Source organism: Sporosarcina sp. FSL K6-3508, assembly GCF_038615825.1.
GTDB lineage: Bacteria > Bacillota > Bacilli > Bacillales_A > Planococcaceae > Sporosarcina > Sporosarcina newyorkensis.
The window spans coordinates 115,343-346,028 of the sequence record NZ_CP152016.1 but is presented as its reverse complement, the minus strand read 5'-3'; the positions used below and the strand labels follow the sequence as shown (position 1 = coordinate 346,028).

Annotated in this window: 220 protein-coding genes, 2 pseudogenes, 2 riboswitches and 2 other annotated features (2 of these 226 cut by a window edge); of the genes and pseudogenes, 82 read left to right on the top strand and 140 right to left on the bottom strand. The window is 42.1% G+C overall.

Features of this window, described 5'->3' with window-relative positions; all coding sequences use genetic code 11:
* Positions 1-1,628: the 3' portion of a catalase gene (locus tag MKX97_RS01670; RefSeq protein ID WP_040759037.1), read on the top strand. Its footprint begins 424 nt before the window's first position; the window shows 1,628 of its 2,052 coding nt (coding positions 425-2,052); its start codon lies beyond the left edge, outside the window; the stop codon is at positions 1,626-1,628.
* A 110-nt stretch (positions 1,629-1,738) separates the two neighbouring features.
* On the opposite strand, the gene MKX97_RS01665 is transcribed toward MKX97_RS01670, so the two are convergent.
* The 3 genes and pseudogenes from MKX97_RS01665 to MKX97_RS01655 form a co-directional block, all read right to left on the bottom strand.
* On the bottom strand, positions 1,739-3,289 hold the full coding sequence (locus MKX97_RS01665; protein WP_342536766.1) for an arylsulfotransferase family protein: 1,551 nt from the start codon (positions 3,287-3,289) through the stop codon (positions 1,739-1,741).
* A gap of 100 nt (positions 3,290-3,389) precedes the next feature.
* The gene (locus MKX97_RS01660) at positions 3,390-4,838 is read right to left on the bottom strand and encodes a bifunctional metallophosphatase/5'-nucleotidase (RefSeq protein ID WP_009766433.1); all 1,449 of its coding nucleotides are present in this window, start codon (positions 4,836-4,838) and stop codon (positions 3,390-3,392) included.
* Between the two features lie 174 nt (positions 4,839-5,012).
* A pseudogene (locus tag MKX97_RS01655) lies at positions 5,013-5,696 on the bottom strand (acetate uptake transporter).
* 290 nt (positions 5,697-5,986) lie between these two features.
* Between MKX97_RS01655 and MKX97_RS01650 the strand changes: the two are divergent.
* Positions 5,987-6,772: an arylamine N-acetyltransferase gene (locus tag MKX97_RS01650; RefSeq protein WP_342536765.1), complete on the top strand. Its 786-nt coding sequence runs from the start codon at positions 5,987-5,989 to the stop codon at positions 6,770-6,772.
* 150 nt (positions 6,773-6,922) lie between these two features.
* On the opposite strand, the gene MKX97_RS01645 is transcribed toward MKX97_RS01650, so the two are convergent.
* Both MKX97_RS01645 and MKX97_RS01640 read right to left on the bottom strand, forming a co-directional pair.
* Positions 6,923-7,600, bottom strand: a complete 678-nt coding sequence (locus MKX97_RS01645) for a diphthine--ammonia ligase (RefSeq protein WP_078817541.1) — start codon at positions 7,598-7,600, stop codon at positions 6,923-6,925.
* Complete coding sequence (locus tag MKX97_RS01640; protein WP_340758058.1) at positions 7,597-8,589, bottom strand: GNAT family N-acetyltransferase; 993 nt, start codon at positions 8,587-8,589, stop codon at positions 7,597-7,599. The genes MKX97_RS01645 and MKX97_RS01640 overlap by 4 nt, the downstream gene beginning before the upstream one ends.
* A gap of 161 nt (positions 8,590-8,750) precedes the next feature.
* Here MKX97_RS01640 and queC point away from each other — a divergent pair, with 161 nt between their 5' ends.
* Positions 8,751-9,404, top strand: a complete 654-nt coding sequence (queC, locus tag MKX97_RS01635) for a 7-cyano-7-deazaguanine synthase QueC (protein ID WP_342536764.1) — start codon at positions 8,751-8,753, stop codon at positions 9,402-9,404.
* A gap of 79 nt (positions 9,405-9,483) precedes the next feature.
* Here the strand turns inward: queC and MKX97_RS01630 are convergent, their stop codons facing one another.
* The 14 genes from MKX97_RS01630 to MKX97_RS01565 form a co-directional block, all read right to left on the bottom strand.
* Positions 9,484-9,903, bottom strand: coding sequence for a hypothetical protein (locus MKX97_RS01630; protein WP_009766439.1), 420 nt, complete (start codon positions 9,901-9,903; stop codon positions 9,484-9,486).
* A 120-nt stretch (positions 9,904-10,023) separates the two neighbouring features.
* Positions 10,024-10,542, bottom strand: coding sequence for a PCYCGC domain-containing protein (locus MKX97_RS01625; protein WP_221837169.1), 519 nt, complete (start codon positions 10,540-10,542; stop codon positions 10,024-10,026).
* Positions 10,543-10,626: 84 nt separating this feature from the next.
* Complete coding sequence (fumC, locus tag MKX97_RS01620; protein ID WP_009766441.1) at positions 10,627-12,012, bottom strand: class II fumarate hydratase; 1,386 nt, start codon at positions 12,010-12,012, stop codon at positions 10,627-10,629.
* 279 nt (positions 12,013-12,291) lie between these two features.
* Positions 12,292-13,509: a multidrug effflux MFS transporter gene (locus MKX97_RS01615; protein ID WP_009766442.1), complete on the bottom strand. Its 1,218-nt coding sequence runs from the start codon at positions 13,507-13,509 to the stop codon at positions 12,292-12,294.
* Between the two features lie 334 nt (positions 13,510-13,843).
* Positions 13,844-14,926: an ATP-binding protein gene (locus MKX97_RS01610; protein WP_078817545.1), complete on the bottom strand. Its 1,083-nt coding sequence runs from the start codon at positions 14,924-14,926 to the stop codon at positions 13,844-13,846.
* A complete protein-coding gene (locus MKX97_RS01605; protein WP_078817546.1) occupies positions 14,919-15,602 on the bottom strand; it encodes a response regulator transcription factor in 684 nt (227 codons plus the stop codon). Before MKX97_RS01605 ends, MKX97_RS01610 begins: the two co-directional genes overlap by 8 nt.
* Before the next feature lie 37 nt (positions 15,603-15,639).
* Positions 15,640-16,209: a TlpA disulfide reductase family protein gene (locus tag MKX97_RS01600; RefSeq protein ID WP_078817547.1), complete on the bottom strand. Its 570-nt coding sequence runs from the start codon at positions 16,207-16,209 to the stop codon at positions 15,640-15,642.
* 17 nt (positions 16,210-16,226) lie between these two features.
* Complete coding sequence (locus MKX97_RS01595) at positions 16,227-16,985, bottom strand: cytochrome c biogenesis protein CcdA (protein WP_040758624.1); 759 nt, start codon at positions 16,983-16,985, stop codon at positions 16,227-16,229.
* On the bottom strand, positions 16,972-17,631 hold the full coding sequence (locus tag MKX97_RS01590; RefSeq protein WP_342536762.1) for a hypothetical protein: 660 nt from the start codon (positions 17,629-17,631) through the stop codon (positions 16,972-16,974). Before MKX97_RS01590 ends, MKX97_RS01595 begins: the two co-directional genes overlap by 14 nt.
* Positions 17,632-18,211: 580 nt before the next feature.
* On the bottom strand, positions 18,212-18,988 hold the full coding sequence (locus MKX97_RS01585; protein WP_078817549.1) for a sulfite exporter TauE/SafE family protein: 777 nt from the start codon (positions 18,986-18,988) through the stop codon (positions 18,212-18,214).
* Positions 18,989-19,337: 349 nt separating this feature from the next.
* On the bottom strand, positions 19,338-20,231 hold the full coding sequence (locus tag MKX97_RS01580) for a LysR family transcriptional regulator (protein WP_009766451.1): 894 nt from the start codon (positions 20,229-20,231) through the stop codon (positions 19,338-19,340).
* 127 nt (positions 20,232-20,358) lie between these two features.
* Positions 20,359-21,753 (bottom strand): L-cystine transporter, encoded by a 1,395-nt coding sequence (locus MKX97_RS01575; protein WP_342536761.1) that lies wholly within the window; start codon positions 21,751-21,753, stop codon positions 20,359-20,361.
* Positions 21,753-22,955 carry a MalY/PatB family protein gene (locus MKX97_RS01570; RefSeq protein WP_342536760.1) on the bottom strand — a complete coding sequence of 401 codons (1,203 nt, stop codon included), beginning with the start codon at positions 22,953-22,955 and terminating at the stop codon, positions 21,753-21,755. The genes MKX97_RS01575 and MKX97_RS01570 overlap by 1 nt, the downstream gene beginning before the upstream one ends.
* 94 nt (positions 22,956-23,049) lie before the next feature.
* Entirely contained in the window at positions 23,050-24,465 is a 1,416-nt protein-coding gene (locus tag MKX97_RS01565) for an MBL fold metallo-hydrolase (protein ID WP_342536759.1), read from the bottom strand.
* Between the two features lie 482 nt (positions 24,466-24,947).
* On the opposite strand from MKX97_RS01565, the gene MKX97_RS01560 reads away from it, so the two are divergent.
* Entirely contained in the window at positions 24,948-26,195 is a 1,248-nt protein-coding gene (locus MKX97_RS01560) for a threonine synthase (RefSeq protein WP_342536757.1), read from the top strand.
* Positions 26,196-26,355: 160 nt separating this feature from the next.
* Positions 26,356-27,579 (top strand): dicarboxylate/amino acid:cation symporter, encoded by a 1,224-nt coding sequence (locus MKX97_RS01555; RefSeq protein WP_342537470.1) that lies wholly within the window; start codon positions 26,356-26,358, stop codon positions 27,577-27,579.
* Between the two features lie 239 nt (positions 27,580-27,818).
* Here the strand turns inward: MKX97_RS01555 and MKX97_RS01550 are convergent, their stop codons facing one another.
* Together MKX97_RS01550 and MKX97_RS01545 are read right to left on the bottom strand one after the other, a co-directional pair.
* Positions 27,819-29,126 carry an FtsX-like permease family protein gene (locus MKX97_RS01550; RefSeq protein WP_009766458.1) on the bottom strand — a complete coding sequence of 436 codons (1,308 nt, stop codon included), beginning with the start codon at positions 29,124-29,126 and terminating at the stop codon, positions 27,819-27,821.
* Complete coding sequence (locus tag MKX97_RS01545; RefSeq protein ID WP_040759045.1) at positions 29,116-29,814, bottom strand: ABC transporter ATP-binding protein; 699 nt, start codon at positions 29,812-29,814, stop codon at positions 29,116-29,118. Before MKX97_RS01545 ends, MKX97_RS01550 begins: the two co-directional genes overlap by 11 nt.
* 485 nt (positions 29,815-30,299) lie before the next feature.
* On the opposite strand from MKX97_RS01545, the gene MKX97_RS01540 reads away from it, so the two are divergent.
* The 5 genes from MKX97_RS01540 to MKX97_RS01520 all read left to right on the top strand — a co-directional run bounded on the left by MKX97_RS01540 (position 30,300) and on the right by MKX97_RS01520 (position 35,731).
* Complete coding sequence (locus tag MKX97_RS01540) at positions 30,300-30,920, top strand: DUF47 domain-containing protein (RefSeq protein WP_009766460.1); 621 nt, start codon at positions 30,300-30,302, stop codon at positions 30,918-30,920.
* Between the two features lie 13 nt (positions 30,921-30,933).
* The gene (locus MKX97_RS01535; RefSeq protein WP_009766461.1) at positions 30,934-31,932 is read left to right on the top strand and encodes an inorganic phosphate transporter; all 999 of its coding nucleotides are present in this window, start codon (positions 30,934-30,936) and stop codon (positions 31,930-31,932) included.
* A gap of 158 nt (positions 31,933-32,090) precedes the next feature.
* Complete coding sequence (locus MKX97_RS01530) at positions 32,091-32,291, top strand: cold-shock protein (protein WP_009766462.1); 201 nt, start codon at positions 32,091-32,093, stop codon at positions 32,289-32,291.
* 166 nt (positions 32,292-32,457) lie between these two features.
* On the top strand, positions 32,458-34,605 hold the full coding sequence (locus tag MKX97_RS01525) for an MMPL family transporter (RefSeq protein ID WP_342536754.1): 2,148 nt from the start codon (positions 32,458-32,460) through the stop codon (positions 34,603-34,605).
* 220 nt (positions 34,606-34,825) lie between these two features.
* Positions 34,826-35,731, top strand: coding sequence for a PhzF family phenazine biosynthesis protein (locus MKX97_RS01520; protein ID WP_342536753.1), 906 nt, complete (start codon positions 34,826-34,828; stop codon positions 35,729-35,731).
* 142 nt (positions 35,732-35,873) lie between these two features.
* Here MKX97_RS01520 and brnQ read toward each other — a convergent pair whose 3' ends face one another.
* From brnQ to MKX97_RS01490, 6 genes are all read right to left on the bottom strand, one after another.
* A complete protein-coding gene (gene brnQ / locus MKX97_RS01515; RefSeq protein ID WP_342536752.1) occupies positions 35,874-37,175 on the bottom strand; it encodes a branched-chain amino acid transport system II carrier protein in 1,302 nt (433 codons plus the stop codon).
* Positions 37,176-37,254: 79 nt separating this feature from the next.
* Positions 37,255-37,505, bottom strand: a binding site (T-box leader).
* 153 nt (positions 37,506-37,658) lie between these two features.
* Positions 37,659-38,048: a hypothetical protein gene (locus MKX97_RS01510; RefSeq protein ID WP_342536751.1), complete on the bottom strand. Its 390-nt coding sequence runs from the start codon at positions 38,046-38,048 to the stop codon at positions 37,659-37,661.
* Complete coding sequence (locus tag MKX97_RS01505; RefSeq protein ID WP_342536750.1) at positions 38,045-38,251, bottom strand: helix-turn-helix transcriptional regulator; 207 nt, start codon at positions 38,249-38,251, stop codon at positions 38,045-38,047. The genes MKX97_RS01510 and MKX97_RS01505 overlap by 4 nt, the downstream gene beginning before the upstream one ends.
* A gap of 186 nt (positions 38,252-38,437) precedes the next feature.
* Positions 38,438-38,611 (bottom strand): hypothetical protein, encoded by a 174-nt coding sequence (locus MKX97_RS01500; RefSeq protein WP_342536749.1) that lies wholly within the window; start codon positions 38,609-38,611, stop codon positions 38,438-38,440.
* 21 nt (positions 38,612-38,632) lie between these two features.
* Entirely contained in the window at positions 38,633-39,094 is a 462-nt protein-coding gene (locus MKX97_RS01495; RefSeq protein ID WP_342536748.1) for a hypothetical protein, read from the bottom strand.
* 31 nt (positions 39,095-39,125) lie between these two features.
* On the bottom strand, positions 39,126-39,251 hold the full coding sequence (locus MKX97_RS01490; RefSeq protein ID WP_009766471.1) for a hypothetical protein: 126 nt from the start codon (positions 39,249-39,251) through the stop codon (positions 39,126-39,128).
* 118 nt (positions 39,252-39,369) lie between these two features.
* Here MKX97_RS01490 and MKX97_RS01485 point away from each other — a divergent pair, with 118 nt between their 5' ends.
* From MKX97_RS01485 to MKX97_RS01475, 3 genes are all read left to right on the top strand, one after another.
* Positions 39,370-40,497 (top strand): CAP-associated domain-containing protein, encoded by a 1,128-nt coding sequence (locus MKX97_RS01485; protein ID WP_342536747.1) that lies wholly within the window; start codon positions 39,370-39,372, stop codon positions 40,495-40,497.
* A gap of 97 nt (positions 40,498-40,594) precedes the next feature.
* Positions 40,595-41,035 carry a hypothetical protein gene (locus tag MKX97_RS01480; protein ID WP_009766473.1) on the top strand — a complete coding sequence of 147 codons (441 nt, stop codon included), beginning with the start codon at positions 40,595-40,597 and terminating at the stop codon, positions 41,033-41,035.
* Entirely contained in the window at positions 41,020-41,310 is a 291-nt protein-coding gene (locus MKX97_RS01475; RefSeq protein ID WP_009766474.1) for a DUF2653 family protein, read from the top strand. Before MKX97_RS01480 ends, MKX97_RS01475 begins: the two co-directional genes overlap by 16 nt.
* Before the next feature lie 89 nt (positions 41,311-41,399).
* Here MKX97_RS01475 and MKX97_RS01470 read toward each other — a convergent pair whose 3' ends face one another.
* From MKX97_RS01470 to MKX97_RS01450, 5 genes are all read right to left on the bottom strand, one after another.
* Positions 41,400-41,987 (bottom strand): superoxide dismutase family protein, encoded by a 588-nt coding sequence (locus tag MKX97_RS01470; RefSeq protein ID WP_342536746.1) that lies wholly within the window; start codon positions 41,985-41,987, stop codon positions 41,400-41,402.
* A 197-nt stretch (positions 41,988-42,184) separates the two neighbouring features.
* Positions 42,185-42,574: an ectoine synthase gene (locus MKX97_RS01465; protein ID WP_009766476.1), complete on the bottom strand. Its 390-nt coding sequence runs from the start codon at positions 42,572-42,574 to the stop codon at positions 42,185-42,187.
* A gap of 12 nt (positions 42,575-42,586) precedes the next feature.
* Positions 42,587-43,867 carry a diaminobutyrate--2-oxoglutarate transaminase gene (gene ectB, locus MKX97_RS01460; RefSeq protein WP_342536745.1) on the bottom strand — a complete coding sequence of 427 codons (1,281 nt, stop codon included), beginning with the start codon at positions 43,865-43,867 and terminating at the stop codon, positions 42,587-42,589.
* A 66-nt stretch (positions 43,868-43,933) separates the two neighbouring features.
* The gene (gene ectA, locus MKX97_RS01455) at positions 43,934-44,458 is read right to left on the bottom strand and encodes a diaminobutyrate acetyltransferase (protein WP_009766478.1); all 525 of its coding nucleotides are present in this window, start codon (positions 44,456-44,458) and stop codon (positions 43,934-43,936) included.
* A 623-nt stretch (positions 44,459-45,081) separates the two neighbouring features.
* Positions 45,082-45,762 carry a phosphoribosylaminoimidazolesuccinocarboxamide synthase gene (locus MKX97_RS01450; protein WP_340758005.1) on the bottom strand — a complete coding sequence of 227 codons (681 nt, stop codon included), beginning with the start codon at positions 45,760-45,762 and terminating at the stop codon, positions 45,082-45,084.
* A gap of 167 nt (positions 45,763-45,929) precedes the next feature.
* On the opposite strand from MKX97_RS01450, the gene MKX97_RS01445 reads away from it, so the two are divergent.
* From MKX97_RS01445 to MKX97_RS01410, 8 genes are all read left to right on the top strand, one after another.
* Positions 45,930-46,151, top strand: coding sequence for a cation transporter (locus MKX97_RS01445; RefSeq protein WP_342536744.1), 222 nt, complete (start codon positions 45,930-45,932; stop codon positions 46,149-46,151).
* Positions 46,152-46,166: 15 nt separating this feature from the next.
* Positions 46,167-48,068 (top strand): cation-translocating P-type ATPase, encoded by a 1,902-nt coding sequence (locus MKX97_RS01440; RefSeq protein ID WP_342536743.1) that lies wholly within the window; start codon positions 46,167-46,169, stop codon positions 48,066-48,068.
* Positions 48,046-48,744, top strand: a complete 699-nt coding sequence (locus tag MKX97_RS01435) for a Crp/Fnr family transcriptional regulator (protein ID WP_342536742.1) — start codon at positions 48,046-48,048, stop codon at positions 48,742-48,744. Before MKX97_RS01440 ends, MKX97_RS01435 begins: the two co-directional genes overlap by 23 nt.
* A gap of 93 nt (positions 48,745-48,837) precedes the next feature.
* Positions 48,838-48,946: riboswitch (TPP riboswitch) on the top strand.
* 79 nt (positions 48,947-49,025) lie between these two features.
* Complete coding sequence (locus MKX97_RS01430) at positions 49,026-49,616, top strand: thiamine phosphate synthase (protein WP_342536741.1); 591 nt, start codon at positions 49,026-49,028, stop codon at positions 49,614-49,616.
* A gap of 29 nt (positions 49,617-49,645) precedes the next feature.
* Positions 49,646-49,840, top strand: a complete 195-nt coding sequence (gene thiS / locus MKX97_RS01425; RefSeq protein WP_176132544.1) for a sulfur carrier protein ThiS — start codon at positions 49,646-49,648, stop codon at positions 49,838-49,840.
* Complete coding sequence (locus tag MKX97_RS01420; RefSeq protein ID WP_139365977.1) at positions 49,837-50,610, top strand: thiazole synthase; 774 nt, start codon at positions 49,837-49,839, stop codon at positions 50,608-50,610. The genes thiS and MKX97_RS01420 overlap by 4 nt, the downstream gene beginning before the upstream one ends.
* Positions 50,607-51,623: a ThiF family adenylyltransferase gene (locus MKX97_RS01415; protein WP_342536740.1), complete on the top strand. Its 1,017-nt coding sequence runs from the start codon at positions 50,607-50,609 to the stop codon at positions 51,621-51,623. Before MKX97_RS01420 ends, MKX97_RS01415 begins: the two co-directional genes overlap by 4 nt.
* 26 nt (positions 51,624-51,649) lie before the next feature.
* Positions 51,650-51,871 (top strand): hypothetical protein, encoded by a 222-nt coding sequence (locus MKX97_RS01410; RefSeq protein ID WP_009766487.1) that lies wholly within the window; start codon positions 51,650-51,652, stop codon positions 51,869-51,871.
* 68 nt (positions 51,872-51,939) lie between these two features.
* On the opposite strand, the gene MKX97_RS01405 is transcribed toward MKX97_RS01410, so the two are convergent.
* The 4 genes from MKX97_RS01405 to MKX97_RS01390 form a co-directional block, all read right to left on the bottom strand.
* A complete protein-coding gene (locus tag MKX97_RS01405; RefSeq protein ID WP_009766488.1) occupies positions 51,940-52,620 on the bottom strand; it encodes an ABC transporter ATP-binding protein in 681 nt (226 codons plus the stop codon).
* Between the two features lie 3 nt (positions 52,621-52,623).
* Entirely contained in the window at positions 52,624-53,694 is a 1,071-nt protein-coding gene (locus tag MKX97_RS01400) for an ABC transporter permease (protein WP_009766489.1), read from the bottom strand.
* Positions 53,695-53,710: 16 nt separating this feature from the next.
* Positions 53,711-55,003: a globin-coupled sensor protein gene (locus MKX97_RS01395; protein ID WP_342536739.1), complete on the bottom strand. Its 1,293-nt coding sequence runs from the start codon at positions 55,001-55,003 to the stop codon at positions 53,711-53,713.
* 121 nt (positions 55,004-55,124) lie between these two features.
* Positions 55,125-55,562 (bottom strand): hypothetical protein, encoded by a 438-nt coding sequence (locus tag MKX97_RS01390; protein ID WP_342536738.1) that lies wholly within the window; start codon positions 55,560-55,562, stop codon positions 55,125-55,127.
* Positions 55,563-55,687: 125 nt separating this feature from the next.
* On the opposite strand from MKX97_RS01390, the gene MKX97_RS01385 reads away from it, so the two are divergent.
* Positions 55,688-56,569 carry a MerR family transcriptional regulator gene (locus tag MKX97_RS01385; RefSeq protein ID WP_342536737.1) on the top strand — a complete coding sequence of 294 codons (882 nt, stop codon included), beginning with the start codon at positions 55,688-55,690 and terminating at the stop codon, positions 56,567-56,569.
* Here MKX97_RS01385 and MKX97_RS01380 read toward each other — a convergent pair.
* The 5 genes from MKX97_RS01380 to MKX97_RS01360 all read right to left on the bottom strand — a co-directional run bounded on the left by MKX97_RS01380 (position 56,566) and on the right by MKX97_RS01360 (position 61,998).
* Positions 56,566-57,978, bottom strand: a complete 1,413-nt coding sequence (locus tag MKX97_RS01380; protein ID WP_342536736.1) for a deoxyribodipyrimidine photo-lyase — start codon at positions 57,976-57,978, stop codon at positions 56,566-56,568. The genes MKX97_RS01385 and MKX97_RS01380 overlap by 4 nt on opposite strands.
* Positions 57,979-58,061: 83 nt before the next feature.
* Positions 58,062-59,747, bottom strand: coding sequence for a DUF2207 domain-containing protein (locus tag MKX97_RS01375; RefSeq protein WP_342536735.1), 1,686 nt, complete (start codon positions 59,745-59,747; stop codon positions 58,062-58,064).
* Positions 59,748-59,806: 59 nt separating this feature from the next.
* Complete coding sequence (locus MKX97_RS01370) at positions 59,807-60,301, bottom strand: DUF1648 domain-containing protein (RefSeq protein ID WP_176132532.1); 495 nt, start codon at positions 60,299-60,301, stop codon at positions 59,807-59,809.
* 17 nt (positions 60,302-60,318) lie between these two features.
* Positions 60,319-60,705, bottom strand: coding sequence for a hypothetical protein (locus MKX97_RS01365; protein ID WP_078817574.1), 387 nt, complete (start codon positions 60,703-60,705; stop codon positions 60,319-60,321).
* 96 nt (positions 60,706-60,801) lie between these two features.
* Positions 60,802-61,998: a class I SAM-dependent rRNA methyltransferase gene (locus tag MKX97_RS01360; RefSeq protein WP_040758643.1), complete on the bottom strand. Its 1,197-nt coding sequence runs from the start codon at positions 61,996-61,998 to the stop codon at positions 60,802-60,804.
* A 506-nt stretch (positions 61,999-62,504) separates the two neighbouring features.
* Between MKX97_RS01360 and MKX97_RS01355 the strand changes: the two genes are divergently transcribed.
* Complete coding sequence (locus MKX97_RS01355) at positions 62,505-63,239, top strand: MBL fold metallo-hydrolase (protein ID WP_342536734.1); 735 nt, start codon at positions 62,505-62,507, stop codon at positions 63,237-63,239.
* Between the two features lie 43 nt (positions 63,240-63,282).
* On the opposite strand, the gene MKX97_RS01350 is transcribed toward MKX97_RS01355, so the two are convergent.
* The 11 genes from MKX97_RS01350 to MKX97_RS01300 all read right to left on the bottom strand — a co-directional run bounded on the left by MKX97_RS01350 (position 63,283) and on the right by MKX97_RS01300 (position 72,092).
* Positions 63,283-64,113, bottom strand: a complete 831-nt coding sequence (locus MKX97_RS01350; RefSeq protein WP_040758646.1) for an undecaprenyl-diphosphate phosphatase — start codon at positions 64,111-64,113, stop codon at positions 63,283-63,285.
* A 277-nt stretch (positions 64,114-64,390) separates the two neighbouring features.
* Positions 64,391-65,023, bottom strand: coding sequence for a response regulator transcription factor (locus tag MKX97_RS01345; RefSeq protein WP_342536733.1), 633 nt, complete (start codon positions 65,021-65,023; stop codon positions 64,391-64,393).
* A complete protein-coding gene (locus tag MKX97_RS01340) occupies positions 64,998-66,044 on the bottom strand; it encodes a sensor histidine kinase (RefSeq protein WP_078817576.1) in 1,047 nt (348 codons plus the stop codon). The genes MKX97_RS01345 and MKX97_RS01340 overlap by 26 nt, the downstream gene beginning before the upstream one ends.
* The gene (gene liaF, locus MKX97_RS01335; protein WP_078817577.1) at positions 66,041-66,742 is read right to left on the bottom strand and encodes a cell wall-active antibiotics response protein LiaF; all 702 of its coding nucleotides are present in this window, start codon (positions 66,740-66,742) and stop codon (positions 66,041-66,043) included. Before liaF ends, MKX97_RS01340 begins: the two co-directional genes overlap by 4 nt.
* A 50-nt stretch (positions 66,743-66,792) precedes the next feature.
* Positions 66,793-67,425, bottom strand: a complete 633-nt coding sequence (locus tag MKX97_RS01330) for a hypothetical protein (RefSeq protein WP_078817578.1) — start codon at positions 67,423-67,425, stop codon at positions 66,793-66,795.
* 14 nt (positions 67,426-67,439) lie between these two features.
* The gene (locus tag MKX97_RS01325; RefSeq protein ID WP_078817579.1) at positions 67,440-67,790 is read right to left on the bottom strand and encodes an ABC transporter permease; all 351 of its coding nucleotides are present in this window, start codon (positions 67,788-67,790) and stop codon (positions 67,440-67,442) included.
* A 211-nt stretch (positions 67,791-68,001) separates the two neighbouring features.
* Positions 68,002-68,463 (bottom strand): DinB family protein, encoded by a 462-nt coding sequence (locus MKX97_RS01320; RefSeq protein WP_342536732.1) that lies wholly within the window; start codon positions 68,461-68,463, stop codon positions 68,002-68,004.
* Positions 68,464-68,532: 69 nt separating this feature from the next.
* Entirely contained in the window at positions 68,533-68,883 is a 351-nt protein-coding gene (locus MKX97_RS01315) for a hypothetical protein (RefSeq protein ID WP_078817581.1), read from the bottom strand.
* 155 nt (positions 68,884-69,038) lie between these two features.
* Positions 69,039-71,246 (bottom strand): MFS domain-containing histidine kinase, encoded by a 2,208-nt coding sequence (locus MKX97_RS01310; RefSeq protein ID WP_176132533.1) that lies wholly within the window; start codon positions 71,244-71,246, stop codon positions 69,039-69,041.
* On the bottom strand, positions 71,243-71,425 hold the full coding sequence (locus MKX97_RS01305) for a hypothetical protein (protein ID WP_176132534.1): 183 nt from the start codon (positions 71,423-71,425) through the stop codon (positions 71,243-71,245). The genes MKX97_RS01310 and MKX97_RS01305 overlap by 4 nt, the downstream gene beginning before the upstream one ends.
* Entirely contained in the window at positions 71,403-72,092 is a 690-nt protein-coding gene (locus MKX97_RS01300; RefSeq protein WP_078817583.1) for a response regulator transcription factor, read from the bottom strand. Before MKX97_RS01300 ends, MKX97_RS01305 begins: the two co-directional genes overlap by 23 nt.
* A 213-nt stretch (positions 72,093-72,305) precedes the next feature.
* On the opposite strand from MKX97_RS01300, the gene MKX97_RS01295 reads away from it, so the two are divergent.
* Together MKX97_RS01295 and MKX97_RS01290 are read left to right on the top strand one after the other, a co-directional pair.
* Positions 72,306-72,491, top strand: a complete 186-nt coding sequence (locus MKX97_RS01295; RefSeq protein WP_342536731.1) for a hypothetical protein — start codon at positions 72,306-72,308, stop codon at positions 72,489-72,491.
* A 91-nt stretch (positions 72,492-72,582) separates the two neighbouring features.
* Positions 72,583-73,047, top strand: a complete 465-nt coding sequence (locus MKX97_RS01290) for a GNAT family N-acetyltransferase (protein ID WP_342536730.1) — start codon at positions 72,583-72,585, stop codon at positions 73,045-73,047.
* Between the two features lie 77 nt (positions 73,048-73,124).
* On the opposite strand, the gene MKX97_RS01285 is transcribed toward MKX97_RS01290, so the two are convergent.
* Positions 73,125-73,307 (bottom strand): hypothetical protein, encoded by a 183-nt coding sequence (locus MKX97_RS01285; protein WP_009766511.1) that lies wholly within the window; start codon positions 73,305-73,307, stop codon positions 73,125-73,127.
* A 157-nt stretch (positions 73,308-73,464) separates the two neighbouring features.
* On the opposite strand from MKX97_RS01285, the gene MKX97_RS01280 reads away from it, so the two are divergent.
* On the top strand, positions 73,465-73,950 hold the full coding sequence (locus tag MKX97_RS01280; RefSeq protein WP_078817585.1) for a QueT transporter family protein: 486 nt from the start codon (positions 73,465-73,467) through the stop codon (positions 73,948-73,950).
* Between the two features lie 144 nt (positions 73,951-74,094).
* Here MKX97_RS01280 and MKX97_RS01275 read toward each other — a convergent pair whose 3' ends face one another.
* The 11 genes from MKX97_RS01275 to MKX97_RS01225 all read right to left on the bottom strand — a co-directional run bounded on the left by MKX97_RS01275 (position 74,095) and on the right by MKX97_RS01225 (position 85,046).
* Positions 74,095-74,580, bottom strand: a complete 486-nt coding sequence (locus MKX97_RS01275; RefSeq protein WP_342536729.1) for a flavin reductase family protein — start codon at positions 74,578-74,580, stop codon at positions 74,095-74,097.
* A 37-nt stretch (positions 74,581-74,617) separates the two neighbouring features.
* Positions 74,618-75,172 (bottom strand): FAD synthetase family protein, encoded by a 555-nt coding sequence (locus MKX97_RS01270; RefSeq protein WP_342536728.1) that lies wholly within the window; start codon positions 75,170-75,172, stop codon positions 74,618-74,620.
* Positions 75,173-75,211: 39 nt separating this feature from the next.
* The gene (locus MKX97_RS01265; protein ID WP_342536727.1) at positions 75,212-75,997 is read right to left on the bottom strand and encodes a dioxygenase; all 786 of its coding nucleotides are present in this window, start codon (positions 75,995-75,997) and stop codon (positions 75,212-75,214) included.
* Between the two features lie 17 nt (positions 75,998-76,014).
* Entirely contained in the window at positions 76,015-77,586 is a 1,572-nt protein-coding gene (locus tag MKX97_RS01260; protein ID WP_340757952.1) for a 4-hydroxyphenylacetate 3-hydroxylase N-terminal domain-containing protein, read from the bottom strand.
* A 166-nt stretch (positions 77,587-77,752) separates the two neighbouring features.
* Positions 77,753-79,558 carry a XylR N-terminal domain-containing protein gene (locus tag MKX97_RS01255; RefSeq protein WP_342536726.1) on the bottom strand — a complete coding sequence of 602 codons (1,806 nt, stop codon included), beginning with the start codon at positions 79,556-79,558 and terminating at the stop codon, positions 77,753-77,755.
* A gap of 502 nt (positions 79,559-80,060) precedes the next feature.
* Complete coding sequence (locus MKX97_RS01250) at positions 80,061-81,266, bottom strand: acetyl-CoA C-acyltransferase (RefSeq protein ID WP_342536725.1); 1,206 nt, start codon at positions 81,264-81,266, stop codon at positions 80,061-80,063.
* The gene (locus MKX97_RS01245) at positions 81,251-81,910 is read right to left on the bottom strand and encodes a 3-oxoacid CoA-transferase subunit B (RefSeq protein ID WP_342537469.1); all 660 of its coding nucleotides are present in this window, start codon (positions 81,908-81,910) and stop codon (positions 81,251-81,253) included. The genes MKX97_RS01250 and MKX97_RS01245 overlap by 16 nt, the downstream gene beginning before the upstream one ends.
* Positions 81,901-82,590 carry a CoA transferase subunit A gene (locus tag MKX97_RS01240; protein ID WP_342536724.1) on the bottom strand — a complete coding sequence of 230 codons (690 nt, stop codon included), beginning with the start codon at positions 82,588-82,590 and terminating at the stop codon, positions 81,901-81,903. Before MKX97_RS01240 ends, MKX97_RS01245 begins: the two co-directional genes overlap by 10 nt.
* Positions 82,587-83,432, bottom strand: coding sequence for an alpha/beta hydrolase (locus tag MKX97_RS01235; protein WP_342536723.1), 846 nt, complete (start codon positions 83,430-83,432; stop codon positions 82,587-82,589). Before MKX97_RS01235 ends, MKX97_RS01240 begins: the two co-directional genes overlap by 4 nt.
* Positions 83,433-83,453: 21 nt before the next feature.
* The gene (locus MKX97_RS01230; RefSeq protein ID WP_078817593.1) at positions 83,454-83,921 is read right to left on the bottom strand and encodes a DUF3237 domain-containing protein; all 468 of its coding nucleotides are present in this window, start codon (positions 83,919-83,921) and stop codon (positions 83,454-83,456) included.
* A 3-nt stretch (positions 83,922-83,924) separates the two neighbouring features.
* Positions 83,925-85,046 (bottom strand): muconate/chloromuconate family cycloisomerase, encoded by a 1,122-nt coding sequence (locus MKX97_RS01225; RefSeq protein WP_342536721.1) that lies wholly within the window; start codon positions 85,044-85,046, stop codon positions 83,925-83,927.
* A 128-nt stretch (positions 85,047-85,174) separates the two neighbouring features.
* Here MKX97_RS01225 and MKX97_RS01220 point away from each other — a divergent pair, with 128 nt between their 5' ends.
* The 3 genes from MKX97_RS01220 (at position 85,175) to MKX97_RS01210 (ending at position 88,549) form a co-directional block, all read left to right on the top strand.
* Entirely contained in the window at positions 85,175-85,981 is an 807-nt protein-coding gene (locus tag MKX97_RS01220; RefSeq protein WP_078817595.1) for an IclR family transcriptional regulator C-terminal domain-containing protein, read from the top strand.
* Positions 85,982-86,088: 107 nt separating this feature from the next.
* On the top strand, positions 86,089-86,601 hold the full coding sequence (locus MKX97_RS01215; RefSeq protein WP_078817596.1) for a DUF1572 family protein: 513 nt from the start codon (positions 86,089-86,091) through the stop codon (positions 86,599-86,601).
* Between the two features lie 457 nt (positions 86,602-87,058).
* Entirely contained in the window at positions 87,059-88,549 is a 1,491-nt protein-coding gene (locus tag MKX97_RS01210) for a BCCT family transporter (protein WP_078817597.1), read from the top strand.
* Positions 88,550-88,598: 49 nt separating this feature from the next.
* Here the strand turns inward: MKX97_RS01210 and MKX97_RS01205 are convergent, their stop codons facing one another.
* The 7 genes from MKX97_RS01205 to MKX97_RS01175 form a co-directional block, all read right to left on the bottom strand.
* Complete coding sequence (locus MKX97_RS01205) at positions 88,599-89,891, bottom strand: O-acetylhomoserine aminocarboxypropyltransferase/cysteine synthase family protein (RefSeq protein ID WP_342536720.1); 1,293 nt, start codon at positions 89,889-89,891, stop codon at positions 88,599-88,601.
* Positions 89,892-90,127: 236 nt separating this feature from the next.
* Positions 90,128-90,234: riboswitch (SAM riboswitch) on the bottom strand.
* A 96-nt stretch (positions 90,235-90,330) separates the two neighbouring features.
* Positions 90,331-91,107 carry a sulfite exporter TauE/SafE family protein gene (locus MKX97_RS01200; RefSeq protein ID WP_009766518.1) on the bottom strand — a complete coding sequence of 259 codons (777 nt, stop codon included), beginning with the start codon at positions 91,105-91,107 and terminating at the stop codon, positions 90,331-90,333.
* 60 nt (positions 91,108-91,167) lie between these two features.
* Positions 91,168-91,395, bottom strand: coding sequence for a sulfurtransferase TusA family protein (locus MKX97_RS01195; protein WP_078817598.1), 228 nt, complete (start codon positions 91,393-91,395; stop codon positions 91,168-91,170).
* Between the two features lie 423 nt (positions 91,396-91,818).
* Positions 91,819-92,940, bottom strand: a complete 1,122-nt coding sequence (locus MKX97_RS01190; protein WP_078817599.1) for an MBL fold metallo-hydrolase — start codon at positions 92,938-92,940, stop codon at positions 91,819-91,821.
* Positions 92,940-93,515, bottom strand: coding sequence for a sulfurtransferase TusA family protein (locus MKX97_RS01185; protein ID WP_078817600.1), 576 nt, complete (start codon positions 93,513-93,515; stop codon positions 92,940-92,942). The genes MKX97_RS01190 and MKX97_RS01185 overlap by 1 nt, the downstream gene beginning before the upstream one ends.
* A gap of 47 nt (positions 93,516-93,562) precedes the next feature.
* Complete coding sequence (locus MKX97_RS01180) at positions 93,563-94,042, bottom strand: DsrE/DsrF/DrsH-like family protein (RefSeq protein WP_009766522.1); 480 nt, start codon at positions 94,040-94,042, stop codon at positions 93,563-93,565.
* A gap of 82 nt (positions 94,043-94,124) precedes the next feature.
* Positions 94,125-94,388, bottom strand: a complete 264-nt coding sequence (locus MKX97_RS01175; RefSeq protein ID WP_009766523.1) for a metal-sensitive transcriptional regulator — start codon at positions 94,386-94,388, stop codon at positions 94,125-94,127.
* Positions 94,389-94,581: 193 nt separating this feature from the next.
* Here MKX97_RS01175 and MKX97_RS01170 point away from each other — a divergent pair, with 193 nt between their 5' ends.
* A complete protein-coding gene (locus MKX97_RS01170; protein WP_009766524.1) occupies positions 94,582-94,821 on the top strand; it encodes a DUF2187 family protein in 240 nt (79 codons plus the stop codon).
* Positions 94,822-94,886: 65 nt separating this feature from the next.
* On the opposite strand, the gene MKX97_RS01165 is transcribed toward MKX97_RS01170, so the two are convergent.
* Positions 94,887-95,765 carry a DMT family transporter gene (locus tag MKX97_RS01165; RefSeq protein ID WP_009766525.1) on the bottom strand — a complete coding sequence of 293 codons (879 nt, stop codon included), beginning with the start codon at positions 95,763-95,765 and terminating at the stop codon, positions 94,887-94,889.
* Between the two features lie 218 nt (positions 95,766-95,983).
* Here MKX97_RS01165 and hutG point away from each other — a divergent pair, with 218 nt between their 5' ends.
* The 4 genes from hutG to MKX97_RS01145 all read left to right on the top strand — a co-directional run bounded on the left by hutG (position 95,984) and on the right by MKX97_RS01145 (position 100,420).
* Positions 95,984-96,943 carry a formimidoylglutamase gene (gene hutG, locus MKX97_RS01160; protein ID WP_342536718.1) on the top strand — a complete coding sequence of 320 codons (960 nt, stop codon included), beginning with the start codon at positions 95,984-95,986 and terminating at the stop codon, positions 96,941-96,943.
* A complete protein-coding gene (gene gltS / locus MKX97_RS01155) occupies positions 96,940-98,130 on the top strand; it encodes a sodium/glutamate symporter (RefSeq protein WP_342536717.1) in 1,191 nt (396 codons plus the stop codon). Before hutG ends, gltS begins: the two co-directional genes overlap by 4 nt.
* Before the next feature lie 111 nt (positions 98,131-98,241).
* Positions 98,242-99,468 (top strand): peptidase T, encoded by a 1,227-nt coding sequence (gene pepT / locus MKX97_RS01150; protein WP_342536716.1) that lies wholly within the window; start codon positions 98,242-98,244, stop codon positions 99,466-99,468.
* Positions 99,469-99,472: 4 nt separating this feature from the next.
* Complete coding sequence (locus MKX97_RS01145; RefSeq protein ID WP_342536715.1) at positions 99,473-100,420, top strand: multidrug resistance efflux transporter family protein; 948 nt, start codon at positions 99,473-99,475, stop codon at positions 100,418-100,420.
* Positions 100,421-100,717: 297 nt separating this feature from the next.
* On the opposite strand, the gene MKX97_RS01140 is transcribed toward MKX97_RS01145, so the two are convergent.
* The 9 genes from MKX97_RS01140 to MKX97_RS01100 all read right to left on the bottom strand — a co-directional run bounded on the left by MKX97_RS01140 (position 100,718) and on the right by MKX97_RS01100 (position 110,731).
* Positions 100,718-101,611 carry a DMT family transporter gene (locus MKX97_RS01140; RefSeq protein ID WP_342536714.1) on the bottom strand — a complete coding sequence of 298 codons (894 nt, stop codon included), beginning with the start codon at positions 101,609-101,611 and terminating at the stop codon, positions 100,718-100,720.
* Positions 101,612-101,986: 375 nt separating this feature from the next.
* The gene (locus tag MKX97_RS01135) at positions 101,987-103,057 is read right to left on the bottom strand and encodes an ABC transporter substrate-binding protein (protein ID WP_009766531.1); all 1,071 of its coding nucleotides are present in this window, start codon (positions 103,055-103,057) and stop codon (positions 101,987-101,989) included.
* A 32-nt stretch (positions 103,058-103,089) separates the two neighbouring features.
* Positions 103,090-103,869: an ABC transporter ATP-binding protein gene (locus tag MKX97_RS01130; protein ID WP_009766532.1), complete on the bottom strand. Its 780-nt coding sequence runs from the start codon at positions 103,867-103,869 to the stop codon at positions 103,090-103,092.
* Between the two features lie 5 nt (positions 103,870-103,874).
* Positions 103,875-104,693, bottom strand: a complete 819-nt coding sequence (locus tag MKX97_RS01125; RefSeq protein WP_009766533.1) for an ABC transporter permease — start codon at positions 104,691-104,693, stop codon at positions 103,875-103,877.
* A gap of 478 nt (positions 104,694-105,171) precedes the next feature.
* Positions 105,172-106,086 (bottom strand): aminopeptidase, encoded by a 915-nt coding sequence (locus tag MKX97_RS01120; RefSeq protein WP_040758659.1) that lies wholly within the window; start codon positions 106,084-106,086, stop codon positions 105,172-105,174.
* 42 nt (positions 106,087-106,128) lie between these two features.
* Positions 106,129-106,794, bottom strand: a complete 666-nt coding sequence (locus tag MKX97_RS01115; protein ID WP_040758662.1) for an AroM family protein — start codon at positions 106,792-106,794, stop codon at positions 106,129-106,131.
* Positions 106,791-107,954 (bottom strand): amidohydrolase family protein, encoded by a 1,164-nt coding sequence (locus MKX97_RS01110; RefSeq protein WP_009766536.1) that lies wholly within the window; start codon positions 107,952-107,954, stop codon positions 106,791-106,793. Before MKX97_RS01110 ends, MKX97_RS01115 begins: the two co-directional genes overlap by 4 nt.
* Entirely contained in the window at positions 107,954-109,045 is a 1,092-nt protein-coding gene (locus tag MKX97_RS01105) for an amidohydrolase family protein (RefSeq protein ID WP_050804648.1), read from the bottom strand. Before MKX97_RS01105 ends, MKX97_RS01110 begins: the two co-directional genes overlap by 1 nt.
* Before the next feature lie 78 nt (positions 109,046-109,123).
* The gene (locus MKX97_RS01100; RefSeq protein ID WP_221837719.1) at positions 109,124-110,731 is read right to left on the bottom strand and encodes an ABC transporter substrate-binding protein; all 1,608 of its coding nucleotides are present in this window, start codon (positions 110,729-110,731) and stop codon (positions 109,124-109,126) included.
* Between the two features lie 248 nt (positions 110,732-110,979).
* Between MKX97_RS01100 and MKX97_RS01095 the strand changes: the two genes are divergently transcribed.
* The 8 genes from MKX97_RS01095 (at position 110,980) to MKX97_RS01060 (ending at position 118,688) form a co-directional block, all read left to right on the top strand.
* Positions 110,980-111,945 carry an ABC transporter permease gene (locus MKX97_RS01095; protein WP_078817608.1) on the top strand — a complete coding sequence of 322 codons (966 nt, stop codon included), beginning with the start codon at positions 110,980-110,982 and terminating at the stop codon, positions 111,943-111,945.
* Positions 111,946-111,947: 2 nt separating this feature from the next.
* Positions 111,948-112,844 (top strand): ABC transporter permease, encoded by an 897-nt coding sequence (locus MKX97_RS01090; RefSeq protein WP_139365987.1) that lies wholly within the window; start codon positions 111,948-111,950, stop codon positions 112,842-112,844.
* Positions 112,845-112,862: 18 nt separating this feature from the next.
* Positions 112,863-113,876: an ABC transporter ATP-binding protein gene (locus tag MKX97_RS01085; protein ID WP_078817609.1), complete on the top strand. Its 1,014-nt coding sequence runs from the start codon at positions 112,863-112,865 to the stop codon at positions 113,874-113,876.
* Positions 113,869-114,837, top strand: coding sequence for a dipeptide ABC transporter ATP-binding protein (locus MKX97_RS01080; protein WP_009766542.1), 969 nt, complete (start codon positions 113,869-113,871; stop codon positions 114,835-114,837). The genes MKX97_RS01085 and MKX97_RS01080 overlap by 8 nt, the downstream gene beginning before the upstream one ends.
* Positions 114,838-114,854: 17 nt before the next feature.
* Positions 114,855-115,802, top strand: a complete 948-nt coding sequence (locus MKX97_RS01075) for a DUF1177 domain-containing protein (protein WP_009766543.1) — start codon at positions 114,855-114,857, stop codon at positions 115,800-115,802.
* On the top strand, positions 115,802-117,070 hold the full coding sequence (locus tag MKX97_RS01070; RefSeq protein ID WP_342536713.1) for an ArgE/DapE family deacylase: 1,269 nt from the start codon (positions 115,802-115,804) through the stop codon (positions 117,068-117,070). The genes MKX97_RS01075 and MKX97_RS01070 overlap by 1 nt, the downstream gene beginning before the upstream one ends.
* A 52-nt stretch (positions 117,071-117,122) precedes the next feature.
* Complete coding sequence (locus MKX97_RS01065; protein WP_078817611.1) at positions 117,123-117,878, top strand: IclR family transcriptional regulator; 756 nt, start codon at positions 117,123-117,125, stop codon at positions 117,876-117,878.
* 135 nt (positions 117,879-118,013) lie between these two features.
* A complete protein-coding gene (locus MKX97_RS01060) occupies positions 118,014-118,688 on the top strand; it encodes a hypothetical protein (RefSeq protein ID WP_342536712.1) in 675 nt (224 codons plus the stop codon).
* Positions 118,689-118,732: 44 nt separating this feature from the next.
* Here the strand turns inward: MKX97_RS01060 and MKX97_RS01055 are convergent, their stop codons facing one another.
* A complete protein-coding gene (locus tag MKX97_RS01055; protein ID WP_245799487.1) occupies positions 118,733-119,011 on the bottom strand; it encodes a hypothetical protein in 279 nt (92 codons plus the stop codon).
* Positions 119,012-119,139: 128 nt separating this feature from the next.
* On the bottom strand, positions 119,140-120,225 hold the full coding sequence (locus MKX97_RS01050; RefSeq protein ID WP_078817614.1) for an AI-2E family transporter: 1,086 nt from the start codon (positions 120,223-120,225) through the stop codon (positions 119,140-119,142).
* 253 nt (positions 120,226-120,478) lie between these two features.
* On the opposite strand from MKX97_RS01050, the gene MKX97_RS01045 reads away from it, so the two are divergent.
* Positions 120,479-122,128 (top strand): DASS family sodium-coupled anion symporter, encoded by a 1,650-nt coding sequence (locus MKX97_RS01045; RefSeq protein WP_009766553.1) that lies wholly within the window; start codon positions 120,479-120,481, stop codon positions 122,126-122,128.
* A gap of 53 nt (positions 122,129-122,181) precedes the next feature.
* On the opposite strand, the gene MKX97_RS01040 is transcribed toward MKX97_RS01045, so the two are convergent.
* Positions 122,182-123,381, bottom strand: coding sequence for an MFS transporter (locus MKX97_RS01040; protein ID WP_340757935.1), 1,200 nt, complete (start codon positions 123,379-123,381; stop codon positions 122,182-122,184).
* Positions 123,382-123,546: 165 nt separating this feature from the next.
* On the opposite strand from MKX97_RS01040, the gene MKX97_RS01035 reads away from it, so the two are divergent.
* From MKX97_RS01035 to MKX97_RS01025, 3 genes are all read left to right on the top strand, one after another.
* Positions 123,547-123,669, top strand: coding sequence for a hypothetical protein (locus MKX97_RS01035; RefSeq protein WP_281250657.1), 123 nt, complete (start codon positions 123,547-123,549; stop codon positions 123,667-123,669).
* 188 nt (positions 123,670-123,857) lie between these two features.
* Positions 123,858-124,673, top strand: a complete 816-nt coding sequence (locus MKX97_RS01030; protein ID WP_009766557.1) for a flagellin — start codon at positions 123,858-123,860, stop codon at positions 124,671-124,673.
* A 64-nt stretch (positions 124,674-124,737) separates the two neighbouring features.
* Positions 124,738-124,950, top strand: coding sequence for a CsbD family protein (locus tag MKX97_RS01025; protein WP_040758672.1), 213 nt, complete (start codon positions 124,738-124,740; stop codon positions 124,948-124,950).
* Between the two features lie 92 nt (positions 124,951-125,042).
* Here the strand turns inward: MKX97_RS01025 and MKX97_RS01020 are convergent, their stop codons facing one another.
* Complete coding sequence (locus tag MKX97_RS01020; protein ID WP_342536711.1) at positions 125,043-125,516, bottom strand: general stress protein; 474 nt, start codon at positions 125,514-125,516, stop codon at positions 125,043-125,045.
* Positions 125,517-125,679: 163 nt separating this feature from the next.
* Here MKX97_RS01020 and MKX97_RS01015 point away from each other — a divergent pair, with 163 nt between their 5' ends.
* From MKX97_RS01015 to MKX97_RS01005, 3 genes are all read left to right on the top strand, one after another.
* Positions 125,680-125,979 (top strand): DUF3243 domain-containing protein, encoded by a 300-nt coding sequence (locus MKX97_RS01015; protein ID WP_245799491.1) that lies wholly within the window; start codon positions 125,680-125,682, stop codon positions 125,977-125,979.
* 17 nt (positions 125,980-125,996) lie between these two features.
* Complete coding sequence (locus tag MKX97_RS01010; RefSeq protein WP_009766561.1) at positions 125,997-126,233, top strand: hypothetical protein; 237 nt, start codon at positions 125,997-125,999, stop codon at positions 126,231-126,233.
* Between the two features lie 166 nt (positions 126,234-126,399).
* A complete protein-coding gene (locus tag MKX97_RS01005) occupies positions 126,400-127,305 on the top strand; it encodes a DMT family transporter (protein ID WP_040758675.1) in 906 nt (301 codons plus the stop codon).
* 38 nt (positions 127,306-127,343) lie between these two features.
* Here MKX97_RS01005 and MKX97_RS01000 read toward each other — a convergent pair whose 3' ends face one another.
* The 8 genes from MKX97_RS01000 to MKX97_RS00965 all read right to left on the bottom strand — a co-directional run bounded on the left by MKX97_RS01000 (position 127,344) and on the right by MKX97_RS00965 (position 134,090).
* The gene (locus tag MKX97_RS01000; protein WP_009766563.1) at positions 127,344-128,378 is read right to left on the bottom strand and encodes a DUF4179 domain-containing protein; all 1,035 of its coding nucleotides are present in this window, start codon (positions 128,376-128,378) and stop codon (positions 127,344-127,346) included.
* Positions 128,375-128,944, bottom strand: coding sequence for a sigma-70 family RNA polymerase sigma factor (locus MKX97_RS00995; RefSeq protein ID WP_078817620.1), 570 nt, complete (start codon positions 128,942-128,944; stop codon positions 128,375-128,377). Before MKX97_RS00995 ends, MKX97_RS01000 begins: the two co-directional genes overlap by 4 nt.
* 90 nt (positions 128,945-129,034) lie before the next feature.
* Complete coding sequence (locus MKX97_RS00990) at positions 129,035-129,595, bottom strand: hypothetical protein (RefSeq protein ID WP_009766565.1); 561 nt, start codon at positions 129,593-129,595, stop codon at positions 129,035-129,037.
* Complete coding sequence (locus MKX97_RS00985; protein WP_078817621.1) at positions 129,588-130,475, bottom strand: hypothetical protein; 888 nt, start codon at positions 130,473-130,475, stop codon at positions 129,588-129,590. Before MKX97_RS00985 ends, MKX97_RS00990 begins: the two co-directional genes overlap by 8 nt.
* A gap of 11 nt (positions 130,476-130,486) precedes the next feature.
* Positions 130,487-131,116 carry a dienelactone hydrolase family protein gene (locus MKX97_RS00980; protein WP_078817622.1) on the bottom strand — a complete coding sequence of 210 codons (630 nt, stop codon included), beginning with the start codon at positions 131,114-131,116 and terminating at the stop codon, positions 130,487-130,489.
* A gap of 89 nt (positions 131,117-131,205) precedes the next feature.
* The gene (locus MKX97_RS00975) at positions 131,206-132,177 is read right to left on the bottom strand and encodes a c-type cytochrome (RefSeq protein WP_009766568.1); all 972 of its coding nucleotides are present in this window, start codon (positions 132,175-132,177) and stop codon (positions 131,206-131,208) included.
* Positions 132,178-132,379: 202 nt separating this feature from the next.
* Positions 132,380-133,057 (bottom strand): ABC transporter ATP-binding protein, encoded by a 678-nt coding sequence (locus MKX97_RS00970; protein WP_342536709.1) that lies wholly within the window; start codon positions 133,055-133,057, stop codon positions 132,380-132,382.
* Position 133,058: 1 nt separating this feature from the next.
* Entirely contained in the window at positions 133,059-134,090 is a 1,032-nt protein-coding gene (locus MKX97_RS00965; protein ID WP_009766570.1) for an ABC transporter permease, read from the bottom strand.
* Between the two features lie 171 nt (positions 134,091-134,261).
* On the opposite strand from MKX97_RS00965, the gene MKX97_RS00960 reads away from it, so the two are divergent.
* The 3 genes from MKX97_RS00960 (at position 134,262) to MKX97_RS00950 (ending at position 137,142) form a co-directional block, all read left to right on the top strand.
* Complete coding sequence (locus MKX97_RS00960) at positions 134,262-135,212, top strand: ABC transporter ATP-binding protein (RefSeq protein WP_009766571.1); 951 nt, start codon at positions 134,262-134,264, stop codon at positions 135,210-135,212.
* Positions 135,205-136,722, top strand: coding sequence for an ABC transporter permease/substrate-binding protein (locus MKX97_RS00955; protein ID WP_342536708.1), 1,518 nt, complete (start codon positions 135,205-135,207; stop codon positions 136,720-136,722). The genes MKX97_RS00960 and MKX97_RS00955 overlap by 8 nt, the downstream gene beginning before the upstream one ends.
* A 165-nt stretch (positions 136,723-136,887) precedes the next feature.
* Complete coding sequence (locus MKX97_RS00950; protein WP_009766573.1) at positions 136,888-137,142, top strand: KGG domain-containing protein; 255 nt, start codon at positions 136,888-136,890, stop codon at positions 137,140-137,142.
* A gap of 168 nt (positions 137,143-137,310) precedes the next feature.
* On the opposite strand, the gene MKX97_RS00945 is transcribed toward MKX97_RS00950, so the two are convergent.
* The 6 genes from MKX97_RS00945 to MKX97_RS00920 form a co-directional block, all read right to left on the bottom strand.
* The gene (locus MKX97_RS00945) at positions 137,311-138,603 is read right to left on the bottom strand and encodes a YjiH family protein (protein ID WP_081464505.1); all 1,293 of its coding nucleotides are present in this window, start codon (positions 138,601-138,603) and stop codon (positions 137,311-137,313) included.
* Positions 138,604-138,829: 226 nt separating this feature from the next.
* The gene (locus MKX97_RS00940) at positions 138,830-139,489 is read right to left on the bottom strand and encodes a flavin reductase family protein (RefSeq protein WP_009766575.1); all 660 of its coding nucleotides are present in this window, start codon (positions 139,487-139,489) and stop codon (positions 138,830-138,832) included.
* Positions 139,490-139,741: 252 nt separating this feature from the next.
* Positions 139,742-141,292, bottom strand: a complete 1,551-nt coding sequence (locus MKX97_RS00935) for a helix-turn-helix domain-containing protein (RefSeq protein WP_342536706.1) — start codon at positions 141,290-141,292, stop codon at positions 139,742-139,744.
* A gap of 218 nt (positions 141,293-141,510) precedes the next feature.
* Positions 141,511-142,740 (bottom strand): acyl-CoA dehydrogenase family protein, encoded by a 1,230-nt coding sequence (locus MKX97_RS00930; RefSeq protein WP_245799492.1) that lies wholly within the window; start codon positions 142,738-142,740, stop codon positions 141,511-141,513.
* 292 nt (positions 142,741-143,032) lie between these two features.
* Positions 143,033-143,764: a LytTR family DNA-binding domain-containing protein gene (locus MKX97_RS00925; protein WP_342536705.1), complete on the bottom strand. Its 732-nt coding sequence runs from the start codon at positions 143,762-143,764 to the stop codon at positions 143,033-143,035.
* A complete protein-coding gene (locus MKX97_RS00920) occupies positions 143,745-145,043 on the bottom strand; it encodes a GHKL domain-containing protein (protein ID WP_342536704.1) in 1,299 nt (432 codons plus the stop codon). Before MKX97_RS00920 ends, MKX97_RS00925 begins: the two co-directional genes overlap by 20 nt.
* Positions 145,044-145,212: 169 nt before the next feature.
* On the opposite strand from MKX97_RS00920, the gene ccsB reads away from it, so the two are divergent.
* On the top strand, positions 145,213-146,385 hold the full coding sequence (ccsB, locus tag MKX97_RS00915; RefSeq protein ID WP_009766581.1) for a c-type cytochrome biogenesis protein CcsB: 1,173 nt from the start codon (positions 145,213-145,215) through the stop codon (positions 146,383-146,385).
* A gap of 659 nt (positions 146,386-147,044) precedes the next feature.
* On the opposite strand, the gene MKX97_RS00910 is transcribed toward ccsB, so the two are convergent.
* Entirely contained in the window at positions 147,045-148,658 is a 1,614-nt protein-coding gene (locus tag MKX97_RS00910; RefSeq protein WP_342536703.1) for a DUF4179 domain-containing protein, read from the bottom strand.
* On the bottom strand, positions 148,636-149,202 hold the full coding sequence (locus MKX97_RS00905) for a sigma-70 family RNA polymerase sigma factor (RefSeq protein WP_040758683.1): 567 nt from the start codon (positions 149,200-149,202) through the stop codon (positions 148,636-148,638). Before MKX97_RS00905 ends, MKX97_RS00910 begins: the two co-directional genes overlap by 23 nt.
* Positions 149,203-149,463: 261 nt before the next feature.
* Between MKX97_RS00905 and MKX97_RS00900 the strand changes: the two genes are divergently transcribed.
* On the top strand, positions 149,464-150,072 hold the full coding sequence (locus tag MKX97_RS00900) for a hypothetical protein (RefSeq protein ID WP_342536701.1): 609 nt from the start codon (positions 149,464-149,466) through the stop codon (positions 150,070-150,072).
* A 59-nt stretch (positions 150,073-150,131) separates the two neighbouring features.
* On the opposite strand, the gene MKX97_RS00895 is transcribed toward MKX97_RS00900, so the two are convergent.
* Entirely contained in the window at positions 150,132-150,569 is a 438-nt protein-coding gene (locus MKX97_RS00895; RefSeq protein ID WP_009766586.1) for a GatB/YqeY domain-containing protein, read from the bottom strand.
* Between the two features lie 254 nt (positions 150,570-150,823).
* Here MKX97_RS00895 and MKX97_RS00890 point away from each other — a divergent pair, with 254 nt between their 5' ends.
* Positions 150,824-153,019, top strand: a complete 2,196-nt coding sequence (locus tag MKX97_RS00890; RefSeq protein WP_342536700.1) for a DNA topoisomerase III — start codon at positions 150,824-150,826, stop codon at positions 153,017-153,019.
* Between the two features lie 278 nt (positions 153,020-153,297).
* Here the strand turns inward: MKX97_RS00890 and proS are convergent, their stop codons facing one another.
* From proS to MKX97_RS00870, 4 genes are all read right to left on the bottom strand, one after another.
* Positions 153,298-154,734, bottom strand: a complete 1,437-nt coding sequence (gene proS / locus MKX97_RS00885; protein ID WP_009766588.1) for a proline--tRNA ligase — start codon at positions 154,732-154,734, stop codon at positions 153,298-153,300.
* Positions 154,735-155,061: 327 nt separating this feature from the next.
* Complete coding sequence (locus MKX97_RS00880; RefSeq protein WP_009766589.1) at positions 155,062-156,345, bottom strand: cation:dicarboxylase symporter family transporter; 1,284 nt, start codon at positions 156,343-156,345, stop codon at positions 155,062-155,064.
* 90 nt (positions 156,346-156,435) lie between these two features.
* Entirely contained in the window at positions 156,436-157,323 is an 888-nt protein-coding gene (locus MKX97_RS00875; protein WP_009766590.1) for a response regulator, read from the bottom strand.
* Complete coding sequence (locus MKX97_RS00870; protein ID WP_245799489.1) at positions 157,320-158,594, bottom strand: sensor histidine kinase; 1,275 nt, start codon at positions 158,592-158,594, stop codon at positions 157,320-157,322. Before MKX97_RS00870 ends, MKX97_RS00875 begins: the two co-directional genes overlap by 4 nt.
* Before the next feature lie 151 nt (positions 158,595-158,745).
* On the opposite strand from MKX97_RS00870, the gene MKX97_RS00865 reads away from it, so the two are divergent.
* From MKX97_RS00865 to MKX97_RS00855, 3 genes are all read left to right on the top strand, one after another.
* On the top strand, positions 158,746-159,171 hold the full coding sequence (locus tag MKX97_RS00865) for a hypothetical protein (RefSeq protein WP_342536699.1): 426 nt from the start codon (positions 158,746-158,748) through the stop codon (positions 159,169-159,171).
* Between the two features lie 258 nt (positions 159,172-159,429).
* Positions 159,430-160,962, top strand: coding sequence for an AbgT family transporter (locus tag MKX97_RS00860; protein WP_009766598.1), 1,533 nt, complete (start codon positions 159,430-159,432; stop codon positions 160,960-160,962).
* Positions 160,963-161,118: 156 nt separating this feature from the next.
* Positions 161,119-161,691 (top strand): nitroreductase, encoded by a 573-nt coding sequence (locus MKX97_RS00855; protein ID WP_009766599.1) that lies wholly within the window; start codon positions 161,119-161,121, stop codon positions 161,689-161,691.
* A gap of 98 nt (positions 161,692-161,789) precedes the next feature.
* Here the strand turns inward: MKX97_RS00855 and MKX97_RS00850 are convergent, their stop codons facing one another.
* Both MKX97_RS00850 and MKX97_RS00845 read right to left on the bottom strand, forming a co-directional pair.
* Complete coding sequence (locus MKX97_RS00850) at positions 161,790-162,662, bottom strand: YitT family protein (protein ID WP_342536698.1); 873 nt, start codon at positions 162,660-162,662, stop codon at positions 161,790-161,792.
* 313 nt (positions 162,663-162,975) lie between these two features.
* On the bottom strand, positions 162,976-163,503 hold the full coding sequence (locus MKX97_RS00845) for a YceI family protein (RefSeq protein ID WP_040758686.1): 528 nt from the start codon (positions 163,501-163,503) through the stop codon (positions 162,976-162,978).
* 213 nt (positions 163,504-163,716) lie between these two features.
* Here MKX97_RS00845 and MKX97_RS00840 point away from each other — a divergent pair, with 213 nt between their 5' ends.
* The 3 genes and pseudogenes from MKX97_RS00840 (at position 163,717) to MKX97_RS00830 (ending at position 165,843) form a co-directional block, all read left to right on the top strand.
* Complete coding sequence (locus MKX97_RS00840; RefSeq protein WP_009766602.1) at positions 163,717-164,163, top strand: MarR family transcriptional regulator; 447 nt, start codon at positions 163,717-163,719, stop codon at positions 164,161-164,163.
* A 64-nt stretch (positions 164,164-164,227) separates the two neighbouring features.
* Positions 164,228-165,167, top strand: a pseudogene (locus MKX97_RS00835) (ring-cleaving dioxygenase).
* Between the two features lie 73 nt (positions 165,168-165,240).
* On the top strand, positions 165,241-165,843 hold the full coding sequence (locus tag MKX97_RS00830) for an alpha/beta hydrolase (RefSeq protein ID WP_342536697.1): 603 nt from the start codon (positions 165,241-165,243) through the stop codon (positions 165,841-165,843).
* A gap of 63 nt (positions 165,844-165,906) precedes the next feature.
* Here MKX97_RS00830 and MKX97_RS00825 read toward each other — a convergent pair whose 3' ends face one another.
* Entirely contained in the window at positions 165,907-166,800 is an 894-nt protein-coding gene (locus MKX97_RS00825) for a DMT family transporter (RefSeq protein WP_342537468.1), read from the bottom strand.
* Positions 166,801-166,980: 180 nt separating this feature from the next.
* Here MKX97_RS00825 and MKX97_RS00820 point away from each other — a divergent pair, with 180 nt between their 5' ends.
* From MKX97_RS00820 to yedF, 5 genes are all read left to right on the top strand, one after another.
* Positions 166,981-167,511, top strand: coding sequence for an RNA polymerase sigma factor (locus MKX97_RS00820; RefSeq protein WP_139365978.1), 531 nt, complete (start codon positions 166,981-166,983; stop codon positions 167,509-167,511).
* Positions 167,508-168,380 (top strand): DUF3298 and DUF4163 domain-containing protein, encoded by an 873-nt coding sequence (locus tag MKX97_RS00815; protein ID WP_221837686.1) that lies wholly within the window; start codon positions 167,508-167,510, stop codon positions 168,378-168,380. The genes MKX97_RS00820 and MKX97_RS00815 overlap by 4 nt, the downstream gene beginning before the upstream one ends.
* A 148-nt stretch (positions 168,381-168,528) precedes the next feature.
* Positions 168,529-169,386 (top strand): polysaccharide deacetylase family protein, encoded by an 858-nt coding sequence (locus MKX97_RS00810; protein WP_342536696.1) that lies wholly within the window; start codon positions 168,529-168,531, stop codon positions 169,384-169,386.
* 111 nt (positions 169,387-169,497) lie between these two features.
* A complete protein-coding gene (gene yedE, locus MKX97_RS00805) occupies positions 169,498-170,706 on the top strand; it encodes a selenium metabolism membrane protein YedE/FdhT (protein WP_342536695.1) in 1,209 nt (402 codons plus the stop codon).
* Positions 170,696-170,935, top strand: a complete 240-nt coding sequence (gene yedF, locus MKX97_RS00800) for a sulfurtransferase-like selenium metabolism protein YedF (protein ID WP_009766610.1) — start codon at positions 170,696-170,698, stop codon at positions 170,933-170,935. Before yedE ends, yedF begins: the two co-directional genes overlap by 11 nt.
* Before the next feature lie 164 nt (positions 170,936-171,099).
* Here yedF and MKX97_RS00795 read toward each other — a convergent pair whose 3' ends face one another.
* The 6 genes from MKX97_RS00795 to MKX97_RS00770 form a co-directional block, all read right to left on the bottom strand.
* Complete coding sequence (locus MKX97_RS00795; RefSeq protein WP_342536694.1) at positions 171,100-172,752, bottom strand: BCCT family transporter; 1,653 nt, start codon at positions 172,750-172,752, stop codon at positions 171,100-171,102.
* A gap of 125 nt (positions 172,753-172,877) precedes the next feature.
* Entirely contained in the window at positions 172,878-173,960 is a 1,083-nt protein-coding gene (locus tag MKX97_RS00790) for a tartrate dehydrogenase (protein WP_078817700.1), read from the bottom strand.
* 19 nt (positions 173,961-173,979) lie between these two features.
* Positions 173,980-175,422 carry an aldehyde dehydrogenase family protein gene (locus MKX97_RS00785; protein ID WP_078817637.1) on the bottom strand — a complete coding sequence of 481 codons (1,443 nt, stop codon included), beginning with the start codon at positions 175,420-175,422 and terminating at the stop codon, positions 173,980-173,982.
* The gene (locus tag MKX97_RS00780) at positions 175,415-176,509 is read right to left on the bottom strand and encodes an aromatic ring-hydroxylating dioxygenase subunit alpha (RefSeq protein ID WP_078817638.1); all 1,095 of its coding nucleotides are present in this window, start codon (positions 176,507-176,509) and stop codon (positions 175,415-175,417) included. Before MKX97_RS00780 ends, MKX97_RS00785 begins: the two co-directional genes overlap by 8 nt.
* 43 nt (positions 176,510-176,552) lie before the next feature.
* Positions 176,553-176,801, bottom strand: coding sequence for a ferredoxin (locus tag MKX97_RS00775; protein WP_342536693.1), 249 nt, complete (start codon positions 176,799-176,801; stop codon positions 176,553-176,555).
* 24 nt (positions 176,802-176,825) lie between these two features.
* Positions 176,826-177,860: an NAD(P)/FAD-dependent oxidoreductase gene (locus MKX97_RS00770; protein WP_342536691.1), complete on the bottom strand. Its 1,035-nt coding sequence runs from the start codon at positions 177,858-177,860 to the stop codon at positions 176,826-176,828.
* Between the two features lie 248 nt (positions 177,861-178,108).
* Between MKX97_RS00770 and MKX97_RS00765 the strand changes: the two genes are divergently transcribed.
* A complete protein-coding gene (locus MKX97_RS00765) occupies positions 178,109-179,473 on the top strand; it encodes a sigma 54-interacting transcriptional regulator (RefSeq protein WP_342536690.1) in 1,365 nt (454 codons plus the stop codon).
* A gap of 181 nt (positions 179,474-179,654) precedes the next feature.
* Here MKX97_RS00765 and MKX97_RS00760 read toward each other — a convergent pair whose 3' ends face one another.
* The 5 genes from MKX97_RS00760 to MKX97_RS00740 form a co-directional block, all read right to left on the bottom strand.
* Positions 179,655-180,554, bottom strand: a complete 900-nt coding sequence (locus MKX97_RS00760; protein ID WP_342536689.1) for a stalk domain-containing protein — start codon at positions 180,552-180,554, stop codon at positions 179,655-179,657.
* 232 nt (positions 180,555-180,786) lie between these two features.
* Positions 180,787-182,373, bottom strand: coding sequence for a 2-isopropylmalate synthase (locus MKX97_RS00755; RefSeq protein WP_342536688.1), 1,587 nt, complete (start codon positions 182,371-182,373; stop codon positions 180,787-180,789).
* A gap of 52 nt (positions 182,374-182,425) precedes the next feature.
* Positions 182,426-182,663 (bottom strand) — a binding site (T-box leader).
* A 199-nt stretch (positions 182,664-182,862) separates the two neighbouring features.
* The gene (locus tag MKX97_RS00750) at positions 182,863-183,507 is read right to left on the bottom strand and encodes an FMN-dependent NADH-azoreductase (RefSeq protein WP_040758692.1); all 645 of its coding nucleotides are present in this window, start codon (positions 183,505-183,507) and stop codon (positions 182,863-182,865) included.
* Between the two features lie 151 nt (positions 183,508-183,658).
* Positions 183,659-183,997, bottom strand: coding sequence for a winged helix-turn-helix transcriptional regulator (locus MKX97_RS00745; protein WP_009766622.1), 339 nt, complete (start codon positions 183,995-183,997; stop codon positions 183,659-183,661).
* Positions 183,998-184,325: 328 nt separating this feature from the next.
* Positions 184,326-185,162: a TetR/AcrR family transcriptional regulator gene (locus MKX97_RS00740; RefSeq protein WP_342536687.1), complete on the bottom strand. Its 837-nt coding sequence runs from the start codon at positions 185,160-185,162 to the stop codon at positions 184,326-184,328.
* A 100-nt stretch (positions 185,163-185,262) separates the two neighbouring features.
* Between MKX97_RS00740 and MKX97_RS00735 the strand changes: the two genes are divergently transcribed.
* Positions 185,263-188,349, top strand: coding sequence for an efflux RND transporter permease subunit (locus MKX97_RS00735; protein ID WP_342536686.1), 3,087 nt, complete (start codon positions 185,263-185,265; stop codon positions 188,347-188,349).
* An 83-nt stretch (positions 188,350-188,432) separates the two neighbouring features.
* On the opposite strand, the gene MKX97_RS00730 is transcribed toward MKX97_RS00735, so the two are convergent.
* Genes MKX97_RS00730 through MKX97_RS00700 form a run of 7 tightly spaced genes read right to left on the bottom strand, consistent with a single transcriptional unit; the run spans position 188,433 to position 195,066 of the window.
* On the bottom strand, positions 188,433-189,023 hold the full coding sequence (locus tag MKX97_RS00730; protein WP_342536685.1) for a malonate decarboxylase holo-ACP synthase: 591 nt from the start codon (positions 189,021-189,023) through the stop codon (positions 188,433-188,435).
* 2 nt (positions 189,024-189,025) lie between these two features.
* A complete protein-coding gene (locus tag MKX97_RS00725) occupies positions 189,026-190,708 on the bottom strand; it encodes a biotin-independent malonate decarboxylase subunit beta (RefSeq protein WP_342536684.1) in 1,683 nt (560 codons plus the stop codon).
* The gene (locus MKX97_RS00720; protein ID WP_078817649.1) at positions 190,701-190,997 is read right to left on the bottom strand and encodes a malonate decarboxylase subunit delta; all 297 of its coding nucleotides are present in this window, start codon (positions 190,995-190,997) and stop codon (positions 190,701-190,703) included. The genes MKX97_RS00725 and MKX97_RS00720 overlap by 8 nt, the downstream gene beginning before the upstream one ends.
* Positions 190,948-191,817 (bottom strand): triphosphoribosyl-dephospho-CoA synthase, encoded by an 870-nt coding sequence (locus MKX97_RS00715; RefSeq protein WP_342536683.1) that lies wholly within the window; start codon positions 191,815-191,817, stop codon positions 190,948-190,950. Before MKX97_RS00715 ends, MKX97_RS00720 begins: the two co-directional genes overlap by 50 nt.
* Before the next feature lie 13 nt (positions 191,818-191,830).
* The gene (gene mdcA, locus MKX97_RS00710) at positions 191,831-193,477 is read right to left on the bottom strand and encodes a malonate decarboxylase subunit alpha (RefSeq protein ID WP_342536682.1); all 1,647 of its coding nucleotides are present in this window, start codon (positions 193,475-193,477) and stop codon (positions 191,831-191,833) included.
* A gap of 2 nt (positions 193,478-193,479) precedes the next feature.
* Positions 193,480-194,406 carry a malonate decarboxylase subunit epsilon gene (locus MKX97_RS00705; protein ID WP_342536681.1) on the bottom strand — a complete coding sequence of 309 codons (927 nt, stop codon included), beginning with the start codon at positions 194,404-194,406 and terminating at the stop codon, positions 193,480-193,482.
* Between the two features lie 9 nt (positions 194,407-194,415).
* On the bottom strand, positions 194,416-195,066 hold the full coding sequence (locus tag MKX97_RS00700) for a GntR family transcriptional regulator (protein WP_078817651.1): 651 nt from the start codon (positions 195,064-195,066) through the stop codon (positions 194,416-194,418).
* Between the two features lie 189 nt (positions 195,067-195,255).
* Between MKX97_RS00700 and madL the strand changes: the two genes are divergently transcribed.
* The 4 genes from madL (at position 195,256) to MKX97_RS00680 (ending at position 198,010) form a co-directional block, all read left to right on the top strand.
* Positions 195,256-195,666 (top strand): malonate transporter subunit MadL, encoded by a 411-nt coding sequence (gene madL / locus MKX97_RS00695; protein WP_078817652.1) that lies wholly within the window; start codon positions 195,256-195,258, stop codon positions 195,664-195,666.
* A 1-nt stretch (position 195,667) separates the two neighbouring features.
* The gene (madM, locus tag MKX97_RS00690) at positions 195,668-196,432 is read left to right on the top strand and encodes a malonate transporter subunit MadM (RefSeq protein WP_342536680.1); all 765 of its coding nucleotides are present in this window, start codon (positions 195,668-195,670) and stop codon (positions 196,430-196,432) included.
* 449 nt (positions 196,433-196,881) lie between these two features.
* Positions 196,882-197,457: a TetR/AcrR family transcriptional regulator gene (locus tag MKX97_RS00685; protein WP_342536679.1), complete on the top strand. Its 576-nt coding sequence runs from the start codon at positions 196,882-196,884 to the stop codon at positions 197,455-197,457.
* A gap of 100 nt (positions 197,458-197,557) precedes the next feature.
* Complete coding sequence (locus tag MKX97_RS00680; protein ID WP_342536678.1) at positions 197,558-198,010, top strand: MaoC/PaaZ C-terminal domain-containing protein; 453 nt, start codon at positions 197,558-197,560, stop codon at positions 198,008-198,010.
* A gap of 451 nt (positions 198,011-198,461) precedes the next feature.
* Here MKX97_RS00680 and MKX97_RS00675 read toward each other — a convergent pair whose 3' ends face one another.
* From MKX97_RS00675 to MKX97_RS00665, 3 genes are all read right to left on the bottom strand, one after another.
* Positions 198,462-199,100 (bottom strand): O-methyltransferase, encoded by a 639-nt coding sequence (locus MKX97_RS00675; protein ID WP_342536677.1) that lies wholly within the window; start codon positions 199,098-199,100, stop codon positions 198,462-198,464.
* A complete protein-coding gene (locus MKX97_RS00670) occupies positions 199,087-199,416 on the bottom strand; it encodes a hypothetical protein (RefSeq protein ID WP_342536676.1) in 330 nt (109 codons plus the stop codon). The genes MKX97_RS00675 and MKX97_RS00670 overlap by 14 nt, the downstream gene beginning before the upstream one ends.
* 585 nt (positions 199,417-200,001) lie before the next feature.
* Positions 200,002-203,109: an ATP-binding protein gene (locus tag MKX97_RS00665; protein ID WP_342536675.1), complete on the bottom strand. Its 3,108-nt coding sequence runs from the start codon at positions 203,107-203,109 to the stop codon at positions 200,002-200,004.
* 273 nt (positions 203,110-203,382) lie between these two features.
* Between MKX97_RS00665 and MKX97_RS00660 the strand changes: the two genes are divergently transcribed.
* On the top strand, positions 203,383-204,819 hold the full coding sequence (locus MKX97_RS00660) for an S-layer homology domain-containing protein (protein ID WP_342536674.1): 1,437 nt from the start codon (positions 203,383-203,385) through the stop codon (positions 204,817-204,819).
* A gap of 363 nt (positions 204,820-205,182) precedes the next feature.
* On the opposite strand, the gene MKX97_RS00655 is transcribed toward MKX97_RS00660, so the two are convergent.
* Positions 205,183-205,491 (bottom strand): monooxygenase, encoded by a 309-nt coding sequence (locus MKX97_RS00655; RefSeq protein WP_342536673.1) that lies wholly within the window; start codon positions 205,489-205,491, stop codon positions 205,183-205,185.
* 16 nt (positions 205,492-205,507) lie between these two features.
* A complete protein-coding gene (locus tag MKX97_RS00650) occupies positions 205,508-206,431 on the bottom strand; it encodes a DsbA family protein (protein ID WP_342536672.1) in 924 nt (307 codons plus the stop codon).
* Between the two features lie 599 nt (positions 206,432-207,030).
* Between MKX97_RS00650 and MKX97_RS00645 the strand changes: the two genes are divergently transcribed.
* The 5 genes from MKX97_RS00645 to MKX97_RS00625 all read left to right on the top strand — a co-directional run bounded on the left by MKX97_RS00645 (position 207,031) and on the right by MKX97_RS00625 (position 211,374).
* A complete protein-coding gene (locus MKX97_RS00645) occupies positions 207,031-207,612 on the top strand; it encodes a TetR/AcrR family transcriptional regulator (RefSeq protein ID WP_342536671.1) in 582 nt (193 codons plus the stop codon).
* Positions 207,613-207,877: 265 nt separating this feature from the next.
* A complete protein-coding gene (yiaA, locus tag MKX97_RS00640) occupies positions 207,878-208,348 on the top strand; it encodes an inner membrane protein YiaA (RefSeq protein ID WP_342536670.1) in 471 nt (156 codons plus the stop codon).
* 208 nt (positions 208,349-208,556) lie between these two features.
* Positions 208,557-208,916 carry a hypothetical protein gene (locus MKX97_RS00635; protein ID WP_342536669.1) on the top strand — a complete coding sequence of 120 codons (360 nt, stop codon included), beginning with the start codon at positions 208,557-208,559 and terminating at the stop codon, positions 208,914-208,916.
* Between the two features lie 148 nt (positions 208,917-209,064).
* Complete coding sequence (locus MKX97_RS00630) at positions 209,065-209,652, top strand: LysE family transporter (RefSeq protein WP_342536668.1); 588 nt, start codon at positions 209,065-209,067, stop codon at positions 209,650-209,652.
* A gap of 276 nt (positions 209,653-209,928) precedes the next feature.
* On the top strand, positions 209,929-211,374 hold the full coding sequence (locus MKX97_RS00625) for a flavin monoamine oxidase family protein (RefSeq protein ID WP_342537466.1): 1,446 nt from the start codon (positions 209,929-209,931) through the stop codon (positions 211,372-211,374).
* Between the two features lie 306 nt (positions 211,375-211,680).
* Here MKX97_RS00625 and MKX97_RS00620 read toward each other — a convergent pair whose 3' ends face one another.
* On the bottom strand, positions 211,681-212,742 hold the full coding sequence (locus tag MKX97_RS00620) for an NAD(P)/FAD-dependent oxidoreductase (RefSeq protein ID WP_342536667.1): 1,062 nt from the start codon (positions 212,740-212,742) through the stop codon (positions 211,681-211,683).
* Between the two features lie 216 nt (positions 212,743-212,958).
* Here MKX97_RS00620 and MKX97_RS00615 point away from each other — a divergent pair, with 216 nt between their 5' ends.
* Positions 212,959-215,109 (top strand): DNA topoisomerase 3, encoded by a 2,151-nt coding sequence (locus MKX97_RS00615; protein WP_342536666.1) that lies wholly within the window; start codon positions 212,959-212,961, stop codon positions 215,107-215,109.
* A gap of 96 nt (positions 215,110-215,205) precedes the next feature.
* Here the strand turns inward: MKX97_RS00615 and MKX97_RS00610 are convergent, their stop codons facing one another.
* Positions 215,206-215,808: a class I SAM-dependent methyltransferase gene (locus MKX97_RS00610; protein WP_078817664.1), complete on the bottom strand. Its 603-nt coding sequence runs from the start codon at positions 215,806-215,808 to the stop codon at positions 215,206-215,208.
* 245 nt (positions 215,809-216,053) lie between these two features.
* On the opposite strand from MKX97_RS00610, the gene MKX97_RS00605 reads away from it, so the two are divergent.
* From MKX97_RS00605 to MKX97_RS00595, 3 genes are all read left to right on the top strand, one after another.
* Positions 216,054-217,520, top strand: coding sequence for an MDR family MFS transporter (locus MKX97_RS00605; RefSeq protein ID WP_078817665.1), 1,467 nt, complete (start codon positions 216,054-216,056; stop codon positions 217,518-217,520).
* 307 nt (positions 217,521-217,827) lie between these two features.
* Entirely contained in the window at positions 217,828-219,090 is a 1,263-nt protein-coding gene (locus tag MKX97_RS00600; protein WP_342536665.1) for a DUF5068 domain-containing protein, read from the top strand.
* Between the two features lie 485 nt (positions 219,091-219,575).
* Complete coding sequence (locus MKX97_RS00595) at positions 219,576-220,709, top strand: response regulator (RefSeq protein ID WP_340757838.1); 1,134 nt, start codon at positions 219,576-219,578, stop codon at positions 220,707-220,709.
* A 29-nt stretch (positions 220,710-220,738) separates the two neighbouring features.
* Here the strand turns inward: MKX97_RS00595 and MKX97_RS00590 are convergent, their stop codons facing one another.
* The 6 genes from MKX97_RS00590 to MKX97_RS00565 all read right to left on the bottom strand — a co-directional run.
* Positions 220,739-223,618 (bottom strand): ATP-binding protein, encoded by a 2,880-nt coding sequence (locus MKX97_RS00590; RefSeq protein WP_342536664.1) that lies wholly within the window; start codon positions 223,616-223,618, stop codon positions 220,739-220,741.
* Between the two features lie 204 nt (positions 223,619-223,822).
* On the bottom strand, positions 223,823-225,934 hold the full coding sequence (locus MKX97_RS00585; RefSeq protein ID WP_342536663.1) for a cellulose biosynthesis cyclic di-GMP-binding regulatory protein BcsB: 2,112 nt from the start codon (positions 225,932-225,934) through the stop codon (positions 223,823-223,825).
* Positions 225,935-227,203 (bottom strand): glycosyltransferase, encoded by a 1,269-nt coding sequence (locus tag MKX97_RS00580; RefSeq protein WP_340757832.1) that lies wholly within the window; start codon positions 227,201-227,203, stop codon positions 225,935-225,937. It abuts the gene before it with no gap.
* A complete protein-coding gene (locus tag MKX97_RS00575; RefSeq protein ID WP_078817671.1) occupies positions 227,196-228,905 on the bottom strand; it encodes a DUF2334 domain-containing protein in 1,710 nt (569 codons plus the stop codon). The genes MKX97_RS00580 and MKX97_RS00575 overlap by 8 nt, the downstream gene beginning before the upstream one ends.
* The gene (locus MKX97_RS00570) at positions 228,895-229,746 is read right to left on the bottom strand and encodes a diguanylate cyclase (RefSeq protein WP_176132539.1); all 852 of its coding nucleotides are present in this window, start codon (positions 229,744-229,746) and stop codon (positions 228,895-228,897) included. The genes MKX97_RS00575 and MKX97_RS00570 overlap by 11 nt, the downstream gene beginning before the upstream one ends.
* Positions 229,730-230,686: the 3' portion of a glycosyl hydrolase family 8 gene (locus tag MKX97_RS00565; RefSeq protein WP_342536662.1), read on the bottom strand. 117 nt of this gene lie beyond the right edge of the window; 957 of the gene's 1,074 nt are visible here — the last part of the coding sequence; its start codon lies off the right edge, out of view — the gene reads right to left on this strand; its stop codon occupies positions 229,730-229,732. The genes MKX97_RS00570 and MKX97_RS00565 overlap by 17 nt, the downstream gene beginning before the upstream one ends.

Sequence of the window (230,686 nt, the reverse complement as noted above, 5' to 3'; positions counted from 1 at the left end):
AAGGAAACTATGATCAGCTTTCATTGCAATTCCCTGTCTTCATCCTAAGCGATCCAATGAAATTCATGGATGTATCACACGCGGCAAAACCTGAACCAAAAACACATATTCCACAAGCAACCGTTGGGCATGATAATTTTTGGGATTATGTAGTGAGTAATCCTGAATCTGCGCATATGGTCATGTGGCTGATGTCAATGCGTGGCCGTCCTAGAAGCTGGAGAATGATGGAGGCTTATCCAATCAACACATTCCGTTTCGTCAATGAAAAAGGGATCTCGACGTTCGTTCGGTTTATTTGGAAACCGAAGTTAGGTGTGCATTCCTTGAAACTCGATGAAGCAAACATGATCGGCGGAGTAGACGCAGACTTCCATCGTCGTGATATTATCGAGGCAATTGAAAGCGGGTCCTATCCAGAATACGAACTTGGCGTGCAGCTGATCGCTGAAGAAGATGAATTCAAGTATGATTTCGATATTTTGGATGACACCAAACTTTGGCCCGAGGAAGAAGTTCCACTGAAAATAATCGGAAAGATGACGCTGAACCGTCTCATGGACAATTTCTTTGCGGAAGAAGAACAATCCGCATTTAACCCGTCTAATCTGGTTCCAGGTATTGAGTTCTCGAATGATCCTGTCTTGCAAGGCCGTTCATTCGCCTATCGGGATACTGAACTGTATCGTCAGAACTCTCCAAATTATGAGGAACTGCCGGTGAACCGCCCGATTGCGGATGTCGCCAACAACTTCCGTGACGGCTATCAGAAGCATCCGATCGATACCGACAACGTCCATATGCACAGCAATTCATTGGCTGGAAATACGCCAGCTGAAACACCGCCTGAACAAGGTGGCTATGAAAACTATCCAAAAACAGTGGAAGGACATGTGACGCGGGAACATCCAAGCGATTCATTCGAGGATTATTATACACAAGCCAGAATCTTTTGGAACAGCTTGTCTGAGCCTGAGAGATTGGACCTGATCGAGTCATTCAGTTTCCACTTAGGAAGCGTAAAGAGCAAGGAAGTACGTGAGATGAATGTAGAGATGTGGGCCAATGTCGATACCGAGATGGCGGGTATGATTGCGGATAATATTGGGGTCGAGCGTCCAAAAAACAAACACGTAGATGTAGACAAAAGCTATGCATCACTTAGTCAGCTGAACTCTCCTCATTCTGCAATGACGCAGAAGGTCGGCGTGCTGATCGGTGAAGGGTTTAACGGAAAAGAGGTTAAAGAGACGCTTGACACCCTTAAAGAAAATGGTGTTATGGTGGAAATCATTGCTGAAAAACTTGGTTCAGTCACTGGTGAAGACGGTACAGTTCTTGAGCCTACTAAAACATTCCTAACCGTTCACCCGTCCCTGTTTGATGCAATCTATATCGCAGGCGGAAAATCCCAAAACCAACTGAAATTCGATCAGATTATTTTCGATTTTGTGCGCATGCAATATATGCACCTGAAGCCAATCGGAGTTTCTAGCGGCAAGGATTCCTATATTGCACAGACCGAACACAACAACGGAATCGGCGTCGTATCAGCAACTGATAACCCAGATTTCGCCAATCAATTTGTCGCAGCCATCGCTCAAAAACGTTTCTGGGATCGAACATAAGTATACGAAAACCCATGACATGAAGCAGCCGAGCATCACGAAAAACCTTGGAATCGGGAAAGTAATTTCTCGTTTCTAAGGTTTCTTTATTGCGGTTTTCGAAGTAGTTCTTAGCTCCATGAAGACTTGCAGCCTAAATTAACCCAAGAAATCGGTGCACAAACCATCCGCGACTTGCCAATCACAGCACCAACATCATCTAATGCACAGACTTGAAAATACGGACAAACACCATCTAATTTCACAGTTGTCTCAAATCCGTTTCGTTCCTTAAAAGCTACAACCGCCATTGCATAGGGGTTCCAACCAGCCAGCACCTTCCAGGCCTCCACTTCTGTAGCACCATTCCACGACATATAAATAATCGCAATTTGTTTCCCATACACCCCCACCCTCATATCAGGTGGTTCAAGCGGCAGTCCAACCCATTCATTTTTAAATGCTCTGTACGTAAAATTATCGCCTGGAAAATGCATATCGTAAATCATATGCAAAGCCGGATTCCCCTCCGTATTGCCGGCATATTTGAATTCAGAAACATAAGGTCCCTGTCCCCAGCCGATCAACTGGTTGCCGTTGGGCAGTTGTTGCATATTCCCCTGATGGGATGCATGAATAGGAGGATCATGAAAATAGGTCCGGTCCACCTTTGCTGTCATGTGCTGCTCATCAAGCTGTAAAATCAAGCCACGCGACGCACCAGCAGGCGGTGAGTCCGGTGTGGCACAGCACGCATTATCAAAGAGGCTGATTCGGTTCTCCTTTCGGTATCTTGCATGATGCTGCCACGAGAACTCTGCGCCCTGCTCGAAGGTAAAATCACTCTGTTTTCCGCCAAGCTGCCAGATAATCTCTCCTGTTACCTTATCGATATGATAAATAGCAGACATATTCCGCATACTGATCAGCAGAGTATGATCCGGCCCTTCCTCCACCGAATTCACATGGAAACAATCCCAAATTCCCTTGCTTTCTGCTGCAGCAGTAACAGGAACCATCGAATTTGCCGGGTCGACATGCGCAAGCACATCCCATTCATACAGCAGCTCACCTGTAGACAAATCAACTTCCTGTATTGCAAAATTATCAATATAGCCTTTCGCCGGTCCTCCATAAACAGTCAAATCGGCAGGTACTTGCTTCACTGCGGTAAACAAGGCTGTATTTCGTTCGGTAATGGTAAACTCATGCACATCCGCAGTGTATCCATTTTGCGCCTCTACTGTCTCTATCAACTGGTAATGCTGATTGAAGATCTGGAAGACCGCGCCAGGCAGCGGGTCGCCGATAGGAAGACGAGGATTGGCAGATTCCGTACCAGAAATCGTTCCATGCCATGTCGTTAGGACTGGTAGCCCATGATAGACTTGCATCCTGAAATTCCTATTCTGTTTTTCGGGAGTATCCGATTTGAACCAGACCGGGTTACCTGCTTCATCCAGGATCAATGCACCCGTCTGCCCCACCATATTTTCTCCATACATCGTATACGGGGCCACGAATAGGTAGCCCTGTTCTGTCCCTGGCTCATGCACATTCACGGTTACCTTCATCGGCTGCAAATGTGGCGCTGAGACGAAATGCCATACTTGCGAATCCGTTATGTGCTTGTCGTCCTCAAAAAAGTGCTTTGATTCGAATTGATTCCTTCGCATTGTCATCTACATCACCTGATTAGTTTAATAGGAGCTTGCTAATGTATATGCAATGCATGTAACCATTAGTCGGTCAGGTTGCAAGGATAATTAAATACTTTTCCACTTATATCAATGTCACTGTCCCACGCAATGATGCTTCAATCGTCCGATTCTTTATCACATATTCCTTCAACGCGTCTACCGCATGAATTTCCAAATTCCTGCGATCCTTTCCGTAAGAATGCGGCACACCTTGCATCGTGATAAAAGCTACATTGTACAGCCGATCCATTGCGACAGGTTCATTGCCAACAAATAAACTTTGCATTCGCTGACCGCTTGGGTTTTCCAATTTAGCGTAAAGATTCAGGCCGAGGACTCTCTTTACATAGCCGCCCATTTGATGGTACGGATTTCTCGAAAACGTCACTTCAAGACTTTTCTCCATCAACTCCCATATCTCTTTTCCCTTCAATGTAACGGTTGATATGGGCGGATTTACAGGAATGATGTTCCATATATCATTCATCGTCAGTTCGCCTGGCGGAATAGGAGCGCCATATCTCCAGCCGTTTGAAAATGCCACTTCAGCTTTCGTATAGTCAAGCAATCCTTTCAGCAGGAAATTGTCCATTGTGCTTTCCAAAATGGCATGACGGTGCAATCCAGTTTCTGTCGCGCCGATTACTTCATCTAACTGATTGCGATACGGCCTCATTCCTTCATCCACTATTTTTTTCATGGCTTTATCTTCCGGTATTTGTTCATCCATCAAGACCAGTTGATGATCGTGCTCTACAATTTGTTTGTTCTTTACTACGAGATCCAGCCGTCCTACAAATGAGCCGTGACATCCCGATTGAATAATAATCGTATCATTGACGGTGACCGGTTCATACAGCCGATTATGTGTATGCGCGCTCAGCAACACTTGGATACCGTCCACTTCTTCTGCCAATTGAATATCTTGGGGCAATCCCAAATGCGAAAGCACAACAATCAAATCCACATTCTGTTCCTTTTTCAACTTCTGGATATAGTCAGGCAGTTCCTCGTTCCCCAGCGTAAAATAAACACCTTCACTAAAATTTGGCGGCATCACTTTATCGACAATCGTTGCCGCAATTCCAATCACGCCTATTTTCAGGTCATTTACTTCTTTCACTAGAAAAGGAGGGAATGCCAATCTGTTTGTCTTTTTGTCATAGCAATTAATGGCGAGCATTGGATATCCCAACGAAGCAACCAACTCCTGTAAGTAATCAGGACCATACGCAAAATCCCAATGTCCTGTCATCGCATCTATGCCCATCTCCCGCAAAATCGGCAATAGAATCTGCCCTTTCGTATCCACTACAGGATGCGTCCCATGAAACGTATCGCCACCATCGAACAGCAATACCGAACCATTGCGTTCCTTATGAACTTGACGAATATAGCCTGCCATTCGAGCATACCCACCGACTTGTGTATAGACCGATTCATTCCCTTCATAAAAATGTTCCCAATGCTCTTCCAAATACCCATGTACGTCATTGATTTGTAATAGAGTCAACTTTTTCTTATCTTGCATACCGATAGACCTCCTTAACAGGTTCTGTCCTTTTACTTTTCCCGGTTAGGAGAGGGGTTACACTTATTCTCACATTCACAGTCTCAAACAAAAAAAGACGCCTACATAGAAAGTAAACGCCTCATTCGGTTTGATTAATTTACTCACCTAATGTTTTAACTGAACCTTTACGATTCAGCTGAATGTATTTAAATCGCTGCTTACTGGAGTAGAATGTGCAGGTTTGACTGCTGCTTCATCCGCTTTCTTAAAGAGCCCGAACGGCTTACCCACCGGTAGAAGCTCTCTTTCGATATGTTCATTCAAGACCGCAGCGGCAGCTTCATAAAATAATAATAATGAAATGCTCAGTTCCGAATAAGCGGCTTATTGTTGTGGGAATGCACCCAAAACTCCATAACTGTCGAGAGCCAGCCCGATAAATAGAAAGTTGATGCAGAAAAATATGAAGAATATGACCTTATGCGTTTCCATCGCTCCAATCGTCATGAATAGCATAAAAATCAGATAACCGACGAATGCAAAACCCAATTGTTTGGGGTCTACACCTGCAGCCAGCGTTTCCCCGAATATACCTCTTTCAATCATCCACGAGGAGGCGACGGCCAGCCAAAACAATCTGTATGCGCCAAAAGCGGTCGCACCAAATGTGTTATTCAGTTTCGAGTCGTTAATGCAGGCAATTAGTTGCGCAAATCCACCTAAAAATATTGCCCAAGGGATAACAAACGAAACATCTGTAGTGAGTCATAATTTTTGCGAAGAAGCTACGAGCGTGACCATCGCCAATCCAAATAGCCCGATTGCGGATGGATCTGCCGTAAAGACATTCACTTGTTCTGTTTTATACATACTCATGACACCCTGATTAAATAAACAAACCCTGGATATAAAATCACTTATTACTGTTTGTTCAACCAGTTATCAGTATACTTTTCCGATAATTATATGGATTACACAATATATAGGAACTGCAGAATGAGATTAATTCCATAGCAATTCTAAACTCGATGAGAATTTCGCTTAAATCAACCGATCCCTTCTAACCACTTTCGATCTGCCATTTAGAAGTTTGGGAAAGTCTTTTTATCTGCTATACTAGCCTCAATCAAACAACCGAATAAAAGTGTAGAAAGGAAGATTCACTCATGCCACAACGAATTATTGAACGATTGGTACAGCTAGGATACAGTCAATCAGAAAACCCGATTCAGCAAATAAGCTGTGTCCAACGATTATTCGCCCAGCTGTTTGAATTCGAAAATTTGGATGTCCTATTGAAGAATGAAGAGCCAATCACGGAGCAGTTTTTATTGGATAAGATGGTGAATGCAGAACGCGGAGGTCTTTGCTACGAACTAAACGGCTTACTGCATATCGTCTTGCGTAAATTGAGTTTTAACGTATCTCTCGCAGCCGCCACAGTATGGACAGGACAAGAATGGGGCTTGGACCGCACACATACGATCAATTTATTCGAATATAAAGAGAACCTATACCTGATTGACAGCGGGTCGGGAAATAATTTGGCGTTGGCGCCGCTCGCGTTAGATGGCAGAACAATCACTTCCCCGTCAGGAAGCTATCGCCTACGTTCGCAGAAAACGGAGAAAGGGTCCATGTTATGCGAACGACGGTCTGAAGAAGGCTGGACAAAGCATTGCGCTTTTGAACCGGACATCGTCGGCTGGGAGGATCTGAATCGGGTTAAAGAATTGATTCATACTCATCCCGATTCCCCATTCAATAAGACAATGCTGGTCGCTAAGACAGTGGAAGATGGCACTTTCTCAATCAATAAAGAACGCTTTTCGCGCAAGTGGATGGACGGACGCACAAAGACGATCCGTTTTGATCAGCGGTCTGATTTACTGGAACAGGTGAAGCTCCATGCAGCGCCTGGAGTGTATGATGCGGCAGTGGAACTATCGTGAAATCGGGAAACACTCCAAAATCTCGCTGTAACGAACCAAAGTGACATTGCACCGCACCAAAGTATCGATCAACCGATCCAAAGTCCATCCGGACCGCACATTCTTCCTTTGCCCCAGCCAAGTCCATAAACAAAAAACTTCCACAATTGCCTATTCAGCTTGTGGAAGTTTTTCATCTAATTTACACATTGAAAACACATAGCCATCTTTCTCAACAGTCTCCCCCATCTTCAATGGAATCCGCTCCTTGAAAATAGGTCCATCGACAACAACGGTATGGAACTCTCCCGATTCGCCGCAGCTATCGATGCCAAGTGCTTCAAGTTCATCCATTAATTCAATCGTGAAGCGTCTGCCAAGGAATTCGGCTGGCATCAGCTTCGTATTGACGACTACGATATATGCCTCGAATCCTTCACGAATGAATTCCTCTAACAGTTTGCGCCGAGGTTCTTCCCACAACGGATGAACCGCATCAATGCCAGCTTTTGCACACATCGATTGCACCCAGGATAGATGATCTTCTAAATCAATGTCGCCAAACACAGCCTGCGGGATGCCATGTGCCTTACAAACCCGCATAGCATCGAGAAATTGTGTCTCATAGCCCGCCCAATCTGCTTTTCGGATCATCAGGGGTACTCCGAGCTGCTTGGCTTGCGCTTGAATGATTTCTAACGGTAATGCATGGGATTTGGATTGGTTTTGTTCTTTATCGAACATTGTCCAGGACATTGCTGGAATATTTCCTGCTTTTACGGCTCGATGAACGGCAAGCGCAGAGTCCTTGCCGCCACTCCAAGATGCAACGAACTTCACGCCGGTCATTGGCCGTCCGCCCACGCAATACGTGCGTCCACTGTTCGTGCCATGCGGATCATATACGATCGGAATCCGAGCTTCGGCCAGAAATATGATGCCAGATGGTTTGCCGTATACCAATCCGTCATAATGTATTCATAGCCTGCTTTCTTCATTTGAGTGAAGCTGTGATTGGCGATCGACTTGCCGATGCCTTGTCCGCGCAGCTCGATGTTCGTAGCGGCCTGGACAAGTACCGCCGCCTGACTCGGTGTGGTCATCGCATGCCGTGCATCTGCTGGAGTATATAAATGAAAAGCAACCGGAACTCCATCCTGTTCCGCAACCCAGCTACGTGTCCCTTCTTTTCCTTCATACGCTTCGAAAGTCTCGCGCTCCTGATCAAGTGCTTCCTGCGTTATCGGCTGCCATGCCGGCGCTTTTGCCTGATGCATGCTATTCCAAGATGCCATCGTACGCAGGGCGGATTGTTCGTCTCCCACCAATTCCTTCATCGCTACCAAGCTGTTTTCTCCCGGCTGAGCGCGGTATCGTTCCAATGACAGGGCAGCAAAACGTTGTTCGAAATGAAATGATTGCTCCAGCATCTCAAGAATTAATTCGTCATTGCCGACCGGGACATCCAGTACGTGTTCAAAATAGCCATTACGTACCCACTCCGCCCCTGCTTCCGTATACAGCAAGCGTGCCAGTCGTGGATGCTCATCTTCATGAATGACAAATGAAGGATAGCCGACGTAAATTGTACGTCCGCGCATGGCATCCTGCCGATATTCGAATAACAAATAGCCGATCACATTGTCATCACGCAACGTCACAATCCCACCCATATATGGCTTACTCATTTCTTCGCGCAATCGTTTCTCCGCCTCATTTACATCTTCAAAACGTTCATGCAAAAATGAGAACCGCTGACGTTCGTCTCGATGTCTAGCGGCGAGTAATGACGCCATCTGCGATATGTACTGCTCTTCAAACTCTACAAAACGAATCAACTGAATCCCCTCCTGCCTAATTTGACTAAATTATACCATACCCTTTTTACTTTCATATGAAACGAATGGACCGGTTTGGAGGTGCGGCTATGGTATGATGGAAGCGATTAAAGAGGTTCGTGAAATCCCTCTCTAAAAAACTACTAACGGAGTGAATACATATGAAACAAGAAAAAGCAGTCGTCGTCTTCAGCGGCGGCCAAGACAGTACCACTTGCCTATTTTGGGCATTGAAACAATTTAAAGAAGTGACGACTGTGACATTTGATTATGGCCAGCGCCATCATGCAGAAATCGAATGCGCCCGCAACATTGCGGAAGAGCTTGGTGTTTCATTCAAAGTATTGGACATGACTTTGATCAATCAATTGTCCGCGAATGCGCTGACGCGGGACACTATCAAGATTACAGAAGAAGTCGGTGAATTGCCGTCCACTTTCGTTCCCGGACGTAATCACCTATTTTTCTCTTTCGCAGCGGTCTACGCTCAAGCAATCGGGGCGCGCCATCTTGTCACAGGCGTCAGTGAGACGGATTTCAGCGGCTATCCGGATTGCCGCGATACGTTCGTCAAGTCATTGAACGTAACGTTGAACTTAGCAATGGATGCAAAGTTCGTCATGCATACACCGTTGATGTGGCTCGATAAAGCAAGTGTCTGGGAATTATCCGATCAACTCGGCGCATTCGACTTCATTCAGCAGCGCACGCTTACTTGCTATAACGGTATCCCTGCTGCGGGTTGCAGAACTTGTCCCGCATGCAAACTGCGGAGTCAGGGATTGGAGGAGTATTTAGAGCGACGTGAGGCTTGATAGCTGGAATTTATTAAGCATACAAAATAAAAACTTTCTGAAACTAGTAAATAGAGGAAGGATCACAACGATCCCTCCTCTATTTCTCAATGATAGCCGCAATCCAACCTCGTATTTCATCCATCGACGCTGTAAGGGTGATTCCCAGTTTGGATTCTGTACCCATGTAGGAGTTAATATATCCTGTATCCATGAAGACAGAGAGTTCATATAAGCCTTTTTCATGCTCACATGCTTCATAAGAAAACGAGACTCCAGGAGAGAACGTGCCAAGAGTTCCTGAGTTCTCTCCGCCAATTTTATTGATTTGCTCAAGCAGCGTTTCAATATCCTCATTTAACCAAACAAAGTTGTGTGCGTAATCCAAAAAGCCATAAGAGAACGTCAATTTAAATTCAACTTCAAAAAGCGTTCCTTCCGATTCTCCGATTTTAAACACTTCATGTGTCACGGCTGTTTCACTAAATTCAAAATAGCGATCTTTCAGTATGTATTTCATAATAAAATTCCCTTTCTACCGCGACTGTGGTTTTCCCCAAAAAAAGACTGCAGACAAACTTCATAATTTCTGAAGTTCATCTGCAGCACAAAATCCTTATCCGAATAAAGGAAGTCGTTATTACGCTGGCATCGGTGTGTCTGTAGGCTTCGCATAGTCTCCGTTTCCGTATTCAGCATCAATTGCGTCACGGATTTCTTTCATTGATTTACCGTCCTGTTGCATTTGAACAGATTTCACTGCGATTTCAAGACAGACTAGGCAGCGTGTGCCATGGTCGTCCCAAACAACTGATCCGTCTTCTCGTACTTCGTCAAGGAAACAATTCATATTGCTTTTGTGACCAGCACTATCGCCGCAACCGCAGTAGCATGGCATATACTCTAGAACATCGGTCGCCTTACCAGCGACTTGATAGACCATGCGCATATCTTCCGGCTTGTCGTCCAAGAAGGATGGCAGTATGTCCGCTGAGGCAGTGATTTCCTGTAAGTCGCCGTTAGCGAGTTGTTCTACATGCCCGGCTTCAGCTCTCGCATCTTGAGGATCCGATTCTGCCGGCTTTTCCGTCGCACCGTTTCCGCAAGCAGCGAGTGCCAATGTCAATGCAGCCAATCCTGCGAGTAGTTTCTTCTTCATGTAAAGTTCGAACTCCTTAATACAGACGTGATGCCTTCAGTATACAAGGTTTGTACTATCAACAGGAGTACAATTTCGTGACAATTATTGATTGCCCGTCATTTTGCTCGGATCTACATATTCGTCAAATTGTTCTTCAGTCAATAGACCCGTGGAAAGTGCAGCTTCTTTCAGCGTCGTACCTTCTTTATGAGCTTTCTTCGCAATTTTTGCCGCATTTTCATAGCCAATGTACGGGTTCAACGCCGTAACGAGCATCAAGGAATTCTTCACTTTGTTATCGATTTCTTCGCGATTCGGTTCGATACCGACTGCACAATTATCATTGAAGCTGATCATTCCGTCTGCCAATAACTTTGCAGATTGGAGGAAGTTATAGATGATAACTGGCTTAAAGACGTTTAATTCAAAGTTCCCTTGGCTAGCCGCAAAGCCGATTGTCGCGTCGTTCCCCATCACTTGTGCGACGACCATCGTCAATGCTTCACTTTGCGTCGGGTTCACTTTACCTGGCATGATTGAGCTGCCTGGTTCGTTTTCCGGAATCGTAATTTCGCCGATGCCTGAACGCGGACCGCTAGCTAACCAACGCACGTCATTCGCTACCTTCATTAAGTCAGCAGCCAGAGCTTTCAATGCACCATGTGTGTAGACGACTTCATCATAGCTTGTCAGTGCGTGGAATTTATTCTCAGCTGAAGTGAAATCAATACCGACAGATTTCGAAATTTCCTCTGCCACTTTTTCACCGAATCCAACTGGCGCATTAAGTCCTGTACCGACTGCCGTACCGCCGATCGCAAGTTCCTTCATTGACTGCACGCTTGTTTCTAGCATGCTGCGTGTTTTCTCAAGCATCCGGTGCCATCCGCTGATTTCCTGTCCAAGTGTAAGCGGCGTCGCATCTTGCAGGTGCGTCCGGCCAATTTTAATGATGTCCTTGAAGTCTTCGGATTTCTTTTCGAATGTCTCTTTTAATTTATCGATTGCTGGAAGTACTTCACGCTCCACTGCGATAACGCCCGCCACATGTAGTGCCGTCGGGAATGTATCGTTGGAACTTTGTGATTTATTGACGTCGTCATTCGGGTGCAGGCGGTCTTCTTCTCCCCACTCCTCGAGCAGTTGATTGCCACGGTTGGCCAATACTTCATTCATATTCATATTGGATTGTGTGCCGCTTCCTGTTTGCCAAACGACTAACGGGAAGTGGTCGTCCCATTTTCCTTCGATGACTTCTTCCGCTGCTGTTTTGATGGCTTTCATTTTCGCTTCGGATAAATTGCCGAATGAATGGCTTGCGATAGCTGTTGATTTCTTCAGATGGGCAAATGCTTGGATGACGCCCAGCGGGATCCGTTCGCCGCCGATTTTGAAGTTTTGCTTACTGCGCTGTGTTTGCGCACCCCATAATTTCTCCGCAGGTACTTTAATTTCACCAAATGTGTCATGTTCAATACGATATTCCATCTTTCCATCCGCCTCTCGAAAAATAGTAATCAGACTCTCTCTCTATCATGCCTTATTTTTTCGGAAATTTGAATTAAAAAGGGTTGAGCGGGTGTATCTTGTCCTGGCACCGTTGATTGGGACTCCAGACGGCACGCTTTCCGGGGGGCGTGGCTTAAGCCGCTTCCTTCACTTCGTTCAGTCCAGGGTCTTAAGCGCACGCTGATCCCCCAGGAGTCGGCCGTCTTCCGCCCCAATCAACTAGTGACGCTTCCGAAAACTTAAAAAACCGTTCATTAACTATATAGCCAGATCGCGAAAAGCTTTCTTCACTACTGTCATAAATACGAGCAACGCACTGCTGCTGCAGGCTAAAATGACGATGCCCATTGGCCAAGCAGAGAAGTCTCCAGCCAGACCTACTAATGGGGAGACGATAGCTCCGCCGATGAAGGGCACGAGTCCGAGGAATGCGGCCGCGCTGCCTGCTGATTTCCCTTGGCTTTGCATGGCGAGTGAAAATGCAGACGTTGAGACCATTCCAACGCTTGAGACGACGATGAACAGGGCAGTTCCCATCATGAAGAGCGGCCATTCATTCCAGACAACCAACAACAAAAGGACGCTGCCTGAAAATGAGATCAATACCCCCGTCATTAGGAACTTCACTTCATGGATACGGCCTGCCAAACGCCCTGTCACTTGGGCTGCGATGATGATGCCGATGCCGTTCAAAGCAAAAAACAAAGAAAATTGCTGTGCGGATACGCCGTAGATGTTCTGTAGCACGAATGGCGATCCGGCGATATACGCAAACATGCTCGACATAACAAAGCCTTGTGTTAGCGCAATTCCCATAAACCACTTATCTTTTAATAAACCGCCGAATGTCTTGACGACGGCTAACATCCCGCCTTCAGAGCGCTGTTCGACCGGCAAAGTATCCGGCAGGAAAAGCGATGTGGCTAAAAACATCAGCAGTCCAATCCCGCCTAGGATGAAAAACACGACTTGCCATGATGCAAAGCTCAACACGGCGCCGCCCGCTATTGGAGCCATGATCGGAGCAACTCCATTGACGATGGACAAGAGTGCCATAAACTTCGTCAATTCCTTACCTGTGTATAAATCTCGCGCACATGCACGAGCTATAACAATCCCTGCTGCTCCCGTCATCCCTTGAATGAAACGCAGCAAGACAAATGTCCAGATGTTCGTGCTGAATGCACACAAGATCGAAGCTGCTGCATAGATGATCAATGTGACGACAAGCGGCTTTCGTCTTCCATAAATATCACTCATTGGTCCGAATACGAGCTGACCTGCTCCTAAGCCTATCAAACACGCAGTCAAACTTAATTGAGCAAGTGATGTGGAAGCTTGCAAATCTTCTGCCACGATCGGCAGTCCGGGTAAATACATGTCCATCGACAACGGGCCGAATGCTGTCAATGAGCCGAGCAGCAACACGAGCCAAAACGTCGGCAACGGTATTCTTTTCTGTAATTGTTTGTTCATTATACAAAACCCTTTTCTTCATTAGAATTCTCTAAGTATAGCATGCAGAACAATTGCTGATCTGTCAAAGTCAATAACCACACGTATTTCATTTTGGAACACAACAAGCCGAATTCAGTAAAAAAAGAGCAACTCAATAATTGAGATGCCCTTTCCGTATTGCACAACTTTAGTAGTGTCCCGCCTTCATTGCATAAACTGCTTATATCGTATTCCGAATAGCAAAGACATATCACAAATTCAGCATGAGCAGTAAACATCAAATTTTGAAAATGGTAAACAGCCGGAAGCACAATTGATGCATTACTTTTGTAAATACTTACATAGAAACTGACTATTCAAGCGGTATTGTGAACCAAAAAGTATGATAGTGGTTCTTTATGGAATTTAATCCAACCCGACCATTATGATGCTCGATGATCTCTTTAGAAATCGCCAGACCAAGTCCTGTTCCACCTGTCCTATGACTTCGCGGTGCGTCACCTTGATAAAACCTTTCAAACACTTTAGTTCTTTCTGCCTCTGTGATCTCTTGACCTTCACTGCTGATTGAAACCCGATAACCTTCTTCCGTAGATTCACCATGTATTATGATGGGCTCTTTCCCTTCATAATAGCGAATGGCGTTATCGATGATGTTGCTGAGAACTTGTGGGATGCCACCGTTGTATACATTTACCATTCCAACATCGGCTTCAACTATTACGGGGATACCTTTTTCCTCTAACGTCCAATGAAACATTTCAATGGATTGTTCTATCAGCAATCGCATATCTACCCGTTCTTTTTCTGTGAACGTTTGTTTCGCAACGTAATCCCATTCCTTTAATTGCTCCAGCTGCTCCACCATCGTAGTTAGACGTTTCGATTCACCGCTCAGTGCATCGAATAATTCTCTATCTCCTACAATCACACCATTACGTAAAGCAATAAGATAGCTCGTTAAATTCGACAAAGGGGTTCGGAATTCATGGGAAAGATCCGTTACAAGCTTCTGGCGAGATTGCTGATTGTTTTTCAATTGTTGCACCAATTCATTAAAATGGATGATCAATTCCCCTATTTCTCCTCTGGATTTTGTTTGGATCATATCGGGATAACGTCCTTTTTTCATGTCTTTAGTCGATTCAATCAGTTCTTCTAATGGACGGATCAACTTCCATGTTAAATAAAAATGAATGAGGCTTCCCATTAAAATGGTGGATATGCTGAATATCCATAAATATTGTAACAGGGTGGCATTAAAATGATTTTGCCGTTGTTCATCCATCGTTCCCATCCCATCCACCAGCACACAGGCTGTATTATAAATAGCGAAACTGCTCAGGATGATGAAAAGCGAGATTGCGAAGACATTCAAAAAAGTCAGCCGCCAGAGGAGCTGTTTCGGCAGAAATGTCCTGACTAACTTAATCATGCGCAAATTTATATCCCATTCCCCGTACCGTTAGAATGCGTTTAGGGGAAGAAGGAACCTCTTCGATTTTTTCTCTTAGTTTCTTTACATGAGCATCGATGGTCCGATCCAACACAACCTTATCGCCATACGGATACAATTGGTGAAGGAGGTCCTCCCGTGTCAAAACGATATTCGGATTTTCCATGAAATGAAATAATAAATTAAATTCGTGTTTCGTCAAATTTATTTTTTGATCGAAAAGCAGCACTTCTCCCTTTCTAGGTTTGATGCATAGCCCATCGTAAGCAATCTTTTGGCAGAACTGACCGGTTCTTCGCAAGACCGCCTCCACATGTGCAAGGAGTTCATCCGGATCAAACGGTTTTGTCATATAATCATCGGCACCCATTCGCAATCCGTTAATTTTATCATTCGTATGGACTTTCGCAGAGAGCATAATAATAGAAACTTCATTTAACCCTTGGTCTTTCACCCACTTACAGTATTCTTCCCCACTGCATTTTGGCAGCATCAGATCTAGTACAATCAAACAAGGATGATGCATTAGGAAAAGTTCTTTCGCTTCTTCGCCATCGACCGCCGCAATTACATCGTATCCGTCTTTTTTCAAATAGATGCAAATTAATTCACGGATTAGCTGATCATCTTCAACTACCAATATTGTCTGCTTCACCTGATCACCTCCTCGTTATTGTACAATCGTTAAGTCCTTATTTCATCTTCTCCACTTCTTGTACCATCAAATCATAATTTATTGCCCCAAGTGCAACGAATTGGATTCGGCCAGCCGAATCAATCATGTACGTTGTAGGATACGCATAGACGCTATATAGATTGCTCACTTCTGAGCTTCTGTCCATTAAGACAGGAAATGTCAGCCCATATTCCTCCACAAATGGAGCGACCACTTCTTCATTGTTTTCTGTAGATGTTAGATTGACTGCCAATATTTCAACATCCAAGTTACTTTTCGTATACAACTTTTGCATATCAGGCATCTCAGCTCTGCAGGGCGGACACCAAGTCGCCCAAAAATTCAATAAAACCCGCTGTCCTTTATAATCTGATAATTGGACTGTCTTCCCTTCCAATGTCTTCAATTCAAAGTCAGGTGCCAATTGGCCACGCTGAATTCCGATTTCATTGGAATCTACTGGACTAGAAACCTCTGCCTGAAGCGGTCGGCCCTTTGCTGTTTCCTTTTTTGAAAAGGAAAAGTCATAAACGGCCCAACCGACCAAGACCATTACAACAGCTAGTAACACCATGCTCTTCTTCACTCATGATTCCTCCCTATTCATCCCAGGTTTGATAACCACGTGCCATCCACTAAATCAAGTAACCACCCTGTAATTAATGGCATTAAGCCAAAAAACAATACGATACCCATCAAGATCATGATGACTGCTCCCACTTTCATGATGATCTCGCTGCGGCGGACAATCCACTTTGTCGAGCCAAGGAAAAATGTCAAGATAAGGAAAGGTAGCGCAAAACCGATAACATACATAATCGTGTAGAAAATTCCCTGACTCGGGTTACTCGCAGCCAGCATCAAAATAGAACCGAAAATCGGACCGATACAAGGCGTCCAGCCGGCTGCAAACCCGAGTCCGATGAAAAATGTCCCGATATAGCCGGTCGGTCTCCTCGAAGATTGAATGCGACGTTCCTTCATCAATCCCGTAATATTGACCCATCCGCCTATAAACAGCCCCATGACTATAATGAAAATACCGGCAATTCGTTGGATAAATAAGCCGGAGTCCCCTCTTAATAGTTCTGAAATCCACTGGCCGAAAAATGAAGCACCGGCCCCCAGGCTGATGAAGACAAGCGATACACCCAGTAAAAATACAAGGGAATGACTAATTAATTTCCTACGGATTTTTATCGTTTGGTTTCCCTGAAGTTCTTTCACGCTGATTCCCGTAATATAGGAAAGATATGCCGGGAAAATAGGCAGCACACAAGGAGACAAGAAAGAAAGTGCCCCCGCTCCTACTGCTAGTAACATCCCTACAATCAATACCGTATCTGTTTCAATTCCACCCATATCGTCCATCCTTCCTGTAATGTTTTAATAGCAAAAGCACATTGGCCACGAAAAAGAGGAGGAGGAACCACGGTTTAATCATATAACCGAACACCGTTATGTAAGGCTGTAACACCATCAGCACGCTCATCCCGCATGCCCAAACTGTCAATAAAAGCCCAAGTAACTTTCCCGTTGCCATCCGTCCATTCAAATAGGTAAACCCTCCCAGCAAGATCGCTAATATTATAAGGCTTCCCAATGAATAGATCTGATCGTTCCAGGCGTATTGAATAAACTCATATAAAAACGCGGCCAATAAAAACAGATGAACAAAAGCCTTTCGGACTGCCAGGCCTTCCAGTTGTCCTCGCTTTACCTTATACGTCAAGAGCAACCCACTGAATAACACAGCTGCATAGAAAGCGCCCGAATCACCTGGGTATGCCAATATCGCCATTGGATCCTTAATAAAAACGGAAAAATTCAAAAGAACTTTTCCAGCCCACATAAATAGAACAAAATTGACTAGCTGCGAAACCATTTCACCAATCATCTTCTTTCGCTGTTCCTTCGATAGTTCACTCATCAAATAAAAGAGCAAGATACCGCCAGCTACACTGATGACCAGAATAGATATGGAAATCAATTTACTTGTCGATGCCATTCAAGTCCCCCATTTCCTCTCCAACCTCATCATACAAGCCGATTATGAAAATTTGACGAAAGCAAGTTTATTCGGTAAAAGGAATCTGCTTTAAATAAAAAACAGTTCAGAACAGCGTTTGAGTTGTAACGTTATCTGACCCTTCCTCGTAAACTTTGAGGTAATTGAAGGGTTAAGAAAATTATATTGGCAGAGGATTAATAATAATTAGTGCTTAAAACAATTACTGAATACAATTGGGCAGTGGTGAGAGGATGGAAATAATTCAACCGAAGAGGGTAATTAGAAATTTTATTTTCTACAATTTAATTAAAGGGTTTATTGCTGAAAATACTTCTTCCAATCAACGTGTTGACGAAGAACCATATTTTGGAATTTGTTGGGAAGGATTCATCGTAAGACAAGCCGTTAAAAGAGACTGAAGGTTTCATTGATGACTTAGAATAATCTCTAAGAACACTTTCTGAAGCTGCCACCGTCGTGTAGCCCAGAGAATGATGGGGAACAGGGACAGACACCTGCAAAAAACGCAATGAAATCGGAATATTGTGATTTTTGTCAGTGTCTGTCCCTTCTGCATTTATAAGATATCCATCCAAATTTTCAATGCCGTAGCGAGTATCAGTACTGCCAAAATGACCTGTAACACTTTGGTATTAACTCTTTTTCCTGCCATTGCTCCTAAAGGAGAAGCAATTAAACTTGCTACAATCATAATGAATGCCGGATAGTAATCTACCTGCCCGGTGGTGATTTTTCCAACGGTTGAGCCAATAGAAGAAATGAATGTTATGGCAAGTGAAGAGGCAATAGTCATTCGTGTGGGAATCTTTAATACGACCAGCATAATGGGAACTAATAAGAATGCGCCAGCTGCCCCAACGATTCCCGCTCCGATACCCACAATTAAGGCGAGGGCTCCGGCAACCCATTTATTAAATGTCACTTCGTTCAAGGGAATATCATCAATCCCTTTTTTAGGGATGAACATCATAACAGCGGCAATCAAAGCAAGGATGCCGTAGGTAAAGTTTATTCCCCCTTCGGACATTAGTTTGGAGCCGTATCCTCCAATAAAGCTTCCAATTAAAATACTTGAACCCATATTGATAATTAGCTTTTTATTTAAGTATCCGCCTTTTCGGTAAGCCCAAACACCACCAATTGTCGCGAAAAACACCTGTATAGCACTTATTCCCGAGACTTCATGGGCGCTAAAAGAGACTAAACCAAATAACGGTGGTATATAAAGCAACATAGGGTACTTTATGATTGAACCACCTATACCTAACATCCCTGAAATATATGAACCTATAAAACCAATTAAAAAAATGGTTATAATAAATAAAAAATCCATCCGTGTTCCCCTCCTGGTAGCAAGTTAATATTCATAATAAGGTTAGGTCCCAAATAAAATAGCCCATTCCGTATAATTAACAATGAAGGGCCATTTTTTCTAGCATATAATTGCTGTATAACCAATGAGCTGACAAATCTTATAAGCAGCAATTTTATTCAGTAACTAATAAATCGGCGCTATACAGATAGTCATTGAAAGACAAATTTCTTTGACAGCTTTATCAGGTTATGTTTATTGCGGATTTCGTTGAAGAAGTTAGCTGCTACTTCTAAGCAGGCACGATTACTTTTGCTACCTCAGAGGGTTTAGTGTTCTCAACGTACGCTTTTGAACGCTTTCGATACGATTACATTGTTACCTTCTTTAAATAGGCAATAAAGGCGTCCATGCTTCTTTTAGGAAACCGAGACGGTAATTCTACTAACCATAAATCCCTAATTAGATCAATGCCGGAAATCGAAACTTGTTTCAAAACCCCTAATTCAAGTTCTCTCAAGACAGATAATTTCGGAATAATACCAATGCCTAAGCCCGCTTCTACGGCACTTTTGATGGATTGCGTGCTACTCAGTTCCATATAACTTCTAACTTTATCCAATGTATTGTTTTCTTCTAATACTCTTTCTACAATCTTTCTGATACCTGCATTTTCTTCTCTCCAGATCATCTTTTCCTCAATCAATTCCTCTATTTCTATTTCATCTCTATCGCTCCATCTATGATCATTGGAGACAATCAAAATCAGTTGATCTTCCGCAAATTTTTCTATTTTAAAATCTTCATCATGTAAAAAGGCTCCTTCTACTAACGCAATGTCAATATCCCGACTTTCCAAACTGGATATGGTGCTGGGTGTATTTCCAATGGTTAATTTAAACTTAAGATTTTTATGCTCTTTTTGGAAGTCCCCTAGTATTCTGGGAAGCAGGTATTCACCAATTGTTAAACTTGCCCCTATATTTAACGTGCCTGCATCTTTATTGGCAATAGATTTTACAGCCTCTTCAGAGCGTTTATAGTTATCGATAATCTCTTTTGCATATGGATATAAAGTTGAACCTGCTTCAGTAAGCTTTAGTTTTCCAGCTTTTCTGTCAAACAGCGCAACTCCGTAATGCTTTTCCAATTGACGAATTTGACTGGTTACAGCTGGTTGTGAGATGAAGCTAGTCCGGGCAGCCTGACTAATGCTTCCTTCTTCAATCACACGGCAAAACATTATTAAACTTTCTTTCTTCATTAGTGTCACTCCCTAACCTTTTCCGTCCTTGACGTGTCCCTTCTTATCATAACATGCTGGTTTATCCCATAGGAAAGCACCTGTTGCATGGTTAGGAATGCAACAGGTATGTAACTTTCAGTTTTTTTCAAATGACTTCAGGTACAGCTTTTTCCTCTTTACTGTTATATACTTCTTCATCTAATTGTTTTGTGATTTTACTCGTTATTACACCTGTCGTCATAGTTCCACTGACATTTAGTGCCGTACGCGCCATGTCTATGAGTGGCTCTATTGATATAAGTAGTCCTACAATTGCAACAGGCAAGTTCATCGTTGATAAGACAATAAGACCGGCAAATGTCGCTCCGCCACCAACGCCTGCAATGCCGAATGACCCAATCACTACAGTGACAAGTAACATGAGTATAAACGATGGTGTAAATGGATCAATTCCTACTGTGGGAGCGACCATAATCGCAAGCATTGCAGGATAGATTCCCGCACATCCATTTTGTCCGATCGTTATTCCAAATGCGCCCGATATATCCGCGATCCCTTCAGAAACTCCCAAACTCTTCTTTTGTGTACTAACATTAATAGGCAATGTCCCCGCACTAGACCGAGATGAAAATGCGAATACAAGAACCGGCATGATTTTTTTAATATACGTTAATGGATTCAAACCTACCAATCTAATGAGCAACAAGTGAATTAAAAACATAACAGCTATCGCAAAATATGAGGCTAAAATAAACTTCCCTAGATTCCAAAAGGCGACTAAATCACTGGTGGCAGCTTTATTTGTCATTAATGCTAAAATCCCGTATGGCGTCAAACGCAAAACAAGTGTCACAACTCGCATCACAACTGTAAAAATCGCTTCGACAATTGACGCGAACATCTCTGCTTGTTTGGGTTCTTTTCTCTTTACACCCATGAATGCCATCCCGAGGATAGATGCAAAAATAACGACTGAGATAACTGATGTAGAACGCGCTTCTGTCAGGTCATAAAAAATGTTCATCGGCAGCATCGATACAACCTTTTCCGGTACCGACATCGCATTTAAATCATCTAACTTTTGTCCATGACTTTCTATCGCTACAGATTCTGCTTCCCCTTGCGTAATTTCCATTCCTTCTAAGCCGAATAAGCCAGCGGAGAATATTCCAACTGCAGCCGCTATTGCCACTGTTCCAGCAAGCATCCCAATCACTAACCCGCCAATTTTACCAAAATCATTTGCCAATTTGGATTTAGTAAAGGCGGATAAAATTGCAAAGAAAACTAACGGGATTACAAGCATTCTTAACAAAGATATAAATCCGTTTCCAACGATATTGATCCATTCGGCAGATTCAGAGATAATAAATGATGTTTGGCCATAGATAAACTGTATGGCTAGTCCATAGACAATCCCAACAACTAGCGCTAGCATGACACGTTTAGAAAACGATACAAATTTCTTTTGCATGTAGAACAATGCAGCACAAAGGAGCACAAATATCATGATGATCAAAGAAATGTGGAATGCTTCCATTAACGTACCTCCTCTGCATTCTTAGCTAGATTTTCTTTCACAGCCCTTTCTACTCTTCGCAAGCCGTCTTCTAAAACATGCCTTGGACAAGCCATGTTAACTCTTGTAAAACCTTCGCCTCCTAAACCAAATGTATAACCTTCGTCAAATGCCACCTTGGCGTTTTTACGGAAGAAGTCCTCAAGCTCTTTTGCATTCAAACCAAGAGCCCTGCAGTCTAACCAAGCAAGATATGTTCCCTCAGGCGGGATCACTTTAATTTCCTTTAAATTCGTTTCAATAAATGTTGTTAAAAAGGTAAGATTGCCTTCTAAGTAATCCAAAAATTGATCTAACCACTCTTCTCCATATTTATAAGCGTTTTCAGCTGCAGTCACACCAAAAGTATTGGATAATCCTAAATACATTATGTCAATAATTTTCGTAAACGGATCCCGTAACTCTTTATTTGGAATAATAATATTAGCCATTTGAACACCAGCAAGATTGAACGTTTTACTTGGAGCCGTGCACGTTATGGAATGGTCCGCGAACTCTTCTGAAATGCTAGCAAAAGGCGTATGGGTATGACCTTTATAAACAATATCAAAATGAGCTTCATCAGAAATGACTAGCACATTATTTTTCAAGCATATTTCCCCCAGTCTCGTCAATTCTTCTTTAGACCAAACCCGACCAGCCGGATTATGAGGGTTACATAAAATAATCATCTTAACATCTTCGTTCTCTACGACTTCTTCTAAGTTTTCATAATCCATCTCATATCTTTCATTTTCATACTTAAGTGGATTTAATACGATATCACGATTATTTTTTTCGATTACTTCCATGAACGGCGTATAAACAGGGGTTTGTATAATAACTTTATCTCCTTCATTTGTGAAGGATTGAATTGCAATACTTAACGCTGGCATAATCCCCGGCGTACAGCGGATCCATCGTTTCTGAATGTCCCATTTATGACGTCTTTGCACCCAGTCTATAAATGCCTGGAAGTAATCATTAGACCTTGATGTATAGCCAAACACTCCATGTTCAGCTCTCTCCTTCAACGCCTCTACGACAGGTTTTGGGGACACAAAATCCATATCCGCTATCCACATTGGAAGAATATCCTTATCACCAAATAACTTCTCTGTGTGGTCCCATTTGACCGAATCCGTATTGTACCGACTAATGACTTCATCAAAGTTATACTTCACTATAACGACCTCCGATTTATAATTTCATTACTGATATTATCTACTCGTTTCCTATAAGAGACGTTGGAACCAAATGAACAATTGGCCTGTTTGATTACTTTATTACTGGAGCTTGTTTATTAGTTTCCTTCAACCAAGCTAAATAGCCGCCTTTTACATTCATCACGTCTTTATAGCCATGAGCCTGCAGCAAGCTTGAGGCTATTGCTGATCGGGCACCAGACTTACAATGTACAAGATACGTCTTTCCTTTTGGCAAATCATCGAGTTGCTTTGTTAGCAAATTAAGGGGCATGTGTTCGGCCCCTTCAATTCTGCCTTCCGTCCACTCTGATTCATTGCGAACATCAACCAGATGATACTGATCATCGAGCAAGTATTCCTGTACTTGTTTGACATCTACTTCTCCGTAACTTTCCAACTGTTTGTCATCAGCCAGAACGTCAAACGGTTCAATGAAACCGACAATGCGATCTAAACCTATTGAAGATAAACTCTCCTTGATCGCATTCAGTTTGCTTTCCTCTGCGATTAGTATGATTTCTGAATTGTAGTCAATTAACTCTCCTGCCCAATTTGTAAAAGATTGATTAAATGGGATGTTGATTGTCCCTTCCAAATGACCTTTTGCAAATTCTGCAGCTCTTCTTGTGTCTACTAAAACTGCATTCGCATCATGACCTTCCAATTCCTTTACAGTGCGGATTCTATTAGTCTTCCCTTCACTGACTAGCGGCGGTCCCATCTTGTTCAACTTTTTCATCATTGCAAAATAGTTAGGAGGAGTAGATTGCCCCGTTAATAAAGTCTTGATAAAGTTTTCTTGATCTTCTTCCCGTAAAGCCCAATTGTTTAATTTCTCATAACCAACTGTAGACATAGGAACTGCTCCAAGTGCTTTACCACAAGCACTTCCTGCACCATGCCCCGGCCAAACTTGCAGATAATCAGGCAATTGCTTAAACTTCTGCAGCGATTGGAACATCTGGCTTGCTCCAAGCTCCGCAGAACCAATCACTCCAACAGCCTTCTCCAATAAATCAGGCCTGCCAATATCTCCGACAAATACGAAATCACCTGTGAAAATGCCCATGGGTTGGGAAGAACCACCGCCCTTATCCGTCAAAACAAATGAAATACTTTCTGGTGTATGTCCGGCAGTATGCATCACAGTGAATTCAATTTGACCTATCATAAATGTGCTGCCATCTTTCAACAAGACATAATCAATATCTTCCAGCTGATTGTATTTCCACTGTTCGTCGCCTTCATCCGAAACGTACAAAGTGGCATCACAATGTTGCGCAATCTCCCGAGACCCAGAAACGAAGTCTGCATGAATGTGAGTTTCAGCTGCTGCAATTATTTTCAGTCCCTTCTTCCTCGCCATCCCTAAATAGGGTTCAATGCTACGAGCCGGGTCAATTACAATGGCTTCTCCTGTCTGCTGACAACCAACCAAATACGACATTTGAGCTAAACTCTCATCAAAAAATGAACGAAAAAACATATTAATCCCTCCAACTATTTGTTTTGAAAGCGGTTTCAACAGAGGCTGTTAAATGAATTAAGAAGGCTGTTCCTTCCCCTCTCCTTCCAAGCTGTTTTAAGTATTCAATTAACTTTTTCTAGCATAGCGCATTTCAAGTTTTTTGAACAATCGAATTATTTTATAAGGTATAAATTAAAAGTAGAGTCGTTGTGAAACATGGTTGTAGCCTAGTTTTAGGCAGAGGTAAGTATCCTTCCACTGTCGGTATTAAGATTAAAAAACAACCCAATAAATTAGGATCCGACGAAGGAATTCTCTTCTGACAGGAGAGATCTTCTATCCGTAGCCACACAGCCAGAAAACGACAAAATTCACCTCGGTTTTACTGGGTGTCAAGGTTCGGCATGTTGTAAAGCCTCCCAACATAAGATGGAACAATACGTAAACTATTTTAGTCACCGTAAAAGAAAGAACTAGCCTTTCAGGAGGAGAGATTTCAGATGAAATTCAGCTATATTTCGCATCTTCATTGCCCTAAATGTCAAAAACGTTTCAGCGCAGGAGGAAAACACCAGCTATGTGAATGCGGTTCCCCATTACTAGTGAATTATGATTTGAAAGAGATAGGCAAGGTATTAAAACCGACAGATTTACTTACGAGGAATACTGATTTATGGCGCTACCATGAGTTGCTGCCTGTACAAAACAAAGAAAATGTTGTCACTCTTGGTGAAGGAATGACCCCCCTTCTGCCGATGAAACAGATTGGTGCAGATATGGACATCTCAAACCTGCTTATGAAAGATGAAGGCATTATTCCCACTGGAACCTTTAAGGCTCGCGGAGCTGCAGTAGGAGTATCAATGGCGAAAGAATTAGGCATCCAAGAGTTAGCGATGCCGACCAACGGAAATGCGGGAGCCTCGTGGGCACTTTATGCCGCCAGAGGAGGAATTAATTCAACCATCGTCATGCCGGTAGATGCACCAAAAATCACAAGAAATGAATGTGCAATCGCCGGGGCGGATCTTCATTTAGTGAATGGATTAATTAGCGATGCAGGGAAAATAATTTCTCAAACAGTGAAGGAGTATGCGTTATTCGATGTTTCCACCCTGAAAGAACCGTATAGAATCGAAGGAAAGAAGACAATGGGCTATGAAATCGCAGAACAGCTGGGCTGGAAAGTACCAGATGTAATTCTATACCCTACCGGCGGCGGTGTTGGATTAATTGGAATTTATAAAGCGTTAAAAGAACTTCAAACCCTCGGTTGGATTGCTGAAGATAAGTTGCCCAGATTGGTAGCCGTTCAAGCTGAGGGATGCGCTCCGATAGTGAAAGCCTGGAAAGAAAACAAAATGGAATCAGAGTTCTGGGTTGATTCCGAAACAATTGCTTTTGGAGTGAATGTTCCTAAAGCTTTAGGGGACTTTTTAGTGCTTCAATCGCTGTATGAAACAAATGGATGCGCAATCGCGATCGACGATGAAACCATTTTAGAAGAACAACGAAAAATTGCGCGTATGGAAGGGACTTTTATTTGTCCGGAAGGAGCTTCCACATTTTCAGCCGCACGCAGATTACGTGAAGAGAATTGGATTAAAGCGAATGAAGTGGTCATCGCTTTAAATACAGGAGCTGGATTAAAATATCCCGACACGTCTAGTTTTGAAACACCCGTTATGGAGCCTGGTGAATCTCTGACTAAGGATGTCTCTAATAATACATTCCGAGAAGGGAGGTGAGCTAAATGACTTGATTTCTATAAGAAAGCGATTTTTATCAATCCGTCAACATTAAAGAAAGCCAAGTTAATTGGAACCAGTAAGCAAGCGACAATCAGTTTCGAAAGCGCTCACAACTACTTGAAAAGGAGAGAGAAATGTGAGATTAAAAGGGAATTTAATGGCGCAGATTTTCATTGCTTTTGGGATTGCAATTATTTTAGGGGTTATCTTCGGTCCGTCCATTGAGGTAATAAAGCCACTCGGGGACTTATTTCTACGATTAATTAAATTCATCATTGCCCCGCTTATCCTCGCTTCTTTAGTTGTCGGTGTTGCAAGTACGGGAGATCCAAAGCAGTTAGGAAGAATAGGAGTTAAAACCGTCTCTTATTATTTAGTGACCAGCGCCATAGCGGTTGCCATCGGATTAGCATTCGCCTACCTCATTTCGCCTGGCAAAGGGGTAAATATCAGCGTTCCTGAAGCAGCTGCGCAAGTGAATGAAACAGATGGAGTAATTGCTACTTTACTAAACATCATACCGGAGAATTCTTTTACTGCTCTTTCTTCAGGCAACATTTTACAGATTATATTTTTTGCAATCTTCGTCGGCCTGGCCATCACGCTAGTAGGAAAAAAAGCAAAGCCCGTCTATCAATTTTTTGAAGGCTTTGCTGAAATCATGTATAAAATTACCGGCATCGTCATGTGGTTCGCGCCAATCGGGATTTTAGGATTAGTTGCACCAGTAGTCGGTGAATACGGATTAAGTGTTTTAATGCCATTATTAAAAGTCATTCTAGCTGTTGCCATTGCATGCTTTATACATGTTCTATTTGTTTATTCGATGGCAGTAAAAAAGTTCGCCAAGATGAGCCCGATGAAATTTTTCAAAGGAATGGCTCCTGCTTCTATTGTGGCTTTCAGTACATGCAGTAGTGCCGGAACATTGCCTGTGACGATAAAAAATACTCAAGAAAATTTAGGCGTGCCGAAGAAAATCAGCAGCTTCGTCCTTCCGCTCGGAGCAACGATCAATATGGACGGAACAGCTATCTACCAAGGGGTGGCAGTCGTTTTCATCGCCCAATTCTATGGATTGGAATTATCGTTAATGCAGCTTCTGATGGTTGTACTGACTGCTGTGTTAGCATCAATCGGTGCAGCAGGAGTTCCAGGCGCCGGTGTCATCATGCTTGCCATGGTACTAAGCTCCGTCAACATTCCATTAGAGGGAATCGCCCTGATTGCTGGAATTGATCGGATTCTTGATATGTTCCGGACAACTGTGAACATTCTAGGCGATGCCTCCGCTTCCGTCGTCGTTGCCGCCACTGAGGATGGATTATGGTCTGATGACGTGAACGAGCCACAAGAAAATGAGCTGGAAGTTTCAAAATAAAATCATCTTGAATTCAAGGGCTGTCCTGAACTTCCAGGTACAGCCCTTTTCCCGTGTTACCAAGCTGGTAAAGCGAAGGAACGCACCAAAGTCTCATCACACCGAGCCAAAACACCGTTAGACCGAACTAATACCCTCCAAGACCGCACCTTCAGCAAGCTGAACCGAACCAAACGTCCCGGCATACGAACCAAACCGGCCGCGCACCGCACATTCCCTTCCCTACCATACTTTTCGCTTCACAATTCTCTTCGCAACGCATCAATCACATCAATCCTCGTAGCCTTTCTCGCTGGTCTCCAGCCCGAGACGATTGCCACCGTTAGGCTGATGGCTGACGCTATGACGACGAGCTGCCATGGGATCACTGAGAATGTGACATTTAGTTCAGCAAAATCTTCTTCACCGATAGCCGCTCCTACAATAATTGGCAATAGCCAGTTTGAAACCAAGCTGACGGCATAGGAAATGATGATCGCCAGTACAGTCCCGACAACACCGATCCAAGCACTTTCCATCAAAAAGAGTCGCTGGATGAGTTTCGGCTGGGCACCGATCGCCTTCATAACGCCGATTTCCCGCGTCCGTTCCGTCACCGCCATCGTCATTGTGTTGAATATCCCGATTGATGAAATCAATATGGCAATTGTACCGACGAAAACGAGACCTGCTTTTAACGCAAGGAAAAACACATCGATTTGGTCCAGTTCTTCTGAAATGGAATAGACATTATAGCCTTGGTCCTTTAGTTCACTCGTGACAGACTTTACGTTTTCCAAAACATCCGCGTAGACATACAGCATGCTGGAGAATAGTGGATCTGTCACCTCTTCCTTCTTATCTTGCTTATAGATTTTTTCAAGCTCTGGAATCAATGCGGCATCTGCATAAATTTTATTGTCCACTAACCAGTCTTTCGATGGTTTTTTGGCGACACCAACAATTGTCAACTCGGTTTTATCATCATATAGTTCGCCCGTACCGTAATCTCCTAGTTGATATGTAAACGTCTTTCCGATCAACTCTCCTTTATACGAAGGGATTTCCGGCTCTTCCTCTGACCCTTCAGGAAGTGCTTCAGCTAGCTTTTCAGCAGCTGATTCGTCTATTAAACTTTCAGCGAATCCATTCCCTACTACAACCTCGTAGGTACTTTCCGGTAGCCGCCCTTCCGCTAAGGCGAACCCAACTTTCGCCTCTTCCTTGAAGTCCGTAACTAGTAAATTTCCATGCGTTGTATACTTCCCGAGCGATGCTTGCTGCATTGCATTCGCTCCCTGATGCATCACAACTGCTTTAACATGGTCGATCCCTTTCATTTCTTCTGCTTCCTCTGCTCCTAGGTCATCGGAATACACTTCAATCTGCGTAACCAAGCGATTTTCCAACATAAGACTACGCATTGTATCATGAATCCCGAAGCCGACAGATGCCAGAACGATAAGAAAAGCAGTACCCATCGTAGCGGCAAGGACAGTCATGAAAACGCGCAATTTATTTTTCTTAATATGTTGGCGAATGAAATCAATCTGATCTTTAAACTGCATTCGGAACACCTTCTTCCGTCAAAATCCCGTCATGCATCCGATACATGCGATCCGCTCTTTGAGCCACTTCATCATCGTGTGTAATGATGACAAACGTGATATCACGCGTGTCGTTAAGTGTTTGGATGAGCTCCAAAACTTCCTGCTCTGTCTCGGAATCCAAACTGCCTGTTGGTTCATCAGCAAAAATGATCGGCGGATCGGTAATCAATGCTCGAGCAATACTGACACGCTGTTGCTGACCTCCCGACAACTCATTCGGATAATGATCTTGTACGGATTGCAGTCCAACATGCTTCATTAACTGCTGAACTTTGTCTTTACGCTGATGACGGTTCATTCCCTTTAATTTCAGCGGTAATTCAACATTCTCGAATGCCGTTAAACCAGGCATGAGCTGGAAATTTTGAAAAATGAAGCCGTAATTTTCAAGTCGAAACTGTGCACTTTGCTGTTCATTAAACACAGAAGTAACCGTATCCTTCACTACTATTTCTCCGCTGTCCGGCTTTAAAAAACCTGCCAATATATGAAGCAGCGTCGATTTGCCTGAGCCGCTTCGTCCGACAATCGAGACAATTTCACCTTGTTTCACCGAAAATGAAATATTTTTCAGCACTGGCACATTGCTTTCCTTGCCTTTTCTACCGATTAAAAATGAATGGTTTATATCTTGTACTGTAATCAACATTCTTTCCTCCCATAACTGTACTGCTTTCTAGTATATAAATAGCTTCTTAAGGAACCATAAGGATGTTTCTTAAGATTTTCTGAAGTTCTGCATCAATTACGCTTCGGCGTAATTGCGTACAGATTTTTAATTGTGCTTAGGCCCGCGTGAAGCAGGTCAGTTAACCTTTGCCACAGGATGTGGTGATCTTAGCCTGTGTACTTCTATTGTTCAGCGAGCGTTTGAACACCCACAGAACAGGGAATTGGATCATATTCATCTCACCACCCACCTATAGAAGTAAGGCTCTTCTGCTGAATAAATATAAATGCCAAAATTCTACACGATTCGCTATCTTTTTATACAAATATTTTGGTATGATGAGTAAATCAAATGCGCTAAGGTGTATTTAACCTGAAATTCCTTTCACCACTTTCACAAGCTAGAGTCCCTCGCTAAATTTAGTTACACAATCGATTCCAACAATAGATGGAGGAAAATACATGTTAAGTCCACGAAAACCCGATCCGTTCTTCACTGCTTTATTGGATATTGCAAAACACGTACAAGAATCGTTGCACTATGCGGATGACTTCAAAGTCGAAACAATAGCTGATCTGAAAGAAGTCAGCATTCAAATGAAAGCCTATGAGACTGCTGGTGACACACTGATCCATGAGCTGATCACCAAGCTCAATACATCATTCATGACTCCGATCGAAAGAGAAGATATCTTGCAGCTAGCGATAAAAATGGATGATATTTTGGATGGAATTGAGCATTTCCTCGGTAATCTGGAGATGTTTTCACTTATTGAAATTGATGAATACATGCAGAAGTTCATGAGCAATATTGTCAAAAGCACAGACGAAATCGTCAAAGCGATGGAACTTCTGACGAAGAAGAAGCTCGTCGAAATGCGGACGCATGCCGTGCAGATCAAAGAATATGAACGCGTGTGTGATGACGTGCTTCGGACGTCCATCAAACAATTATTCATTCGAGAAAAAGACCCTATCCGAATTATTCAATTGAAGGATCTGTACGAATTGCTCGAAGAAGTCGCAGATTATTGCCAAGATGTAGCGAACACTATTGAAACGATCATAATGCGAAACGCGTGAGGAGTAATAGTTAATGGATATGATTCTCATATTAACCATTCTCGTTGTTGTATTTGCTTTAGCATTCGACTTCATCAATGGTTTTCACGATACAGCAAATGCCATTGCTACTTCTGTCTCTACCCGTGCATTGAAACCACGGACTGCGATCTTGATGGCGGCAGCAATGAACTTTGTCGGGGCACTGACTTTTACAGGAGTAGCCAAAACCATTACGAAAGATATCGTAGACCCCTTTTTATTGGAAAATGGTTCCCTTGTCATTCTGGCGGCTCTCGTTTCCGCCATCATCTGGAACTTGGTGACTTGGTATTTCGGAATACCCTCCAGTTCTTCCCATGCCTTGATCGGCTCCATTGCAGGCGCCGCCATTGCAGCAGCCGGCTTTGGTATTCTGAACTACAGTGGATTCATCAAGATTATCCAAGCGCTCATTCTTTCCCCGGTCATTGCATTAGTCGGTGGTTTTATCGTCATGACGATACTGCGGGCTTTGTTGAAGAACCGTAATTTATTCAAAGCAAATAAACGAATTCGCTATATGCAAATCGGGACCGCCGCGATCCAATCGTTCACGCACGGTACGAATGATGCGCAAAAAGCGATGGGGATCATCACGATGGCACTCATTGCGGCCGAACTGCAAACATCAGATGACATCCAGCTCTGGGTACGGATTGCTGCGGCCACTTCGATGGGAATCGGAACATCTATTGGCGGCTATAAAATTATCAAGACGGTCGGCGGTAAAATCATGAAAATCCGGCCGATTCACGGAATTGCGGCAGATTTGAACTCAGCTGCGATCATTTTTGGAGCTACACTCCTTCACCTGCCTGTCAGCACGACGCACGTCATCTCCTCATCCATCATGGGGGTTGGGTCTGCACAGCGCTTGAAAGGTGTAAAATGGGGAGTCGCCCAAACAATCGTTTTGACATGGGTCATCACCATGCCGATCTCCGCAGTCGTCGCGGCCATTGTTTATAAAACATTAGCGCTTTTCTTATAAGTAAACTTTTAACTTGCAATGTCTGATATTTCCTGTTATGATAAAGAAGAATTATTTTTGTTCGACGTTGGTCTACGATTTCATCTCGACCGTTTTCAAGAATTGAGCAAGGATAGTAATACAATGTGTACACAACTGTACACGAGGAGGAAACAAACATGGAACAAGGTAAAGTAAAATGGTTTAACGCAGAAAAAGGTTATGGCTTCATCGAACGTGAAGATGGCGACGATGTATTCGTACACTTCTCCGCTATCCAAGGCGACGGGTTCAAAACTCTTGAAGAAGGTCAAGACGTGTCTTTCGAAATCGAACAAGGACAACGCGGACTTCAAGCAACTAACGTTACTAAAAACTAATTTAACTTCACAAACCACTTCCTTTTAGGGAGTGGTTTTTTTGTGTTTCTCCAACTAATCACGCAAGACTTTCATGCAGTTCTTCGTTATGATAGTCATTGAACTTACAATCTCGGCTCGTATCGATCATTACATAGATTGGTTTGAACAGATAGGAGGAATTATCGTGCATAGCTTTGCAAAGTTCGTGACGAAGACCTATAAATGGATTCTCGCCTTTTGGATTTTACTGTTTGGCGTAATGACCTACTTCGCCATCCAACTGCCCGGTTTACTCGCGGGTGATGGTTTCAGAGTAGACGGTGAACATGAAAAAGTTATGAAGATTGTCTCAGAGGACTTTGGGTTGCCTGCGGAGACGTTGTTTTTAGTTTTTGACGAAAAGTCCGATGAAGATATCAAATCCACTCTTTCAAAGCTGGACACACTTGACATTAAATCTGAAATTGTCTCTCCTTTGGAAGAAAAGGATCAGTATTCAGAAGGGCTTTCCTACGCGATGCTGCAATTTAAGAAAGAACCTGAAGATATGCCGCAAGTGGTGGACGATATTCGAGAATCATTCGAAGGCGAAAAAGGAATTACGTTAACCGGCGGAGGCGCGTTTGAACACGATATCAACAAAGCAAGTCAGCGTGACTTAATGACTGCCGAGGCCATTGGATTGCCGATTGCCATTATCGTCTTGCTGTTTGCATTCGGGACGGTCGTTGCTTCTGTCGTTCCTTTATTGGTTGGGATCGGAACGGTCGTTTCTTCGCTTGGTGTGCTCGCACTACTTGGCAATCAAGTCGATTTGTCTATTTTTGTGCTGAATATCGTGCCGATGCTCGGTCTCGCGCTCAGTATTGATTTTGCTTTATTGTTCATTAGCCGTTATCGGGAAGAGTTGAAGAAGCGGAGCTTTTCCGATTCCTTGATCATGACGATTCGGACCGCAGGACGTTCGATTATCTTCTCTGCCGTCTGTGTGTTCATCGGACTTGGTGCAATGTTGCTCATTAAAGTCGATATCTTTGAAAATATCGCTCTTGGCGGGATGATCGTTGTCGGTATGGCGGTCGTTGCTTCGCTTACTTTATTACCTTCTGTACTATTGATGCTTGGTGATCGTATCCATAAAGGACGATTGCTGAAGGATCGCGGTGAAGAAGCAAACGGTTGGCGCAAATTTGCGAATGCAGTGATTAAACGACCTGTGTCGATTGCAATTGTCGCCTTTGTTCTATTGGCGATCGCGTTAATTCCTGTGCGCAATATGGAGCTTACGATTCCGCAGATTGATTCGTTGCCGGAATCATTCGATACACGCCTGGCGTTTGAACAGATACAAGAAACATTTGGCTTGGATAATGAAAGTACAGTTTTCTTGTTGGCTGAGCGTTCTGGCGGCTGGGAGAATTCAGACGGACTGGCTGACTTGAAGAAACTCGAAGAACAAGTGACGGAAGACCCTCTAGTCCAAGATGTTTCAACGATTTTCACGGTAAGCGGCATCGAAACCCCCGATCAATGGGAGCAGTCGATGATGGCACCGGGGATGGACGAACAGCTGAATCCTGTCATGCAAAGTTTTATAGACGGCAACAGATTGCTCGTTCCTGTTACGCTGAATGCTTCGGGCAGTTCCAATGAAGCACAAGATTGGGTACGGAACTGGTCCGCTAAAGATACGCACTGGAACTTATTGATTGGCGGTGAGCCTCGTTTCAATCAGGAGATCTTCGATGAAATCGCAGATCATATCGTCTATGTGTTGCTCATCATTGTAGTTTCAACATTCTTCATCTTGATGTTCGCTTTCCGTTCCTTAATCATCCCAATCAAAGCGATTTTGATGAATATTCTAGGGTTGTCCGCTACGTTCGGAATACTCGTGTATATTTTCCAGTACGGCCATTTCGGCTTGCACCCTGGAACGGTCGCGCTCATTATTCCGGTCATCGTCTTTAGCTTAGTGTTTGGGTTGAGCATGGACTATGAGGTATTCTTAATTTCGCGGATGCAGGAAGAGTTCTCTTATTCATTTGATAACGATAAATCGACTGTAGAAGGACTCGCAACAACGAGTAAAGTCATTACGTCAGCTGCACTCATCATGATCGTTTTGACTGGAGCTTTCGCTTTTACGGATGTCATGCCAGTGAAACAGATCGGTGTTGGAATCGCCATTGCAGTAGCGATCGATGCGACAATCATCCGATTGTTGCTCGTACCGAGTCTAATGAAGCTGTTCGGCAAATGGAATTGGTGGTTGCCGTTTGGCAAAGGATTATATCGTTCCCACGGTCAGAACCGACATGTAGGCAAGTAAACTAATTGGGTAATCAGAAAATAACTAGGGAGGAAGGTTAAAGATGGCCTTTCTCCCTTCTTCATAAGGTGCTATTCGCTAATTTTATCACATGGGATTGAATACTAATCCAAGACATACCTTAGCCGATAACAATCATTGTAAACAAGAGAAGAATAATTTAAAAAGTAGTAATGGCCAAAAATAAAGAATTTTAATATTACTAATGGAGGAATGTGTTGTGGAATCTATAAAGGTTTATCATTACGATGCGTTTAGTAAGGAGCCTAATAAAGGGAATCCTGCGGGAGTAGTATTAAACGGGGATGAATTGACGGATGCTCAAATGCAAGAAATTGCTTTCAAAGTGGGGTTTAATGAGACAGCTTTTCCGGTTAAATCGGAAGTTGCTGACTTTAGAATACGTTTTTTTACACCCGGACACGAAATGAACTTATGTGGTCACGCGACAATGGCAACTGTTTATTCATTAATATCAAAAGGTTTATTAGATGAAAAAACGAATTTTACAATTGAAACAAAGGCAGGAATTTTACCAATAAACGTTAAATCATCTACGGAAGGTGAAACTTTTATAACAATGAAACAAGCTTCACCCCTATTTAATGAATTCAACGGTTCCAGAGAAGATTTAGCTAGTTCAATAGGATTAAATGAATCAGATATCGATGGAGACTTACCTATCCTATATGGCAGCACAGGTAATTGGACGCTATTAATTCCAATAAAACATCTTGAGGCATTTAAACGAATGAAACCAAATAATAATGTTTTTCCTGCTATCTTAAAAGAAATACCAAAATCCTCTGTTCATCCATTTTGTACGGAAGCATATGACTCTGATGCTGATATGCATGCTCGACATTTCTCCTCGCCGTTTTCAGGTACTGTGGAGGACGCAGTAACAGGCACTGCTTCGGGGGTAATGGGTGCATTTTTTGCCAAATACATAAAAAGCGACAGATTTGAAGAATCCCTAAATATTATAGTAGAACAAGGTCATGAAATTGAAAAAGACGGCAGGGTCATGGTGAATGTTACGAAAAACAATGAGTCCTACGATATTGAAATAACAGGAAACGCAGTGTATGTTAAAGAATTTGATGTTTATTTAGAAGATAAATAAAGTAGGGCACACGTGTAATTTATAAAAGCCTGCTATCTTGCATTACATTGAGACAGCAGGCTTCATCTATACTTAAAAATCCACAATATAAACCTGTGGAAGGATAAACAAGGGCCCTCCTACTCCAATCGGTTCTTTCATTTCATTCGCGAACTTGCCGGCCGGACTTATCCATTACATATCCAACCAAGGCAGCAACAAACGCAGGCAAGACCCAGCCCAGCCCTCGTTCAAAGAATGGGGCTACTCCCAGCAAACTAGTTAAGACGTCAAGTTTAAAACCGAGACTGATCAATACTTGGTATAACGCATAAATTGAGGTCACGATCACTGAAAGCCGGTACATCGTCTTGCCTCCGCCCGCAAAATGCTGGAATAAAGAAAGTATGACCAAAACTATGGCAATCGGATAAATAAACACCAATAAAGGCGTTGCCAACTCAAGAATTAAGTTCAACCCTAAATTGGACACGACCAAGCCGGTCAATACGAATATAGCGACATATGCCTGGTAACTTAGCTTTGGATATATTTCGTTGAAAAATCTCGAACAAGCGTTAATCAGACCGACACAAGTTGTCAGGCATGCCAATATTACAATTAAACCAAATAGAAGACCACCGCCGCTCATGAATAATAAGTTTGCAGCTTCGGTTAAGATTTCTGCCCCATTTTCAAAACTGTTATTCTTCGGTATCACTCTGCCGATCCATCCTAGGGAGAAATAAACAATGGCCAATCCAAGTCCAGCTATGAAAGCAGCTCCAAATGCACCTTTAACCAGTTCCGACTTGGATTTCGCACCTTTATCTTTCAAGGCATTGATCACAACAATTCCGAATGCCAAAGCTGCGACTGCGTCCATTGTAAAATAGCCTTCCAAGAATCCTTTAACAAACGGAGTTGATACATAATCCCCTTCTGCTGAAGAGGCGATGTTATCGAATTTAACAAAAGCCTGAACAACTAACACACCTAAAACTAGCAATAAAATAGGTGTTAAGAGCTGACCGATCCGATCAACGATTTTCTTAGGATTCAAGCTGATAAAATAAGTCAATACAAAAAATAACAAGGAGAACACAAGCAGCGGGAACCATCCTTGGGCATGAAAGACTTGTTTGAAACCCAGCTCGTACGCTACGTTGGAAGCTCTTGGTATACCATAAAAAGCCCCAATTGACATATAGATAATAATTGCAAAAGCCATGCCAAACATACCATGTACTCGGCTTCCCATCGATAGTAATCCGTTATCAGACAAGGCAATTGCCATGATCGCCATGAATGGAAGCAGGACTCCCGTGATGAGAAAACCGGCAATCGCTGGTCCAAAATTGCTCCCCGATTCTAAACCAAGGAGTGGCGGAAAGATAAGATTTCCCGCCCCGAAAAATAAAGAAAAAAGCATAAACCCAGCAAAAAACACATTCTTCCTACTCAACTTAATCCACCTCGTATGTTGTCTTTGTTTATCATGATGCACCGCTCCTCTATTTTTCACAAAAAAAAACCCGCCCCTAAATAGGGACGAGTTTATGCTCGCGATACCACCCATATTCCGCACGTTTCATTAAAAAGAAACAATCCGACTCTCAGTCAGCGTACTATCATACGCGCTCCATTTAACGGTGGAAAACCGTCAAAGTTTACTATTTTCAACTTTGCATCTCGGAGATGATTTTCGGATAAGATCTGCCCATCGACTTTCACCAAACGCCGACTCTCTGGAGAACAGGGTTCTTCTCTTACTCTTTCTCGTCACTGATTATTATGTATACATAATAACTTAGCAAAGAGTGATTAGAAAAGTCAATACATTTTAATATATTTACAATTTTAGCAAAACAAAAACTTTCCTTATATGGATAAGCATTCAAATACAAAACTATGAGAATCAAATGAAGTTATCCATAAATAAACATACTCACTGATATTTTTTGGCGATCAAAAATTCAACAAACGGCAAGATCACCATCGCTAAACCTAAAATACCTAATAGAAAAATATTCACTGTACCATTTACCATTTTATCGGCAGCCACGGCTATCAAAATAAAGAATACTAGAACAAAATAACTTACTTTCGAACTTTTTTCCATAATCATTTGCCCAAGCTCTTCCTCTGGCAATATTCCGTCTTTCTCTTCTTTATTCCCCCAAGTAATTGCAGAGAAAAACATCATCAACAACGCCCCGATTGTTATCACTTCATTGAACCCAAACTCTCTCTCGGTAATAAATTTAAAAATGGAATAGCCGACCACAATCAAAGTAGTAGTTCCAATTATAATGGCGCCTAATTTTCGAGTTTTCATTTTTCAATCTCTCCCTCACTCAAAAATAAATCATCAACTGTAACACCTAAAGTCTTCGCAAGATTAAAAGCTAATTGTAAACTGGGATCATATTTGTTATTCTCAATTGCATTAATCGTTTGCCTGCTCACATTACATAGATCTGCTAAACCTCCTTGAGAAATCCCCTTTTTTTTACGATATTCTTTTATTTTATTTTCCATAAAAACAGCACCCTTATTTTCTAGTTGGTGTAAAACTTATTTGACACCAGTATAAAACAAGATGTATAGTCTGTCAAACATCTTTTACATCTCATGCTTCGTAAAGGAAAATTAAATTCATGAATTCCACACAAGGTTCCAAAAAAAAACAGCAGTACTCAGTTGATCACTGAGTACTGCTGTTTTTTATTTTAATTGCCAGCCAAATGTTCCAGGTTCTACATACGACTGGTTTTCGATCGATTGATGATTTTTTTGCGTAGGATTGTTTTTGAAGGTTGCTTGTACCATAAAATACACAGCCCCCACTACCACAATTACAAAAATAATTAGACCGATTGCAACTGTTTTACCTTTCATTTGATTTCACTCCTAGTGCCTTCATTTCGTTTTGACTGAAAAACCTTCTTCTTTCAGATAGCCGGCCGCTTCTTCGTAATCACCAAAGCCCTCTTCCAAGTTATAGCCATGATAGACGTTGAAAAAGTCATCTTCTTCGAGAAGTGTCAATGTCTGTCCTTCTGCATTTTGCCAAACTTCCTCAAGCATTTCTTCTTCGACTGCTTCTGTAGCCAGCCCTTTGATCGCAGCTTGGATTACTGTCCGCAATTCATCCGCAGAAAACTCCCGGATATTGACGAGGCCACGTTCATCCGGCTCATATCCTTTGACATCCGCCACGTAGACGAAGCCATTTCCGTTCGGGTGCAAATGTTGCACGACGACCGTTTTATCAAAAAGTGACTCTTCATAATGATAGTTTAAGCGCTTCATTGATACTTCTTTTTTCACAAGTTCGGGAAATCCCTCTATAATCTGTTGTTTCTCTTCAAATGTTAACATGCTTTTCCTTCTTTCTTCTTAAATTCTATCGTTATCTCGTTTTCCATTCGATAAACAGGACTAGTAATAACACGACTGCAAATGCGACTAAATAAAACCAGGAAGGTACACTGCTTACACCGCCGAACATGCCATCCACCCCTTCCAGACTTTCCATTCTTTTTAGTATACCCTTTTTCCGACTTTCCTGGCGGATAAATTTCAACAATTCGATAGTTTCCGCTGTATTGCCACGATAGAAAAAGAGTACAATGGATAAGAGGAGTGGGTGTCACATGTTTAAACGCCTTTTTCAGTTACTATTTCTCATCGTAATTTTATACGCGGCCAAGCCGTTATGGGAAGGTCCTGTATCCAAATACGTGGACTTATCGTTTCTAGATCCGCTGGACGCACGTGTGGAAACGGTGCTCGATGAAGAATTGATTGGATCTGTGCTTGATTATACAAAACAATCGATTACAAAAGTTGTCTCGTTCATTTCAAATAAAACAGCGGAATCACGTGTTCCTGATGAAGTCGCTCAACCAGCGCTTGAAACACCGAAACAAAGTTTGATATCCATACACAATATCGAAATCGGCATGCCGGAAGCCGAAGTGAAATCAAAGCTCGGTGAACCAATGCGCATGTCGGTCAATGAATACGGTACCGAATGGCTGACCTTTCATCAGGATTATCAGAACTTTGTCATGCTGTCTTATGACATAAAGCGGCGTGTGAATGCGGTCTATACAAATGACCGGTTGATTTCTTCATCATTAGGAATCGAATACGGTGCAGCGAAAGCGGATGTCCGTGCTGTTAATGGAGAGCCGATCACCGAAATTCGCAAAGGCACGAATATCTATAAGCTGCAAGATGATGAAGGAATGGATATTTTCCATTCGGATGGCGTCTATATATACGTCTTTTATGATTTGCATCAAAACAATACAGTAACGGCCGTCCAGCTCATCTCGGACCAACTAGAGCAACGGAAAACCGCTTTGTATGCACCGCAGAACGATGCCATGCGTAAAGGTTTTGAAATCCAGCTCTTCGACTTAACGAATGCGGCGAGAGTGCGTCACGGCCGCTCGATCCTTACGTGGGACGACAAGGCAGCTGTGGCTGCACGTAAACATAGTATGGACATGGCTGTGCATGATTATTTCAGCCATGAAAATTTACACGGCGAATCCCCATTCGATCGGATGAAAAAAAACGGGGTGAAGTTCGTCAGTGCTGGGGAGAACCTTGCGTATGGCCAATCAAGCAGCATCTTTGCACATGAAGGACTGATGAACTCAAAAGGGCACCGGGATAATATATTGATTCGCGACTATCAGTTTTTAGGGATCGGCGTGGATTTCAATGACAAGGAACAGCCATATTATACGGAAAATTTCTTCGCTAAATGAGTGGGTTTCCTTTCATTACGCAGCATTATCTATTAAAATAGAAGGAAGGCCTACGAACTTTAGGGAGTCCTGACTAAGCATTAAAGGAGAATACGAATTGAAAAAACTTGCAGCATTTTTCTTGGCCGCGACGTTAATTTTGTCGCCGATCGGGAACATCGTTTTCCAAGACGAGATCACAGCGGAGGCACGTGGCTATAAATCCGGAAAGAAAAGCTTCAGCACACCCAATCGCGTGCAACCGAATAAAGCTGAAAAGAAACAAGATAATACGAACCAAAGCAACAACAAAGCAGCTGCCAGCAAAAAACCTGGTACGGGCGGCGGCTTGATGAAAGGCTTAATGCTCGGCGGATTGGCCGGTCTTTTATTCGGTAGCTTATTTGCGAATATGGGTATGCTCGGTTCAATCCTCGGATTGATGATTAATGTTCTAGCGATTGTCTTCATCATCTTCATGGTACGAAAGATTTTCGCGATCTTCAAAGAGAAGGAACGTAAGCGAAATGAGGAAATGAATCAATGGAACAACAGATAATTTATGAACAAGACGTGGCAAATGCCGTTTGTGTACTGATCGCGAAAGAAGCACGCGCGATGCCTGACGACGTGGAAGTGGAGTTGGCTTACGATGACGACGAAGGTTTCTCGGCAGAAGCAGAGCTCAACGGCAACGTACATCAGTTGAATACGACGCGACTCGTGGAAGCACTTCGTCTTTGGGTTGAACAGTATCTCGACATGGACCCGATGGCAGCCGGCATTCAGTTAAAGCTGGATGACGACGAAGGCATCATTGCGATTGTTCGATAATTTGTAGGCGCTCCTTTTATGCGGAGCGTCTTTTTTATTGCATAAAAATAAACGGCTCCCCGTCACTCAAGAGAAGCCGTTACCTTAAATTATTTTAACTGATTCATCGTGATTTCTGCACAAGCAATCGGTTTCCCCGAATCTCCCGCTGGATCTGTCTTATAATCGTCCGCACCTTCATGGATGACAAGCGCTGTTCCGTCATTATCAAGCAATGAATTCTCCTGCCCTTTTTCAAGAGTCACTTGATCGGTTGCCATCTGGGCATAGACCTCACCTTTTTCGTCGACCTCTAGATTACGTAAATCTCCAAGATGATACCCTTTTGGATTGTCGAAGCCATGCTCCTTGCCGGTCGGATTGAAGTGTCCGCCAGCTGACGCTTTAAAGTCAGGCGCCGTACAAACACCATGCTCGTGAATGTGGATACCATGCTCCCCCGGCGCCAGGCCAGATGCTTTCACCTCGATGGACACGCCGCCGTTATCCGCTGTCAATTTCGCCTCCCCAATCTCCTCGCCATCCGTGTTGATGATTGGCGTGATGATTTGAGGCTCTGACGTATCCCCTTGATTCACGGTAGCCTCATCTCCGCTCACCTGTACTTTTTCCTTAGTCCAACTACAGCCAGCTGTCAACAAAACAGCAGCCACTACTGCACCCGATAACTTCCACATAGTTGTTGCCTCCTTGTTCATGCTATTCACCATTCTTGCCAATTCACTGCGAACTATTCAATGTACTGGTATATTATCAATGAATATGGGTTTGGTGCGTTGCAGACGCTGGTTGGCATGGTCCATAGTATTCTCATCACTCTAATGAAAACAAAAAGCTTCAAAGCAAGGTCGATCCCCTGCTTTGAAGCTTCATCTCAGTCTGTCAACAACGGATACACGCCATTCTCATCATGTGTCTCCGTTCCAACGAGCGGCGGGTTGAAAACGCAGATCAAACGCATGTCTTCCTGACCGCCCCTCAAGTAATGCTCATCATTTTCATTCAGTGCATACATCGTGCCATTTTTAATCGGATAAACCTTCCCATCCGCTGTCGTTTCTATCTCTCCATCTCCCGCCACGCAGTAGACTGCTTCCAAGTGGTTTTGATAATGGATATGTGTTTCTGTACCAGCATAAATAATCGTTTCGTGGAATGAAAAGCCCATATTGTCTTTCTGTAGCAAAAAACGGCGGCTTGCCCACGTTTTTGCTTTTGTTTCGTTTTCACTGCCAATAATTTCATCCAATGTACGTACAATCACTATAAATCCCCCTTAATTCTTAACGACATCTTTAATCGCTTCTTCTAAAATATCAAAACCTTGTTGGATTCCCTTTTCATCGATGATCAATGAACCGAGGAATTTGACGACTTCCCCTTCAGGCCCGGATGTCTCGATAATCAGGCCCTTTTCAAAAGCTTTTGCACAAATCTTATCTGCATAATCTTCCTTGCCCTCACCACAGACGATTCCCTGCATGAAACCGCGGCCGCGCGTCGTTGCTTTTAGCTGCGGATACTCTTCGACAATCGTCTCCATACGCTTTGTGATGAGCTTGGATTTTTCTTGTACCGATTTAGCGAATTCATCTGTTTCCCAATACGACAGCGCTTCTGTCGCTGCCAAAATCGCCAAGTTGTTGCCGCGGAATGTTCCGTTATGTTCAGCTGGACCAAACATATCGTATTGAGGTTTGATTAGTGTCAAGGCTAACGGCAGGCCATAGCCGCCGATGGATTTGGACAGGCAGACAATATCCGGTTTGACGCCGGCTGGTTCAAAGCTGAAGAACGTACCAGTTCGGCCGCACCCCGCTTGCACATCGTCAACGATCAGTAAGATATCGTAATTGCGGCAGAGACGTTCAATTTCGCGCAACCACTCGAAGCTTGCAGGATTGATGCCGCCTTCTCCTTGGACCGTTTCCAAAATCATTGCAGCCGGTAAATCTAAACCACTGCTCGCGTCAGCTAAATACTTTTTAAGGAAATTTAATGATTGACCTTCCTCCAAAAACGTATCGAATGGCATGGATGTCGTATTGTTCAACGGTACTCCAGCCCCGCCGCGGTTATATGAATTGCCTGTAACAGACAATGCACCAAGCGTCATGCCGTGAAAGCCATTCGTAAAGCTGATGATATTTTGGCGTCCTGTCACTTTGCGGGCGATCTTCAATGCGCTTTCCACTGTATTCGTCCCAGTAGGTCCAGGAAACATCACTTTATAGTCCATGTTTCTCGGCTTCAAGATCACTTCGTTAAATCGTTCAAGAAATTCTTTCCGGACCGTCGTCCCCATATCCAGACTATGTGCAATTCCGTCGTCTTGGATGTACTCGATCAACTTTTCCTTCATTTTGTCGTTGTTATGGCCGTAGTTCAAAGCACCGGCGCCGGCAAAGAAATCGATATATTCCTTGCCTTCCGTGTCCCACATCTTATAGCCTTTTGCTCGTTCGAATACTGTCGGGAAACTTCTGCTGTAACTTCTCACTTGCGACTCATGATTTTCAAAGACTTCCATTACCTTCTGACTTTTTGTCAGTACCATTGTTAATTAATTCCTCCGTTGTATTTCTGTATTTTCCGTGTCAAGTTGCGACAGTCGCCCCCTTCATCAGAATGGCCCAATGCGAAACAACTCTTCTGCTTCGTGTCCTTCCCTTGGAAATTGATCTTCCGTGTAGCCATCGGTGATTGTGCACTCAGTCTGTAAATCACGTGCCAAACCTTTGAAAAGCTTAGTTGACGGAATGTTAGATGGCGTTACAGTGGCTTCCAAGTACCGAATATTCCGACATGATTGGCTCTGCAAAATGGCTTGCAGCATGCGGGAAGCCAAACGTTGTCCGCGTGCTGATTCGTCGACCGCTACTTGCCAGATAAATAACGTATCTTGCGCTTTCGGCTGAATGAAACCCGATATAAAGCCTACTATTTTCCCGTGATCTTCCACTAAGATACTGGTGTCGCTAAATTGATCTGCCCACAGTAAATAACTGTACGAAGAATTCAAATCTAGGACTTGGGTATCTTTGACAAGTTTCCAAATTGACTTACCGTCATCTAGAGTGGGGGTGCGAAAGATGTAAGGATCATTCGGATCGTACCCTGCAATCGAATACATGTGAGGTTTCTGCAAACATTTTTCCTCCAAGTCTAGTCATTTGTCATAATAGACAAATGTTCATTCTCTGAAACTCTCTGGATGCATGTTTACTTCTTACCCGACAACGTGGTCACATCAAACTAAAGTCATTGAATCGTCATTATCGTGAGGTTTTTTTAATGACCGAGCACTAGTACTCGGCAGATTCTCTCTAAGGAATCTTGTGGATTTAGCAAGGATACTAACGTAGAAAAGCCAAATGGAGATTGGTGCTGGCTACTTGGGTGCTAACTTTCTGCCTTGCGGTATGAAGAGCAAAAAAGAGCGCCTTTACAAAAGCAGGGAGCTTTTGTTCATGAAAAACAGCTAATATTATCAATTATTCGCTGATATGAAAGACACTTTCATTATCTTGAATTTACTGCCATACGCATTCATCCAACCACGGTTCTTGTGTACAAAAACGTCGGTGAAGAAGCAAACAATGTGTCTCCTCTGACACTGGTTGCTATTATAGGAAACTATGAAAACGTTGTCAACAGTATATATATCATTTTATTTGTTTAATGAAAAAGTAAAGCGTCATCAAGTCAAACAGCGTATAGCCTCAGCACGAATTAAAAAAGCCGGAAACTTTTTTCGTTTCCGGCTTCATGTTATGAAAATAAAATCGTTTCCAACTCCATTGGTTCTACATACTTATCCCCTTGATAAACGCGCATATTCCCACCTGAAATTTCGTCGATCAACATGATGTTTCCTTCAGAATCACGTCCAAATTCCAGCTTAATATCGTAGAGATCCAAACCTTTTTGTGTCATTTCAAACTTGACCAGTTCAGAGATTTTTTTCGTCAACTCTTCCAAGATATCGTATTCATCACGTGTTAGGATTCCTAGCTGGGCCAATGCGTCTTTCGAAATCGGCGGATCTTGTCGTTCATCGTCTTTTAATGTTACTTCCACGAAGGCATCGAGTGCCTGTCCTTCTTTACAATACTTACCATATCTCCGCAAGAAACTTCCGACTGCGCGAAATCGGCAAATTACTTCCAGACCGCTGCCGAAGACTGTTGCAGGCTTGACCGTCATTGTTACTTTATCTAAATCTGCATCGATATAATGTGTCGGCACTTGCTGCTCCGCCAATTTTTCGAAAAAATACTGCGTCATGCGAAGACCCGATTTCCCTGCACCTTCTATCGTTAATCCGACTGTATTGGCGCCAGGATCGAATACACCATCTTCCCCTGTCACATCATCCTTGAATTTTAATAACACATGACCGTCTTCCAATTGATAAACATCTTTCGTTTTACCAGAATAAGTTAGTTTCATACGAACGATTCTCCTCATTTCGTAATTATTGTTCTACTTTTTAAGTATAATGCACTTTGCTCTGAAGAAAAAGGATAGATTACAGAAAACTTGATGGAGGTCAAGGTGCAAAATACAAATCCCCTCTATACTTAAGTTAACAAATACAAACGAAAAGGATGAGAACAATGAAAAAAGCAGTATTTCAAATGGAGCCATTCAGCTGTTCGTCATGTGTCAAGAAAATTGAAGGTGCCTTAGCCCGAGCAAATGGGGTTCAAAAAGTAAAAGTATTATTCCACTCAAACAAAGTACGCGTTGAGTTTGACGAAGCCATCGTAGCTGCGATTGACTTGCAAGAACTCATCGAAAAGCTCGGTTATCCAGTACTCAACCTAAAAGTTGCTTAAAAAGGAGGAACTCACATGAATGCCAAACAAACGGTACGCGTCACTGCCATCTCTGCTATTCTCTTAGCAGCCGCGATCATCATGCATATCGCCGGGTGGCATGATGCACGCCAAATCACATTGGTTACTTCTACTTTGATAGCCGGGACTCCAATCACGATCAAGGCTTTTAAAGCTATCCGGATGAAAGCGTTCAGCATAGAATTACTCGTCACGATTGCGGTTGTCGGTGCATTATTCATTGGAGAATATGTAGAATCTGCGGTCGTCACGTTTCTATTTTTATTCGGGGCGATACTGGAAATACGAACAATGGAAAAGACTCGCTCTTCCCTGAAAGCTCTTACCGACTTAGCTCCACTAGAAGCACGCGTCATGCGTGATGGTGAAATATTGACCGTTTCAGTAGACGATGTTGAAATCGGCGATCAGGTCATCGTTCGATCAGGAGATAAAGTTCCTGTGGATGGTCCAATTATTTCGGGGAACGCCACACTAAATGAAGCAGCTATCACAGGTGAATCGGTTCCCGCCAGCAAAATGCTGGATGATCAAGTATTCAGCGGTACACTAGTGGAACATGGTTATATAGAAGTGATTGCCGTAAGGGTTGGTAATGACACGACTTTCGCCCGCATTATTGAATTAGTGGAAGAAGCGCAGGAATCCAAATCGAAAACCGAAAAGTTTCTCGAGCGTTTTGCTACTATCTATACGCCTTCCATTGTGCTCTTGTCCGTGCTCGTTTATCTTTTAACACGGAACATCGAAATGACGTTAACTTTCCTCGTCATCGCTTGCCCTGGAGCCCTCGTCATTTCCGCACCGGTTTCGATCGTTGCAGGAATTGGCAACGGAGCCCGAAACGGTGTCTTGATAAAAGGCGGAGAAGTAATGGAACAGCTAGCGAAAATTGATACGATCGTCTTTGATAAAACAGGTACATTGACAAGAGGGCGACCTGAAGTAACTGATGTCTACGGATTAGGTATAGAGAAAGAAGAGTTACTGCGTCTCACAGCCGAAGCCGAAATGATTTCAGAACACCATCTAGGCCGGACTATCGTTAAAGAAGCGAAGAAACGTGCGATTCATTTGTCCAATCAACCGGAAGACGCTGAAGTGGTTAAAGGAAATGGAATAATGGCTACAGTAGAAGGAAAGCATCTCGCAGTTGGCAATCGCAAACTAATGGAAGACCAAAAGATCCCGATTCCTTCTGAAATGGAAGACTATGCATCACAACGTGAGAAAGCTGGAAATACGGCAATTTTCGTCAGTATTTCCCGGGAAATCACAGGAATCATCTCTGTCGCCGATCAAATTCGTCCGGAAGCTACCGAAGCGTTGGCCAAATTGCGGAAAAATGGCATCAAGCAAATGATCATGCTGACAGGCGACAATCGACATACAGCCCAACTAGTTGGCGAACACCTTGGCCTTGACGAAATCTATGCGGAATTATTGCCTGAAGATAAAGTGGCGGCAGTTCAGAGTTTGAAAGAACAAGGTCACCGAGTTGCTATGGCAGGCGACGGAATCAACGATGCACCCGCCATAGCAACGGCGGATATTGGGCTTGCCATGGGAGAAGGCGGAACAGATATTTCAATGGAGACAGCGGACATCGTCTTGATGGCAGATCGGCTCGATCAATTCTCCCATGCCTATGCTTTAGCGAAAGCAACTGTACAGAACATGAAGCAGAATACATTCTTTGCGGTCGGTACCGTATTCCTTCTGTTGCTCGGTGTATTACTCGGCAAAGTATTCCTCGCTTCCGGTATGCTCGTCCATGAAGTGAGCGTACTTCTGGTGATCCTGAACGCCATTCGATTAATACGTTATACTAACGACAAGCCATCGAATCAAAAACAAAGTGAGGTGATATCGGATGAACCAAGGATCACATTGTGACCTAAGCACGAACGATCTTCACCGTTCCTGCGTTTCGCTCGTCCCTCTTTTCAATCACTTGGATAAGCAGCAAATGGATCAAATCGTCGCGCTTGCACGCAGCATAAGCTACCCTCGCGGTGAAATGATTTACCATAGCGGTGATCGCTCAGAAGGTTTATATATATTGCATAAAGGACGAGTCAAGGTCTATCGTCTATCGGAGAATGGCAAGGAACAACTCGTCCGTATCCTGAAACCAGGAGAATTCACAGGCGAGCTTTCCTTGTTCGACGCAAAGCCTCATGACGCATATGCGGAAACTTTGGAAGCCGTTGAACTGTGTATCATCCAACGGGACGAGATGCAGCAACTTTTGCAATCTCACCCTGCAATTTCATTGAGGATGCTTACGGAATTCTCTTCCCGACTCGCGGATACAGAGCTGCGAGCCGCCCGAATCGCCATGGAATCTGCTGAAACTCGACTTGCGTTGTATTTGGCGGATCTATCAGAGGAACAGCAACAATTGACCATCCGACTGCCGATGAGCCGAAAAGATCTAGCTTCCCATCTTGGCACGACACCCGAAACAATCAGTCGTAAATTAAGCGTATTCGAAGAACGGGGCTGGATTCGCCAGACCGGTTCTAAGATTGTAGAGATTTTCGATTTAGTTTCTTTATTACTCATATAATGGCTATATAAAATTCAGCAAGAGATGAAAATTTGACATCCCTCTTTTCTTTCAATCTGGTAAGTGCTATGCTGTAAGTGAATATTATAATCTTTTGACCATTAGGGGAATCCTTCACAAGGACTGAGAAAAGAGTGCGACTCTGAAACCCTTATCACCTGAACAGGTTCGTACCTGCGGAGGGAAGTGGCAAGTCGTTTTGGCGTACTCTCATACATGCCGACACATCCAACCACTTTCCGATTCGGGAAGTGGTTTTTTCATTTGGAGGTGAACTGGAAATGAAATTGGTCGGTGTCACGGATGATTGTCATTCTGTTGATGAACTGCTGCTCAAGTTGCTGGAGACGGAGCCTTATATCGATGAATTTATCTTACGTGAAAAGTCGAAGACGGATGAACAGCTGATCGAATTGATTTCACATCTCTCTACTAGAGGGTTTCCATTGGATAAAATAATTGTACACGCACGGCCCAGCCTCGCAAACTCGCTGTCCGTCCCCTGTCAGCTGACAGGCTATGGAATGTCGGTGAAGGAAGCACGTACCACTTTTCCGTCGCTGAGATTAGGATCTTCCGTCCATTCATTGGAAGAGGCACGAGAAGCACAAGCTGCCGGAGCAGACTGGCTATTGTATGGACATATTTATCTGACGTCATCCAAAAAAGGCTTGGCTCCGCGGGGTACGGATGAACTTTTTGAGATTGCATTATCATGCACGATTCCCGTCTATGCAATCGGTGGAATTCGACCAGTTCATCTGCCGGTTTTTAAAAGACACGGCGTCAGAGGTGCAGCAATCCTGTCCCCCATCAGCAGTCAAGACGCAGTGAGCGCAGTTAGAGATTATGCACGTGCAAGAGATTCATAGCAAAGGAGCGGTGTTCATTGGGCAAAACAATTGATTTGAACGGTAAGTCGTATTCGGTTGTACCTGAGGTGGAAACAGTTCAGCAGTTACTGGAGCATTTGAAGCTTGGCAATCGAATTTTGATCGTCGAAAAGAACAAGGAAATTCTGCAGAAGGACAGTTACGATGCACCAATTATGGACAGAGATCAAATTGAAATCATACATTTTGTTGGAGGCGGATGAGGATGTTACAAATAGCAGATAAAAGGTTTTCTTCACGTTTATTGTTAGGCACAGGGAAGTATCCTTCATTTGAGACTCAAAAAAAGGCAGTTGCGGTATCAGAGACAGAAATCTTAACATTTGCGGTGAGACGGATGAACATTTTCGAAGAGTCTCAGCCGAATTTCCTGGAGCAACTGGATTTAGAGCACTATACATTATTGCCAAATACAGCAGGCGCAAGCACAGCGGAGGAAGCGGTGCATATCGCGAAGCTGGCGAAAGCATCGGGATTATGTGATATGGTAAAGGTTGAGATTATTGGCTGCAGCCATTCGTTGTTGCCCGATCCAGTGGAAACGTTGCGTGCATCTGAAATGCTGCTTGAAGAAGGTTTCATCGTGCTGCCTTATACGTCGGATGATGTGGTGCTGGCACGGAAACTTTGTGAATTAGGCGTTCATGCCATCATGCCGGGCGCTGCACCGATTGGTTCAGGTCACGGAATTTTGAATCCGTTGAATCTTTCTCTAATTATCGAGCAATCAAATGTACCGGTCATTGTGGATGCGGGCATTGGATCACCGAAAGACGCGGCATACGCGATGGAGCTTGGAGCGGACGGCGTGCTATTGAATACAGCGGTTTCCGAAGCTGCAGACCCTGTTAAAATGGCAGAAGCGATGAAATTAGCGATTGAAGCGGGACATCTTGGCTATCAAGCAGGGCGCATGCCGGTAAGAGACTATGGCGTCGCGAGCAGTCCGCTAGAGGGGCTTGTGCCAAATTGATGAGTAAATATTCACGCCAAGAGCTGTTTACACCCATTGGAGCGGACGGCCAGCTGCGGATACGGGGGACCAAGGTGTTCGTCCTCGGCGCTGGGGCACTTGGTTCATCCGGAGCCGAAATGCTTGTACGCGCAGGTGTTGGTGAATTAACAATTGTAGATCGCGATATTTTGGAATGGTCCAATTTGCATCGTCAGCAGTTGTACGCTGAGCAAGACGTTGTCGAGCAATTACCGAAAGCCGCCGCTGCGGAAAGACGACTGCGCCAGATCAACAGTGATGTGAAAATCCGAGGAGTCGTAGCAGATGTGACGCCAGAAAATGTGCTGGAGTTATTTGAAGGCCATGACATGGTGCTCGATGGCACAGATAATATTGAAACGCGATTACTCGCAAATGACGCTTGTCTACAATTAAATATTCCTTTTTTTATGGGCGCTTGTGTGGGGAGCTATGGATTGACGTTTCCTATCGGAGTTGCCGAGGAACAGCCTTGCTTGCATTGTCTGCTCGAAGCGTTGCCCCCACAGTCCTTGACTTGTGACACGGTCGGCGTAATCAGCCCGATTGTCGTGACGACTGCTGCACGCCAAGTAGCACAGCTGCTGAAGTATGTGATAGGAGCGGAATTGGATCCACGCTTGGAATCCACGGATTTATGGACAGATGAATGTGCATCGATGGAAGTCAAAAACATGAAGAAATCTAGTTGTCCAAGTTGTTCAGCACAGCCAAGCTATCCGTTTTTATCAGCTTCCGAAGTCGTTCGAACAGCCGTGCTATGCGGACGCGACACTGTACAGTTGACTTGGCCTAAGAACCGGCAAGTGGAACTCGCTCCATTTGCTGACTCGATACGCGAGACGGTCTCGAATTTATTGCATAATCCCTATTTGGTATCTTGTGAATACAATGACCACCGACTAGTTTTATTTCGCGATGGCCGCATGCTAATCCACGGCACGAAAGATATCACAGAAGCCCGGAAGATTGCGGCAGGTTTATTGGGATGACGAGTAAAAAAAGAGGAGCCAGGTAAATGAAAGAGTTCAAAATTACGTACTTTTTTGACGAAGATCATTACATTCGACGATTTGTTCATTTGGATTCCTTTGAAGAAGCAAAAAGTCTAGTCCACGACGAGCGCGGGCAGTATGTTGCTTTTTTTGACAGCCGCGAAATATATCATGAACTGGACACTAGCAATGTAAGAGTCGTGCAAATTTCTGAATACCACCGTGAGAATAAAGCCGAACGCTAAAAACTATGCATCCGTGCTGGATGCATAGCTTTTTTTATTGGTGCAATATAGTTTATGAGCATTTCCGGTTATTCATAAGCGGTCATATCCAATTCCAGCACACCGTCTGTCATTCGATAAACTTTATCAAAATACTTAATGAGCCGGATATCATGCGTCACGACAATGGTTGCTGTCTGCTTCGATTTTGTTTCGTGTTGCAGCAGTTCCATCACTTCGAATGCTCGATCTGAGTCGAGTGAAGCAGTCGGCTCATCGGCTAAAATAATCGCTGGATTACTGAACAACGCCTTGGCGATTGCAACACGTTGCCGTTCCCCGCCCGACAAATCGGAAGGATAACTCTTACGCAACTTCGTAATACCCAAGTCTTTATACAGCTGTTGCCGTTCATCATTTGGCATATTGCCTTTCTTCACTTTATTCAGCAATTCAAGTTGCTCATCGACTGACAGGAACGGCACCAAATTGGATGCCTGCAAAATGAAGCCAATTTCCTGCAGACGAATTTTGGAGCGCTGTTTTTCATTGAGTTTCGACAATTCATTGCCATTGATGATCACTTGGCCCTCACTTGGTGCCTGCAGCCCGCCTGCTATAGTCAGGAATGTACTTTTTCCAGAACCGGAGGGCCCTATGACCGCGACCAACTCGCCTCGTTCCACTTTGAAATTGGTCTCTTTCAACGCTTCGACCAATGTATTCCCTTCGCCAAACGTCTTTTTCGCATTTCGTAGTTCCAGTACCATCGTTTACCCTCCTATCGCTTCAAGCGGATCAATCCGAATGATCGTCCAGACCGATATAACTGCACCTAAGATCGCTACTGTGATCAAAATGAGTCCGTAAATGATCATCGTCTGCAAATCAAATTGGACAGGGACCGCACTCGGCAAGAAACTTCCCGCAAGCCATGTCAATCCGAATCCGACCACGACACCGATTGTCGCCAGTATAAAAGTCTGCGCGACAACAGATTTCGCTAAATAGCCGCTCGAAATACCTTGTGCTTTCATCAATCCGAACATGCTGATCTTCTGCACTGTTAGCACATAGAGGAAAATCGCCACAATCGCAGCAGAGATGACGAACAGGAAGTAGATCATGTACGTCAACGTCATGTTCTGCTCGGTATAGCCCGGTAAATTTTTAATGAAATTTTCTACTTCGATGATTTCCAAGTCTTCTGGCACTTTTAATTTGCTCCAATTGGTGTCTTTCACAACGATTGCGTTGACTAAATCGGCATTTATCTCTGCAGCATCTCCAAACTTGAGATGCTGTAAATCATCTAAGTCGATATACAGTACAGGTGCTGCGTTGAAACGTGCCTGATCGGTGAATCCGATAATCTCAAGCTTCGTATCGGACGATGACAATTCAAGCGTGTCGCCGATCGCAAAGCCCTCGTCTTTCAATACATCCGACGCAATGACGCCGTTTTCTACGGAAAACGCTACCTCCCCTTCGCTCACTTTCGGCATAATGAAACCTTCCGGCTCGATCCCAAATAGAACGACATTTTTCTTCACCTTGCCATTATCCGCAATGGAGCCCATCTGACCGATGACTGCTGTTTCCTTCGCACCCAGTCCGTCAGCTTCCCCCTTATCCAATGAAGATTGATAAAGACTTTTATCCGATTCTTCGGTCAGTACAACTGCTTGCGCATGCCATTTATCAACTGCTTCCCTATTCATATTCGCCAGCCCTGCGGCGAGCCCTGATAAGAAAAACACTAAAAAGGATACGAGCAATAAAATTGAAGTGATCAATAAAAATCTCAATTTATTTCGTTTGATTTCGCTCCATGCTAAAAACATCTGCTTTTCACTTCCTTTATAAAACGTCTATTGCTTCTTCCAATTCATAAGATGTCGAGACTACCTCTTTTGACACGCCGCCGATCGATGTGATGACTTCGCGCAGGCTTTTCATATGATCGGAAAAATGGTTGATATCTTGAATCGTCAAATGGACGGTACCCGTAATATTCTGCAAAGTCTCTTTGGATGACTCTGTCTCTTTCATCCCCATATCCGCGAATTTTGTCACATTCTCGATCGCCTGATGGACAGCCAGCGTTTTCAACTTTGATTCCGCTACGAGTTGAGCAATCGTATCAGTGGATCGCTTGGTCTGGTAGGCTAAATTTCGCACTTCATCCGCCACCACGGCGAACCCTTTTCCGTGAACTCCCGCACGTGCTGCTTCAATCGCCGAGTTGAGGGCCAATAAATTGGTTTGATCCGCTATGGTTTTCACCAATCGTACAACTTCCTCAATTTGCATGGAGGCTTGATTCAGTTCGTCAATCAGCACCGCCATTCCTTTCGTTTCTTTGACAATCGTTTCCGATGTATAGACGAGCTGCCCCATCTGCTCAACTCCTGACTGCGCTTGAACCGCTGACATTTCAGAGCGAATTATACTTTCCTTTATTTTACTGTCAAGTTCTGCAGATCGCTCCACTAAATCTTGCACGACCGAATACGTAGACTCAGATTTCTCCTCAATTTCCAACGCGATACTGCCAATATGCTTCTTCACCTCCGCTTTGATTTCCTGCTGCTGCATGCGCATCGCTTCATTCGTACTTTTCTCAAATGCTTCCAATACGAGCTGCTTCTCGAAATTCAAAATTTTACTTAAAGCCACAATCATTTCCTGCTCTTCACTTCGCTCCAATTCCAATGAAAACAATATGTCCAGCATTGTCGCATGCAAGTTCTGGAACGCTGCAACGTACCACTTCGGTTCTAACCCTATACGCAAATGAGACTGCGCGACTTTATTCCGGTTGGCCAGATACGCTTCATCAATGACTCCATCGAATAAGCCGCCTAAATGCGTTGCCAATGTCTTGCTTAAATAATCCCTGTTGCTGTGCTCCTGAATCGTATCGGATAAATGCGGGACAGCCGTTACACTTTCATAGAAAGCATTGACAATATCATTCACCCGGTTTTGCATTGGTTCCTTCAAGGCCCGCAATAGCTGCAGATCACGCTCTTTCAACTTAATAGCATCCAACTGCAGCTGAACTTCTCTGGTGGATACTTGCAGTTTAATAGGGATGGTGGAAATAGTCGGTACTATTGAAAGCGGTTGATGTTTTTTCGTGATCCACATGGGGCTGACTCTCCTTTTTCTTAAACGCATCTATACGCTGTTCAATCTTTGTATAATGTTTGTTAAAACTTAGTATACATAGATCTGGAGAAAAATGCTAGAGATCAGAGTAAGTTTCTATTTACTTTATGCGGCTTCTTAATAATATACCCACTAATACACCGAAAATCACATGTGCAGCCGTCCACCAAAACCATGCGGATATACTCGTTATGCTTGGTGTACGTTCAGAAAAGGATGTAGTAGGATACAATAGAAGACCTATCACCACATTTACGATAAGAGAAAAGTAAATTATGCGTTTCTTGGGAATCCTCTCGCTTTTTGAATAGATGATTGCCAAAATGATGCACAATATAACAGAAACAATCAAGTGGAAAAGCACTTCAATTGATTCAGGGAAATGATACTCTTTCATTATTGGTATATAATCAACATTCAAGAGAAGTGTATATACCTGATGACCCGTGACGTTCTGCATCATTCCCAGAAAAAGTGCCATTACCATACCGGATAGAAAGCCGATCCATGTCGCTTCCAGAACTATTCTACTGTTCATTTAGACACCTTCCTATGCAGTAAAACTAGCAGGTTTGACTCACCACGTCAAATCTATGTATAATGTTATAAGGAGAGAAATGTACGGTGCGTAGATAATCACTAGTTGAAGAAAGGTTGTTTGCTGTGAAGCCCTTATCTGAAAAACCTACCTATACAATTAAACAGGTCGCGGATCGAACGGGCTTGTCGAGGCAAGTCCTGAGGAAATGGGAAGAGCGCTATGAAGTCGTGGTGCCGCAGCGGCTGGCGAACGGCTACCGTGTCTACCGCGAAGAAGACGTTCAGCTCTTTTTGCTGATGAAACGCTACTCAGAAGAAGGATTCGCTCTTTCTCAATCGGCAAAAATGGCAAAATCCAAACGGACTTCCGCCCAGGAATCCGAACCTGAGGACACATACCAGGACACCATTTTGCGCGAACTCCTGCATCACGGCACAAACTGCGATGAATTGGAATTAAATCTTTTATTGCAAACGGCTTACCACCGATTAGGATTGGAGCTATATCTGCAACAAATCGTCATTCCTTTTTTGAAGAAAGTCGGCGATAACTGGGAAAGCGGTACGTGGAGCGAATATCAGGAAGCCCTATCCAGTCTGGTTGTACGAGATCAGCTTGTTCAGGTACGACGCAACTTCCAATACCGAGAAGGCTCTCCTATACTGCTGGGTGCTTGTCTGCCATTTGAATTACACGAAATTCCTGTCCATATTATCTTGCTGCAATTAATGCTCCGCGGCTGGAGGACCGTCATGATCGGCGCCTCGCCTGCTCTCGGAGCCATTCAGTCATTTGTGGAAAAAATTCGTCCTGACAAAGTATTGCTGTCCGCTTCCACCACTTTGCCTTTTGAAACACATCCAGGTTTTATTGCAGAACTGGATCGGTTCGCAGGAAGCTGTCCCGATATCAAGTTTTATTTAGGGGGACACGGATCCCTTCTTTTATCCAATCAACTAAAACTGACCCATATACATCTCATCGAATCCATCGATGAAGTTTAAGAACCGGCAGGCTTCCTGCATAAATCATATGCCTCCAATGCACGGGCGCGGGCTGCTTGATGGTCGACAATCGGCAGAGGATAGTTGCCTCCCAACCTTACACCTGCCGTTGACAGGACATCCGCAGGGGCTTCTGCCGGACGGAACACAAATTTCTCCGGCATACTCTCCAACTCAGGCAGCCATTTTTTCACGTACCCAGCCGCCCCGTCGAACTTATCGCCTTGTACTGTCGGATTAAAAATTCGGAAATATGGCGAAGCATCACAGCCGCTTCCTGCCACCCATTGCCATCCCATCGCATTATTGGCCGCATCCCAATCCACCAGTGTCTGCTCGAACCAAGCTTGTCCTTCCCGCCAATCCACCAGTAGATGTTTGACCAGAAATGAAGCGGCAACCATCCGCACACGATTATGGATATAGCCTGTTTCCCAAAGTTCCCGCATGCCTGCATCCACTAAAGGATAGCCGGTCCGCCCCGTTTTCCAGGCGGCCAGGTGTTCACCCGCCTCTTGCCAAGGGAAGCGATCAAACTCAGGACGTATAGGCCGGTCAAGCATCTTCGGAAAGTAAAGCAACTGGTAGTGAGCAAAATCTCGCCATGCCAACTGCCGTAAAAATGCTTCCGTCTGATCATCTCCGATAAATTCTGCCTGATGAAGAGCCGCATGCCATAACGAGCGGACACTGATATTGCCGGCAGCCAAATAGGGGGATAACCGGGACACATGAGGCTTTGCAGGGATGTCCCTTCCCTCTTTATAGGAACTCAATCCTTGCCCGCTGAACGTTTTCCAGCATTCAATAGCGGCTGCTTCTCCAGGACGCCAGTAGTGTATAAACTTTCCATGCCAAGACGGTCCAGGCAACAAATCCCATTTACTATCAGGCAAAGAAGTAAGCAACGTGGACGATGGCAGCATGTTGGGAACTGGCAATGATTGCTCCACTCGTTCTTGACGCAGACGTTTCCAGAAGGGCGTGAAAACTTTATACGGTTCACATGTTTTATTGAGAATCAACGTCGGCGGTACTAGCAACGTCCCTTGATGGGAACGGACCTGCACTTCTAAATCCAAGAAAGCAGACAGCACATCCTGTTCCTGCCGGCGGCTCGCCGGATCGTAAAGTTCATTGAAAACGATACCTTCCGCTCCGCTGTCTTGTTGAACGGCAAGCAGCTGTCCAACAGGAGACCCTTTACGTACAATCAATTGTATTTGACGTTCCGCAAATTTCTTTTGCAGTTCCAATAAACTATGATGCAGCCACCAGTCCGATGCCTCTTGACGTGATTCCGGCAAAATGAAAACCGGCACCACTTCTCCATGGGCTGCCGCCTCTACTAATGCTGGATGGTCATGCAGGCGCAGATCTTTCCGGAACCAGACGATTGTTTTCCCCATGTTTCCTCTCCTTCTTCATTCGGCTGTTGATGACAGGATCTCCAACACCTGTCGTGCCTAAACGCCACCTTCTGCTTTAGGTCTTAAAAAGCTCCTGACCCTCCTCCGCCGCCACCCGTTCCACCGCCCCCGCTGCTTGAACTGCTTGGTGCGTTGGAAGATACGTTAGAAGAAGCCTGATTGAATGATCCCGACAAGAATACAGGATTGTAGACTAAGCTGCCTCCAATGCCGTTATCTGCATACTGATTTTGGTTGAGGCGTTTTTGAATACTTGCAAACTCTTCATAATAGGATTCAAGCTCAGGATGTTTTATACCGACTCCATAGACGAGGACACGAAACCTATCATCGGTGGATAGCGCTTCCCATTTTTCCGTGTTCATATCATTCATCCAATTCTCTACTTGCATCCATTCCATAAGCATGAGAATACCTGCAAAGTTGTGAGGACTATAGAATAAAATGAATACTAGGGTATACAAGGCGAGGATAATCGCCGTGAACATCAGAATATACAGATCATACGCTCCGAAAAAGATAGCGAGTGTAACGCCTGCCAAGCCTAGTAGGGCGAGGATCCAACGTAGCCTTGCGCTCGATTCTTTCAAGTCATATTGCTTCATTTCATGCTTCAGTAATTGCTGCCAAATCGTAAATGAATTTTGGAATGTATCATAATTTTTCTCGTCTTTCGTGTAAGCTTTCAACTGTGACAATGTGAAACGCTCATTACTGCCCACTTGAAAGAACAAAAGCTGAATCAGTTGTTGCTCATGATCATGGTCCACGTTGGCGTCCACTAACTCAAACTTTTCGTCTGACAATTGACGCACATAGCCTTTGCGGACCAAATCTAATAGCGCCGCTGACATTAATTCGACAGTTGCCGCGCCTTTTTTGAAGAATAGAGTGGCTGGCAAGCTCATGTCATAAGCAGGAACGAAAAAGCCATGGGAACTGATTTGCGCTTGAGCGTCCTTAACATATCTGTTTTTTCTAGATCTGACCACTGCACTGATCAATACGACAATTAGAAGCCCCGCTCCTAACGTGATGCCTCCAAATGTCTTTGTCCGTTCTCTGTTGGCAGCGTATTTTGCTCGTTCGATTTCCTGAAGCTTTCGATCTGCTTCGACATCCGGCCGGATTTTTCCATCCATCGCCTTCATCCCTGGAAATAAAGAAGATTCGTAGACGACACGAATATCACCGTTTTCTCCCGAGTCCACTTCACCGAGAGCAAATACCACACTGCCGTCTTCTTGAAGAGATCCCTTGTTTTCCGCGCTATGATAGCCGAGAAAACTTGCATTATTTGCACGGTCAGGAGGCGTAACGCTGATCGTCATGTTGCCGTAGTCTGTTTCATTGCGGTCATCGAAGAACGGCCAGTAAAATTCCGCCCCATCTTCGTATTTTTTCATTCCATCTTTAATTTGGTAGCGCAATTCAAAGTCAATCGTTTCTTTCTTCCCTTTACGGTGGGCTCGATATTCATCATTCTTTTTCTCGACTTTTAGTCTATTGCCATTTTCATAGGCTTCAAACTGTACGATAGAAGCGTCGGTTATCGGTTTGATTTCACGGATGATTCCGTTGAATTTCGAATCGAATTCATAGGTGTGTTGCTCATTTACCAGCACAGTGCCGTCCGGTTGCAATTGGGCGTTGATTTGCACATTCGGTATTGTAAAGTCGACTGCTCCTGCTGGCGCGGGGAATAGAATGAATGTGAGCAAAGCAACAAGTAGAAGTTTCCATTTCATTAAAATCACCTCTTACCATTTGTATACGGTAAGAGGTGCGAGTAGGTTTCATAGATTGCCTATAGCTTCATCATTCGATAAAAATAATACCCAATCGAAATGAACAAGACAGCCAATATGCCGATGAAAATGGGCATGTTCAGGGACTCGGTTCGTTCCAATGCGATGTCAGTCAATTGCCACATGATGAACACCATCAAAAGCGTGGACATGTTTTTCGTGACATTCATAAAAACCATGCCGTAGCGGTACTGTATTTCAACATTATCAGGGCGCAAATTAATGTAGTTATACAAATGCGGGTATTTTTCCAAAACCCACAGACCGATCCACAAAAAGATGGCAATAGCTGGCAAGATGAATAGCTCGAATTTAGAACCCCATCGATCCACTTCTCCATTTGCGCCGAAATGGGCCGGAATTTGGTCGGGCAGGCGATTCCAATGCAAAAGTAAATAGACTAGACACGCTGCGAATAACGCGACAGTCAGCACATCGAAGGCCTTCGCAAAACCTGGTTTCGGTATGTTCAATTTCGGTTTTTCTGTCTCCACACCGTCACCTCCCTCGCTTATGACTCCGGATTGCTCGTCATTTCAAAGACATCGAATACATCCTGATGAATATTCAATGACATAATTTTGCCGTTTTTCTCATAGAAATGAATCGTTCCTCTGCGCTCATCGACCAGCTCTGTCCAGCCCCATTCTTCAATAGTTTCCAGATAATGAGCGGGTGGATTGCCATCCTGATCGCCTATTCCCTGCAACTTGTATTTCGCTGCTTTTGAAATTTCATCGGTACAATCTTCCGGCTTCACTTCATAGGCATTTTTCGGTACAGGAAAACCCTGATTTATGACCGCCATCCGATAACCGTCTTCTTGACTGTAGACATTGGAGCAACCCGCAACGATTAGCACACCCGTTGAGAACAGTAACGCAAGCAACTGTTTCATCTAATTTACCTCCCGTTTCACAACTTGTTACCACAAGCGTACTAGGAAATATTGTCATTGTCATCCGACGGTTTTGTGACGGTTCCATCTAACGAATCACTTCAATTTCTGCACAATAACGACTTTCAGGTAATTGAACTCAGGATAGTCACGCGGGGTACGGAAATCCTTCGGTAATGAAGACTCTTCCAGTACTTTATAGCGCATATTCGTCTCTTTAAATGCTTGGTCAATGAAGCCTTTGAATTTTTTCATGCTGAAGCTCGCATTGTTCGTGGATGCTACGATGATGCCATTCTTCTCCGTTACCGCGATCGCTTCCTTCATGAGCATCGGATAGTCCTTCGCTGTACTGAACGTATACTTCTTTGATCGCGCAAAGCTAGGCGGATCAAGCACGACGAGACCGAACTTCATGTCATGACGCTTGGCATAACGAAAATAGTCGAAGACATCCATCACTTTGATGTCCTGCTGTTCATAATCGATACCGTTGACGCTGAACTGTTCAATCGTTTTTGCGACACTTCGCTTAGCCAAATCCACACTCGTCGTTTTGGTCGCACCGCCTAAAGCCGCTGCCACTGAAAAAGCACCAGTATATGAGAAAGTATTCAATACTTCCCGACCTTCCGCATACTCATCACGAATCGCTTCCCTGACATCTCGCTGATCAAGGAAAATCCCAGTCATCGCACCGTCATTTAAGTCAATTGCAAACTGCATGCCATTCTCCTTGATAATAATCGGAAAATCACCTGGTGTTCCCTTAACAAAATCATCCTGCTCCACATACTGACCTTTCGAATCAAAGCGCTTCTTCTCATAAACCGCCTTGTATTCCGCTCGTTTGTCGAGCACATTGTAAACGTGGTGACGAAACGCGTAAATTCCTTCGCTATACCAGCTGACCATATAGTAGCCATCAAAATAATCGATCGTCAGCCCGCCGATACCATCGCCTTCTCCATTGAATAAACGAAACGCAGTAGTGTCGGGATCTTCCATATACGATACACGACGTTCAAATGCTGTAGTCATTTTTTTGTCAAAGAAATCAAAATCGATCTCTTCATTTTCATTATCCGTCAGCACCCAGCCGATACCTTTATTTTGCTTACCATAATAACCCTTCGCCAAAAATTTATGATAACGGTCCGTCAATCGCAGCAAACTGCCTTCCTCCGCATGAACTTCACTCGTCATCACAGCATCTTTCAAAATCAACGGATAACCCTTCTTTAAAGCCACTGTCCCTTGTGCATTTAACTGTATTTCAACTAATTTACTCATATCTTCATCCTTAGAATGTATTTTCCTTATTATCGCATGGATGAAGCAAAAGTGAAAGGTGGCGCATAGAGGCGACAGGCATAAGACGGACTGGACTTGAGACGCTTTTTGCCTCATGACCAGGCTGATTTATGACCCGAGACCCTGGATGAAGCAAATGTGAAAGGCGCCGTGTGGCTACGACAGACGTTTCTCATCCACTCAATCAATAGAAGCACACGGACGAACCAAAACACTCTCAAACCGCGCCAAAGGGCTACCTAACCGAACCAATCCATTGACGCTCCGCACCATAGTCTTATCGTAACGAGCCAATTCTCCTCTCAAACGCTCCAAACTGACTGCGAACCGCACATTTCCACCACTATGAAAGCTTTGACTTATGATCCTACAATATATGTTAAAAAACCATTAAACAATTCCACTATTTCTCAGTCTCAATTGCAATCCAAATACAACAAAGGATACACTTATAGAGATCAACCAGACGAACAGGAGGAATTCCCATGAATATTATCCCTCTCGGCATTTGGGGCGGCTACCCAAAAGCAAATAGCGCCACATCTTCCTTTCTTCTCGAGCATGATGATTTTCATTGCTTGGTAGATTGCGGCAGCGGCGTGTTGGCCTCACTTCAGAACTACATAGCGCTTGACCAGCTTGATGCAGTAGTCATCAGCCATTATCATGCCGATCACATCGCGGATATCGGCAGTTTGCAGTACAGTCGTTTAATTCAGTATTATTTAGGACACCCGTCTCCCGCCTTGCCGATTTACGGACATGCTAAAGACGAAGAACAATTTGCCAAGCTAACGTATAAAGAGCAAACGCACGGCATTGAAATTTCGGAGGAGCATTCCGTACAAATCGGACCTTTTACTGTTTCATTTTGTCCAACCGTTCATCCAGTGTATTGCCTCGCAATGAAATTTACTGTTGCAGACAAGTCCGTAGTTTTTACGGCAGATACAGAATGGGCAGATCAACTCGTCTCATTCGCAAAAAATACCGATCTGCTGATTAGCGAAGCCAATCTATATGAAGAGCATATCGGCAAATCGCCGGGCCATCTAGCCGGCAGTCAGGCAGGAAAACTCGCGAGTGCAGCAAACGCCGGACAACTTGTACTCACTCATTTGCCGCATCACGGTGACCTGCAGGATATTTTACAAGCAGCTCAAACTACATTCGCCGGGATAGCAGAAATTGCGGAAGTCGGAAAATTTTATAGCCTATGACGTAAAAAAACGACCTTGCACAGCGCAAAGGTCGTTTTCTCTCTTATAAAAACACAATCACCGCTAAAATAATAGCTAAGACGATTCGATAAATCGCGAACGGTACCAATTTAATTCGGGAAATTAGTTTCAGGAAGAAACGGATCGAGATGAGCGAGAAGATGAATGCGCTCAAAAATCCAACAACATAAAACCAAATATGATCCATCGACATATACTCCCAGTTTTTCAGCACCGACACTAAACTTGCACCTGCCATGATCGGCACCGCCATGATGAACGTGAAATCTGCCGCAGTCCGGTGATTCATCCCGAATAAAACGCCTCCGGAAATCGTCGCGCCTGAACGTGAAAACCCTGGCCATAACGAAAGACATTGAACGAGTCCGACAGTGAATGCCTGTTTGTATGTAATTTGATCCAACGTCTGTACGCGCGGGTGTTTTGGTCCGAACCGATCCGCCGCAATCATTAACAACGCACCCGCCACTAAAGCAATAATGACCGTTTCGACTCCGAATAAATAATCATCAATCAAGTCCTTGAATGCAAACCCAAGAATAACAGCCGGCAACATCCCGACAATGACATGAAGCAAGTTGAAACGTTCACTCATCTTGACGCCGTTCTCCACATTGTACAAACCTACAAGACTAAATAATCGTTTCCAAAACACGACGACAACAGCCAAAATCGAACCAAGCTGAATAACGATCTTAAATGTAATCGCCGGGTATTTCCCCAAAAACTCTTCCGTCTTCAGCCACATATCATCGACAATGATAAGATGGCCTGTCGAGGAGACCGGTGCAAACTCCGTCATTCCTTCTACAAATCCTAAAATTAACGCTTTAATTAAATCGAATAATTCCATTTGACTCTCTTTCCGTGAAGGCCGCCCTTCACCTATTCTATTTTCTATTAAATATAACACTACCATGACGCCTGAATCAGTGGATAAGTTTCATTCAATTAATTATCCACATGTGAATACTTTTCTTCTTTAATCTGTCCAAATGTAGTTATACACATTAACTGGTGGATAGATTGTGGAAAAGTTCGTAATTTCTGATTACTCAGCTTATCCTTTGATGGTTATCCACATCTCATTTTATTCATTCATATGCTTCCCTGCTCAAAACTAGTACGAATCAGTCTACTAATTTCTTCTGAAACGCATAAATGACCGCTTGTGTACGGTCTTGAACTTCGAGCTTTGATAGAATATTGCTGACATGCGTCTTGACTGTTTTCAGTGCAATGAACAATTCATCGGCGATTTCCTGATTGGATCTGCCCTTCGCCAGCAATAATAAAACTTCCAGCTCGCGATCTGTCAACTCCTCGTGCAATTCGTGAGTTTGACCGCTGCGCATCTTGTTCATCATCTTTGATGTCACTTCCGGTTCCAACACAGTTTGCCCTTGCATCGTTTCCCTAATTGCATCCGCCACACGCTTTGCATTAGACGTCTTCAATATATAGCTGACAGCCCCTGCTTCGAGGGCTGGATACAATTTATCATCGTCAAGAAAGCTCGTGACGATAATCACTTTTGCTTCCGGCCACTTCGCAATGATGGCGGCAGTTGCTTCGGCTCCGTTCATCACAGGCATGACCATATCCATCAAAATGATATCCGGACGCAACTCCAGTGCCTTTTCTACTGCCTCTTGACCATTTTCGGCTTCCCCGATCACTCCTATGTCAGGCTGCATTTGCAAGTAGGTCGATACTCCGATGCGCACCATTTCATGATCATCCACTAGCAATACTCGAATCATCTGCCATCTCCCCTTTCTGAATTGGCAATTTCACTTCCACAATCGTTCCTTGAGACGGCACTGAAACAATCTTGCAGCTGCCACCGATTTCAATTGCTCGCTCTTGGACATTTTGTAGTCCATACGAACCGCCCTTTCCATCGTCTTGCTTAAATCCGACCCCGTTATCCTGCACACGTAAAATGGCCAGATGATCTCGTTCAATCAATAACACTTCTACTTCCGTCGCCTTTGCATGTCTTAGCGTATTCGACAGGGTTTCCTGCGCAATTCGGAATAAATGATCCTCTGCTCCTTTTGAGAGCTCCATATCTTCCAAACGGTACCGAATATCAAACGTCACTTTTTCCTTCAATTCATGTAATAATTCTTCCAAACCTTTTGCGAGCGTCTGATTGTGCAAGGCAGCCGGGCGTAAATGCAGCAGTAAAGCGCGCATTTCGAGCTGGGCCTGCTGTACAATTTTCTCTACTTGCAACAATGGTTTTTCAATTTGTGAGCCTTCTTCCGCTTGCTCCGTAATGGCGGACAGTAACATAGAAGCAGCAAATAACTGCTGAGAGACCGAATCATGAAGCTCTCTCGCCAGCCGTTGCCGCTCTTGGACAATTCGTTCTTGAATGATCTTATCCTGCGCCTCGACCCGTTCATCCGTAATGCGCCGCAGGCTGTTGCGCTGTGCGTCAAGAACGTCATACAATTGCCCAATTGAATGATTGGTTTGTTTGTTCATCTTTTTCGAAGGAACGAACTCCTGCTTCGAGTAAAGATTCTCCAGCTTCTTCGTGATGAAATTCTCTTTTGCGCGGCTATTGGAAGTCATCCACCCCGCAATGACTAAACTGACCACGAAAATGGTCATCAGCAGCCACGCAACTAACGGCATATCCGCCGCTTCTGTCGTGAGCAGCAACTCTCCATACTCCTCTAACGACAAATTGATGAATACATAGAAGAAAACAGCGACGAGTCCGCTAAAAAGCAGTGTCAGGGAAATTGTACGACCTATCATTGCTTTCATTTCCTGCGCACCTCCACATCGCCAATCCATGTAAATAGGGAAATAATCAGCTCTGGATCATTCGGCTGTTTCGTTTCATAACCATCCTTTACTTGCAACGCTTCATTCAGCAAACGCTTCGGTGCTTGCCCGAGTACACATGCCTCGCCGTAAAGAGTGGCGTAATGGATACGCACCGGGATATCATACGGCAGCTCAATCGTTATTTTACCGACACTTTGACGGATGGAAATGAAAGAAGCTCCTTTCGGCAACACCGTATCCGTCACATCGACATGAATATTCCCGAAGAATCCTTGCATATGCACATCTTCCCACTCATACGTCGAAAACGGAGTGGATTGGACAGAAAATAAGCGATTTTTCCATAAACTATCCGACGCGCCGTCCCTTGGCGTGCGAAGTGACCCGAAAATTTCATTAGAAGGCGTGCCTTTCCACATCTTCCACAGCACATACAGCACGACACCCAGAATTAACATTCGCAAACTCCACAATGTCAATAATGCGATTGCTATAAAAAATAGACCGGTGATCGCTGTCCACTTTTCTCTTTTTCGATAACCATAGTAGATAAATCCTCCACCGAGAAGGAGGAAGATGAAGTTACCGTTTGAAAAGAACACTGCTTCCACGAACACAAGCGCCAGAAAACCGAGCACGAATATCGCAACTTTATTGGAGCTTTCGCTATTCATTTCATTCTCCCCCTTCTCGATGGAGGAAGCCCAATGCTTCCTCCTCTAGTTTACACAATTTCCTGCGATTTTGCGTTGTTTTTTTCTAATGAATCCAAACGCTGTTCCATTGAAGAAGCAGACTGTGTCGTACGTGTCGTTCCTCCAAGATTTTCAATATACGTATGCAAATCATCAAGCGATGAAAATATATTTTCTGGCGTGACAAAACGATTCATCTTCTCATCTGCCCGCTTCACATTCTCTTTGCCCATTAATTGCAACTGACGAACACGCATATCTTTTACTCGATGCTTCATCTCTTCGAACTTTCTCTCTAATGAAAGCAGCTCTTGCGTCGCCTCCTGAATACTTGCAGACAACCGCGCCACACGTCCTTCATACGCTTCAACTTCAGATTTTGCGAATGAAATCAGTTCCTCTTCACCCGTCGCTTCTGCCAATTCCAGCTGACGGCGACGCTTCATAGCCATCAAATCTGCATCTTGCCGTTCATTTTCCAGTTCTTCTTTCAAACGACCTTGCCGTTCGAGCAGCTTACCGATTTCTGCCGTTTGCTGTTGTGCTTCCAAAAAGTATTGATTCAATTGTTCAAGCGGGTTTTCTTTCCCATTCTTTTTTTCCATCAAACTATTCAAATCTTCCTGTACTGTATATTTTAGACGATGCCAGAATGCGTTCATTGTCCATCTCTCCTTTACTTAGTAAGTTCATCCCATTGACGTTCAAAGTTTTTAAACGGATCATCCGATTCAGTGATAATGTCCGGATTCTTATCCCGCTCATTCCACTTCCGCCACACATAATACATCCCGATCAACGCGATGATTCCAATGAATGCCGGTATATTCGAAACCGAGCTGATCAAACTGCAAACCAACACGATCATCCAAAACACTTTTGCAAACGTCGATTGACTCTTTCTCCAGTAATGAAAACTGAAAAAAGCAATCACCCCTGATATGGCAAGCGCGATCATTGGTCCGAGATTCGCTACCAACGTTATGCCTGCTATGATGCCGAGCACCACTAGTCCAAATTTTTTCATGTTTACGTCCTCCCTTCATTTGTAACTCTAGTTTATAATGAATTTCTCATCTCACCGAGGGTCCCATAGCGGATTTCTTGCTCAGACTTAAGGCTGAGGGAGAGGTAAGACCTGATTTGATAGCGTAGAAGATCGGTTCGGCGCGGTTCACTCATCCATTTTCATTTTTCCGCACAAAAAAACAGTCAGAACATTCTCTGACTGTCTGCATTCATCGGCTTGCTCGTACTAATCCATCAATTAATCCGGCGTGAATTCCTTCGTGCCATGTATTAAATTGGATGACATCATCAACTGTTTTCATCGTCAGCAGATCACCGAGAGAGATTGGTGTCTCGAGCACATGACCCAATTTGCTCTCTCCTACTTGTGAAATCCGTTTTCCTTGTTCTTTCAACGCCGTGATTAATTCATCGGCAGACGGCGGAGTGCCTTGCCAAGTCGATGGGCTGCTGCCTGTAGCAAAAAACGGAAACCACGCGGAATGGCTCGGTTCATATGCATTCAATGCCTGACTTAAAAAGTGCTCGGCAGATACATAGATGTGCCCCGCATTCCAGCGAATCGTATTGGAAAACCCGGCAGGAAGAGTGTCCCATGCACCCTCATTTGCTTTCTTCAGCAAACCTAATGTGTATCCTCTTGCTAGACCTGCTTGTTGAATTGTTCCCATTTCATCCACCCTTTCACTTTTCTCTATTATATCAATTTAAAAACAGCCGCGCATGTCAGCGGGCTGATGTTAAGACTGATCGTTCGTTTTGTTGATTGTTTTATGTTCGTTCCATTGATTATGCGCTTCATGGTTATATTTTCGGTTAAATTCTTCCTGATCACCAAAAGGAAATTGTTCGCCCGGCTTCAGGTCATGATAATTTTGGCTCGGCGATTTATTTTGACTGTAAGCGGATGGTTGATGTTTACCTGTATCGTCTTGTGCATTTTCTCGGAATACCGCAGTGGAATCTGAATCGGCTGGATCTGCTAACGGAAGTTCGTCTGTAGCTGACACCCTCTTGCCATTATGAATTTCATCTTTTACTTTCGGCTCTAAATCTTTCTTGTTAGGATATTTACCGTCAACGATTGTCATATTACCATTCCTCCCTTTCATGCCATCTGTGCATTCGATATAGAGACTGCACATCCTACATATACCCCTATTCGTCAAAAACTAAACTTTCTCCTTCACTAAACTAAAAATTCAGAGAAAAACAGGAATTTCCGCCTGTCTTTCCCTGAATCCATTTACCCAGCCGCAATTTCAACCGTCACCTTGAATAAATCACCGTCGACTTCGACATCCATCTTGCCGCCATGTAACTCGACAATCGATTGGGCGATTGCCAACCCAAGACCTGAACCTTCCGTCTGTCTTGATTCATCGCCACGCTTGAATCGTTCGAATAATTCATCGGTGTTGTCGCCAATTTCATATTTCGCAATATTTTTCACCGTAATTCGTGCTTGGGTGCCGACTTTTTGAAGATTCACATACACTCTCGTTCCCGGCAGTGAATATTTCAGCGCATTGATAAGCAAATTGTCTAGCACGCGCCACCATTTCTGCCCATCGACCATAACGAAGATCGGCACTTCCGGCAACGTAATCCGAACATCCAAATTCGATTCCGCAAAGTCTTCCGCATGCTCTGCCAACGCCTGATGCATCAACTGATTCAAGTCCACGCGCTGCTTTGTTATCTCCAAATTACCGCTTGCCATCTTCGATACTTCGAACAAATCCTCGATCAGCGTTTTCAACCGCTGTGATTTCTGATCCAAAATCGCAACATACTTCGCCCGCTCCTCAGCAGATAACGTTTCATCCTTCAACAAATCTGTATACGTAATAATAGAAGTCAGCGGTGTCCGCAAATCGTGGCTGACATTCGTGATCAGTTCCGTTTTCAAACGTTCACTCTTCGCCTGTTCATTGATGGAAACCCGCACACCTTCACGCAAATTGTTCAAATTCGCCGCATGTTTTGCCAGCGGAGACCTTCCTTTGACCGGAATCGCTTCTGTGTAATATCCTGCCGCCATCGCATCTGTTGCAGATAAAATTCGGTTTAAATACGCCCCTCTGCTGGCGAATAAAAACAATACAGGAAGACCAAGAAAGAAGACACACGCCACATAAATCAGGAAAGTAAATCCACCCAAAAAGAGTCCGACAAAACCGACACCTGCTAAAAAGAATCCAATTAGCAAAATGAATAGCTGGATGCCAACCGTCCGATTACTGAACATCCCGACTACGTTTTGTAGAAAACTAGCTGTATAACTTTCACGCCACGCCTGTTCCGCATAGCCCGGCTGACGCAATTGCTCAATTAAATGGACTACTTGGAATGCTAGAAGTGCTGTAAATAATACACCGAATAACAGAAAACTTACAATCATATTACCGGCTGTCCCGAGTGTAAAGTAAGTGAACTGATTCAAGCTACGATAGATTTCAGATTGGATATAGGTACCGAGCACAAGTACAGTGAGCAGCAAAATAGCAGCTTTGAAGTCTATCCGCAAGCGAGCATAGACAGGAGTAAACCGTGAGAACAGCACCCACTCTCGTCGGAATCGCACCACAGTCAACAAAGCGACCAGCGCCAGAATGCCAACTACCCAAAACGCATACATGCTGTATTTCCCACGTGTAAAAGCTTGGCTTTCTTCATACAAGCCGCCTGACGCTAACGCCTCTTTTGGAACAATTACGGTACCTTCGAAAAATTGAGGTTTATTACTGATACTATTAAAATCGTCATGTGAAATGTTCACAGCAGCATCGCCTTCGTACCAGGAGAAACCATTATTATTGACATCATCCATGAATGATTCTGCTTTTAAATAGCCGTTCGCTTCATTAAACTTCTTTTTATAGGCAGCCGCTGCACCTATATTGCCTTTTTTGAAACGCTCTCCTGTATCGATATTCACAAGATCATAGGATATCGGTAGATTATTTGTACGCCTATTTCTCTTTTCTTCCTCATACAGCGCCAATTGCCGAGCTTTCTGTTTGAGAATTTTATCTTCTACATGCTCATCGCTTTCAAAGTTCTGCTGGATGTCCTCTAGCTTTGTATCCCGCTCTTTCACTAAAGCCAGCAATAACGTCTCATTATTTTCTGCCTTCGCATTCGCAATTCGTTCGGCGTATTGCTCTTGAATATTACTCAATTGCTCCGACAGTGTTCCGTACAAATTGCGATACTCTTCAATTTCCTCCTTAGTAACAGGAATCTCTTGCGATGCTTTTTCAAGGTCTATCGGATTCAGCACAGTAGCACTTAAGTTTTCATATGTCCGTTCCATCTGCCAAGAAAAGTTCTCTTGGTCGATAACCGACTTCCCCACCAGTTGCTGCGCATAATGAAAAATGGACGGTAATGAGATCAGGACAAGCGTAACGAGCGCCGACCAAATGCCTAACTGTATTTTTCTATTCATTGGATCGTTCCTCCTCTTACAATTCGTCCGAAGTAATCGACAGCCACTCCTAGGCGTTCCCATCCATTTACGAAGAAATCAACCGCAAATGACGCACAATAGACTAAACTGATGACTGCGAGGGCAATGGCAACGAGTGACAAGCCTACTCCACTTTTATTTTTCGATCTTGTATCCAACGCCCCACACCACCTTCACATACCGAGGATTTTTCGGATCCGCTTCTATTTTCTCCCGGATTTTCCGGATATGCACCGCGACGATATTTTCCGCGTTATACGCTTCTTCGTTCCACACACGCTCGTAAATTTCATTAATTGAAAACACGCGTCCTGGGTGCTTCATTAACAGCTCCGTAATCTTATATTCGATCGGTGTGAGCCGAACCGGTGTCCCATCCACCGACAGCTCCTTCGCCTCTTCATTCAGGACGAGTCCGTCGACTTCAATCATTTTTTGCACATCATATGTCCCAAGTTGCACATAACGCCTAAGTTGTGACTTTACACGCGCCATTAGTTCAAGCGGATGAAACGGCTTCGTGACATAGTCATCGGCACCGACTGACAAACCATGAATTTTATCGGAGTCCTCCGCCTTCGCACTCAACATGATGATCGGGATATTCCGCGCTTCCCGAATCTTGAACGTCGCCGTAATGCCATCCATATTCGGCATCATAATATCTAAAATAAGTAAATGCACTTCATTAGAGGCGAGCAGCTCTAGCGCCTGGCGACCATCCTCCGCTTTTAGCACATTATAGCCCTCATTTTTCAAATAAATTTCAATACCTTCTCGAATTTCCTTATCATCATCGGCAACCAACACTGTAAATTCCGCCACTTCCTTCACCCCATCTCACTAATAACTCAATTCTACCACCCAACTCTTAACAAAGAAGCAGGATAAATATGAAGAAAATCTTAAGGTTTCCATAAGTAGAATATACAGCTACTCATTAATCTGTTTTAACGGTCCTAAATCCCTCAGTCCACTCATAGCCATCGTATAATCCCTATAGAAAAGACCACACTTCTATAATGGAGGTGAACGACAATGCCGAATAAAGATAAGCGTAAACAAAACGAAAAGATGAGGGAAGAGTACGGCTATGGTTATGACCTGAGTCCGGATGACCTTGATGTGATTGGACAAAATGACGCAGCAAAGAAAAACAATGCCAATTCTCAAAAGGATAAGAAGCGCCTACAGACAGGTGACGATTACACTACCAACCCATAAACCTTGGACAAGCACCCATTGCTTTATTAATGGGTGTTTGTCATTTACATAAGCAGCAGAAGGAAAATCAACACACTATGTGGAATAGTAAATGAAACTAGTAAAGAAGGTGAGTTCATTGAGCACACTAACCATAAAAGAACTCCAGTCAGAAACTGAAATTTTACAGGCCTTCCCTGTCATGAAACAACTGCGAGGCCACTTGGATGAACAGGAATATCTCAAATTAACAGCAGAAGCACGCGAAAAAGATCAGTATCGCATGTATGCACTATACGACCAAGAAGAACTTGTTGCAGTCACCGGTTTCAAACCGATGATCACACTATATTACGGAAGATTTGTTTGGATTTGCGATCTAGTAACCGATGAGACAAAACGGTCTGGCGGCTATGGTGAAGCGCTGCTAACCTTCATTCACGAATGGGCGCGAGACAATGACCACGCAAGTATTGCTCTTTCATCAGGACTGCAACGGCACGATGCGCATCGTTTTTATGAGGATAAAATGGACTATGATCGTGTCAGTTATGTATTTAAGAAAAATCTTTTCTAGAAACGCAATAATTATTACGTACAAAAAAGGTTGTCCAGAAGTCATTTCCCAATGAACTACCAGACAACCTGAAATTTTTAATCCCGTATTTCCTGATAATCCCTCTGATACGTTCCTCCGTCTTTCACTTCCGCATGATACAAAGCTTTCAAGGCGAAACTTTTCTCTAGTTCATGCTCTTTCATGATGGCCTTCAACTGTCGGTTTAACTCTGGGCTCTGTTTTACGAGCTTTACCATTTTAGTTTGCGAGTACTGCATGAAAAATTCCTCCTCATCTCTTTAGTTACTTTAGTATACCACGCAGACCTACAAAACTAAGTGAGGAACGGTAATAAACCGTCCGCCTAGAAAAAAGTGTCACTTGTCAGGTATACTGTATAAGGTTTTCTTATCTTCACTTAAAGGGGTATTCTGAATGAATGTTAAAACACTTGCGATCAGTGGAATTATTGCTGCTCTTTATACAGCCGTTACGTTGGCCATTCTTCCATTCGGCTTTACGAATGTCCAATTCCGTGTTTCGGAGATCTTCAATCATCTCGTGGTCTTTAATCCACGCTATATTTTTGGGGTCGTAGTCGGAGTTTTCGTCTCCAACTTATTACTGTCGGAACTCGGACCGATCGATCTGGTTTTTGGTGTCGGCCAATCTGTACTCGCCTTATCGCTGACAATTCTTTTCTCTCGCTTCACGACCAATTTATTGGCGCGAATGATTTTCAACACCTTTATCTTCACGACCACCATGTTTTTAATCGCTTGGGAATTAAACATCGTGCTTCATCTTCCATTTCTTTTAACTTGGTTATACGTGGCGATTGGAGAATGTGCAGTCATGATAATTGGAATTCCGATTATGCAGGCTCTCAATAAACGGTTGCAATTCGGAAAATTGATTTAACCTCATTTTCAAACTAACGAATACACTCCTTGCACAAACCTAACTGCTCATGTCTACAAGACTCAGAGCCCTCGTTAACTCCATCACCGCTATGTTGAACACAAGAAAAAGCTTCGTTCTTTAAATAGAACGAAGCTTTTTAGATCATTTGGATACATTCTCCAACGAAGCCTGGCTAACTAGAGAAGTGAACTTTCCTGAGTAGTATATTAATGCATCCTTATCTTGATACTCGAAGTTCTCCACTTTACCTACGAATATAATATGGTCCCCACCATCATATTCAGCCCATGGTGTACATTCAATAAACGCAAGCGACTCCTCAAATCTTACGGAATGTTCACCTTCCGTCCAACTAAAGGGCTCCTGTTCTTTTGGACGTCCCGCAAAATGCATGGCGACATCTTCTTGGTGGCCTGCTAAAATATTTACCGTAAATGGTTTTGCATGTAAATGTTGCGCCGCTTTTGCCTTTCTGTCCACGGAGACCAAAACTAAAGGCGGATCCAATGAGACGGATGTAAATGAGTTTGCCGTAATGCCATGATGCTGGTTGTCAGTTTTACATGTTACCACGGTTACCCCCGTAGCAAAGCGACCCATACAATTTCGATACTCTCGACTATCCATTTATATAACCCCCCAACTAGTTGCAAAGCATTCTATGTCAGACCTGTTCATTCGTTAACTGTCTTCCAAGCAAGCAATAGGCCTGGTCTGCCTCGTTACCTTGAAACAATTTGCGAATCCTTGTAGACGAAATAACTTCTCCTTTGGAACATCGAACAACTGGTTGTTCGAATGTCTTGCTAATCATATTTAAGTCCTGTGTTGTTCCGCTTTTGCCTTTTCCAAAATAAAAATTCGGACCTACCCATATTTCTTGCGGATGTATTTTCCTCAGTTCAACCAAAAATCCGCCGACACTTCGAGAAGCATAATGCTCATCGAAAGAAGCTACTATGGTATAATCCACACCCATATTCCGTAAAAACTTCTCTTTTTCCGCAAAAGGAGTTAAAAGTGATTGATTTTGAAAATACACTTTGGGCGGTGGATCAAATGTATATACAACGAATGGTACTCCATATATTTCCGCTCTCGACTTTGCCCGATTAATTAGTGCTTGATGTCCAAGGTGCAGCCCGTCAAATGCACCGATTGTCATGATTGATTGTGGTAATTCTAGTTCGCCATCTCGATATACTTTAATGGAAAGCACCTCATTTCTGGTTGTATTTACAAAAGAACATATTTGGATTTAGTTCTCTTCACGCATTACGAAATCTAATTCCGCTTTTTTCACTCCGTTTTCATCTCGCAGAGTTGTCATAAGATCTAAACGAACACCGTCAGCTACGTCCGTCTCCAGCCACTCATCTCCTTCAAAGAACACTTGAGTTATAAGTGTTTCGTGTCCTTCTGCTTCAAACATGAGGTGTAAGTGTGCAGGACGCATTGGGTGTTGCTCCGTATAGTCTAGGAACTCTCCCGTTGGCCCATCTGTAGGAATGGAGTAAGGAAGCGGCACGATAGAACGCACTTCAAAATCGCCATTATTGTCAGTAAAGAAGTGACCCCTGAAATTATATTTTGGTGCGTCCGAATCAAATGAAGAATACTTTCCTGACGCATCATTTTGCCACATTTCCACTTTTGTATTTGCCAGCGGTTTTCCGTTTGTACTACTTACATTTCCTTTAAAATACATGACCTCTCCTTTTTCGTCTGGTCGTTGTGTCAAGATATAAGCATTCCCGTCTTTCGCTTCGACTTTTGGAGAATTCTCGACGAAATAGGGTCCGAGTAAGGATGGCTGAGTTCCTGGCTTATCGGTATACATCGCACGTAACACGTGGGTCTCCAAAAATACATCCGCGAATAAAGGCAGCTCTCCTTTACGCCCTAGTCGATCTGCCCAATCTACAAAGTTTGTATATTCTTCGTGATTTAGTTTTGCTTCTTGCAGAAATCCTTGGATATGTTTAATAAATAGGTTGAAAACCTCTTCTACTCTTTCGTTTTTCTTTAACGTTTCAGTTTGCATAATCACTACCCCCATTTTTAATTTTTAGTAGTTTTAATTTTATTTTTCAACGTCACATTAACATCATCCGGATTAATCCACGTTGGGTTTACCCAACCATCCAAATCGTAATCATCCATACATTCCTGTGCAAATTTCTCATAAGCAGTTGCTTGGCCCTTCTGTTGCGCCATCACTAGGTTCTCCAAGCGAATGTTTTCATTGTTTCCTGAATAATTCCGCTCGTACAGCTCATGCCGCCCACCAAATTCCGTTCCGATAGCGTCCCAAAGTAGTTTAATAACCTTGATTTTTTCAATTGCTTCTATATTATTTGAACCACGATAAAGTTTATCTATATATGGACGTAATTCAGGGTTTTTAAAATCATTTGCACTTGATGGCTGTACAATCAAACTTCCGGCCACAACCGTTTCAATAATGTCTTTGACACGTGGCCAACCCTCAGACATGAAGACCCGGTACGATAAACCATAGTCAATGTTTGGAAGGACTGTTCCATTTGGTCCTTCATTTGGATTTAAAGCCATGGCATCACTCATCGCCCAGAACATATTTCGATAGGCAAGGACTTCTCCAATATTCGCTTGTACGCCGCGGAACTTATCCGTACCGTTTGCCCTTAATGCTTTCATGAGTAGCCCTGAAATGAAGTCGAGCTTTACTGCTAAACGAGTGACACCGTGGAAGGTGAAGCGATGCAAGAAACCACTTTCGGCAAAGAAACTATTTGCTTTTTCAACATCCTTATATACAAGAAGGTTCTCCCAAGGAATCAACGCATTATCAAATACAATAACCGTGTCATTCTCATCAAACCGACTACTGAGCGGATAGTCGAAGGGACTCCCTGTCACTGCTGCGTTTAATTCGTAAGAAGGTCTACTGATTAACTTGATTCCAGGAGTAGCCATATCGGCAACAAAAACTAGTGCATATTCCTCCGTTGGAATAGGCAAGGCACCATAATGCGCAATGAAGTTATAATTTGTCAATGCTGATCCTGTAGCTACCATTTTGGCACCGCTTACTAGAATCCCCTCTTCAGTCTCTCCTACACAACGAATAAAAACATCTTTTACTTCATCAATTGGCTTATCCCGATCTACTGGAGGATTAATTATCGCATGGTTGAAATAATAGTTATTTTCCTGTGCTTCCTTATACCAACGTCTAGCATTTGCTTCATATTTCCCATAATATTCAGGATTGGCACCTAGCGTTGCCAAGAACGATGCTTTGTAGTCTGGTGATCTTCCCATTTGTCCGTAAGTCAGTCTAGACCACTCCGCGATAGCATCTCTTGTTTTGAATAAGTCTTCAGCTGTTTTGTCTGGTCGGAAAAATCTTTGTGTATAGCCACCGTTTCCTGTGTCTGTTTCCCGAGTCAATATATCTTTATGTTCCGGATCATGTAAGGCGTCATATAATCTGGCGATAGAGCGTGCACTATTTCTAAAGGCCGGATGAGTGGTAACGTCTTCTACCTTCTCGCCGTGCAGCCAAATCTCCCTACCGTCCCGTAGGCTTTCCAAATACTCTTCTCCAGTCATTGGTTTCTTCACAGCTTCTTGTTGCTTGCTTGTCATGTATATGCCTCCTTCAAATGTAATCTCTTTCTACTTATAATACTAATTTATATTCTGAATATTTGTAACTGTAAATAAGTTGTAATGTAAGCCCTTTCACTAGCACTTTTTGCAGTATGGCAGCAGATATCCAAAAAATAAAACTCATACAAAATAAAAAAACGAATCAATTGAATGATCCGTTGTGTTTACTGATAATTTGCAAAGCGTAATAGATTTGGGTGGCCAACTGGCCCTTAAACCTTCCAGCCCCAGTCTTCAAGTCAATTCCGCTTAATGCCTCAATCCGTTCAATCCTATAACGTAGCCCTGCTATCGATAGATGAAGCTGATCGGCTGTTTGTTGTAAATTTCCGTTATTATCTAAGAATGCTTTCAAAGTAAACAGCAAGTTTCCTTGGCCTTCTGAGTCATAGTCTATAATTTCTCCCAGTGTCTCCGTATAATAACGAATCATTTCTTTTTGATCCGCACCTTGCAACAAAATCATAATTGGTTCCAACTCTTTGTAGTCTGCTTGTTTGCTTTCCATGGGATGCGTCAAATAGATAAAATCACAAATTCTCGTAGCATCCAAATAGCTGTCTCTCATCAGATCAATCGATTTTATTGCACGTCCGGATCCTAAATGCACCTTCACTCTAGGAAACGATTTATGCAATTCCTGAATCAATTGGGCAGCGTATCTTTCTACACAATTCTGTTCATTCAAACTGACAATCATAATTACACGGCCATCTTTTAAAAACGGGTCTTGTCCTACATGCTTTTGTATCAGATAACTGAGTACCTCCTCCGTTATCTCAAAAGGTTCAACTTTCATAGCAATGACTCTTTTCACTTGATTCTTTGTGAAACCAAACATAGCAGCCTGCCGTTGCATTGTGGATGGGTCTAACAGTTTATTTTGAATAATATCATCAAAAAAAGTAGCTTTCTGCTTCCATTTCGACTCCATAAGTTTACGGTAATGAAACATTTGAATAGTTAACACCATAAGGGCCCGATTAATGATCAGTTGTTTTTTATGAGAAAGTTTCTGTTTGTCAAGTACAATCATTCTACCCAAATTCTTTTTATTGCTTTTAACATTGAAGACTTCCACTACTCGGTCCATTTCCATCTGCTCATCCTCGAACCATTTGGTAATACGCTTCTCATCCTCTCCTGTTTCATAATAGGATGAATAAATCTCAGACGCATGCTCCACCACTATACTACATTCTAATTTTTTTCCGATTACTTGGGTAATTTCATTCAGATCTTTGTCTTCCAGAAAGAGCTCCGTCAACTCATTTTGAATTTTCTCTGACTCCATAATATCTTCATTCAATTGTTGCATTTCTACATACACATCTTCTAGTACCCCTTGCAAAGACTCTGTTTGATAGTAACGTAAGTCTTGTAAATGCTTTTCATCACATTTTTCCACGGTTTGTGCGACAAAATAGCAATAGGCGTCTCCATTAGCCCGGCAATATTTCTCATGGGCAATAATTTGTTTACCAAATATTTTTGTAAGGTACCCGCTTGCGTAACCAACCAGCGTCCAGCAGGAGGCCCCTTGCTCAATCCCATGCTTTTCAATATGCTCGTCTGCTTCGTACGAATTTCTCCAATAGCCACCAAACTCCAAATGATTTTCACAAATTTCAAGGTAATCAGGTTCAACTGTTACTACTCCTTCAAGCGTGTGCATGGCAGGTCCGGCAAATATAAGTTCTCTTAAAGACTTCCACTCGTACTGGGATTCTAATGTTTCGGCGGCTTTATATCCACATGACCATCCATATCTCATTAAAAACCCTTTTGCTCTTTCGTAACCTAGTGTCGTGATCAAGTCTGACCGTAAAATTCCTAATGCCTCAACCGACATCAGCATCATACGTTTGTCATGCAGTTGGATAACTCCTGTTCGTGGGTTGACATCAAGTACATTTTGCAATAATAAGTGATTTGCCTTCATTACCATTCTTACACTTCCTCTCTAATGTGATCATTCTTCACAGGATTTTATAAACAAGTAGTCAGCAATTCTTTTCAGCCGGCCGGATATCGAAATGACGATGGGTTCAGGAATCAAGATAGAAAGCGTTATCAATTTCAGGTTTTCCGGGTAACGTATACGTCCGTTGGATCCTCGTTCAAATAAAGTATCTCGTCTCAGATTACAGAGGTAATAAAATCAAATCTCATTTGATAGGACAACTCCTATCGTAAACATATTTTGCTACACATCCTAGACTAACCGCAAGACAATTTTACAGAATCAAAAAGGCCATTTATATCAGAGAATGGTTGGACTTGTAAGTTACTATACTACAAACAGTGTTATGTCAAGCTCATCTATTTCGAATACTGTTACTATGCGGACAATCAGTTAATAGTTTCAATTAAAATGATGCCAACAAATAACTTGTCGTGGCGTCAAAACAGTCTCCCACTTTGTAAAATTACCATGTAGGAGACTGTTTTTATTCTATATTTTCAACAGCAACCGATATTCCTTGCCCAACCCCAATACACATCGTCGCAAGACCTCGTTTTGAATGCCGTCGTTTCATTTCATAAATTAAAGTAGTCAAAATCCGTGCCCCGCTTGCACCTAAGGGATGTCCTAAGGCAATCGCTCCTCCATTAACGTTTACCTTATCCATCTCAAATCCCAATTCCTGAATACATGCGATAGATTGGGAAGCAAAGGCTTCATTGATTTCCATTAAATCAAAATCATCGGCGTTCAATCTATACTTCTTCATAAGTTTTCTTGTAGAATAAATCGGACCAAGTCCCATGACGGAAGGTTCTAAACCGGCTGTAGCTGAACCGATAAATCTCACTAACGGCTGGAGACCCAAACTTTTGGCCCGTTCCGCTTCCATGAGGAGCATAGCTGAAGCTCCGTCATTGACCCCCGTTGCATTTCCTGCAGTTACCGTTCCCTCTTCAAATAATGGAGAAAGCGAATTCAATTTTTCAATTGTTGTATCAGGTCGAGGATGTTCGTCGGTATCTATACTATGTTCAATCCCTTTTCGATCCTTGTAAACAACAGGCACAATTTCGGTTTTAAACTTGTTAGCTGCTAGCGCTTCGCCCGCCAAATGTTGACTTCTCACGGCGAAGGCATCTTGTTCCTCACGTGATATTTCATATCGTCTAGCTACATTTTCTGCTGTTTGCGGCATAGAGTCCACTCCATACAATTGTTGCATCTTCGGATTGATGAACCGCCACCCAATCGTTGTGTCTGCCAATGTCTGATCTCCTCGCGGAAAAGCACGCTCGGGTTTCGCCATGACAAAAGGTGCCCGTGACATACTTTCTGTACCACCTGCAATGATCACATCACATTCTCCTGATAAAATAGCTCTCGCACCAATACTGACTGCATCCAAACTTGACCCACACAAACGATTGACCGTAGTCCCACTCACTTCCTGAGGCAGTCCTGCCAACAGTGAAGACATTCTGGCCACATTTCGATTTTCTTCACCTGCTCCGTTGGCATTTCCTAAAATGACATCGTCAATTGTATCGACAGGAAGTTCAGGATTCCTCTCCATTAATGCTTTAATGACAATTGCTCCCAGATCGTCCGGACGTACATTTTTTAATTGTCCGTTGTATCTGCCAATCGGAGTCCGCACAGCGTCCACTATAACTACTTCTCTGAACAAAATGATTCCCCCTTTATCCCCTCGCTGATCTTAAACCTCGCCTCTGTTTTATTTTGGACTTCTTCTAGAGTAGCATCTCCTACCAATTCAATTAACTCGTATATATCTCCATTCCATTTAAATACAGCTAATTCTGTAATGATCATATCTGCTACGCGTTTAGAGGTAATTGGAAACGTACAGCTCTCCACGATTTTCGGAGTGCCATCATTTGCCGTATGGCTCGTCGTAATGATAATCTTTTGAGCACCTTCCAATAAATCCATTGCTCCGCCGACGCCAATTATATCTTTTCCAGGGATTGCCCAGTTGGCAATCCTTCCTTTTTCATCAATTTGTAACGCGCCCAATATAGCAGTATTGACATGCCCGCCGCGGATCATCGCAAACGATTGCGCGCTACTAAAGTAAGAAGCACCTCCCCCTTCTCCAACCGGCTGCTTGCCCGCATTGACGATTAAAGGGTCAATTTTTTCAGGCTCTGCCGCCGTCACACCGAGCATGCCATTTTCAGTATGCAAAGTAATGGTAGGATCCGTAATATAATCTGCAACTAATGTAGGAATACCGATCCCCAAATTGATAACAGAGTGTGAAGTCAGTTCTACGGCCGCTCTCTTGGCAATCAATTCTCTCATCTCGATTTCACTCCTTCCTTCGTTAACACCCATTTACTCGTGACAATGACATCTACGTATAAATGCGGCGTTACGATATCCTCCGGAGGGAGTTCTCCAACTTCTACAATTTCATCTACTTCCGCAATTACAAACGACGCAGCAGTAGCCATGTCGGGATTGAAATTCCTAGCAGTTTTATAGTAAACAAGATTTCCTAATGTATCTGCCTTCCAAGCACGAATAATTGCCACATCCGCCTTGAGTCCTTCTTGAAATAAATACTGCTCGCCTTTAATCATCTTCGTCTCTTTGTTTTTTGCCAGGTCGGTCCCCACTGCCGTTTTCGTGTAAAAACCGCCAATCCCTGCTCCGCCAGCACGTATGGCCTCTGCTAAAGTTCCTTGTGGAAGCAATTCCAATGCAAGCTTCCCTTGATTGTAATACTTAGCAACATCTCGGTTACTAGTAAAGTAAGAGCCGATTGCCCTTTTAATCTTACCTTGTTGAAGCAATTTTCCTAACCCTTCTCCTTGCTCACCAACATTATTACTAATCACAGTCAAATTGTTTACATCATAATCGATTAAATCATAAATAATGGATAGCGGGCTTCCCACTAATCCGAATCCCCCTACCATAAGCGTATGATCCGACTTTATATGCTGAACCGCTTCCCGAATAGAAGTCTCTTTTATCGACTTCATTGAGTCACCTTCTCTACTCTTTTTAATAACTCCAAAATCTTACTTTCAATATACGGCTGCTTTTCGAACATCAACGTATAATGATTCGCGGGGACTTCAATCGTTTGAATATCTTTCGCATATTCAATCGTTTGTTCGTACGTTTCCTTCGTAAAAAGGGGTGGTTTTTGACCTAACGGTCCCAAAGCGATCACAAGCAAGATTGGACAATTTATTTTCAGAAACACTTCTTTAGGTTTAAATGCATAGAAACTATTAAAGTCTTTCTCCATCACTTGTGCATCCGATTTATGCTGCCATCCCTCAGCAGTCTGGTGTACCTCGTAGTTTGTAATCTCTTCGACAATCGCATCCCATTCAACGTGTAAGCCCTCATAAATCGTCTTCGTTTGTGTGACATATTCATTTTTTGAAGCATACTTTTTCTGTAAGCGACTTAGAGACGGGACAATTAAATCTCTTTGTTTTTCTTCAGTTATGCCTGCACCATCTAGTAAGATAAGTCCTGCCGTTTGAATTTCACTTGCAGCGAGAGCACAAATATAAGCACCCATTGAATACCCCATCAGGATAGGATTTTCTATTCCTTTTTGTTTTATAAACAGTAGCAAATCTTTTGTATGCTCAAAAATCGATGTTTGATTTTCTGCTGGACTGCTATCCCCGCGCCCCCTCAAATCATAACGAATGAAACGATAGCTCTCTTCCAGTACCTGTTCATAATGCAAGAATGTCTTATGATTGCCAGTCAGCCCATGGACCGCGATGATAGTTCCTGCTGTGCCTTCTGATTCATGAACCATTAACTTTTTATGATCAGTCAGATGATGTATTTCTGCCATTATCGGACACCTTCCTTCCTCTTAATCAACTTGATACACGGAGTATCTGACTCCAGTCGGCAATCTTTCACCTATCGAAACAAAAATCTTCTTGTTTAACCAATCATACTTTTTAGAAGCAGTTTCAAAGATTGGATTTGTCCGAAAATAATATTCCTCACGATCTACCTTTTCATTGTTATCAAGCCTTGCAAGTACCTCTTTACTACCCGTCCGTATTCCCCGGTATGTCAGTAAAATGAGTTCTTTGTCATCAGTCTCTAACAAAATGCGAACATCTTGAATAATGGTTCCGTCTTCTCTGACAGTTATCCAATCATCACCACCAGGTATCACTCTCCCATTAAGTTGCTCACCCGAGAAACACCCACCTTCGACTCGGATAATTCTTCTGTTACCGACTGGCGTCACACCTGGCAAGTGTGCTTTTTCAACGGTTAATTCCAAATTACATAAGAATGACAATGAGGGTGCATCAAAGTATTTCATTGTTTACTCACTCTTCCTTCTATATTTTTCTACCTTCTCTTCATCTAATTCCACGCCTAACCCCGGTCCAGTTGGTACTTGTACTTTTCCTTCTGCGCAAACTAAAGGATTTTTCACTAAATCATCTGCGAGCCACTGAGGTCCAAATAGTTCACTGCCATATTGCAAGTTACGAATAGTACCATAAGCATGAAGGCACGCCGAAGTCCCTATAGAGCTTTCCAATGACGTCCCTCCGAAACAAGGAATACCTGCCGCTTCGGCAATGGCAGCAATCTTTATCGTGTTTCGCATTCCACCGGATTTATGAATTTTCAATGAAAAAATATCAGCTGCTTTAGCAGAAATCAATCGCATGGCATCTTGCACTGTCGCTAAACCTTCATCTGCCATTACAGGCACCTTTCTCATAGCGGAAAGTTCGGACGCCCCTTCAATATCCAATGGAGATAATGGCTGTTCCAAAAAGTCAATGCCCGCATCATTCAGACGATCCATATAACGAATGGCTGTCAAACGATCCCATCTGCCGTTCGGATCAATGCCTATACTTGAAATACCACGCAGACCGTTTGCTATTTGGATTGCACGTTCAGCATCTTCAGCAGTCTTGTATTTCCCGGCTTTTATTTTAAAATCTTTGTACCTATTGTTCTCTATCAGTTCTTTTCCTTCTTCGATGTCTCCATTAGCATCCCCCGTGGCAAGTGCCCATTTCACCTCAATAGACTCTTGGTATAACCCTCCTAACAGTTGATAAGCCGGCACTTCATATACCTTACCTACTGCATCATAAAGCGCCATTTCTACGGTTGCTTTAGCAAATGGATTGGCCCTCACGTGAATGTCCATCAGTTCAAGGATTTGCTCTGTATACCTCGGGTCTTTTCCTTCTAATAAGGGACTGAAATATTGATCAATGACTACCTTCATCGTTTCAACACTTTCTCCATTCCACCAGATTCCAGGCGTCGTACCTTCACCAACGCCGACTAGACCATTAGCCAGTTCTACGTTCACAAGCAACATGCTCTTAGTCGAGACTATTTCAGTCGCAAATTGGTGAGGCCTCTTGATCGGTACGTCTACAATTATCGTGCTGATTTTCCTAATTGAATGTTCCATGACTGATTCCCCTTATCGTTTTATTAAACTTTCTATTTTTTCTTGCTTTATTAAAAAAATCATTGTACGATTAACGTACAAATATACATATATCGTACAACACTATTATAACAAGGAGGATACAATCAATGTCAAGCAAATATTCTAATAATTTAATCAAAAGTGCTGACTTTATACAATCGTTGGAGCGAGGGCTATCCGTCATCCAATCGTTTTCTACTGAGCATTCAACATTAACGGTCAGTGAAGCCGCAGCCATTACCAATTTAAGTCGACCCGCCATTCGTCGTATATTCTTAACGCTCGAAAGTCTAGGCTATCTAACGTCCGACAATGGACGATATGCACTGACAGCTAAGGTACTTTCCTTGGGTTATGCATATCTTTCATCAAAAAACATATGGGAAATTGCACACGACCCTATGGATGAACTTGTCAAACAAACAGGTGAATCTACTTCTATTTCTGTATTAGACCATGACGAGATAGTATATGTAGCACGCATTCATACAAAGCGAATAATGACCATGTCGTTAGGCGTCGGCTCCCGCTTGCCCGCATTCGCCACATCAATGGGGCAAGTTCTGCTAGCGCACTTACCATCCGAGGAGTTGGAAGAGTATTTTGAACAAGCTATATTATCCAGCTATACAAATCACACTATCACCGACAAGAAACAATTAATAAAACAACTGGAACAAATCCGAAAGAACGGCTGGTCGCTGGCAGAACAACAATTCGAAGAGGGATTGAGCTCAGTGGCTGCTCCAATTACAAATCGAAATGGCGAGGTTATTGCCGCCATTAATATATCGACACACACTGGAAGAAATAGCAGAAAGGAAATAAAAGAGAAATTGATTCCTCTTTTATTGCAGACGGCTCAGAAAATCAGCGAAGACTTGGCCAGGTCTCCGCACCCCATGAATTTATAACATGCACTAACATACAGTTGCCGGAACACATATGGAAGTGGAATCCTTTTCTACTGAAGCAACTAATTAACAAGGCGTAGAACAATATAAATCAAGGAGGATTATCCATGAACTTAGAAAATGTTTATCTGAATGTCATCAAAGAAAGGTTTAATGGCATTAAACGCCTTGGGGATGATACAATAGATCAATTGACAGAGGATGATATTCATTGGACTTTAAACGAGGCTTCAAATAGTATTGCTGTCTTAGCAAAACATATAAGCGGAAACATGATATCTAGGTCTACAAATTTTTTAACCACAGATGGTGAAAAACCCAATAGGAAACGAGATAGTGAATTCGAAGAGGATTCTCTAACCAAACATGAAATGATCGCAGTTTGGGAAAAGGGTTGGAGTATTCTTTTTGAAACATTAGAAGAACTAGAAGGTGAACATTTGTTAAGGGATGTATATATTCGTGGTAAACGCACTATCGTGCTCGAAGCGTTAGAAAGACAATTGACCCATTATGCTTCCCACATAGGGCAAATCGTATATATAGGCAAACAATTAAAAAATAATACTTGGGTAAACCTTAGTATTCCTAAAAGACAATCAGAAGAATACTTCGAATGATAGATTGTGAGCAGATCCTCTATATCATATAGTTATGAAAGAGCCAAGTTTCCTTTTTTTGTATTTGTAAACATTTTGTCCGGCTACAGTATACATATATGCCTAAGAATTAAACAACCTGCTCCATCCTCCGATTCTATTGACTGGGTTATACATTATAATTAACAGGTTTGTTATCACTGCAATAAGGATTCCGCATATGCACACCATTCACAAAAAGTGATACTTTTAAAACTGGCGTGATACTACTTATCAAGTGAGACGGATGCCGAATAGGCCGTCTCATCTTCTTCCACTTTTACCCTTCCAAAAATGCTAATTTATCTGATCGTACCAAAGTTTGTATCGACGATTATTGGGTACAACTAAGTGTATATAAGCAATCTTGCCTTATCGTTTAAAACATTCTTTCCACAATCAACCTCTTCACTACACTACATTAGTTTTAGGAGGAATTATGAAAAAAATCTCGCTAACATTTTATATCACCTTGGTTGCCGTCATAATAGCCGTCGGTTATGGAGTGATTGCGCCGGACCACTTCGAGAGGATGACCTCCGACGTTAAAAATTGGATTGCCTCTTCCTTTGGCTGGTACTATTTGTTGACGGTATCCATGCTGTTTTTCATTTCGGTCTATCTGATCTTTAGCCCCATCGGCAGAATCCGTTTAGGAAAAGACAGCGATCGTCCCCAATTCTCTTTAATATCATGGCTGGCTATGCTTTTTTCCGCCGGTATGGGAATCGGACTTGTCTTTTACGGGGCTGCTGAGCCCCTATCGCATTATGCAGTCAATCCTGCTACTGCGGGGCCTGAAACAGCGGAGGCTTATAAAGAAGCCATGCGCCAAGCATTTTTCCATTGGGGCTTCCATGCTTGGGCTGTCTATGGGATGACAGCTCTTGCACTGGCCTATTTCCAATTCCGTAAAGGCCAACCGGGATTGATTTCGGCTACTTTGAAACCCATTTTCGGTGACCGCGTCAATGGGCCCCTCGGTATTGTCATTGACGTATTTGCTATCTTTGCTACAGTGTTTGGCGTTGCCACATCTCTCGGCCTTGGCGCTGTCCAAGTCAATGCGGGGCTGCATTACCTTTTTGGTATTCCTGTCAGTTTCCTATCGCAACTCATCATTATCATCATTGTAACGATTTTGTTCTTGGTGTCTGCATGGAGCGGGCTCGGCAAGGGGATCAAAATCTTATCAAATGCCAATATGGTCCTTGCTATTGCATTATTATTTTTCGTCATTGCTTTAGGACCCACATTGCTTATTTTCGATATGTTCACCGACTCGATCGGTGGGTATTTAGAGCATCTTGTTCGCATGAGTTTCCGTACTGCCCCTCTCGATGTTGGGAATCGTGCATGGCTTAATGATTGGACAATATTTTATTGGGCTTGGTGGATCGCTTGGTCGCCATTTGTCGGTATGTTCATTGCCCGGGTTTCGAAAGGGAGAACGATCCGGGAGTTTATGATCGGTTTACTCGTCGTACCAACCGTGTTAAGTATGATCTGGTTTTCTGCATTTGGTACTACAGCAATTGAAACACAAAAGGCTGGGATTATTGATTTAGCTTCCACTGCAACTGAGCTGACAATTTTTGAGATGTTCAGCGGCATGCCGTGGTCTTCTATAATATCCATGATCGCCATTTTGCTTATCATTTCATTTTTCATCACTTCTGCAGATTCAGCTACCTTCGTACTCGGTATGCAGTCATCTTACGGATCGCTGACACCACCTAATAATTTAAAGGTGGTATGGGGAGTGATTCAGTCCTCGATCGCTGTTATTTTATTGTTTGTCGGTGGATTGGATGCGCTACAAAATGTAGTTATCATCGCCGCCCTGCCGTTTTCCGTTATCTTGATCATGATGGTCACTTCGTTGTTCATGTCATTGAAAGAAGAACGAAGGAAAGTGAAACGTCGGTAAATACAAAAAAGTCACCGGACTCGGTGACTTTTTTGCTTTTACCTATTAATTAATGAACAGCCTTTTCGACCGCTTTCTCAATCGCTTGTTTTAAATCTGCAATAATATCATCTGCTGATTCCAACCCGACAGACAGGCGAATCAACTCTTCAGTCACACCCGAACTCTTCAGATCTTCTGCGGATAATTGCTGGTGTGTAGTAGACGCCGGATGAATGATCAACGACTTCGCGTCACCAACATTCGCTACATGTGACCAGATTTCCACATTATCAATCACTTTACGACCTGCATCCCGGCCACCTTTAATGCCGAAAACAATAATGGAACCATAGCCGTGCTTCAAGTGTTTTTGCGCCAACTCATACGTCGGGTGTTCTTCAAGACCCGTATACGTCACCCAGTCCACTGCCGGATGTTCCTTCAAGAACGCTGCGACTTTCTGTGCGTTTTCATTATGGCGAGGCACACGCAAATGAAGCGTCTCAAGCCCCTGCAATAAATTAAATGCACTGTCCGGCGCCAAGCAAGGTCCGAAATCACGCAATAATTGAACGCGCAGCTTCGTTGCGAATGCAGCCCCTGCCGTATCGATGCCATATCTCAACCCATGATACGATTCATCCGGTTCTGTGAACCCTGGGAATTTTCCTTGAGTCCAATCAAATTTCCCTGCATCGACCGCCACGCCTCCAATCGTCGTGCCGTGCCCGCCAATCCATTTCGTTGCGGAGTGAATGACTACGTCTGCTCCGAACTCAATCGGATTGGAGCCATATGGAGACGGGAACGTGTTATCCACCAACAATGGAATACCGTTGTCATGCGCGACTTTCGCTACCGCTTCTACATCAAGGACTTGCAGGCTCGGATTACCGATCGTCTCTGCGAATAACGCCTTCGTCTTATCTGTAATTGCCGCTTCAAAGTTTTTCGGATCAGATGCATCCACGAACTTCACCGTGATGCCATAGCGCGGCAGTGTCACAGCGAATAAATTGTACGTGCCGCCATACAGATTGCTGGCCGCCACAATTTCATCTCCCGCGCCCGCAATGTTCAGGATCGAAAATGCGATTGCCGCCATTCCGGATGATAGCCCTACTGCTGCAGATCCACCTTCGATCTGCGCCACACGCTCCTCAAAAACTGCGACAGTCGGGTTAGTAATACGTGTATAGATATTGCCTGCTTCTTGCAAAGCAAATAAATTCTGTGCATGCTCTGTATCTCTGAAAACATATGAAGTCGTACGATGAATCGGCACAGCACGTGAACCGGTTACAGGATCTGGCTGCTGTCCTCCGTGCAATAAAACAGTTTCTGGCTGAAATTTAGTCATAACTATTTCCCCTCCGAATTTATTAGTCTACCTGATGGAATACTGAAAAGCAGAAGAGGGCGTTTTGTCGTGACAGACGTTGGAGGGCTTATCGTAAAAGGGTGCTCTCCCCCTTTTTCGAAAAGACCGAAACGTCCCGAGCAGCTGCCCTCTGCAGCTAGACAATGAGCCTAGTGAGGATACAAAGAAGCCCTCTTCCTAAAAATAAGAAGAGGGCTTTGCTTTCGCTCATACCTCTCTTATCTTCCAAACTGTCAACAGTTTGTAGGAAGTAGCACCTTTGCATAACTAGCCGGTTGCCGGGCATCATAGGGCCTAATCCCTCCGCCGCTCTTGATAAGAGTTTGTCTATTCGTTTTCCATCTTGAAAAATAGTATAAAGCCAATACCAACTAAATGCAAGGGTTATTAGTAGAATGTTTAGAAATCATTGTGATTTCTAAAAAATATCCCACCAAATTTTCACTGCAGAGCCCATGATCAATACAGCGAGAATTCCTTGCAACACTTTCGTATTGACTTTGCGACTTACCTTCACTCCAAGCGGGGCCGCCAGCACGCTCGCAATAATCATGACAAGCGCCGGTTCATAGGGAACTTGCCCTGTGAAGAGTTTTCCTGACGCCGAACCGATTGAAGACAATAAAGTGATTGCTAGCGAAGTGGCTATCGTGACCCGTGTAGGAATTTTTAATACAACAAGCATGATCGGTACGAGGATAAACGCCCCTCCTGCCCCTACAATTCCTGCAGCCAACCCAACTAGCAATGCAGTTCCTGTGGCTATCCATTTATTGAACGCAATTTCTTCCACGGGGATGTTATCAAGACCTTTTTGCGGAATGAACATCATCACGGCTGCCAGCACGGCCAATACACCATATACAATGTTAACGGTTGCTTCCGACAGCAGACTGGAACCTGCCCCTCCGATTACACTGCCGATCAATACGCTGATTCCCATATACAACACAAGTGGCTTCAAGATTAGATTGCTCTTGCGATAAGCAAAGACACCTGAGAGAGAAGCAAAGAATACTTCAACTGCCGTAATACCCGAGACGTCATGCGATGAAAAAGCTTCAAAACCAAGTAATGCAGGAATGAAAAGTAACATTGGATATTTGACGATGGCACCGCCAATTCCCATCATGCCGGAAAGGAATGAGCCGACAAATCCAATGAGGAAGATGGTGATGATAAATGTAAAACTCATGATGTTCTCTCTCCCTCCTTCCTAATGAAAGAGGGCAATGGAACACCCTCTTTGCTTAGTTTATCCTTTTTGAATCCAAAATTTAAAGACATCGGACTCTTGTTGCTGGTCCACTACCTTGTGATTTCCTGATGCGGCCCAAGCTGTCAAATCTGCTACAGATCCTTTGTCCGTTGCATGAATTTCAAGGATATCCCCTGCTTCTAGTTCTTTCATCGCTTTTTTTGTCCGTACGATCGGCATTGGGCAAGCCAATCCTTTAGCATCTAAAAATTTTGTCGTGTTCATTTGTATCTTCTCCTTTTGAATCGTTTTTAATTGAAAATAAAATTACAGTTTGTTGTCCCGTCGCTCGACTTCCATTGGCAGAGTAAAGTTCACTGGCACCGCTGTGCCGCTAGGGAATTGCCTTACGCCACGAGCCAGCTAGCGAAGTTCATGCTAGCAGTCTCATGGCAACGGCCGACCCCGCAGTTGCGGCTTCGCTGGAATGGGTAGGTATCATTATGTTGTGTTTAAAGTAGGCAATTCCGAGTCTGATGTCTAGTCTGAAATGGTCTTGCTAGAAAAACACATCGGTTAACCCCCACTCAAAAAAAGTAGGCGCCTCACAAGCGGGTATACGGAGCGATGTGACAGGCAGGCGTTCTTCCAGAACGGCACATTGCGGGAGCCATCCGCAAGCGCCGAAGTGGGTTCGATTACAACACCTTATCTCACCGCACAGCGATTCGGTCCGATTTCCATTTCGCGTTGTGTTTCTTCATCCGGTTGGACCTTGCCCATATTTGTCTGGCGGATTTCTTGATACGCATTTGGCTGTGGCGGTAGATTGCCTGTCACCAATTCCCTGAATTGCTCCTCATCCTCGATATTCAAGCCATGATTTCGTTCATATAACACGCCTAGCTTCTCTGCAACACTACCGTCGTCATTCAGCTCATCCATAATCATGAAATGCGCTGGAAGTACGATCAGTTCTTCGGATAACTCTTGGTAACGGCTGTATAATGATTCACGTAAATCACCTACCCAATCCTCTGCCAACCCTGCCAAATCAGGACGGCCAATCGAATCGATGAATAAAATATCCCCTGTCATCAAATAGCTGTCATCCACAATAAATGAAGTAGAACCAATTGTATGTCCAGGTGAATATAGCGGCTGGATATCAATTTTCGTTTTACCGATCTGGATAGAAGCCTCCTCTTCCAATGCTGCGAAATTGAATGTCACTTCTTCTGCGTCTTTCGGCGGCAACCAGTATGTTGCACCCGCTGCTTCCGCCAACTTGCGACCACCGGAAATATGGTCTGCATGCAAATGGGTGTCCAAGACATGTGTAATTTTAACTCCAAGCTGATCAGCAAATTCCGAAAATACATTCGTCATGCGCGTAGCATCCACGACTGCCGCTTCTCCATCGGAAGTGACCATGTAGGACAGGCAGCCCTTACCGATTCTTACGAATTGATAAAGCTCTCCTCCAGACTTCAAATCTCCAACTTTCACCGGCTCTAAATGCTCGCTCCAAGCTTTCATTCCGCCTTGCAAATACGCAACGGAATACCCTTCCTCATCGAGCATGTCCGCCACCATGATGGAAGATCCTTCTTTCGCACACACTACAAGTATTTCCTGATCTTTCGGAAGTGAATCCTCAATTTCTTCAATACCATCCAACAATTCAAAATAAGGGACGTTCATATGGCGTACTTGCTTCCCATCAATCTTCCAATCCTTAAACGCATCTTCATTACGTACATCGAGAATAAATAACGGTTCTTCACGAATCACTTTTTTAGCGACTTCACTTGCTTGAATGGCTCTCATTATTTCGTACCCCCTGTTGTATTTTCTGTATCTCCATTCCATCCCGACATGCCGGGAACCACGTTTGTAACAAACTCAAAACCAGCTTCCGAAAGCGTCTGGCAAGCCATGTCGCTTCGGTTTCCTGTACGGCAAATCACAAATATATTTTGATTCTTATCGAAATACGCAGCTTTCTCTTCTAGTTGTCCAAGCGGGACGGATAGGGCGCCGGGTATATGGCTGAAGGCGTACTCAGTAGGCTCCCTCACATCCAAGAGAACAGTATTCGGCTCTCGCAATTTATCCGCAAGCTGCTCATTCATAATCGTAACCGGGTACTTTTTCTCCTGCAGTTCGCCATTGTCTGCTTTTCTAACGTAGTGATGCCAGACATCCGCTTCCTGTACATTTCCCACATAGTGATGCCCTGCACTTTTCGCCCATGCCTGCAGATCAGCAACTGTGCCCGGATCGGTGGACTGCACTTCAAGCACTTGCCCTTCTAACATGTCTTTCATCGCTTTTCTCGTCCTGACGATCGGCATCGGACAAGCTAGACCTTTCGCGTCCAACATTCTGTCTGTTTGTATCATAGTATTCCTCCTATACACCATGGGGTATATTAATTTGAAAAAATTTATTAAATAAATAAATTTACCTGGCCATCTTGTGCTTCACCTAAATAAGCAGCTACACCACCATAATCCACATCTTCCAATAATTCTTTCTGACTGAGACCAAGCAAATCCATCGTCATCGTGCAGGCGATCAATTTAATGTCTTGTTCTATGGCCAGGTCAATCAGCTCAGGTAATGGCATAGCTTGGTGCTTCTTCATCACATGTTTAATCATTTTTGGACCCATCCCAGCGAAATTCATTTGGGAAAGACCCATTTTATCGGCGCCACGCGGCATCATTTTACCAAACATCTTCTCAAGAAACCCTTTTTTACTTTGAATTGGCTCATCTTTTCGCAATGCATTCAATCCCCAAAATGTATGGAAGATCGTGACTTCATGATCGTATGCAGCCGCTCCATTCGCGATAATATAAGCAGCCATCGCTTTATCATAATCGCCGCTAAACAGCACGATTGTTGTTTTCTTTTGTTCTGTCATGTTCTCATCCCTTTCTTTTCAAAACTTTATATACCTATAGGGGTATATTACACTTTATAAAAAAAGAGTCAAGCTTATTTTATCAGCGACTCTTTACAAGCAAATCCACCGCTTCATTAATAATCGATTCGTGGGAACGATCATCCATTTCTTCTAGATTTTGCATACAGGTAATCAAATTAGAGCTCACGATAACACCTATTGTGCGATCGATCGCAGAACGGCTGGCCGATAATTGGGTAATGACTTCTTTGCAATCCTTACCTTCTTCCATCATACGCAACACGCCTTTAATTTGACCTTCTATACGTTTCAACCGATTTTTCACTTTATCATCGTACTCCATATGTCTCACCTTCCTTCGCATTATGTATAGATTATACCCTGAGTGGTATACTGTCAACCAAATGCTTTATCAATCGACAGGTTTCTACTATTCTGAAATTTTTTGCGCGATGTGTTATACTAGTTCTAGTAGGCTATTGTACGTTTTATTCCATTTGTCAGAGACAAGTCTTCGACAGATGAGACCCTCACTAATGAAGGAGTTGATTCGATTGGCATTTCCTCGTAAAGATCGTCCGATTTCTGATTTTGTGGCCTCGCGATATGTAGATGAAGTCATATCTTTTAACCGCAATCAACATGAAGTTTCCGGAACGATACACAAGATTCTCGAAAACTCCGTCATCGTCAAAATTTCTGAGGCAGACGCGGAACAAATTGGCGCTGCTTCCAATATGACTGTTGTTGCACACAAAAATTATACGGTAGAGTAATCTATTTTTCATGCCTTGCATCTTTACTATGCAAGGCTATTTTTTATCAATAAACCCACAGCCCCTTAAGTCGGCAACTTGCCCAATTCTCGCTTACTCCTCCAGTTTACAAGAAAAATCCCTAGACAGATTAGCAATCCACCGACGATCAATGAAAACGACAACTTCTCGTCCAACAATAACCAGCCCGTCAATGTACCGAAAAACGGTGCAAGAAACAAAAACGCGCTCGTCCGCTCAGGATTGCCGGTCTGCAATAAATAAAACCAGATCGAGAACTGGACAATGGAGGCAGCAATCGCCAGCCATCCTAAAATCACTAATGATAAAGCATTCACTTCGAAAAATGGCTCTTCCAATAAAAAGCTAGCGACAAATAAGATGAGCCCCCCAAAAAGCATTTGATATGCCGTCATCACCCAGGTATCAAAACGGTAGCCATGCACTTTGACAATGAGTGTAGCACACGCCCACGCCACGGCAGATAAGAAGCCAAGCACTGTACCTACCTTCAGATCCAAATGTCCGCCCATCGTAATAAACACACCAAATAACCCGCAAATTACGCCAAGCCATTGCTGCAGCCGATAATGAATTCGCAGTACAAGCGTACCGATCACCACAACTAGAAGCGGATTGGTGAACGTCAAGATAGAAGTTTCACCGGAAGTGATTGTCCGTAACGCAATAAAAATACACCCCATCACAGCAGCCGTCTGTAACGAACCAATCAGCACCAGCCACTTCCACTCTCCAAACGTTTTGGGATGTGGTTTTTTTAGTATTTTTACGATTATTGCCATAATGATTCCCGCAATGGAAAAGCGCAAGGCCACCAATAGTAAAGGTGAGGAATACTCCAACCCAATTTTGCCGATCGCAAAAGAAGATCCCATCAATGCAGTCGTAACAACCACTAAAAAGCCAAACAAAAATTTATTCATAGAGTCAATTCCTTTCCATCCGCTTTATAGATAGGACGTCTTTTTGCAACGACTTCTATAACACGACCGAGCAGCATTCCAATACGGTGATTGCTTAATTTTCATTCATTCTTCTCTCACCTATAGCCTTAAAGCATGAATTCATGAAAAAGATGTATTAGAATTTATAAATGCAGACCACTATAATAAGAGTAACACGCCCGAAAGGATGAAGTATATTGTTAATTCAAACTAATGAAAAATTCTGGTCAGGTCGAACTGACAGCGAGACGAACAGAGCCGCATTTCGTATGCATCAAGTGATACAACTTTCCGCTCCTCAAGAAAGAGTCAACAATAAGACATGCACGCTGATCGGCTTCTCTTCAGAAGAAGGCGTACGACGCAACAATGGCAGACTTGGAGCTGCAGAAGGGCCAAATGCCTTGCGGAGTGAATTGGCAAAACTCCCATGGCGCATGCCTGCTGAATGCCAGCTGATGGATGTGGGTACAATAGTTTGTGAAGGTAATCAACTCGAACAGGCACAAGCTGAATTAGGTGCCGCCGTTCGAGACAGCTTGGAGAAAAATGCGTGCCCTGTCATTTTAGGGGGCGGCCATGAAACCGCATACGGACACTACCTAGGCGTTCGGGAATTTATCGGTCCTGATGCGAAACTAGGCGTCGTTAATATCGACGCGCATTTCGACTTGCGCAGCTATGACGAGCAGCCATCCTCGGGAACGATGTTCAAACAAATGCTTGACACGGATGAAAACGTTGAATACTTGGTGCTCGGCATTCAGGAGTTTGGAAATACAGATATATTATTTGACGAAGCTGACGCACAAGGCGTGTCATATGTGACAGAACAAGAAATCACATCGGGTATTATGGACGAAATCTTACAGAAAATCAGCTTTTTCATTGAAAAGCAGGACTATGTTTTGTTAACATTGTGTTCTGATGTATTGAATTCGGCCTATGCTCCCGGGGTGAGTGCTCCTTCTCCATTTGGATTGGATCCTCTCATCGTACGGACGTTTATCCAAACCGTAGCGTCTCATAAGAAAACCCTTTCATTTGACATCTCAGAGATTAATCCAGCACTTGACCATCAAAACCAAACAGTCAAACTGGGTGCCTACTTAACTAATGAAGCAATCGTTGCATTGCTGAGAGGAAGAATTACATGACGATTGAGTTAAACCAAATTACGACACTGTTTTTAGCCTTAGCACTTCTAACAATCGGAACTCTCCTAGTACGTAAAATCGGAGTTCTCCAAAAATTCTGCATACCCGCCCCTGTCGTAGGCGGGTTGCTTTTTGCCGTTTTTGCGACTATTTTGAAGACAACTGACCTTTTGAGCTTCCAATTGGATACTTCTTTGCAAAATTTATTCATGTTAACGTTTTTCACGACAGTCGGTTTAGGTGCAAGTTTCAGCCTGATTCGTCTGGGTGGGAAATTACTCATCGTCTATTGGATCGCATGTGGTTTTTTGGCTTTGGTGCAAAACGTCATCGGTGTATCAATGGCCTATTTATTTAATCTGCATCCGCTTATCGGTATGATGGCAGGCGCCGTCTCGATGGAAGGCGGCCACGGCGGTGCAACAGCTTATGGACAAACATTGGAAAGTCTCGGTATTGACTCCGCTCTGTCCATCGGGATTGCGGCCGCTACGTTTGGTCTTGTCGCTGGCGGTCTCGTCGGCGGGCCAATCGTCAAATACTTAATCAATAAACACAACTTGAAATCTACAGAAGTCGAGCATGAAGCCGCCTATTCGGTAGAAGCGCATGAAGCACCGATCAATACGGATAATTTCCTGACGCAAGTGTTGCTGATCACAGCTTGTATCGCAGGTGGAACATTTATTGGTGATTTATTTTCCAGTTTAACTGGCTTTGTTATGCCTGGCTACGTCGGTGCAATGTTTGTCGCAGTAATTGTACGTAATATAGTCGATCGCTTCAAGGACGATGCGGTTCATATGACAAGCATCAACTTGATCGGTGATGTATCTCTTGGTATCTTCTTGTCTATGGCATTGATGAGCATCAAACTATGGGAAGTCGCTGGTTTGGCTTTGCCATTACTGGTTATCGTCTTCGTACAAGTACTCTTCGTTGTACTATTTGCGATTTTCGTTTTGTTCCGTTTACTCGGAAAAGATTACGATGCTGCAGTCATGATCGCTGGTTTTGCAGGACATAGTCTGGGAGCGACGCCTAATGCCATGGCCAACATGGCAGCGGTCACAGGACGATACGGTCCTTCACGTAAAGCGTTCTTGATCGTGCCTATTGTCGGCGCATTCTTGATTGACGTCGTATCGATGCCTATCATTATCACGACGATTAATATATTTAGTTAATGTCAGAAGAACCGGACGAGTTGTCCGGTTCTTTTTGTTTCATTTCCTACGTATTTGACTAGACCTTCTGTTAAAATGAAAGCATTCGCAATTTAGAGAGGAGTTTGTCTATTGAAAGAACAATTGATTGAACGTTTAATTCGCTATGCAAAAATTGATACGCAGTCTGATGCCGATTCTAATTCGACACCGTCTACGGCAGGACAGTGGGATTTATTGCATATGCTTGAAAAAGAACTGGCGGAGATCGGTTTAGAAGAGATATCATTGGATGAAAACGGCTATTTATTCGCCACTTTACCGGCCAATACGGAAAAAGAACTCCCAACAGTCGGATTTCTGGCGCACGTCGACACTGCGACAGATTATACAGGCAAGGATGTACGCCCACAGTGCATCGATCGCTATGACGGCAAAGACATCCAGTTAAATAAAGCTACCATCATGACCGTAGAAGCCTTTCCTGAGTTGAAAAACTACCTCGGGCATACGCTCATCACAACCGACGGCTCGACTTTGCTTGGTGCAGACGACAAAGCAGGTATATCAGAGATCATGACTGCTATGCAATACTTAGTGGAGCATCCTGAAATCAAACACGGTAAAGTGCGTGTCGGTTTCACGCCGGACGAAGAAATTGGACGTGGCCCGCATAAATTCGATGTCGAGCGATTCGGCGCAGAGTTCGCCTATACGATGGACGGCGGTCCGCTCGGAGAACTGCAGTATGAAAGCTTCAACGCTGCGGGGGCTGTGCTGACATTCCATGGGACCAACGTACATCCCGGCACCGCCAAAGGAAAAATGGTCAACTCCCTATTGATCGCTGCAGAGTTCCAAGAAGCAATGCCTGAGAATGAAATCCCACAAGAAACAGCGAATTATGAAGGGTTCATTCATCTAATGGAAGCAGAGGGCACTGTGGAAAAGACGACCTATCAGTATATTATCCGCGACTTTGATCGGGATGCGTTCGAGGCTCGAAAACAGCTGGTTCAAGATACTGCGGCCCGTCTTCAAGAGAAATATGGGAAACATGCAGTAGAGCTTTCATTGACTGACCAATACTTTAATATGCGCGAAAAGATTGAGCCCGTTATCGAGATTGTCGACATCATGGCAGATGCCTATCGCAATTTGGAAATCGAGCCAAAAATCGAACCAATCCGCGGCGGCACGGACGGATCTCAATTATCGTATATGGGCATGCCCACTCCGAACGTTTTCACAGGCGGGGAGAATTATCACGGCAAGTATGAATTCATTTCGGCAGACACGATGGTAAAAGCCACTCAAGTCATCATCGAAGCTTTGAAACTACAAGAACAGCGCGGTTAATCAGATGAAAGCGATTGGCATCGGAGTTTTATCGGCACTCTTTTTTGCTGTGACGTTTGTCTTGAATCGATCTATGGAACTCGATGGCGGCAGTTGGTTATGGAGTGCTGCTCTGCGCTATTTCTTCATGGTGCCGTTTCTTTTCGTCATTGTGGCGATGCGTGGCGGATTATCTGGAATGAAACGCGAAATGACTGCCGCTCCTCGACCTTTTTTTATTTGGAGTTTTGTTGCGTTTGTTCTTTTTTACGGCCCACTGACGTTTTCAGCAGGGTATAGTCCGGGCTGGTTAGTAGCGGGGACATGGCAAATGACCATTGTGGCAGGTGTTTTGCTGGCTCCGTTTTTCACCTTTCAAGCGAAAACCGAAACTGGTGATCTCCGAACAATCCGTCATAGGATTCCAAAGGCTTCCTTAATTATTTCATTGATTATACTAGTCGGCGTAGTGTTAATTCAAATTCCACACGCGAACAGTGTATCGACCAAAATTATTTTGCTCGGTACGTTACCGTTAGTAATGGCCGCTTTCGCCTACCCGCTCGGCAATCGGAAAATGATGGATTTGCTCGGCGGCCGGCTTGATATGTTCCAACGTGTTCTGGCGATGACGTTGATGACACTGCCATTTTGGCTTGTCATGGCACTCTATGCCTGGGCAACCGTAGGGCTTCCTTCCACCAGCCAAGTTGTGCAGTCAGTGATCGTCGCCGTCAGCTCAGGTGTCATTGCGACCTCTCTCTTTTTCATGGCTACCGATATGGTACAGCATGATCAGGGCAAGCTCGCGGCCGTCGAAGCTACACAATCCGTCGAATTGATCTTCGCGATGCTTGGTGAAATGGTACTTCTCAGCTTGCCTTTGCCAGGTGCACTTTCATTGGTCGGCGTACTGGTCATCATTGGTGGTATGTCCTTGCATAGTTATCAGACGGCATTAGCCGCAAAATAATCAATTGCGTCTAGATTTTGAATCGATCGTGCTCGATTCACTCCTTTCAAAATCTGTGACATCCGCCGGAGGCTTAGGCCTACAGGAAGTAGGTCATGCAGGCATTGCCACAGGATGTGGCGATCTTAGCCTGCGTACTTCTATTGTTCAGCGGGCGTTAGAATACCCGCTGAACAGGAAATAAAACTGCATTCATCACACCGCCTAAAGAGGTGAAGACTTCTGCTGAATAAAGATAAAAGCAGAGCTGTCACAGAAGTCACATTGCGCTGACTTGCTGGACAGTTCTGCCCTTTTTTATATTTTCCGCTCGTTTACGTGCTGTACATTGCGCTTCCTAAAAAACTGCGGCTTTGTTTCAGATAATAAAATGGCTACAAATATGAGCAATGCACCTAGGAACATGCGGAAGGTCAGGACTTCATACGCCAAAGCTACGGAGAAGGCCATCCCCCATACCGATTCAGTCGATAAAATAATTGCTGCCTTCGTCTCCGATAAATGCTTTTGTGCGATCGTCTGCATTAAAAACGCTATGGTCGTTGAAAATACAGCCAAATAGATTACAGCCCCCATTCCTGATGAAACCATCGAGAATGACGTTTCGCCTAATCCAATGACAGTCAAACAACCAATCACTGCTGCGAACGCCATCTGCAAAAGCGTCAGCAATATCGGATCCACTGTCCGCACAAACTTTGCTGTGTAGAAAATATGGAAGGCAAACAGCACAGCACATCCGAGTGTCAGCACGTCTCCGAAATTCACACCGGCAGACCACTGCAGTGATAATACCGCCACACCGAGAAGCGCTAAAACCGCGCCGAACAATTCAAACGTATCAAGCCTCCGTTTATATAAAATGAAGGCGATAAATGGCACGATTACTACATTGACACCTGTCAAAAAAGCATTTTTCGAAGGTGTCGTGAATTGCAATCCAACTGTCTGAAGCGCAAAGGCTGCGTACAATAAAAAGCCGAGCACGGCACCCTTCCATAAAACGTTTCTCTCTACTTTACGCAATCGCTTATGGAACACCAAAGCCAATAAAATTGCTCCGATCGTAAACCGCACCGCCAAAATTTGATATGGGGTGTAGTAGTCGAGCGCCAACGCACTCATGACAAACCCGCTGCCCCAGATGATTGCGGTAATTGTCAGTCCGATTTCTCCTATGTATCTTTTCATTTCATCCACCATTCTTCCGATTATCAGTCTTTTCAGTTTAGCATGTTTTTTGTGGCTATTATAGAATATTTTCAAATTTCAAGAAGTGTAATCTTTATAAAATAAAGCTTTCTTAAAAGTCAGCAATGGTACTTTCTAACATGCTTAAGCAAGCCAGAGGAACGCACCAATAAGCCGACAGACCGAACGAAAGCATTGTTGCACCGAACCAAAAACTCCTGGTTCCGAACATTAAACAAGACGCACCGCTCCAAACCGTCTACAGAACACACCAAACCATCTGCGCACCGCACATTTCCTCTTCCCGCAATCACTGGAAACAAAAACTGCCCGAAAAGTCAGGTGAAAATGACTTCTCGGACAGCTCCACTTATCTTATTCCTCATACACACCAATTTCTTTAATCGCCCGTTCCACTAGCGATGGATCTACAGACTTGTCGAAATCGATTTCCCCACGGATCGCACCATTCGCTTTGTATGTCTCATACTGTTTCTTAATATCATCCACAAACATCTTGCCGTTTGGATCCAGCCCTGTCACAAATACTCGCTCCCATAACTCAGGATCCTTCAGCGCCGTATGCTTCACCATAATATCGATGATTTCTTCTTTCCCTTTCTCTTTAAAGAAGGCATCATTATAGTCACGGACCCCTTTCAGATAGGCAGCCATGAAACGCAGCGACAACTCCTCTTTCTCCATGAACTGTGGAGAAGCCAAAACCATTGCAATCTGTGACTCTGGCGCATAATCGGTCGCATCCCCAAAACGTACATGAAAGCCTTGGTGAATTCCTTGTGCGATGAGCGGCTCAATATTAAGCGCAGCATCAATCGTTCCCGAGTCGATTGCCCCAAGCATAGCGCCGAAATCTGCTATGTGCACATACTCTACATCCTCTTCCGTCAAGCCCGCATGCTTCAGCATCTCTTGATAAATATATCCGTCTATTGAATTACGCGAAGAAACCGCGATCTTCTTGCCTTTGAAATCACTATATTCTTTAATTTCATCTACCATATGATTGCCGATAACAAAGCTGAAGTACGACTTTCCAGGCATATTATGTCCTTTATCCGCAATGATCCGGACGTCGATCCCTTGTGCAATCGCATTGAAGAAGGACGCTGTGGATACACCGCCTGCAATATCTACTTCTCCTGCAGCCAACGCTGGCAGCATGTCATCACTATTGGCAAAGTCAGCAAACTCAACGGAAATATTATAGTCTTCAAAGTATCCTTTTTCCTTCGCGATATAGAAGCCCGCCCCTGAAGCCGCTCCGTCTTCCGCTATGAAAACTTTTGCTGGTTTCTCAAGCGGCGTCAAATCACCAGACTTCGGCTTACCATCGTCTGACGCCGGCTTTTCAACTTCTTTTGGCGAGCATGCCCCGACGATCAAAACCGCTGATAGGATACTGATCCAACCCGCCTTCTTCATCCACTTCCCCACACCATCTCTCCTTTTATCGTTTATTCCCTGGATTTCAATACTTCTTCCTGTAAGTGATGCCAGATCTCAATAAACTTTGCTGCCATTTCAGGATCTTTCCGAATGTCTTCAATCTTTCTAGGCCGCGGCTTATCGATAATGATTTCATCAATGATCTTGCCCGGTTGCGCCCCCATCAATAAAATGCGATCACTAAGCAAGAGCGCCTCATCGATACTATGCGTAATAAATAGTACCGTTTTCCTCGTTTCTGCCCAAATACTCAGCAACTCTTCCTGCAAAATGAATCGATTCTGTTCATCAAGCGCGCCAAACGGTTCATCCATCAATAAGATCTCGGGATCATTCGCAAAGGCTCGCGCAATACTCACCCGCTGCTTCATACCTCCTGACAGTTCTTTGGGATATAAAGAAGCAAACCGCTCCAAACCCGTTTTCTTCAAATAAAAGTTCGTTCGCTCCTCAATGAATGCTTTCGGTAATTTGCGCATTTTTAGTCCGAAGGCAACATTTTCACGAACCGTCAACCAAGGAATGACACCTCGTTCCTGAAAGACCATCGATTGCAACGGCCGATCATCTCGTTCCGTCGCAATCGTAAAACTCCCCACACTCGGTTGTTCCAGTCCGGCTAATATACGCAGAAGTGTAGTCTTACCACAACCACTAGGACCAACAAGGCAAACAAACTCACCTTCTTCCACGGTCAGCGAAATATTCTCGAGCGCAATAACACTTCCTTGTTTCTTGTAAAAAGCCTTCATGAGTCCTTCCACGGTAATTTTAGGCTTCCCCTCCATTTCATTCACCTCCATGGCAATAACTTATTTTGAAGGGCGCGCAAGATGAGCGAAAATAAATAGCCAAAAAAGGAGATAAGGATCAGACCGACATACATCTCGGGCAATAGAAAGGCCTTATAGGAAGTCCAGATCAAATAACCGATTCCCGAAGTGGCCCCCATCATTTCTGCTGCCACAATCGTCAGTAGTGCAATCGCCTGCCCCATTTGGATTCCCTCGAGCATAACTGGCAGCGATCCGGGAAGAGCAATTTTGAAAAAGAAATCTCGCCGGCTCGTTTGGTAATTATTCGCGACATCCAAATAAATTTTATCAATGTTCAGCACACCAGCCGCCGTGTTGATCACTACTGGGAAAAATACACTCCCCGCAATTGTTACGACTTTCGATAAATCTCCGATACCAAATAAAATAATGATAATCGGAAGCAATGCCAGTGTTGGAATCGGCATGAGTGCCATGACAATTGGCTGGACAAAGTGCCGTATTGGGGAATACAGGCCCATCAGCAAACCGATGATGATACCCGGGATCACGCCTGCCAAAAATCCGATGAAAATCCGGTACAGCGACACGCCTACATGCTGGGCCATCGTTCCGCTGACGATCATGTCATAAAATGTTTGAACAATTGTGCTTGGTGGAGGGAAAAATCGAATGTCCAGTATTCCGGTCCTTGATAATACTTCCCATAGCAACAAGAGAAATATAGGTGAGACAATTGTCAGCAATTGCTTCCCTCGTTCCTTGCGCTGCCTCACCTTCCACTCCCGTTGCTCCACCTCAAATGATTCATCACGGATTAGTTGTTGCTTCTCCACTCTTCACCACCTCTTCACTGCCTATAGTATGTGATCGCCTAGTGATATGGTTGGGCTTAGGTAAAGTGTAATGCAGTCATATTGAGAGTCTTCAAGTTTAAAAAAGACTAAGAGCCAGTTGTCATTCTAGGAATTAGGGAGAGGGAAAAACAAAAAGTTAAACGATTTCTTAAATAAGCTAGTGAGAAACAATATATTTTTATACACTCTAAAAAGTAAGAGGCGAAGCCATTATGGTAGGAATCACTGTTCCTGGACAGTGATTGGAAAATTGCGGTTATGAATGATGTTCAGTTGGAGGTTGAGTAAATCATAAGCGATGATAATTATTATGACGGTGACGGGCTGGAATACTTGCTTAAGAAATTCAGTGAGTAATTGTAGTTGATTGGGGATCGACTTGATATAGCCGTATTTAAATTTCAGTAATGATGTTAAGGCAATAAAATTGCCTTAACATCATTTTAATCAAGATAAATTATTTATCCCACTCAAGCCGAGGATGTTTTGTTACACAGTCGATATGAACATTTGATTCTATGGTTCCACCAAATGTGTGGTTAGAACCAAAAGCGATATGTACAGTCTGGTAGGCTTTTTCATCCTCCAAAATTTTTCCGGTTATGCGCGCGGCGTGGTTTGTTCCAATACCTAGTTCGCACAGCAGCCTTCCATTTTCTCGGCCTAATAAAGCTAGCAGTTTTTCTCCATCTCCCCCAGTTGCGTCTATTAATCGACCTTTTTTTATTGTTAGGACAATGGGTTCTTGAACCAAACCAATTCCAGCAATGGAGCCATTGATTTCAATAGTTCCTTCGGATTTCTCCTCTAATGGAGCGATATATGCCTCCCCAGAAGGTAAGTTTCCAGACATTCCTTTTTCTTTAAACACTCCAGTACTCGCGATACCTTGTCTCTTTCCTATTGGTATGGTTAATTTATGATTTTCGCCAGTATAAATAGTCACTTGTTGATGAGCATTCAGTTTCCCTGTCATTTCCTTTGTTTCCCGATCTACTCTTCCGTAATCCGCACGCAAAGCACCATTTAAAAACATATCTTCTGTGATTCCCGGCATTGTAATTACACTAATGTCCTTGGCATTCGCCTGTTTACGTGCAACAGTATGTGTCAAGGAATGCTTGGTAAGACAAAAGACCATATCAAAATTCAACATACGATTCGCGGCTTCACTAGGTGGCTCCTCGCCTGATTTAGTTCGATCTTCCATTACGTACAGATCCGCGTTCCATTCATCCGCTCTTAATGCACCTTCAAACTTACGACCAACATTTTCAGTACTTCGATCTGTCAATACCAGAATAGACGCTGATTTATCTAATGAAAAGTTTGTGCTCATAAGGCCTTTTACAATCGTTGCAAACTGTGTCATGTTCAACATCCTTTCATGTGTTTATCAACTTTTGTAACTATACTAAAACATTTCAGCAACCGCAGCAAACACTAAATTTCTCGATGGTAGTATTGGTTTTTCAGTGTACCGGGACATATACTGTTTCATTTTGTCATCGTACCCCATACAATCAAGGATGATAGCTTGTATAGGCCACTCATCCATACGCTCTGCTACTTTCTGAAATTCCGTCCACTCTACTTGGTACGGTGTGCAAGAATCAAGCATACAATCTATTTCAGCTTCATTCCACTTGTCTAAAATTTCGGTTCGTTGTTCGGATAGGGGGACAACCACGCCAATTTCCTTTTCGCGGAACAAACCTTTTACGATTTGACTTACTATATAATCGGGGTACAAAATGGGCTTTGTCGAAGTAAATAACTCAAACTTCCCAGTACAAGCAACTAAAATAGCATCAATATGATCGTCCTGACAAGCAGCCACCAATTTACCCAGTTCCTGATCTACAAATTTCTTTTCCAGCCGTACTTTTGAACCATCGCGCAATCGAGAAACAAGCGTCTGTCCCGGCTGTGAAGAGACTAGTGTCTCAATTTCATCAGGTTTATACGAATCCAAAATTCCACGTTCCACTATATTCACATGCGGAATATATTTTTTGAAGGTTTCATGCATATCCTCTCGCGGACTTTGACCAATCGTTAAGACACATAATGTTTTCAACGTATCATCCCCTCATGGCGATATACTTCTTTACCTTCTATATAAGTTGCAAGAACATTCGCTTTTGTCTCGAAGGGTTTGTGAGACCAAATTGCAAAGTCGGCATCTTTTCCTTTTTCTACAGAACCTACCTTATCGGCTATTCCCATAATAGCAGCTGCTGCACATGTAATACTTTCAAGCCCCGCCAACTCATCCAATCCATTTTTTACTGCCTCTACGACACAATAATAGAGATACTGTATTGGGATAAATGGATGGTCTGTCATTATAGCAAAAGGGATCCCTGTTTCATGGAAATGTTTCGGGCTCTTTGCTGTAGAAAAACGATTTTCATACTTTGTTGCCGGGGTCATATAAGGACCTAGTGTTACGGTAGCACCACTCGCCTTGATGGTATCAAGCATCAGCATACCTTCCGTACAATGTTCAAGTGATAATTTGACATTGTACTCTTTTGCAATCCGAATAGCAGTTGCTATATCATCGGCCCGATGACAATGTAACCGAAGGGGCATTTTTCGTTCCAATACTTCCACAAACGGCGCTAACGCTGAGTTATCCTTAGATAGCTGGTCTCTTTCACTATCTTTTAGCTGTAGCACCTGGTTAAAGCCTTTGCGTATCAAGTGAGCCACTGCCATTCGGGTCATCGGCATCGTTTTATATTGATTACCAAACACATTTTTAGGGTTTTCTCCTAATGCTCCTTTTAATCCACTTCTTTCTATGAGTATCCTGTCATCAAAAGAAGCACCTGCTGTTTTTAATATACTCCATACACCGCCGATTGGATTAGCACTTCCCGCACCTGTTTGAACAGTTGTAACTCCACCCATTACAGCCTGTTCAAATGAAAAGTGTCGTGGATCAATTCCATCTTTTGCATTCATTAAAGGGGTCCATGGACTTGAATATTCATTGGCATCATTTTGTCTTTCCGTAACTTCTGCCCATAATCCAACATGCGTATGCGCGTCGATTAATCCTGGCGTAATGAATTGACCTGTACAATCTATGACTTGTGCATCCGAAGGTAAATCTGTGTTCTTGCCTATCTTTGTAATCTCCCCTTCACATACCCAAATATCGGCATTCTGCAAAACTTCATTTGATTGGTTCATTGTGTATACTGTACCGTTACGTAAAACTGTAAGCATTAGCAATCTCCTTTACTATAAACTTCAGTACCTTTTATAAACGTTTTCAGTACCGTAGCCGTTATATTCATTGGGTGCTGATCCCAGATTACTAGATCACCAAACTTTCCAGTTTCAATCGTTCCCGTTATATGATCAATAGATAAAAGTTCGGCTGCTCCTTTTGTTAAGGCATAAAGCGCTTCATTCTCAGGTACACCTTCCCGAATGGCTAGTGACGCTTCCAACTTCAAGTTGGAGGCACCGCTTTTTGGATGATCTGATGCAAAGACAAATTTTTTCTGTTGTTCATGTAAGACCCGATACATCGATGGGTGAAGTTTCATTAATTCGTTACGTTCTATAGGTTGAAAAGCAGGCCCTGCAATAATTTCTTGAACTTGACTAGACCAACGTTCATCTATCAGGGGATATTCTGTGGCATGGACGAGCGTGATAGATACACCCACTTCTTGCGCAATTCGCAGTGCTGTCTCTATGTCGTCTGCTCGATGGCAACGGATAAATATTCGCTTATCCTTCAGGTCTGAAGATTGAATAAGCATATGCATCATTCTTCGCATCTCCGCAGCAATTCCCATTCGAGTCAGCGGCTTTCCGGTGACATCAAAATAAGCCTGCTTGGGCACATCACCCATAGAAAATGATATACCTCCACCTTCTGTAATGCACATTTCCTCAAACGTACTTCCTGTAGAATGGATAACAGCCGTTACCGCACCAACAACACTTTCCGGGCCCGACATAATATGATTTGCAGTTACTCCGGCTTCCAGTGCATCTTTAAACGAAGTATCGAAAGGGTAAATCCCATCGCGAACGTGGAAGATCATTCCTTTCCCGGCATACGGTTCATAACTGTCATTACCTTCCTTGCCAATCCCTGATTCCTTTAAACCAATAGAAGAACATGTGTCTATCAATCCAGGTGTTACATACATTCCATTCACATCAATCGATATTTCTACTGTTTGATCTTTTAATTCATCTGTCACTTCACGAATCCAATGGTCTTCAAGCAAAATATCTTTTTTTAAAAAAGCCTTATGATTAGTGTCAAATACAAACCCATTACGAATCAAAACTTTCAACGTTATCGCCTCACTTTTCATATATCAAAGGAAAAAAGCAGAGCTACGAGTACTCTACTTTTTCCTTTGCTTCATATTTTATTGCTTCAACCAAACATTGGCGCCGTTCGGATGCACAATTTGAATAGAGTTATCTGGTGACACATCAAACCCTTGTACTTTTTTATTAACCCCAGCAGTTGATTCTTGAACATCAATTTCAAGTCGAGGTACATCTTTTAAGATGATTTTCAATGCTTCTTGATACAACTTGGCACGCTCATCTTGATCTGCTGTATCAGAAAGTGCGCTGTTCAATAATTTATCTACTTCAGGATTTTCATAACCTTTACCATTACCCAATGCATTCAACTGATCCGTATGGAATAATTGGTATAAGAAGAAGTATGGATCTGGATACCATGACCAACCTCCAATTGACATTGGCGCATTTCCTTTGGACACTGTATCACTGTAAGTTCCCCATTCTACTACTTTAATCTCCACATCCACATTCAAGTTTTCTTTCATTTGGTTCTGGAAGATTGTCGCGTATGGGACACGTGCTTCTGCTACATAAATTTCTGTTTTAAATCCATCTGGATAACCTGCTTCAGCAAGTAAGTCTTTGGCTTTTTCTGGGTCATAAGTTGGCACGAGTTCTTCCAACTCTTTATCGTAGCCCCATGAGCCTGGGGGTAGAGGCAGATAAGAGCGTGTAGCTCCTCCCCATTGGTTTACCCCTTCTACTAACTCATCAACATTCGTAGCTTTATAGATGGCTTCCCGTACTTTCGGATCGGCAGTCGGACCTTTCTTGTTATTTAAGTCTAAGTACGTAATTGATAAAGCTTGTTGTGTAAGCAACTCAAGATTCTCATCTTGTTCAACTAATGCACGATTTTGTCCTTTAACATCCATCGCGATATCAATATCGCCGGAACGCAAAGCATTTGTCATCATATTCGTGTCCGCAATTACTTTCATCTTCACAGAATCCACGTGAGGCTTCTCACCCCAATATTTATCAAAACGCTCTAGTGTAAGCTGTTGATCTTTCTGCCAATCTGTAATTTTGAATGGGCCGGTTCCGACTAGGTTTGCACCAAAGTTATCGCCCCATCCTTCTACTTCCTCTTTCGGAACAATGACATTCCCTGCATCTGTCAATACTGCCAATAAAGCAGCGTTGGCTTTTTCTAAATGTACTTCTACTTCATTTTCACCTGTTACTTCTACTTTTGTCACTCCGCGCAAACGATTCATAACCGACTCATTTGCGGATCTTTCTAAACTATATTTGACGTCCTCTGCTGTCATTTGACGTCCATCTTGATATTCACCAGGTTGAAAATAGACATCATCACGCAACTGGAACGTATACACTAACAAGTCGTCTGAGATTTCCCAGCTTGTTGCAAGTGAAGGTTTAATTTCTGATAAATCTTTACTGTAAACTACAAGAGTATCAGCCACAGATCTCATAACTTGAGATTCATACACACCCGTATATTTTACAGGATCTAAGGTTTGTGGATTAGCGGATAAACCAATCTGTAACACCCCACCATCTTGCGGTTCTCCACTATTTGAATCTCCACTGTTCGATGACTCTCCGTCTATCGAAGAATTCTTTCCCGAACAAGCACCCAGTACTAACAATAAAGCCATGCTGAGTAAAAATAATCCTAGTACTCTTCTCCTCATCTCTCTCCCACTTCCCTCTGTTTCATATTGTGAACCAATGATTCACCGATTAAGATAGTTAATAATCTATCACAGAGATCTTTTCGTGTAAAGAGGTAATTTCAAATATTCTGATCCTTCATAAACTTAACAACACAATTACGGGAACAGAAAATTTACTATTTACTTTCAATTCTAACAATGCTAGAATTACGAATATTCACATTGTGAACCAGTGGTTCAAATTTAAGAAACAGAGGTGAAGGCGCATGGGGAAATATATAATCAAACGATTATTCGACTTACTTCCTACAGTTTTTGTAGTAGCAGTAATTGTATTCATCATTACACGACTGATCCCCGGTAATCCCGCTGCTGTAATGTTAGGACCAACAGCAAGCGTAGAAGATATTGAAAAATTAACTACACAACTAGGACTGGATCAACCGCTTTATAAACAGTTCCTTGATTACCTTTTGGGTTTATTACAAGGTGACTTTGGAACTTCCTTAAGTTATAACCAACCTGTTGCCCAATTAATAATGGAACGTTTTCCGAATACCGTGATTCTAGCTTTAGCTGCATTGGTCATTGCGTTACTCATCGGGATTCCTGCTGGCATGATCTCAGCTGCACGTCAAAACTCCGCGCTAGACTATGGCGTCATGCTTGTCTCATTACTTGGGGTTTCGATGCCAATATTTTGGCTAGGAGTTATGCTGGTTCTATTCTTCAGTGTGAACTTGGGGTGGTTCCCCGCAACAGGAATGGGAACACTCGACGATGGTTTACTTTCATATATAAAGCACCTCATACTCCCGAGTATTACTCTTGCTACGATTCCTATGGCAACCTTCGCCAGAATCACCCGATCGAGCATGTTGGAAGTTATTTCACAAGAGTACATTAAGACTGCACGTGCAAAAGGCGTTGCCGAGTTTTGGGTTATTTCAAAACACGTATTAAAAAATGCCTTAACACCTATTTTGACCGTCCTAGGTATGCAAATCTCCATGCTATTAGGTGGTGCTGTTCTAACAGAAACAATTTTCAGCTGGCCGGGCATGGGCCGACTTATCGTCGATGCAATCGACAAACGTGATTTCGTCGTAGTTCAGGGGACCGTTCTATTCATTGCTATTATTTTCGTATTAGTGAACTTACTCGTCGATATCCTATATAAAGTTGTAAATCCAAGAGTCAATTATGAATCTAGCAAAGGAGGAGGACAGTAATGATGAATGTCCAACCGAATACTCCTGAAACTATTGCTATAGAAGAAGGAAATTTACCTGTTAACGAAAAAGTATTCTTAAAAAAGTTATTGAAAAACAAATTAGCTGCGATTGGCTTGGCTGTTACCATACTAATGATTCTTGTAGCTATCTTTGCACCTTTCATTGCTACGCATCCACCGAACGAAATGAATGTTGGGAACTCTTTGAAACCGATAGGAGCTGACGGACATTTTTTAGGGACAGACAATTACGGACGTGATTTATTTAGTCGTCTAGTATATGGAGCTAGAATTTCATTAATCGTTGGAGTATCAGCTGTTTTATTTGGTGCTATTTTAGGTACATTTCTAGGTTTGATTTCCGGTTATTTTGGCGGAAAACTCGATTCCATCATTATGCGTACAATGGATGGACTGTTCGCATTCCCATTCATTCTTCTAGCAATTACACTAATGACTGTACTCGGTCAAGGACTTGTGAATGTAATTATCGCGATTGGTATTGCAAATATCCCCGGCTTTGCAAGAATCGTTCGGGGACAAGTACTTAGTGTGAAAGAAGAAGAATATATCGAAGTCACACATTCTCTTGGAGCTACCCATTCACGAATTTTATTTCAGCATGTGCTGCCAAACTGTTTAGCACCGCTTATCGTTTATGGAACTATGAGTGTGGCAGGCGCCATCATTTCAGAGGCTGCGCTAAGTTTCCTGGGTCTCGGCGTTCAACCCCCTACTGCTTCATGGGGAAGTATCTTGAAAGACGGCAAAGACTTCTTAGTATTAAACCCGCAAATGGCTACATTCTCAGGACTCGCCATTCTGATTACAGTTTTAGGTATTAACTTATTTGGTGACGGCTTAAGGGATGCTCTTGATCCAAAAATGCGAGTGTAACTGATAGGAGGAATTAAAATGTCGGAAAATTTGCTATCCATAGAAGACTTAGATGTGGAATTCCGCTCTTCCTCTTCTACTGTCAAAGCCGTTAACGGTGTGAATCTGACATTGAAGAAAAAAGAGACGTTAGGAATTGTAGGGGAATCAGGTTCAGGCAAAAGTGTAACAGCTACTGCTTTGATGCAACTCATTCCCTCACCTCCAGGCAAGATCAGCAATGGTAAAATTCTATTTAACGGTATCGATTTATTAACATTGTCCAAAAAAGAAATGAGATCTATTCGTGGAAATGAAATCGCTATGATTTTCCAAGATCCGATGACTAGCTTGAATCCTGTTTTCACAGTAGGAAATCAAATTATTGAAGCTATTCGACAGCATAAAAAAATATCTAAGAAAGAAGCCCGACTGGAAGCCATTGCGATGTTGAAAACGGTTGGCATACCTGAACCAGAGAAACGCATTGATATGTACCCGCATGAATTTTCTGGCGGCATGCGTCAGCGGGCTATGATAGCAATTGCTTTATCCTGTAATCCCAAGTTATTGATTGCTGATGAACCAACAACGGCACTTGATGTGACGGTACAAGCGCAAATATTAGAGCTAATGAAAGATCTGCAACAGACAAACGATACAGCCATCATCATGATCACACATGATCTAGGTGTTGTCTGGGAAATGTGTGACAACATCATTGTAATGTACGCCGGAACTACGGTGGAATCTGGATCAGTAGAAACTATTTTCAAGAATCCATTACACCCTTATACGTGGGGACTGCTTGAATCACAAATCACAACAGACGTTCAGCACAATGAAAAATTACCGGCGATTCCAGGGAGTCCGCCAGATTTGCGGAAACCCGTACTTGGCTGTCCGTTTGTAGATCGTTGCCCTTACAGTGAGGAAGTTTGTCACACGAAAAAACCTGAATATATCGAAGTAGAGCCAGGACACTTTGCAGCCTGCCATTTTCAACATGAAACAAGTCGATTGGAGAAGAAGGAGGGAATGTTCGTTGACTGAGACAATTATTAAAGCGACAAATTTAAAGAAACACTTCCCTATTTTGGATCCAATGCCTTTTAAAAAATCTACACAAAGCGTCAAAGCTGTAGATGGGGTAAGTTTTGATGTATTCAAAGGAGAAACTCTCGGGATCGTAGGTGAATCAGGCTGCGGAAAGTCGACACTGGCACGATTGATTAATCAGCTCATCAGTCCGACTTCGGGATCTGTCGAGTTTAAAGGAAAAGACTTGGCTTCTCTTGGCATTAAAGAAATTCGCAGCGCCCGGAAATCCATTCAGATGGTATTCCAAAATCCCGACGCTTCATTAGATCCACGTAAAACCATTGAATCATTAATTGCTGAACCATTAGTTATTCATAAGATCGGTACGAAAGAAAGCCGCAGAAAACGTGTGCATGAACTATTGGAAATTGTAGGTCTAAGTAGTTATCATGCCAGCAGATATCCGCATGAGTTTTCAGGCGGTCAAAAGCAACGGATCAACATTGCTAGAGCGTTGACCTTAAATCCTGATGTCATTATCTGTGATGAGCCTGTTTCAGCACTTGACGTATCCGTTCAGGCACAGGTTATTAACTTGCTGAAAAGCCTTCAAAAAGAATTCAATTTAACCTATATATTTATCTCGCACGATTTGAATGTTGTTCGTTACATGTGTGACAGAATTGCGGTTATGTATCTAGGTAAAGTCGTAGAAACTGGTACATTCCAAGAAATTTATGAGGATCCTAAACATCCTTATACAAAGGCGCTTCTTTCTGCTATTCCAAAAGAGAATCCCTTTGAGCAACGAGAAAGGATTATTTTAAAAGGGGATGTTCCAAGTCCTGTAAATCCACCTACAGGCTGCCATTTTCACAAACGCTGCCCTTTTGTAATGGATATTTGTAAAAATACACGGCCTGAACTACAAGAATTAAATGAAGGCAACAAAGTTTCTTGTCACCTATATTAAAAATGGAGGAATAATAAATGTCATTAAAACACGTAGTAGAACTATTAGAGGTTATGGATGATCATTCTGTTTCAGGCGAAGAGGTGAAAAGCTATTTACAAAAAATTTCGCCGTCTGCCACTGTTTCTGTTCAAACTGTATTTGGAGAAAAAGGATCTACTGACTTCATTAAGGTGACCATTCCCGGTGTAAACGGTAAAACAAACGGTGGTTCAGCGAAAACACTAGGTATTATCGGACGCTTAGGTGGTATTGGCGCTCGTCCTGAAATGACTGGCTTTGTATCAGATGGAGATGGGGCGCTTGCCAGTATGTCGACAGCAGCAAAATTATTAGATATGAGTAATAAAGGGGATCGTTTACAAGGAGATGTTATTTTAACGACTCATATTTGTCCCGTAGCTCCAACTTCTCCACATGACCCGGTTCCATTTATGGGATCGCCAGTAGACATTTTAGAGATGAACCAGCATGAAGTAACAAAAGAAATGGATGCAATTCTTTCAATCGACACAACAAAAGGAAATATGATTACGAATCATAAAGGATTTGCAATCACTCCCACTGTGAAAGAAGGCTATATCTTAAAAGTCAGTAATGACCTTTTACATTTATATACTCAATCTGCTGGTATTTTACCCGTCACACTACCAATTACAACACAAGATATTACACCATACGGCAACGGCGTATACCATGTAAACAGCATCTTACAACCAGCAGTTGCTACCACAAGTCCAGTAGTAGGGGTTGCACTAACAACTCAAACCGCTGTGGCAGGCTGTTCAACAGGAGCAACACACCCAACAGATGTAGAACAAGCTGTCCGCTATGCCATTGAAGTTGCAAAGTATTATGGCGAAGGAAAATGTTCATTTTTTGACGAGAAAGAATTTGAGCATCTTGAAGCCCTTTACGGAAAAATGACCCATTTGCAAACTAAAGGAAACGAGGTAAATGCTTAATGACTAATTTGGAAGCCTTAAAACAATTCGTAATTGATGAAGTGGAAAAGAATAAAAATGAGCTGCTGCAACTATGCAGTTCATTAATTCAAATCCCCAGTGAAAATCCCCCTGGAGATTCCACAGAAATAAGTCAATTCATTGCAGATTACTTGAAAGAATCCAATGTTGAGTTAGACTGGCATGAGTCTGCTGACAAGATGTATAACCTATTAGCTTCTCAAGGTGCCGGCGACGGCAAGGAACTGGTCTATTGCGGACATACTGATGTAGTCCCGGCTGGTGATCTTTCGAAATGGGATTTCAATCCATTCTCTGGGGAGATCAAGGATGGATGGATGTTGGGTCGTGGCGCCAGTGATATGAAAGCAGGATTAGCAGGATTGATTTTCGTTTTTGGTTTGTTCAAACGATTGAATATCGAGCTGCCGGGAAAATTAACACTCGCTATTGTTCCTGACGAAGAAACAGGAGGAGAATATGGTGTACCTTGGTTACTTGAAAGAAAGTTAGTCACTGGAGATGGCGCTCTTATCGCGGAACCCTCCTCCCCTTTAAATCCTACTATCGGTCAAAAGGGATCTTACTGGTTCGAACTTGAAGTTTTCGGTGAACCCGGACATGGCAGTCTTTCTCCACTCGCAGGTAACAATGCAATAACAGATGCAATCAAGGCTATTGAAAAAATACAGGGATTATGGGAGTTAGATATACATATTCCGAAAGAAATACAGCCCTTAATTGAAGTTTCAAAACGCTATATGGAAGAGGTAGAAAAAGATAGAATTAAGTATCAACCAGTTCTTGAAAGAATTACAGTAAACGTAGGCACAATCAACGGTGGTACGAAATCCAATGTCATACCTGAAAGCTGTAAAGTACAAGTTGACTGCCGATTACCATTCGGCGTGACACATGCGCAAGTATCTGACTACTTAAAGCAAGAATTAGATAGTTTAAATATTCGCTACTCTATTAGACTATTCGGTTTTAAGAGCGAAGCCAATTATACACCTGCAGAAAATCCGGTATGTCGTGCAATTGTGGACAATATTAGCGCTATAACAGGAAAAGAGGCTTACGGTGTTATGCAGTGGGCAAGCAGTGATGCGAGACATTTCCGTGATCATAACATTCCTGTCTTGCAATATGGACCTGCTTATTTGCCTAGCATTCATGGATATAATGAAAAAGTACAAGTAGAAGATATTGTACGTTGTGCAAAGGTATATGCAGCCGCCGCCATTGATTTCCTTCATAATAATTAGTATTATTTACTTATATGGAAAATAGTTAATAATATATCAAAAGGAGTCAACTATGCTTAAAACAGTCAACTCGGCGTTAGCCATTCTGAAGATGTTTACGCGTGAAAAGACCGTCTGGGGCGGTAGAGAATTGGCGGCTGAAATGGGACTTAACCATACCAATGTCTATCGAATATTAGAGACTCTAGAGAGAAATGGATTTGTGTCTAAAGACCCAATCACCAAACAGTATAAACTTGGTTCCGCTGTTTGGGAATTGGGCACCATTTTCTATGAAAATTTGAATGTCCAAGAGATGATCAATCCACATTTACAAAAGTTATGTGATCAGACAGGCGAATCTGTATTTTTTACGGTCTTAGATGGAAATGAAACGTTAATGTTGACAGTCATCGAACCTGAAAATAAAGTGAAATTCCCTGTCACTGCTGGAAGTCGGGCTCCCCTATATGTTGGTGCCTCGTATCGCTCCATTCTTGCACATCTTCCAGAAAATAAAATTGAAGATATACTTCAAGGTGAATTGATCAAGTACACAGAAAATACCATGACCAATCCAGATGATTTACGAAGAGATCTTCAACAGATACGAAAAAATGGATATGCAATTAGCCATAACGAGTACACCCCTGACGTTGTCGCAATGGCTGTTCCCTTGATCATTGATGGTGATATTCTTGGTTCTCTTACCGTAGCGGGTCCTTCCTATCGTATTAATAAAACACAGCAATCCGAATTTATACCTTTACTTCAACAAACAAGGGATACAGTGCAATGGAATATGAAAAAATATAATTTGACTCTCTAAAAGACAGAGCATCAGCACTCCCCTGCTGGTACTCTGTCTTTTTTACTGTGAATAGAACACCAACAAGTTGCCTCTACAAAATCATTTGCTTATACTAAATGTATGAATACTCTTACAGCAAACCAAATCAGAGAATTGAATAGTTATAGCATCTATGTAAACGAGCCTGAGCATCCAGTATTCACCTTGACTGATCTACAGGATCCTTCGAAGGCTTCGGATTTAATTCAAGTGATGAAGACGGTGAGCCAAAGTCCAAATGACGTCATTGCAGCTTCATTTTTCATGCGTAGGATCGGAATGTTTTTTGCTATGCAGTTGTACAACTTAGCTGCCTACGATGAGATGTGGAAAGGACCACCAGATAATTTACGCTTTGGTGCAGTGGTAGAGTTCGGCAATCGAACCATCAGTATATTCATAGATGCATCCGATTGGCAGACGGTAGAGGAAGAAGATCGACAAACGAGAATTAGAAGCATTTTGGAAATGGCGCATGCAATTATCCTATCTCTTCGGACAGCTGTCCCAATTTCACCATTGACGTCATGGGAAAATATTTTCGGATTTTGGTTATGGCAATACCATGTCCTGCTTTCAGATCCTTCCACACAAATCGAAGCACGAGAAGATGTAGAGACACTAAAAGATGACTCACTATGGACAGGTATTTCCACTCATTCCAGATTCGCCAGCTATTTGAACGGCTACGAACCGTCCGTTTTATTGAACACAACCGTGCGCAAGACTTGCTGTTTTTCAAAAGATGTCCCCGGTTTGATGCAATGCGGATTCTGCCCACTAAAATAAGTCGAACAAAAACAGGCTCTCGCACCTATGCGGCAGCCTGTTTTTCAATTCTGTCGATATGCACGAAAGGACTGCTTCACAGAATAAATGGTACCCATCGCAGCTCCACTATAGAAAAATCCCATGAAAATCCCAGCTGATAAATTACCCGGATGACTGATAAACACGGACAAGCCCAATGCTAATGTGGTAGCCAAAGTCGACAACCAGCTGGGAGGCAAACGAAATATCCACGTAGCCAAGAGGACGACTACCAAAACGACAGGTACTGCCCAAACCGCGTCCCATATATTCGTATGAATTACAGGGAACTCTGTTAACATGGCATTCATCCTTTCTTTTTAATTAGAATGTGCGAAAAGACTCCGTTTATCCATTTTTTTCGTCACACAATTTGCCACTCAAACCCAATAAAAAAACCTCCCAGCCATAAGACCAGGAGGCTCCGCAACTACACTTCCTTAGTAGCCGCTCGGCGAATTTCTTTTCGCCGTTCATAAATATTTTGTACAATCACTTTTCCGACTGCATAAGCAGGAACCGCTACCAAGATTCCAAGGAAACCAGCGAGACTTCCCGCCACCAATAAAACCGTAATAACGGTGAGCGGATGAATATCAAGCGATTTCCCCATAACATTCGGCGTGATGAGATTACTATCTGTCTGTTGAGCGATTAATGTCACTAATGCCACCCAAATGACAAGTTTCGGCTCCTGTAAATAAGCGATCAATAAAGCGGGTGCGACAGCAATCCACGGACCGATGAACGGGATTAAGTTCATGAAAAGAGCGAGGATGGCTAATAGCAACGCATATTCTAATCCAATAATCATATAACCAATTAATATGATCGTTGCGAGAATCGCACTGATTAACAATTGTCCCTGTATGTAAGAACGCAGTACATTGTCAATATCCCCCAGTGTCTTTTTCACCCATTCGCGACGCTGGCCGGAAAACAGATTATAGACCCGCGGCGCAAACTTTTCGTGATCTTTCAGCATGAAGAAAAAGAAGAACGGAACAAGCAGCAGTAAGGCGACTGCCTGCACGAAAGACTGGATGAATAGAACAAACCACTTACCAAATTTCACTGCAAAAGACTGGATTGAGTTCACTGCTGAATTTAGCGTGTCCTGTAGCTCATCCGGTAACGGAAAGTTATCCTTTTGATTGATCACTTCATTCTTCAATTGATCTAACTGCCGAGTAAGGGCGGGTCCATTGTCCACTAGATTGTTTACCTGTTTGGTCACAATCGGTCCGATGAGCGCAACTAAAATCCAAATAGCAGCCACGAGAACAAGGATCACCGATATAATACTGCCCCATCTAGGCAATCCGCGTTTTTCAAGCAAACGTTGAATCGGTTCGGTCATGTAATACAGCAGGCCACCAAAAATTAGCGGCAGCATGATGGTCTGCAAGATGATACCAACTGGCCTAAAAATATAATTCACTTCTAAAAAATATTTGGTGATCAGAAGTACTAGTAGAATGCCAACACCTAACTGAAACCATACTTTTTTCGTCAAATCCTCACCTCTTTTTAATTCAATTATACAGTTATTTTTAGTATACGTGGTTGAGTTGCTCCTGTCGAAATTTATCTCGTAATTAGTTAGGCAGAGGCTAGTAAATCTTTCGTTAAATACCAACTTAAATTATTTTAAAATATGAAAGAATCAAAATCCCTCTTGTTCCTTCAGCCTATCATCGGTAAAATAGGTTTGTCTTGGAAAGAATGTCACTTTACCAAGGTATACAACTTAGAAAAGAAGGGATCTTATGTTACAACAGACTTGGAATCGTCTTTGGTCATTACATGATCAAGTCAAAGACGTATTCCGCTTTTTTACGGCACCAGATTCTTCAGAGATGGTAAAAGGCGGTGGCGGTGGAAAACCCATCGGCGTCAAAAATGAGGGCGGCGGCAGAGATTCGCGCAGCTATTCCGCTACACAACTGTTCGGCCTCATCCTTGGCCCATTATTATTTTGTTTGATCTTGCTCTTCTTTAAACCTGCCGATTTATCAAGTGCAGGCGTCGCCATCCTAGCTAGCACAGTTTGGATTGCAGTTTGGTGGATTACTGAAGCAATACCGATTCCGGTGGCTTCCCTGTTGCCGCTCGTACTGTTTCCTCTGACAGGCGGGCTCGAAATGAAAGAGGCTGCTTCGTCTTACGGTGATGAAACCATCTTCTTATTCATGGGCGGTTTTATGATCGCACTTGCACTTGAAAAATGGAATTTGCATCGGCGGATTGCTCTAACTATAATTTCTGCCATCGGAACGAATATGGACCGAATTGTTTTAGGTTTCATGGTAGCCACTGGTTTTCTCTCCATGTGGATATCCAATACGGCTACCGCTATGATGATGGTTCCGATTGGACTTGCCATCATCACACAAGTCACGGTTGCGTTAAAAGATAATCCGTCTATCGACACGTCCAAAGAAAACTTTGGATTCGGTAAAGCACTGATGCTTGGGATTGCATACTCCGCTTCATTGGGCGGTATTGCAACACTAATCGGGACACCGCCGAACACGTTATTAGCCGGAGCTATAAATAAAATTTACGGAATTGAGCTATCATTTGGAAAGTGGATGCTATTTGGCGTGCCATTTGCATGGGTCTTCATTTTTCTGACATGGTGGTACTTAGTAAAGATTGTCTACAAATCTCCTGTGAAGACATTGCCAGGCGGTCGTGAAGTAATTGACCAGGAAAAGAAAAGGTTAGGTCGTCCTTCTATTGAAGAGATTCTAGTATTTATTGTCTTCGTCCTAGCAGCATTTTCGTGGATTACTCGCTCTTTCCTATTATCTAAATTTATAGATGGGCTAAGTGATGGCCTGATTGCAATAGTCTTTGCGATGATTCTGTTTATCATTCCTTCTTTCAATAAAAAAGGAGATCATCTTTTGGATTGGAATACAGCTGTCAAACTTCCGTGGGGCATTTTGCTTTTATTCGGAGGCGGGCTGGCAATTGCAGCCGGTTTCGTAAGCAGCGGTCTGTCCGAATGGATCGGAACCCAGTTGATTGGGCTGAAGGGAGTCCCATTGATCGTCATCATTCTCATTGTCACGGGGCTTGTCATCTTCTTGACAGAAATCACATCGAACACTGCCACCGCTTCAATGATGTACCCAATCATGGCTTCATTGGCATTGGCATTAGGCTTCCACCCATACGCTCTAATGATCGCAGCGGGTGTAGCAGCATCTTGTGCTTTCATGCTGCCTGTTGCCACCCCGCCAAATGCTGTTGTCTTCGGTTCTGGCTATTTACGGATACCCGATATGGCCAAAGCAGGTTTTGTGCTCAATTTACTAGGCATTGTACTTGTGACACTCTGTATTTACTTCCTACTTCCACTATTATGGGGAATCGACTTGAATACGATACCCGAAGTTTTTAAAGGTTAACATTTAAAAAACAGGTACTGGAGACTTCTCCGGAACCTGTTTTTCTACATTTTTCAATGCGCCACGCCTAACTTCCGTTGACGCAGCCGAATTAACAATACATACACAATAGGCACACTCGCTGAGAACAAAGCAAGCCCTGTCCAACCAGCCACCTCCCAAAGCGGACTAGTTAGCGTACTTCCTGCCGCCATGCCAACATAATAGGAAACCAGATAAAGACTGGACGCGCTCCCTTTATGATGTGTCGCTTCTTTACTAACAGAAGCTGCAGTCAAGGAATGCGCAGAGAAAAACCCTAGACAGATGACGCAATAACCAATCACAATCAAAGGAAGCTTCATCGGGATGGTAATCAGACAACCTGCCATTAGCAAAACAATTGCGATCAGCCGCACCTTTCTTAACCCATACTTCGCTGCCAGTACCCCAGCTAAAGGTGCACCAATAATTCCGAAAGCATAAGCAAAATAAATATAAGAGATTTCATCCAGCGTTAATAAAAACGGTGAAGCCGTCAAATGGAAGGGAAGAAACGTCCACATCCCTGTAAAACATAGCTGCAAGACGATGCCAAGCCCAAATACGATCAATAATGCAGGATTTTTCAAATGAAAACCAAATCCCTCCATATCCTTTCGTATTGTCTCAGTACTCGGCTGAAAATTAGTTGACTTCGGCAGTACAAATAGCAACATGAAAAAGACCACCACACCAATTATCCCTAATAATTGCAAGGACAATTCCCATGACCAGCGCTCTGCTATATATCCTGTCACGAAGCGGCCGAACATCCCGCCAGTGCTGTTGAATGATATGTAGAGAGCGGTCGCCATGCTGACTACACGCCCATGAATCTCTTCATTGATATAGGCTAGCGCGGCTGCCAATACGCCAGCCATTACAAAACCCTGAAGGAAACGCAACGCCAAAATTACTGCAAACGAATGAGTTAAAAACATTGGAATAAATAAAAGAGCTGTCAGCAAGATCGACGTCTTAACAAAAACTGATCTCCCTAGCCGATCCGAATAGAATCCTAGAATTATAAGTCCGATTATCAAGCCGATTGTATTGATGGACATGGTTAAACTTGCCGTAGCTACGGATACGCCGAATTGTTTAGTTAAAATAGGAAGAAGCGGCTGCATGGCATACATGGCCGCGAAAATAAACACCGAAGCTATACCAAGCCCGATAATAATTCGCCAAAAACGAGCTTCTCGAATCGTAGATTTAGTAGGTAAACTCATGATGCCACTTCCCGTCATTAAATTTCGAATAATAAAATTATAGCATTATAAAGAGCATTTAACATGTGCTTCTGAAAATTAGGCTGAATATCAAAATGTGTTTTAGTGGAAATACGTATAATTTTCTCAAAGAATGCCACCTTACCTATTGGAGGTGGAAGACGAATGAATAAAATGGCGATGACAGCTTTAGGACTTGGCGCTCTTTTTCTAATGCGGAACAAGCAGTCACGAGAAAAACTCATGGAGCAATTCAACAACTTTGCAGGAATGAAAGATTCTCAGTAATGCCAGACATTTGTTGGACACACCAAAACCGGAAACCTCTAGAGGTCTCCGGTTTTTTTTCGGGCTAATATTTTATAGAGTTTCTTGGGTATTAAAGTGTCCCCTTTTATACTTGCTATACGACTATTCAGTATTTTTACCACTAGCCGATAATAAAGATACAGAATATTACCAGGGGAGGCAATGACATGCTAGGTCAGTGGAATGCATTAGGTTTGAATATCTTGCACAATATGAATATCCATAACCAACAAGCAATGCGATCGATGGAGCGTTTATCGTCTGGAATGCGAATCAACCGAGCAGCGGATGATCCAGCAGGATTGGCGATTTCCGAGAGAATGCGTGGTCAGATCCGCGGTCTTCAAATGGCGCAGCGAAATATTCAAGATTCCATTTCGATGTTCCAGACTGCCGAAGGTTCATTGAACGAAACGCATGATATACTGCAAAGAATGCGGGAATTGAGTGTCCAAGCAGCGAGTGACACATTGACGGATAATGATCGAAAACAATTGTCCTTGGAATTCGAAGAGTTGAAAAAAGAGGTCCAGCGCATTTCAAAAGACACCGAATTTAACACAATGCCTTTGCTTGACGGTTCCAGAGATTCATTTAAGACACAAGTAGGACCGAATGCAGGCCAGTCCATTGATTTCTCAATTGGAGACATGGGGGCTACGAGTTTAGGTATTGATGGCGCTTCGATTGAAACACGTGAGGATGCAGATAAAGCACTGGGCTTATTGGACGGAGCCATTTCTAAAGTATCCTCTGAGCGTTCGCGTATGGGAGCTTATATAAATCGTTTGGAACACGCCTACAGCAATGCCCAGACTATGGAAGAAAACTTAACTGCCGCCGAGTCACGAATTCGGGACGCGGATATCGCAAAAGAAATGATGGCTTTAACAAAAGCAAATATTTTATTGCAGGCAGGACAATACGTACTATCACTTCATATGCAGCAAGCACAATCTGTATTGCAGCTTCTACGACAATAAGTAGATGTTTTCTCTTTTTCAAAACGGGTATTTATATACCAACTACAGAAACGGAGGAGATTTCATGGAGAACAAAGATCATGGCACAGAAGATAAATTAAAAGGTGCCGGAAATAAAATTAAAGGCAGCATGAAAGACGTTGCCGGCGATGTTATGAATGACACGAAAATGAAGGTAGAAGGTAAAGTAGACAAAGCAAAAGGTGAAGCCCAACAGAAAATCGGTGAAGCTAAAGAACACTTCAGTGATTCAGAAGCGCGCCGTGATCGTTTATAAAACTCAAATTAGTAGGAGCCTGCTGTCTAACAGCAGGTTTTTTTACGTTTAAAAAAGAAAGGATCCCCACGGCAATGGAAGATCCTACTTTTCTATAACTGATCAGTATTGATTCGGGGACTATTGGGGATTGGATTAACCCGCTCTTGATCGGGTTCACCTTCCAAACTCTCACCACTAATTGTTTGTTGGGACGAACTGTCATGTGGATCAATGGAATCCGCTCTTTCTTCATCAGTCAATTTATCCACAAATAATGCAATTCCACCTTCCTTCAGATCACTGTAAAAGGTCTTGGCTTCTTGCTTCGAGAATCCCATTTTAATAAAAATGGTCAACATTTCATCCTTGCTATTGAACAATTTCCGCGTATGATCCCAAAGCGAACCTTCCTCAATTCCAACCAATTCTATTTCAGAATCATCTTCCAATATTTTCAGATCGTCCCGGACGTTGGATACGGCACACATCTGACGCTTCTTGTACCCTTGCGCCTCAAGTTCTGTTATTTTATAAAGAACATTATCTACCGAATGGAATGTACCTGCATATTGTTTACTCGCCATTCTCGCACCTCCTTTACGTACATTATATTTTACTTCTACCCATTGCCTACTTCTTTTACACCTTAATTGAGCTGGATGGCATTCACCAATCCGCCACGTATAGTTTTTCGTCTCTTACACACGCTACTTGTATCAAATGGAAAGGAGTGTTGAAACAGTGGAAATGAAAAACAAAGTGGAGTCCGAAATTTCGAATATGAAGGAAGATAAGAAGGAACAAATCCTTCAAAACTTCAACCATTTCAAAGGGTTTTTGGCGGAAAAAGTAGAAAAAGGCGAAAACTTAGGCTTGAATGATGAACAACTCGCAAAAACGACCGAATTTATTGCGAACTACTTATCACGTCATGAAGAACCTCGAAACCGAGAGCAATATTTATTACAGGAATTATGGGATTCAGGCTCCAAAGAAGAACAACATTCTTTAGCACATATGTTGCTGAAGATGGTTCGTCAAGCATAAAAGGAGAGCGATAAGCAATGGGTGTTCAAGAAAATCCTGCTCCAAAAAATCCAGACGTCTATCGATTAATTCAAACACATCCTGAAAATTTAAATACCAATACAGTTAGTCTGTTCGATTTGCATGAAGATATGCAAACAGTCGATTCAATTTCTTTGCCTGATCAGCGGAAAGCTCAGATGAAAGAAAAAATAAACCACTCCCCCCGCTATAGTGGCGGAAGCCGTTCCTCCGATTACGGCGCTCCAATGTAATTTCCCAATCAAAAGCTGCACAGTGAACCCTCACACTGTGTAGCTTTTCCTCATTTACTCACCCAAATTGTCGATATTTCCCGGGAAATGTACGCTCGATTTCTATAATCCGATTTAAAGTTTCCATGATATACTAATGTTCGATAGGAACGGAGGTTAAATGCATATGAAACCATGGATGTATCCGCTATTCATCGTTATTGGTGCAAGTTGCTACGGCATTTTGTCGACAATTATCAAACTGGCAATCCACGATGGCTTTACAGCTTCGGAAGCTGTGACGGCACAATACTATACGGGATTTCTATTAGCTCTTATTATTTTTTTATTCGCTAAACGAAGTATGCCAAAGCTTCGAGGCAGTTTTCCTGTCTTGATTGCAGGATTATTCACAGCTATAACAGGAACAGTGTATGGGAAATCTGTCGAGTATATGCCTGCTTCATTGGCAGTCGTGCTGCTGTTTCAATTCACGTGGATTGGAATGTTATACGAGTGCGTAGCAGCTAGACGACTTCCTAAGAAAACAGAAGTAGTATCGCTGATTTTTTTATTTGGAGGTACGATTTTAGCAGCCGGGCTTATTGATGTAGATGTCAGTGGAATTCCATGGCAAGGCTGGGCGTGGGGACTGGCTGCAGCATTTAGTTTTGCTGCATTCGTTACGGCCAATCAAAAGCCGGTACCTGGAATGGGCGTCGTAACACGATTGTTTCTCATGTCATTTTACGCTGCCATTGCAATTACGTTCTTCCAGTCTCCTGAAATCATTTGGAATGGAAAATTGAGTGAAGGTCTTTGGCTGTATGGAGCTATTTTGGGCGTTTTCGGCATTGTTCTTCCGATTTTTTTATTTTCCATTGGTGTTCCAAAAGTCGGCGCTGGCATGTCCTCTATTTTGAGTGCCATGGAGTTGCCAGTTGCAATTATCGCCTCCATGTTATTGCTTGGTGAACGACTGACCCTACTGCAATTTCTCGGAATTTTGCTCGTACTGTTCGGGATGACCTTACCCGCGATGCTGCAGCGTTTTTCATTGCATAGAAGACAGCAGTTAAAACATCTGCAATAAAAGAGAGACATGTCCGCGAACGCGGACATATCTCTCTTTTATTTCTCCAATTTCACTTCAATCGGATCTAACGTCAATGTTTCATGACCTTGCCCGCTTCCTTCGCTCAAAATCACTTCAGGCGTGAAAAACAGGGATGTCGCTTGCTCATTAATTTTCCCCATCGTAGCACTCCAATAGAAGTCCTGCTCGTTTTCACTATGACCGCCATTGCCATTCACTTTATACTCGTTCCCTAAATTATCCATAACAAATAATTCTGCAGTGACCCATTCCCACATCTCACTTACAGAGCGATCGACTTTTTGGCTGTATTCAATAACAGTGGAAATATCTGTCGAACGGATTTCATTTATTGTCACTTTAATTCCATCTTTAGAAGTCGAATCTGCGACTGACTGGACTTCTCCTTTCACTTCCCTCAATATGAAATCAAAATTCCATTCGCCTTTTATTTCTTTCATTGTCTCTTCGTTTACGATACTTCTTGGTCGCCATTTGACCGTGACAACGTCTTGTTTGGAATCAAAGAATGGGGTTGATGTAATCATTCCGACATATTGGGTATCGCCTATTTTTTTTAATGAAGAGGAAGTCCCGGTAGCACCTGTTTCATATTTCACCTCTACAGGTGCATTCACTCCTGTATTCTTCCCTAATTCCTTTTCGGTTTCTACTGAATACGTAAGTGTTATTGTCTTCCCGTCATAAACAGCATGGTCCACTGCCATCGTTATGCCATTACTCGTCTGAACTTGACCAATGCCAGTCGCAAACTCTTCATATTCAGTATAAAATCCATCCTCTTCGTCATTGAAATAACTAAAAATATTATTCACAATTGGAATCTGACTGGCAAGCGTCGGGAATCCAATTCCAATCGTCGTAATGGAAGCCATTGTTATAACAGCCGCTGCCGCCACATTGCGCCAGAGTTTCGGGATCCGTCTCTTTCGATGGATTTTCTTTCTCACAAGCTGCTTCATCGCCTCTTTTTCGTCATCCGAAATTTCTATCGGCTCCATTTCCTCGTCTACATTCAATTCGTTCAGTCGCTTATAAATTGTTTTCATATGTACTCTTCCTCCCATTCACCTTTTATCAGAACCGAAAGTTGTTTCTTTCCCCGATACAGTCGATTGTCAACAGCTGCCTTCGTCACACAAAGAGATTCTGCAATCTCGCCATTCGACATATCGAGGAAATACTTCATTGTGAAAATATCCCGATCCATTTCATTCAGCTTGCTCATCGCGACCAACAGCTCTTCCTGCTCTTCTTTCGCGAGGACAATACCGGTGATATTGGTTTCACTGACGAATGGCATATTATCCATCCCCTGTTCTCGATTTCTTTTTTTCCCCACCCGACGATACTGATCAATCGCTTTATACTTCGCCACCATGCAAATCCACTTCTTGAAATCTGCAGGCCCTCCTTCAAACTGATCGCCATTCTCCCATACCGACAGAAATACATCACTGATGCACTCATCGATATCTGCATCTGTCTGCAGCGGACCAAGCACTTTATACACTACTGCTTTAACGATGGGCAAATAGGTATCTACCACATACTCAATGGCGTCTTCTTTCTTCCGTTTCAACCGCCTGATAAAATTTTTCTCTGTAGATTTCATCTGCACGTCTCCTTGATTATCTGTTCTTATTTACTACAACGAATGAGCTCGTCTATTATTCTCACGCCTAATAAAAAAAGTCCTCACATTCTATCGTGAGGACTTAATTTCCATAGGATCTTTCCAATCCACTTTACGTAATGCTGCAATCAACACGAGCAGCGCAATATCCATCGCAATGACGGAAAAACTAATAGTTAAAAATACAGATGACCAGGAACCGCCGCCTATATTGAAGGAAAACGCCATATACAGCATCATGGCAAAATGTACACCCATATACAATAGGTAGACCTGTTTCAACCGATCACGCAACAGTGTATACCCTTGCCCTTGAATCGCCGACTTCCATGTACCGAGTAAATAATAGACCACAATCACTTTCCAGACGAACAGACCTTGAGTGTAAGACATCCATCCTACATCAATCGCTTCAGATAAATTCACAAAGACACCCGGCAAGGAGATCAGCATCCCTATAAAGGCAACAATTTCCACCTTCTTTGCTACATGAAAATGTTTCGTCATCAGCCGGCCACCCGAATAAATGAGGTAGTAGCCAATTGGATCGGCCAGCAAATCGATGCCGATCTGGATGCGGAAAAAGATGAACAGATAGCCCCAGAATATCAGGCGCAGTGCTTTATTCATTCGGCACCGCCTTCGTTCTCTTCTCGATCAGTTGCTGAATCTCTTGTTTCGTAAACTGCGGATACGAGATATAGCCGACTTTCTCCTTAAAAGGCTCCTTTGTCGCTGTCTCTCCTATTATCTCAATATCGATATCCATTACGGCTCTGAATTTGAGATCGGCAGTACTGGATACAATCAACGGCTCTCCTTGTTGGAGTTCAAACGGAAACTCTACAGTTCGCACATCAACGCCTGGAGCTTCCTGCCAGTATTTCTCTTTGAAATCCCTCATTCCATCCGCAAGCGGTTTTGACAACAACCTAAGTTTCGGTGAATAAGCCTTCATAAAAAATTGATTTTGAAGCAGATCATCAAATGAAGTATGTATTGATTCAACTGTCACTACTTCTCCAGGTATCAACTGGGATTTGTCATAATCTCCGCTCGAATGAGTGTTATCATTAAACGGTGACGTCCCATCCGAAGGAGGATGCACTACAATTCTCCCGATCTGCGCTACTGTTGAAGGGCTTTCTGAAAAATGGACAGTCACCTCATGGAATATTTGCTGCTCTTGAATTTCCGGTAAATGATTGAATTGAACCGTCACTCTACGCAGGGAATAGCGGCCAAATTGATCCACTTCCGCAATTTCGCTGTCTATTCCCCATTCAGGACTGCCCAGCCAATCCCCAAGTTCTACAGATTGTACAATTGAACGATCTTCTTTATTTGCCAGATAATAAAACTGCAAAAAAGGAGACTCTTCCCACCACATATCTACATAATGATCGACAAAGATTGGCTGATCGAGCTTTTGAGACTGTGCATAAGCAAGGTTGGCAACCCACAATATTCCTGTGAGCACTAGAATGACCCAGAATGGTCTAATCTTCATCCACTCACTCCTTACAACGTTTTCAAAAACGTCACCAAATCACGTTGATTCTCCGGTACCACACCATGACCGTCGCTATACGTCTTGAACGTCACAGTTGCCCCTAATGACTCAAAATACTCCTTGCTTTCCGCTCCCCATTGGGATGGGATAACATAGTCATAATCACCGTGTGAAATGAAGATTTGTAGACTTTCAACCGGCTGCTTCGCATATTCATTCTTGACGAAATCTGGTACGTAACCGCTTAATGCGGCCACTCCTTTAAGAGTAGGTACCATGGTCAAACCAAGCGCCTGCGAAAGCACTGCTCCTTGACTGAATCCTACAACTGTCAGATGTTCAGGATCCAAATCGAACTCCGTAATCGCCTCGCGAATAAACGATTGAATGTAAACTAATACTTTATCAAACACTTCGCGATCCGGTTTGCCTTCTTCTTCAATTGTAAAGAATGCATATCCCGGAGCATGCACGATTGGTCCGCGCAAGCTGAAGATATGATGGCTTTCCTTAAATTCACCGACGAGTTGCAGCAAATCTCCTTCATGACTTCCCATGCCGTGAAGTAAAAATATTGCTGGTTGTTTCCCTATATCCGTTGCTGGTGCTGTATGCGTAAACGTAAATGGTGATTGCATATTCCTTCTCCCCTTTTCTCTTCTTTGTTTCTATAGTTTACCATACAAAAAAACGCCTGCCACGGTAAGCAGCAGACGTCTTCACTCGATTACTTTTCAGGTTTCGCTAACACTTCATCCCAGTTGATCGTTCCATCTTTCACTTGGTCTCGGCGTTCTTTTGTCATGATATCATTGGGACGCCCGCCATCCGGCCAATCTTTGTCATGATTTCCCCACTCGGGACGATCCTGTGACAAAATGTATGCTGCTAAATCGCTAGCTTCCTGATCAGATAATGTATTTTCTTGACCCACTGGCATGTTTTTCTGAACATAACCTGCCATTTTCGTCATACGGGCAATCCCTGCTCCGTCGTTAAATGAACCGTCACCCCATAATTTCGGTCCTGTATTCGAACCTGTTCCTTCTCCCGATTCTCCGTGACACGCAATACATGATTGCTGGTACAATTTCTCACCGTTGTCCACGTCCGGAGTCGGCAAATCATCAATTGTGTTTTGGTGGCGCCACTCTAACTCGGCTCCTACCGGAATACCTTCAGAAATATACGTTAAGTATGCAACCATCGCGTCTAAATCTTCATCATCCGCCGCAAATTTTTGTCCATCCATACTTCTCACCATACAGCCGTTAATTCGTTCTTCCAATGTGACCATCTGTCCAGATCTGCCAATATACATTGGATAAACTGCGGACATACCAACCATGGAAGAAACTCCTTCATCTGTTCCCGCACCGGCATGACAGCTAGTACAGGATAATTCATTAACACGTGCAATTCCATCTTCTACGGAAGCGGCCTCTGAACGTAATACATTGGATGTATCATCGAATAACAGGTGACCACGTTTAATTGCCTCCCCTTCTGGTCCGTCTGGTACATCTTCCATTGAAGGCGGATTGTGCTGAATACCAGCCACTTTTTCAGTTGGAGCTTCTGTTTCAGGAGATTCTGCCGCTTGATCCTTGTTGCTTCGGAGTTGATTGGCCATAAGAGCAATAACGACCAGACAAACTACGACAATAAAACCTAAGGTGAGCGTTGTTGTTCGTTTCATGTGAACCCCTCCTTGTACCCATATTTTCTATATTATCAGTATACTACACTTCTAATTTACCATAAATGGAAATATAGATCTATACGTTATCTAACTGAAATTCGACAAAAAATGGAACAGATTCTACATTCTTTTTATATCAGGTCGCGGAACTTATATACGCACACATTAAAACAGATGGCGGTAAAATACCGCCATCTGTTTACTCCACAATATATCCATCTCTCATCGTGATAATGCGATCTGCATAAGGTAACATCTCTTCGTCATGTGTAACCATCAACGTAGTTAAATGCAGTGTACGTGTCAATTCCTGCAACAGTTCCATGACGTCTTTTGAACGCATCGTATCTAAACTTGCTGTCGGTTCATCCGCAAATAGGATTTTCGGACGGTGAATGATTGCACGCGCAATCGCCACCCGTTGCCGCTCTCCTCCAGATAAGGAAGAAGGATATGCGTCTTTACGGTGTTCCATATCCACTAGTTTCAATATCTCCTCTATAGCTTTTGACTGTTCTTTTTTGCTCGTTTTCGTCTCAGACACGTCGAGCATTAATTGCAACTGTTCTTCTACCGTTAAGAAAGGTACTAGGTGAGAGGACTGGAAGACGAAGCCGAAATCGGTGGCACGTATATGCCGAATTTCCTCTTGGCTCATTTTCGTCATATCTTTTCCTTCAAAGATGATTTCTCCGCCAGATGCACTTTGCAAACCGGCTGCGATCGTCAAGATTGTAGATTTGCCCGAACCAGAAGGACCGACCAAAGCGGTAATTTCTCCTTCTTTCAATGTCAAATTGACACCTTTCAATATTTCCTCTTCAATCTCACCATTCGTAAACGTCTTTTTCACTTCATCAATAGTAAAAGCAGACATTTTACATCTCTCCTTGTTGAATCGCTTGAAGCGGTTCGATTTTTTTGATTTGGAAACCTGAAATCGTTGCTCCAATGAAACCAACAACTAAAAATACTCCAGACAACATAAAGACAGTATCCAGAGTCAAGTGGAACGGCATTCCTTCAGGAGCAACGATGCTGAACCCTTGGCTGAGCGCAATGGAAAGCGCTAATGCAACTACGGTAATAACAATCATCTGGTACCAGATCATCCTGAACAACGATAATGTTTTCATACCAATCGCTTTCAAAATACCGTACAATCCGATCTTTTGGACGTTCATCATATAGAAGAAAATCGCAAATAGCATTCCGCTGATGATGACGAGAAACCAAACGATCATGTTCAATGACATCTGTTCCGCACTATAACTTGGAATCGCGTTTAAGAATTCTTTATTAGAAAAAGACTCCACCCCGCTGATTGTTGGTGCGTCTTTACCTGGAATGAAGATTGCCTGCATTTCCATCACGCGGTAGATTTCTTGGTAATTTTTCATTTGAATGAACGCAACAGGTGCGTGGCTATATTTCTGCTGATCAACAAATCCCTTGACGACGAACTCGCCGCTAAATTGGTTGTTGGTCAAGACATCGCCAACTTTGATTCCTTCATCTTCAAGCGTACGATCGAGAATGATCTCGCCTTCTCTAACGTTTTGGAACAGATCGGAATCTGTAGAAGTGACGAATGCGACGCTGTGCTGTTTATCTTCCGCATCATTGACAAATCCCATTTGGATTGAGAAAGCCGTTGCATCCGGGTTGTCTGCCAATGTCTTCTTCTGTACGTCTTCATCTATTTTAGATAGGTTATACGTTTGATTGGCATCTTCATCTAAATAAAATTGTCCCGCCGGTAAATCTTTGATCAACGCTGCGTTGTCTTGTGACAATCCATTGGCAAGTCCCGAAATAATAAAAGTCAGGAAGCTTACTAGGAATATAATCGACCCTAAGATTAAAAACTTTGCTTTACTCTTCTTCATTTCTTTCCATGCAATCTTCATGGATACCGCCTCCGTGTTTTTCTTTATGCTCTTATCTTACCCAGCGAAGATGAACGGAGGATGAACTGGACATTACAATTCGTTAAGTTGAAAAACAGCGAATGGTAAGGGATATAATTTCCTATTCACATTTCATTATGTGAAAATCGAAATATTGAAGGAGTGATACAGATGATTCGATTTGAAAATGTTTCGAAAACTTATGATGGCGAGCGTTTAGTAGTAGATTCTCTCAATCTGCAGATCGAGCGGGGAGAGTTTCTTGTTCTGGTTGGTCCAAGCGGCTGCGGAAAAACAACGACCCTTAAGATGATCAATCGCTTGATCCCGCTCACAAAGGGAACAATTTGGCTCGATGACAAACGAATCAGCGACTACCCGATCCACGAACTTCGCTGGCAAATCGGCTATGTTTTACAACAGATCGCGCTCTTTCCGCATATGACCATAGAGGAAAATATTGCAATCGTTCCCGAGTTAAAAAGATGGAAAAAAGAGCAAATACAGCAGCGAGTGACAGAATTACTGAAAATGGTCGGACTTGACCCTCACATCTACCGTGATCGCCGGCCACAAGAACTGTCAGGAGGCCAGCAACAGCGAGTAGGTGTGATACGAGCATTGGCTGCAGATCCAGACATTTTATTAATGGACGAGCCATTTAGCGCTCTTGATCCAATCAGTCGCGTTAAGTTACAAGATGATATCTTGGATCTACAGCGCACTATTCAAAAGACTATTGTTTTTGTGACGCATGACTTGCAGGAAGCTTTTAAATTGGGTGATCGTGTGTGCATTATGAATGATGGAAAAATCGAACAGGTGGCTACTCCGCAAGAAATACTAACGCGTCCCGCTTCTCCATTTGTCCAAGAATTTACTGCGACGGCTGTAGCAAGGAAGTTTTCTATTGTGGAAAATTTGGAGCCAGTTCCAGATGGTTTTTCTGCTCACTCCACTCTGCCCTTCGATAGCGAGTGGGGGTCTCTGGTGCAATCATTAGCTTCTAATGAACGAATAGCGATTGAGAAGGAAGGACAGATTGTCGGTTTTATCACGAGAGAAGGCATCCTCCGCTTTTTAGCGGAACAATCACTTGAAGGGACGGTGCCGAATGAATAATTTCATGGAAGTATTCCAAGATCGGCGCGGTCAATTGCTGGAAGCTCTTTTGGAACATATTCAAATCTCATTGATTTCCTTATTGTTTGCGGTAGTAATCGCTATTCCTATCGGTATCTATTTAACCAATCAACGAAAAATAGCGGAAACGGTCATCGGAGCAAGTGCCGTACTGCAGACAATACCTTCACTTGCCTTGCTTGGTCTTCTCATCCCCTTATTTGGTATCGGGAAAGTACCGGCAATCATTGCATTGGTTGCCTATGCCTTGCTACCGATTTTACGTAATACATACACGGGTATTAAGGAAGTCGATCCTTCATTGAAGGAAGCGGCCACTGCAATGGGTATGAATACATGGAAACGCTTGATGAAAGTCGAGTTGCCTCTTGCTATGCCTGTAATGATGGCGGGGATACGTACTTCCATGGTACTGATTGTCGGAACGGCAACACTTGCGGCGTTGATTGGAGCAGGCGGTCTCGGTGATTTGATCTTGCTTGGGATTGATCGGAATAATCCTTCGCTTATTGTGCTTGGTGCAATCCCCGCTGCTCTGCTGGCATTATTTTTCGATTATTTACTGAAGATATTTGAAGGCCTTTCATTCAAAAAAGCCATCATCGCCTTTGCGGCATTTACCGTAGCGGCAATCCTAATGGTCGCTGCACCTTTGATTGGTGGAAGTTCTAAAAACCAACTCGTAATAGGTGCAAAACTTGGTGCTGAGCCTGAGATTCTCATTAATATGTACAAACTGCTCATCGAGGATCAGACCGAACTGACAGTCGAATTAAAACCCGGACTTGGGAAAACTTCATTCGTCTTCAATGCTTTACAGTCGGGAAGCATCGATCTCTATCCTGAATTCACGGGTACAGCCTTATCTGAGTTCTTGAAAGAGGAAGCGGCCAGTAATGATCGCGAGGAAGTGTATCGGCAAGCTAAAAAGGGATTGGAAGATCAATTTGACCTAGTATTATTATCACCTATGTCTTATAACAATACGTATACGCTTGCCGTTTCAAAAACTTTCCAGCGGCAATATAATCTAGAGACCATATCAGATCTCGCTGCTGTTGAACAAGCCGTAAAAGCTGGATTCACTTTAGAATTCAATGACCGAGAAGATGGCTACTTAGGCATCCAAAAGCTCTACGGTCTGACATTCCCTTCCGTCCAAAAAATGGAGCCGAAATTGCGCTATCAAGCGATAGAAGCAGGAGAAATTAATTTGATGGACGCTTACTCTACGGATAGTGAGCTTCGAGAATATGATTTAACGGTACTGGAAGATGACAAAGAGTTATTCCCTCCTTACCAAGGAGCTCCCCTGTTACGGAAAGAGACGCTCGAACAATATCCTGAATTGCAGAAGGTACTCGATTCACTCGGGGGTCTCGTGACTGATGACGAAATGCGTGAGATGAATTATCAGGTGAACGTAGAAGAGATAAGTGCAAAGGAAGTGGCGGAAACCTTCTTGCAGGAGAACAATTTACTAAATTAATTTTATTTTTTTGATCCGCAACCAGCTCAGAGATCCCAGGTTGTTTCAGTTACCTAGCAAGCCATTCCTAGTGATCGATTCAAAGTTAAAAAGTTTAAAATCATGTGAGCGGGCTATACAGAGGATGTAACGAACAATACTAAAAAACGAGGAGAGATTTTCATTATGGCAAAACGTAACAACAACCAGGAGAACCAAAACAACCGTAGCAAAATGTCCCTTGAAGAAGCAGGTCAAAAAGGCGGAGAAACAACAGCTAAAAATCATGGCCATGAGTTCTATGAAGAAATCGGACGCAAGGGCGGAGAAGCCACTGCTCGAAACCATGACAAAGAATTCTACGAGGAAATCGGCCAAAAAGGCGGAGAAGCTCGCGCTAGACAAAACAACAATAACTCAAACAAAAACAATAATTCCTAATGGATGCTACGTGATGTAATGACAGGATTCCCCCTCTTGCATTTTACTTCACATAAGCATGAGGCTGTCCCGGAGGTCAGAAATGACTTTCAGGACAGCCTCGTTTTTTATTAATGTACAGTAAACCTTGTAAAAAGTAGTGAGGGCACTATGTCCTTTATGTCTATCTCATAATAAAAGATAGGCCAGTGGTGTAGCAACAAGAATACTTAAAATTGTACGTTGTACCCAAATAACAAGAAGCTTCGGAATACTGATTGGAATCTCTGTAGACAAAATACTAGGGATACTCGCCGAGAAAAATATAATGGATGATACACAGACGACAGCAACGACAAATTTTGATACGATTGCCGCCTCAACGACTAATAATGCCGGTAGAAACATTTCGGTGACACCAATGGCAGCCGCTTTAGCAACTAGGAATGCATCCGGCAATTGCACTAAAGCAGTAAATGGATAGAAAATATATCCTAGAAAATCAAAAATGGGTGTATACTCTGCCAATAGTATTCCGATTAAGCCAATAGATAAGATAGTCGGTAACATATTCATCGTCATGACCATACCATCACGTAAATTCACCCAAAGGTTCTTTCCGAAATTTGGTGCATTATTAGAAGCTTCCATTGCTTGTTTCCAAGCATTCTGTAGATAGTTACCCGTGATAAGTGTTTCCGGTTCCCCTGTCATACCGTTATAATATTCATCTGGTAACTTACTGATCGGCCAAATCCTTACGGTAATAGCCGTCACGAAAAATGTTACAAAGGCCGTCACAAAAAAATACAAATTCCAAACACTCATAAGATCCAATGTTTTAGCAACAATAATCATGAAAGAAACAGTTACAGTTGAAAACCCAGTTGCAATGATAACAGCTTGCTTTATTGTATACTTACCTTCTTTAAACTCTCGATTTGTAATTAATAAACCTACAGCAAAGCTTGCAACGAAGGATGCCATAGCGCTTACAGCAGAACGTCCCGGAGTTTTCCATATCGGTCTCATAACCCGTTGAAAAAGAACTCCAACAAACTCAAAAAGTCCATAACCCAGTAATAAAGCTAAAAAAACCCCGCCCAACGGAACCATTATACCGACAGGGACTACTAGTGAATCAAATAGGAACGGTCCTACATGTTCATTCATTAACCAATCAGGACCTCGTTTTGAATAGATGATAATTCCTACTGCTAAACCTATTATCTTCAGTAATGTAAAAACTAAATTAAATGTGCTTTTATTCCACGTTTTTGTTGCAAATGGATAGATCACTCCTCCTAATATAACAAGTAAAGCGTATATCGGAGTAAGAGATGGAAAAGTTGTGTTGATCCATGTAACTATGTGATCAAGAGGAATGGATGATGTTCCATCAACTTTGATTGGAGCGAAAAAAATAAATATTCCAATCAAACTAAAGCCGACAAACTTTAAGATATTGGGCACATTACTCATGGTTTGTTCTTGAAGCTTAGGATTCTCTTCTACATTTGTTGTTTGAAGATTTGGCACAGTATGTTACCTCCTTTTTTGTAAACAGCTTTTTAAAATTTCGAAATTCTCTTGGCAAAAAAATATTATTGGCAAGTTCAAGATATAAAAGACACAAGGTATGTGCAGTTTTTACTCAACATAGCCTTATGTCTCTGATCTCAAAATTCAATAGAATATACTGTTCGTTTTATACATTTTTCCCCTCTAAACCGGCTAACTCCTCTGCTGAGGCAGCTGGTGCCTTCATTTCAAATATTTCATTGATCACAGTATAATCATAGTATCCTAGACGTGCGATCGGTTTTATTTTCAAGATATCCAGTTTTCCATTTGGAAGAATGATGTCATCAGCGATATGCACGTGGGCTACTCGTCCGATAACAAGATCTACTGTGGAGACTTCATTACCAGTTGGTATTCTAATCGTCTGTACATACTCACATTCAAATTGGACCGGTGATCCGGCCACACGTGCACCAGGTGCTTCAATACAACTTTCCTTTGCTACTCCTGCTGCTTCAAATTCGTCAACGTCATCTGTAGAAGCCTTTGCGGAAATATTCACTGCTTCACGTAAATCCCAGGTAGCCATGTTCCAAACAAACCAGCCCGTTTCCTCAGCATTCCGGACGGTATCTTTTCTTCCGCCTAATATCGACTGATTAGCCGCAAACATAACCATCGGCGGGTCCCACGTAAGATTTTGATATTGACTGTAAGGCGCCAGATTGTCTACTCCATCTTTTGATTGAGTTGAAAGCCATCCGATCGGGCGCGGTATAGCACTACTTTTAAAAGGGTCATATGGCAAACCGTGATGTTCGCCTTTCTTTGGTGAATAATTCATGTATTTTCCTCCTAAGTGTATATGATATTTATGGAATAAATTGAGTTCACAAGCTTCTTATTGCACCAATCCTGTAGCTGGACCACCTCCTTTAATCACTAATAACCTAACAGAAAGCGCTTTCTTTGTTCGTTAGATTAATCCTACTCTTTTTGCAACCTACCACGCTATGGACAATATATATAACTTTAGGAAAATATAAAATAATTAGACGACAAAAAGAAAAATCTATCCAGTTTATATGGACAGATTTTAGATAGTAGGATTATTATGTGTCCTCCAAAAGCTCGGAGAATAGCCTATGACTTTTTTAAAGACCCTACTAAAATAGCCCGGGTCTGTAAATCCTACTTGTTCGGCTATTTCAGAAACCGTCATCGTAGTTCCCATAAGAAGCACTTGGGCCTCTTTAATACGTTTCCTTTGTAAATAATCTGTAAATGTACAGCCCATCTGTTTTCTAAACATCGAACTGAAATACTGGCTATTTCGGTTTACAAAAGCCGAAATATCTTCAAGAGTAATTGAAGTAGCATAATTTTCGTTGATATATTGAATAGCCTTTTTTATTAGAATAGAATTATAGGAAGTTTCTTCTTTTTCGACTTGATCGCATAATCGGTAACAAAACGATAGTATATTATGAATAATGTCAAATAATACTTCGCCTGATAATATATTGTTAAATAATTTTTTATAAAGATGTTCTTCTTCAAGCAGATATACTTTTTCTAACATGAAGCGTCTTATATGAGATAGAATATTTGTTAATCGAATACGGACATTTTCAGAATCCGGGAAACTTTCTTCTGTTATTGAATAGTTATTTACCTGATCATTAAGCCAATTTTTCAGCATCTCACGATCAATATTCCGCAAGTGCTTCATAAATTCATCGCTTTCCTCAGGGGAAAGAAAGGGATCTATTTCGGATAAAACTAAGTTTTCAATCGGAGGAAATACGTGATTCCCTCCAAAGTAGAATCGGCGTAACAGGGCACGTTTTGCTTCCCAATACGATTGGTGTACCATCTTCGGGTTGTTATACCATTTCCCTATACTTGCAGAAAAGGAAAGACCTCTTTCACTTTTCGATTTTTGGCAAAAGTACACTAATATTCGTCTTAACGAATGAATTGGCTCTTGATCAGAAGCCAAATATTCTCCACTAAATAACAAGACGAGATGATCTTCAACGATTAGCACAAAAGGGCGGTAAGATTGAAATTCACTATTGATAAAATGGACTAACTTAGTCAGATCCACTTCTCCTTGATTTGACTTATCAAGGCTAAGGGCTACAACCAGTGTGGGAATTTGTTGATAGCCCCAAGTTCGGACTTGGTCCAAAATGAGTGAGTCGTTGAATACTCTTCCAAATAAAAGGTCGTATGCCCATCCATGATGGATAAAGTTTTCTTTGTCTTCACTAGTTTTTTTATGTGAATTAATTACTGTATTTTTCATCGTATGTAACCATTCGTTTGTATCATAGGGCTTTATAAACAAAGCCTCCGCCTTCATATTTAATGACTGCTCAGCTGCTTCAAATGTTTTATGATGCGTATGGACAATTGTCTTTATCTCCAATTCCCTCAGTAAATTTGTTAATTGTTTTCGTGAATGGGTAAGCATCTCAAGTTCTACAATTAAAATATCCGGCTTCCAATCGAAAAGAATATCAAGACACTCTTCTTCATTGTCCGTTTCTTTTAATTGCGTTATTAAAATCTGGTTTGATAATAAAACCCATCTGATCCCTTTTCGTTCAAGTTCATCTCTTTCCGCTATAAGAATTTTCATCCATTGCCTCCTACTGATTCTTAGTAATTTCACTCTGTATTTTACCCTTTATTTAATGTAAATTGATAGTTTGTACAGATTAATGGTGGATCATAAAACAGGCAAAAGCAGTGAACACACTGCCTTTGCCTGTTTTTAATTATGCTTAAGTTATACTTGCGCGATACTGTCTTCTGGCTTGCATAAATAGGGTTATAGAATGCTATAAGATTCTAACTTCAATCCAGCCAAGGAACTTCAATTAACGTACGTCCGACCCACTCACGCAATACTTCATTAGTTGGGCCCATAATTGCACCCGCGCGTCCATCCCGCACAAATTTTTCCACTTGTCCCGTCATATAACCCCGACCGCCAGACACTTGCAACGCTGCATTTGTCACGTCAATGACCATATCTGCTGCATGTGTCTTCAGCTGCCATAATGGATATAAGCATTCTGATAACTCCCGGCCTTCCTTCTGACAGCGATCCATTGCCTCCGCTGTTCGATACAACATGCTGCGCGCACTATCGATCTTGATTTGCGCCTTAGCCAGCTCATGACGAATTACTTGATAATCAGCCACGGAAGAACCTGTATCCGCGTGAACGGTACGCTTTGCTCCGTTGATGGCCATATTCAATGCACCTTGCGCGATCCCTACCCAGCACGCCGCTGAACCTAGTAAGAATAAAGGATCGATCGTGTTGTCGTTGAAATAACCCATACCGCCTTCGCCACCAATACGGTTCTCAAGAGAGACTTGAACTTCCTTAAAGTTCATCGGCCCGCTAGCATTTCCACGTAAACCCATTGCATCGAATGGGAAAGCTTCCACACCTTTTTGATCGTTTTCGACTAATAAAAACATCAGATTATCCGGATCGTTTGTTTCAGGAGAAGTAGTCGCAACCAAATAAAAGTCCGCTTCTCCCCCGCTCGTCACGAAAGATTTTTCTGCATCCAACGAGTAACCGCTTTCATTCCGTTTCGCCTCACTGCCAACGTTCCAGAAGTGTCCACCAGTTGCTTTTTCACTAAACGCCAATCCTCCGACATGTCCAGCCTGCAAGCGCGGTAACAAACGCTGACGCTGTTCTTCAGTTCCAGCCTCGTAGATTGTATGAGCAGTTGTCATGTGCATCACCCAACACATCGTAGTGGATGGGCAATACTGTGCAAAAACTTCCGAAAGTACTGCAAATGCTGTGAATCCATCTTCAAGACCACCCGCCTCAACCGGTATGGTAACTGCTGAATAGCCAGCTTTCGCAACCTCACGTAAACTTTCGCGTGGATACTTTCTCTCTTGATCTGAAACGAGCGCACGGGGCAACAGTTCTTTTTCTCCTAGTACATGTGCTGCTTTCTGTAACTCTTCATGCCCTTCTGGACATGTCCACCATTGTGGTATTTCCATGATTCCCTGTTGTTGTTTTTCTTTTTCCATTACACTAATTTTCACCAAAATGTTCACTCCAATTTTTCATTAACTTGCTATTTAGTTATTCGAAAAGCTAGCTCTACTCTTTTTACTTTATCATATTTTACGTAATAGTAAAGATTCAATGTTTAAATAATTATCTGTTAATGTTAACTTAAACTGTATACTCAGCGTCCGTATTATAAATACGATCAATTTATTAATTTTATATTTTTCCAATGAAAAAGAACCATCCGAGATAAAAATGACTTCTCGGATAGTTCTATGGTTGGTCAATTTAACAAATAAATTAATATTCACATCACATTCAGCACTAGTCTCTTATTCTTCTTTGTAATTCCCCGGATGCTCGAAACGAAATGTCACAGATAGCACCATTTGTCATCGTAACTGTACGTTTCTTTTTATCCAATTCATTTACATGTTGCAGATTAATCAGAAGGCTCTTATGACAACGATAAAAAGAAGAGCTCACTTCTTCAAAATCTTTTAGTCTCCCATAAAATTCATAATACCCATTCTTCTCATAAACGGTAATCTTATGTGGGATCGCAGAGGTTTCGAAATAATAAATATCCTGAAGCCTAATATTTTTGATGCGCTCCCCAATTTTTATTTGAATAACTTCTGATGAGTCCACTTCACCAAGTTGCGTGTATTTTACAAATGCGCTCTCTAATGCTTCTTTAACTTGTGAGGCGATTTGATTGGGTGTATCTTTCACAATGAAATCAAGTGCTGCCAATTTATAAGTAAATGTAAGTTTCAAACGATCCGCATGAGTTGTAATAAAAATAATAGTGGCTAACGGATCTTTTTTCCGAATAGTTACGGCCAAGTCCATCCCATCCAGATGATGATCCAACTCAATATCCAGAAAGTAACAGTCAGCCTGATAACGATCAAGATAAGTTAGTACGTCGTCCGGCGTGCTTGTACATAAGACCACTTCAATACTTGGTTCGTGGAAATTTGCATAGTTCATAATTTCTTTGTAGATAAATTCTTTCTGAACTAGATTGTCTTCACATATGATAACCCGCATTCGGATCCCTACCTCCGATCATGATTTCGTGAATAAACCATTGATTTTCAATACGTGTATTCCAAGTAATATTCGGATAAACGGATAAGATTTTTCTAGCTGAGGACAGACCCATTCCTCTATCTTCCCCTTTCGTTGAATACCACTCTGCAAATATTTGTTGAATATTCATCTCGCTATCTGACAGTCTATTCTCGATCACGATGACGACCTGGTTATTCACGGATAGAAAAGCCAAGTTAATTTGAGGAGAGTCTAAAGCGGTCGATGCCTCGATTGCATTATCCAAGAGAATTCCCAAAACTCGCGACAGATGAAGACGATTCATAGATATATCTTCAATCACATCTGGAACCTCTACAGAAATAGGTATCGACGATTCATCAGCAAGCAATAATTTGGTGGAAATCAGTCCTTTTAATTCAATTATCTGTAAACGGTCGAGCTGGCTAAACAATTGATTTTTAAACAAGGTTCGTTGCTCTGCTTTTATAATTTGTTCCTCAAAATATTTTCTTAGCCCTGTTACATCTTCATTTTCAATATAGCCACGCAATGAAAGCAGTATATTTGCGTGGTCGTGTCGGAAAATCTGCATGTCTCGATTCACTTGTTCAAGTGATTTCATGTATTGAGTGAACTGTTGCTGCTCTATTAGCTTTTCGTTTATGTCTTGATCTTTCACCATCGTATGTAAAACAATTCTGGTAAGGCTTATCATAATCACAAAATAAAAAAGCAGAATTACTAAATTCGTTGCAGAAATTTGGATATCGTCTTTTTCTGCAGGCAAAAACACCAAAACATAAAAGACTATGCTGGTACTAACCGCAACGAGTAATAATACCAATTGAGAACTCTTAGATAGAATAATTCGATGTTCGTAGTGAGTTAAAAACTTTTTGTACACCACAACAATCGCAGCAATTTGCACCACGATTAACCCAATATGAGTGACTAGCGATAAATGAAAGGTATACACTAAAAATAGAGCAGTATATTCTGCTAGAATGCTGCAAAGATGGATAAAGAGTAAATGAAAAAAGACCATTTGCTGTCTAGAAAACAAGAAAAATAGTCCGCCAATTAAAACGACACTGACAACCATTGAAAGCCAAAGTGACTGTGGATAGATAGCGGCCAAAACGGTGACAAATGTGTTAACAACCAAGCATAAAATCAATCGCTTTATCGTTAATTGTAAATTCATAATATAAAACAGAGACCCATATATGATAAAGAAATTGAATAAACCAAAGAGGAAAAACAAAGTTGTCATTTTATCACCTCTATATTTTGCTGTTTATGTCTTTAGTAGTTACGTTCAAGATGTATTTGTAGACGATCATGATAAAATCGCCCGAAACCATTCTACCATGACTATAATGAGGTTTGATCGTACCTGAGTTATTTTCATTAGTACGTTACGGTATACGGGAGGTTACTATATGAATACGGAAAGTCTAATGACAATAAGCAATCAATCGCTGTTTGTGGCGTTCATCTTCTTACTAGTCGCTATCGTTCCCGTTGCGCTTTCGGTTACCACAAAAAACAAGCGGACGAAACGACTAGGCATGAGTTTAACGATCGCAGCCTTATTACTGCAACTGACTTATTTTGCGCTTAGATGGCTTGCAATCGGTCACGCACCAGTTAGCAATATGTACGAGTTTATGACATTCTTCGGCATCATGCTCCTAGCAAGCGCATTACTACTCTACCAGCTATACAAACAAATTGTGGTTGTATTATTTTCAATTCCGTTCTCGTTGATTATCATGGGATTTGGCGGAGTTTTCACGAGAGATGCTTCACCTCTAATCCCCGCTCTCCAGAGTAATTGGTTATCTATACATGTGATTACTGTCGCTTTTTCTAGCGCAATCCTCTCAATAGCGTTTGCAACAGGTATTATTTACTTGTTGCGTACTCTGGATGTCGAGACGCAGACAGTTCATACGAGAAGCTTGGAATTCGTTATGTATTGTCTAGTCGTGTTAATAGGATTTATTTCGAGTTCAATGTTTTTTTCGTTCACCTCAGAAGAAAAACTCATTCAGTTTGAAAATAGAGAACAGGAAGTAGAGAACGCTGCATATATTATGCCTGCGCTTATCGTAAATCAAGATGCCGTTCTTGTAGATAGCGGACAATCAATCGGAGTCATAGAAATTTCCAACATGCTGGATGCGAAAAAGAGCAACACCATTCTATGGGCATTTTTGATAGGCACTGCTCTATACCTGATAATTCGCATGCTAACGAGAAAGAAAATAATACAATTACTAAAACCATTAACAAAGAAAGTGAATTCTACGGTTATGGATGAAATATCGTACCGAGCTGTCGTTGTAGGCTTCCCCTTGTTCTCGCTAGGAGGTTTATTATTTGCGATGATTTGGGCACATCTGGCATGGGGGCGCTTTTGGGGATGGGATCCAAAAGAAGTCTGGGCGCTCGTTACTTGGTTGTTTTATGCAGCTTTTTTACATCTACGAACATCTCAAGGTTGGGAAGGTAAGCGAACTGCCTGGATGTCGATCATTGGTTTTGGCCTAATTGTATTCAACCAAGTATTCGTCAATCTCGTAATTGCCGGATTACATTCTTATGCTTGAAGTTCAAGCAGATAAATCAACTGTAAAAGGTCGTCTTTGACAGTCATTTCAACCGACTTCGGACGACTTTTTCCTGCTTAAAATTTATGTTAGAAGAGTGATATAGATCACTGCATTGAAGTTGTTCTGAATTTATAAAACATCCTTCAGTGACACCCTTTTCTCACGTGGTCAATCAAGAAAAGCAGAAATTTCGCACCAAAGTATCTTTACACCGCACTAATGTATAACTGAACCGAGCCAAAACTCCTCCAGACCGCACCTTATTCAAGCCACTCTGAACCAAATCAGCTACATACCGCACCATTCTAACCTAATAACCTGTATAATTGAGGAAAATCATACAACTTCAAAGGAGTGAGTACATTGCTAAGTATCTTGGTTGGGCTAATAATCTGGGCTTCAATCTTACTATCGCCAATCGCTCTGCTGGTTCTCATCTTCAAACGAACTTGGACTACTGTAATCGCCTGTTTAATCATCATGTTGCCAGTTTCTCTATATTGTCTGGCCGGAAACCCACCTATTTCATATATAGGTTACACGCCACTAGTACTATTAATTTCCGCTCCTCTCTGCATCAAAAAGCGGAAATTCACTTCTTCTGTTTAGCAAAAGCCAGCCCACTCCGAAATATTTCAGAGCGGGCTGGCTTCTTTTTAGTATAAAGGCACTTTCCACGGTTCCGCCACTGGCTCATAGCGTTTTACAGAGAAAAGATGCAATGTTAATTCTTCAGGTACTTCTTTCAATTTAGGCAAAGTCAATTGCATCCCGACCTTAAAGTCTCCATTTTCATCTTTTTCATCCAATATTGAGCCACTTAAACCCGACGAGTAAACATTCCCTTTATCATCTGTAATCAACCAGCCGCCTAACTCACTGGCTCCCACTTCTTTCCCGCCTTCCATCTCAATAACAAAAGTCTCTTCTTTCGCAATTGGCATCAGCGATTTACGTAAATAAAAGTTTGTTTCATTTTTCGCCTTGACGACAGTCAAATGGTTGCCCTCAAACTCAAATGAAAATGGCTTCTTTCGTAACTCATTCGGCCGAATTTTAACAGAGAAATCAACCGGCTCCGTTTTATACACGCCATCCAGCACAAACGCTACATTAGGCTGTTCTTTTTTCGGAACAAATGAATTCACCCACTTTAGGTGTCCCAGTGTCCCCAATCTTTCGCTGGTGCCTTGCAGCATACCTGTGTCCACAGCATGCCCTTTTTCTTCTGTCCACGTATTCCAGGAATATAATGCTGTTCCACTCTCATCTTCCAAATGATACGCGATCGCCGTCTCGTACTGATAGACAAGATCTTCTACATTTTCCGCTCCGAATCGAAGCACGAAATCATTTCTCGCCTTTTCAACCCTCGTGAGTTCTTCTTCTGAAAAGGATGTTTCATAAAACAACTCTGTAGATGAAGGTGCCTTTTGAGCTTTTTGCAAATCAACTTTTACACCATTCGTCGTAATGGAGGCATCTTCCAATGCAAGTGTTTTGGTCAATTGCCGTTTCTCTTTCAGATCAATCGGAACATCCAACTTCCAACTCCCTCTTACTCCGTTCAGTTCAACTATATCAAATCGGACAGTCAACCGGTCCAGTTCCTCCTGATCACGCAATGAAAATTCATATACACCATAATCGCCTCCATCCCACCAACTGTAACCAAGCTGACCTATCTCATTTCCATTACTATCGAGCGCGATGACACGATTTGCAGAGTCCCCCTCCTCAAGATACGTGTTTTTCGTCTTTCCATTTTTCAACACTTGGTACGATAGAGTAATCCGAGAGGAATCCGCCATTACATCTTCCACTTTCAATGTAACCCCTTGGTCTTCTACCGCCAGATCCACTCGTTCGGCTAGCCCTTCTTCCATTGCCAAACGAAGCCCTTCATCCGCTTGTTCAGTTGAAAAGAAGCCTCCAATCAATTGAGCAAAACTCGGACTCAGCGCAGCGCTTAAACCTACAGCCAACACTACACCCGCAGCGGATAACATCACCTTTTTCCAAGGCGCTTTCCGTCTGAACGTTTTTTGCTCATACGGTTCCAGCTGTTCCAATACGTTATCCGCAAAATCATCCGGCAATTCAGGGTTTTGGAGCGTTTCCACGACAAATCTCTGCTCTTCCAAAAACGCCGCTACAACTTCTTGACAATGTGAACAGTTTTCCACATGCACCTGTACCCGATCCGATTCCTTTTCCGTTAATAAATCATCCACATATTTAGATAATTCATCTATCGTTGGACAGTTCATGAAAATATCCTCCTTCTCGTTTCACCGTATCCCTCATTTTTTTCTTTGCGCGGTGAAGTTTATTGCGAACAGTAGACAACGGAACATCTGTCAGCTCACTGATTTCGTCATAACTTAACTCATTCGCATATCGCAATAGCATGATCAATCGCTCATCTTCTGGAAGTGTCGCAAGCAGACGTTCCAGTTGTCGATGTTTCTCTTTTTTCAAAAACACGACTTCCGGGTGATTGCTGTCTATTACTTGTTCTTCCCCGAGTTCCACTTGCGTCGAGTGGTACCGTTTTTTACGGAACTCATCCATACAATGATTGATCGCCACTCGATACAGCCAACTGGAAAACGATCCCGTTTCTTTATATTTACCCAACTGATGATATACTTTCAAAAATGCATCCTGCACGAAGTCCTGTGCATCCTGCGGGTTTCTCGTCATTCTTAAAATTGTCGCGTATAACGGATTTTTATATTTATTGATAATATGGGCATAAGCTTGCTTATTTCCAGCCAATACTTCACGCACCCACTGCAGATCCTCTTCCATAGCGGCCTCCTTAATCAATTACACCTCGGCGTAATTGCGTCGGGATTTTGAATTTCAAAATCCCTGACATCCGCCGGAGGCTTTATTTAGAGACAGATAAAACGACCATGCGCACGTCTCGTTTTTCTATTTCATTCAGTATAACGAGACGAAGTCAGAAAACATCTCACTTCTACGAAAATATATTTTAGAAACGTAACGGAAAGTTCAGTAAACTGCTACACTATAAAAATATAACTAAAATAAGGAGGTTACTAGACGATGAAAAAATGGGTAGGTTTGATGTGCCTTAGTTGCCTACTAGTTCTTGGTGCTTGTGCAAACACTGATACGAATCAACTGACAATCCCTGAATTAACAGACCGTGAAAAGCAAATACTCGAGACCACATCTAACCAAGCATTCGTATTTGATTATACCGCTGACCAAAAGTACAAAGACGTCTCTATCTGGTTGGAGAAATATGAAAAAGGGAAGAAAACAGCCGAACCGGTTAGCCAATTTTCTACCTCCCTGCCAGGTAAATTAACAAGCGGCGGCATTGTGTTCACTGTAGTACATACAGCGGACCAGCAAGTACTTTTTTTCACAAACGTTGGTGATACAGATGGATTTAGTGGAATACAAACTCAAGATACGATGCCAAATGGAGAAAACCTGGCAATGCTTTGGGGTACCAATCCACAAGAAAGCTTGCCGTTGTCAGAAGAAATGCTTCTAGCCAGCATCATCCACACGAGTACAACTGAGGGCGTTGGAACCAGCTCTTTATCTGTAGATTTCTATGAACAAAAGGAAGGGTATTTGGAGGAATTGAAGGCAAAAGAATATGACGTAGTGTATTTATTGAAGGCTTCATTTAAGAAATAAAAAAATACCTAGACGACAAGTCAACTCATCGTCTAGGTAGTCTCGTATAAAGAGGTTCCTTAGTTCTGCAAATATTCTTTTACAGCTTGGGAAACTGTCTTACCTTCCGCACGTCCGGCAACTTCTTTCATCACTGTCCCGATCGCTTGCCCCATCGGCGTGTCTTTCGCAATACCGAGTGTGCCGATCAGTTCCTTCACTTCATCCACATTCATCTGCTTCGGTAAATAGGATTCAACGATTACTACTTTTGCTTTTTCTGCTTCCACAATATCTTCACGATTGGCTTTTTGTGCTTCTTCAAGGGATTGTTTCGTTTGCTTGAGTTCACGCTGGACAATCTTGATTTCCTCTTCTTCCGTCAATTCACGCTTTAATTCCAGCTCCTCATTTTGCAGACCCGCACGCAATAAATTGATCACACCTTTTTTCATCTGATCCTTTTCCTTCATTGCCGTTTTTATATCTGCCATCAAACGATCTTTTAACTGCGACATCCTAATCCCTCATTTCTAAAGTATTACTACTAGTATACAAAATAATCATGCTCTCAGTCGTCTTTTTTATCTCATATAAGATTTCTCCTTCATCTGCTCATCTCACCTTTGAACAAGGCTCCGAAGAATTGACGAAACCTCTATACTAGTTTACACTTTTTACTAAGCAACTCCTTTTGATAGCATAAGGCCTTTGTAACCTTATCTACCGTGGGAGTTTTTTGACATGTACGTATACAAAGGAGTTCAATTATATGAAAAAAAGTGTAGTATTGGCGGAAAAGCCTTCCGTTGCACGCGATATTGCCCGCGTGCTCAACTGCAATAAAAAAGGGAACGGCTATTTAGAGGGCGATAAATATATCGTCACATGGGCACTCGGCCATTTAGTGACACTCGCAGACCCTGAGAATTATGATACGAAGTATAAGACATGGAAACTGGAAGACTTGCCGATGATGCCCGATCACTTGAAATTGACGGTCATTAAGCAAACAGGCAAGCAATATAACGCCGTAAAGTCCCAGTTGCTTCGCTCTGACGTATCCGATATCATCATCGGGACAGATGCCGGACGTGAAGGAGAGCTGGTCGCTCGCTGGATTATCGAGAAAGCGAAAGTCAATAAACCGATCAAACGACTTTGGATTTCATCCGTTACCGATAAAGCAATCAAGGATGGGTTTGCTCAGCTGAAACCCGGTAAAGCGTATGAAAACCTTTACGAAGCGGCAGTCGCTCGTTCTGAGGCGGACTGGTATATCGGCTTGAACGCGACTCGCGCACTGACGACAAAGTTCAATGCCCAATTAAACTGCGGTCGCGTTCAAACTCCTGTCGTTGCAATCATTGCACAGCGCGAAGAAGAGATTAACACATTTCGCCCAAAAACTTACTACGGCATCGAAGCACAGACCGACTCTAAATTAAAATTGACATGGCAAGACGCGAAAACTAATGATACACGTTCATTCGACCGCGAAAAACTGTCCACTATCGTCAAAAAAGTAGATGGCAAACAAGCGATTATCGAAAATGTTGATAAAAAAGCAAAAAAGTCGTTTTCTCCAGGTCTCTACGATCTGACAGAACTGCAGCGCGATGCCAATAAACTATTCGGTTACTCTGCCAAAGAAACGTTGAACATCATGCAAAAGCTCTACGAACAACATAAACTGCTGACGTATCCGCGGACCGATTCACGATTCCTATCGAGCGATATCGTCGCGACTCTGCCGGAGCGTTTGAAATCCTGCGGTATCGGTGAATATCGTTCACTTGCAAATAAAATCTTGAAGAAACCGATCAAAGCGAATAAATCTTTTGTCGACGACAGCAAAGTGTCCGATCACCACGCGATCATTCCAACTGAAGAAATCGTCCTGCGTGATAAGTTGTCCGACAAAGAGCGAAAAATCTACGACTTAGTCGTGAAACGGTTCATGGCTGTTCTGTTCCCTGCACATGAATATGAACAACTGACCATCCATGCAAAAATTGCAGATGAACGCTTCACCGCACGAGGAAAAACGATTTTAGTACCTGGCTGGAAAGAAGTCTATAACAATCAATTTGATGAGGAAGAAGCAGAGCAAGACACGAAAGAACAACTCTTACCAAAGCTCTCAAAAGGAGATTCGCTGAGCATCCAATTCGTCAAAGAGACATCCGGTCAGACGAAGCCCCCTGCCCGGTTTAATGAAGCAACACTTTTATCTGCAATGGAAAACCCTGCGAAATATATCGCGGGAGCTCAAGATAAGAAGCTTGTAGAAACATTGAAATCCACAGGCGGTCTCGGGACAGTGGCAACACGTGCAGATATCATCGATAAATTATTCAATTCCTTCCTGATTGAAAAGCGCGGCAAAGACATCCACGTGACCAATAAAGGAAAACAATTGCTCGAGTTAGTGCCAGATGAGTTGAAATCCCCTGCTTTGACTGCAGAATGGGAGTTAAAGTTAGAAAAAATTGCAAAAGGACAATTGAAAAAAGAATCGTTCATAAATGAAATGAAAGGTTACACAAAAGAAATTGTCTCAGAGATCAAAGCTAGCGATGCCAAATTCAAGCATGATAATATTTCTACTAAATCGTGCCCGGACTGTGGAAAGCCGATGCTCGAAGTGAACGGCAAACACGGAAAAATGCTTGTTTGTCAGGATCGTGAATGTGGTCACCGCAAAAACGTTTCCCGTGTCACCAATGCGCGATGTCCGCAATGTAAGAAAAAGATGGAGTTGCGCGGAGAAGGAGAAGGCCAAATCTTCACGTGCAAATGCGGCTATCGTGAAAAACTGTCTTCATTCAAAGCCCGACGTGAAAAGGAATCCAAGGGCAAAGTGAATAAACGCGATGTCCAGAAATATTTGAAGAAGAACGATGATGATGAACCAACCAATAATCCGTTTGCAGATGCGTTGAAAGGATTGAAATTGGACGATTGATAAATAACAAGGAGTGGGGGGCTGTCCAATTAGACAACTTTGACCTTGAAGAGGAGAAATTCGGACCTTATGATCGCTTGACGCCTGTTTATGAGCGGTACTGTCGTGTTTATGATCGTGTATGAAGACTTTATGAGCGGTTAGCAGTTGGATATGAGCGCATTGCGCCAGTTTATGAGCGCGGGCGGGTATATGTAGATGAAAATAGAAAGGCTGTCCATAGAAAGTCGTTTTTCCACGACTTTTTATGACAGCCTTTTTTTCACATTGGTTTCAACTTAGTAAGCTCTTGCAAACCAAACAGTATGTTTCGCTTCTTTACCGCAATTAATGCAAGTGGACTTCTCCGCAGGCGGATTGAACGGAATATTACGCGTCGTAAATTTCGTTTCGTCTTTCACATGTTCTTCGCATGCATCGTCTCCACACCAACCGGCAAGAATCCATCCTGGAATCTCTTCCTTCGCAGCACTTTCTTCAATATGCTTCTTCAATTCATCCAGTGTGTCAATATGCGTGTGAGAATGTTCTTCGCGGAATGCACGTGCTTTTTCGAGCAAGCGAGTTTGCATCGTTTCCAGTTCTTTCTCAATGCTCGCCACTGCTTGCGCCAAGTCCACCGCCACTTTTTCTTCTCCGTCACGCGCTTTCATCAAGGCTTGATTATTCTCTAGGTCACGCGGTCCAAGCTCCAGTCGAACTGGAACACCTTTTAATTCCCATTCATTGAACTTAAAGCCCGGAGACTGATCGGAATCATCCAAACGTACACGGATACCTTTTGCCTTCAGCTCGGCAAAAATTTCATCCAGTTTTTCCATGATTGCCGGGTTCTTCTTCCACGGTCCGACCGGAATGAGCACCACTTGAGTCGGCGCAATACGTGGAGGCAATACCAAACCTTGCTCATCACCGTGCACCATGATAACCGATCCAATCAAGCGAGTGGAAGTTCCCCAAGATGTCGTATGGACAAACTCATGCTTATTCTCTTTTGTTAAATATTTGATATCGAATGCTTCCGCAAATTTTGTTCCTAAGTAATGTGAAGTTCCGGCTTGAACTGCTTTGCCATCCTTCATCATCGCTTCGATGGAGAACGTATCCACAGCACCGGCAAATCGTTCAGAAGGCGTCTTTTGGCCATCATATACAGGAATCGCTAGCAAGCCTTCCACGACTTCCTTATAGATCTCAAGCATTTGCATCGTTTCGGTACGCGCTTCCTCTTCATCGACGTGAGCTGTATGTCCTTCTTGCCATAAAAATTCTGACGTCCGAATGAACGGCAATGTCTTTTTCTCCCAACGGAATACGTTCGCCCATTGGTTGATCAATAACGGCAAATCACGATAACTCTTTACCCAGTCTGAATACAAATGACCGATCATCGTCTCAGAGGTCGGGCGCAACGCTAAACGTTCTTCCAACTGTTCTCCTGCTGCTTCCGTCACCCATGGCAGTTCTGGAGAAAATCCTTCGATATGATCCTTTTCTTTCTGGAAAAAGGATTCTGGGATCAGCATTGGGAAATACGCATTACGGTGTCCCGTCTCTTTGAAACGGCGATCCATTTCATCTTTAATATGCTCCCATATTTCAAAACCGTCTGGTTTAAATGCGATACAGCCACGCACCGGCGTATAATCCATCAAATCCGCTTTCTGGATTGTGTCAATATACCATTTCGTAAAATCATTTTGCTGATTGCTCATTACCTAATTTCCTCCTTAATGAAAAAAAGCGCTCTTGTTCAGCTTCCATATTGCTAATCATATAACAAATCCATCATTCCTACAATTGAATCCCCACAACAAGTAATAAGCAGTGTGTAGGAAATCAATCCTATTTCTTACAGGCACTCATAAACCTTCGCAGATGATCATAGAAACCCTACAACTGCTCATACACCTCCGCCAAGCGATCATATCCTCTCTGTCCACGATCATAAACACCCTACACTCGCTCATAGAGCCCTGCAGCCCGAGCATAAACACAAAAAAACTGTCCCCCATCAAGAGGACAGCTTCAAATTCATCAAATCATCTTTCTTCCGCTAACACCATTTGTGGTTCTTGCTCTTCCTTTACACTTTCCGTACCAAAACGGCCTTCCCACTTCGACATAACAACTGTCGCAAGTGCGTTTCCAACAACGTTGACCACCGTACGTGCCATATCCAACAAACGGTCGATCCCCGCGATGAACGCTAGACCTTCAAGTGGAATACCTACCGTTCCAAGTGTCGCCAAAAGTACGACGAATGAAACACCTGGTACGCCCGCAATCCCTTTAGACGTAATCATCAACACTAATACCAAGGTGATCTGTTCCGTAATACTCAACTGAATACCATACATTTGCGCAATAAACATCGCAGCCAAAGCCTGATACAGTGTGGAACCGTCCAAGTTGAACGAATAGCCTGTCGGCACTACGAAAGAAACAATATCTTTCGGACAACCGAACTTCTGCATCTTCTCCATCACTTTTGGCAGTACTGTTTCAGAACTAGAAGTAGAATAAGCTAAAATCAATTCGTCTTTCAATACTTTCATCAGATGGAAAATATTGATTCCGACCAACTTCGCAATTCCGCCAAGTACGACAATAATGAAGAATACCATCGTTGCATATACCAAGATCATCAGCTTGCCCATTGGGATGAGCGATTCCAAACCGAATTTGGAAACGGTTACGCCAATTAGCGCAAATACCCCAAATGGTGCAAACTTCATGATCATATTTGTTACCCAGAACATCGCATCCGCGACTCCTTGGAACACCTCAAGCACCGGCTTTCCGCGTTCACCGATCGCTGCAACGCCTAGCCCAAATAAAACAGAGAAGAAAATAATTGGAAGCATATCAGCGTTTGCCATGGATTCCACGATATTACTCGGTACGATACCAACCAAGACATCCATGAAACCGCCATTCTGTACTTCTTCCGTCGTTTCAACATATTGCGAGATATCTCCTTTTTCAAGAGAAGACATATCGATTCCTTCGCCTGGTTTGAAAATATTAGCAGACATTAAACCGACTATGATCGCAATCGTTGTGACAATTTCAAAATATAGAAGCGTCTTACCGCCTAATTTCCCTAGTTTCTTAATATCTCCTGTGCCTGCCACTCCTATAACCAATGTAGAAATAATAATTGGAACTACAATCATTTTGATCATATTAATAAACATCGTGCCTATCGGCTGCAAATACGTTTCCACTTTAGGATTACCATAAAAAATGGCACCGACTGCAATACCGAGAACAAGCCCGATTAATATTTGATAGGCTAAAGATAATTTAAATTTCTTTTTCATAGATAATCCTCCTTTAGCTTACTCCTGAAAACGCTTTCTCGAAGTAACTTAGGATTATCATAAAAGTATCCTACAAAATTCTACACCATCCTACAAATTCTTTTTTTGTTCTTCCATCGTCTCGATATATAAAACTTGAAGAAACTTCTTACTATTGACCTTGACTGCCTTCATCCCAAAGCTTTCCTCTTGAATTTGTTTCATCCGTTGAGTAATTTCCTGAAAATCAAAGAATCGTGGCGCGTAATACTCAAACTCCGAAATCGTATAATCTACTGCTCCGAGCGAAGCTAAATGATCCATCGCAGTCAAGATGGATCGGCGAATCCTCTGCTCCATCGCTTTGCTTTCCTTTGGTATTTCCTTCGCTTGGACACCCATCTTATGTAATGCCGCCTCGTAAAGCTCTTTCAATGGCGGCAATTGAGCGGCATTTTGTTCTGCGAGCACTTCTACAATTGTCACAATGTCCCGGCTGCCGCTTTCCCCGATTATCCCCATGTCATGAAGTTTAGCTAGCACAATTTCCTTTATTGTACGTTTCACTTTTGGCTGATCCAACGTTCCAATCAGAGCGAGCGATTCACGAATTGTGGTTAGGGAATTTTTCAAACGCAGTTGTTCCGCCGTTCGTCGCAATACGCTTTGTACTTCTATTTGGTTGATCGGCTTATGAATGAAAAACTCCACCCCGACTTGATAGGCTTCTCCCACCATCTCTTTACTGACTACTTGACTCAACATAATGAATTGTCCATTAAATCCTTGCGATTTCAGCTGTTGGATCGTCTCAATACCATCCAAATCCGGCATCAACAAATCAATCAGCACCAAATCCGGCGTCAGCGACAATATTTGAGGGATGGCTTTCACACCGCTATCCGCCTCACCAATGACCATACCGAGTTCCTGCCCTTCCAGGATATTCTTCAGCATCAAGCGGCTCGCTTTGTCATCATCTACGATAAAATATCTCATACCTGTATCTCCTTCTTAATGGATTGCATGGGAATTTTCACTTCAAATAATGTGCCGACATCCAGACGCTGCATTTGAATTTCGCCTTGCATCGCATCGACGATTGCCGTCACATGCGACAATCCGATACCCGTTGCCGCCACTCCCTGTTCATTGAATTTCGTCGTGTATCCCGGCTCAAAAATCACTTCTTCATGCTCTGCTGGAACCCCTCTGCCTGTATCTTGCACATAAAAACAGACCCATTCTGCGTCACTGTCGACACTAATTTTCACAATACCCTTCCGCTCCGTCGCCTCTACAGCATTGGAAGTCAAATTATTAAGGACCGCCAGAAGTGGTACATGCTGGTCCGTCTGAAAGTCAGTGGCGATTGATTTTTCAATGACACAGTCTTTGCCTATCAATTCACTATACTTTTCATTTGCCGATACGACCAATTCAAGTAGATCTGATAGATAAAAGGCCGCCACTTCTTGTCGGCTTGCCCATTTCGAAAGCCCCGCCAAAATCCGTTGTGAATCCTTTTTCACCTCATGGATCTCTTGGGCAATCTGAAGCGCCTGTGTGCTGAGCTCTCGTTTATCCTCTTTCTTCAACTTGCGATACAAATCGTGGCTGGAAGCTGTAATTTGCTCAATATGATTCATCGACTTCTGTAAATAGAGCGCTTCTGCATATAACTCCGCCCCTACGCCGAGCATTTCCTCCATACGTTGTTTTTCTTTCGATAAAGCTACTGAACTATACAGTCCGACCGTAAAGAAACTACGCAGCAACGCTACTCCCACAAGGATACCCCACTCTTTCATATTTAACAGTGAATCATCCATCCACCAATTCCGAAGTGCATGCTCCGACGTATTGCCGATCACTTCGAATAATAAAGCCAATGCCCCTAGCTGCAATGGCAAAGACTTGTACTTCTCCAAATCGGCAAAATGCCAGCCAACCGCTACTATAAAGTAAAACAGAAAAACCGGAACATGCATCTGCAAACTATCAATTAGCGCAACGCCAAGCCACGTCTCTTCAGCTACCCGAAAAAGCACAACCGTAACCGCTGTAATAAACCCAGTCCGCAGCATGGAAGCTGGCGGATAAATAAGAATCAGCAAAAAGAACACAATCCCGCCCAGCGCAAAACGGAACGTCTCATCCGCGAACGGCAGCACTTTCAATTCACCAGTAAGCGCCGTAATGATCGCAATGACGGCAATGCGTGCAGCTTCAGAATGTAATATTTGGCGCCACGTCGATTTTGAGTTCATCCCCATACTCCTAATTAAAAAATTCTGATGTATGTAGTATAACAATTCAAAAACATTTGTGCAGTTAGAGCAGAAACTATCATGGTTATTACAGTAAACTGTTTTCTTTTCCTTTCAATTTACTTATGATTACATAAGGAGGCGATTTAGATTGAAAAAGCTAATCATTTTCATGATGACTGCAGTGCTGTTAGCAGCCTGTAGCAATGAAGAAACACCTGATACTCCAGAGACACAAGAAACTCCTGCTGCCGATAAACAAACCAATATGGGTATGGAAAAAGGGCTTAAGGCGGGAACCACTGAACATGATTATCTTTCCCTTTCTCAAGACAAAGTTCCTATTAATTCAAAAGTGAAATTTACTGGAATCGTTTTGAGATTCGAACAAGGAACATTTGAATTAAAAAGCAAAACCGATGATTCTTCCAATGAAGTAGTATGGGTTGACGACATTCGGATGAGCGATCGTACAGAAATTCCAGAAGGCACGACGGTCACTGTCTACGGAACTTATGATGGCAAAAATGACGATGGAGACCCTCGCCTTAAAGGAATTTTTATTGACGCAGAATAGATGACAATAGATGAAAAACAACCCACCTCCGTCAAGTAGAATGTGGGCATTTTAATATCTATATACATAAAAAGGCCATTTTCTAAAAATCTATTTTAACTATTCTCCCTCGTCATAACAGTCGAAACCTTTTTCCAATTTAATTATTTCACTAAAGTATTTATTTGGGGAGCTATCTTATATATACTGTACTAAGTTTAAAAAATTATTTATTTTTTTAAATAATGAATAGTAATTTATAGACGGAAGGAGATCTTCATGAATACGGAAAAAAGAGGCTTTTTCCAAAAGTTTTTAGATATGATCGAGAAAACTGGTAACCGATTGCCCCATCCGGTAACGTTGTTTGCGTTGCTCGCTCTTTTAGTTATCGTCTTGTCTGCAGTTGTTTCTTCTTTCGGCATCAGTGCCGCCCATCCAGGAAAAGAAGGGGAAATGATCGAAGTCCATAACCTGCTTAGCGGGGAAGGAATTCATTACATCATTACGAATATGACGGACAATTTCATTGGTTTTGCTCCGCTCGGCGTCGTGCTAATTACGATGCTAGGGATTGGAGTTGCAGAAGGTTCTGGGTTGATCAGTGCATTGCTGCGTGGATTTGTGATGTCTGTTCCGAAACGCTTGATTACACTCGGATTGGTTTTTGCTGGCGTTATGTCTAGCGTAGCTTCCGATGCAGGTTATGTTGTATTGCCGCCACTTGGAGCTGTTTTATTTGCGGCACTTGGCAGACACCCATTAGCGGGTCTGGCCGCTGCCTTCGCTGGAGTTTCGGGCGGGTTCAGTGCGAACTTACTACTGTCTGGTACGGACGCGCTTCTTGGTGAATTGACGATTATGTCTGCAGCAATCATTAACCCCGAGTATGCGGACGGTATGAACATTGCCATGAATTATTATTTCATTGCCTTTTCGGTATTAGTGCTGACAGTTGTTGGTGCTTGGGTGACAGAGAAAATTGTCGAACCACGACTTGGCGAATATAATGGTGAATATCGTGAGAAAGTAGAGAAGCTAACTGCTATTGAGAAGAAGGGTTTAGTATGGGCTGGTATTTCTGTAATTGTTGCTGGAATTCTAGTTGCATTACTCGTTCTATTCCCAGGTGCTCCATTACGTGGCGATGAAGGCGATATGCCGATTATTAAATCGCCATTCATGAAGTCACTCGTTCCAATTATCGCATTCCTATTCTTCGTGCCAGGTTTGGTCTATGGAAAAGTAACAAAATTAATTCGCGATGATAAAGACGTGGCTGCAATGATGTCAACGACGATGTCTGCAATGGGTATGTTCATCGTATTGTCTTTCACTGCGAGTCAATTTGTCGCATTTTTCTCTGAATCGAATATGGGATTGGTTTTAGGCGTGTATGGAGCTAATTTCCTTGATAGCATCAACTTAAAAGGTATTCCATTGCTGCTGTTATTCATTCTCATTGCTGCTTTCATCAACTTGTTTATCGGCAGTGCATCTGCAAAATGGGCTATGATGGCACCGGTATTTGTGCCGATTATGATGCAGCTCGGTTATTCACCCGAATTAACACAGATGGCGTATCGGGTGGCAGATTCATCAACCAATATTATTTCTCCTTTGATGACATACTTTGCGATTATTATCGCATTTGCACAGAAGTATGATAAGAAAATGGGGATCGGAACACTAGTCTCTGTTATGTTCCCTTATTCTATGTTCTTCTTGGCTTTCTGGAGTTTAACTCTCATCGTTTGGATGCTTCTCGGAATCGACTTAGGGCCTGGCTCTCCGATTTATTATGGGAATTAATATGACTCACCACTGAACATTACGTTCAGTGGTTTTTTCTATACCCATCAACCGTAAGCGTTTTGTGTTTATCACTCTCCTTACACATGGTATGATAGTAGTTGATAATGATTTTCATTTGCATGTATTAGTATTATAGGAGAGGAGTTTTCTATCATGAGTTACGCAGCAAAAAACGAAGTAGAAAAGTCCATAATTGGCAGAAGGTCTATTAAGGCGTTTAAAACCGATCCAGTGGATGTGGAGGAACTCATTGAATTACTCAATGTCGCCAAATGGGCACCGAATCATAAGCTGACGGAACCTTGGCGATTTCAATTATATACAAGTAACGGAAAAGAGCAGTTTGTACAAGCCTATATAGATTCCCAGCCAAAAACAGACGGCGAAGTACCCGAAAGAGTAAATCGGAAAGCTGATTATTTCCGAAATATTCCCCTTCATCTCGTTGTGATCATGCCGGAAGATCCGCGACAAAGAAGATGGGATGAGGATTATGGTGCAGTCTCCACAATGATTCAAAATTTTCAACTTGCAGCTTGGAAACGTGGCATTGGGATGATTTGGCGATCAAATGATTGGATATACGATCCAGTATTCAGGGAAGGCATCGGCGTAAAACCTGGCGAGAAAGTCGTCGCTACACTGATGATTGGCTATCCAAAACATATACCGGAACCACAAGATCGTACAGATATTCGAGAACTATTAACGATTATAGATAATTAAACATAGCGATTACCGCTCCCTAATTGACAGGAGTGGTAATCGCTTTGATTTATTGCTATGCCGGACCACAGTACAAATAACTTTTTTAGGCAGACACTTTAATGAATGTCACTCTTGGTAAAACTGCCGCCCTTAACTTCCGCAACGTCATATACGGTAACAAAAGCATTCTTGTCAATTTCCCGAATGATCTCTTTCATTTTACTATCTTCCAAACGATTGATGACGCAAGTGATTTCCTTGTATTCTTTATTGCTATAACTGCCTTGAATAAGCTGGTATGTTGCACTGCGTCCCAAACGTTCACGAATTGTCTCTACCATTAATTCAGGCTGGTCTGTAATAATATTGAAGGTTTTTGATCCACTTAAGCCTTCTTCAATAATATGGATTACTTTGGAAGCAATGAAATAAGCAAGCGCAGATAAAATAGCTCCTGTAAGCCCAAATACCGTCGAAACCACGATAAAAACAAAAACATTCAAAAACAGGATCAGATCGCTTGTCCCGAACGGTAACTTTCGGGAAAGAAGTACGGCTAACATATCAATCCCATCTAATGCGCCGCCATTACGCAAGGCAAGTCCCATCCCTACACCTATGATCACACCACCTACCACGGTCACTAACAGAGTGTCCCCTTGAACAATCGTTGGTATATGGTGCATCAGACTAGTGCTGATCGCCAATGAACCAATGCCGATCACCGAATATATAGCAAAACTTTTACCGATCTGTTTGTACCCTAAATATATGAATGGGATATTCAGTAAGGCAATCAAAAGGCCTAGAGGAAACCCAAACAGCTGCGAACCAACAATACTCAAGCCCGTTATCCCACCATCCGATACATTGTTTGGGATTAACACCGATTCAAGTCCATACGCTGTTATTAAGGACCCGATAATAACTAGTACTCCTTGGAAAACCATCCTAAGTTTATTGTTCTTTTGTTTTGTGACTGAATTCATGTGATCACTTCTTTCAATAATAGCGTTCATAACCATATTTCTTAATATTATACCCTTTTTCGTTACAGTCATTCGTTTTCGGATGAACCATTTCCTGATCAATTATGTCGAGGCATAATTGCTTCCAGGTTTTGAACGGCTAGATTAACTGAGTATGAGGAAACAGACGTTTAATTTACCACATTTTATCTTGGAATACACACATTATTTTATCCTGTTACCTAATCCTGTACTCCGCTTCCCTGCGAATCAAAGTGAATAGGAAAAAGCACAAGTTCATGAGTTCGAACTTGTGCTTTTTCCTATTATTTAATTATTGAGCTGGATTCACTTGTAATTCGAGATCAATTTTAATGTCTTTACCTACAAGGACACCACCGGTTTCAAGCGCAGCATTCCATGTTAAACCAAATTCTTCACGGTTCAATTTCATTTCGCCTTCGAACCCATAGACGTCTACGCCCCATGGATTTTTTCCTTTTCCGTTAAATGAAACATCAAATGTTACATGTTTTGTTACATCCTTAATGGTTAGGTCACCCGTTATTTTATAATCATCGCCATCTTTTTCAATGTTTTTTGATTGGAATGTAATCGTCGGATATTGCTCTGCGTCAAAAAAGTCTTCTCCACGTAAGTGATTGTCTCGGTCCTCTGATTTTGTATTGATAGATGCAGTTTGAATTACAAACGATATATTTGCTGTTGACAAATCCGTCATGTCTTCCGCTTCTACAGTTGCAGTGTAGTCTTCAAATGTGCCTTTTACTTTTGAAACCATCATGTGCTTTACTGAAAAACCAATGTGTGAATGTGAATTGTCTACTATCCAATTTGTCATTATCATTGTCCCCTATCTCGAATTTGTTTATCTCGTATTTGAGATATATTAATTACAAGTATAGATGAGCAATGCTTTCTCGTCAAGCGATTACGTTTCAGTGTAATTGCGATGCTTTATGCATTGCGCCGGGTAGACCTATAGTATTGACAAAGAACATGAATCAATACTATAATTGTCTCGAATTCAAGATATTGAAAAGGTGTGAGCTACATGAGTGAGATTCAGAATGAAGAAGAATTATCCCTTAAACTATTTGTCGTATTAACTCGTGCTTTGAATTCCATAAAAAAGCGTGCGGAAGAAGATATTAAAAATTTAGGTTTAAACCCAACTGAATTTGCGGTTCTTGAGTTGATCTATAACAAAGGCGAGCAACCAATACAAAAAATAGGTGAAAAAGTATTGATAGCGAGCAGCAGTATTACGTACGTAGTAGATAAGCTCGAAAAGAAAAAATATCTCGAAAGAAAACCATGCCCTAAAGATCGGCGTGTCACCTATGCAGCGATCACAGAAGCCGGTAATGAGTTAATGAATGAGGTATTCCCTAAACATAAACAAGATATTAAAGAAATTTTTGCAGGTTTAAATACAAGTGAAAAAGAAATGATGATTCAACAGCTCAAAAAACTAGGGTATTACGCAGAGAAACTATAAATTCTACCTAATTAACTTGAATTAACCTCAATCAATTCAACTGATACTATAGGAGTAAATTTCAATGAAACTAGAAACAAGTGGAATTCATCATATTACGGCAATTGTTGGTCATCCGCAAGAAAACATAGACTTTTATGCTGGCGTTCTAGGTTTGCGTTTAGTGAAGCAAACGGTGAATTTTGATGACCCGGGCACCTACCACCTCTATTTTGGAGATGAGGGCGGGAGCCCAGGAACTATCATTACATTCTTCCCATGGATAGGAGCTCGTCAAGGAATTGTTGGAAACGGTCAAGTGGGTGTTACTTCTTATGCTGTTCCCAAAGGAGCACTTGCTTTTTGGAAGAAACGATTAGAGGATTTTCAAATACCTTTTCATCCTGTTGAGCGCTTCGGTGAACAGTGTTTGAAATTTGATGATCCGCATGGTTTACACTTGGAAATCGTTGAACGAGAAGAAGGTAAAGTTAATACTTGGGTGTTTGGTGGTATCAGTCCGGATGTATCAATCAAAGGATTTGGTGGAGCTACGCTATTTTCTTCTCACCCCAACCAAACAGCTGAACTATTAGAAAATGTAATGGGACTAGAACTTCTCGGAGAAGAAGGAGACTTAATCCGATTCCGTTCTTCTGCTGATATCGGCAATATTATCGACTTAAAATCCATACCGACAGAAAAAGGCCAAACGGGTGTCGGGACCGTTCACCATATCGCCTGGAGGGCCCAAGATGATGCTGAGCAAATAGGAATGGCAAAAATATGTTGCAGCCAAAGGCTATGGTGTCACTGCTGTGCAGGACCGAAATTACTTTAATGCCATTTACTTTAGAGAACATGGAGAAATTTTATTTGAAATTGCTACAGATCCTCCTGGATTTGCTCTTGATGAATCAAGAGAGACAATGGGCGAAAAGTTAATGCTACCTATGCAGTATGAAAAGTTTAGAGAACAGCTGGAGCAACGTTTGATTCCTATTCAGGTAAGAGAGCTATCATAATAATCTTGGAAACAACAAAGTTTTAAATGAATCCAATCCTAATTGGAAATTCGGTTTTGGAAGGAGACTTACTATGAAACATCTATTTACCCAAGGGAAAAACCCGGATAAACCAGTACTTCTATTACTACATGGAACAGGAGGAAACGAATTAGATCTATTGCCGATTGCCGCACGAATTGATGACGAAGCCTCTATTTTAAGTGTCCGGGGAAATGTATTAGAAAACGGGATGCCCCGCTTCTTCAGAAGACTGGCCGAAGGAGTATTTGATGAAGAAGATTTGATATTCCGCACGAAAGAATTGAATCAATTTCTAGATGAGGCTGCCGAGAAATACGGCTTTGACAGAAATAATATTATGGCGATTGGTTATTCTAATGGAGCAAATATCGCAGCAAGCTTATTGTTCCACTACTCAGACGCATTAAAAGGTGCAATCCTTCATCATCCGATGGTGCCTAGAAGAGGAATTACGTTGCCCGATTTGGCCGGTACATCTGTATTTCTTGCAGCTGGAACGAATGACCCCATTTGCCCTCCATCTGAATCAGAAGATTTACAATCCTTATTGCAACAAGCAAATGCCAACGTCACTCTTCATTGGGAGCAAAATGGCCATCAGTTGACCGCTGAAGAAGTGGAAGCAGCTCGAAGATGGTATGTAGAATTGTAATCACCCATAACGCGTTAAGGTACCTATGTAAGAAACAAATATAATAGGTACCTTACGTTAATTTTAAGGTAAAGATTGCTTTTTATTTAATGGTTTTCGATAATTCACAAAGTAAATGCTGATTACGACTAATACTAACCCCGCAACGAGCTTGAAAGTAAGCGGCTCTTCTAAAAAAAACGTACTAATGAATACTGATATAACCGGGACAAGAAAAGTGAAAACACCAACTTTACTCGCTTCCCCTGCATTAATTAGACTATAATAAACTACGTAGGCCACGGGAATTCCCACTGTTCCTCCGAATATAAGGCCGAATAAATACATACCATTCCACTCAATTGCAGACCAACTTTCTGTAAAGGAGCCCGCAATAAGAAGAACCATACCGCCTATTGCAAACTGCATAGCTACCATCCAATAAGCATCAACTTCATGACTAACTTTCTTGACGTAAATTACCCCAAGTGCCCAGAAAAGAGCAGTCAGTAAACCGAGTACCACTCCAACTACCGATATGTGAGTAGTTAAACCATCCAAACTTACGACAATGATTCCAATGAATCCAGTTACGAGACCCATCACTTTAATAAAACTCATATTTTCTCCTAACCATATCCAAGCAAATATCCCTAAGAGTACCGGCTGGAAATAGACCAACACCGAAAAAAGCCCACCAGGTAAATGGTTGAGACCCATTGTATGCAAACCAAAAAAGAGAATCGTATTGAAAAATGCAGAAATACAATATTTAGGCCAATTTTTCCGCCACTTTAATTTTTTCCGCATCCTAAAAATAAAAAGTGCAACCAAGCATCCCCCCAGCAGAGCACGCATACCCGAAAATAATAGAGGCGGTGCGTAGGCTACGGACGATTTATAGATCGGCCAGCTAACACCCCAAATGAGCACTAAGAACAATAAAGCCGCAGTTGACTTCGTAACCAGCCTACCCACTGTTCCATCCTCTCCACATGCAATATTAAGTCTACTTCCTAACAGTTTATTCATCCAACTAACGTAATGATCCAAACAAGAGACGTGGTGTACTGTGGGTTCCATTCCCCTCTGCTAATTGAAAATCATCAAAACTTTTTTAGAACATCGTCCGTCAAATGATTATGACGTGTTCGCGACGTGTTGAAAACTGAAGAAGGTGGATCTTTTGTCATGACAAAAAAAGAAAAATTCGAGCTAGTAGAAAACTTCATAGTGGAAAATCGAGAAGCGCATTATCGACTTGCTTACAGCTATGTTAGGAATAAAGAAAATGCCCTCGATATTGTACAGGAATCTATATTTAAAGCATTGAAATCAATTGATCGTCTCGAAGAAATTACTTACTTAAAAACGTGGTTTTATCGAATTCTTGTAAATACTTCAATTGATTTCATCAGAAAACATCAACGGATGACCGTAATGGATGATGATATTCTCAGTATGCATTTACCTCAAGCGGAAGATGAAATAATCGATATGGATTTGCGTGATGCCATCGATCAGTTAGCTCCATATGATAAAACTCTTATTATTCTTCGCTTTTTTGAGGATTTAAAAATCGATGAAATCGCAACAGTAATGAACGATAACATCAATACGATTAAATCAAGGTTATATCGGATATTAAACAAATTACGCATTAAAGTCGGGGAGGATTTTAAAGTATGAAAGATATGAATAAGTTAAAAAAAGACTATGAGGAAATAGAGATTCCAAATGAATTGGAGAATGTTGTGAAAGAGTCAATTCGACAGGCAAAAGCACCACAAAAGAAGCGCTCTTTTCTTAAACAATGGTCGATTGGAGCGGCAGCAGCGGCAGCTTTATTTGTCGGTAGTATCAATGTAAGTTCGACTTTTGCGCAGGCAATGGTAAACGTTCCTGTTTTAGGATCGATTGTTGAAGTTTTCACCGTTCAAAACTTAACGCTGGATGAAGACACCTATCAAGCTGACCTTTCTGCACCCGCAATTAATGGTTTGGAAAACGAAGGTCTGCAAACTTCATTGAACAAAAAATATATTGAAGAAAACAAGGAACTCTACAAACAATTCGAAAAGGAAGTCGAGGAGATGAAAAAAGCAGGCAATGGTCATATGGGGATCAGTACCGGTTATGAGGTGAAAACCGATACCGACCAGCTCCTTTCGATTGCCCGCTATGTCGAAAACACAATCGGCTCTTCTTCGACAACTATGAAATATGACACAATCGATAAGCAGAAAAACATCGTCATCACGCTGCCAAGCCTTTTTAAAGATAATGCGTACATTGATGTTATTAGTTCATATATCGCAAGCGAAATGAAAAGGCAAATGGCAGAAGATGAAGAAATCACTTACTTCTTAGCCGAAGAATCAGAATCGGGCTTTGAGTCAATTCAACCAGATCAAAACTTCTATATTACTGCTGATCATAAACTTGTGATTTCATTTGACGATTACGAAGTCGCACCCGGTTTCATGGGCGTCGTGACGTTCGAAATTCCTTCATCGATCCTCGGAAACTTATTGGTCAGTGACACATATATTAACTAAGCGCTTTACACGGCAGCGTAGCGGACGGTGCATTGTCTGCTATGCCGCTGTACATAATGATTTTTTAACTCTTTAAATAAGGTACTCCCTCATTCAATATAAAGTCAGAAGAGAAAGACAGCCCCAGGAGGATTGAATAACAATGAATGTGTCACAAGATACATATGCCGAAAAAAGAAAGGGAAATAAAAAGCGATTTTTCATCTTGCTTCTCATACTGCTCATCCCTATTTTTTTTACCGGTTTTTTTGTAGGGAAATCATTTTCTGCTCCCAAAAAACCTATCGATCCCGAAGTAACAGAAGACGTGGAAGCTCCCCTCGTTCAAGAGGAGCAAAAGCCTAAAGAGGAAGAGCAATCTAAAGAAGAAACTAGTGCAGTTGAAAAGCCCACAGGAAAGGTAGTGTATCTCACTTTTGACGATGGCCCCAGCAAACTGACAGACGAATTTCTGAACGTCTTACAAGAGCATGATGTGAAAGCAACGTTTTTCATGCAAGGAAAAAATCTGAAGAAAGAATACTTACAAGAAAGTGTAAAACGCGCAGTAAAAGAAAGACATTATATCGGTGCGCATAGCATGACGCATGATTTTAAAAAATTATATAAAGAGAACCAATTTGTACCTGAGATGCGAGAAACATTAGAATTGATCCGGGATATTACTGGTGAATCCCCGCACTTAGTTCGCCCCCCTTATGGTTCGGCACCCGGGTTGAAAAATGAACAAATTCGCCAACAACTTGTTGATGCTGAAATAAAAGTGTGGGATTGGACAATTGATTCTCAAGACTGGAAATTAAAAGACAACCCAAATCAAATAATAGAAAATATTAAACTTGGTACAAAGGATGAAAAAGAAATCGTTTTGATGCATGAAAAGACTCAAACTTTAGCTGCACTTCCTGAAGTTATTAAATTTTATAAAGAACAAGGATACCAATTTGCTATTTACGATGAGTCTGATCATTTCGTTCTCAACTTTCTGAATGACATACGACTGTAAATCTTTTAAGAGTTTTTTTGTCCGACTTAACTATTGGATTATAATTTCTCTTGATTTCTCCTCAATTAAGACTAAACTAGAAAAAGGTCTTTCTATGAGGAGCAAAAAGACATGAAAACAATGATTCAAACGACATTACAACGTTATTGGAACCCCTATGCAGTCCTATTGATTGCCGGGATTCTCAGTGCTTTATATTTTGGTCTGACTTCAACTGTTTGGGCAGTGACCGGTGAATTCACTCGGTTGGGGGGAGATCTCCTGAAACTTTTTGGAGTGGATATTTCCGGCTGGCAGTATTTCGACATGGTGCACTTGAAAGGAACAACGTGGAGCCGCCCCGATGGTTGGATTGTCTGGGGAATGTTCATTGGCGCTCTAATCATGGTGTTATTAAGTAATAGTTTTAAAATTCGCCTCCCACAACAGAAGCGCCGCTACGTTCAAGGACTTGTCGGGGGTATTATTGCGGGATTCGGAGCGCGTTTGGCACTCGGCTGCAACTTGGCTGCATTCTTTACAGGTGTCCCTCAGTTTTCCTTTCACTCCTGGATTTTTATTGTCGCAACAGGAGTCGGAACCTTTTTCGGGGCAAAGTTAACTAAAATGCGCTGGTGGAAAGGCCGTCCTTCCCTAACCCGTGGTGCCGCGAAACCTTCTACAGTCAAAAAGCTTGTCATCCAGCCTTATGTTGGCGGTACAATTGCAGTCCTTTACATTGGTCTGGTAACTTACTTCTTCGCCACTGGGCAAAAATTGCTAGGCTTAGGTGCACTATTCGGTCTCGCTTTTGGTATTCTTATAGAACGTGGGCAAATTTGCTTCACTTCAGCTTTCCGCGATTTATTTCTCGTTGGACGCAGCGTTATGGCAAAAGCAATTATCGTCGGAATGGCCGTCAGCTCTGTACTAACTGTCATTGTGATTTCTGTATATGACTTGACGCCAATCACTCAAATCGCCGCTCTTAGCACGTTTGTTGGCGGTGTGTTATTCGGTCTCGGCATAGTGATGGCCTCTGGCTGTGAAACTGGAATGATGTACAGGTTGATGGAAGGCCAAGTCCTTTTCCTTCCCGTTTTTGCCGGCAATATTATTGGTGCAACCTTCCTTGCCTACGCATGGGATCATCTTGGCGTGTATGATGTATTGGTTAAAAGCGGTGCCAAGATCAACCTGTTGGATTCAATCGGTCCAATCGGTGCTATTGCCGCAACGCTTGTTATGCTAGGTATACTGTATGCCTTAACGAAATATCGGGAAAAACGCTATCACTACAAGCTAACTATAAAAAGAGGAGCGGACATACATGCAAAATGACAAAGAAGCCGATTTCACACTTGACCTACGCGGTGAATCTTGCCCTTACCCAGTCATCTATACGCTGGAGGCCCTGGAGGGAATGAACAAAGGTGAGCTTTTACAAGTCATCACCGATTGCCCAGGTTCTTTCCGGAATGTTCCGGAAGAAGCATTGGCGCACGGATATACCTTTGCTCAGGATCCCATTAAAAATGGACAAGAATATCTATTTTATATTTACGCATGAGAAAAGGCAGTGTCCACGGAGGACACTGCCTTTTCTTTTTTAACGTAGGGCTGTCCTGGTAACGAATTCTCGGAACAGCCCTTTTCATTTAATCTTTTACTTTACCAATCGGTGTCACCGCTTACAACGGTACTGGCTCACCCATTGCTTTTTGATAAAGCAAATCATTTGTTCATGACTACCATTTCCTTTTCCCGTGTCTCATCCACTTTTGCTAAGATGGCCGGTTCTTTCTTCGTCTCTTCCACTTCTGCTAAGATGGCCAGTTCTTTCTTCATCTCTTCCGGCTTTTCCGGTTTAGAAAGTTCCGCCTTCTCCTTCGCTTCTCTCCCAGAAATGATTGCAGCTTCTTCTCTTAACCCGATAAATGTAGAGTAGCACATGAAAAGCATCAATACTGCGATTGGAATGGCTGTGGCAACGAGAGCCGATTGCAGCCCTGCTAAGCCGCCCGTCATGATTAATACGACAGAGATAGCTGCAATGATCACTCCCCATACGATCTTCGTCAGATGTGATGGATTCGGATTGCCATTTTCACTGATCATACCAAGTACAAATACTGCAGAGTTTGCGGAAGTGATAAAGAAAACAATGACTAGCACCATGGCTAAAATACTCAAAAATACGCTCATCGGCAGATATTCGAAAAATTTAAACAGTGCCGAAGTGACGTCGGATTCCACCGCAGTTGCTAGTGCTGTTGCGCCCGCATTCTGGATGAACGTAATCGCCGAGCCGCCCATGACCGAAAACCAAGTGAAAGATCCCAATACTGGGATGAAAATCGCACCAAACATGAATTGCTTTATCGTTCTGCCTTTCGAAATCCTGGCTACAAAGCTGCCGACCAACGGAGCCCATGCGATCCACCAGCCGAAATAGAACAACGTCCAACTTGAAATCCACGAACCGTCTCCATATGGCTCCGTACGGAAAGACATGCCGATGAAGTTCTGCGCATAATCACCTATTCCTTGGAAGAGGATTTTCAAAACCATCTGTGTCGGACCAAAGAAAAACACCAACCCCAATAAAGCGAACGCCAGGAACATATTCAGGTTTGATAGATGCTTCATCGCCCCTTGAAGACCCGAGACTGTCGATGCCACATAAATAATGCTGACGACTATGATGATGATAGCTTGTGTGGAAATGCCGATCGGCACGTTCCAGAGATAATTCATGCCGCTATTGACTTGCAATGTCCCGAAGCCGAGCGAAGTCGCAATCCCAATGACAATGGACAGGATGACGATGACGTCGATGCTCTTTCCGAAAGTTCCTCGAATTTTATCGCCGACCAACGGGTAAAAGACAGAACTCAAAGAGGCGGGCAGCTTTTTCCGGAACTGGAAAAACGCTAATGATACGCCGACCACTGCATAGCAGGCCCATGCCGAAACACCCCAATGCAGGAAAACGAATTGCATTGCTGTCTTTGCAGATTCTTCCGAATAACCCGTTCCAAATGGAGGGCTTATGTAGTAGGAAACCGGTTCTGCAACTCCCCAGAAAACAAGGCTGATTCCTATGGAAGCACTAAATAGCATACCGATCCAAGTGGCCGTCCTATATTCTGGTCGGTCGTCATCATCTCCCAACCGGATATGACCGAATTTGGATATCCCGATATAAATACAAAAAGCAAAAAAAATGAAAACGCTTCCCAAAATGAACCAACCTAGATTATTATAGATGAAACTAAGTGAGGAATTGGAGAAGTGCTCTAGCTGCTTCGGTGCAAATATACCGATACTTATTAAAACTAAGCTAACAGCCAATGAAGAATAAAACACAGTTTTTTTATCTCTCATATTACCGCTCCTATTTCAAAGACCCACTTGTGTGGATGTGCCGAGAATCCCCACACACAGCCAAACGAGCGGGCATTTGTTATATTTTAATCGGTGTTATTTGCATAACACCGATTAAATTGAATTTAAGCTTTTACTGACTGCAAGTTTCCTATGATGTCTGCAATCCGGTCGCCAACTTCGGAAGTAGAGGCGCTGCCTTTCATATCAGGCGTGAGAACTTCATCCTCCACCAATAATTGCTCGATGGCGTCTACTACCTTTTTGCCGTATGCTTCATAACCAAAATGATCAAGCATTTGACTTGCAGACCAGATTGTCGCTAAAGGATTACCAATTCCTCTTCCTGCAATATCCGGCGCTGAACCGTGTACCGGTTCAAACATCGAAGGGAATGTGCCTTCCGGATTGATATTCGCGCCGGCAGCCAAACCGATTCCCCCTGCAATCGCCGCACCGACATCCGTTAAGATATCGCCGAATAAATTCGAAGTCACCACTACTTCAAATCGTTTCGGATCTGTAATCATCAGCATAGCCGCAGCGTCCACTAAATAAGAAGCTGTTTTCACTTCCGGATAATCTGCACTCACTTCCTCGAATACCTGATCCCAGAAGACCATCGAATAATTCAGGGCATTTGCTTTACTGATACTTGTCAGGCTGCGGCCTTGTTTTTTAGCTGTCTCAAACGCATAGCGAATGATTCGTTCTGTACCTTTGCGGGAGAATACACCATTTTGCAGAACCACTTCATGCTCCTGACCTTTAAACAGCCAGTCTCCCGCCCCCGAATATTCACCTTCCGTATTTTCCCGGATAAACAGCATATCAATATCTTTGCGCTCCACATTTTGCAGCGGGCAATGCGCGCCGTCCAATAATGTCACCGGACGGATATTGACGTACTGATCGAAACTCTTGCGGATGATCAGCAGCAGATCCCATAAAGAAATATGATCCGGAACGCCCGGGAATCCGACAGCTCCCAAGTAAATGGCGTCGAATTTCTTCAACTGTTCGATTCCGTCTTCCGCCATCATGCGTCCGGTCTGCGTATAGTACTCACAGCCCCAGGGGAAGTATGTGAAATCGAATGCGAAACCGCCGTCCAGTTCCGCAACCTTTTTCAACACTTTAATCCCCTCATCAATGACTTCCGGTCCGATGCCGTCTCCGGCGATAACTGCTATGTTATAAGTTTTCATTCTGCATCCATCACTTTCATCATTGATTCCAGACAACGAGTTTCATTTCTGTCATCTCTTCAATGGCATATTTTAGTCCCTCGCGCCCTGTTCCGCTTTCCTTGACACCGCCATAAGGCATTTGATCCACCCGGTATGTGGGTACGTCGTTGATGATGACACCGCCTACTTCCAAGTTTTTCGAAGCATATAAAGCATGCTGTACATTATTTGTATAAATACCGGCTTGCAGACCGAAACGAGAGTCATTGACCAGCTCAACTGCCACCTTTACTGAATCGACTTTATTAACAACAACGATCGGCGCAAATACTTCCTGGCAAGAAACTTTCAGCGCATGATCGGCATTGACGATGATCGTCGGCGCAAGAACTCCATTTTGTGCATAACCGCCGGCAAGAATTTCTGCATTACTTTTCTTTGTTTCCTCAATCCAGTCAAGTGTACGTTCCAATTCTTTTTTTGAAATCAAAGAAGAGATGTACGTATCCTCCGCTAACGGATCGCCTAGCTTCAATTGCTTTGCTGCGGCCGCAAATTTAGATGTAAATTCTTCATAAAGATCTTGATGAACGTAAATACGTTGCGTTGAGATGCATACTTGACCTTGATTTGAGAAAGCCCCCATAACACAACGATCGATAATCGAATCAATGTCGATATCCTTATCAATAATCAAAGCGGAGTTGGATCCCAATTCCAGAGTCGTTTTCTTCAATCCTGCTTTATTGCTGATACCAATGCCGACACTCGGGCTCCCCGTAAAGGTGATCAATTTTATACGCTCATCTTTGACGAGAACATCACCAATCACACTACCTGGTCCAGTAATAACATTCAACACGCCCGCAGGTAGACCCGCATCTTTGAACACTTCCGCAATGAAAAGTGCAGACAATGGAGTTTGCGAAGCCGGCTTCAGAACGATTGAGTTTCCTGCAGCAATTGCCGGTCCTACTTTATGGGCTACCAAGTTCATCGGGAAATTAAAAGGTGTAATGGCGCCGACCACACCGATTGGTTCACGCAGCGTATATCCGATCCGCCCAATACCACCGGAAGCGGCATCAAAAGGAATTGTCTCACCGTGAATACGCTTCGCTTCTTCCGCAGCAAACTTATAAGTCTCGATTGTTCTTGAAACCTCGCCTCTTGAAAACATGATTGGCTTGGATGATTCATTTGAAATGATAGTTGCTGCTTCCTCTGCTCTTTCCGTAAGGATTCTTGCAGCATTTTCTAAGATCTCTGCCCGCTGGAATGCGGGCATATTGCCAATCACCTTTCGTGAATTGTACGCAGCTTCAATCGCTTTTTCCGTCAATGCCTGATCCGCCATGGCGATATCGGCAATTTTTTCATCGGAATAAGGAGAGAAAAGAGGTGCATAAGTTGGTGCTTCCACATATTCTCCATTAATTATTAGTTGTTTGGCAGTTGATTTATCAAGTAGTTTATTCATTGAGCGCCTCCAGAACCATTTCATGGAATTGTACGATTGCTTGTTCAGATTGAGAGTAGCGCCCTCTTTCGAACGCACGTGATTTGAAGCCGAGTTGCTCTAGCTCAACCAATTCGATATCTTCGAAGCGAACTTGCTCCGCGAATGTCATCAGGTCTTTCTCTTCTTGCGTTAGTTTTTCTAGGCTATCTTCGCTGAAATAGTATGTGTAAACGATTTCAGTATTTTCATGATCGATCGGTACCAATTGAATTGTTGCCATGTTAGCTGGCCCCGGATAAATTGTAAGCATCAAGTTCGGCCACAACCAGAAAAACGATCCGCCTTGCATTTCTGCCTCATCCAGATTCACTTCCCCGTATTGTTTGTCGGGTTTCACCATGGAACCTTGAATCGAATAATTCTCACACGTGATGATTTGATAATCATCCATATCAAGTGTATCAATGAAGCTTGGGTGTGCCACGTGGCAATGGTCACATTCTAGATAGTTTTCAATAAATGCTTTCCAGTTCGCTTTGATATGACGAGACTTACGGTGAGTAAATTGTAAATTTTTCAGAAACTCAAATTTCCCCAGTCGATCGAAGAAGTCACCATAAGACTCAGCCAACGGTTTTGCATTATCATCCAAATTAACGAAAATCAAAGATTCAATAACTTCCATTCGGACGGAACGCAGGCAAGCATCTTGTACACAAGCAGCATCCTCTTCACTGCGGAAATTTGGTGCTTTGTTTAAGGCGCCATCTGTTTTGAATGTCCAACCATGATACGAGCATTGTAAAATCTTCTTTTTGCCTGAATCACTTTTCTCAAGTTTTGTCGCTCTGTGCGGACATACATTATAAAACGCGCGAAGAACTTCATCTGTTCCTCGGATTATGATAATTGGGTCATCGCCGATCTCAGCAGTAAAAAATGCACCTTTCTTTTCCACTTGGCTCACATGGCCGACCAGTTGCCAGCTTTTTGCGAAAATGAGTTCCTTTTCTTTCTCTAACACACTCGGATCTGTGAATAAATTATAAGGCATCGTTTTCTCAAATTTTCTATCTGTTGCATTCTGTACTTTGTTATAAGCCATTTCTCATTCTCCTTTAGGTTTCTATTTTATTTTTCCAGTTAAATTAACTAGCTTCTACTTTCTGACAAGAAAACGGTGTGTCGGACATTTTGATGGAGTTCGTCGGACATCCTTCAAATGCATCTTCTAGATCCTCTATCAAATCCTCAGGGACTTCAGTAACCCCTTCATTCTCATCTAGCAGCGCATAGGCAAAACCATCAGCTGTGTAATCAAATAATTCAGGTGCAACAGGGTTACACGCTCCGCAAGCGATGCACGTGCTTCGCTCCACCATCGTAAATTGCGCCATATCTCGGCCTCCTACTTTTAGTAATCAGTTCGCCCCGACTTTCACTTTCTTCGAAGCTTCTTCTTTATCTCCCATGACACTCGTGCTGTGCAGCGGCTGCATTTTCGCTGTTGGATCTATAAATACTTTGGCACTGCTGACTGCAACCGGTGCCTCTCCAAAACCTGAAGCAATCAGTTTCACTTTCCCTTCATATGTGCAAATATCTCCAACTGCGTAAATTCCTTCGATATTCGTTTCCATTTTCGAGTTCACTACAACAGAGTTTTTTTCTATTTCAAGACTCCAGCCTTTAATAGGTCCGAGAGAAGAGACAAAACCGTAATTGACCAGTACATCATCAACCTCCAGCTCTAAAAGCTCTTCTGTTTTTGAATGTTTGAGGAGCACTTTTTCAATTTTCTCTTCACCTAACAATTCAACCGGAACGTATGGAGTCAACCGCTCTACTTTCGATTGCTTCAAAAGTTCCACGCTATGCTCATGGGCCCGGAATTTGTCGCGGCGATGAATGATTGATGCTTTTTCAGCAATTGGTTCAAGCATGAGTGCCCAATCCACTGCTGAATCTCCGCCGCCGAATAATGCGACCTTTTTTCCTTCGAACTGATTCATATTTTGAACAAAATAATGAATATTTTTTTCTTGAAACTTCTCTTCGCTTTCGATCTCCATTTTGCGTGCTTGGAAGGCTCCATTTCCAGCAGTTATAATAATCGTTCGAGAATAGTGGATTTCTTTATTCGTAGTTAATTTGAATACGCCATCTGCTTCTTTCTCAACTTGCATCACCGTTTCTCCTAAACAGACAGTAGTTTCAAATTGATTCATCTGTTCTATTAGATTGTCTACTAGCTCTTGGGCTCTAACCTTAGGGAATCCCGCAATGTCATAGATATACTTTTCGGGATAAAGAGCGGCAAGCTGACCTCCAAGTTGGGGTAAGCTTTCAATGATCTTAACGGACGTTTGGCGAAGTCCCGCGTAAAATGCTGTGAATAAGCCGACCGGACCGCCGCCAATAATTGTGATGTCGGAAATTTCAGCTGTTCTATTCATGTTGTACCTCCTTGTAGCCATTCATTTGGATAGTGTGATATGTTACGAGGCAACTAGGGATTACCCTTGTTTTTTTCCACGTTACTAAATACTATTGCAAGTATTGTGCCAACTTTTAAAATTGGCATAGTAATAAGTTTTCTATCGTATTTTTTAAAAAACATTGATACAATTGAGTCAAAATCCGCTCAAAAGAATAGCGTTTTTTCCAAAACTGACTCACAAAATGTTTAGGAAGGTGACACCGTATGGCCGATAATACAGAACAACCGAAAATGAATTTATCTCTGGAATCACTACTGAGAATACTGGATTACTCATCAGATGAAATATTTGTATTGGACAAGGATACAAGGATTGTCTATGTCAATCGGATCTGTGAGAAGCATTATGGAGTTAGGAAAGATGATGTAGTAGGAAGATATAATGACGATTTTTTTAACGAAGGCTACTGGACGCCTTCCGCTGTTCCGCCCGTGCTGGAGAAAAAAGAGCCCGTATCGATTCGGCAGCAAACAAATATCGGCGCTGAGCTGCTGACCAGGGGTTTCCCTATATTGAATGATCAAAATGAGATTGAATATATGGTGTTCACTGCAACTGAAATCAAGGATTTTACACGTCTAATAAAGACGGAGGAAAAACATTTACAGGATAATGTAAAATCAGAATTCACAAATTCCGTTATCACGAACAATCAAAAAGTACGTAAAATCTTAAGTTTTTGTGAAAAAGTCGCTCCTACAGACTCGACTGTATTGGTTCACGGCCAGTCCGGTACCGGCAAAGGCGTTATTGCCTATCATCTGCATAAATTGAGTAAAAGAAAAGACGGTCCTTTTTTAAATGTGAATTGTGCAGCAATTCCAGAGGAATTGCTGGAATCGGAGCTGTTCGGATATACAGCGGGCTCGTTCACAGGAGCTAATAAGGAAGGTAAAATTGGTTTGTTCGAGGCAGCTGATAATGGGACGATATTTTTGGATGAAATCGGAGAATTGGCCTTGCCTTTGCAAGCAAAAGTGCTTCAAGTCATTCAGGATAAGAAGTTTATACCGGTCGGAAGCAATGTGAGTAAAACGGTTAATGTCCGCATTATTGCCGCAACAAATCAAGATCTACTCAAAATGGTCGAAAACAAAACTTTCCGAGAAGATTTATATTACCGGCTCAACGTTATCGATATCCATATGCCGCCCTTGCACGAACGAAAAGAAGATATCGTACCGTTAGCATACAGTTTTTTAAGTAAGTTCAATGAAAAATACAATTCAAACAAAATAATTTCTGAAGAGTGTTTAACAGTACTCTTCCATTATTCATGGCCAGGTAATGTACGCCAGCTAGAAAATCTGATGGAACGACTGGTAATTACAAGCGAAGCAGTCATCGAAGTGGAAGATCTGCCAGAAGTGATTCTAGAGAAGGTCAAAGATATCCCTGAATTGGTCTACTCAAATTCATTAGAAAAAGCATTGGATAATGTGGCGGGAACGATGGTCAGAAGATCCTATCAGAAATTTGGATCTTCCAGAGGAGTAGCAACAGATCTTCAAATTAGCCAGTCCAAAGCCTCGCGACTAATTCGTGAATATTGTCAGGGTGAAGAGTGACTATAAAGAATTGAAGCGTTAAGAATCCTAAGCGTGTTTCCCGATTGAAGGCACTCTATGTACAATTAACATATGAATAAAAAAGCTGTTCATAGAAAGTCATATTTTAATGACTTCCCTGAACAGCTCCTTCTTAACTTCTATCAAAACTCGTAACTGCGCTTACTTCGCGAGCACAACATCATTGCATCATATCTTCAATAAGCTCAACAGGTACATAGGTCTTCCAACGTTCAAGCAAATCAGGTGCTACGTCAAATTGACGAAGTGATTTGTTGTAGCCATACGCCTTTTCACCTCGGGTAATCGTGTAAGAACGAGCATCTTTGGATATGATAGCCCCTTTGCCCGTGGACTCGACCTTATATCCAAGTTCCACAGCAAGTGCCCGAAGCGGTACCATCTTCACCCCATTTACCATGTGGTGGTCGGCAGCAATCATTTCCTCGATAACAGAATTCGTTTCGGAATCTGAATCATCTGCATTGCCGTCAAGAACCACTACTTTTTCTGGTGTAGTCTGGGCAGGGATGCTTCTAGTGGTCATCGTATAGAAAACCAGCAAATCCTTTTCTGGTAGATCAGCGGCAGTTACTTCTTTGCCTGAAACACTAGAAAGAACCGTCTTTTCATCCACATTTAATTTCAATGATAGATGTTTACTTAACAAGTCTTCATCAAATGCCTCAACCGCTACGAAACCTGTCTTTTCCGTTTCCACAATAACAACATCGGGACTGTACTGTGGCGGATAAATCATAATCATCGGTTTGTCTGCATTCGTGTACGCAACAATCTTATCCCCTTTTTTTAATTCTACCTGTTTGCCGGTGTTATCGAAGACTAGCGTTTCTTTCATAACAGCCAAGACATTCGTCTCTTCACCATCTTTGATTGAATAAAGAGTTGACTGCTCGCCTACCTCAACACTTTCAATCGTCCCTTCAACTTGTACAAATGACGGTTTTACTTGCATCTCTTCTGAATTGCCTCCCTCATTTGCAAAAACTGCAGCGGGTGTAAGTGCTCCGCCTACAAGTAGTGCAGACATCGCGAATGGCACAGCTTTCTTCATCTTCATAAAAAACCAACTCCTTTTATGTTTTCATAAGAGTAGTCGTATGAGAATGGATAAAGTTACAAGAATAAAAGTCTTGTAGCTGATCCTAATTTATATTACGAATAAAAACTAGTTCTCAACCGACGTAGAACGGTTTGAGAACTTGTTATAAAGACATCTGTTGGAACTGCCGCCCACGACTTTTGAGAATAGACCCGCTGCGTTCATTGACTCCATTACACCCCCGAGAAAATTAACTATTTACGGCGGCTGGTTGCACAGGTGCTTCCTTTAGACTGGTAACAATCACACTGTTAATGGCATTCATGTAAGCCAATGCGCTCGCTTTTAGTATATCTGTATCTGCTGCTTTTGCGATATATGTTTCCCCTTCATGTTCAATCGTAATTTTCACTTTACCCAGTGCGTCTTTCCCTCGCGAAACACTGCTGATATCGTACTCCACCAACTTGACGTTAATTTTCGTTATATCGGCTATCGCGGAATAAAGAGCGTCAATTGGGCCAGAACCGACTGCACTGGACATGAAGACTTTTCCGCCTTTACGAATCTTCACGCTTGCAGAAGGAAAACTTGAATTGCTGACGACTTGTAAGTCTTCAAATTCAAAGAAATGGTCGCTGTAATTGGTCACATTCGCCTTTTCATGCTGTTCATAATAATTTTCGACGATTACATATAGATCATGATCATACACTTCTTTCTTCGCATCAGCCAATGCTAGGAAACCTTCGAAAATCCCTTCAAAATCCTTTGGCGCCAACTGGGCAAATCCAAGATTTTCAAGTGCATTTTTCACAGCATGTCGTCCGGACCGCGCTGTTAAAATCAGCTCCATATCATCTAGGCCAACATCTTCGGGATGAACGATCTCATAGGCGTCTCTTGATTTCAGTAAACCGTCCTGATGAATACCAGAAGAATGAGCAAAGGCATTGTCTCCTGTAATCGCTTTGTTCACTTGCACATCCAATCCCATAAAGCTGGATACTAGACGCGATGTATTGATAATTTCTTTTGTGTTAATACGTGTATTTACGTTATAGACAGCATTCCTTGTTTTTAGTGCCATGACCACTTCTTCCAACGCTGCATTGCCAGCGCGCTCGCCAATTCCATTAATCGTACACTCTACTTTATCCGCGCCGTTTTTGACAGCTGCCAAAGTATTGGCCGTTGCCATACCTAAGTCATTATGGCAGTGAACGCTCAGTAAAACGTTAGGATTCAAATTTTTCATTCGATCATTCAATTTGTAAATCATTGCACCGAATTCCTCAGGTTCAGCAAAGCCCACCGTGTCGGGCACGTTAATCATGGTAGCCCCCGCCTTCATGACAGCTTCGATGGTTTTCCATAAATATTCAAACTCGGAGCGTGAAGCATCCTCCGTTGAATATTGTACTTCCGGCAATAGGCTTTTTGCGTATTTTACTGCATCCACGCCAATTTGCAGGATTTGATCTCTGGATTTATTGAATTTCTTCTCCACGTGGATGTCAGACGTACCAAGCACCATATGAATCATAGGGTTTTCAGCATATTTTACCGCATTGTAAACCGAATCGATATCTGCTTGAACTGCACGCGCCAATGCGGTAATCATTATATCGCTTGTGTTACCTACTTTCTGGGCAACTGCTTGGACCGCGTCAAAATCACCTTGAGAGGATGCAGGAAATCCAGCTTCAATAATATCGACACCTAATTTCTTGAGCTGCTGTGCGATCTCTACTTTTTCATAAAGATTCAGTTTAGCTCCCGGCACCTGCTCGCCATCACGTAACGTTGTATCAAATACCCAAATTTTTCTACTCATTTCTCTGCACTCCTTTTTTAGTAAAATAAAAAACCCCGCCTCTATATCGAAATATAGAGACGAGGTTATACTCGCGGTACCACTCTAATTGACCTGTCGTATAGACAAATCCACTTATCGACAGCCATCACTGTCTATCCCGATAACGGAGGAAACCGACATCCCTTACTATCAAACGTTCAGGGAGTGACTCCTGGATGAGTTCAAAATGTGCGCCTGCTGATTTTCACCAACCATCAGCTCTCTAAAAAGACACAAACACTTCTACTAGTTCCATTCTTGGTCTGCAATGTGTTATTGAAAGCAATGATACGACGGATATTTCAGATTGTCAACAGTTTTCTGATAACTATTTTAAAAGTATTTATTCGTTCAACCAATTTCAGCTCCTCGCACCAATAAAAAAACCACCCGCACTTGACGGATGGTAAGAGTTTGCAAATAAATGCTGTATTAGTAACTCCGGTGAAAACTTGTTACATTTTTAAATTACGCGTGAACAGTCAGTTCGAGTAAACGATTAGCAGAAGCTTTTACTTCTTCCATGCCTGAAGCAATGATTTCTCCCGCTTTATCAGGCATTGCGTTGTGGCCTTCTATAATCACTTCATCAATGATTTGCATACCGAAGACACCACCGACGACATTGCGCATATAGTTAACAGCCATCTCCATTGGAGCCGCTTCAGGAGCTGAGTAAATACCGCCACGAGCGTTTAGGAAGATTGCCTTTTTCTCTGTCATTAAGCTGACCAGGTTACCTTCAGCATCGTATTTAAATGTAAAACCAGCAGCATACACATAATCGATGAATGTCTGTAATTTAGCCGGGATTGTTAGATTCCAAAGTGGGAATGCAAACACAATTACGTCAGCAGCTGAGACTGCATCCATTGCCTTTTGTTTTGCAGCTAAAAGGCGTGATTCAATTTTTGTTAATTCTCCACCGTTTTGCACTTTACCGAAAGCATTAAAGATTTCTTGTCCAAAATAAGGCGTGTCTTCTTCAAAAACGTCGTAAGTTATAACGTTGACGTCTTTACCCTCTAATTCAGCCATAAATGTTTCGTACATTTTACTTGAAACCGCTTCTGTAGCAGGACGATTGTTTGCTTTTACTACTAAAATGTTCATACTCAAAACTCTCCCCTTGTATCTATTTCTCTTGCTGTATATCTTTATTATAATTTGGTAACCACTTTTACATAAGTACGCACTTAAAAGTGGCATAGTATCAAAAAGTATACTACTAATAATAAAGTTATTTTTTTACGATGTCACTCAATTAATCTTGGACTTTTTGCATTTTACGTAATGTATGTGCAGTACCCCATTCATGCATCGCTGTTAAAATAGGTTCTAAACTCTTTCCATAGTCCGTCATGGAATACTCTACCTTCGGCGGCACTTGGGGGTAGACTTTTCGACTGATAATATCCTCTTCCTCCAGTTCACGAAGCTGAGTGGTTAACATTTTCTGTGTGATTCCTGGCACCCTTCTTTTTAGCTCACTGAATCTATGCGTACCTTCATGCAGTAGAACCAATAATATGATCGGCTTCCACTTTCCTACCAGGATGCCAAGCGCATCTTCTACTCGACATAGCTCCGGTTGCACTGCCATCTATTATCACCTTCTAGTAGTATCATTTTATACACTACATGACTTGTAATCATGTACTTCCAATAATATATCCAACAACTCATATTAACATTATAGAAATGGTTTTGAAAGGGTTGATAAACTTGGAAATGTATTATATTTACCCACTGTTGCTGTTTGACTACTGGTATTCATCTTTTCAAGAGCGAATATCATGTAACTAGCTACGTACAAGGCAAAAACCATTGCCCTACCAAACAAAAAGTAAGGGGTTTCCCTTTCAATACGCATCCCTGACTGAAGGGGAAATCCCAAAGAGTACGCCAAGTGGATGGATTAGCTGTTTCCTTTAGAGTACTTCAAAATAACCCCGAAGCAAATAAGAGGTCCATTTACACTGGGGGTGATTTCGGATATTTTCAAGTAAACCTTTTACAATCGCAGGGCTTAACGCTGGTTCGATTAACTGTTGCTTGAGGAGGATTAATGACTCTTTTTCAATAGATTCTTCAATTTCATTTATATTTTGTTCAATGAGTTCAAGGATTTGATCCATCGTTTCTTCTTTTCCCTTTGATTGGTGAAGCAGTTGAACCAGCTCAGTTGAAATGAACGGGATTGTAATATTTCTTGCCAGTACATTTGTTTTTTCCACAAGCGACCGGGCTAGTAAATCTAAATCCAACGGTAAATTGTGAAATAAAAACAACTCTGCGTATGTTTTCATAAAGCCTTTAACACAGTACATTACGTCATGCTTTGTCTGATGGATCTCATCACCATATAGCCTTTCAACCATCGATAAAATTATTTTATCCATTGCTTGGTCGTAGATATGGCTCTTTTGAAGAAATTCCTCATTAAATGATCGTATTTGTTCTTTAATAAGAATCTTGGCAAAATCAGCGTGTTTACTAAAGGAATTGAAAATAGTGTAATAAAATTTATATAAAAGGTCTTCTTTATTTTTTGTGTTTTTGACCACATAGTCAATATCCGAGGTGAACTGCATCATAAAGTAATCAATCAATGCCAAAATCAATTCGTCTTTAGATTTAAAGGTTAGATAGAATGCACCTTTTGAAATACCACATTCATCGGTTATTTGTTGCACTGATGTTGCTTCAAAGCCTTTTTCTGCAAATAATTCTATTGCCTTCTCCATAATCAGCTGTTTTTTTGTCATGAGTATCTGATCGCTCCTAAGGTTTTTCGTTGACATGTGACTTATTAGTCATTAGTATAGGAAATTGAATGAGGTTAGTCAAATAAGGGAAGGTGTAAGAGTGAAAGGTTTAGTCAATTTCGTCCTAAAGAATAAATTAGCAGTTTGGTTGCTAACAATCATCATTGTTGCATCGGGTATCTATTCAGGTACAAAGATGAAAACAGAGACACTTCCGGATATATCAATTCCATTTTTAATGGTTATGGATGTCTATCCAGGAGCCACCCCCGAGCAAGTAATGGAAGAAATTTCCATGCCATTAGAAAAAGCAGTCGAAAATCTCGAGCATGTGAAATCCGTTTATTCAAATTCTTATTCGAATGTATCCAATATTCAAGTAGAATACGAGTACGGCATAGACATGGATGAGGCGAAACGCGCATTAGACGCTGCATTAGATGAAGTGTCCTTGCCTGAAGAAGCCGAAAAACCAACGATTACAGCACTTAGCATGAATATGATGCCAGTCGTTGCATTAAGTGTAAGTAGTACGACTGAAGATATTGTGGATCTAACATCTACTGTTGAAGATATTTTACTTCCAAAGATCAACAAAATCGATGGCGTGGCATCTGCAACCATTACAGGCCAACATATTGAAGAAGTACAACTTACGTACGATGATAAAAAGATGGCAGAACTGGATATTACGCCAGATACAGTGAAAGAAATGATCCAAGCGAGTGACTTGGCGGTGTCATTAGGTCTTTATGAATTTGATGAAGGTGAGCAGGCTGTTGCGGTAGACGGCAAGTTCATGACAGCAACTGAATTAAAGGGTATGCTGATTCCTGTAACACCATCCGAAAGTAATCCATCACCTTTTGTGAAGCTTGGTGACATTGCGACAATTGAAGTTGTCGGTAAAGTAGAATCCGTTTCAAGAACAAATGGCGAAGATGCCATTGCCATTCAAATTCTGAAAGGGCAACAAGCCAACACGGTGGATGTTGTCAATGCCGTAAAAAAATTAATCAAAGAAGAAGAGAAGTCAATTGACGGTCTTGTCGTCGACGTATCACTCGATCAAGGAGAGCCAATTGAAAAATCTGTTTCAACAATGATTGAGAAGGCGTTATTTGGTGGAGCAATTGCAATATTAATCATTCTGCTCTTCCTACGCGATTTTAAATCAACGATTATTTCAATTGTATCTATTCCGGTATCAATTTTCATGGCTTTACTGCTATTAAATTGGATGGATATTACGTTAAATATTATGACGCTCGGCGCAATTACCGTGGCGATCGGTCGGGTAATTGATGACTCAATTGTCGTCGTGGAAAATATATATCGGCGCTTGCATTTGAAAACAGAGAAGTTATCAGGACGCGCACTTGTACGTGAAGCGACGATTGAAATGTTCAAACCAATTATGTCCTCAACTCTTGTAACAGTTGCGGTATTTGCACCACTTATTTTTGTAGGTGGGATGGTTGGTGAGTTGTTCATGCCATTCGCATTAACGATGACATTTGCACTCGGTGCCTCGTTAATTGTTGCCATTACAATTGTTCCTGCGTTATCTCATTTCCTATTTAGGAAAAAGCTATATGGTGAGAAAACAGAAAGTAACCATAAGGAAGCTGGAAAACTAGCCAATTGGTATAAAGGCATCCTTAGCTGGACGCTAAATCATAAAGTCATCACTTCTATCATCTCAATTGTATTGTTAGCTGGAAGTGTGGCGTTGACACCATTAATTGGGTTTAGCTTTATGGGTAGTGAAGAAGAGAAAACGATGTACCTAACGTATACACCCGAGACAGGCGAGTTAATGGAAGATACGTTGGCGAATATTGAAGTTGTAGAACAAGAGTTATTAAAGCGTGACGATATTGATATTGTCCAGTTATCTGTCACGGATGCGGGAGACCCAATGTCTGCAATGATGGGCGGAGGTTCGAATGGTGCACTAATGTTCCTCATCTTTGATCCAGACATGAAGAACTTCCCTGAAGCTCGCTCAGAAATCGAAGACTATGTATTCGACATTGGCCAAACTGGAGAGTGGAAGAGCCAAGATTTCACTTCGATGGGCGCGTCTACAAATGAAGTCAGCTACACTTTCTACAGTGAAAATTTAAACAAACTAAATGAAGCCGTAAAAATGGTAGAAGACGTTATGAATGATAACAACCGTTTAGAAGATGTTTCTTCAAGTGCAAAAGACGCGTACGTTGAGTACAAACTCAAGGTAGAGCAAGATGAATTGCTTCAGTACGGGCTAACGACAGGGCAAATTGTCATGATGTTAAACCCAACAAGAACTCAAGATGTCTTAACGACAATTGAAAAAGAAGGAAATTCATTAAAAGTGATTGTACAACAGGAAGAGGCTGTTCAACCAAAATCGATTGATGATTTATTAGAAACAGAAGTACCAACGGCACTTGGTACAACAATGAAACTTTCAGAACTTGTAGAAGTTGAGCAAGGAACAACGCTCAATGAACTTGCCCGAAGCCAAGGGGAATACTACGCAACAGTTTCAGGAAAAATTCTGGATGATGATATTTCAAAAGCTACATCAGAAGTCGATAAGGCAATTGATAAATTAGATTTACCGAAAGGTGTAACAGTCGATGTAGCAGGTGTTGCTGCAGATATGACAGAAACGTTTACACAACTAATTGTGGCGATGCTAGCGGCTATTGCCATCGTGTACTTCATCTTGGTTGTTACATTCCGTGAAGGGGTTGCACCGTTTGCCATTCTCTTCTCGTTACCATTTGCAGTAATTGGTTCATTTGTCGGTTTATTAATTGCTGGCGAAACCATCTCTATCTCTGTCATGATGGGGCTATTGATGTTAATTGGTATCGTTGTAACGAACGCGATCGTCCTGGTGGACCGGATTATCCGTATGGAACGTACTGGCATGAAAATGCGCGAAGCAGTTCTTGAAGCGGGCGCAACGCGTCTACGTCCAATTTTAATGACCGCAATCGCTACAATCGGTGCGCTCATTCCGTTGGCAATTGGATCCGGCGGTGGCGGCGGTTTGATATCCAAAGGACTTGGGATCACAGTAATCGGTGGGTTAATCAGTTCAACTTTGTTAACATTAATTGTTGTGCCAATCGTTTATGAGATATTATCTAAGCTCTTCAAGAAAAACCGTATGGAAATAGAAGAAGACTAACTGAAAAGCCCTACAAGGAGTTGTACTTCCTTGTAGGGCTTTTTTTAACAAAATGACTGTTACCATATCACAGTAGGAGTAGCTTAATTGCTGCGAAACAAATTATCCCTTTGTACCAAAAAAACACCGGTACCTGTACGCAATAAGACAGTAGTTGATGTGACAAGTTCATTCAAGAGGCAAGCCCCAAAATTAGCAACTTCGACCTGTACATCTACCTGATGATTCAATTGTTGAATTTGTTCATGCAAGCGTTGGAGCGGTTGAAGCGATTCCATTCTCTCTTTGTAAAGAATGACATCGATATCACTCTCTTCCGTACAAGCATGAATTCCTGTAGCCATCGTAAAACCTACACTTCCTCCAATTCCCCAACGGATACCGCGGCATATTTGTCTGAGATGTACAATTGTCTGTTCATGACTTTTTGGTATTTGTCCAAAAGTCGCCTGTTCTGGTGTTATTACTTTTTGTATATTATCTAAAGGTGTCAGGGCAGCAAATCGCTTGGTGCGATCATTCCCCCTGAATCCAATGGGGACAATATTTTCGAGTGTTTTCATACGTCGGACAACCGCTATGTTTTTTGCCGTTTTTTCTGTTAACACCCAATCAGGTATAGATTCTCTGCTTTCAATCGCAAGGGCAGATTCCAAATATACGATGTCGTGCACTTTTACTTCCATTGTGAATTTATAGCATTCCGTACAGCAATTGAAGCTTTGCGGCCTTTCTTAACAGCCTCTGGCGATTGAAGACGGATACGCAATGAACGGTCAGTGGATTGCAATATATCATTAGTAGCTGATTGGATGGATTCCTTTACCTGCTGCAATTGCTCATTGGACGGTAGATCGGCATTAATACCTTGAAGCAATTCATGAATCGCACCTAGCGATTTAAAAGAATGAACATCATATGCCATAGATGGAACAGTTTTTGCAAACTCTTCTAATTCTTCAACCGTGCGCATCGTCACTAAAGCAGCAGACTTTTTCGACATGACATGTACTTGAACTTGATCATCATCAAATGCAAGGATACGATTACCTTGCATACCATGTGATAGAAATGCTCCGGAAATTGCTTTGCCTACAACCAACGTTACGATAGGGTGACCCTGCTGACGGGCAGTGGCATATGCCTCTACACTAGCAGAACATGCTAAATAAATACCGAATAGTTCTTCATGGTAACCAAATGCTTGCCCCGGTACATCGACTATTGGTACGATAACTCTTTTTTCCTTAGAACCAGCATCTTCTTCAACGGCTTCGCGCACATACTTTGCGACTGTCCAAGCTTCCACTAATCCAAATTCACCATGTCTTGCTCGATAAAATTTATTTCCTTCGTCCGGAACGACAGCAATATATCGAAACTTTTTTCCATCCTGCTCTTTATCAGCAACCAATACTGTTGGTGTCGGTGAAATAGATGGCGCATGATCCGTAAGAACGTTGAACCAAGTACGTCCTCGACTTGCTGTTTTTCCATTGCTCGTGTCATACTTTATTTCAATAACCTTGGTACGATTTTGCAATAGAGTTCTGGATACTGAAGGATCTATTTTTCCATCTAAAGAAAGTTCATGCAACATACTTAAGAATTCTTCATACTGCAACGTCCGATTGGCGAATGTCGGGTTACTCCATACAGATTCAATTGCTTCTATATAGTTGGGTACATCGTCCTCCACGACCCGATCCACCAATCCACTCTTCAAGCGACCTTTACCGCCAATCATTTCCCAAATGAATTGCTTATTTTTTGAATTCAGTTCTTGAATTCCCGCTTCTTGCTCTACTACTTCGGGTCCGTTCATTCCCAATCGGCCTTCTCTTGTCATCACAAGGGCAGAACATAATCCCGCCGTCAGAGACATGCCACCAAATGAACCAATTTTACCTGGAATAATGCCAACCACTGGAACGTACTCTTTCAAAGCCACTATAGCAGAGCTGATTTCAGCTATAGATAACAATCCATAGTTTGCTTCTTGCAGTCGAACTCCGCCTGTGTCATAAATGATAACCGGATAAATTAAGTTACCATTTTGGCAGTCCTCAAGCACGCTTTCCAATGCTCCTGCAAATTTAGCACCCGAAACTTCACCGATCCCTCCCCCCTGAAAACTACCCTCAATTGAAATAATTAATGTATGTCTCCCTTGAATTGTCCCTTTCATGATAACCATGCCGTCATCACTCTGAGGTACTATGTTCTGTGCTTCCAAGTGCGGGGATTCAAATCGATCAAACGGTCCTAACAATTCTCTTGCCGACCCTTCATCCAATATGGCTTGCGCTCGTTCTCTCGCTTTGCTTTCTACAAGACTAACAGGCAATGTACTAACCATTCATACTCACCTCCGCAGCTTGAGCTAACCGAATTGAAACTACACCGGGAGTAGCTCCGAAATCATTAATTGTTATAGAAGCAAGAATTTGTTGTTGGGCCATAAAACGTTCGATTACTCTTTTCCAAGTATCCGAATAACCTGTAATTCCAGTACGAATTTCTACAACCGTTTCTTCGCCTTTGGTTGGTTCCAGCAAAATTTCCAAATCACCTGACCCTACGACTCCAACATGCGTTTTACGTTGAATGGGCCGATTTGCCGGAAATGTATAAGTCAACTTTTCCATATCGCACACTCCTTTGATTTTTCGAGATCCAATTTGAAATAAAAAATGTTGCTGCCAATAAATCTGCCGAACCGCCAGGCGAGATCCATCGCTTTATAAACTCATCGTCTAGACGAAACAGTGCTTCATCGGAGAAGTTTTGAATTGCTTTACCGGCTTCCTTCTGCGCATAGCCTACTGCTTCCAATCCTCCCCTGTGGGCTAAGCAAGTATCGTTTAAATTTGATACCAGTGCCAGCAAGGTCAGCAGTTTCGCCTCTGTGGATGTATGCGTTTCACGCATCTTCTTATAAGTAGGATAGCTAATGTTCTTAATATGCGGAAAGCCTGATTGAGCTTCTTCCCTTGCGCCGGACATTCCATACTTTTTCTTCACGTTTCCCCCATTCGTTTGTTGAACAGGAATTAACCGATCCGGCAGTTTAGCAAGCTCTGCTGCATCAGCTAGTACTTGCGGAAATGAGATTTCTCCTTTTCGGCGGGCCATCGCACTACAAAGCAACCCGATTGACCAAATTGCTCCTTTATGTGTGTTAACTCCATTTGTAACCGCATACATCTGTTTTTCACCTTTACGTCCAATTGCACCAAATTGCTCACGTAAAAAAGTTGTTGGAGATTTACCGTAATGAAGATCAGCCATCTCATAAAACGTATCGTGCAAACAGATTGCAGATTCCCGCATCATTTGAATATTTAAGTCTAGATGGGAACCATTATTCCGCATATCGACCAAGCCTGGTTTAGGTGTTAACTCTACTTCTTCAAGCAGTGCCGCCACAGCTTCATCTGCTATTTCCATACATACCTTTTGGCGCACTCCAATCCCCTCCTTACCAGCTTTTAAATTTCGCAGGAGGCTCATATAAACCGCCTGACCATTGGACCAGTTCATCAATATTTTTCGCTGCTAATAATGAGCGGTTCGCTTCTCCCCTCTGGATATTTAAATCTTCAGGCAAGGCAACAAGCCCTCGGTCGCGTAACTGTTGTGTCTGCTTTACATCATGCTCCATGCCAAGCGGCGTCACTCCTGCAATCGAAGCAATCATTTCCCTTCGTTCAGCCGGGCTATTTGTTTTGTACAAATAAGCAATCCCTTCTTCCGTCACAACATGCGTAATATCTTCCGCATAAATCATAACGGGAGCTACAGCCAAATTGGCTTGTTTTTTTACATCCACAGCATCTAGGCGTTCTACAAATACTGGTGTATTCGCATCCTGATAGGTCTCAGCCACTTGCACCACTAATTTTTTCCCTCTTGCAAGCTCGTCTGTCGAAGTCATCATGTTATACCAAGCCTCTGTTGAATGGCGACGTCCTCCCGGATTATGCCCCATATTCGGTGCCCCGCCATAACCTGCAACACGCCCCTTTGTTACAGTTGAAGAGTTTCCGTATGCATCCATTTGCAGTGTTGAACCAATAAAGAGATCCGCTGCATATTGTCCCGCCAATTGTGCCAACGTCCGATTGGAGCGCATACTTCCGTCCTTACCCGTAAAGAAAACATCCCGTCTTGCTTCCACGTACTTTTCCATCCCTAACTCTCCGCCGAAGCAATAAATACTTTCTGCCCACCCAGATTCTATCGCTGGAATAAGTGTTGGATGCGGATTCAGAACCCAATTCTTGCAGATTTTCCCCTTTAGGCCGAGTTTTTCTCCGTAAGAAGGCAGTAATAGTTCAATTGCTGCAGTATTGAAACCGATTCCATGATTTAATGATTGCACCCCATGCTTTTCATAAATTCCGCGGATACACATCATTGCCTGTAAAATTTGAATGTCCGTGATGTGACGCGGGTCTCGTGTAAATAGCGGCTCCAATTCATATGGATGATCTGCTTCAACGATGAAATCCACCCAAGAATTCGGGATGTCAACACGCGGTAATTCATCTACAATTTCATTTACCTGTGCGATTACAATCCCGTCACTAAAAGCTGCCGCCTCAACAATCGTAGGCGTTTCTTCAGTGTTCGGGCCAGTGTATAAATTACCATGTCTGTCCGCTTTATCTGCTGCGACTAATACGACATTGGGAGTCAAATCTACAAATAATCGTCCATAAAGCTCGATATAGGTATGGAGATCTCCCAATAGTAAGCGTCCATCTTCAATCATTTGAGCAATCCTCATACTTTGCGGGCCCGCGTAGCTCAGATCGATTCGTTTAGCTATTCCTTCGTCAAATAAATCTAAATGTTCGGGTCTTGATACACTTGACATAATCATATGAAGATCATGAACTTTCTCCGGGTCTACTTGAACTAACGACTGAGATAAAAACGAAGCTTGCTTTTGATTATTTCCTTCAAGAACCACACGATCCCCCGGCTTAATCAGCAACTCCAGAGCATCTACAATTTTCTCTGTAGGGATAATCGACCCGTTGACTAAATGCCTTACACTTTCAACCGTTCGTTGTTTTTGTTCAAGCTTTTGCTTCCAAGATCGCTGTTGAATAATAACCATATCTACACTCCTTTATTTTTTTCTACATACAGACAATCGTCTATACCATTTTTACTGACCGCATAACTATGAATCTCAGGAAATGCACTCGAAGCCAACCTTTTCAAAACGTCTCCCGGAGGCATCTCAATAAATTGACGCACGCCATATTCATATAAAACTGTTGTGGCATCATGCCAACGAACAGGCAGTGCGATACTTTCCGCTAAATCTTGTGCAATATCCTTTGACCTCCGTAATACTCTGGCATTGCGGTTTGCAATAAAAGGAATCGAAGGACGTCCAAGTTCAAGAGAATCTAATTCTTCTTTTAAGACAGTCTGGACGGGGAGAAACAAAGGAGAGTGAGATGGCGTTGTAACTTTCAGCATTTTAGCTGAACTGGCTCCCTTCCCGTCTACTTCATCAATAACTTTTTGCATTGCTCGTTTATGACCTGATAAAGTTAGTTGCGTCAGAGAATTTCGATTGGATACATAAACCGGATATTCATCTGTATATAAACCGCTAACAATCTCTTCTAATCTATTTTCTGACAGACCAACAATTACCGCCATTCCATAGTTCTCGTCTTGAAGTTCCTCCATTAGTTCACCACGTTTTTTCACAAGCAATAAGGCTTCCTCAAAACTTAAGACATTTGCTATGACTGCGGCAGCAAAAGCCCCGACAGAGTGACCAGCAACGAATTGAGGGCTTACTCCAAGGCTCAAGAAATATCGCGCCGTTGCAACGCTTGCAGTTAACATTGTAAGTTGCACATTTCTTGTACTAATCAACGCTTCTTCTGTTTGTAACATTTCTATAGGTTCTTTAATTATTTCCGATGCAGTTTCCAATGTATCGCTTATGATGGAATGCTGAGGAAGTTCATTCAAAAAGTAAGGGTATTGTGAGCCTTGACCAGGGAATAACCATGCACTTTTCATTTCAATCACCTATAACAATTTGCTTTTTACGCTGTATATTACATCTTCAGTATGTTTGCGCAAAATTGTTTTCAATTGGCTAATATCATCTTTCACTAAGCAACTATAGATCTCCTTATGTTCCTTTACCGACTTCTCAATCACTTTATTGCTAGAGAAATGAATAATTTGTATCCGCAGTAGAGGCAGAGATATCTTACTGTACATATCAATCAAAACCTTACTTTTACTCAGTTTCAATATGAGATAGTGAAATTGGTAATTCAAATGTGTATATTCCGTATAGTTTTCTACCTTCATCATTTTATGAACGACTAATCTCATCTCTTCTAATAACTTTTTCTCTTCACTCGGTTTTATCAAACGCTCGACAGCCAGCATTTCTATAGAATTTCGAACATCGAGCAAGTCCTTCATCTCATCAATCGTGTACCCCTTGATAAAAGCGCCTTTCCTAGGGACACGTTCAATAATCCCTTCCATAGTGAGCAAGTAAATAGCTTCCCTTACCGGCGATCTGCTGATGTTAAACTGTTCTGCGTAATTATTTTCTACAACCTGATCTCCAGGCTTTAGCTCGCTGCTCAACACTTGCTCTAATAATTGATTTGCCACCTTTTTTGATAAAGCATTGTCTAAAGACTTTTCGAAATACTCCATCCCTTCACCTCAGATTATGAATTTTAGTCGACTGTATACTAAACATACTAAACACTTTACCAACCATTTTCAATACAAAACTATGAATATTCTAAAATATTTAATATTTAGCTTGATTATCTTTGTGACTTTGCTTATTCTTAAGTCTAGAATACAGTCGACTAAATAAAAAAGAAATGGAGTGTTTAAATGGCGATTTACGGTGTGGCAATACTGGCAGGCTGTTTTGTAGTTGGGATGTTCTTCGGTGAGATTATCGGAACGATTATGGGCGTAGATTCAAACGTTGGCGGAGTAGGAATTGCAATGCTTTTACTCATTGTCGTTGTAGATAAGCTACAGAAAAAAGGAATGTTAAGCATGCCAGCTCAATCGGGTCTCGCTTTTTGGAATGCTATGTACATCCCAATTGTCATCGCAATGGCAGCGAGCCAAAATGTACTTGGCGCTTTAACGGGAGGTCCTTTGGCTATTATCGCAGGGGTGGCAGCAGTGGTTATTAGTTGGACAGTTGTCCCTTTACTTAGCGGGAAGAAGGCAAGGGAATCAGCGGTAGAGTTCAATCAAAGCCATCCACTGAAGACACAGGAGGTGAAGTAACATGTTTTTGGAAGCGATTACAAATGTACTTGAAGGAAACGGGTTGATTACTGGCTTTGTCATTGTCGGTGTTACCATGTATGTTGCGTATCTTATTTCAGGAAAACTTACAAGGGGTATCGTACACGGATCTGCAATTGCTATTGTACTAGGTTTGGTTTTAGCTTATTTCGGAGGTGTTTATACTGAAGGAACAAAAGGACTGGCGGATGTCTCCTTGTTTGCGGGGATTGGTTTGCTAGGAGGAAGTATGCTTCGGGATTTCGCTATTGTTGCTACATCATTTGGGGCAAATTTTGATGAAATAAAAAAAGCAGGTGCACGAGGTGTTTCTTCCCTGTTTATCGGAGTGGGGCTGTCATTCATTGTAGGTTTATTGATCGCTTTACTTTTTGGTTATACCGATGCAGTAAGCTTAACTACAATTGGAGCAGGCGCAGTTACTTATATTGTCGGACCTGTAACAGGAGCCGCATTAAATGCTAGTTCTGAAGTTATCGCTATCAGTATTGCCGCTGGTTTGATCAAGTCGGTTTTAGTTATGGTAGGAACGCCATTTGTCGCAAAATATATTGGGCTGGATAATCCGTTATCTGCAATGGTATATGGAGGATTGATGGGGACAACTTCTGGTGTAACAGGTGGGTTAGCTGCGACGGATGTACGATTGGTGCCGTATGGAGCCGTCACAGCTACCTTCTATACAGGTTTGGGATGCTTATTATGCCCAACCCTACTTTATATTCTAACAGGTTTAGTATGGTAATAATATGTTATATTTCATTTTATTAAAATAATGATGGGAAACTCTTTTTGAGAACTGTTAAATGAATACTTTTATAGTTCTGAATCCTCGCCCCTTACAACCGCTCCGGTATGTTGGGGGCTTTATTTTTATGTTCATCTTTTCTTACGTTCCGATTTATGATATCTAAATATATTAATTGTAGTAAGTGTATGAGGTTAAGAACCGGCAATTATTATCACTGCAATATTAAAATAAATTCTTTTTCCGCAGGAGCTACTAATTAGCAATCCGACTCAATTTGTCGGTTGATTAGATCAATAAAAAAAACATGCTACTACCTGAATAATTTAGGTAATCTTGTTTAACCAGAACTTTATTATGCTGTAAAATACTTTTATGTTTTCTTTCGTATAATTCTTTACTGAACGTTCTAGTACTGTTATGATTACTCTAATAGGAGGTGGAAGATGGCTAGACCAAGAGAGTTTGATGAAACAAAGGTTTTAAAAAAAGCAATGATTCTTTTTTGGCAACAGGGCTATGAATTTACATCCGTTCAGGACTTAGTCGACCATATGGAGATTCATCGACGCAGTATTTATGATACATTTGGTGATAAAAAAGCCTTGTTTATAAAAGTGCTTGATCTATATGAAGAAATGATTGATCGCAATCTTAAGAACCAAGTTAGAAAAATTGACTCGGTCAGGTTAGCTCTTAGAAGGTTATTTGAGTTAACACTGTTTGAAAAAGGTACTTTACCTCGTGGATGTTTAATGGTCAATTCAGCAGTTGAACTCACCTCATCCAGTCCAGAGATTGCTGAAAAAACAGCAGAAAGCTTTGCTAACATGGAATCATTTATTTATGAACTATTAGTAATCGGACAAAAAAAAGGTGAACTGTCTCAAGAACTCGAGCTAGAAACTCTAGCACAGTTTATCCATAACTCGTTTATTGGGATAAGAGTCTTGGCTAAAACGACAGACGATAAGCAGAAATTTGACAGTATCATTAATACAACATTAAGTGTCTTAGACTGATCGTTCTAGAATGATCGTTCTAATTTTTTCTGCAAAGATAACGGCTGATTAATGAATTTCTCGGAAGCTTTATAAAACTTCAGAAATCGAGGGGATAAAAATGGTTAAACAAGTACTTTATCTTGATGATTTAAAAGTGGGTGACACTTTTGTCAGTGAAAAGTATTCTTTGAGTGCAGACAAAATTAAAAACTTTGCTCAAGAATTTGACCCCCAAGTTTTCCATTGCGATGAAAACCTAGCGGAAGATACCTTTTTCAAGGGATTAGCTGCCAGTGGTTGGCATACTGCAGCGATTACTATGAAATTATTAACCGAAAGTTTGCCTTTTGCACATGGAATTATTGGTGCTGGCGGAGAAATTAATTGGCCGCAGCCAACTCGTCCAACTGATAATTTATATGTAAGGAGTACAATTAAGGAGATTAAATATTCTAAATCAAAACCTAACCAAGCTCTGTTATTCGTTGAGACTGAAACTTTAAATCAACATAATGAAATTTGTCAAAAATTAGACTCAAAACTTTTAAGCTTTAAAAAGAGTACAACTTAGAAATTTCCCTATAAAAACTATCGAGTGAGCTCCAGTAGTTTAAAGCTCTTTTCGATAGTTTTTTTATTTATAAAGGGGTATCATCAAAGCCATTAAAATTGTAAAACGATGACCGACAAACTTAAGATGGCCAAAATAAATAACAGCGTGTCACAAATGGCCGCGGTAATAGCGGCAAGAACGCTCTTAACGGATGTGATTGCGCCACACCTTGTGTAAATACAAAAATGTTTTGAACACCCAAAGGCAAAATCAGTCCATACACTAAAAATGATGCCACGTGAAATTGGTTTAACGCCGGCAACACCTTCCTACCTTTATCGTATCTATGCTATACCCAAAGAAAAAAGTATGGATACATACCATATCCACCTATAGTTAGGATGCTCCATAATCATTGTCCTCAATAAAAAACCAAATTCTCATTCATCGAGAACCCCGCGCGCTATTCTTACCTCTTCACTCTTGCAATCGTCATCCCATCGCCAAGCGGGATCAGCAGTGATTCCAATTGTGGATGATTCGCTACTGTTTCATTAAATGTTTGCATGAATGCCGTATAACGTTTTGGTTCCACTTCCGGATCTGCAACACTTCCCCTAGCCAACACATTATCCAGGACGATTAATGCCCCCGGCTCTGCAAGTCGAATACAGGCGTCTAGATAATTCCCATAGTTCTCTTTATCCGCATCAATAAAGAAAAAATCAAAACGCTGCCCTTCCTCCTCTAATTTTTCAAGACTTTGCAAGGCGGGCCCGGTTCGATAAGATACTTGATCACCAAAGCCTGCTTTCGCTAGATTGTTCGCCGCTAACTTTGCGTATCTTTCATCCAGTTCAAGGGATGTCAATGTTCCTTCATTCCCAAACCCTCTTGCAAGGCAAATTCCACTGTAGCCGCCAAGTGCGCCAATTTCCAAGACGTTTTTGGCGCCTGAAATCGTCGTTAGCATCGTTAATAGTTTACCTGAAGAAGGAGAAACCGATATAGCGGGCATGCCATTTTCCTCAATTAAAGCAATTACTTCCTCTAACAATGCATCTTGTTTCGTAAACACTGTATCAATGTAACTGTTAATTTTCTTCATCCAACATAACTCCTTCCTCACTCATGCCTTCAGAAACCTTACTGTCAGTTAGCTCTTCCCCATTGATTTCAAAGAGTTGTACAAACTCATTAATGACCATATCAATTGCTTTTAATTCTCCGACTAAAATAGGTTGGATGGAATGAAACTCAGGCTGCTCAAGTTGCTGTTTGATCGTTGCACGCTTCAGATGCATACGCTCTAAAAAAGCAATAGCCCTTCCGCGACGAAACGTTTTTGGGCCGCGTGCCCCCTCTTCCCCACTATAGCGTCTACTGTAATGACGACTTTCTCTCTTTGCACGTTCTTCTCTCATTAACGACCCCTCCATCTTATACAACTCATTGTATACAAACGTATACAATGAGTCAATCTTCAATCCTTTACTCAAAATTAATAAGCAATGCTAGCGCGATTTCCAATTTGTTATACTGATTTTGACCTACGATGCTTATACTGTTTTATCACTACTCTCGCTGACAAATCAAATCGGTTCTTAAATAGGTTTAACGAATTGCTTTTAGATTTAAGCAGTTTTAGAAAAGCAGAGCGCTTGTTGAACAATTCTACGAGATGCCAATGACGATCTATTCATCTGAAAGGTTCAGTGATTTCTCTGATAACTTGTTTCAGGATTTATTACTTTGAAAATAAAAGGATAGAGAGAGCAGATATCCATCCTGCCTCTCTATCCCTTTTCACTTATATTCAGTAATCGAAAACTGGTGAATTTACAAGCCTATTATTGGCCTCCTTTTACTCCGCTAGTGATTCCTTTTCATTCATGTATTTCTATAAAGTGCTATACCAATCTATTTGTCTGGATAATTACACTTCCTAATATAGTCTAGAACCACCCTACATCATCGGCTAAGGTTGGATTCTTGAAAAGTTTTGAACACTATCTTCTCACCTGAAAGGATACGACTGTCCCTTGATTTGGTGTACTTTTGATTTGAAGCCCTTTGCCAAACTGTCTTGTTAGACGTTGATTTGTATTAATTAAACCTATACTTGTCTGACTGCCTTTCTTTCTTTCTAATAAGCTGTGCAACTGGGCTCCATCCATTCCAATGCCGTCATCTTTAATTGAAATCTCAACATATTCCTCATAGAGAGTGCAATAAATTGTGATTGTTCCCCCACTGATACGCTTCATAACTCCGTGTCTGACTGCATTTTCAACTAAGGGTTGGATTGACAGGAAGGGAATTTTAAGATCCTTACATCCATCCATCTCCCACACAACGTTCAATCGATCTCCGAAACGTACCTGTTCGATATTCAGATATGATCGTACGATATTCAATTCCTCTTGTATGGGTATCAATTCATCTATGTGTTGGAATTGGTATTTACTTCTTAAGAATTCGCTTAGTTCCATTAGCAAACCTTTCATCTTATTCAAGTCAATTTCACTCAGTGCGATAACGGAATTTAATGTATTGAATAAAAAGTGAGGTTGGATTTGAGATTGTAACCATGCAGCCTCTAATTGCAATTGTTCGCGTGCGACTTCTTTTATCTCCGCAAGCGCCCGGACTCTGGCTCGTAATTCCAACATTTCAACAGGTTTCGTTACATAGTCGTTGGCGCCTGCCAAAAACCCTGCTTGTATATCCTTCAAGTCGCTCCTTGCTGTAAGCAGTAAGATTGGAAGTTCTGTAAGCGAATACCTTTTACGAATCATCTTAGTCAACTCATAGCCGGACATCCGTGGCATCATAACATCCGTAATAACTAAGTTCCATTCCTTTTTGTTTAATTGATCAAGAGCTTCTTTGCCGCTTGTCGCAGTTGTGACATCGTATTGATCAACTGACAAAATCGATTGAAGCACCTGTAGGTTGATGGGGTCATCGTCCACGATCAATACAGGCAATCGCCTTCCCCTACCCTCCAATAATGCCATTTGATCTGTAGTAACTGAGATTTCAGCATCCGTCAAATCAAATGAGGTCTCCTTCAAATAATTAAGGGGCAATTCGTACGGTACGGCGTATTGAGCTTCCATTGATGAAGCGTTTTCGGTTTTGCCGTGTTGATCCAACGGGTCTAACTCCAGCGAAAACGTAAAAGTCGATCCTTTTCCTGGCGTTGAGGATACTTCTAACTGTCCACCATGAAGCTCAACTAACTGTTTGCTTATATTTAAACCAAGTCCGATCCCCCCTTCGGTCATTGTTGCATCGACCGCTTGCTCATAGGGGGAGAACAAGTGTCGTAGAAAATCCTCATCTATTCCCATACCGGTGTCAGATATCATAATAAGCGCCCTTTCACCATTCACTTTCGATCGAATATAGATTTCGCCCTCATCCGTGTATTTGATCGCATTATGGAGTAAGTTGTAGATGATTTGAATGACTCGGTTTTCGTCTGCGATGACTGCAGGAAAATCTTCTGAGATTTCATTAATAACGTGAATCGGCTTAATCTCAACGAGAAATTGCAGCATATCCATCACTCCATTTACGATGGGTTGAATCGCTACCGATTTTGTGTGAATGCGTGGATGGCCTTCTCTAAGGCTGGCTAAATCAAGTAAATCATTTAGTAATAATGACATTCGCCGACCGACTGTTAAAATTGTTTCAAGCTCATGGACACTTTTAGTCTTTAATAAATTTCTTTCTCTCATTAATACAGATTGAGACATATTAATAATCCCATGAAGAGGATTTTTAAATTCATGGGATGTGTTCGTCAAAAACTGATCCTTATGCTCATTTACTTTTTGTAATTGAACTGCGAGCTTCGCCGTTTCTGCATGCATTGTAAAATAATCCTTAAACCAAATTGATGCAAAACAACCAATTGACAAAATCAAGTCGAATGGATAATGAACAACACTTACGCCGGTTTCTCTCCAAAAGATCATCCAAGCAAAATGGTGGGCAACTATTAGTAAGGAAAGTAACAATAAAACATTCCCTGTGAAATTTCTATATATCTTCTTGAAAATAGTTATAAGGGAGACAGCAACAGCAAATCCCGCCAACAGATAATAAACCGGAAACAACATTATAATTTGACTCGAAGATAAAAACAGCGTAACGATGGCTGTTCCCATAGCAATAACCGAGTACACTGGGTTCATCAGTCGCCAGTATGGAAGACTGCGATGATCCATGCACTGAACCAGCGCAAGACCAGCGATCGGAACGAGGATATTCGCTAGACGGAAATCCCACTCATATCCAACGTCAAATAATAAGTGAAATAATTTTTCATCATTGCTTATTAAGTTCATTAACGTTATGCAAAATAAGAGCAAAGAAAAATAGAGTAGTTTTTTCTCTCGATTTCCCAAGAAATATAGCACAAGGGCATAGATAGAATGTAGAAAGAATATGACTGAAGCCAACACTTGCAAGGATAAAGAAAAATTTCTTTCTTTAGATATTGCCGCTTCAGAACCAAATTTAACTGACCGGATAATACCGCTACGACGAGCATCTTTGAAATTCGCTGCTTGAATGACAATGTCGATCACACCATCTTCATCTGCAGTAAAGGTTGATAAATACGGCAAATTTTTTGCTGTGTATTCGTCTTTTGTTTTTTCGACTTGTCCTGATCCAGCCAAAAGTCGTCCATTGACGAAGACTTGCGAAGAGCTGCGAACGCTAGGCACATATATACTATAATTAAGCATCTCACTTTTATTCACATAAAGACGCAAGCGGTAGGAGCCATATCCATATGGAGTCGATTTTCCATCTTGAAAATCTTCATTCCACCTACCCGGGACTTGAACTAGTTTCTTCGGTCCATCACTTGCATTCATAAGCCCTTCCGGATCCATCATCAATTGTGACGGATAAAACTCCCACTCTCCGTCAAGCAGCAAAACTTCGCCCTCTTGTGCATGCCAATCACGTAAATCCAATTGACCATTTTTTATTTGAGTATCTGTGAGGTTGCGAAATGTATCCATCCAAAGAATACGAGAACCTGATAAAAAAAGTAATAAACCGATCATCAACAAAACATGGCTTTTTTTCATTTATGTATTCACGGAAATCCTCCGCTCCCCCTCCTTTTTTGACGCTTGCTTATGTACAGGACTACTCGGATAATACACCACAATATCATATTATGTAAATAGAGGAAGACCTTATACAGGTAAAGACCACGACGTAGTAGGTGAGTGTTTCTCACACAAAAACTTATTTTAGAGGACATTAAAATACCTTGAAACCTTCTATGATTATCTACGTCTGTAGGTTGCTCATCTATCAACAATGATCCATAAAAAATATAGAAAGGAAGAAACCAAATGAAGAAAAAATTAATCACTATTCTCGGGGCATTGTTGCTTGCATGTAGCTTGCCATTATCCGGCAACGCAGCAAGCAAACAATTATTTGAAGACGTACCGCAAACAAAGCACTTTGCAGAAGCAGTCAATGATCTGGCGGAACGCAATATAATCGGAGGCTATCCGGATGGCACATTCAAGCCGGGCAATTCTATTACGAGAGGACAGGCGGCCGCAATCATTGCGAAGATGATCAAATTAGATACGAAAAACGTCAAAAATCCTGGATTTAAGGATGTTTCAACGGTGAATGGCTATTACAAGGCGATTGCCGCGATGGCGCAAGAAGGTATTATTAGCGGTTATCCGGACGGGCGTTACGGACCGAATGATCCGATCAAGCGAGGACAGATGGCTTCGATTTTGGTCAAGGCGTTTGACTTGCCACGTCAGTCCGGAGAGAATCCTTTCAAAGATATCGGTTGGAATGGCAATTCGTCGCATTACAAGAATATTCTAATCATCTACCACCTCGGCATTACGACGGGAACGGCTTCCAATACATTTAGTCCAAATCTCTCCATCACGAGAGGACAAGCGGCCAAAATGATCAAAGCGACGGAAGAGGCGAAACCGACGAATATGGTGACGCTCGGAGCGGATGATTTTGGCTGGAATCGTTTCTTTACGACAGAAACTGAATTGAACCCAGGGCTATTCGATATAATTTACGTAGAAGGGCAGAAAGGCTACCGAGACGATAAAATTCAATTGATTCCGAAAAAAGAAGGTTCAGGCACATTCATCGTATCGGACAAGCATTTCTTTGAAGCAGAGAATTACAAAAAATATTATGTACATGTAAAAAAAGAGAATGGCGAGTTGAAATTGACGATGAAGGAGACGAACGATTTTCTGCCGACCGCAGTAAAGCTTGAAATTCCCGAAAAGCAAGATGTCCGAAGTATTTCACTATCGACGATGGACGGAAAGAAGCTGACTGATGATGTAACGTTTAAATCGTGTGATTATGTAAATGTCTGCTTTGATATCGACAAGCCCGGCCAGTATATTGCCACTGTGCATTTCGCTGACGGCAAAGAAACACGTTACGGAATTGAAGCGAAATTGAAGAAAACACATTTTTATTATGAAGTGAATTCGTTAAAAGAAGAACTTTCTGTCAGGTATGAGCAAGGGACGGCATATGATATAGGGAAGCACAATATTGTTACGAAAGGCTATGAGCAAATTGTAGAAATCAAAAGAGATACCAGCACTAACTTGTTCACTGCACATCTGATTGGTAAGAAGGAAGGTACGATTGTGGTTGAATATGAGAAGCCTATACGTACAGAGTTTTACCATCAATCAGGCTTTCAGGTAGATGTTAAGAGAATCGGTTCTATATGGAATGTTTCGATCTGGTCGGATGGGTACATTACGGATATGTAATGGAGTAAAGAGTCGGTTAGCAAGTCCAACAGATATTAAATTAAAGAGAATCCTCATCAAAGGAATGGACGGTTAACTTTTTTGGTACAAATGATAGCTACCTGCCAAATACAATATTCACAGCTTTATTCCCACAAACATTATATGGTTTATATTTATTTGTAATGGACCTCTGAACTACTTTACGTGATCATTCGATTCAATTTTTTGTAACAATACAACCCCTACTTTTTCGTAGCACGTAATAAAATCGACTGCCTAAAAGGAAGTCGATTTTATTATGACGGTTCTACCTACATATACGTTTCATTGAGGGTTTCATTTGTCTAATAAGCATCTTCCGAAATTTTTACATAAAGACTTCTAGTTATTTATCGGCCCTTTAGTAACCTCAGTTAATTTCGAATTAACAGCAAATATTTTTGCGTTGATGTCCGTAACTCCAAAGCCAGTTAATCGTTTGGAGTGCATACCTAAATACTTTTCAGCAGTTTCTCTTGTTTCAAACATGTAAATTCCACCGACTTCTTTCATCTCCGGATTCTCCGTCCAGATTTTCCACATGACCCCGTCTTCTTCATTGATGCTTTTGGCTAAATCGGTAAGGGCCTCCGCCATTTCATCCCCGAATGGGCCATTCATTTTAAAATCCACTTGTAAAACGTATGCCATAATTACTCTCCTTTGTTTATTTAGTAGTTGTAAAATAGGATTCCCCTAGAATTTCCTTTGCTTGATATTGATCAGGCGAAAGTTCTTTTTCAATAAAAGAGTGAACGTCTGGTCGTTCAACATCGTACATCGCTTCAATTTCTTTAGAAAGCAGAAGTTTTTCCTTCCCAAGCAAACTAGAAAGAGGTGACTGTTTTTTAGGTTCCAGTTCTTCCGTATTTAGTACTTGTTTCAATCCGTTAACATAGGATTCAAACGGACGACCACCTACAATTTTTACACCTTTATTTTCCTCATTGACCATGATAATTGTAGGAAAACCTCTGGCACCCAGGCTTCTAGTCAGGCCAAAATCTTCGTTTAATAACTTTTGTCCGATTGGTTGTTCAGCTTCATTAACAATAGCTTCTCCATCTAGACCAAGTGTATTTACAATTTCAATCAACACGGAAATATCTGAAATATTTTGGTTGAATAAGAAAAGTGCTTCTCTCGCACGTCGTAAATATTCATATGCTAACTTATCATCATGGTATTTTTGAATCATCTTGAATACACGAGAAGGCGGGTAAGAGGACTGAACTGGATTATCAATCATTAAAGTACCGTCAATTGGCATCCTTGAGTGTTCTCCAACTTCTCTCCAGTGCCCTGCAACATCGGCAGGCTTATATATACCGTTTGCAGGATCGATCGGCCCGTCATGCCATCTCTCCAGCAAACCGCCCATAACCGTATGAAAGTTAAAATAATCCCCGTATTGCTCTACAAAACGACGAAGCTCAGGTTCAATGGCCCAACAATGAGAACAAATGGGGTCCGTGATATAATAGAAATTAACCGATTTTTTTACTTGATTGAAATCAATCACTTCTATTTCTTCTTCCCTAGTCACTCCACATACACCTGTTTCTAAATCACAAATCATATTATTTTTCAATTCGTTTTCCTCCCTTTTGAATAATTGAGAAAAGGCAACAAAATCTTTGACCTTGCGTGAACCATTCATTGTATTTACTTTCTAATCTTTTTCTATGCAGCCGACCAAGTTAGAACTTCATTTAACATTATTTAAACCGTTTCTTCATGAAATAGTGCGAGCTTAAAGGGGATCATTTCCTCAAAAGCCAGTGAAAAGATTTAGTTCCGGTTGAGTGCTTACTGTTGCAACTTTTGATACAGTTAGAATTAACCGCAAATTGCTAGCTGCTATCACCCCAAGAGTATAACCATGAATTACAATTTTGACGTTCCTATTTTTCCGTTCAACATATAACTAATTGATAGTATCCGTAATCGCTCTGTTATATTTATTCTGCATCTACCGTGCTCCAAAGTGACAATGCCAATTGCATTCATCCCCCCTAATATGGTTTATTTGAATATCTTATATTTCTTTATTCTTCAAGGGCACGATATAATATTTTTCTTACATTTAAATTTTAAGCCCTAATGATCTAAATCAACACCAATAATTCATTGGATTTGTCGTTTATACAACACATTTATTAAATTGTCTAAAAAGTAGGAGGGATAACAATGACCGGATCGAAGACGGATCCACGAGTTCTACGCACACGCAAATTAATCATGGATTCTTTCATTGAACTTTCAAGTGAGAAGGAATTTAAGGATATTACCGTTAAGGATATTTCAGCCGAGGCTATGATTAACCGTGCCACGTTCTATTATCATTTTGAAGATATATATGACTTATTGGATAAGGCATTATCGGAAGTATTGTTAATTAACCTCGATTGTAATCACTACCAAAACATTGAACTAAATGAAGAAATGCTAGTTAATATTTTCAAGGCGGTCACAAATTTTCAAATGTCATTATCCAATCGGTGCCATCGCGGATACGAAGATACCATTGCCCGTATTATTAGAGAACAACTTGAAATCATTTTTTATAAAGTATTGCTAAAACAAGGTCTAACCGGAGATAAGCAGGCCCTAAAGATTACTGCTGTCATGTTAAGCTGGGGGCTTTATGGGGCTTCTGTAGAATGGAGAAAAAATAGTGTGGGGGTAAAGCCGGAAGAGTTTATTAAACCCGCCATTCCTTATATAATTTCCGGAATTGATGTTGGATCTACTAACGAAACAAAAGAATGAACACAATTCGGCATTCATCGCAAAGGCAATAATAGCTGTTATTGCAATGATTATCGTTTACACTAATATCGCCTGAACCCTATGTATTCAATTTGCAAAATAAAATATGCGCGATATCAAGTCATCAAGCAGTTGATACTTTCAGCCTTCATTAACCCTTGTGACGTTGACCGCATAATTTAAAGAAGAGATGGAATATTACAAAAAAAGTTGCCGATTTATATTCGTTTGGATATGATTGTCTAAAGAGAAGGGGGAACATTCAATGACTACGGATAATGAAAATTTATTTGATAAGGAAAAAAGTATTGATCCGAAAAGGAAAGTAGAAAGAAAAGACGGGGAACCCACTTCAGCTTTCAAAGGAGCTTCTTTAGCAGCGCTACTAATAGGAGTATCAGCTTACCTCTTAGGTTTGTATAATGCTGTTATGGAACTGAACGAAAAAGGATATTATTTTGCAATTTTAATATTTGGACTCTATTCATCTGTATCTTTACAGAAAGCAGTAAGAGATAAAGAAGAAGGTATACCAGTTACGAATATTTATTATGGTATTAGCTGGTTTGCACTTATTATAGCTATTTTATTAATGGCCATCGGTTTATACAATGCAGGAAGTATTGTTTTAAGCGAAAAAGGGTTTTATGGTATGGCTTTTGTTCTTAGTATATTTGCTGCGATAACAGTTCAGAAGAACGTTAGAGATACACAGAAAGCAAGAGAAATAGATTGAGTCACTTACCGTTAATTTGATGATTTCGACTGATTAAACAATACTATTTCACCCTCATTCTAAATCTAGAATGGGGGTATGCTTGTTAAAAAGGCACTAATCACCCATATAATTTAGACACTATTCCACTAACCATTAATACCCGATTCACTTTCATTTCCTCTCCCCCACCCAATATACTTTCTCGAAAAATCGCAATGGAAAAACAGTGGTATTTCACTCATGGTTCGATCTGGATGAATTAGATGATTATCCATGCCTTTCTTTTGAACAAGGAGAACATAATTCATTTTACTTTTCAGAAGAAATTTTAAGTACACGAAGTGTAAAGAAAAGCATCAAAGTAAGCGACAGAGCAGCTATCGTTAATTTCATGATCGGTCTTAATGGTTATACCATTTCTTCTGGAGTTTTCCCTAAATTTCTTCATGGTAATGAAATTATTGCAGTTCCTCTTAATGTAGATGAGGTCATACGGGTTGGAACAATAAAGCATAGAGATGTCACACTAACGGGGCTTGGTGAAATATATTTGGATGCATTACAAAAGATTGCACGGGATCTATAACTGAAAGTGAAGTTAACTCTCAGCTTGATATAGTTATTATCTATATCAAGCTATATATTTTTGGTATTATATTATATCGAAACTTTTCATTATACTATATTCAATTAAAGAAATAAGTTGAATAATGGAAAGTAGAGTGAATTAAGATATGGGAGTTCAAGCATTATCTTCATTTGTTATTTACGTTCTAATAAATGCCTTCACGCCAGGACCTGGTAATATCCTAGCATTAAATACGATGACTAACTATGGATGGACAAGGGGGAAACCTTTATTCATCGGCATCTTTATCGGTTATCTTTTTGTACAAACAATATGCGCAGTATTTATCTTTGGATTGGAGAACTTAATAAACCCGATAATGTTTGTCCTTAAATATGCAGGTGCTATTTATATTTTATGGCTAGCATACCAAATTTCCATTAGTAAGCCTGACAATAAAACTGCTGGGAAAAAACCTTCATTTTTGACTGGTTTTGTTTTGCAAATTGTTAATGTGAAAATATTCTTATTTGGTATAACTTCTCTAACAGGATATGTTGTTCCATATTACTCGTCATTTGGGTGGCTTTTATTTTTTGTTTTAATCATTGCTACAATAGGTACAATTGCTACCTTGACTTGGATACTTTTTGGAGCATTATTCCAAAAGACATATTTCAAATATTTCCGAGTAATAAATATTATATTGGCGTTATTACTATTGCAATGTGCAGTTGGACTTTTATTACAGTGAAGTACAGGAAAACATCTAGCTAGCATACCTCCGCCAATCTTTACATATTTATTATACAGCTCCTATCAACCAAACACTCCGAGCTATTAAATGTATTTCAAATTATTGTACAAAGTGTGTTCAGTCTATATCGACAAAGAGATGTGTTCACCGAAGTTTTGTTTAAATAAAATGGCAGTGTCCCATCGCAGAGCATTGTACGTAAAACTTTGGATGAGAAGGAGGAATGTCTTGCAAACATACAATTACGTATTCCCGCAAATACCTTCCCAGCAAATGATTTCAATTATTAAAGAGGGACTAAAGAAAACACAAAACCCTAAGAAAATCATTTTGATCGGTGCAGGGATGGCTGGTTTGGTTGCAGCTTCTTTACTTAAAGAAGCTGGACATCGTGTCACAATCCTTGAAGCTTCTGATCGGGTTGGCGGACGTATCTACACAATACAATCAGATTTCACAGATGAATTGTATTTTGAAGCAGGTGCCATGAGAATTCCCAACACCCACCTCCTGACATTAGAATATATAAAAAAGTTTAATCTCCCGCTAAATCCATTTATCAACAGCACTCCTGATGATATCCTATTTGTAAAAAACATTAAAAGCCGATTAAAGGTTTACGAACAATATCCTGCAATTTTCGGCTTTCCAGTTGCGCCACATGAAAGAGGGAAAACGGCTGTCGAATTAATCCAATTCGCAATAAAACCGGTCATTGATTTAATAAATCAAAACCCACAGTTGTATTGGCCGTGGATCATTCAGGAATTCGATAAATATTCGATGGATGCTTACTTAAGGCATAATCCATTTGGAACTAGATTGACTTCAGGCGCAATCGAAATGATAAAAGTAACTCTTTCGTTAGAAGGATTCCCAGAACTCTCTTTTCTTGAACTACTGCGTGAATTCATGGTTCTGTTTACCCCGAATATTAATTTTTTCGAGATTACCGGCGGAAATGATCAACTTCCAAAAGCATTCGTTCCACAATTAAAAGACGACATCATGTTCGGATTAAAAGTAACCAAAATTACTCAATCCAACAATCAAGTTACAATTGATGCTACTCATACAAAAATATCAAGGCCATTTCAAATAACCGGTGACCTGGCCATCGTGACCATTCCTTTTTCGGTTCTACAATTTGTTGAGATTGAACCAAGGAACTCTTTTTCAGAAAACAAATGGAAAGCCATACGCGAACTGCATTACGTAGGCTCAACAAAAAGCGGGATTCAATTCAAAAATAGGTTTTGGGAAAAAGAAGGGATATTTGGAGGTCAAACGGTTACGGATCTCCCCATTGCTTACGCGCAATATCCGAGCACAAGACTTGGCACTTCTGGATCTGGCATCATATTAGCCAGCTATACCTGGGGGGATGATGCTCTCGTTTGGGATAGTTTGAACTCCCAAGATCGTTTGGAATATACACTGAAAAATTTAGCTGCAATTCATGGTGAACAGGTCTATCATGAGTTTGTAACAGGTGCAAGTTTTAGTTGGACACGAAATCCGTATTCTGGCGGGGCCTTTACGATGTTTAAACCCGAACAAATAAAAGAGTTATCTCCCTATATCACATCTCCGGAAGGAAGGGTCCACTTTGCCGGTGAACATGCCTCTACTCAACATGGTTGGATACAAGGGGCAATTGAATCGGGAATACGGGTAGCTAAGGAAGTCAATGAAGTCAATGAATTGACGACATTGTAGAAAGCCCAGATAAATCAGTACCCTCATGACTGAGTGTTGATACACTCGGTCTTTTAATCTATTTTTATTTCACTGCAGATATGGAAAATGTAAAGCCAACACTCTGAATTATTATCTGACTTGTGTCTACTCTCTCTTCCGTATTAATCCAAATTAGAAAACCTCACCAATCTATGCGATAATAAAAGAACAAATGTTTCCATTATATTTTTAAAGAGATGCCGTTATGGAGCCTGTCATCTTATTATGTCAGATTTTTAATTCTGTACTTTAAATTTTCTTGGTTTTATTGAATTCTGCATCGTTTTAGAGTGTATTCTCTTTCACAAATTCTGCAATATGAGAAACTAAGTACTTTGCATCTTGGCTAACCCCACAGATCAACGCTGATCCGCGTTGATGTTGCCAAGGTAATCCTATGAAATATAGACCTCTTATCGGACTTATACCTCTTTTATGGACAGGTTTTCTATTTTCTGAGATAGCACCATCTATTTGAATCCAATCATAAAATGGAATAAACCCGGTTGACCATATGATATTTTCGAAGTTTTGGACACTATGATCTTCAAACGAGACTTCATTGCCTTCCACTTTGACTACCCTAGGCTTGACGCAGACTCGTCCTTCTTTCATCAAAGCCTTTAATTCACTTCCAAAGATAGGGTCATGTTGTTTGCTGAACCACTTTCCTCTTTTGGTATTGATACCAGCATGCAATAACCCTATTAGATCCAGCCAATAAAATATACTTTTCCCTAAAAAGTGAAGAGGTAAAAATTTAAATGGACGGCTTACAGCCAAAGTTACAGGATTCTCATGGGCTAACTCAACCGCAATTTGTGCTCCCGAATTACCACCACCAACAACCAGTACTGAGCCTTTCAATAGTTGCTTAGGCGAACGATAAAGAGAAGAATGAATTTGGAATGGTCCTCCCGTCTTATAAATTGCAACTTGCGGAACAAAAGGTTTCTGGAATGCACCTGAGGCAATTACAACTTGTTTAGCTTCTAAAATTCCTCGACTCGTTTTTATATAAAACACTCCACGCTCTTTTTTTATAGTTGTAACTTTCGTATTAAGATGCACTGGCAAATCGTAACGACTGACGTATTGCTCTAGGTAATCTGCAATTTCATCTTTTGTTGGAAATCCTTCCGGTGGGCCGTCCATTTGAATTTCTGGTAAGGAGCTATAATTTCTTGTAGTAAATAAAACTAATGAATCGTACCTTTGTCTCCATGTGTCTCCAATTCTTTCTTTAGAATCTATCAATAAGAAGGAAAGCCCTTCCTGCTTCAAATAATAACCCATAGCAATCCCCGCTTGTCCTGCCCCAACTATAACTACGTCATAACGCTCCATTTATTCCACCCCTAATTTTATTTTCCAAGCCCCTTTCATTCAAACGATCATTTGAACTAAGTTTATTATATATTATTTTAGCAATCAATTAGTTATGATTATTTCTTTAAATATTAATTTCAGCTTCTAGCCAAATATTAGATGACCTGACTCATTTATGCGATAATACAACTATAAGAACTAACGTTTCATCTCATACGTGAAAGAGGTGTTTCTATGAAACCAGTCATTTTAGCTGAAAAACCATCCCAAGCAAAAGCCTACGCAGAAGCTTTCACTGTGAAAAGTCGACAAAAAACACATATTGAACTAGCGCAAAGTCAGCTTTTTCCACAAGGTGCGATCATTACATGGGGCATCGGGCACCTCGTCGAATTAAAAGAACCAAAAGCGTACGACAACCGCTGGAACCGCTGGACGCTTGGGAGTTTGCCGATACTACCGGAACGTTATGAATTTCAAATTGCGAAGGGAAAGTATGAACAATTTCAAGCGGTGAAGAGATTGATGCGCGCGACCGACGTCGTCATTAATGCTTGTGATGTGGACCGTGAAGGATCCAACATCTTTTATTCCATTTACAACATGACTGGCGCACGCAATCAAACGATTAAGCGACTTTGGATCAATTCCTTGGAAGTAGATGAAGTACGAAAAGGTTTTGCGAACTTGCGGGACAATCGGCAAGATTTGCTGCTCTATGAAGAGGCTAAAGCACGACAGATCAGTGACTGGCTTGTCGGTATGAACGGTTCTCGGTTATACACACTTTTATTAAAGGCAAAAGGTATTCAAGAAGTCTTTCCGATCGGCCGCGTTCAGTCCCCGACGGTATACTTAATCTATCAGCGACAACAGGAAATCGAAACGTTTGTATCAGAACCCTTCTTTGAAGTGGAAGCACTTTTCACGTCTGAACATGGCAAGTATAAAGGCAAGGCAAAGGTAAAAGAACCAATGCGCGAAATTGTGCAAGAACTGTTAGCGAAACATCAAATTCAGCTAGATACTCCTGGTGTTGTCACGTCTGTTATAAATACAGACAAACGGATGCCGCCGCCACAGCTTCATTCATTGTCTACTTTGCAGGCGACGGCTAATCGACGTTGGAAGACAAGCCCTGCCAATGTACTGAAAACGATGCAGACACTGTATGAAAAGAAACTTGTCTCCTATCCGCGTACCGATACACGGCATATTACACCGAATGAATTTGCCTATTTGCGCGACCAAGTCAATGCATATCAACAGCTCATTCACCATCCATTCACGGCGTCTCTGACACCTAAAAAACGCTATGTGGACAGCTCAAAGGTTCAGGAACATTACGCCATCATCCCGACAAAAAAGATTCCTACTGAAGCGGCTCTTGCTAAATTATCGGAAATTGAGCGTAATCTCTATGAAGAAGTGGTTCGCACGACGCTCGCTATGTTTCATACGGATTATTTGTATACCGAAACGAAAGTAACGACGAATGTTAACGGATTGCCATTTTTCACAGTCGGGAAAACAGAACGTGACCTTGGCTGGAAGGCACTTTTCGGCACCTCAAAGGAAGAGAAAAAGGAAGAGAAAGCTTTACCGCCGCTTCAACTTAACGAACCGGTTACTAGTGAGATTGCTATTAAGGAAGGCAAAACACAGCCACCAAAACCTTACACAGAGGGCCAGTTAATTGCCATGATGAAAACATGCGGAAGATTAATTGAGGATAAAGAGGAAACGGAAATCTTGAAGGAAGTAGAAGGACTCGGTACGGAAGCGACCCGAAGTAACATCATCGAAACGATCAAGAAACATGGCTATATCAGCGTTTCGAAGAACGTAGTATCGATAACTGATAAAGGACGCGTACTCTGCCAAGCAATTGAAGGAAACTTACTTGCCAGTCCTTCCATGACAGCGAAATGGGAAAGTTATTTGCGTAAAATTGGGACGGGTGAAGGATCGGCACAACATTTCTTAGATACAATCGCCAAGTTCATTCAAAAGCTGTTGAATGAAGTCCCGGAACAACTGGAAGACCAAACGGTCACGGTGACACTGCCGGCTTCCACTAAAAAATCGAGATCTTCTTACACGCCGCAAGAGATCGCCCCTTGTCCAACATGCAAACAAGGAATGATCGTAGCTCGCAAAAGCTTCTATGGCTGCAGTAATTATAAAAATGGTTGTAAGCAAACATTCCCCGGTTTATTTCTCAAGAAAAAACTGACCCCAAGTCAAGTGAAACTGCTATGTACGAAAGGGAAAACCAATGTGATCAAAGGTTTTACCGCTCAAAATGGTAGCACATTTAATGCAGCGCTCGCATTAATAGATGGGAAGTTGAGTTTGGATTTTAACATAAGGCAGGAAAAATAACAGATTCATCCCCCACTTATATAAGTGGGGGATATCAATTGAATTCAAATAGAATGAAATGACTTACACATAGTATATTTCTTGGATGTAATTCTTTTACTCCAGCGGTTTTTGACCAACAAATTGAATAACATGGGATAGTCCATTGTGAAGCTCTCCTTCGTGGCGCGAAACCTCTCCCATGAAAAAGTGAACAATGTGCCATTCCTCGAAGAGTTCCAAAAATTCTTCGGGTTTATATAAAAAATTGATATCTTGTGGTCCGCCACTTTTATAAGGGAGCTGATATTTTGAATAAACCTCCGTCAGAAAATAACCGCCTGGCTTTATGGCTTCTTTTACACTTTGAAGAGTTTTTTGCCTAAGCTCTGTCGGAAAATGACCAAAAACGCACACGATTTCATCCCATTTGTCTTTCTCCCAGCTTGCTTCGTTTAAATCAACCAGCTCTGTCGAGATCTTGACATCCCGTTCTTCTGCAAGTTTCCTGGTTTTTATAAGACCCGATTCGGCATAATCCCATGTAGTGACGTTCATTCCCTGCTCTGCTAAGTAAACAGCATTGCGCCCTTCTCCTTCTGCTATGGTCAGTGCATCACCTGAAACTTCTATTTTCTTTTGAAATTCCTTCAAAAAAACATTTGGTTCCTTGCCGTAAACGTAATTTTCGGATTGAAAACGTGTATTCCAATGGTTCATTATTCGCTCTCTCCTTCCATATTTTCACTCAAGTACTCATTTGAAAAGTAGTAATTCCAACGTACCATAGAAAAAGGGTCTTTTCATGTATAATGCAAGCAGACATTCATTAGAATATCCTCGAAAAAACACTTGAGTTGGAACAAACGGTTCTGCTATATACGTATAATGATCCGTAAAACTTGCACTCACCGGGTAGTCGATTATAATTATAATGCTTTAGTAATAATGAAAGAGGTTGTGTAATGGAAAACAAACAATATGAGTACTTAGCGGATAATCCAAATGTGAAAGTATTGCCGCTCATGTTATCGCTAATTATTGGCGCTTTTTTTGCTATTTTGAACGAAACGTTATTGAATATTGCGCTCATTACACTAATGGATGAGTTTTCGATTAAGTTGGCAACAGTGCAATGGATGGCGACAGGCTTCCTGCTCGTCATGGCGATTGTCATCCCGATTTCTGCCCTGCTCTTGCAGTGGTTCACAACGCGTCAATTGTTTCTGGGAACAATGACAGTATTTACAATCGGCACGATCATCTGTGCAAGTGCCCCTAACTTCCCTGTACTATTAACAGGACGATTGATTCAAGCGGTCGGTACAGGACTATTAATGCCCATCATTTTCAATGTATTTTTATTGATTTACCCACCAGAACGCCGGGGAAAAATAATGGGGCTCATCGGACTTGTCATTATGTTTGCGCCTGCAATTGGACCTACATTATCAGGCGTGATTGTTGAATATTTAGGCTGGCGTTATTTGTTCATCATTGTCATTCCATTTGCATTATTTTCAATTGCCTTTGCGTATAGATATTTAATCAATGTCTCTGAAGTAACCAAGCCAAAAATTGATTTTACTTCGTTAATCCTTTCAACTATCGGATTTGGTTCAATAGTATATGGATTTAGTTCCGTTGGAGAGAGTGCGAATGGATTTCAAACTCCAAGTGTTTGGCTATTCATCGGGATTGGAGTCATCGGAATCTTCCTTTTTGCGTGGAGGCAATTAAAGCTAAAAGAGCCGATAATGGACTTGCGAGTATTTCGTTACCCAATGTTTACACATGCCGTGTTCATGTTTTTAATTATCATCATGGCTATGTTCGCGTCAGAAATTATTTTGCCAATTTATATGCAGGGTCCTCTTGCGCTTACAGCTGCGACGGCTGGATTGGTGCTTTTGCCAGGTAGTATTTTAAATGGGATTATGTCTCCATTCATGGGCTCTCTATTCGATAAATTTGGTCCTCGTGTGCTGATGATTCCAGCGACACTGGTATTGAGCGGTACGATGTTCATGATGAGCCAATTGACAGTAGATACCCCAGTATGGATAGTCGTCGTTGGCTATATCTTGATCATGCTATCGGTTTCCGCCATTATGATGCCTGCCGAAACGAATGGACTGAATCAATTGCCGAAGCGGCTTTATCCACACGGTACAGCTGTCATGTCGACACTACAGCCGGTTGCAGGAGCGATTGGCGTATCCGTCTTCATTAGTATAATGAATGCTCGCCAATTACATGTGTTGCAGCAGTCTGAAACACCGAAAGATCCTGCAACAATGAATCTTGCACTCGTAGCGGGCGTGGAATTGGTCTACTTTATTGCGTTTGCGATGTCGATCGTAGCACTGATTTTATCGTTTATTGTGTATCGCGCGACGCCAAGAGAGGATCAAGAGATTTCAAAACCATGACTACTTTGGTTATTTAGAGATTTGAAAGGATTTAAATAACCTAAAAGGGGTTTGTATATTTACAAGATACTTCTTATGATAACTGATTGATTTTCAATGATAGATACCGTTTATACTATCTCCTCCCTCTTTTCGCCTGTTCACTAGGTGAAGAGAGTTTTTTTATTGTCGCTTTTTTAGGACTACCTGTATTAATTACCTTTATATGAAACCTTAAGGACTATTTCTATAAATGCTTCTTTTTACCAATATATAACCTGCTACAATAATATGGTAGATGACTCGTAAATGAAGGGGGCCCAATAATATGAATATGAAACGAAGTGTAATCGGCAGCATCTTGGCGGCAGTTCTCATCCTCGGTGCTTGTGGAAAAGCGCAAGAAAAGGAAGATGAAGTATCCGCTACTGAACTACCGGAAAATGAAAATGAAGTAAAAGGCAATCAAAATAATGATAGCGAAACAGCTGAAACAGAAAAAAACAAAGAATCTGATGAACGCGGTGACAGCGGATCCGCCGAAAACATAAATCCGTATCTGGAAGAAGAGACGGGCGGCGACGTAGAAATCGTTTACACGAATACCGATCCCAATCTGAAACACGCATATTCGGAAAAAGTGTCACTCGCCATTGAAGAGTACCAAATTGCCCATGTCACGAACATGAATGAATCGGCCAAGCATAATTTTGATGATGAAGACGAAGGATATGTTATTACATATAAACTAGGATTCGAAAACAATTTGGATGAAGATGTATTTTACAATGCAAGTACGATGATGCTTTCCGATGATGGTACTGAAAACTTATATATGCGAAGTAGCCTTGTGGATCGGGATGATTGGCTAAAAGGTAATGAAGATAATACCGTTCGTCAATACGCTCCTGGAAAATATACTGGAATGCAAGCGTACACCATGACAAAGGATCAGTATGAGCGCTTGGTAGCCCCAACGTTCACTGTTGATATTCCTTTGCTAGAAGATGATTTTGACAAGCGAATCGGTAAGGAAGCCATTTTTAAAATTCCATTCAACGAAGATGGAGCAGAAAAAGCATCGAAAAGTTCTGACCTTTACGCCGATAAAATGGTAACGGACACCATTGCAGATAAAGACTTGTTCTTCGCAAAGGAAGATATGAATGAAACACAGAAAATCGATGAAGTTACCATTACACTTGACGGCATACAATTTGCCAATATTAAGCCGACAACAGCTCATGCTGAGCGATTCCGCAATTTCGGCGATGGCCCGCTCGTTGCATTAACGGCAAAGTTCCAAGTGAAGAACGATAGCGGAGAAGCCATCACGAAATCATTGATTCAAAAACGGTTAATTTTAGATCAAAACCGAGGTACCATGTTATCAGAAGGTATGCTAGAACCTACTCTCTATGGTGACTTGCAGCCTGGTGAAAAGGAAGAAATTTTGGCCGTCTTCCTTTTCCGTAAAGACGAGTTCGATTTATTGAAGGAACTGAAGATTCAATTCGGTCCGTTATCTGACAGCAATGCCAAAAGGTTATTTAAAGAAAAGTCGGTCACATTCGACTTGCCTATGAAGTAATAAAAAAGCGATGTCCGATAGGTTTTGACCTATTGGATGTCGCTTTTTATTTCTTCTAATCGTCTTAAACTAGTTTAATGGTCGACCAGTTTTCTTCCATACTACGAGCTTCGATATACTGGGTTCACGGCTCTTTTAAATTCCTCTTGTAAACTTCATTCACGAACAGAACATCTTTCCATCTGTACATTGATAATTTTTTTGATGAGCACTGTAGATGACAGATACATTTCCTCTACATACACTAGTAGAAGATCGTCACTTTGTTGTTTAATCACAGTTTCATAAGTATCACTATCGCATAGCATACAATTTATTTTGAACTGCTACAAATCCCGTTTCTCAAAAGATTACTCATTAATAAATATTACCGGCACTATTTATTAGTAAATGAAATTTTCGAGCTTTCTTTTTCAGCTCTGTAAATTTTACAAGAAATAGAATACAATGGATACATTGGTTATGTCCTAAAAGGGGGAGTAAGGATGATTCGGGCAATCCTAGTCGATGACGAACCATTAGCATTGCAGTTGTTTTCGCACAAGCTTCGTACTTTCGAAGATCTTGAGGTCATTAAAACATTCGCTAACCCGCTTCTTATACTGGAAGGTCTGCAACAGCTCTCATTTAACGTTGCATTTTTAGACATTGAAATGCCAGGAATCAACGGAATTGATTTAGCTGAGCATATTTTATCCGTTCATCCATCTGTTTGCATCGTTTTCGTTTCTGCTTATAGAGATTATGCGATAGAGGCGTTTGAGTTGAATTCGATTGACTATATTTTAAAGCCTTTAACGGACGAAAGATTGCAAAAAACCATTTTGCGTTTACGACAGCATCTTCTGGCTACACCCGCTCAGCAGCCAGGTCTGGTTCCGTATGAAGAGTTGAAAATCCAATGTTTCGCTGAGTTTACAGTGTATTCTAATGGCCAGCCGGTGAAGTGGAAAACGGCTAAAGTAAAAGAGTTATTTGCTTTCTTTATCACACATCATCGTACATTTATCAACCGAGATGTTTTGATCGATATTCTCTGGCCGGATACGGAATATGACAAGGCTAAAATTCAATTGCATACTGCCCTTTCTCATCTGCGGAAAACACTTGCAACTATTGGACATCCAAAAGTCATCACTTTTGCCAATCAAAGTTATTGTTTGGACCTCTCAAATTTCCAGTGTGATGCAATCAATATCGAACATTTGCTCATTAAGCATTCTGAAATAACCCCCGATAATGTTCAGCTTTTTGAAGAAGCTATAAATCAGTACAAAGGCGATTATATGGAGCAGGAAGGCTACGAATGGTCGCATATTCATTCCATGAACATGCGTCAGTCGTTGTATCAGCTAATTGAACGCACTATTGATTACTATGACTTAATCGGAGAGGCAAAGAACAAACTATTCCATCTCACACGATTATTTCAGCTAGATCCATACTCAGAGCAAGTCTTGCAAAAGCTTCTAGAACACTATATACAGAGCGGGAATCGAACAGAAGCTATAAAAGTCTATCATGATTTTAAAGCACGTGTTATGGAGGAGCTGGGCATTTCGCCCAACCACTCCACAGATGCTTTGTATAAACAAGTTCTTTTTAGTGATCAATTGTAGAATGGGAGGAAACCGGCAGTAATTTCTCCCTATTTTTGTTTAGGCATGGAAAATCGGACAATAGTGCCCACTTGCGGAGTACTCTCGATGGCCAAGCCCTGATTGCCCAACTGACGCAACCGTTTATTCGTATTTGGTAGACCGACCCCTTGTCTTTTATTACTAGAATCCTCGAAGATAGCCTCTATCTCCTCTTCCTTCATTCCAAGCCCGTTGTCAGAAATGGCAATATCCACGAAATCACCATTTTCCATAACTTCAATATGAACGGTACCGCCTTCCGGACGTTTCAATACGCCATGTTCTATTGCGTTTTCAACCAAGGTTTGAATCGACAACGGCGGAACTTGCGCCCCATATACTGAGTCGATATTCATTTCAACATTCAAACGTTCGCCAAAACGTTGCTGTTCAATGAAAATATAAGATTCAACGAGTGCTAATTCTTTTTCTAACGGAACTGTCTGCTCTAAATTTTGCGCCGTGAAACTCCCCTGTAAATAGTTTCCGAATTCTTCTAGTAGCTTGATCATTTTCTCTGGGTCAATTTCACTTAATGCACTTATCGTATTGAGTGTATTGAAAAGGAAATGCGGCTGGATTTGTGCTTGTAGCCAGGCCGCTTCCATTTGTACTCGTTCGGCTATTGTATTGTTCAACGTGGTAAGTGCTCGTACACGCGTCATCAGTTCCAGTTTTTCAACCGGTTTCCTGACGTAGTCATTTGCGCCAGCTTCAAATCCCATCTGAATGTCGATCAGCTGTGTTCGGGCGGTTAATAATAAAATAGGTAGTTCTGCTACTGAAAACCTTTCTCGTATACTACGCGTCAACTCGTAGCCCGACATATACGGCATCATGACATCCGATATGATGAGATCCCAATTGCCAGCATCCAACTGCCACAAAGCCTCTTTACCAGTCGTACAAGCAACGACCTCATATCCTTCCGCCACGAGCATTCGCTTGATAATCGTTAAGTTCATCGGATCATCGTCCACAACTAGTATTCGTTCGGCTGTGCTGTACAATGTTCTGTCCAAAAAGTCAGCATAGCCAGACGACTCCGCTTCAGCCAGTTCAATCAGCGGTATACTTTCGCCATCATCTTGTACAGCAGCAATAGGTAATGTAAAGGTGAAGGTAGAACCTCTTCCTTCTTCAGATTCTACTTGTATAGTCCCTCCATGCAACTCAATAAGTTGACGGCAAATGCTCAATCCAAGTCCAATTCCTCCACCACCTGTGAACATAATGCCTCGTTCGTCCTGTGTGTAAGGTGAAAATATTGTGTTTGCGATTTCTTGGTCTATACCAATACCCTCATCCTTGACATGAATCACTGCCATCTCTTGATATACTTCCGCCGAAATCCTGATACGGCCGTGATCAGAAAATTTCATTGCATTGTGTACTAAATTAAAAAGAACTTGAAATAAGCGATTTTCATCTGCTCTCACCAGTGGAAAGTTATCATTAATTGTATGTTCTAATGTAATTGATTTTCCTTCCTTCATAAACTTCAACGTATCAAAGACATTGGTTATAACAGGCGCCAAACGAATTGCCTGCTGATCTAGACGAATTTTTTCTCCTTGCAACTGTTCTCTATCTAACAAATCATTCAAGATCATGGACATCCGACGACCCACCGACATAAGAGTTTCCAGATTCCGTTTCGTGTCTTTTGCCATTGTGCCCTTGCCACTATCGTAAATTGTCTGTGAAATATTCAATATTCCATGGAGGGGGTTCCGCAGCTCATGAGAGGTGTTTGCCAAAAAGTTGTCTTTTTGCTGGACCTCTTTCTGCAAAGACATCGTCAATCTTTGGCTTTTTTCGGTTTCCATGAAAAATCTTTTAAACCCAAACAAACCAAATAGCAAAATGCCAATTAGCATATCAAACGGATAATACGGTAGATCAGGGGCAATTCGACTTTTATAGGAACCCCATATAAGACTAGATAATATGCTGACTACTGCGAGTATAAAGTATAAAAAATCATCTTTCTTAGGCAGTGTTGAACGATAAATTAGAACAGGTAGCGGTAGCGGAATCAGCATGATAAATGTGTAAACTATATACATATATATTTCTACAGGCAACAATGTAATAATGACAAAAAGAATATATAGAGTATTCACAAAATGAAAGTAATAGGTTGCCCACTTACCAAATGGTTTGCCTTCTGCCTTCACTAACGACTTGATGAAAAGTACTGAAAAGTAGGCACTGCTTGTGTATGCAAGATAAATAATTTTTTTCCACCAATCAAATGAGATGTTCGGGAAAAAATAAAGCAGCAACTTGTCATCATCTATAGTAATCGATAGACCCATTGATAAAAGAGCCAGAGCTAAGAATAACATTTCTTTCTTTCTGGAAAATAAAAGATAGGTCAGTAAAGAATAGATACTGTGCAGCAAAACTATAGCCGCTATAACGATTTGCCAAACATAGTCCTGAAACACAGACTGCTCCGTTGCTGACCATTCCCCCAGCTCCATTGGCTGGATTATGCCTCCTTTACGCATTGAGTGAAAGTTCGAGACATGAATAAGAATTTCTAATTCTTCTACGTGACCATTAAGCTGCAGTGTGCGCGGACGGTAATCCGGTACTTCCTCCTGCTTATTTATGGCGGTTCTTCCAAGAGTCGCTTCTTCTTTACCGTTTATAAAAAAACGGGAAGCCGACACGAGATCTTTTGTATAAAGTCGATAAGTGTCAGCTTCCTCTGCATCTAATTGAATCATTAAGCGATAGGTTCCATAGCCAAATGGGTCGTTATTATCTGAGAGGTGATTCTTCCAGTTACCTGGAACTTCAATTTCTATTGGTTGATTTTCCGGATGTTCGCCCGGCTCAAGAAACTCCTCTTTGTAAAACTCCCATTCCCCGTTCAATGGAAGCATTCCTTCAGAAAGGGCTGGAGTCCCTCTCAAATCCAATACTCCATTTTTTGCCTTCGGTGTATTTTCGCTATAATTCGACTCGATCCACACCAATCGGAAAGAAGTGAGAATCAGCAAGAGTGTTATAATGAATAAAAGTAATTTTTTTGGTTTCATAAAGAGTTATTTCGACATGATCTCGACTAATTCCTCTCTTTATATATTGAGGCGCCTCTTTCGGATGATATAAATAATACCCGATAAGGAAATAATCAGAAGTGCCACAAGTCCTCCAATCCACACGCCGGATAACTGTTCTTCCACCCGATCGCTCTTTACTTCTGAGCTAGGTGATTCTAATTGAATGGTGGATGCATTGGTATACATTTTACCATTTTCCGACTTAACGACCATCGTTGCAAACTCTTCCGTTGTGCTTAGAAATTCAATTACTTTCCGATCAATGGACGGTCCTCCATCGACATTTTCCCAAACCATCATTGTATGTTTCTTTTCACTCCATACGCTTGGTTGAATCCAATTGACTGTTTCGGCGGTTTCAGGCAAAAAGCCAGCAGAAGCCAAATCGGGTTTCCCTTTTTCATGTGATACTAACAACTCCGAAACCTGTTTCTGAAGGACCGGTTGAACATTTGGCCCTCCAATAAAAAGCAACTGATGTTTTTTTAGGCTATCTTCTGAAACTTCATCCGCAAGCACTAGCTGCCAATTCATGGAATGTGCATTGACGTGAAGTTTTTCGTATAAATACAGCAATTCATTGTCATCAACACTCTCAGATGAAGGTAAAACAATTAATATATCTTCTCCTTGATCAACGAATGGGAATGGAAATTCCGCTATCGAATGCTTTTTCTGTTTCTCCGCCTTCGGAAGTATGAAGAAACTGTCTTCTTCAATATAGAGCCAACGACTTTGATCCGTCGTGATACAAGGATTCTTTGTCAATAAACCATTCGTAGTGAATTGTAGACTGATTGTCCGGTTGTCTTTAAGCGTATTGTGGTCAATCGGTAGTTGGACCGTATATACTCCATTGCGCTCCTCTTTTAACTGTTGAATATTAATGGAGTGCGGCACCTTGTTGATCCATGCAATTAATTCAATATCTCCCTCAAGCAATTCTTCTGTTGCTATCTCCTCCTTCTTATCAGGAGCAAGGGCCGTATGTTTTAAGTGTAACTCCAATATCGGTGACTGTTCTTTATCCAACGTATATGGCAGATGGTAAAAAAATTGCTGACTTTCCCGGTTCAGACTGTCCAGTGTCATATTGGATAGACCAAAATGTTTTAAAGAGACAATCTGCGTATCCTGTGCCACTGGTAACGTTGGGATTGTAGATAATACTAATTGTTCGCCGGATAATTGTTCTATTAAACGAGGTTCAGTTAGAACAGATACTCTATTCTCCAGTTCTTCTGGAGACTTAGCGATCGCAAAAAGTGCATTCACTTCATGCTTTCCATCTGTTAAGATCTCAAATGAAAACATAGTTGCTTCATCCGTTAGCGGGAACTTTGTCTGTTGGAACAAATCCTTCATAAAGGAGCTTATAAATTCATCTTCACTTCCTAAAAACAAGACATTATTCGTTATTTTCCTGACTTCAGACTCTCTCAATATGCGAACTGATTTATCTTCATTTCCTACTTTAGATAAAAAAGCTCCTACCTTCAAACCACTATTAAGAGTAGCCGTTGAGGCATTCTCAGGAAGGATAATGGTAATTGGATTTTTTTCCGATCCAGTAAAGGCATCGGGATAATTCTTTAATGAACGTTTCTCCAATAATTCTCGCTCTAGCTTAAAATATGAATCGATATGGATGGTCATCCAGTTTCCTGTAGTTCCCTGCTCTACACATATTCCTTCTTTAACCACTCCGTAATAAGAAACAGTCACTTCATGAAAACCTTTTTTTAATGCCTCATCCTCTAAAGGTATGACGAGTTTTTTTGTCATTTTTTCACCTGTCAACGATTTAGAAAGCAATGTTTTCCCATCTATACCCACAGAGACGGAGGAAGGTGCAATCAGCAACTCTGAATGGCTCAAATTCAAAACAAGTGCCTGGTCAGTCCTCTTTTGATCTTCCTGAAGTTCGTAATAGAAGGATGTTTCCTGTTCAGGGCCATTAAGTTCAATAGGCTGATTGGTGATTGGCTGGTTATTTGATATGTTTTTATTCGTATCCAGCTCGATTTCCGTTACATGAAGCTGTCTGGTTGTTTGTGCATCCGCACTTACGGTCTGCCATCCCATGATTCCTAATAATGTAAAAGCTGTTATGAAAAGGATTCTCATTTAGTTTCCCTCCACTTTCTTTTCTGAAAAGCGTTCCGTTTTATACCAAGTTACCTCTTGCCCTAATAACACTCGTTTGATCTCTAAAAATAGTGAATACATGACAAGGAGAATCCACATTTGTGAATACGTAAAATACATGAGAAGAATATATAGAAAATTTTTGCGAGTCATCTCTGTTCGTTCAATACTTAGCGCAATCGCAACTTCCGCCACAAACAACAGGAAAGCTAAACCCCAAAGAATCAATGCTACATTGCCGATCTGCAAATGAAGATCGTAAAACAAGTTCACAACGAAAAGCATGTTTGAGATGATTACACCAAAGAAAAATAGAAAATAGGTAAAAAAGAAGTAAAACAAATCAAAGATAATCCGCTTTCGCTTCAATTTAAAAAACTGAGTCAGAAACTTAATTACTACATATTGATTGCCACGTGCCCATCTCGTTCGTTGTTTCCACCAAACGCCAAGTGTCTCGGGTTCCTGTTCCCACGTAATCGCTGCTGGAAAGAACCTGATATAGTAACCTAGATCATAGACTCGGACTGTTAATTCCGTATCTTCGGCAAGAGCTTTCACATCCCAGCCGCCAAGCTGTTCCATGATATGCCTATGAATCGCAAAATTAGTTCCCGGGATCGTCGCAACTTTGAACCAATTCCAGCGTCCTGCTTGTGCCATCCACTGAAAACAGATTGTCTCGATATTGATAAAGCGGGTCAACCATGTGCGTTCCGCATTACTGACGCGAAACTTACCGACCATCGCGCCCGCAAGCGGATCGTTAAGAAGCCCCATCACCAAGTGCCAAACCGCCATTCGTTCAGGTGTGTTGTCTGCATCATATACGACAATGATTTCTCCATCCGATTGGGCAAGTGCTTCATTTAACGCTGAGGACTTTCCAATCCCACGATTAGGTGGGGATGTTTCAATCACTCGAATAAAAGGGTGTTTTTCAGCAAACCCTTGTGCAATTTCTCCCGTTTGATCTGATGAATTGTCATTAATTACGATAATGTCCAGCTTATCTTTTGGGTAGTGAAGGCGTGCCATCGCTTTCAATGTTTGGCTGATAACCATTTCTTCATTATGTGCGGGTATGAACACGCTAACGGTCGGTAAATGGTCCATCTTTCTCTCCCACTTGGTAATCACCCGTTCGTACGTCTTAAAATGCCGATACCCCCCCTGCATTAAAAACATGTGGTACAGCAACATGAGCCAAATCAAACTGAGTGCGCTGTAAAATAATATATTAGCCACTATTCGGTCTCTCCTTAAACAAACGTTTTTTCAAGCGAAAACGTAGATTCACTACATAGGTAAAAAAGACGGTGAGAAACCCTGTCACAATGAAAACTATTAGCCAAAGCATGGATTGAAACGGATTTTCTTTAACATTTTCAAACAACTGACCAAATTCCGTAATCGTTGATTGCACTTCTATACCTTTTGCATTTTGTATAATAGTCACACGTTCACTTGTAACGTGTTGATTCGTAGTGGAATAGTCTAGCCACTCCATATTGGGCACCGATTCCATTAACCGAATGACCTCTGCCAGATACTCCACTCCCAAGTATGGGTGATAAAATCCACCGATCACAGAACCCGGAACCTCCTGCAGTTTGGTTACCGAATTCTCCATTTCTTGAAATGGATCAGGAAGTGCAGGGTCGATGTATCCTATCGTTTCTGGATATAGTGTCATACCCGATAAAATAGCGGGTTTTGATATAAATAAAGGGGCATCCATAACACTCCAATTTAAGTCGCTCAATTGAATCTGCCCAAAGAGAGATGAATAGTAGTCAGATGTCACTTCGTATCCGTTTGAGCTCATCGTGTAGTGGGGTGCTTCAAACGCAATGGGATAGAGCCCTAATTCTGTTAAATCTTCAATTGACTTGGTATGCTTACGTTGCACATACTTTGTTTCAACTTCCAGTAATTCACTTTGATACTCCTGATAATCCCTGTCGGATGAAAATGCATCACGTGAGAGAATAGGCGTGGGTAACTCGTCAGTCTTTTCGGTTGTGATCGGCTGGTTCAGTTGCACATCCCAAAACTCAAATCCCTCTCCCGTCTCATCAAAACGGTAAGAATGCGTATAACCATGCGCAATAACCATCCCTCCCTTAGACTGCAAGTCAAGCAAAACCTCCACTAATTCTTTATTGGATGAAAGCGGCATTTGTTCTCCCGTCTCACTGTTGACGTATACTGGAATAACAGCCATAAAAAACGGGATATTGCGGTCGGCTAAATAATTCCCCGTTTCCCGAACAAGCTTGGGATCCGAAAATGGCGAAATATCTTCCAAACGAATATATGCCGGGTGCGGGACAGACGTTGGCACATCCAAAAGCACATATAGCGAGCGAGAAAGAGCAAGTTTCTCTTCCGTTCCAAAAGCAGTCGTAGCCACGTATGCTGTATTTCCGCTTTTGATAATTAGCGGAAGGTTTTTGTCTACTGTTCTACCCTCCGATAAAATTTCGCAATCCCCAGGAGGAATTGCATGGACCACGGACTTAATCTCCTTCAATGAATGTCCGTCAACGCTCCGTATGGAGTCCTCTCCCAAAAAGCCCCATTCCCCAAATCGTTCCAATTGATCTGCGTTCCATCCAAAGACAAGAAGTTGACCAGGAAACATCTCCATTTCCTTTAAAGCAACTTCCGGCAACCTTCCTTCCTCATCTCCTACGAAAACCAGGTGGTTATATGCCTGCAATGAATTGGGCATAACGTCTTTCACTGAATATAGATCGATTGCTTCCGAGAACCCTGCCAATGTTGCTTCTATGAAATAGACATGCTCGTTGAGTTCACCATCCGCCGTCATATAAATAAGCGCAATATCATTCTTTTCTTCCTCACTAGTTGCAGCTGTATAGAAAGGGGAAAAAATGTACGCGGAGAATAGGATCAATACTTGGACCAACAGTTTATAATTCACGCGCAACCATCTCACTTTCCATTTGTGAAATGAAGTCCTCGCAATCCAGTAATTCCGTTTGTTTTCCGTAAACGCTATAGGCCGTACGGAATGCCAATGTCACAAACTTTTGATTCAATAGTTGATGATCTTTTAGCGACTGTGCCAATTTGTCATAAACTACCTCAATTGACGTATCATCCGTTTGTGTTAGTAAAAGGGCGAGTCGATCAGCGGAATAGCGAAACTTACGATCGGTTATTCGGACTGCTTGCCGCACTTTATTGGCAATCGACGAGAGAAGATGAAGTCTCTCCTCCTCTCCATACAGCTTTTGAAAATCTTTATAGTACTCCATTTGAATCAACACAAGGGTAAAACTACCGCCGTAACGTTGAACTCGCTTCATTTCCAACTCCAGTTCCAACATCAGTCGATTCCTGTTATCAAAGCCGGTAGACGCATCTACGGCAACCAACTGATTGATCTCTTCTTGCAGCTTTCGGTTCAAACGGCCTTGATTGACGATAGATTCCTGCAGTTTTCCAGCCGTCAGAACTGCAAACAATAAAACAAATCCATACACCAGTAAAAGCGGCAATGGTAGAATCAAGGCGGCAGTCGAACTGAATGAAAGATAAAGCAAGAACGAACCGACCAGAAATATAATGCCCAAACTACAAAGCAGCCCAACCAGCGACCCTGCCAATAAGGTCAGCACGGTCAACAATGACAACAGAACCGCGAGCAATATACCCTGTGTATGTTGTTGAATCAAAACGAATACTGCACCTTGCAAGCAAATTACTAATAAAGAAATGAACATCAGTGTTTTCGTTTCTACATTAAAAAATGGTTTCATCGATTCCTTTCCTTTCGGCAAGTAGTGCCAATAAGTTGTCAAACGTATGGGTATCTTCGGAATAAACATCGGTGTATCCCCCATAGTAAGGCAATCCTTCATCCAACTGCTGCATTTCTTTCATAGAATGATATAGTTGTCTTGCAAAATCATGCTCTCCCAACTCCAAGCACATAAGGATGGCAAGTGCATAAACAGCAGCTGCTTCGAATGCGACGACTGGCTCCCCACTGTTCAAACTATATCGACCATATAATTTTCCTTCCTTGGCGAACGCTGATTTAGCAAATTTCAGAAGAGGCTCCACATCCCCATTCCATTGGGCACGATGATAGCCAACGTAAAACTGGTCAATTAAATTGACTTCCGTATCAAATGAGAATTTATCGGACAGCGTATTATAGGATTTTGGGTAAAAACCGCGAGAACTTGCCGGAGCACCAACAAGCAATTGCTTTGTTTGGCTCTTCCATTCTTCCGGCAATGACTGCATCTGCTCAAAACCATCTGGAATGATATAGCTGAGGGTGATCGTATCCCCTTGGTACTTACTCTCCAAGTCAATATGATCTACAAACCACCCATTACGGGTCTGGTAACGAAGAAGAGAAGCTTCCATATTCTCAGCTAGTTTCGTATAAACAGGATGATTCCACTTCTCACCCGCTCTGTACAATGCCGCCATAATTCGTAAGTCATCAATAAACGCGTTGGCTGGCGCTTTTTCATTACCACGCAACTCCCAAGCAACTAGATAGTGTTTCGTTAAAAAGTACTTTTTAAGTGTATCTACTGTATCGCGGAACTGTGCATTATCGTTTTTCTCTAACAAATAGTCCATCCAAAGACCAACTGTTTCTGACAAATAGATATCCTTCTGATCCAGTAAGTCGGTCTGTATGCGCCCATCTCCTTTTACTAAATACTTTTGGATAAATTG

What these genes read in the sequence shown, in the direction of transcription:
- MKX97_RS01665 (WP_342536766.1), bottom strand. Translation starts at nt 3,289, where the DNA reads ATGACAATGCGAAGGAATCAATTCGAATCAAAGCACTTTTTTGAGGAC.
- MKX97_RS01660 (WP_009766433.1), bottom strand. Translation starts at nt 4,838, where the DNA reads ATGCAAGATAAGAAAAAGTTGACTCTATTACAAATCAATGACGTACAT.
- MKX97_RS01650 (WP_342536765.1), top strand. Translation starts at nt 5,987, where the DNA reads ATGCCACAACGAATTATTGAACGATTGGTACAGCTAGGATACAGTCAA.
- MKX97_RS01645 (WP_078817541.1), bottom strand. Translation starts at nt 7,600, where the DNA reads ATGACCGGCGTGAAGTTCGTTGCATCTTGGAGTGGCGGCAAGGACTCT.
- queC (WP_342536764.1), top strand. Translation starts at nt 8,751, where the DNA reads ATGAAACAAGAAAAAGCAGTCGTCGTCTTCAGCGGCGGCCAAGACAGT.
- MKX97_RS01630 (WP_009766439.1), bottom strand. Translation starts at nt 9,903, where the DNA reads ATGAAATACATACTGAAAGATCGCTATTTTGAATTTAGTGAAACAGCC.
- MKX97_RS01625 (WP_221837169.1), bottom strand. Translation starts at nt 10,542, where the DNA reads ATGAAGAAGAAACTACTCGCAGGATTGGCTGCATTGACATTGGCACTC.
- fumC (WP_009766441.1), bottom strand. Translation starts at nt 12,012, where the DNA reads ATGGAATATCGTATTGAACATGACACATTTGGTGAAATTAAAGTACCT.
- MKX97_RS01615 (WP_009766442.1), bottom strand. Translation starts at nt 13,509, where the DNA reads ATGAACAAACAATTACAGAAAAGAATACCGTTGCCGACGTTTTGGCTC.
- MKX97_RS01610 (WP_078817545.1), bottom strand. Translation starts at nt 14,926, where the DNA reads ATGATTAAGTTAGTCAGGACATTTCTGCCGAAACAGCTCCTCTGGCGG.
- MKX97_RS01595 (WP_040758624.1), bottom strand. Translation starts at nt 16,985, where the DNA reads ATGGGTGGAATTGAAACAGATACGGTATTGATTGTAGGGATGTTACTA.
- MKX97_RS01590 (WP_342536762.1), bottom strand. Translation starts at nt 17,631, where the DNA reads ATGGCATCGACAAGTAAATTGATTTCCATATCTATTCTGGTCATCAGT.
- MKX97_RS01585 (WP_078817549.1), bottom strand. Translation starts at nt 18,988, where the DNA reads ATGGATTTTTTATTTATTATAACCATTTTTTTAATTGGTTTTATAGGT.
- MKX97_RS01580 (WP_009766451.1), bottom strand. Translation starts at nt 20,231, where the DNA reads ATGAAGAAAGAAAGTTTAATAATGTTTTGCCGTGTGATTGAAGAAGGA.
- MKX97_RS01575 (WP_342536761.1), bottom strand. Translation starts at nt 21,753, where the DNA reads ATGGAAGCATTCCACATTTCTTTGATCATCATGATATTTGTGCTCCTT.
- MKX97_RS01565 (WP_342536759.1), bottom strand. Translation starts at nt 24,465, where the DNA reads ATGTTTTTTCGTTCATTTTTTGATGAGAGTTTAGCTCAAATGTCGTAT.
- MKX97_RS01560 (WP_342536757.1), top strand. Translation starts at nt 24,948, where the DNA reads ATGAAATTCAGCTATATTTCGCATCTTCATTGCCCTAAATGTCAAAAA.
- MKX97_RS01555 (WP_342537470.1), top strand. Translation starts at nt 26,356, where the DNA reads ATGGCGCAGATTTTCATTGCTTTTGGGATTGCAATTATTTTAGGGGTT.
- MKX97_RS01550 (WP_009766458.1), bottom strand. Translation starts at nt 29,126, where the DNA reads ATGCAGTTTAAAGATCAGATTGATTTCATTCGCCAACATATTAAGAAA.
- MKX97_RS01540 (WP_009766460.1), top strand. Translation starts at nt 30,300, where the DNA reads ATGTTAAGTCCACGAAAACCCGATCCGTTCTTCACTGCTTTATTGGAT.
- MKX97_RS01535 (WP_009766461.1), top strand. Translation starts at nt 30,934, where the DNA reads ATGGATATGATTCTCATATTAACCATTCTCGTTGTTGTATTTGCTTTA.
- MKX97_RS01530 (WP_009766462.1), top strand. Translation starts at nt 32,091, where the DNA reads ATGGAACAAGGTAAAGTAAAATGGTTTAACGCAGAAAAAGGTTATGGC.
- MKX97_RS01510 (WP_342536751.1), bottom strand. Translation starts at nt 38,048, where the DNA reads ATGAAAACTCGAAAATTAGGCGCCATTATAATTGGAACTACTACTTTG.
- MKX97_RS01505 (WP_342536750.1), bottom strand. Translation starts at nt 38,251, where the DNA reads ATGGAAAATAAAATAAAAGAATATCGTAAAAAAAAGGGGATTTCTCAA.
- MKX97_RS01500 (WP_342536749.1), bottom strand. Translation starts at nt 38,611, where the DNA reads ATGAAAGGTAAAACAGTTGCAATCGGTCTAATTATTTTTGTAATTGTG.
- MKX97_RS01495 (WP_342536748.1), bottom strand. Translation starts at nt 39,094, where the DNA reads ATGTTAACATTTGAAGAGAAACAACAGATTATAGAGGGATTTCCCGAA.
- MKX97_RS01490 (WP_009766471.1), bottom strand. Translation starts at nt 39,251, where the DNA reads ATGGAAAGTCTGGAAGGGGTGGATGGCATGTTCGGCGGTGTAAGCAGT.
- MKX97_RS01485 (WP_342536747.1), top strand. Translation starts at nt 39,370, where the DNA reads ATGTTTAAACGCCTTTTTCAGTTACTATTTCTCATCGTAATTTTATAC.
- MKX97_RS01475 (WP_009766474.1), top strand. Translation starts at nt 41,020, where the DNA reads ATGGAACAACAGATAATTTATGAACAAGACGTGGCAAATGCCGTTTGT.
- MKX97_RS01470 (WP_342536746.1), bottom strand. Translation starts at nt 41,987, where the DNA reads ATGTGGAAGTTATCGGGTGCAGTAGTGGCTGCTGTTTTGTTGACAGCT.
- ectB (WP_342536745.1), bottom strand. Translation starts at nt 43,867, where the DNA reads ATGGTACTGACAAAAAGTCAGAAGGTAATGGAAGTCTTTGAAAATCAT.
- MKX97_RS01450 (WP_340758005.1), bottom strand. Translation starts at nt 45,762, where the DNA reads ATGAAACTAACTTATTCTGGTAAAACGAAAGATGTTTATCAATTGGAA.
- MKX97_RS01445 (WP_342536744.1), top strand. Translation starts at nt 45,930, where the DNA reads ATGAAAAAAGCAGTATTTCAAATGGAGCCATTCAGCTGTTCGTCATGT.
- MKX97_RS01440 (WP_342536743.1), top strand. Translation starts at nt 46,167, where the DNA reads ATGAATGCCAAACAAACGGTACGCGTCACTGCCATCTCTGCTATTCTC.
- MKX97_RS01435 (WP_342536742.1), top strand. Translation starts at nt 48,046, where the DNA reads ATGAACCAAGGATCACATTGTGACCTAAGCACGAACGATCTTCACCGT.
- MKX97_RS01430 (WP_342536741.1), top strand. Translation starts at nt 49,026, where the DNA reads ATGAAATTGGTCGGTGTCACGGATGATTGTCATTCTGTTGATGAACTG.
- MKX97_RS01420 (WP_139365977.1), top strand. Translation starts at nt 49,837, where the DNA reads ATGAGGATGTTACAAATAGCAGATAAAAGGTTTTCTTCACGTTTATTG.
- MKX97_RS01410 (WP_009766487.1), top strand. Translation starts at nt 51,650, where the DNA reads ATGAAAGAGTTCAAAATTACGTACTTTTTTGACGAAGATCATTACATT.
- MKX97_RS01405 (WP_009766488.1), bottom strand. Translation starts at nt 52,620, where the DNA reads ATGGTACTGGAACTACGAAATGCGAAAAAGACGTTTGGCGAAGGGAAT.
- MKX97_RS01400 (WP_009766489.1), bottom strand. Translation starts at nt 53,694, where the DNA reads ATGTTTTTAGCATGGAGCGAAATCAAACGAAATAAATTGAGATTTTTA.
- MKX97_RS01395 (WP_342536739.1), bottom strand. Translation starts at nt 55,003, where the DNA reads ATGTGGATCACGAAAAAACATCAACCGCTTTCAATAGTACCGACTATT.
- MKX97_RS01390 (WP_342536738.1), bottom strand. Translation starts at nt 55,562, where the DNA reads ATGAACAGTAGAATAGTTCTGGAAGCGACATGGATCGGCTTTCTATCC.
- MKX97_RS01380 (WP_342536736.1), bottom strand. Translation starts at nt 57,978, where the DNA reads ATGGGGAAAACAATCGTCTGGTTCCGGAAAGATCTGCGCCTGCATGAC.
- MKX97_RS01375 (WP_342536735.1), bottom strand. Translation starts at nt 59,747, where the DNA reads ATGAAATGGAAACTTCTACTTGTTGCTTTGCTCACATTCATTCTATTC.
- MKX97_RS01365 (WP_078817574.1), bottom strand. Translation starts at nt 60,705, where the DNA reads ATGAAACAGTTGCTTGCGTTACTGTTCTCAACGGGTGTGCTAATCGTT.
- MKX97_RS01360 (WP_040758643.1), bottom strand. Translation starts at nt 61,998, where the DNA reads ATGAGTAAATTAGTTGAAATACAGTTAAATGCACAAGGGACAGTGGCT.
- MKX97_RS01355 (WP_342536734.1), top strand. Translation starts at nt 62,505, where the DNA reads ATGAATATTATCCCTCTCGGCATTTGGGGCGGCTACCCAAAAGCAAAT.
- MKX97_RS01350 (WP_040758646.1), bottom strand. Translation starts at nt 64,113, where the DNA reads ATGGAATTATTCGATTTAATTAAAGCGTTAATTTTAGGATTTGTAGAA.
- MKX97_RS01345 (WP_342536733.1), bottom strand. Translation starts at nt 65,023, where the DNA reads ATGATTCGAGTATTGCTAGTGGATGATCATGAAATGGTGCGCATCGGA.
- MKX97_RS01340 (WP_078817576.1), bottom strand. Translation starts at nt 66,044, where the DNA reads ATGAAAGCAATGATAGGTCGTACAATTTCCCTGACACTGCTTTTTAGC.
- liaF (WP_078817577.1), bottom strand. Translation starts at nt 66,742, where the DNA reads ATGAATAGCGAAAGCTCCAATAAAGTTGCGATATTCGTGCTCGGTTTT.
- MKX97_RS01330 (WP_078817578.1), bottom strand. Translation starts at nt 67,425, where the DNA reads ATGAACGCATTCTGGCATCGTCTAAAATATACAGTACAGGAAGATTTG.
- MKX97_RS01325 (WP_078817579.1), bottom strand. Translation starts at nt 67,790, where the DNA reads ATGAAAAAATTTGGACTAGTGGTGCTCGGCATCATAGCAGGCATAACG.
- MKX97_RS01320 (WP_342536732.1), bottom strand. Translation starts at nt 68,463, where the DNA reads ATGGGAACAATTCAACAAGCAGGTCTAGCAAGAGGATACACATTAGGT.
- MKX97_RS01315 (WP_078817581.1), bottom strand. Translation starts at nt 68,883, where the DNA reads ATGACAATCGTTGACGGTAAATATCCTAACAAGAAAGATTTAGAGCCG.
- MKX97_RS01310 (WP_176132533.1), bottom strand. Translation starts at nt 71,246, where the DNA reads ATGAATAGAAAAATACAGTTAGGCATTTGGTCGGCGCTCGTTACGCTT.
- MKX97_RS01295 (WP_342536731.1), top strand. Translation starts at nt 72,306, where the DNA reads ATGCCGAATAAAGATAAGCGTAAACAAAACGAAAAGATGAGGGAAGAG.
- MKX97_RS01290 (WP_342536730.1), top strand. Translation starts at nt 72,583, where the DNA reads ATGAAACTAGTAAAGAAGGTGAGTTCATTGAGCACACTAACCATAAAA.
- MKX97_RS01285 (WP_009766511.1), bottom strand. Translation starts at nt 73,307, where the DNA reads ATGCAGTACTCGCAAACTAAAATGGTAAAGCTCGTAAAACAGAGCCCA.
- MKX97_RS01280 (WP_078817585.1), top strand. Translation starts at nt 73,465, where the DNA reads ATGAATGTTAAAACACTTGCGATCAGTGGAATTATTGCTGCTCTTTAT.
- MKX97_RS01275 (WP_342536729.1), bottom strand. Translation starts at nt 74,580, where the DNA reads ATGGATAGTCGAGAGTATCGAAATTGTATGGGTCGCTTTGCTACGGGG.
- MKX97_RS01265 (WP_342536727.1), bottom strand. Translation starts at nt 75,997, where the DNA reads ATGCAAACTGAAACGTTAAAGAAAAACGAAAGAGTAGAAGAGGTTTTC.
- MKX97_RS01260 (WP_340757952.1), bottom strand. Translation starts at nt 77,586, where the DNA reads ATGACAAGCAAGCAACAAGAAGCTGTGAAGAAACCAATGACTGGAGAA.
- MKX97_RS01255 (WP_342536726.1), bottom strand. Translation starts at nt 79,558, where the DNA reads ATGGTAATGAAGGCAAATCACTTATTATTGCAAAATGTACTTGATGTC.
- MKX97_RS01240 (WP_342536724.1), bottom strand. Translation starts at nt 82,590, where the DNA reads ATGAAGTCGATAAAAGAGACTTCTATTCGGGAAGCGGTTCAGCATATA.
- MKX97_RS01235 (WP_342536723.1), bottom strand. Translation starts at nt 83,432, where the DNA reads ATGGCAGAAATACATCATCTGACTGATCATAAAAAGTTAATGGTTCAT.
- MKX97_RS01230 (WP_078817593.1), bottom strand. Translation starts at nt 83,921, where the DNA reads ATGAAATACTTTGATGCACCCTCATTGTCATTCTTATGTAATTTGGAA.
- MKX97_RS01225 (WP_342536721.1), bottom strand. Translation starts at nt 85,046, where the DNA reads ATGGAACATTCAATTAGGAAAATCAGCACGATAATTGTAGACGTACCG.
- MKX97_RS01220 (WP_078817595.1), top strand. Translation starts at nt 85,175, where the DNA reads ATGTCAAGCAAATATTCTAATAATTTAATCAAAAGTGCTGACTTTATA.
- MKX97_RS01215 (WP_078817596.1), top strand. Translation starts at nt 86,089, where the DNA reads ATGAACTTAGAAAATGTTTATCTGAATGTCATCAAAGAAAGGTTTAAT.
- MKX97_RS01210 (WP_078817597.1), top strand. Translation starts at nt 87,059, where the DNA reads ATGAAAAAAATCTCGCTAACATTTTATATCACCTTGGTTGCCGTCATA.
- MKX97_RS01205 (WP_342536720.1), bottom strand. Translation starts at nt 89,891, where the DNA reads ATGACTAAATTTCAGCCAGAAACTGTTTTATTGCACGGAGGACAGCAG.
- MKX97_RS01200 (WP_009766518.1), bottom strand. Translation starts at nt 91,107, where the DNA reads ATGAGTTTTACATTTATCATCACCATCTTCCTCATTGGATTTGTCGGC.
- MKX97_RS01195 (WP_078817598.1), bottom strand. Translation starts at nt 91,395, where the DNA reads ATGAACACGACAAAATTTTTAGATGCTAAAGGATTGGCTTGCCCAATG.
- MKX97_RS01190 (WP_078817599.1), bottom strand. Translation starts at nt 92,940, where the DNA reads ATGAGAGCCATTCAAGCAAGTGAAGTCGCTAAAAAAGTGATTCGTGAA.
- MKX97_RS01185 (WP_078817600.1), bottom strand. Translation starts at nt 93,515, where the DNA reads ATGATACAAACAGACAGAATGTTGGACGCGAAAGGTCTAGCTTGTCCG.
- MKX97_RS01180 (WP_009766522.1), bottom strand. Translation starts at nt 94,042, where the DNA reads ATGACAGAACAAAAGAAAACAACAATCGTGCTGTTTAGCGGCGATTAT.
- MKX97_RS01175 (WP_009766523.1), bottom strand. Translation starts at nt 94,388, where the DNA reads ATGGAGTACGATGATAAAGTGAAAAATCGGTTGAAACGTATAGAAGGT.
- MKX97_RS01170 (WP_009766524.1), top strand. Translation starts at nt 94,582, where the DNA reads ATGAAGGAGTTGATTCGATTGGCATTTCCTCGTAAAGATCGTCCGATT.
- MKX97_RS01165 (WP_009766525.1), bottom strand. Translation starts at nt 95,765, where the DNA reads ATGAATAAATTTTTGTTTGGCTTTTTAGTGGTTGTTACGACTGCATTG.
- gltS (WP_342536717.1), top strand. Translation starts at nt 96,940, where the DNA reads ATGACGATTGAGTTAAACCAAATTACGACACTGTTTTTAGCCTTAGCA.
- MKX97_RS01145 (WP_342536715.1), top strand. Translation starts at nt 99,473, where the DNA reads ATGAAAGCGATTGGCATCGGAGTTTTATCGGCACTCTTTTTTGCTGTG.
- MKX97_RS01140 (WP_342536714.1), bottom strand. Translation starts at nt 101,611, where the DNA reads ATGAAAAGATACATAGGAGAAATCGGACTGACAATTACCGCAATCATC.
- MKX97_RS01135 (WP_009766531.1), bottom strand. Translation starts at nt 103,057, where the DNA reads ATGAAGAAGGCGGGTTGGATCAGTATCCTATCAGCGGTTTTGATCGTC.
- MKX97_RS01130 (WP_009766532.1), bottom strand. Translation starts at nt 103,869, where the DNA reads ATGGAGGGGAAGCCTAAAATTACCGTGGAAGGACTCATGAAGGCTTTT.
- MKX97_RS01120 (WP_040758659.1), bottom strand. Translation starts at nt 106,086, where the DNA reads ATGACACAGTTTGCAACGATTGTAAAAGGCCTTATGAGCACAAACTTT.
- MKX97_RS01110 (WP_009766536.1), bottom strand. Translation starts at nt 107,954, where the DNA reads ATGCTTACAGTTTTACGTAACGGTACAGTATACACAATGAACCAATCA.
- MKX97_RS01100 (WP_221837719.1), bottom strand. Translation starts at nt 110,731, where the DNA reads ATGAGGAGAAGAGTACTAGGATTATTTTTACTCAGCATGGCTTTATTG.
- MKX97_RS01095 (WP_078817608.1), top strand. Translation starts at nt 110,980, where the DNA reads ATGGGGAAATATATAATCAAACGATTATTCGACTTACTTCCTACAGTT.
- MKX97_RS01090 (WP_139365987.1), top strand. Translation starts at nt 111,948, where the DNA reads ATGAATGTCCAACCGAATACTCCTGAAACTATTGCTATAGAAGAAGGA.
- MKX97_RS01085 (WP_078817609.1), top strand. Translation starts at nt 112,863, where the DNA reads ATGTCGGAAAATTTGCTATCCATAGAAGACTTAGATGTGGAATTCCGC.
- MKX97_RS01075 (WP_009766543.1), top strand. Translation starts at nt 114,855, where the DNA reads ATGTCATTAAAACACGTAGTAGAACTATTAGAGGTTATGGATGATCAT.
- MKX97_RS01070 (WP_342536713.1), top strand. Translation starts at nt 115,802, where the DNA reads ATGACTAATTTGGAAGCCTTAAAACAATTCGTAATTGATGAAGTGGAA.
- MKX97_RS01065 (WP_078817611.1), top strand. Translation starts at nt 117,123, where the DNA reads ATGCTTAAAACAGTCAACTCGGCGTTAGCCATTCTGAAGATGTTTACG.
- MKX97_RS01055 (WP_245799487.1), bottom strand. Translation starts at nt 119,011, where the DNA reads ATGTTAACAGAGTTCCCTGTAATTCATACGAATATATGGGACGCGGTT.
- MKX97_RS01045 (WP_009766553.1), top strand. Translation starts at nt 120,479, where the DNA reads ATGTTACAACAGACTTGGAATCGTCTTTGGTCATTACATGATCAAGTC.
- MKX97_RS01040 (WP_340757935.1), bottom strand. Translation starts at nt 123,381, where the DNA reads ATGAGTTTACCTACTAAATCTACGATTCGAGAAGCTCGTTTTTGGCGA.
- MKX97_RS01035 (WP_281250657.1), top strand. Translation starts at nt 123,547, where the DNA reads ATGAATAAAATGGCGATGACAGCTTTAGGACTTGGCGCTCTTTTTCTA.
- MKX97_RS01030 (WP_009766557.1), top strand. Translation starts at nt 123,858, where the DNA reads ATGCTAGGTCAGTGGAATGCATTAGGTTTGAATATCTTGCACAATATG.
- MKX97_RS01025 (WP_040758672.1), top strand. Translation starts at nt 124,738, where the DNA reads ATGGAGAACAAAGATCATGGCACAGAAGATAAATTAAAAGGTGCCGGA.
- MKX97_RS01020 (WP_342536711.1), bottom strand. Translation starts at nt 125,516, where the DNA reads ATGGCGAGTAAACAATATGCAGGTACATTCCATTCGGTAGATAATGTT.
- MKX97_RS01015 (WP_245799491.1), top strand. Translation starts at nt 125,680, where the DNA reads ATGAAAAACAAAGTGGAGTCCGAAATTTCGAATATGAAGGAAGATAAG.
- MKX97_RS01010 (WP_009766561.1), top strand. Translation starts at nt 125,997, where the DNA reads ATGGGTGTTCAAGAAAATCCTGCTCCAAAAAATCCAGACGTCTATCGA.
- MKX97_RS01005 (WP_040758675.1), top strand. Translation starts at nt 126,400, where the DNA reads ATGAAACCATGGATGTATCCGCTATTCATCGTTATTGGTGCAAGTTGC.
- MKX97_RS01000 (WP_009766563.1), bottom strand. Translation starts at nt 128,378, where the DNA reads ATGAAAACAATTTATAAGCGACTGAACGAATTGAATGTAGACGAGGAA.
- MKX97_RS00995 (WP_078817620.1), bottom strand. Translation starts at nt 128,944, where the DNA reads ATGAAATCTACAGAGAAAAATTTTATCAGGCGGTTGAAACGGAAGAAA.
- MKX97_RS00990 (WP_009766565.1), bottom strand. Translation starts at nt 129,595, where the DNA reads ATGAATAAAGCACTGCGCCTGATATTCTGGGGCTATCTGTTCATCTTT.
- MKX97_RS00985 (WP_078817621.1), bottom strand. Translation starts at nt 130,475, where the DNA reads ATGAAGATTAGACCATTCTGGGTCATTCTAGTGCTCACAGGAATATTG.
- MKX97_RS00980 (WP_078817622.1), bottom strand. Translation starts at nt 131,116, where the DNA reads ATGCAATCACCATTTACGTTTACGCATACAGCACCAGCAACGGATATA.
- MKX97_RS00975 (WP_009766568.1), bottom strand. Translation starts at nt 132,177, where the DNA reads ATGAAACGAACAACAACGCTCACCTTAGGTTTTATTGTCGTAGTTTGT.
- MKX97_RS00970 (WP_342536709.1), bottom strand. Translation starts at nt 133,057, where the DNA reads ATGTCTGCTTTTACTATTGATGAAGTGAAAAAGACGTTTACGAATGGT.
- MKX97_RS00965 (WP_009766570.1), bottom strand. Translation starts at nt 134,090, where the DNA reads ATGAAGATTGCATGGAAAGAAATGAAGAAGAGTAAAGCAAAGTTTTTA.
- MKX97_RS00960 (WP_009766571.1), top strand. Translation starts at nt 134,262, where the DNA reads ATGATTCGATTTGAAAATGTTTCGAAAACTTATGATGGCGAGCGTTTA.
- MKX97_RS00955 (WP_342536708.1), top strand. Translation starts at nt 135,205, where the DNA reads ATGAATAATTTCATGGAAGTATTCCAAGATCGGCGCGGTCAATTGCTG.
- MKX97_RS00950 (WP_009766573.1), top strand. Translation starts at nt 136,888, where the DNA reads ATGGCAAAACGTAACAACAACCAGGAGAACCAAAACAACCGTAGCAAA.
- MKX97_RS00945 (WP_081464505.1), bottom strand. Translation starts at nt 138,603, where the DNA reads ATGAGTAATGTGCCCAATATCTTAAAGTTTGTCGGCTTTAGTTTGATT.
- MKX97_RS00940 (WP_009766575.1), bottom strand. Translation starts at nt 139,489, where the DNA reads ATGAATTATTCACCAAAGAAAGGCGAACATCACGGTTTGCCATATGAC.
- MKX97_RS00935 (WP_342536706.1), bottom strand. Translation starts at nt 141,292, where the DNA reads ATGAAAATTCTTATAGCGGAAAGAGATGAACTTGAACGAAAAGGGATC.
- MKX97_RS00925 (WP_342536705.1), bottom strand. Translation starts at nt 143,764, where the DNA reads ATGCGGGTTATCATATGTGAAGACAATCTAGTTCAGAAAGAATTTATC.
- MKX97_RS00920 (WP_342536704.1), bottom strand. Translation starts at nt 145,043, where the DNA reads ATGACAACTTTGTTTTTCCTCTTTGGTTTATTCAATTTCTTTATCATA.
- ccsB (WP_009766581.1), top strand. Translation starts at nt 145,213, where the DNA reads ATGAATACGGAAAGTCTAATGACAATAAGCAATCAATCGCTGTTTGTG.
- MKX97_RS00910 (WP_342536703.1), bottom strand. Translation starts at nt 148,658, where the DNA reads ATGAACTGTCCAACGATAGATGAATTATCTAAATATGTGGATGATTTA.
- MKX97_RS00905 (WP_040758683.1), bottom strand. Translation starts at nt 149,202, where the DNA reads ATGGAAGAGGATCTGCAGTGGGTGCGTGAAGTATTGGCTGGAAATAAG.
- MKX97_RS00900 (WP_342536701.1), top strand. Translation starts at nt 149,464, where the DNA reads ATGAAAAAATGGGTAGGTTTGATGTGCCTTAGTTGCCTACTAGTTCTT.
- MKX97_RS00895 (WP_009766586.1), bottom strand. Translation starts at nt 150,569, where the DNA reads ATGTCGCAGTTAAAAGATCGTTTGATGGCAGATATAAAAACGGCAATG.
- MKX97_RS00890 (WP_342536700.1), top strand. Translation starts at nt 150,824, where the DNA reads ATGAAAAAAAGTGTAGTATTGGCGGAAAAGCCTTCCGTTGCACGCGAT.
- proS (WP_009766588.1), bottom strand. Translation starts at nt 154,734, where the DNA reads ATGAGCAATCAGCAAAATGATTTTACGAAATGGTATATTGACACAATC.
- MKX97_RS00880 (WP_009766589.1), bottom strand. Translation starts at nt 156,345, where the DNA reads ATGAAAAAGAAATTTAAATTATCTTTAGCCTATCAAATATTAATCGGG.
- MKX97_RS00875 (WP_009766590.1), bottom strand. Translation starts at nt 157,323, where the DNA reads ATGAGATATTTTATCGTAGATGATGACAAAGCGAGCCGCTTGATGCTG.
- MKX97_RS00870 (WP_245799489.1), bottom strand. Translation starts at nt 158,594, where the DNA reads ATGAACTCAAAATCGACGTGGCGCCAAATATTACATTCTGAAGCTGCA.
- MKX97_RS00860 (WP_009766598.1), top strand. Translation starts at nt 159,430, where the DNA reads ATGAATACGGAAAAAAGAGGCTTTTTCCAAAAGTTTTTAGATATGATC.
- MKX97_RS00855 (WP_009766599.1), top strand. Translation starts at nt 161,119, where the DNA reads ATGAGTTACGCAGCAAAAAACGAAGTAGAAAAGTCCATAATTGGCAGA.
- MKX97_RS00850 (WP_342536698.1), bottom strand. Translation starts at nt 162,662, where the DNA reads ATGAATTCAGTCACAAAACAAAAGAACAATAAACTTAGGATGGTTTTC.
- MKX97_RS00845 (WP_040758686.1), bottom strand. Translation starts at nt 163,503, where the DNA reads ATGACAAATTGGATAGTAGACAATTCACATTCACACATTGGTTTTTCA.
- MKX97_RS00840 (WP_009766602.1), top strand. Translation starts at nt 163,717, where the DNA reads ATGAGTGAGATTCAGAATGAAGAAGAATTATCCCTTAAACTATTTGTC.
- MKX97_RS00830 (WP_342536697.1), top strand. Translation starts at nt 165,241, where the DNA reads ATGAAACATCTATTTACCCAAGGGAAAAACCCGGATAAACCAGTACTT.
- MKX97_RS00815 (WP_221837686.1), top strand. Translation starts at nt 167,508, where the DNA reads ATGAAAGATATGAATAAGTTAAAAAAAGACTATGAGGAAATAGAGATT.
- yedE (WP_342536695.1), top strand. Translation starts at nt 169,498, where the DNA reads ATGAAAACAATGATTCAAACGACATTACAACGTTATTGGAACCCCTAT.
- yedF (WP_009766610.1), top strand. Translation starts at nt 170,696, where the DNA reads ATGCAAAATGACAAAGAAGCCGATTTCACACTTGACCTACGCGGTGAA.
- MKX97_RS00795 (WP_342536694.1), bottom strand. Translation starts at nt 172,752, where the DNA reads ATGAGAGATAAAAAAACTGTGTTTTATTCTTCATTGGCTGTTAGCTTA.
- MKX97_RS00790 (WP_078817700.1), bottom strand. Translation starts at nt 173,960, where the DNA reads ATGAAAACTTATAACATAGCAGTTATCGCCGGAGACGGCATCGGACCG.
- MKX97_RS00785 (WP_078817637.1), bottom strand. Translation starts at nt 175,422, where the DNA reads ATGAATAAACTACTTGATAAATCAACTGCCAAACAACTAATAATTAAT.
- MKX97_RS00780 (WP_078817638.1), bottom strand. Translation starts at nt 176,509, where the DNA reads ATGGCTTATAACAAAGTACAGAATGCAACAGATAGAAAATTTGAGAAA.
- MKX97_RS00775 (WP_342536693.1), bottom strand. Translation starts at nt 176,801, where the DNA reads ATGGCGCAATTTACGATGGTGGAGCGAAGCACGTGCATCGCTTGCGGA.
- MKX97_RS00770 (WP_342536691.1), bottom strand. Translation starts at nt 177,860, where the DNA reads ATGAATAGAACAGCTGAAATTTCCGACATCACAATTATTGGCGGCGGT.
- MKX97_RS00765 (WP_342536690.1), top strand. Translation starts at nt 178,109, where the DNA reads ATGGCCGATAATACAGAACAACCGAAAATGAATTTATCTCTGGAATCA.
- MKX97_RS00760 (WP_342536689.1), bottom strand. Translation starts at nt 180,554, where the DNA reads ATGAAGATGAAGAAAGCTGTGCCATTCGCGATGTCTGCACTACTTGTA.
- MKX97_RS00755 (WP_342536688.1), bottom strand. Translation starts at nt 182,373, where the DNA reads ATGAGTAGAAAAATTTGGGTATTTGATACAACGTTACGTGATGGCGAG.
- MKX97_RS00750 (WP_040758692.1), bottom strand. Translation starts at nt 183,507, where the DNA reads ATGAACATTTTAGTAGTAAAAGCAAACAATCGTCCTGCTACAGAAGCG.
- MKX97_RS00745 (WP_009766622.1), bottom strand. Translation starts at nt 183,997, where the DNA reads ATGGCAGTGCAACCGGAGCTATGTCGAGTAGAAGATGCGCTTGGCATC.
- MKX97_RS00740 (WP_342536687.1), bottom strand. Translation starts at nt 185,162, where the DNA reads ATGACAAAAAAACAGCTGATTATGGAGAAGGCAATAGAATTATTTGCA.
- MKX97_RS00725 (WP_342536684.1), bottom strand. Translation starts at nt 190,708, where the DNA reads ATGGTTAGTACATTGCCTGTTAGTCTTGTAGAAAGCAAAGCGAGAGAA.
- MKX97_RS00720 (WP_078817649.1), bottom strand. Translation starts at nt 190,997, where the DNA reads ATGGAAAAGTTGACTTATACATTTCCGGCAAATCGGCCCATTCAACGT.
- mdcA (WP_342536682.1), bottom strand. Translation starts at nt 193,477, where the DNA reads ATGGTTATTATTCAACAGCGATCTTGGAAGCAAAAGCTTGAACAAAAA.
- MKX97_RS00705 (WP_342536681.1), bottom strand. Translation starts at nt 194,406, where the DNA reads ATGAAAAGTGCATGGTTATTCCCTGGTCAAGGCTCACAATACCCTTAC.
- MKX97_RS00700 (WP_078817651.1), bottom strand. Translation starts at nt 195,066, where the DNA reads ATGGAGTATTTCGAAAAGTCTTTAGACAATGCTTTATCAAAAAAGGTG.
- madL (WP_078817652.1), top strand. Translation starts at nt 195,256, where the DNA reads ATGGCGATTTACGGTGTGGCAATACTGGCAGGCTGTTTTGTAGTTGGG.
- madM (WP_342536680.1), top strand. Translation starts at nt 195,668, where the DNA reads ATGTTTTTGGAAGCGATTACAAATGTACTTGAAGGAAACGGGTTGATT.
- MKX97_RS00685 (WP_342536679.1), top strand. Translation starts at nt 196,882, where the DNA reads ATGGCTAGACCAAGAGAGTTTGATGAAACAAAGGTTTTAAAAAAAGCA.
- MKX97_RS00680 (WP_342536678.1), top strand. Translation starts at nt 197,558, where the DNA reads ATGGTTAAACAAGTACTTTATCTTGATGATTTAAAAGTGGGTGACACT.
- MKX97_RS00675 (WP_342536677.1), bottom strand. Translation starts at nt 199,100, where the DNA reads ATGAAGAAAATTAACAGTTACATTGATACAGTGTTTACGAAACAAGAT.
- MKX97_RS00670 (WP_342536676.1), bottom strand. Translation starts at nt 199,416, where the DNA reads ATGAGAGAAGAACGTGCAAAGAGAGAAAGTCGTCATTACAGTAGACGC.
- MKX97_RS00665 (WP_342536675.1), bottom strand. Translation starts at nt 203,109, where the DNA reads ATGAAAAAAAGCCATGTTTTGTTGATGATCGGTTTATTACTTTTTTTA.
- MKX97_RS00660 (WP_342536674.1), top strand. Translation starts at nt 203,383, where the DNA reads ATGAAGAAAAAATTAATCACTATTCTCGGGGCATTGTTGCTTGCATGT.
- MKX97_RS00655 (WP_342536673.1), bottom strand. Translation starts at nt 205,491, where the DNA reads ATGGCATACGTTTTACAAGTGGATTTTAAAATGAATGGCCCATTCGGG.
- MKX97_RS00645 (WP_342536671.1), top strand. Translation starts at nt 207,031, where the DNA reads ATGACCGGATCGAAGACGGATCCACGAGTTCTACGCACACGCAAATTA.
- yiaA (WP_342536670.1), top strand. Translation starts at nt 207,878, where the DNA reads ATGACTACGGATAATGAAAATTTATTTGATAAGGAAAAAAGTATTGAT.
- MKX97_RS00630 (WP_342536668.1), top strand. Translation starts at nt 209,065, where the DNA reads ATGGGAGTTCAAGCATTATCTTCATTTGTTATTTACGTTCTAATAAAT.
- MKX97_RS00625 (WP_342537466.1), top strand. Translation starts at nt 209,929, where the DNA reads ATGATTTCAATTATTAAAGAGGGACTAAAGAAAACACAAAACCCTAAG.
- MKX97_RS00620 (WP_342536667.1), bottom strand. Translation starts at nt 212,742, where the DNA reads ATGGAGCGTTATGACGTAGTTATAGTTGGGGCAGGACAAGCGGGGATT.
- MKX97_RS00615 (WP_342536666.1), top strand. Translation starts at nt 212,959, where the DNA reads ATGAAACCAGTCATTTTAGCTGAAAAACCATCCCAAGCAAAAGCCTAC.
- MKX97_RS00610 (WP_078817664.1), bottom strand. Translation starts at nt 215,808, where the DNA reads ATGAACCATTGGAATACACGTTTTCAATCCGAAAATTACGTTTACGGC.
- MKX97_RS00605 (WP_078817665.1), top strand. Translation starts at nt 216,054, where the DNA reads ATGGAAAACAAACAATATGAGTACTTAGCGGATAATCCAAATGTGAAA.
- MKX97_RS00600 (WP_342536665.1), top strand. Translation starts at nt 217,828, where the DNA reads ATGAATATGAAACGAAGTGTAATCGGCAGCATCTTGGCGGCAGTTCTC.
- MKX97_RS00595 (WP_340757838.1), top strand. Translation starts at nt 219,576, where the DNA reads ATGATTCGGGCAATCCTAGTCGATGACGAACCATTAGCATTGCAGTTG.
- MKX97_RS00585 (WP_342536663.1), bottom strand. Translation starts at nt 225,934, where the DNA reads ATGAGAATCCTTTTCATAACAGCTTTTACATTATTAGGAATCATGGGA.
- MKX97_RS00570 (WP_176132539.1), bottom strand. Translation starts at nt 229,746, where the DNA reads ATGAAACCATTTTTTAATGTAGAAACGAAAACACTGATGTTCATTTCT.